Annotated in this window: 160 protein-coding genes; 87 read left to right on the top strand and 73 right to left on the bottom strand. The window is 45.2% G+C overall.

The window, feature by feature from the left end; genetic code table 11:
- Positions 1-627 precede the first annotated feature (627 nt).
- The 25 genes from rpmH to OZ660_RS19740 all read left to right on the top strand — a co-directional run bounded on the left by rpmH (position 628) and on the right by OZ660_RS19740 (position 23,025).
- A complete protein-coding gene (gene rpmH / locus OZ660_RS19860; RefSeq protein ID WP_014290886.1) occupies positions 628-762 on the top strand; it encodes a 50S ribosomal protein L34 in 135 nt (44 codons plus the stop codon).
- Between the two features lie 15 nt (positions 763-777).
- Positions 778-1,137, top strand: a complete 360-nt coding sequence (gene rnpA, locus OZ660_RS19855) for a ribonuclease P protein component (RefSeq protein WP_202263024.1) — start codon at positions 778-780, stop codon at positions 1,135-1,137.
- On the top strand, positions 1,122-1,370 hold the full coding sequence (yidD, locus tag OZ660_RS19850) for a membrane protein insertion efficiency factor YidD (protein WP_207308071.1): 249 nt from the start codon (positions 1,122-1,124) through the stop codon (positions 1,368-1,370). Before rnpA ends, yidD begins: the two co-directional genes overlap by 16 nt.
- 10 nt (positions 1,371-1,380) lie before the next feature.
- Positions 1,381-3,045, top strand: coding sequence for a membrane protein insertase YidC (gene yidC / locus OZ660_RS19845; protein ID WP_274742133.1), 1,665 nt, complete (start codon positions 1,381-1,383; stop codon positions 3,043-3,045).
- Between the two features lie 72 nt (positions 3,046-3,117).
- Positions 3,118-3,600: a YajQ family cyclic di-GMP-binding protein gene (locus OZ660_RS19840; protein WP_274742132.1), complete on the top strand. Its 483-nt coding sequence runs from the start codon at positions 3,118-3,120 to the stop codon at positions 3,598-3,600.
- A 2-nt stretch (positions 3,601-3,602) separates the two neighbouring features.
- Positions 3,603-4,991: a tRNA uridine-5-carboxymethylaminomethyl(34) synthesis GTPase MnmE gene (gene mnmE, locus OZ660_RS19835; protein ID WP_274742131.1), complete on the top strand. Its 1,389-nt coding sequence runs from the start codon at positions 3,603-3,605 to the stop codon at positions 4,989-4,991.
- A 26-nt stretch (positions 4,992-5,017) separates the two neighbouring features.
- The gene (locus tag OZ660_RS19830) at positions 5,018-5,455 is read left to right on the top strand and encodes a flavodoxin domain-containing protein (protein WP_274742130.1); all 438 of its coding nucleotides are present in this window, start codon (positions 5,018-5,020) and stop codon (positions 5,453-5,455) included.
- On the top strand, positions 5,452-6,120 hold the full coding sequence (locus tag OZ660_RS19825) for a DnaT-like ssDNA-binding domain-containing protein (protein ID WP_202263014.1): 669 nt from the start codon (positions 5,452-5,454) through the stop codon (positions 6,118-6,120). Before OZ660_RS19830 ends, OZ660_RS19825 begins: the two co-directional genes overlap by 4 nt.
- 6 nt (positions 6,121-6,126) lie before the next feature.
- On the top strand, positions 6,127-6,954 hold the full coding sequence (locus OZ660_RS19820) for an ATP-binding protein (RefSeq protein WP_274742129.1): 828 nt from the start codon (positions 6,127-6,129) through the stop codon (positions 6,952-6,954).
- Positions 6,955-7,195: 241 nt separating this feature from the next.
- Positions 7,196-8,767 (top strand): ATP-binding cassette domain-containing protein, encoded by a 1,572-nt coding sequence (locus tag OZ660_RS19815; RefSeq protein WP_274742128.1) that lies wholly within the window; start codon positions 7,196-7,198, stop codon positions 8,765-8,767.
- Positions 8,768-9,409: 642 nt separating this feature from the next.
- Complete coding sequence (gene mnmG / locus OZ660_RS19810) at positions 9,410-11,311, top strand: tRNA uridine-5-carboxymethylaminomethyl(34) synthesis enzyme MnmG (protein ID WP_226433679.1); 1,902 nt, start codon at positions 9,410-9,412, stop codon at positions 11,309-11,311.
- 210 nt (positions 11,312-11,521) lie between these two features.
- The gene (gene rsmG / locus OZ660_RS19805; RefSeq protein ID WP_202263010.1) at positions 11,522-12,166 is read left to right on the top strand and encodes a 16S rRNA (guanine(527)-N(7))-methyltransferase RsmG; all 645 of its coding nucleotides are present in this window, start codon (positions 11,522-11,524) and stop codon (positions 12,164-12,166) included.
- Between the two features lie 11 nt (positions 12,167-12,177).
- Entirely contained in the window at positions 12,178-12,972 is a 795-nt protein-coding gene (locus tag OZ660_RS19800; protein WP_202263009.1) for a ParA family protein, read from the top strand.
- Between the two features lie 45 nt (positions 12,973-13,017).
- Complete coding sequence (locus tag OZ660_RS19795) at positions 13,018-13,896, top strand: ParB/RepB/Spo0J family partition protein (protein WP_159625361.1); 879 nt, start codon at positions 13,018-13,020, stop codon at positions 13,894-13,896.
- Positions 13,897-14,102: 206 nt separating this feature from the next.
- Positions 14,103-14,489, top strand: coding sequence for an ATP synthase subunit I (locus OZ660_RS19790; RefSeq protein ID WP_159625363.1), 387 nt, complete (start codon positions 14,103-14,105; stop codon positions 14,487-14,489).
- A 93-nt stretch (positions 14,490-14,582) separates the two neighbouring features.
- Positions 14,583-15,416, top strand: coding sequence for a F0F1 ATP synthase subunit A (atpB, locus tag OZ660_RS19785; RefSeq protein WP_159625365.1), 834 nt, complete (start codon positions 14,583-14,585; stop codon positions 15,414-15,416).
- 99 nt (positions 15,417-15,515) lie between these two features.
- Positions 15,516-15,746, top strand: a complete 231-nt coding sequence (gene atpE / locus OZ660_RS19780; RefSeq protein WP_075177146.1) for a F0F1 ATP synthase subunit C — start codon at positions 15,516-15,518, stop codon at positions 15,744-15,746.
- A gap of 37 nt (positions 15,747-15,783) precedes the next feature.
- Positions 15,784-16,254, top strand: a complete 471-nt coding sequence (gene atpF / locus OZ660_RS19775) for a F0F1 ATP synthase subunit B (RefSeq protein WP_159625367.1) — start codon at positions 15,784-15,786, stop codon at positions 16,252-16,254.
- Positions 16,255-16,268: 14 nt separating this feature from the next.
- Positions 16,269-16,802: a F0F1 ATP synthase subunit delta gene (gene atpH / locus OZ660_RS19770; protein ID WP_159625369.1), complete on the top strand. Its 534-nt coding sequence runs from the start codon at positions 16,269-16,271 to the stop codon at positions 16,800-16,802.
- A gap of 13 nt (positions 16,803-16,815) precedes the next feature.
- Positions 16,816-18,357: a F0F1 ATP synthase subunit alpha gene (gene atpA / locus OZ660_RS19765; protein ID WP_159625371.1), complete on the top strand. Its 1,542-nt coding sequence runs from the start codon at positions 16,816-16,818 to the stop codon at positions 18,355-18,357.
- Between the two features lie 58 nt (positions 18,358-18,415).
- A complete protein-coding gene (gene atpG / locus OZ660_RS19760; protein WP_159625373.1) occupies positions 18,416-19,276 on the top strand; it encodes a F0F1 ATP synthase subunit gamma in 861 nt (286 codons plus the stop codon).
- Between the two features lie 33 nt (positions 19,277-19,309).
- Positions 19,310-20,695 carry a F0F1 ATP synthase subunit beta gene (atpD, locus tag OZ660_RS19755; RefSeq protein WP_159625374.1) on the top strand — a complete coding sequence of 462 codons (1,386 nt, stop codon included), beginning with the start codon at positions 19,310-19,312 and terminating at the stop codon, positions 20,693-20,695.
- 60 nt (positions 20,696-20,755) lie between these two features.
- Positions 20,756-21,169, top strand: coding sequence for a F0F1 ATP synthase subunit epsilon (locus OZ660_RS19750; protein ID WP_202263008.1), 414 nt, complete (start codon positions 20,756-20,758; stop codon positions 21,167-21,169).
- Between the two features lie 193 nt (positions 21,170-21,362).
- Positions 21,363-22,346, top strand: a complete 984-nt coding sequence (locus OZ660_RS19745) for a hypothetical protein (RefSeq protein ID WP_274742127.1) — start codon at positions 21,363-21,365, stop codon at positions 22,344-22,346.
- Between the two features lie 82 nt (positions 22,347-22,428).
- Complete coding sequence (locus OZ660_RS19740; protein WP_274742126.1) at positions 22,429-23,025, top strand: glutathione S-transferase family protein; 597 nt, start codon at positions 22,429-22,431, stop codon at positions 23,023-23,025.
- A 36-nt stretch (positions 23,026-23,061) separates the two neighbouring features.
- Here the strand turns inward: OZ660_RS19740 and OZ660_RS19735 are convergent, their stop codons facing one another.
- Entirely contained in the window at positions 23,062-23,649 is a 588-nt protein-coding gene (locus tag OZ660_RS19735) for a tRNA-uridine aminocarboxypropyltransferase (RefSeq protein ID WP_274742125.1), read from the bottom strand.
- 23 nt (positions 23,650-23,672) lie between these two features.
- Between OZ660_RS19735 and OZ660_RS19730 the strand changes: the two genes are divergently transcribed.
- The 3 genes from OZ660_RS19730 to OZ660_RS19720 all read left to right on the top strand — a co-directional run bounded on the left by OZ660_RS19730 (position 23,673) and on the right by OZ660_RS19720 (position 26,327).
- Positions 23,673-24,029, top strand: coding sequence for an MGMT family protein (locus tag OZ660_RS19730; RefSeq protein WP_232369640.1), 357 nt, complete (start codon positions 23,673-23,675; stop codon positions 24,027-24,029).
- A gap of 63 nt (positions 24,030-24,092) precedes the next feature.
- Entirely contained in the window at positions 24,093-25,286 is a 1,194-nt protein-coding gene (locus OZ660_RS19725; RefSeq protein ID WP_274742124.1) for an HD-GYP domain-containing protein, read from the top strand.
- 399 nt (positions 25,287-25,685) lie between these two features.
- On the top strand, positions 25,686-26,327 hold the full coding sequence (locus tag OZ660_RS19720) for an OmpA family protein (RefSeq protein WP_159625390.1): 642 nt from the start codon (positions 25,686-25,688) through the stop codon (positions 26,325-26,327).
- A gap of 44 nt (positions 26,328-26,371) precedes the next feature.
- Here OZ660_RS19720 and OZ660_RS19715 read toward each other — a convergent pair whose 3' ends face one another.
- The 4 genes from OZ660_RS19715 to OZ660_RS19700 all read right to left on the bottom strand — a co-directional run bounded on the left by OZ660_RS19715 (position 26,372) and on the right by OZ660_RS19700 (position 30,914).
- Positions 26,372-26,842, bottom strand: coding sequence for a nuclear transport factor 2 family protein (locus OZ660_RS19715; protein ID WP_274742123.1), 471 nt, complete (start codon positions 26,840-26,842; stop codon positions 26,372-26,374).
- Between the two features lie 89 nt (positions 26,843-26,931).
- The gene (locus OZ660_RS19710; protein ID WP_274742122.1) at positions 26,932-27,930 is read right to left on the bottom strand and encodes a LacI family DNA-binding transcriptional regulator; all 999 of its coding nucleotides are present in this window, start codon (positions 27,928-27,930) and stop codon (positions 26,932-26,934) included.
- Between the two features lie 48 nt (positions 27,931-27,978).
- Positions 27,979-29,553, bottom strand: a complete 1,575-nt coding sequence (locus OZ660_RS19705) for an MFS transporter (protein ID WP_274742121.1) — start codon at positions 29,551-29,553, stop codon at positions 27,979-27,981.
- A 20-nt stretch (positions 29,554-29,573) separates the two neighbouring features.
- Positions 29,574-30,914 (bottom strand): GH1 family beta-glucosidase, encoded by a 1,341-nt coding sequence (locus OZ660_RS19700; RefSeq protein ID WP_274742120.1) that lies wholly within the window; start codon positions 30,912-30,914, stop codon positions 29,574-29,576.
- Positions 30,915-31,415: 501 nt separating this feature from the next.
- Here OZ660_RS19700 and OZ660_RS19695 point away from each other — a divergent pair.
- The 5 genes from OZ660_RS19695 (at position 31,416) to OZ660_RS19675 (ending at position 39,350) form a co-directional block, all read left to right on the top strand.
- Complete coding sequence (locus OZ660_RS19695) at positions 31,416-34,340, top strand: TonB-dependent receptor (RefSeq protein WP_274743478.1); 2,925 nt, start codon at positions 31,416-31,418, stop codon at positions 34,338-34,340.
- A gap of 111 nt (positions 34,341-34,451) precedes the next feature.
- Positions 34,452-36,029, top strand: coding sequence for a tryptophan halogenase family protein (locus OZ660_RS19690; protein WP_274742119.1), 1,578 nt, complete (start codon positions 34,452-34,454; stop codon positions 36,027-36,029).
- On the top strand, positions 36,013-37,560 hold the full coding sequence (locus tag OZ660_RS19685; protein WP_274742118.1) for a tryptophan halogenase family protein: 1,548 nt from the start codon (positions 36,013-36,015) through the stop codon (positions 37,558-37,560). The genes OZ660_RS19690 and OZ660_RS19685 overlap by 17 nt, the downstream gene beginning before the upstream one ends.
- A 187-nt stretch (positions 37,561-37,747) precedes the next feature.
- The gene (locus tag OZ660_RS19680; protein WP_274742117.1) at positions 37,748-38,161 is read left to right on the top strand and encodes a phosphate ABC transporter substrate-binding protein; all 414 of its coding nucleotides are present in this window, start codon (positions 37,748-37,750) and stop codon (positions 38,159-38,161) included.
- Between the two features lie 10 nt (positions 38,162-38,171).
- Positions 38,172-39,350, top strand: coding sequence for a topoisomerase IV (locus tag OZ660_RS19675; protein WP_274742116.1), 1,179 nt, complete (start codon positions 38,172-38,174; stop codon positions 39,348-39,350).
- A gap of 42 nt (positions 39,351-39,392) precedes the next feature.
- Here the strand turns inward: OZ660_RS19675 and OZ660_RS19670 are convergent, their stop codons facing one another.
- The gene (locus tag OZ660_RS19670) at positions 39,393-40,256 is read right to left on the bottom strand and encodes a YicC/YloC family endoribonuclease (RefSeq protein WP_159625409.1); all 864 of its coding nucleotides are present in this window, start codon (positions 40,254-40,256) and stop codon (positions 39,393-39,395) included.
- A gap of 265 nt (positions 40,257-40,521) precedes the next feature.
- On the opposite strand from OZ660_RS19670, the gene rph reads away from it, so the two are divergent.
- Genes rph through tusA form a run of 3 tightly spaced genes read left to right on the top strand, consistent with a single transcriptional unit; the run spans position 40,522 to position 42,136 of the window.
- Complete coding sequence (gene rph, locus OZ660_RS19665; protein WP_159625411.1) at positions 40,522-41,235, top strand: ribonuclease PH; 714 nt, start codon at positions 40,522-40,524, stop codon at positions 41,233-41,235.
- A gap of 9 nt (positions 41,236-41,244) precedes the next feature.
- Positions 41,245-41,886, top strand: coding sequence for an orotate phosphoribosyltransferase (pyrE, locus tag OZ660_RS19660; RefSeq protein ID WP_274742115.1), 642 nt, complete (start codon positions 41,245-41,247; stop codon positions 41,884-41,886).
- Positions 41,876-42,136, top strand: coding sequence for a sulfurtransferase TusA (tusA, locus tag OZ660_RS19655; RefSeq protein WP_159625414.1), 261 nt, complete (start codon positions 41,876-41,878; stop codon positions 42,134-42,136). Before pyrE ends, tusA begins: the two co-directional genes overlap by 11 nt.
- 8 nt (positions 42,137-42,144) lie before the next feature.
- Here tusA and OZ660_RS19650 read toward each other — a convergent pair whose 3' ends face one another.
- The 7 genes from OZ660_RS19650 to OZ660_RS19620 form a co-directional block, all read right to left on the bottom strand.
- Positions 42,145-42,954, bottom strand: coding sequence for a DUF1206 domain-containing protein (locus tag OZ660_RS19650; protein WP_274742114.1), 810 nt, complete (start codon positions 42,952-42,954; stop codon positions 42,145-42,147).
- A gap of 100 nt (positions 42,955-43,054) precedes the next feature.
- Entirely contained in the window at positions 43,055-43,234 is a 180-nt protein-coding gene (locus OZ660_RS19645) for a hypothetical protein (RefSeq protein ID WP_159625418.1), read from the bottom strand.
- 38 nt (positions 43,235-43,272) lie between these two features.
- Positions 43,273-43,734: a hypothetical protein gene (locus OZ660_RS19640; RefSeq protein WP_274742113.1), complete on the bottom strand. Its 462-nt coding sequence runs from the start codon at positions 43,732-43,734 to the stop codon at positions 43,273-43,275.
- A 122-nt stretch (positions 43,735-43,856) separates the two neighbouring features.
- Complete coding sequence (locus OZ660_RS19635; RefSeq protein ID WP_274742112.1) at positions 43,857-44,444, bottom strand: YqaA family protein; 588 nt, start codon at positions 44,442-44,444, stop codon at positions 43,857-43,859.
- 16 nt (positions 44,445-44,460) lie between these two features.
- Positions 44,461-45,753 carry a metal-dependent hydrolase family protein gene (locus OZ660_RS19630; protein ID WP_274742111.1) on the bottom strand — a complete coding sequence of 431 codons (1,293 nt, stop codon included), beginning with the start codon at positions 45,751-45,753 and terminating at the stop codon, positions 44,461-44,463.
- 68 nt (positions 45,754-45,821) lie between these two features.
- Positions 45,822-46,406 carry a DUF1285 domain-containing protein gene (locus tag OZ660_RS19625; protein WP_274742110.1) on the bottom strand — a complete coding sequence of 195 codons (585 nt, stop codon included), beginning with the start codon at positions 46,404-46,406 and terminating at the stop codon, positions 45,822-45,824.
- Positions 46,393-47,253 carry a DUF3014 domain-containing protein gene (locus OZ660_RS19620; protein WP_202262980.1) on the bottom strand — a complete coding sequence of 287 codons (861 nt, stop codon included), beginning with the start codon at positions 47,251-47,253 and terminating at the stop codon, positions 46,393-46,395. The genes OZ660_RS19625 and OZ660_RS19620 overlap by 14 nt, the downstream gene beginning before the upstream one ends.
- Before the next feature lie 275 nt (positions 47,254-47,528).
- Here OZ660_RS19620 and OZ660_RS19615 point away from each other — a divergent pair, with 275 nt between their 5' ends.
- The gene (locus tag OZ660_RS19615; RefSeq protein ID WP_202262979.1) at positions 47,529-48,779 is read left to right on the top strand and encodes a sterol desaturase family protein; all 1,251 of its coding nucleotides are present in this window, start codon (positions 47,529-47,531) and stop codon (positions 48,777-48,779) included.
- Positions 48,780-48,911: 132 nt separating this feature from the next.
- Positions 48,912-49,220 (top strand): DUF6482 family protein, encoded by a 309-nt coding sequence (locus OZ660_RS19610; RefSeq protein ID WP_202262978.1) that lies wholly within the window; start codon positions 48,912-48,914, stop codon positions 49,218-49,220.
- 52 nt (positions 49,221-49,272) lie between these two features.
- Here OZ660_RS19610 and OZ660_RS19605 read toward each other — a convergent pair whose 3' ends face one another.
- The 4 genes from OZ660_RS19605 to OZ660_RS19590 form a co-directional block, all read right to left on the bottom strand.
- Positions 49,273-50,610 (bottom strand): ABC1 kinase family protein, encoded by a 1,338-nt coding sequence (locus tag OZ660_RS19605; RefSeq protein ID WP_274742109.1) that lies wholly within the window; start codon positions 50,608-50,610, stop codon positions 49,273-49,275.
- Positions 50,611-50,703: 93 nt separating this feature from the next.
- Positions 50,704-51,102 carry a hypothetical protein gene (locus OZ660_RS19600; protein ID WP_274742108.1) on the bottom strand — a complete coding sequence of 133 codons (399 nt, stop codon included), beginning with the start codon at positions 51,100-51,102 and terminating at the stop codon, positions 50,704-50,706.
- 149 nt (positions 51,103-51,251) lie between these two features.
- Entirely contained in the window at positions 51,252-51,809 is a 558-nt protein-coding gene (locus tag OZ660_RS19595; RefSeq protein ID WP_274742107.1) for a DUF6702 family protein, read from the bottom strand.
- On the bottom strand, positions 51,799-54,273 hold the full coding sequence (locus OZ660_RS19590) for a M1 family metallopeptidase (protein WP_159625439.1): 2,475 nt from the start codon (positions 54,271-54,273) through the stop codon (positions 51,799-51,801). Before OZ660_RS19590 ends, OZ660_RS19595 begins: the two co-directional genes overlap by 11 nt.
- Positions 54,274-54,464: 191 nt before the next feature.
- Between OZ660_RS19590 and proB the strand changes: the two genes are divergently transcribed.
- From proB to OZ660_RS19570, 4 genes are all read left to right on the top strand, one after another.
- A complete protein-coding gene (proB, locus tag OZ660_RS19585; RefSeq protein ID WP_274742106.1) occupies positions 54,465-55,562 on the top strand; it encodes a glutamate 5-kinase in 1,098 nt (365 codons plus the stop codon).
- 86 nt (positions 55,563-55,648) lie between these two features.
- Positions 55,649-56,086 carry an acyl-CoA thioesterase gene (locus tag OZ660_RS19580; RefSeq protein ID WP_159625443.1) on the top strand — a complete coding sequence of 146 codons (438 nt, stop codon included), beginning with the start codon at positions 55,649-55,651 and terminating at the stop codon, positions 56,084-56,086.
- The gene (locus tag OZ660_RS19575; protein WP_274742105.1) at positions 56,083-57,024 is read left to right on the top strand and encodes a D-2-hydroxyacid dehydrogenase; all 942 of its coding nucleotides are present in this window, start codon (positions 56,083-56,085) and stop codon (positions 57,022-57,024) included. Before OZ660_RS19580 ends, OZ660_RS19575 begins: the two co-directional genes overlap by 4 nt.
- 18 nt (positions 57,025-57,042) lie before the next feature.
- Positions 57,043-57,945: a DMT family transporter gene (locus tag OZ660_RS19570; RefSeq protein WP_274742104.1), complete on the top strand. Its 903-nt coding sequence runs from the start codon at positions 57,043-57,045 to the stop codon at positions 57,943-57,945.
- Positions 57,946-57,963: 18 nt separating this feature from the next.
- Here the strand turns inward: OZ660_RS19570 and OZ660_RS19565 are convergent, their stop codons facing one another.
- A complete protein-coding gene (locus OZ660_RS19565) occupies positions 57,964-58,239 on the bottom strand; it encodes a hypothetical protein (protein WP_202262971.1) in 276 nt (91 codons plus the stop codon).
- A 355-nt stretch (positions 58,240-58,594) separates the two neighbouring features.
- On the opposite strand from OZ660_RS19565, the gene OZ660_RS19560 reads away from it, so the two are divergent.
- Both OZ660_RS19560 and OZ660_RS19555 read left to right on the top strand, forming a co-directional pair.
- A complete protein-coding gene (locus tag OZ660_RS19560) occupies positions 58,595-59,101 on the top strand; it encodes an RNA polymerase sigma factor (protein WP_226434061.1) in 507 nt (168 codons plus the stop codon).
- The gene (locus OZ660_RS19555; RefSeq protein ID WP_274742103.1) at positions 59,094-59,684 is read left to right on the top strand and encodes a hypothetical protein; all 591 of its coding nucleotides are present in this window, start codon (positions 59,094-59,096) and stop codon (positions 59,682-59,684) included. The genes OZ660_RS19560 and OZ660_RS19555 overlap by 8 nt, the downstream gene beginning before the upstream one ends.
- Positions 59,685-59,695: 11 nt before the next feature.
- Here the strand turns inward: OZ660_RS19555 and OZ660_RS19550 are convergent, their stop codons facing one another.
- Positions 59,696-63,475 (bottom strand): translocation/assembly module TamB domain-containing protein, encoded by a 3,780-nt coding sequence (locus OZ660_RS19550; RefSeq protein ID WP_274742102.1) that lies wholly within the window; start codon positions 63,473-63,475, stop codon positions 59,696-59,698.
- Positions 63,472-65,226: an autotransporter assembly complex protein TamA gene (locus OZ660_RS19545; protein WP_342455376.1), complete on the bottom strand. Its 1,755-nt coding sequence runs from the start codon at positions 65,224-65,226 to the stop codon at positions 63,472-63,474. The genes OZ660_RS19550 and OZ660_RS19545 overlap by 4 nt, the downstream gene beginning before the upstream one ends.
- A gap of 374 nt (positions 65,227-65,600) precedes the next feature.
- Between OZ660_RS19545 and OZ660_RS19540 the strand changes: the two genes are divergently transcribed.
- Positions 65,601-67,607, top strand: a complete 2,007-nt coding sequence (locus OZ660_RS19540) for an alpha/beta hydrolase family protein (RefSeq protein ID WP_274742100.1) — start codon at positions 65,601-65,603, stop codon at positions 67,605-67,607.
- A 140-nt stretch (positions 67,608-67,747) separates the two neighbouring features.
- A complete protein-coding gene (locus tag OZ660_RS19535) occupies positions 67,748-68,995 on the top strand; it encodes a multidrug effflux MFS transporter (protein WP_274742099.1) in 1,248 nt (415 codons plus the stop codon).
- Between the two features lie 11 nt (positions 68,996-69,006).
- Here OZ660_RS19535 and OZ660_RS19530 read toward each other — a convergent pair whose 3' ends face one another.
- From OZ660_RS19530 to ilvC, 8 genes are all read right to left on the bottom strand, one after another.
- Positions 69,007-69,396 carry a DUF6258 family protein gene (locus OZ660_RS19530; protein WP_274742098.1) on the bottom strand — a complete coding sequence of 130 codons (390 nt, stop codon included), beginning with the start codon at positions 69,394-69,396 and terminating at the stop codon, positions 69,007-69,009.
- A gap of 72 nt (positions 69,397-69,468) precedes the next feature.
- Positions 69,469-70,299, bottom strand: a complete 831-nt coding sequence (locus OZ660_RS19525) for a hypothetical protein (RefSeq protein ID WP_274742097.1) — start codon at positions 70,297-70,299, stop codon at positions 69,469-69,471.
- Positions 70,300-70,587: 288 nt separating this feature from the next.
- Positions 70,588-70,821, bottom strand: a complete 234-nt coding sequence (locus OZ660_RS19520) for a hypothetical protein (RefSeq protein ID WP_274742096.1) — start codon at positions 70,819-70,821, stop codon at positions 70,588-70,590.
- Between the two features lie 158 nt (positions 70,822-70,979).
- Positions 70,980-71,300 carry a hypothetical protein gene (locus tag OZ660_RS19515; protein ID WP_274742095.1) on the bottom strand — a complete coding sequence of 107 codons (321 nt, stop codon included), beginning with the start codon at positions 71,298-71,300 and terminating at the stop codon, positions 70,980-70,982.
- A 9-nt stretch (positions 71,301-71,309) separates the two neighbouring features.
- Entirely contained in the window at positions 71,310-71,972 is a 663-nt protein-coding gene (locus OZ660_RS19890; RefSeq protein ID WP_446698945.1) for an RHS repeat-associated core domain-containing protein, read from the bottom strand.
- A gap of 104 nt (positions 71,973-72,076) precedes the next feature.
- On the bottom strand, positions 72,077-72,589 hold the full coding sequence (locus OZ660_RS19510) for a Fic/DOC family protein (RefSeq protein WP_274742094.1): 513 nt from the start codon (positions 72,587-72,589) through the stop codon (positions 72,077-72,079).
- Between the two features lie 76 nt (positions 72,590-72,665).
- Positions 72,666-72,824 carry a hypothetical protein gene (locus OZ660_RS19505; protein WP_274742093.1) on the bottom strand — a complete coding sequence of 53 codons (159 nt, stop codon included), beginning with the start codon at positions 72,822-72,824 and terminating at the stop codon, positions 72,666-72,668.
- Positions 72,825-73,157: 333 nt separating this feature from the next.
- Positions 73,158-74,636, bottom strand: coding sequence for a ketol-acid reductoisomerase (ilvC, locus tag OZ660_RS19500; RefSeq protein WP_274742092.1), 1,479 nt, complete (start codon positions 74,634-74,636; stop codon positions 73,158-73,160).
- 156 nt (positions 74,637-74,792) lie between these two features.
- Between ilvC and ilvY the strand changes: the two genes are divergently transcribed.
- Positions 74,793-75,659 carry an HTH-type transcriptional activator IlvY gene (gene ilvY / locus OZ660_RS19495; protein WP_274742091.1) on the top strand — a complete coding sequence of 289 codons (867 nt, stop codon included), beginning with the start codon at positions 74,793-74,795 and terminating at the stop codon, positions 75,657-75,659.
- On the opposite strand, the gene OZ660_RS19490 is transcribed toward ilvY, so the two are convergent.
- Positions 75,656-77,170: a YifB family Mg chelatase-like AAA ATPase gene (locus OZ660_RS19490; protein ID WP_274742090.1), complete on the bottom strand. Its 1,515-nt coding sequence runs from the start codon at positions 77,168-77,170 to the stop codon at positions 75,656-75,658. The two genes, ilvY and OZ660_RS19490, sit on opposite strands and share 4 nt — an antisense overlap.
- Positions 77,171-77,281: 111 nt before the next feature.
- Positions 77,282-77,899 (bottom strand): trimeric intracellular cation channel family protein, encoded by a 618-nt coding sequence (locus OZ660_RS19485; RefSeq protein WP_159625474.1) that lies wholly within the window; start codon positions 77,897-77,899, stop codon positions 77,282-77,284.
- A 577-nt stretch (positions 77,900-78,476) separates the two neighbouring features.
- Here OZ660_RS19485 and ilvD point away from each other — a divergent pair.
- The gene (gene ilvD / locus OZ660_RS19480; RefSeq protein WP_274742089.1) at positions 78,477-80,327 is read left to right on the top strand and encodes a dihydroxy-acid dehydratase; all 1,851 of its coding nucleotides are present in this window, start codon (positions 78,477-78,479) and stop codon (positions 80,325-80,327) included.
- Positions 80,327-81,874 (top strand): threonine ammonia-lyase, biosynthetic, encoded by a 1,548-nt coding sequence (gene ilvA / locus OZ660_RS19475; RefSeq protein ID WP_274743477.1) that lies wholly within the window; start codon positions 80,327-80,329, stop codon positions 81,872-81,874. Before ilvD ends, ilvA begins: the two co-directional genes overlap by 1 nt.
- A gap of 184 nt (positions 81,875-82,058) precedes the next feature.
- Here the strand turns inward: ilvA and plsB are convergent, their stop codons facing one another.
- Both plsB and OZ660_RS19465 read right to left on the bottom strand, forming a co-directional pair.
- On the bottom strand, positions 82,059-84,512 hold the full coding sequence (gene plsB / locus OZ660_RS19470) for a glycerol-3-phosphate 1-O-acyltransferase PlsB (RefSeq protein WP_274742088.1): 2,454 nt from the start codon (positions 84,510-84,512) through the stop codon (positions 82,059-82,061).
- Between the two features lie 120 nt (positions 84,513-84,632).
- Positions 84,633-85,106 carry a GNAT family N-acetyltransferase gene (locus OZ660_RS19465; RefSeq protein WP_274742087.1) on the bottom strand — a complete coding sequence of 158 codons (474 nt, stop codon included), beginning with the start codon at positions 85,104-85,106 and terminating at the stop codon, positions 84,633-84,635.
- A gap of 157 nt (positions 85,107-85,263) precedes the next feature.
- Here OZ660_RS19465 and lexA point away from each other — a divergent pair, with 157 nt between their 5' ends.
- From lexA to OZ660_RS19440, 5 genes are all read left to right on the top strand, one after another.
- On the top strand, positions 85,264-85,890 hold the full coding sequence (lexA, locus tag OZ660_RS19460; RefSeq protein WP_159625479.1) for a transcriptional repressor LexA: 627 nt from the start codon (positions 85,264-85,266) through the stop codon (positions 85,888-85,890).
- Between the two features lie 584 nt (positions 85,891-86,474).
- Positions 86,475-87,638, top strand: coding sequence for a cytochrome c oxidase subunit II (coxB, locus tag OZ660_RS19455; protein WP_226431773.1), 1,164 nt, complete (start codon positions 86,475-86,477; stop codon positions 87,636-87,638).
- 9 nt (positions 87,639-87,647) lie between these two features.
- Positions 87,648-89,261: a cytochrome c oxidase subunit I gene (gene ctaD, locus OZ660_RS19450; protein WP_159625483.1), complete on the top strand. Its 1,614-nt coding sequence runs from the start codon at positions 87,648-87,650 to the stop codon at positions 89,259-89,261.
- A gap of 96 nt (positions 89,262-89,357) precedes the next feature.
- Positions 89,358-89,945, top strand: a complete 588-nt coding sequence (locus tag OZ660_RS19445; protein ID WP_274742086.1) for a cytochrome c oxidase assembly protein — start codon at positions 89,358-89,360, stop codon at positions 89,943-89,945.
- Between the two features lie 22 nt (positions 89,946-89,967).
- Positions 89,968-90,846 carry a cytochrome c oxidase subunit 3 gene (locus OZ660_RS19440; protein ID WP_202262950.1) on the top strand — a complete coding sequence of 293 codons (879 nt, stop codon included), beginning with the start codon at positions 89,968-89,970 and terminating at the stop codon, positions 90,844-90,846.
- 18 nt (positions 90,847-90,864) lie between these two features.
- Here the strand turns inward: OZ660_RS19440 and OZ660_RS19435 are convergent, their stop codons facing one another.
- On the bottom strand, positions 90,865-91,071 hold the full coding sequence (locus tag OZ660_RS19435; protein ID WP_159625489.1) for a DUF2909 domain-containing protein: 207 nt from the start codon (positions 91,069-91,071) through the stop codon (positions 90,865-90,867).
- 48 nt (positions 91,072-91,119) lie between these two features.
- Between OZ660_RS19435 and OZ660_RS19430 the strand changes: the two genes are divergently transcribed.
- From OZ660_RS19430 to OZ660_RS19405, 6 genes are read left to right on the top strand one after another with little or no spacing between them, the layout of a single operon-like run.
- Complete coding sequence (locus OZ660_RS19430; protein ID WP_274742085.1) at positions 91,120-91,824, top strand: SURF1 family protein; 705 nt, start codon at positions 91,120-91,122, stop codon at positions 91,822-91,824.
- Positions 91,817-92,374, top strand: coding sequence for a hypothetical protein (locus OZ660_RS19425; protein WP_274742084.1), 558 nt, complete (start codon positions 91,817-91,819; stop codon positions 92,372-92,374). Before OZ660_RS19430 ends, OZ660_RS19425 begins: the two co-directional genes overlap by 8 nt.
- Positions 92,375-92,379: 5 nt before the next feature.
- Positions 92,380-93,516 carry a COX15/CtaA family protein gene (locus OZ660_RS19420; RefSeq protein ID WP_274742083.1) on the top strand — a complete coding sequence of 379 codons (1,137 nt, stop codon included), beginning with the start codon at positions 92,380-92,382 and terminating at the stop codon, positions 93,514-93,516.
- Entirely contained in the window at positions 93,509-94,426 is a 918-nt protein-coding gene (gene cyoE / locus OZ660_RS19415) for a heme o synthase (RefSeq protein ID WP_202262946.1), read from the top strand. Before OZ660_RS19420 ends, cyoE begins: the two co-directional genes overlap by 8 nt.
- Entirely contained in the window at positions 94,423-95,070 is a 648-nt protein-coding gene (locus OZ660_RS19410) for an SCO family protein (RefSeq protein ID WP_274742082.1), read from the top strand. The genes cyoE and OZ660_RS19410 overlap by 4 nt, the downstream gene beginning before the upstream one ends.
- 4 nt (positions 95,071-95,074) lie before the next feature.
- Entirely contained in the window at positions 95,075-95,662 is a 588-nt protein-coding gene (locus OZ660_RS19405) for a GNAT family N-acetyltransferase (protein WP_226431778.1), read from the top strand.
- Between the two features lie 105 nt (positions 95,663-95,767).
- Here OZ660_RS19405 and OZ660_RS19400 read toward each other — a convergent pair whose 3' ends face one another.
- Positions 95,768-96,907: a polysaccharide deacetylase family protein gene (locus OZ660_RS19400; protein WP_274742081.1), complete on the bottom strand. Its 1,140-nt coding sequence runs from the start codon at positions 96,905-96,907 to the stop codon at positions 95,768-95,770.
- Positions 96,908-96,965: 58 nt separating this feature from the next.
- Between OZ660_RS19400 and OZ660_RS19395 the strand changes: the two genes are divergently transcribed.
- Positions 96,966-98,291 carry an MATE family efflux transporter gene (locus tag OZ660_RS19395; protein WP_274742080.1) on the top strand — a complete coding sequence of 442 codons (1,326 nt, stop codon included), beginning with the start codon at positions 96,966-96,968 and terminating at the stop codon, positions 98,289-98,291.
- Positions 98,292-98,309: 18 nt separating this feature from the next.
- Here OZ660_RS19395 and OZ660_RS19390 read toward each other — a convergent pair whose 3' ends face one another.
- The 5 genes from OZ660_RS19390 to nfuA form a co-directional block, all read right to left on the bottom strand.
- Entirely contained in the window at positions 98,310-98,924 is a 615-nt protein-coding gene (locus tag OZ660_RS19390; protein ID WP_274742079.1) for a class I SAM-dependent DNA methyltransferase, read from the bottom strand.
- A 34-nt stretch (positions 98,925-98,958) separates the two neighbouring features.
- On the bottom strand, positions 98,959-99,339 hold the full coding sequence (locus OZ660_RS19385) for a VOC family protein (RefSeq protein WP_226431782.1): 381 nt from the start codon (positions 99,337-99,339) through the stop codon (positions 98,959-98,961).
- Between the two features lie 42 nt (positions 99,340-99,381).
- Positions 99,382-100,080: an aspartate/glutamate racemase family protein gene (locus OZ660_RS19380; protein WP_274742078.1), complete on the bottom strand. Its 699-nt coding sequence runs from the start codon at positions 100,078-100,080 to the stop codon at positions 99,382-99,384.
- Positions 100,081-100,196: 116 nt separating this feature from the next.
- Positions 100,197-100,433, bottom strand: coding sequence for a hypothetical protein (locus tag OZ660_RS19375; RefSeq protein ID WP_274742077.1), 237 nt, complete (start codon positions 100,431-100,433; stop codon positions 100,197-100,199).
- A 32-nt stretch (positions 100,434-100,465) separates the two neighbouring features.
- Positions 100,466-101,044: a Fe-S biogenesis protein NfuA gene (gene nfuA / locus OZ660_RS19370; protein WP_159625512.1), complete on the bottom strand. Its 579-nt coding sequence runs from the start codon at positions 101,042-101,044 to the stop codon at positions 100,466-100,468.
- A 160-nt stretch (positions 101,045-101,204) separates the two neighbouring features.
- Here nfuA and OZ660_RS19365 point away from each other — a divergent pair, with 160 nt between their 5' ends.
- Positions 101,205-103,847 (top strand): M14 family zinc carboxypeptidase, encoded by a 2,643-nt coding sequence (locus tag OZ660_RS19365; RefSeq protein ID WP_274742076.1) that lies wholly within the window; start codon positions 101,205-101,207, stop codon positions 103,845-103,847.
- A gap of 74 nt (positions 103,848-103,921) precedes the next feature.
- On the opposite strand, the gene OZ660_RS19360 is transcribed toward OZ660_RS19365, so the two are convergent.
- Complete coding sequence (locus OZ660_RS19360; RefSeq protein ID WP_274742075.1) at positions 103,922-104,632, bottom strand: ComF family protein; 711 nt, start codon at positions 104,630-104,632, stop codon at positions 103,922-103,924.
- A gap of 99 nt (positions 104,633-104,731) precedes the next feature.
- On the opposite strand from OZ660_RS19360, the gene bioH reads away from it, so the two are divergent.
- From bioH to OZ660_RS19345, 3 genes are all read left to right on the top strand, one after another.
- Complete coding sequence (bioH, locus tag OZ660_RS19355) at positions 104,732-105,541, top strand: pimeloyl-ACP methyl ester esterase BioH (protein WP_274742074.1); 810 nt, start codon at positions 104,732-104,734, stop codon at positions 105,539-105,541.
- Positions 105,542-105,683: 142 nt separating this feature from the next.
- Positions 105,684-105,977, top strand: a complete 294-nt coding sequence (locus OZ660_RS19350; protein WP_202262935.1) for a hypothetical protein — start codon at positions 105,684-105,686, stop codon at positions 105,975-105,977.
- A gap of 11 nt (positions 105,978-105,988) precedes the next feature.
- Positions 105,989-106,987 carry a putative metalloprotease CJM1_0395 family protein gene (locus OZ660_RS19345; RefSeq protein ID WP_274742073.1) on the top strand — a complete coding sequence of 333 codons (999 nt, stop codon included), beginning with the start codon at positions 105,989-105,991 and terminating at the stop codon, positions 106,985-106,987.
- 81 nt (positions 106,988-107,068) lie between these two features.
- Here the strand turns inward: OZ660_RS19345 and OZ660_RS19340 are convergent, their stop codons facing one another.
- The 3 genes from OZ660_RS19340 to fkpA form a co-directional block, all read right to left on the bottom strand.
- Positions 107,069-109,417, bottom strand: a complete 2,349-nt coding sequence (locus tag OZ660_RS19340; RefSeq protein WP_274742072.1) for a Tex family protein — start codon at positions 109,415-109,417, stop codon at positions 107,069-107,071.
- 198 nt (positions 109,418-109,615) lie between these two features.
- Entirely contained in the window at positions 109,616-110,101 is a 486-nt protein-coding gene (gene greB, locus OZ660_RS19335) for a transcription elongation factor GreB (RefSeq protein ID WP_159625524.1), read from the bottom strand.
- Positions 110,102-110,842: 741 nt separating this feature from the next.
- A complete protein-coding gene (gene fkpA, locus OZ660_RS19330) occupies positions 110,843-111,625 on the bottom strand; it encodes an FKBP-type peptidyl-prolyl cis-trans isomerase (protein ID WP_274742071.1) in 783 nt (260 codons plus the stop codon).
- A gap of 198 nt (positions 111,626-111,823) precedes the next feature.
- Here fkpA and OZ660_RS19325 point away from each other — a divergent pair, with 198 nt between their 5' ends.
- The 3 genes from OZ660_RS19325 to OZ660_RS19315 all read left to right on the top strand — a co-directional run bounded on the left by OZ660_RS19325 (position 111,824) and on the right by OZ660_RS19315 (position 113,304).
- On the top strand, positions 111,824-112,756 hold the full coding sequence (locus OZ660_RS19325) for a WD40 repeat domain-containing protein (protein ID WP_202266145.1): 933 nt from the start codon (positions 111,824-111,826) through the stop codon (positions 112,754-112,756).
- 8 nt (positions 112,757-112,764) lie between these two features.
- Complete coding sequence (locus OZ660_RS19320; protein WP_274742070.1) at positions 112,765-113,013, top strand: SlyX family protein; 249 nt, start codon at positions 112,765-112,767, stop codon at positions 113,011-113,013.
- Between the two features lie 132 nt (positions 113,014-113,145).
- Positions 113,146-113,304, top strand: coding sequence for a hypothetical protein (locus OZ660_RS19315; protein WP_201283870.1), 159 nt, complete (start codon positions 113,146-113,148; stop codon positions 113,302-113,304).
- A gap of 100 nt (positions 113,305-113,404) precedes the next feature.
- On the opposite strand, the gene OZ660_RS19310 is transcribed toward OZ660_RS19315, so the two are convergent.
- Entirely contained in the window at positions 113,405-114,505 is a 1,101-nt protein-coding gene (locus OZ660_RS19310) for a DUF748 domain-containing protein (RefSeq protein ID WP_274742069.1), read from the bottom strand.
- Positions 114,506-114,748: 243 nt separating this feature from the next.
- Between OZ660_RS19310 and OZ660_RS19305 the strand changes: the two genes are divergently transcribed.
- Both OZ660_RS19305 and OZ660_RS19300 read left to right on the top strand, forming a co-directional pair.
- Positions 114,749-114,952: a hypothetical protein gene (locus OZ660_RS19305; RefSeq protein WP_159625531.1), complete on the top strand. Its 204-nt coding sequence runs from the start codon at positions 114,749-114,751 to the stop codon at positions 114,950-114,952.
- A 1-nt stretch (position 114,953) separates the two neighbouring features.
- Entirely contained in the window at positions 114,954-115,148 is a 195-nt protein-coding gene (locus tag OZ660_RS19300) for a hypothetical protein (RefSeq protein ID WP_159625533.1), read from the top strand.
- 102 nt (positions 115,149-115,250) lie between these two features.
- Here OZ660_RS19300 and OZ660_RS19295 read toward each other — a convergent pair whose 3' ends face one another.
- Positions 115,251-115,457: a YheV family putative zinc ribbon protein gene (locus OZ660_RS19295; protein ID WP_159625535.1), complete on the bottom strand. Its 207-nt coding sequence runs from the start codon at positions 115,455-115,457 to the stop codon at positions 115,251-115,253.
- Between the two features lie 175 nt (positions 115,458-115,632).
- Between OZ660_RS19295 and OZ660_RS19290 the strand changes: the two genes are divergently transcribed.
- Genes OZ660_RS19290 through OZ660_RS19275 form a run of 4 tightly spaced genes read left to right on the top strand, consistent with a single transcriptional unit; the run spans position 115,633 to position 119,404 of the window.
- Positions 115,633-117,585, top strand: a complete 1,953-nt coding sequence (locus tag OZ660_RS19290; RefSeq protein ID WP_274742068.1) for an ATP-binding cassette domain-containing protein — start codon at positions 115,633-115,635, stop codon at positions 117,583-117,585.
- Entirely contained in the window at positions 117,566-118,072 is a 507-nt protein-coding gene (locus OZ660_RS19285; protein WP_274742067.1) for a TIGR02444 family protein, read from the top strand. Before OZ660_RS19290 ends, OZ660_RS19285 begins: the two co-directional genes overlap by 20 nt.
- Before the next feature lie 19 nt (positions 118,073-118,091).
- Positions 118,092-119,123 (top strand): hydrolase, encoded by a 1,032-nt coding sequence (locus OZ660_RS19280; protein WP_226431791.1) that lies wholly within the window; start codon positions 118,092-118,094, stop codon positions 119,121-119,123.
- A 53-nt stretch (positions 119,124-119,176) separates the two neighbouring features.
- Positions 119,177-119,404, top strand: coding sequence for a YheU family protein (locus OZ660_RS19275; protein WP_226431792.1), 228 nt, complete (start codon positions 119,177-119,179; stop codon positions 119,402-119,404).
- Positions 119,405-119,461: 57 nt separating this feature from the next.
- Here the strand turns inward: OZ660_RS19275 and OZ660_RS19270 are convergent, their stop codons facing one another.
- A complete protein-coding gene (locus OZ660_RS19270; protein ID WP_274742066.1) occupies positions 119,462-120,013 on the bottom strand; it encodes an outer membrane beta-barrel protein in 552 nt (183 codons plus the stop codon).
- Between the two features lie 649 nt (positions 120,014-120,662).
- Here OZ660_RS19270 and OZ660_RS19265 point away from each other — a divergent pair.
- Both OZ660_RS19265 and mdoH read left to right on the top strand, forming a co-directional pair.
- On the top strand, positions 120,663-122,288 hold the full coding sequence (locus OZ660_RS19265; RefSeq protein ID WP_274742065.1) for a glucan biosynthesis protein: 1,626 nt from the start codon (positions 120,663-120,665) through the stop codon (positions 122,286-122,288).
- Entirely contained in the window at positions 122,266-124,281 is a 2,016-nt protein-coding gene (gene mdoH / locus OZ660_RS19260; RefSeq protein WP_274742064.1) for a glucans biosynthesis glucosyltransferase MdoH, read from the top strand. Before OZ660_RS19265 ends, mdoH begins: the two co-directional genes overlap by 23 nt.
- Before the next feature lie 76 nt (positions 124,282-124,357).
- Here the strand turns inward: mdoH and OZ660_RS19255 are convergent, their stop codons facing one another.
- From OZ660_RS19255 to nudE, 3 genes are all read right to left on the bottom strand, one after another.
- Positions 124,358-124,942, bottom strand: coding sequence for a YceI family protein (locus tag OZ660_RS19255; protein ID WP_274742063.1), 585 nt, complete (start codon positions 124,940-124,942; stop codon positions 124,358-124,360).
- Positions 124,943-125,072: 130 nt separating this feature from the next.
- Positions 125,073-125,918, bottom strand: coding sequence for a 3'(2'),5'-bisphosphate nucleotidase CysQ (gene cysQ / locus OZ660_RS19250; RefSeq protein ID WP_202262923.1), 846 nt, complete (start codon positions 125,916-125,918; stop codon positions 125,073-125,075).
- A 3-nt stretch (positions 125,919-125,921) separates the two neighbouring features.
- Positions 125,922-126,485 (bottom strand): ADP compounds hydrolase NudE, encoded by a 564-nt coding sequence (gene nudE, locus OZ660_RS19245; protein ID WP_159625553.1) that lies wholly within the window; start codon positions 126,483-126,485, stop codon positions 125,922-125,924.
- A 129-nt stretch (positions 126,486-126,614) separates the two neighbouring features.
- Between nudE and yrfG the strand changes: the two genes are divergently transcribed.
- The 4 genes from yrfG (at position 126,615) to OZ660_RS19225 (ending at position 130,702) form a co-directional block, all read left to right on the top strand.
- On the top strand, positions 126,615-127,319 hold the full coding sequence (yrfG, locus tag OZ660_RS19240) for a GMP/IMP nucleotidase (RefSeq protein ID WP_202262921.1): 705 nt from the start codon (positions 126,615-126,617) through the stop codon (positions 127,317-127,319).
- A gap of 12 nt (positions 127,320-127,331) precedes the next feature.
- Entirely contained in the window at positions 127,332-127,877 is a 546-nt protein-coding gene (gene yjjX / locus OZ660_RS19235; protein ID WP_159625557.1) for an inosine/xanthosine triphosphatase, read from the top strand.
- A 230-nt stretch (positions 127,878-128,107) separates the two neighbouring features.
- Positions 128,108-129,502, top strand: a complete 1,395-nt coding sequence (locus tag OZ660_RS19230; RefSeq protein ID WP_274742062.1) for an NAD-dependent succinate-semialdehyde dehydrogenase — start codon at positions 128,108-128,110, stop codon at positions 129,500-129,502.
- A gap of 150 nt (positions 129,503-129,652) precedes the next feature.
- Positions 129,653-130,702 (top strand): MBL fold metallo-hydrolase, encoded by a 1,050-nt coding sequence (locus tag OZ660_RS19225; RefSeq protein ID WP_274742061.1) that lies wholly within the window; start codon positions 129,653-129,655, stop codon positions 130,700-130,702.
- 36 nt (positions 130,703-130,738) lie between these two features.
- On the opposite strand, the gene OZ660_RS19220 is transcribed toward OZ660_RS19225, so the two are convergent.
- From OZ660_RS19220 to gspC, 13 genes are all read right to left on the bottom strand, one after another.
- Positions 130,739-132,172: a YdgA family protein gene (locus OZ660_RS19220; RefSeq protein WP_274742060.1), complete on the bottom strand. Its 1,434-nt coding sequence runs from the start codon at positions 132,170-132,172 to the stop codon at positions 130,739-130,741.
- 74 nt (positions 132,173-132,246) lie between these two features.
- Positions 132,247-133,002 carry a type II secretion system protein N gene (locus OZ660_RS19215; RefSeq protein ID WP_226431801.1) on the bottom strand — a complete coding sequence of 252 codons (756 nt, stop codon included), beginning with the start codon at positions 133,000-133,002 and terminating at the stop codon, positions 132,247-132,249.
- Positions 132,999-133,478, bottom strand: a complete 480-nt coding sequence (gene gspM, locus OZ660_RS19210) for a type II secretion system protein GspM (RefSeq protein WP_159625567.1) — start codon at positions 133,476-133,478, stop codon at positions 132,999-133,001. Before gspM ends, OZ660_RS19215 begins: the two co-directional genes overlap by 4 nt.
- The gene (gene gspL / locus OZ660_RS19205) at positions 133,475-134,674 is read right to left on the bottom strand and encodes a type II secretion system protein GspL (RefSeq protein WP_274742059.1); all 1,200 of its coding nucleotides are present in this window, start codon (positions 134,672-134,674) and stop codon (positions 133,475-133,477) included. The genes gspM and gspL overlap by 4 nt, the downstream gene beginning before the upstream one ends.
- Positions 134,674-135,711, bottom strand: a complete 1,038-nt coding sequence (gene gspK / locus OZ660_RS19200; RefSeq protein WP_202262915.1) for a type II secretion system minor pseudopilin GspK — start codon at positions 135,709-135,711, stop codon at positions 134,674-134,676. The genes gspL and gspK overlap by 1 nt, the downstream gene beginning before the upstream one ends.
- Positions 135,708-136,340 (bottom strand): type II secretion system minor pseudopilin GspJ, encoded by a 633-nt coding sequence (gene gspJ, locus OZ660_RS19195; protein ID WP_274742058.1) that lies wholly within the window; start codon positions 136,338-136,340, stop codon positions 135,708-135,710. Before gspJ ends, gspK begins: the two co-directional genes overlap by 4 nt.
- Positions 136,341-136,343: 3 nt before the next feature.
- On the bottom strand, positions 136,344-136,739 hold the full coding sequence (gene gspI / locus OZ660_RS19190; protein WP_159625638.1) for a type II secretion system minor pseudopilin GspI: 396 nt from the start codon (positions 136,737-136,739) through the stop codon (positions 136,344-136,346).
- Positions 136,739-137,365, bottom strand: coding sequence for a type II secretion system minor pseudopilin GspH (gspH, locus tag OZ660_RS19185; protein ID WP_274742057.1), 627 nt, complete (start codon positions 137,363-137,365; stop codon positions 136,739-136,741). The genes gspI and gspH overlap by 1 nt, the downstream gene beginning before the upstream one ends.
- Before the next feature lie 9 nt (positions 137,366-137,374).
- Positions 137,375-137,809, bottom strand: coding sequence for a type II secretion system major pseudopilin GspG (gene gspG / locus OZ660_RS19180; protein WP_202262911.1), 435 nt, complete (start codon positions 137,807-137,809; stop codon positions 137,375-137,377).
- Positions 137,809-139,035 carry a type II secretion system inner membrane protein GspF gene (gene gspF / locus OZ660_RS19175; protein WP_274742056.1) on the bottom strand — a complete coding sequence of 409 codons (1,227 nt, stop codon included), beginning with the start codon at positions 139,033-139,035 and terminating at the stop codon, positions 137,809-137,811. Before gspF ends, gspG begins: the two co-directional genes overlap by 1 nt.
- The gene (gene gspE, locus OZ660_RS19170; RefSeq protein ID WP_274742055.1) at positions 139,036-140,601 is read right to left on the bottom strand and encodes a type II secretion system ATPase GspE; all 1,566 of its coding nucleotides are present in this window, start codon (positions 140,599-140,601) and stop codon (positions 139,036-139,038) included.
- A gap of 1 nt (position 140,602) precedes the next feature.
- A complete protein-coding gene (gene gspD / locus OZ660_RS19165; RefSeq protein WP_202262909.1) occupies positions 140,603-142,648 on the bottom strand; it encodes a type II secretion system secretin GspD in 2,046 nt (681 codons plus the stop codon).
- 91 nt (positions 142,649-142,739) lie between these two features.
- Positions 142,740-143,672: a type II secretion system protein GspC gene (gene gspC, locus OZ660_RS19160; protein ID WP_202262908.1), complete on the bottom strand. Its 933-nt coding sequence runs from the start codon at positions 143,670-143,672 to the stop codon at positions 142,740-142,742.
- 129 nt (positions 143,673-143,801) lie between these two features.
- On the opposite strand from gspC, the gene hslR reads away from it, so the two are divergent.
- From hslR to OZ660_RS19135, 5 genes are all read left to right on the top strand, one after another.
- The gene (gene hslR, locus OZ660_RS19155; RefSeq protein WP_274742054.1) at positions 143,802-144,206 is read left to right on the top strand and encodes a ribosome-associated heat shock protein Hsp15; all 405 of its coding nucleotides are present in this window, start codon (positions 143,802-143,804) and stop codon (positions 144,204-144,206) included.
- A 23-nt stretch (positions 144,207-144,229) separates the two neighbouring features.
- Entirely contained in the window at positions 144,230-145,129 is a 900-nt protein-coding gene (hslO, locus tag OZ660_RS19150; RefSeq protein ID WP_159625588.1) for an Hsp33 family molecular chaperone HslO, read from the top strand.
- A 490-nt stretch (positions 145,130-145,619) separates the two neighbouring features.
- Positions 145,620-147,182, top strand: a complete 1,563-nt coding sequence (locus OZ660_RS19145; RefSeq protein WP_274742053.1) for a phosphoenolpyruvate carboxykinase — start codon at positions 145,620-145,622, stop codon at positions 147,180-147,182.
- 228 nt (positions 147,183-147,410) lie between these two features.
- Positions 147,411-149,855, top strand: coding sequence for a TIM-barrel domain-containing protein (locus OZ660_RS19140; protein ID WP_274742052.1), 2,445 nt, complete (start codon positions 147,411-147,413; stop codon positions 149,853-149,855).
- Between the two features lie 96 nt (positions 149,856-149,951).
- Complete coding sequence (locus tag OZ660_RS19135) at positions 149,952-151,124, top strand: MFS transporter (protein WP_159625594.1); 1,173 nt, start codon at positions 149,952-149,954, stop codon at positions 151,122-151,124.
- A gap of 29 nt (positions 151,125-151,153) precedes the next feature.
- Here the strand turns inward: OZ660_RS19135 and envZ are convergent, their stop codons facing one another.
- The 3 genes from envZ to OZ660_RS19120 form a co-directional block, all read right to left on the bottom strand.
- Positions 151,154-152,479 (bottom strand): two-component system sensor histidine kinase EnvZ, encoded by a 1,326-nt coding sequence (gene envZ, locus OZ660_RS19130; protein WP_159625595.1) that lies wholly within the window; start codon positions 152,477-152,479, stop codon positions 151,154-151,156.
- Between the two features lie 98 nt (positions 152,480-152,577).
- Positions 152,578-153,300: an osmolarity response regulator transcription factor OmpR gene (gene ompR, locus OZ660_RS19125; protein WP_226431811.1), complete on the bottom strand. Its 723-nt coding sequence runs from the start codon at positions 153,298-153,300 to the stop codon at positions 152,578-152,580.
- Positions 153,301-153,461: 161 nt separating this feature from the next.
- Entirely contained in the window at positions 153,462-154,559 is a 1,098-nt protein-coding gene (locus tag OZ660_RS19120) for a DUF2855 family protein (protein WP_274742051.1), read from the bottom strand.
- A gap of 221 nt (positions 154,560-154,780) precedes the next feature.
- Here OZ660_RS19120 and OZ660_RS19115 point away from each other — a divergent pair, with 221 nt between their 5' ends.
- Positions 154,781-155,779: an alpha/beta hydrolase family protein gene (locus tag OZ660_RS19115; protein WP_274742050.1), complete on the top strand. Its 999-nt coding sequence runs from the start codon at positions 154,781-154,783 to the stop codon at positions 155,777-155,779.
- A gap of 67 nt (positions 155,780-155,846) precedes the next feature.
- Here OZ660_RS19115 and OZ660_RS19110 read toward each other — a convergent pair whose 3' ends face one another.
- Together OZ660_RS19110 and OZ660_RS19105 are read right to left on the bottom strand one after the other, a co-directional pair.
- Positions 155,847-156,752, bottom strand: a complete 906-nt coding sequence (locus tag OZ660_RS19110; protein ID WP_202262902.1) for a phosphoribulokinase — start codon at positions 156,750-156,752, stop codon at positions 155,847-155,849.
- A 55-nt stretch (positions 156,753-156,807) separates the two neighbouring features.
- Complete coding sequence (locus OZ660_RS19105; RefSeq protein ID WP_274742049.1) at positions 156,808-157,782, bottom strand: ion transporter; 975 nt, start codon at positions 157,780-157,782, stop codon at positions 156,808-156,810.
- A gap of 88 nt (positions 157,783-157,870) precedes the next feature.
- Here OZ660_RS19105 and OZ660_RS19100 point away from each other — a divergent pair, with 88 nt between their 5' ends.
- The gene (locus tag OZ660_RS19100) at positions 157,871-158,611 is read left to right on the top strand and encodes a CBM9 family sugar-binding protein (protein ID WP_274742048.1); all 741 of its coding nucleotides are present in this window, start codon (positions 157,871-157,873) and stop codon (positions 158,609-158,611) included.
- A 92-nt stretch (positions 158,612-158,703) separates the two neighbouring features.
- Here OZ660_RS19100 and purD read toward each other — a convergent pair whose 3' ends face one another.
- The 6 genes from purD to prmA form a co-directional block, all read right to left on the bottom strand.
- A complete protein-coding gene (purD, locus tag OZ660_RS19095) occupies positions 158,704-159,993 on the bottom strand; it encodes a phosphoribosylamine--glycine ligase (RefSeq protein ID WP_274742047.1) in 1,290 nt (429 codons plus the stop codon).
- Positions 159,994-160,012: 19 nt separating this feature from the next.
- Positions 160,013-160,822 carry a class I SAM-dependent methyltransferase gene (locus tag OZ660_RS19090; protein ID WP_274742046.1) on the bottom strand — a complete coding sequence of 270 codons (810 nt, stop codon included), beginning with the start codon at positions 160,820-160,822 and terminating at the stop codon, positions 160,013-160,015.
- Positions 160,823-161,034: 212 nt separating this feature from the next.
- Positions 161,035-162,633 carry a bifunctional phosphoribosylaminoimidazolecarboxamide formyltransferase/IMP cyclohydrolase gene (purH, locus tag OZ660_RS19085; RefSeq protein WP_274742045.1) on the bottom strand — a complete coding sequence of 533 codons (1,599 nt, stop codon included), beginning with the start codon at positions 162,631-162,633 and terminating at the stop codon, positions 161,035-161,037.
- An 82-nt stretch (positions 162,634-162,715) separates the two neighbouring features.
- Positions 162,716-163,009 carry a DNA-binding transcriptional regulator Fis gene (gene fis / locus OZ660_RS19080; protein ID WP_012520109.1) on the bottom strand — a complete coding sequence of 98 codons (294 nt, stop codon included), beginning with the start codon at positions 163,007-163,009 and terminating at the stop codon, positions 162,716-162,718.
- Positions 163,010-163,039: 30 nt separating this feature from the next.
- Complete coding sequence (gene dusB / locus OZ660_RS19075) at positions 163,040-164,038, bottom strand: tRNA dihydrouridine synthase DusB (protein WP_159625640.1); 999 nt, start codon at positions 164,036-164,038, stop codon at positions 163,040-163,042.
- 286 nt (positions 164,039-164,324) lie between these two features.
- Positions 164,325-165,203 (bottom strand): 50S ribosomal protein L11 methyltransferase, encoded by an 879-nt coding sequence (gene prmA / locus OZ660_RS19070; protein ID WP_274742044.1) that lies wholly within the window; start codon positions 165,201-165,203, stop codon positions 164,325-164,327.
- Positions 165,204-165,307 lie beyond the last annotated feature (104 nt).

Genomic DNA, 165,307 nt, shown 5'->3' with positions numbered 1-165,307 from the left:
GGTACGTTGCTAGCTCCCGTAACTCGCGTGAAAAAGCCAACCCCATAGATGTCACGTTTGCATAAAAGCGTGAAAATAGCAGGCACCAAAACGCGCCATTAAGAAAATAGCGTTGGAAATGTTGGGTAACAGCGAGAAATTAAATTATCGTTTTATTCGCTGTGGATTATCTTACGTTATCAACATAATGTAAATGGCGATCTTGATCGATCTTAAGGATCAAAATGATAAAACAATGAATTTAAATAACTTTTGCTTTAGATCAAAACGCTCTATTATGAGAAAACATCTGTCTAAAATACCCTTAAAAATGCGTTAGATCCCCTTGCATTTTTCACTATTATTGTGTTTTTACACAATCTACTGTGGATAACATCAGTGTCACAATCGCGTTATTCACAGCCTAATTGTATAAAAAACTGCTTTATCGATTAAAAAACAGCGAAAATTGTTCACTTATTCGTCCAAAAAGAGAGAATATGCATTGACAGGAGCCCCCGAGATCTCTAGAATTCAGCGTCCTTTTTCGATGGGCTTTTCTGGTGAAAACACCACATTGTTCTGGCAACAGCATAATGTGTTACCAAAAACGCCTATGTTTAACTAAATATAAGTGAGACTTTGGTCATGAAAAGAACATTTCAACCGAGCAATCTTAAGCGCAAGCGTTCTCACGGTTTTCGTGCTCGTATGGCGACTAAAAATGGTCGTAAAGTACTAGCAGCTCGCCGTGCAAAAGGCCGCGCTCGTCTTTCAGCTTAATTGAAAGACGCCAAAGTGGGCGAGAATAAGTTTTCTAGGGAGTTGCGTCTGCTAACTCCCACCCACTTTACTTATGTGTTTGATAACGCAACTCCAGCTGTATCTCCCTCTTTTACAATTCTAGCTCGAAAAAATTCACTTACGTCACCACGTTTGGGTATTACGCTTGCCAAAAAGCGCATCCGAAAAGCCCATGACAGAAATCGTTTAAAACGTTTAGTAAGAGAAAGCTTTCGACTTAAGCAGCATGACCTTCCCAACGTTGATATTATCGTTATCGGGAAATCCGGTGCTGACAACCTTAGCAACCAAGAAGTTTTCGCAACATTGGAAAAGCTATGGAAAAAATTAAACAAGCGTTGCAACAACTCTTAATTGCAGTCCCTTTGGCCTTGATAAAGTGCTATCAATGGTTTATTTCGCCTGTATTAGGGCAACGTTGTCGTTTCCATCCGTCCTGTTCTTGGTATGCTATTGATGCATTAAAAACGCACGGATTGGTAAAAGGCGGTTGGTTATCGATTAAACGCATATTAAAATGCCACCCTTTGCATGCCGGCGGATATGATCCAGTGCCGGAAAAACAACAAAATAAACACTCAAAATAAAGAGACCTGTATGGAATCGCAACGTAGTTTTCTGATAATTGGCCTCGCGCTAGTTAGCTTTTTGCTTTGGCAACAATGGCAAAAAGATTATGGGCCACAGCTAGTTGAGCCAGCCGCGCAAGAACAAACGCAACAAACAGCACAAGGTGTTCCCTCTTTTGAAGATGTGAACAGTGAAGAAGTGCCAAGTGGCGATGCTGCAGCACCTTCTGCGCAAGTAGCAACCGCTTCACAAAACACTAGCCGCATTATTGAAGTTAAAACAGACACGCTAGATTTGCGTATCGATTTACTAGGCGGTGATGTTGTATCAGCAGACTTACTTAAGTTTCCTGTCAAACAAGGTTCAGATATCCCGTACAGCTTGCTTCGTTCAGGAAACGGCCTTTATGTGGCGCAAAGCGGTTTAACAGGTGCGCAAGGTCCTGATGCAGATAAAGTAGTTGGACGTCCTGTGTACAATACGTCTAGCGAATTTTATGAAATGACGGGCGATACGCTCGTTGTGCCGCTAACGTGGAAAAACAGCGCAGGTCTTTCTGTAACAAAGACCTTTACGTTTACAAAGGATAGCTACGAAATTGACGTAAGCTATACGGTTGAAAACGGCACAGCTTCTAACGCGACGGTACAGCCTTACGCGCAACTTAAGCAAGTCATGGCATTTGAAGATGATAGCAACATGTTTATGCCTACCTATCGCGGCGCTGCGTATTCAACAGAAGACGACAGATATCAGAAACTCACATTCGATGATATCGAAGATGAAAATCTTCGCGTAACGACCAAAGCTGGCTGGGTAGGTATGCTTGAGCACTATTTCGTTTCAGCTTGGGTACCGCCTCAAGATGCAACCAATAGCCTGTATTCACGCAATCAAAACAACCGCTACGCTGTCGTAGGTGTACTTGCACCTTCTGCGACCATCGCAGCCGGTGATACGCAAACCCTTTCTTCAACACTTTATTTAGGTCCTAAAGATCAAGACAGCCTTGCTCAAATCGCTCGTGGCCTTGATTTAACAGTGGACTATGGGTTCTTGTGGTGGATTTCAAAGTATCTGTTTGCACTGCTACAATTTTTGCACAGCTTGGTAAATAACTGGGGCGTTGCGATTATTCTTATCACTATTGTAGTGAAAGGTGCAATGTACTGGCTAACTAAAAAGCAATATGAGTCAATGGCGCGCATGCGTAATTTGGCGCCTAAGATGCAGCAGCTAAAAGACCGTTTTGGCGATGACAGACAAAAAATGTCACAAGCAATGATGGAGCTGTATCGCAAAGAGAAAGTAAACCCAATGGGCGGTTGCCTTCCATTATTACTTCAAATGCCAATATTTTTGGCACTTTACTGGGTATTAATGGAAAGTGTTGAACTACGTCACGCCGATTTTGTATTGTGGATCACTGACCTTTCTGTAAAAGACCCATACTTTGTACTGCCTATCCTTACTGGCGCAAGTATGTACCTATTGCAAAAACTCCAGCCAACCACTATTACTGATCCAATGCAGCAAAAAATCATGCAATGGATGCCAGTTGCAATGAGTGTGTTCTTCCTGTGGTTCCCTGCAGGTCTAGTACTATACTGGCTAGTGAGTAACGTGATTACCTTGGTTCAAGCCAAAATGATTTATGCTTCTATGGAGAAGCGGGGCATCAGCAGTAAGTAGTACGCTGATCACTCAATTACACAGCCCGCCTAAGCGGGCTGTTTTGTCTTACAAGTTAGAGGAATATTCCCTGTGCCATCATTTGATATTGTTTCTGAATTGAATATGGAAGAAGTGCGTAACGCAACAGAAAACGCCAGCCGAGAGCTTTCAACACGCTTTGACTTTCGCGGCATAGACGCCAGCTTTGAATACAAAGATAAAACCGTAGTGATGAAAGCAGAAGCTGAATTCCAGCTTCAACAGATGGAAAGCATGTTTCGTACTGCTATGTCTAAGCGCAACGTTGATACCTCATCGATGGACGTAAAGCCTTACGACGCACACGGTAAAACCTATCGTCAAACCATTACCTTCAAAGAAGGTATTGAGCAACCAATGGCGAAGAAAATTGTAAAGTTGGTTAAAGACGCCAAAATTAAAGTACAAACCGTCATTCAGGGCGAAGAGTTGCGTGTTACAGGCAAAAAGCGTGATGACCTGCAGCAAGTGATTGCGCTTGTAAAAGCGTCTGACCTTGGCCAGCCATTTCAATTTAAGAACTTCCGCGACTAATTATGCAATCACTCACCCTTTCAACCGACACCATCACAGCTCAAGCGACAGCGCCGGGTCGAGGTGGTGTGGGTATTGTTCGCGTATCAGGCCCAAAAGCTAAAGACATAGCTGAAGCTCTTGTACCTTGTAAGCTAACGCCTCGTTTAGCCGCTTACACGCCATTTGTTGATGCTAACCAACAGGTTATAGACCAAGGTATTGCTCTGTTTTTTAAAGGGCCTAATTCCTTCACTGGTGAAGATGTACTTGAACTTCAAGGCCACGGCGGTCAAGTCGTCATGGATATGCTAATAGATGCTGTGCTGGCGACGGGTCACGCTCGTTTAGCCAATCCTGGTGAATTTAGTGAACAGGCGTTTTTAAACGACAAACTAGACCTTGCACAGGCAGAAGCAATTGCTGACTTGATAGACGCAAGTTCTAAGCAAGCCGCTCGTAGTGCCCTTCGCTCATTACAGGGTGAGTTTTCAACACAAATTCAAACATTATCAGACCAAATTGTTCACCTTCGCATGTACGTTGAAGCAGCGATCGATTTTCCAGAAGAAGAAATTGATTTCTTATCAGACGGCAAAGTAGCAGGTGACTTAAGCACCATTATGCAAAGCCTTACTACCGTACGCGAACAAGCTAAACAAGGTACCTTGTTACGCGAAGGTATGCAGGTGGTCATTGCAGGTAGACCCAATGCTGGCAAATCAAGCCTGTTAAATGCATTAGCTGGGCGCGACAGTGCAATTGTCACTGATATAGCGGGCACTACAAGGGATGTACTGAAAGAACATATTCATATTGATGGCATGCCCGTTCACATTATTGATACTGCAGGTCTTCGCGAAAGCCCTGACAAAGTAGAACAAATTGGTATTGAGCGCGCGTGGCAAGCAATAAACGAGGCAGATCACGTGTTGTTTGTGGTTGATTCAACCGCAACGACAGTCATTGATCCCTTTGCTATTTGGCCAGAATTTATGGCTCGCCTCCCACAAGGTATTCCTGTTACTGTGGTACGCAATAAAGCCGACCTGAGTACGTTAGATATCGGTCAAAGTACCGTCAATACACAACAAGGCGATATATCGGTTATTAATCTGTCGGCAAAACAAGGTGATGGTGTTGATACGCTTAAGGCGCATCTGGCTAAAACGATGGGGTTTGACACCACTACTGAAGGGCAATTTATCGCTCGTCGCCGTCATATCGATGCCTTAGATCAGGCCTATAGCTATGTCAGTACAGGCGAACAGCAGTTGCACGATGCGATGGCCGGAGAGTTACTTGCCGAAGAGTTGCGGCTAGCCCATCAAGCACTGTGTGAGATAACCGGAGAATTCACTTCAGACGACCTGCTTGGTAAGATATTTTCGTCGTTTTGTATTGGCAAATAAGAGATATAACAAGAAGTCAGTAAACCATGAGTAAGCATTTTGAAATTATTGTAGGCACCATGTTAGGTGCTTCAGAATACGTAGCAGATGCCATAGCTGAAAAGCTTGATGCAAGCGGTCATACACACACAATTCACACCGAGCCAAATCTCGATGAAATAAAAACGGATGCGACATGGATTGTATGCACGTCGACTCATGGCGCAGGTGAACTCCCAGACAATATTCAAGAATTTGCCGCGCAATTAAAAGGCGCACCTTTACACACAGTAAATGCATTTGTCATTGGCCTGGGTGATACCAGTTACGATACTTTTTGCTTTGGCGCTAAAGAAATAGAGAAGCACATTACTGATAACGGTGGTACTTTACTTGCCGATGCACTTTATATCGATGTGCTTGAACACCCAATTCCTGAAGATGCGGCCGTGGAATGGTTTGAAGGTCAGCTTGATCATTTATGATAACGAATCTTACCCAAGCTGAGCTCGCCGCATTAACCTCGCCACTGTCTAACGAGTGTCGCGTATTATATTTGCTTGGGTTACGAGAAGGCGCCAATAGCGCTACCACGTCTTCATCTCCTATTGATTATAAGCACTTGCTGAATTTACTTAACGGTGATGATAAAGACACCCCCTATCAACGGGGTCGGCAAATAAACTCGTTAATAAAACAACTGGAACAAGTGGGTTTAGTGGCACTTCCTGTTGAGATGGATTTAGAGCACACCATTAATGGCAAAACGCTACTGCTTCCGCTAATTAGCGAGCCGCAGTCTGACTTTGATCAGCTACATACACGTCACAGCGCAATGTCAGCAACTTGGAAACCGAACCAAGCACTGTTTGAAGAGATGGCGTCACTACTGGGTATTATCGATAAAACATTCGATGATAACGAAGTGGGTGAATTTGTCGCTTATTGGTTGGGTCGCCCTAGCTCGGTATTCAGCGAATTTCAATGGACACAAAAATTTGCCAACAATATCAAACGCAAGCGACTTGCATCAGGCTATGCGCCAACAAAAGTAGTAGGTACACAGCAAGTGAAAGTTGCAGCCGGCATAGAAGCGGATGATAATGCTAGAAAGCTTGTGGAAAAATATGCCGCATCAAAGAAGAGTTAAATCATTATGGATCGTATAGCTGACAAAATTGCCAACCTGGCCAAGGCGCTAAACAAGAATGTCGATAACAATGAAGAGTATATCGATTACAGAACGCTGAGAAAGCAATACGAAGCCAAAGCCAATGAAGAGGTTTCGCAGCTACAACAACGCAGCAAAAAAGCGCGTGTAGAAGCTATACATGGCCGTTCTGACCTCAACCCAAAGTGGACCTTTGCGAACTTAGTCGAAGACAGTGATGATGTAATAGAAGCAGTATCAATAGCTCAGTCCTTTATAGCCGCACATGATGATCCTGCGTGGCGACAAAGTGGCTCACATATGATGTTGTTCTATGGCGATTACGGTCGTGGCAAATCTCACATAGCCGGTGCTATTGCGCACCAACTTATTGAGCAATATGAAATTTCAGTGCTCTATCGACAACTCTCTACCCTGCTTGAAATGCGCAACTTTTCATTTGATTTTGCTGCGACAGACAACGCAAGCCAACGCTTTAGAGAGATCAATCAAGAGCTTCTTGATGTGGACTTGCTGATCTTAGATGAAGTGTGTGTCAACGAATCAGCGCTTAAAAAGAATGCGCAAAGTTGGTTTGGCAATCTACTCAGACAGCGTTTGGTCAATAAGAAAAACTGTATTCTTATCACTAACCACAACTTAGCAGAACTCGAGAATGCTCTAGGTCGTTATTGTTTTGAATCTATCAAAGAATACGACACTTACAAAGTACGCTTCCAAGGGCCAAGTCGACGTGAAGGCCTTACGATAGAACAAGAAGATATGCAGTCTTCAAACGCACAACCTCGTTATCAACCCAATCAGGTGCGTTAACTTAGTCTTGACGAAAAGTCACTTTCTGACTATTTTATAGCCACCAATCTTACGGAGTCGTCTCGACATGAACAACTAACACCTGTTTTCCATTTCTTTTTATTTTGGATCTACAGGGTTAGTGGGCGCATTGTCGGACTTCTCACGCTTTATAAAAGTTTTATCTACTCAAGCCTTCTCTACTTGAGAATGTATATAATTGCCTGACACGCGCTTGCCCCTGTGTAACAGGAGGCACATTATGCCGTTACTACACGCACAACAAATTTCTTATCAGTTAGACAATGGCCGACTGTTGTTTGACAGTCTATCGTGCCAACTTTCGCACAAACGTGTGGGCCTAGTAGGCAATAATGGTGTAGGCAAATCACTTTTGGCTGCGATCCTTTGCAAACAAGTATTCCCAACAAGCGGACGTGTGGTTTGTACGCCACATCTGGGGGTTTATCACCAACAAACTTCTCATTTGTTGTCTGATGACAGCGTCACCATAGCGCGATATCTCAACGTACATGAAAAACTAGATGCGTTACAACAAGTGGCATCAGGTGACTGTGCTTCGCACTGGTTTGACGTTATTGGCGATGACTGGAACCTTCGTGAAACGGTTGAGCTTTCATTACGTGAAATAGGTGTGCCCTGTGCACTAGATTTGCCTTGTTCTCACTTAAGTGGCGGACAACTAGCAAAGCTCCAACTTCTAAAACTTCTCAATGAAGACCATGAATTACTGATTTTAGATGAACCTTCTAATCACCTTGATAGCACATCAAAACATTGGCTTAAAACACGCTTAGGCGCTTTTAAGGGTAGTGTTTTGTTGATCACACACGACCGTGAACTGTTAGAAGATGTAGAGCAAATATGGGAGTTATCAGAAAGCGGCCTTCACTGTTTTGGCGGTAATTTTGATCACTACCAAAAGCAAAAAAACGCTGAATTGGCCGCCGTAGAGCGTCAGCTAAACGCTGTAGACAAACAAAAACGACAAATGGCGGCACAAGCGCAAAAGAATCACGAAAAAGCGCAGCAACGGGCAAGCCAGGGTAACAAGTTACGCAAAGACAAAAGCCAACCTAAAGTACTGCTAGATAAAAAGCGAGACAGTGCGCAAGCTAGCGCGTCGACGAGAAATAAGAACCACGGCGCCAGACAAGTGCGTTTACAGGAGAAAGAAACCGCCCTAAAAACTCGCCAAAGCGAGCTAACACCACAGCAGTTTTATATGAAAGACACTCAAGCAAGTGGAAAAACAGTGATCTCTTTAAACCGCGTCGTACTGCCCTTTGGTACACAAAAGCCTTTATCACTGACTTTAAAAGCGAATGAAAAGTGTCATGTGTCAGGCGCTAATGGATGCGGTAAATCAACCCTTTTAAAAACACTAATAGGTAACTATCGCATTGCAGGTGGCACGATGCGCGTGAATACCCCCACCTATTATCTTGACCAGCATTTTTCTGTTGTTGAAGCAAATATGTCCGTGTTGGATAATCTTTTGACCCATTGTAATGAGCTAACGGTAAGCGATGCGAGGACCCTGCTTGCAGGCATTGGTTTACGCGGCGACAGCGTATTACAAAAGGCACAAACCCTTAGCGGTGGTCAAAAGATGAAAGTCGCTATGCTTATTGTAAGTCATCAAACAACCAATCCGTTCTTATTACTTGATGAACCTGACAACCATTTAGACATAGAAGCAAAAACAAGGCTATCTGAAGCACTGTCAAACTACAAAGGAGGACTTTTATTAGTCAGCCACGATACATATTTTGTACAAGATTGTGGTATCACACAAACGCTGATGCTCTGATGAAGGTCTACATTTTCAATAAAAAAGCGAAATATTATTGCCGTAACAGGGAAGTTACGAAACAAATTGCGCACAGTGCAAAACGTGATCTTGCGATCTAATCACAGGTAAATGAAAAGATCTCTTCCACAATAAGATCGACCTGTAAGGCATGTGGTTACGCGATCTTCTGATCGCAATACATATTTAGCAAACATTTTATCCCCAGTTGGATCACATCTTGATCACCCCTGTGGATAGGATCCCACAAACCGCTGTGTATAAGCTCTGATCGAAAAAAGAATAACTTTTCAAACAAATCGGCATGTGGATAAAAAGGCTATTTATGCACAAGTTTGAGAGGGGGTTATGGATCGGGGTTTCCCAAACTTATTGATCGCGTAACTAGATGATCTTAATGCGCTTTGATCGGTTACCCACAGATCTTGATGATCCTAATAAAAGTAAAAATAAACAGATCTAAAAGAGATCTTAAGATCTTATATTTCGATCAGCCTTTTTCAAAAAACACTTTTGAAGAAAATTTAATCATTTTATTTATCCAATAACTCAGATAAAATACGCGCCCTTTTTTCAGCAGTGTCTGTTTAAAGAGTTGGTTGTTTATACGTCTTTTCCTTAGGTTTTTAGTGAGGTTTATCCATGTTTTATGCTGAAGCATTTGATGTCATCGTTGTTGGCGGTGGGCATGCAGGTACAGAAGCTGCACTAGCATCTGCGCGCATGGGTGCAAATACATTACTGCTCACACACAATATTGAAACAATTGGCCAGATGTCATGTAATCCAGCTATTGGTGGGATCGGAAAAGGCCATTTGGTTAAAGAGATTGATGCCTTAGGTGGCGCAATGGCGCTTGCTATCGATCAAGGCGGTATACAGTTTAGAACACTTAATTCTAGTAAAGGGCCTGCTGTGCGCGCAACACGTGCGCAAGCAGACCGTACGCTTTACAAAAATGCTATTCGCAATATTGTTGAAAACCAAGAAAACCTGACGTTATTCCAACAAAGCGTGGATGATCTCATTGTTGAAAACGATCGCGTATGCGGTGTAGTGACTCAAATGGGACTGAAGTTTAAAGCTAAAACCGTTGTACTGACGGTGGGTACTTTCCTTGGCGGCACAATTCACATTGGTCTTGAGAACTATCGAGGTGGTCGCGCAGGCGATCCGCCCTCAATCGCACTTGCTGATAGACTTCGCGCGCTACCATTCCGTGTTGATCGATTAAAAACAGGTACACCGGCGCGCTTAGATGCCCGTTCGCTCGACTTCTCGGTTATGCAGCCTCAACCAGGCGATGATCCAACACCGGTATTTTCTTTCATGGGTAACCGTGAAATGCACCCAACGCAAATACCATGTTACATCACGCATACTAACGAAAAAACACACGACATTATTCGTGGTGGTCTTGATCGCTCACCCATGTTTACTGGTGTAATTGAAGGTATTGGTCCTCGTTACTGCCCTAGCATCGAAGATAAGATCACGCGTTTTGCTGACAAATCATCGCACCAAATTTTCGTTGAGCCTGAGGGCTTAAACAGCATTGAAGTCTATCCTAATGGCATATCAACCAGCTTGCCATTTGACGTTCAAATGAACCTTGTTCGTTCAATCAAAGGTTTTGAGAATGCCCATATCGTACGTCCTGGCTACGCTATCGAGTACGACTTCTTTGATCCAAGAGACCTTAAACAAACTCTTGAAACAAAATTTATTGAAGGGCTTTTCTTTGCCGGTCAAATCAACGGAACAACTGGCTACGAAGAAGCTGGTGCACAAGGGCTTGTCGCTGGTGCTAATGCGGCGCTTCAAGTACAGCAAAAAGATCCACTCATTTTGCGTCGTGACCAAGCGTACATGGGTGTATTGATTGATGATCTTGCTACGATGGGGACAAAAGAGCCGTATCGTATGTTTACCAGTCGAGCTGAGTATCGTTTGCTACTTCGCGAAGATAATGCAGATAGCCGTTTAACTGCGATGGGCCGTGAGATTGGTTTAGTTGACGATGCGCGCTGGGCTAAATTTAACGACAAGATGGAAGCGGTTGAAAGTGAACTTCAGCGTCTTCGCGGTCAGTGGATCCACCCTGATCATGTGGCAACGCCAGAATTAAACCCAATGCTTAAAAACCCGGTAAGTCGCGAACACTCTCTTGAAGAATTGATCCGTCGACCAGAGATGACTTATAGCCAGTTGATGGAAATTGAAAGTATCGGCCCAGGCCTTGACGATCCGATTGCCGCTGAGCAGGTTGAAATTCAAATTAAGTACGCGGGTTATATTGCGCGTCAAATGGAAGAAATTGCTAAAACACAGCGCCACGAAAATACCTTGTTACCGGTAGATATGGACTTCAGTAAGATTTCTGGATTATCAAATGAAGTGGTGGCGAAATTATCTGAAGCCCGTCCGGAAACTATTGGTAAAGCGTCGCGTATATCAGGCATTACGCCAGCAGCCATTTCACTGTTGTTGGTTTACCTCAAAAAACACGGCATGCTTCGCAAGCAAGATAAAATCAGTGCGTAAAACACGCACTTAACTCGCCTAGCGATCACAAGCACTTAGCTTTTCCGAGATCTTCGCGTATCATTGTGACGATCTCGGCAAAGTGTGTTCGCCGGCACAAAGATCTTCCAACGTTAAATTCACGTTTTCCACTTACACCACTTGTAAGTTAAGACAAGTATGAGTTTTTGGAAAAACGCTTTTTTTCAATTAGATAAAACAGAATTATCCATGAGCTTACCACAAGAATTGCATACCATACTGACATCAGGCCTCGCGGCACTCTCACTTGAACTTAGTGATACGCAGCAACAGCAATTGGTTGACTATGTTGTGATGATTGATAAGTGGAATAAAGCGTATAACTTAACGTCAGTGCGCGACCCAAAGCAAATGATGGTTAAGCACATTCTTGATTCATTAGCCATTGTGCCCCATTTATCTGCAAGTGCTGGTGAAAATATTATTGATGTAGGCACAGGACCTGGTCTGCCCGGTATGCCATTGGCTATCGCTTTTCCAAACAAATCGTTCACCCTGCTTGACTCATTAGGGAAGCGCGTTCGCTTTATGACACAATGTGTCCATACACTTAAGCTTACCAATGTAACCCCTGTGCAAAGTCGCGTAGAAGAGCATAATGGTGAAAAACCTTACGATATTGTACTTAGTCGTGCCTTCGCTTCATTAAAAGATATGTTGCACTGGTGCGAACATCTGGTAGATTCAGATGGTCAGTTTTTGGCGCTAAAAGGTCAGTTTCCGCAAGAAGAAATAGACGAAGTAAGTGATCACTTTCAGGTGAGTCGAACGGAAAACCTCACTGTGCCTAATCTAGTCGGCGAAAGACATTTGGTTTGGCTGAAAAAGAAATAACAGGATCTAACGTGGCTAAGGTAATCGCGATCGCGAATCAAAAAGGTGGTGTAGGCAAAACGACCACCGCAGTTAATGTGGCTGCTTCAATGGCAGCGACCAAGCGAAAAGTGTTGCTTATCGATCTTGACCCTCAAGGCAACGCAACGATGGGCAGTGGCGTAGACAAGTACGACGTCGATGCCACCGCGTTTGAATTGTTGATTGAAGAAAAGCCCATCGATGAAGTGATCGTAAAAGCGACAAGCGGTAAATACGATCTTATCGCGGCAAATGGCGATGTGACTGCGGCTGAAATCAAATTGATGGAAATGTTTGCGCGCGAGGTGAGACTTCGCAACGCACTGGCTCCAGTGATGGACTACTACGATTTTATTTTTATCGATTGCCCACCCTCGCTTAATCAATTGACGGTAAATGCACTTGCAGCCGCTGACTCGGTTATGGTGCCAATGCAGTGCGAGTACTATGCGCTTGAAGGTCTTACTGCGTTAATGGATACCATTCAAAAATTAGCGTCGGTCGTAAATCCAGAATTGAAGATTGAAGGCGTATTGCGTACTATGTACGACCCGCGTAATCGCCTCGCAAATGACGTTTCAGAGCAGCTCAAGCGTCATTTTGGTGAGCAAGTTTATCGTACGGTAATTCCACGCAACGTGCGTCTTGCTGAAGCACCAAGCTTTGGAACGCCCGCGATGTACTACGATAAGTCATCAACTGGTGCCAAAGCGTATTTAGCATTGGCGGGCGAAATATTACGCCGTCGGGATAAATCTTCGCCTGCACAGGCAAAAGCAAGTTAAACGAGAATAAGCTGAATATCATCAGCACATGCCATAGAGGACACTATGTCAGCACGTAAAAGAGGCCTTGGCCGCGGTCTAGATGCGCTACTAGCAACCAGCCAATCATCTGCTCAACGAGAACAAGATGCCGCCGAGGTACTTTCAACCAATGGTGAGTTGAATAAACTGCCAATTGAATATTTAGTGCCAGGCAAATATCAGCCTCGTAAAGACATGTCGCCAGATGCGCTAGAAGAACTGGCCTCGTCAATTCGCGCACAAGGTATTATTCAACCTATTGTCGTGCGTAAAGTCGATGAACATCGTTATGAGATTATTGCAGGCGAACGCCGCTGGCGTGCATCGCAACTAGCACAGCTTGATGAAGTACCCTGTCTTATCAAAAATGTGCCGGATGAAGCTGCTGTCGCGATAGCGCTTATCGAGAATATTCAGCGTGAAGACTTAAACGCGATGGAAGAAGCGCAAGCACTTGACCGTTTAATGAACGAATTTGCGCTAACTCATCAAGAAGTGGCTGAAGCGGTAGGTAAATCACGTACCACAGTAACCAATTTGCTGCGTTTAAATAATTTGAATGATGATGTAAAGCTATTGGTCGAGCACGGTGATATTGAAATGGGCCATGCCCGTGCTCTGCTTGCTCTTGAGGGGGAAACGCAGTCAGAAACCGCTCAGGTAGTATCAGGCAAAGGATTAACCGTACGCGACACTGAAAAGTTAGTTAAAAAGCTATTAGAGCCTGCTAAGCCAAAGCCTGAGAAGAAAGTTGATCCAGATGTTCAAAACCTTATGACCCGACTTTCAGAAAATTTAGGGGCGCCTGTGAGCATTGACCATAATGCAAAAGGCAAAGGAAAGCTGACGATTAGCTTCAGTGACTTAGAGCAATTAGATGGAATTATTAATAAAATTCAATAGTTTATTTAAATAATAAAAATAATATACCCTTTGCCTACCCGCAATAGATGCACTGTCTGCTGTCACAAGCGGACACTCTCCTTTCCGGTTATAGCAATAGAAAATTTTCAGAATAACTTTCAAAAAGCGATGTACTGTTGAAAATTGTCGGTAAAACAGTATACTTCTGACGCTTTTTGTAAGACGTGAACAAGCTGCGAGAAAAAGTGACGAACAGGCTAGCAAAACGAGGTTTAGACCTCGCCAAAAAAGGGCTACTTTTTCAGGTTATCACCGCCCTCGTCGTTACTGTAATCGCTTTTGCTGCTGCGGGTAGTCATTCCGCAATGTCAGCGGCGGCGGGTGCCATGATTAGCATCTTGCCTACTATCGTATTTACAGCCTTTGCATTTCGCTATGCAGGCGCGAGTAAAAACGACCTTGTTGCACGAAGTTTTAGCCAAGGCTCAAAAATGAAGCTGGCACTGACAATCATTTTATTTGTAATTGCGTTTAAAGGCTTAAATGCTACGCCGCTTGAAATATTCGCCGCGTTCGTGATTACCACAGCTAGCCATGCGCTAGCCATGTTTCATTACGGTACGAAACAATAAAAACGCGAAAGCGTAGATAACGAAAAATAGAACACCGAATGAACCAAAAGAACCAGTCACCAAATTTTTACACTTTACAACTTGGGTTAAACAATGGCATCTGAATACACTACCTCAGAATACATCAAGCACCACTTGACCAATGCCACTATGTGCTCAACTGACAACGGAATCGCGTTTAACAAAGCGTGTTCTGATGCTGGTTTTTGGGCATGGCATGTCGACACGTTGGCATGGTCTATTGGTCTTGGTTTACTTTTCCTTTTCATCTTTAGAAGCGTAGCGAAAAAAGCGACAACTGGCGTACCTGGAAAAATGCAGGCGTTTGTTGAGCTAATCGTTGAGTTTGTTGATGACAACGTGAAAAGCACTTTCCACGGTAAGAGCGCACTTATCGCGCCATTAGCACTAACTATCTTCGTATGGGTATTGCTAATGAACCTTATGGACCTTGTTCCGGTTGACTTGCTGCCTACCATCGCGGGCCTAATTGGTTCTTCAGCGTTTGGTATGGACCCACACGACGTATACATGAAGGCGGTACCAACCACTGACCTTAACCTTACGTTTGCTCTAGCAGCGGGTGTATTCATCCTAATTATCTACTACTCAATCAAGATGAAAGGTATTGGTGGCTTTACTAAAGAGCTTACTATGCAGCCTTTCGGTCACCCTCTTTTCATTCCGGTGAACTTCATTCTTGAAACGGTTACATTGCTTGCGCGTCCGCTTTCACTAGCGCTGCGTTTGTTCGGTAACCTATACGCGAGTGAGCTAATCTTCATCCTTATTGCGACGATTGGCTACTTCCAGCTTCCACTGCACTTTATGTGGGCTGTATTCCATATTCTGGTACTTCCGCTTCAGGCGTTTATTTTCATGATGCTAACCATCGTGTACTTAAGCCTAGCGGCAGAAGACCACTAAGAATTAACGGGTACCGGGAATATGTTTGTCGGTACCGTTTTTAACCGAGTTTTATTTTAAACATTAACCTTAACTAAACTTTAAATCGGAGATTTAAACATGCTTGCAATCGCAGTTGCTATCCTAATTGGTATGGGTGCTCTTGGTACCGCTATCGGCTTCGGTCTTCTAGGTGGTAAATTCCTAGAGTCTGCTGCTCGTCAACCAGAACTTGCACCACAACTACAAGTTAAAATGTTCATCGTAGCGGGTCTAATCGATGCTATCGCGATGATCGGTGTTGGTATCGCACTATTCCTATTGTTCGCTCCACCTCAGTACCTACTTTAATTCATACTCTAGCGAACTTTTATGAGGAGAGGCGATAGTGAATATTAACGCCACTTTTATTGGTCAATTAATCGCCTTCGCTGTGTTCGTGGTGTTCTGCATGAAATATGTATGGCCGCCGCTAATCGCAGCGATTGAAGAACGTCAGAAGAAGATTGCCGATGGCCTTGAAGCTTCTGAACGTGCAGAGAAAGACCTAGAGCTAGCTCAAGCGAAAGCTACCGAGCAGCTTAAAGATGCGAAAGCGCAAGCAGCTGAAATTATCGAGCAGGCTAAAAAGCGTGCCAACCAATTGGTTGACGAAGAAACGCAAAAAGGCCATGCGGAACGCGAGAAAATCATCGCTTCTGGTTATGCCGAGATTGAAGCTGAACGCAATCGTGCCAAAGAAGATTTGCGCAAGCAAGTGTCTGCTCTTGCAGTCGCTGGTGCACAGCAAATCTTACAACGTGAAATCGATGCAAGCGCACAAAACGACATTGTTGAAAAACTTGTCGCTGAGCTTTAATAGGGAGATGAGCCATGTCTGAATTGACAACCGTTGCTCGTCCTTATGCTAAAGCTGCTTTCGATTTTGCTGTCGAGAAAGACGCCGTTGCAAAATGGCAAGAAATGCTCGCCTTCGCAGGCGCAGTAGCAGCAAACGATGACATGCACCAGTTATTATCTGGTGCTGTTGCCGCTGATACGCTAGCCGACATTTTTAATAATGTGTGTGGTGAGCAACTCGACGAACACGGTCAAAACCTTGTGAAGGTTTTGGCTGAGAATAAACGTTTAGCCGCGTTGCCTGAAATTTCTACTATGTTCGATGCCTTTAAAGCAGAGTACGATAAAGAGGTAGAAGTGGACGTAACCTCAGCATCAACGCTGACAGATGCACAACAAAGTGAGTTGATTGCATCTTTGGAAAAACGTTTGGCACGTAAAGTGAAGCTTAATTGTAACGTGGACCCTGCCCTTATCGCTGGAATGGTTATTAAAGCCGGCGATACAGTCATTGATGGTTCCGTAAAGTCGAAATTGAACCGTCTAGCAGACGCGTTGCAAGCATAACGGGGATAAGAGCATGCAACTTAATTCCACTGAAATTGCTGAACTGATCAAGAAAAGAATTGAACAGTTCAATGTAACCAGTGAAGCACGCAATGAAGGTACTATCGTCGCAGTTACTGACGGTATTATCCGCATTCATGGCCTTGCAGATGTAATGCAAGGTGAAATGATCGAGCTTCCTGGAAGCCGTTACGCAATTGCACTAAACCTTGAGCGAGACTCAGTTGGTGCGGTTGTAATGGGTCCGTACGCAGACCTACAAGAAGGCACAAAAGTACAATCTACTGGTCGTATCCTAGAAGTACCAGTTGGTAACGCCCTACTTGGTCGTGTTGTAAACACGCTAGGTGAGCCTATCGACGGTAAAGGTGCGATCGACGCAGCGGGCTTTGAGCCAGTTGAAAAAATTGCACCTGGTGTAATCGAGCGTCAATCAGTAGACCAACCAATCCAAACTGGTTATAAGTCAGTTGACGCTATGATCCCAGTTGGTCGTGGTCAGCGTGAGCTTATCATCGGTGACCGTCAGTGTGGTAAAACAGCTATGGCTGTTGACGCTATCATCAACCAAAAAGGTACAGGCATTAAGTGTGTGTACGTAGCGGTTGGCCAGAAAGCGTCTACTATCGCTAACGTAGTACGTAAGCTAGAAGAGCACGGTGCACTTGAGCACACTATCGTAGTTGCTGCTTCTGCTTCTGAGTCTGCAGCGCTTCAATATCTAGCGCCTTACTCTGGCTGTACTATGGGTGAATACTTCCGCGACCGCGGTGAAGATGCGCTAATCGTATATGATGATTTGTCTAAGCAAGCTGTTGCTTATCGTCAAATCTCACTACTACTTAAGCGTCCACCAGGCCGTGAAGCTTACCCAGGTGACGTATTCTACCTTCACTCACGTCTACTAGAGCGTGCTGCACGTGTAAACGAGCAATACGTAGAACGTTACACTAACGGTGAAGTTAAAGGTCAAACTGGTTCACTTACTGCGCTTCCAATTATCGAAACGCAAGCAGGTGACGTATCAGCATTCGTACCTACTAACGTAATCTCGATTACTGACGGTCAGATCTTCCTAGAAACTGACTTGTTCAACGCAGGTATCCGTCCAGCGGTTAACGCTGGTATCTCGGTATCTCGTGTTGGTGGTGCTGCACAGACTAAAATCATCAAGAAGTTGGGTGGCGGTATCCGTCTAGCCCTAGCTCAGTATCGTGAACTAGCGGCATTCTCGCAGTTCGCTTCTGACCTTGATGATGCAACTCGTGAACAGCTAGAACACGGTGAGCGCGTTACTGAGCTAATGAAGCAGAAACAGTACGCTCCACTTTCTATCGCTGACATGGGTGTTTCACTGTTCGCAGTAGAGAAAGGGTTCCTTAAGGACATCGAGCTTGGCAAAATCCTAGATTTTGAAGCTGCTCTTCACTCTTACATGAACAGCGAACATGCTGAGCTGATGAAGACTATCAACGAATCAGGTAACTACAACGACGAGATTGCCTCTAAGTTGAACGACGCTTTAACTAACTTTAAAGCGACACAAACTTGGTAATCAATGGTGCTGGTGTTTAACCACCAGCACATTTCGTTGAGTAATCGGAGAGATAGTCATGGCCAGCGGTAAAGAGATTAAAGGTAAGATTGGGAGTATCAAGAATACTCAAAAAATTACCAGTGCGATGGAAATGGTTGCTGCGTCTAAAATGAAAAAGGCGCAGGAACGCATGGCCTCTGGCCGCCCATACGCACAAAACATGCTAAAAGTGATTGGTCACATTGCTAACGGTAACCTTGAGTACCGCCATCCTTATTTGGAAGAGCGTGAAGTCAAGCGTGTTGGTTATATTGTGATTTCTACTGACCGAGGCTTATGTGGTGGTTTAAACACCAACGAATTTAAGCTTGTAACTCAGGACGTGAAGAAATGGCGCGACCAGGGTGTAGAAGTAGATTTTGCTGCATTAGGTTCTAAGGCGTGCAGTTTCTTCAACCGTTTTGGTGGCACATTGTTGGCCGCTGAATCTGGTTTGGGTGACAAGCCGTCAGTAAGCGATGTAGTAGGTGTTGTGCGCGTTATGCTTAAAGCGTACGACGAAGGAAAATTAGACCGAGTATTCTTGGTATTCAATGACTTCGTTAACACCATGACACAGAAACCTGTGATCAATCAGTTATTGCCTTTGCCAAAGTCACAAGACGAAGAATATCAACATCGTTGGGACTACATCTACGAGCCAGATCCAAAAGAGATTTTGGAAGCACTAATGGTTCGTTACATTGAGTCTCAGGTGTATCAGGGTGTTGTAGAAAACGCAGCGTCAGAACAAGCTGCGCGAATGGTTGCCATGAAGGCAGCAACCGACAATGCCGGTAACCTTATTGATGAGTTACAACTGGTATATAACAAAGCGCGTCAAGCCGCAATCACACAAGAAATTAGTGAGATTGTTGGCGGTGCCGCAGCGGTGTAGGCAAAGGTTTAAAAGAGATAACGAGGACAAATTATGAGTCAAGGTAAGGTCGTCCAAATCATTGGCGCCGTTGTGGACATTGAGTTTCCACAAGATGCGGTACCAAGAGTTTATGACGCACTACGAGTTACCGAAGGTGACTTGTCAGGTCTAACCCTGGAAGTGCAACAGCAATTAGGTGGCGGTGTTGTTCGTGGCATCGCACTAGGTACTACTGACGGACTTAAACGTGGTCTTACAGTAGAAAATACCGGTAACCCAATCATGGTTCCAGTTGGTACGAAGACACTAGGTCGTATCATGGACGTATTGGGTAACCCAATCGACGAAGCTGGCCCAATTGGTGAAGAAGAGCGTATGTCTATTCACCGTGAAGCGCCTAGCTACGAAGATCAGTCTAGCTCGGTAGAACTACTAGAAACTGGTATCAAAGTAATCGACTTGGTTTGTCCATTCGCTAAGGGTGGTAAAGTTGGTCTATTCGGTGGTGCGGGTGTAGGTAAAACCGTAAACATGATGGAACTTATCCGTAACATCGCGATCGAGCACAGCGGTTTCTCAGTATTCGCCGGTGTTGGTGAGCGTACTCGTGAGGGTAACGACTTCTATCATGAAATGAATGAATCAAACGTACTTGATAAAGTATCGCTTGTATACGGTCAGATGAACGAGCCACCAGGTAACCGTCTACGTGTTGCACTAACTGGTCTAACAATGGCTGAGAAGTTCCGTGACGAAGGCCGTGACGTACTATTCTTCGTAGATAACATCTATCGTTATACCCTAGCAGGTACTGAGGTATCAGCACTACTAGGTCGTATGCCATCTGCGGTAGGTTACCAGCCTACTCTTGCAGAAGAGATGGGTGTACTTCAGGAACGTATCACGTCAACGAAGACTGGTTCAATCACTTCAATCCAAGCGGTATACGTACCAGCGGATGACTTGACTGACCCATCTCCAGCGACAACCTTTGCTCACTTGGATGCAACGGTAGTACTTTCTCGTGATATCGCGTCTCTAGGTATCTACCCTGCGGTAGACCCACTAGATTCAACGTCTCGTCAGCTAGACCCGCTAGTAATCGGTCAAGAGCACTATGACGTAGCACGTGGCGTACAAACTGTTCTTCAGCGTTATAAAGAGCTGAAAGACATCATCGCGATCCTAGGTATGGACGAACTATCTGAAGAAGACAAGCAAGTGGTATCACGTGCTCGTAAGATTCAGCGTTTCCTATCTCAGCCGTTCTTCGTAGCAGAAGTATTCACCGGTGCACCTGGTAAATACGTATCGCTTAAAGACACAATCAGTGGTTTTAAAGGCATTCTAGACGGTGAGTATGATCACCTTCCAGAGCAAGCCTTCTACATGGTTGGTTCTATCGACGAAGCGCTAGAGAAAGCCAAGAAAGCATAATGGTGAGGCTAGCGATAGCTAGCCCCATACAGTGCTAACGTACCTAATCAGGAGGTTCACATGGCAATGACAGTACATTTGGACGTAGTAAGCGCAGAGAAACAAATTTTCTCTGGTCTTGTTGAAACGATTCAAGTGACAGGTAGCGAAGGTGAGCTGGGTATTCACCCAGGGCACGCGCCACTTATCTCTGCTATTAAACCTGGTATGGTGCGTTTGGTTAAACAGCACGGTGAAGAAGAAGTAATCTATGTTGCTGGTGGTGTACTTGAAGTACAACCTGGCAACGTCACCGTTCTAGCTGACACTGCGGTTCGAGCTGAAGATCTTGACGAGCAGGCGGCACAAGAAGCCAAACGACGTGCAGAAGAGCACATCGCCAACCCAGGCGCTGACTTTAATTATGCTGAAGCCGCTCATGAGCTGGCAGAGGCAATTGCACAACTTCGCCTTATTCAGAAGTTACGCAAATAAGCGAGCAGCTATTATTATAAAAACCCGCCTTTTGGCGGGTTTTTTGTTGGTCGTTTGAAAAGTAGGCATTCATAGTTTGTTACGCTTATTTCTATTGCTATATGGCATGCTAATGACTTATGGTTAGTGGGTTTTTAGCACAGATTTGGCTGTAGGGTTCAGATACAAGCAGCAAACTACGTAAAGATTAATAATGAAGTTTAGTTCTTATTCAAATACAGATAGAGGGTCATCCGCTGGACTCTTTCCCCTGCTTACTTCGTTAGTACTCTTGATGATTCATTTTTTGACCGGCGCACTTGACTGGCCCGCCGCTGGTGATATCAGAGCGCAACGCGACTTCAACTCAGCTATCGGGATGTCTGCACTTACCGGTTACTTTTGGTTTGCATTACGACTGATGCAGCAAAACGTTGCAAGTACGCTAGTATCGCTGTTGGTGAGAGCAAATAGGCTGAGTCACTTTACGTCACATCGCGACAAACTCACCTCTCATTTTAAACACCAAATTTTCAACGCAATGATTTTATCCATTATGATCACAGTGGTGTACTGTGTGTTTGAAGGGTTAATCTCTGTAAAGCAAGAGTTGCACGTACTCATGCTAACCGCAACAGCTGTGCCCTTTTGGTTTATCGCGTTGTTGTTTTTATTCCAAATGTCGTCCAACATCAATTATCTGAAAAACAAAGTTATGCCTTCTATTGAGGCGAATAGCGATAGGCTTAATTCACTGTCAGCCATCCTCAGTTTAGGGACTACAAATAGCATTTTTGCCGTTGGTGCCCTCGCTATTTTTCCCATTTTCTGGCTCAAAAAAGATATTCCTATCATTGATGTGTTAGTTGTATCGTCGTTTACCGCTACAGTCCTAATATTCCTTTTTTTACCCGTTATTAAACTTCGACGTTCTTTAGAAAGTGAACAAAATAAACTGCTTAATGAACTAGAAAATGACATTGCAGAAGGTATAAGACAGTGTGCACTTGATAACGGAAGTGGTTTTGGAAAAAATATCGAGCAAATGGAAAGTGAGAAAGAGACACTATCGAGTTATCGATTCAGAGCATTTTCTCCTCGAGACAAAGCCAGAATAGCGGCGTGTATTACGTTGATCCCCGTTTCCTGGCTGGTGTTATTGTTGACTGAGTGGTTAATTCATCTCACCTACTATTAAACTCGTACCCTTTATACTGCTTTAAATTTGACCAAACCTTCTCTACTATAAAATTCAAAATTTAATTAATGAGACTTTTTACGTGAGAATTTATGGAGATAAGCGGTCAGGCAACTGCTACAAACTCGAATTATTGCTATCCCTGTTAGGTAAAAGCTGTGAATGGGTTGACGTAGATATTCTCAAAGGTGAAACACGCACTTCCGCGTTCTTAGAAAAGTCACCCAACGGAAAGATCCCTATTCTTGAGCTTGATGACGGCCGTGTGTTATCAGAGTCCAATGCAATCATGCATTATTTAGCCTCCAATACGCCGCTGTTGCCTTCTACGCCCTATACCTATGCCCAAGTACTACAATGGCAGTTCTTTGAGCAGTACAGCCATGAGCCTTATATCGCGGTAGCACGGTACATTAATTTATATCTTGGCCTGCCCGATGATAAACGCGCCGAGTTTGAGTCAAAGCAAGCAGGCGGCTATCGAGCGTTGGAAGTCATGGAAAAGCAACTTAAACAAACGCCTTTCCTCATTGGTGATACGTTAAGTCTTGCTGACATTTCGCTATTTGCTTATACCCATGTAGCGCATGAAGGGGGCTTCGACTTATCAGCATACCCTGCTATTCGAAATTGGATTGGCTTGGTAAAAGAGCAACAAGGCTTTGTTGCAATGCAATAGCGTTACTCTATAGGCCTGTATGTGACGCCAATAGCACTATTTCTGGGGTTCCCTTAAATGTGCTTTAGGTGCTTGCCATTTACTCTGCATTGCTTGCTGGAGTGCATGGAGCGCAGAAAGGTCTTTTTGTTCCAACACCGACAAGCTATAGGCCGTTGCTTCAAGTGTAGAAAGCGCATGAGCTAACGATGTGTGCCTAATAACATAGTCTGAGTACGGAGCATTGGAAAAGTGAACTGCACGTAATGCTTGTAACCAAGGATTCTGCTTTACTATGCCAAATGCTTGTTTCCAACTACCATCAATCAATACGATGGTACTTATTTCTTTTCTATCACCTTTTGATAGTGCCTCAATAGATTGACTGGTTCCACTGGGATAAACCAACAGCGTAGAAGCGGCATCGCATGATGTGGCTAATGCATGCATGGCTTGACTATCGTTAGCATGAATAATGCGAGTGGATGGTATACTCAAGGCTACCAACTTTGCGGTGTTTTTGGCATGCGTCGCTTCTTTTGGGTGCTGAATAATAATCACCTGTAAAGCGGTTTGAATAATGCGAATATGCTCACAAAGGCAAGTTTTTTTGGGATAGTGACAATGGGGGCAGAATTCGCGCATGTCCTATTCTTAATGTCGTTCACATGAAGGTAATGATACCTATGGTCAATCCAGACGTATACCAACGCGTTGAAAAAACATTACGGGTTGTTCCACGTGGTGTAGTGGTAAGTTACGGACAGCTTGCTGACTTAAGTGGCTTACCCGGCAGGGCAAGGCTTATAGGAAAGTGCTTACAAGAATTAAAAGGTGAGCACAATTGGCATCGCGTAGTACGTGCTGACGGTAAAATAGCATTTCCTTCTGGTTCAGATAAAGCCCACGAGCAGCGAGAGCGATTGTTAATCGAAGGCGTCATTGTTAAAAACAATCGTATAAGCATGCAGAAATTCGGATGGCGACCTGATTTACACACTATACTTACAGAACTAACGTATTAACGCGACGAAAAGTGCCGCTTGGCGTACCTTTCTTATTGATATAACAACTAAGTAAACCGCAGTATGTTACAGAAAATCACAATAGATCAGCTAAAGCCAGGTATGTATGTTCATCAAATTGTAGAACAGAAAGGCAAGCTATCGATAACGAATCAGGGGCGGGTAACGTCTGACGCGATTATCAGTACATTAAAAAAGCGCGGTGTAAAAACCTTAGTTATCGATACTGATAAAGCATTTAATGCAAATAGCAATGCAGATAGCAGTATTGGTGCTGTTGCGTCACCTAGCGCGGTAAAACAGGGCGCAAGCAAACCTGTGAGTTTTGATAGCGAGTTGGCACGTGCTGTTAAATTGCATGAACAGGGCAAGGCCATTCAACATGCGCTTCAAACGAATCTTCAAAAAGAAATGCCCTTTGATGGAAGCATTCCAAAGGCGTTCTCTAGCAAACTGGTTGAATCGGTTGAACGCAATCCTGATGCGCTGTTGTGTTTAACGAAAATACGCGAAAAAGACGATTATTTGCTAGAGCACTCATTAAACGTAGCTATTTTATTGGCTAACTTTGCCAAACACTTAGGGATGACAGATAACGAGGTCAATGAACTATCCTATGCGGGATTTCTTCATGATCTTGGCAAAATAATGATTCCTGACGAGATATTGCATAAACCCGGTCGACTAACCGATGAAGAAATGGACATCATGAAAGGGCACGTTCAGCATGGCGTCGACCATTTACTTGAGACCGATATCCAACCACACCTTATTCAAGCTGTTGCTGAGCATCATGAGCGGCTAGATGGTCTTGGCTACCCTCAAGGAAAGAAAGGCGATGAAATAAGCATGGCTGGAAGAATGCTGGCTATTGCTGATATGTACGATGCGTTGACCGCGGATAGAGTTTACAAATCAGGAATGTCTAGCCAAAAAGCTTTTTCTATTTTGATGAGTGAAGCCCCTACTCGTCTTGATATGTATCTCGTACAGCAATTTATTAAGTGTTTAGGTATCTATCCAGTAGGCAGTTTAGTACTGCTTTCAAACGAGCGACTCGCCATGGTCATGCATCAAAACGATTCGCCACTTACCCCTGAGGTAAAGGTATTTTACTCAGTTAAGCAAGGCCACTACTTAACGCCAAAAGATATTGACCTAAGTACCGATAAATCTTTGACTATTGTTAAGGCAATAACCGCGTCAGATTACAATATCGACATCAATGCGTTCTTTGAACGTTCTGTGTCTGTGTAAAGCGCTCAATTGTGCTTTGATGTCGGTAAAAAGATACACGTTGTCTCGTTGACTTTGTAGGTTTTACACTCACAACGCTTTTATTGCTGAGTAGCAATGACGGAGTTGTACGTATTTTTGTTAACCCTGTATTCAGGTTTCTCACAGTAGAGTAAATACAAACAACAGCTATGTCGCCGAGTCCCCAGTTAAAGGCGTACGTGTATCTTCTTTTACAAGGAGATATCTCGACTATTCAATCAGGCAAATGTAGTCGTTGTAATCTCTGGAATGTATTTTGCTGTACTAACCAATAACCGTAATGAAAATTACAAAAAGTTTTGAATTGTGTTTGAAATTAAATACCACATATCTTTAACTTCAACGCATGTGGCTCGTTTTACGAGATAAGAGGACGTTATGAAAAAGACACTAGCTGTAGGATTAATCGCTGCTTCACTAACAGTAGCGGGTTGCGCAAATAACCCGAACAACACACAAAAAGGTGCTGCAATTGGTGCTGTGCTTGGCGCAATACTGGGTAAAGCGACTGGTGACCATGATAAAAGCCGTTATGCATGGGGAGCTGCCGTAGGTGCCATTGCTGGTGGTGCGATCGGTAACTACATGGACAAACAGGAAGAAGAGCTTCGCAATGAGTTGTCTGATACAGGTGTTCAAGTAGTACGTGAAGGCGATAATCTTCGCCTTATCATGCCAGGTGATATTACCTTCGCTACTGACAGTTCTAATATCAGCCCTAATTTTAATCCTGTACTTCAGGATGTGGCTAAAGTAGTCAATAACTATGAGAAGACTGTGCTGTTAATTAAAGGGCATACGGATGACACTGGTGCTGAGCAATATAACCAATCGCTGTCTGAACGTCGTGCAGGGGCTGTGAAAAACCTACTGATCAACTATTCGGTAAATCCAACGCGGATCACCACGGTCGGCATGGGTGAATACTCACCTAAAGTGCCTAACAATAGTGCTGCAAACCGTTCAATGAACCGTCGTGTTGAAATGGAAATTCAACCGCTCACTCAATCAAATACGTAAAAGCATCAATATCAAAAATGTAATGCCACCTGCGGGTGGCATTATTACTTATTCGCTTGTTTAATTAGGTCAGCGACATCATCTGCGATGCTGTTAGGTACAGGTATTGTGAGGTGATACTGACTTATCTTCCACGTATCGCCAACCTTGATAAGCACGCCAGTGCCACGGGTCTCTCCTAAACTTTCATTGTCGAGAAGTTCGTCAAACCACGCCACATTGTTATCTGGTGAAAAGTAAATGTGTCTATCTCTTGGGTGATAAGTCCACCCCGTGCCTTTGTCAAAGTGGGGCTTTGCGTACGCTTTAAACTCATCAACGCTCCATACTTCAGAGGAGTCTGTACCAATAAACACAGCATTGTCACTGTACAAATCAAAATATCCATCGAAATTTGCGGTAGCCGCCATGTGGTGAAGGTTGTCTATTACTGAACCTACTTTGCGAGCATCATCATTGGCAAAGACACTGGCCGTCCAGAGTATGCAGGTAAGATATAAGATAATAGTGCGCATCGTTTTCCTATTAAGAGCTTGTTTGTTACTGGCTAACGTCTACATAGTCGGTCAAACGGTCTACAATAATGTTTCACATGAAACAGTTTTTACTCGTACTTAGTAGTGGATTCTCTTAGCACGAGTGATGGTGAAAATAGCCGATTGATTTCATGCTTTTGGCCATACACTTTGTTTAGTATGAATTTGGCAGAAGTCTCAGCCATTTCAGCAACTGGGTTACTCACTGTGGTCAAACGAGGAAATACGTGATGTGCAAATACCACATCGTCAAACCCTACAATGGACAAGTCGTGAGGTAGACTCATACCAAGATCTCTGGCGCAGCTAATAGCCCCTGACGCCATCCAGTCATTTGCGCACACCAGTGCCGAAAAAGTCATATCACGAGCCAACAGCTCTAACAATCCGATTTTTCCACCGTCTTCCTGGTAATCGCCGTTATAGATAAGCTGAGAGTTTACTGCAATACCCGCTTCGTTAAGCGCCCGTTTATGACCTTCAAGACGCTGCATCGCATCCGCTTTATCTGTCGGGCCTGAAATGTAGGCAATATGCTTATGACCAAGTTCCAGTAAATGGCGGGTGGCCAAATAGCCCCCTTTCTCATTGTCTAAAACAGTGCACGCTTCTTCAATACCCTCAACTTGCCTGTTAACCAACGCAATGGGGAGCTTTTTACTGTTAAGCTCAAGAAGGTATTCATCGGATAGCGCTTCAGCGTGCATGATAAGTGCATCACAGTTTCGGCTTATTAGAAATTCCACAGCATCTTGTTCGGTAGCCAGACAATTTTTTCCTACCGTAATAATGACGTGCTTGTCCGCTGCACGACAAGTTGATTCCACCGCTTGCATCAAGTCGCCAAAAAAGGGCGCATTTAACTCAGGTACAAGTACGCCAATACTGTCTGTCCTATTATTCGCTAATGAGCGGGCAACTGAATTAGGACGATAATTGAGTTCTGCAACCGCCTTATCAACCTTTGCCTTTAAAGCAGGGTTTACCGTCGACTTACCGTTTAATACTCGCGAGACCGTGGATAGTGATACTCCTGCCCTTTCTGCAACTTGATAAATGGTAGCCACGCCGATAAAACCTCAATGTTTTAATTATTTTGATAATGCTTAACTGCATTATGCCGCTATTGGCGTTTGTTCGCTACGTCGAGTGCGTAACGCAACGGTAACTTCCTGCTGTTTCTTGTCATCTAACGGGTAAAACCCTATAAGAAGCGCACCTGCAAAGCCAAAACATGCAGGTATCCAGCTCATTAGTGCTTGCATGCCTGGTAGCGTCTGTTCGATTGTTGAGGCATCTAAGCCATTGTAGCCATAGCTTCCTAAAACCAGCAAAACAAGTGCCCCGGCAAAACCGCCGCCAGTCTTTTGTACAAACGACCCTGCCGAATAAACAAGACCTGTCGCCCTTCTACCTGTACGGTATTCGCTGTAATCTGCTGAATCTCCAAGCATTGAAAAGAAAAGTGTGGGTAAAATCGCAGCAAAGAACTCTGCACTACAGCCCAAAGTAAATATGCCAATAACGCTTCCTTGAGGAACAAAATAGATAGCACAGGTAAGCAAACTACTCACAACGAGTGAGAGAATAAATAAGCGTTTTCGACCGAAAAGGCTGGCAAGCTTTGGTGTAGCCAGCGCACCTAAAATAGACACGACTAGTAAGCCGATAAAGAAGTATCCCGTTAAGAGCTCGCTGTTCATGTAGTACTTAAAATAGTAGGCAATAACACCATACTTAATACCGTTAAACATCATAGTCAGAAACCCCATACCTAAAAGGATGAGCCAGGGTTTATTTGATAACAAATCAATAATGTCTTGTTGTGTTCGGCTACGTCTTGTTGACTTGTTATTGAGTAGTTGCCTAACGACTAATACGCTAACCAGCATGGCTAATATGAAAATACCACCAGTAATTAAATTTCTAAAATAGAAGAATGCGGTAATGGCACCAAGAGGTATGAGTATCAGCGGGAGTTGTTTTGTTAAGTCTTTGAGCTCTCGCGCTAACGTGTTGGTGTGCCTATTTGAGTCGGCAGTGAGAGAAGATTGCGAAGATTGCAATGTTACGCGCTCTTTGGTGGTTACGACGGTAACCGTCATTAGAAGCATAAGCAATAGAGCAAATAGCCACATTGTGTATTGATACCCTAGTGCGTTTTGTCCTTGCCCTAGCCACTCTACCAACATGGGTAAGCAACCCATTACAAGTAATCCACCTAGAAAAGCACCAGCAAACCGATAGCCAGACAAACTCGTGCGCTCACTATCATCGCTTGTCATAACGCCCATTAATGCAGAGTAAGGCACATTGTTTACGGTATAGGCCAAGGTAAGCCCGATATACGTCAGATAGGCGTAGATGAGCTTTCCTTCATAGGAAAAGTCTGGCGTTGTAAAACAGAGCACCATGAAAAGCCCTAAAAATGGGGTTGAACCTAAGATCCACGGCCTGAATTTTCCCATTTTCGTATTGGTTCTATCAGCTATCATGCCCATGATGATATCAGTCACACCATCAGACAGTCTTACCACAAGAAATAACATCGCAGCCGCCGCTGCAGTAATACCAAAAGTATCTGTGTAAAATACAGCTAGGTAGGCGAGCGCACCTCGCCAAACTAAGTTAGCAGCGGCATCGCCTGCGCCATAGCCTAATTTTTCTTTTAGAGTCAGTTTGTATTCCATGTGATGTCTCCACTGCCCATTTATTTGTTTCGGCTTGCAATAAGCTTTTTGTAGGCCAGCGCACTTTGCTTCAAGGTACGCTTTTGCGTGTTAAAGTCGACATGTACTAGGCCGAATCGCTTTTCATAACCTTCTGCCCATTCGAAGTTATCTAAAAGGCTCCATGCAAAGTAACCACTTACTCCAACACCTTCTTTCATGGCTTTGTCGACCATGTTTAGATGATGGTGGTAATAGGAAATTCGGTCGGTGTCATTCACAACACCTTGTTCTATCACATCCTTCATTGCAGCACCATTTTCGGTGATAAAAACAGGCGGCAACACATATCGCTTGTGAAGCGATGTCAACAAATCATGAAGTGCTTGAGGATATATTTCCCAACCAATGTCAGTTAAAGGCCCCCGGTGACTATGCTCAAAAAATAATGTGTCTTTGTCTTTTGGGGCGGAATAATGCAAACGCGTGTAGAAATTAATACCAATAAAGTCGATGGGCTGACAAATAAGCGCCATGTCGCCTTCTTCAATAGGTGGCCTATCTTGTATAGGGAGTGAGTGAAGAACATCAGGGTAAGCACCCTCCATAACTGGCTGCATATACCATTGATTAATGTATTCATCGGCGACACGGGTCGCGTGCTTATCCGCATCGCTGTCGGTATTTGGATAACAAGGTGTAAAATTTAGTACAATACCGGCTTGGCAATTAGGTACATTGCGGCGCAGTACTTTCATTCCTAAACCGTGTGCAAGCAATATGTGGTGTGCTGCTGTGCGTCCATTTGCGCGGCCTACTCTTCCCGGCGCATGTACACCTATTTCATAGCCTAGATATGCACTACAAAATGGTTCATTAAAAGTGGCGTATGAATAAACCCTTGTTCCCAGTATAGTGGTAATCTTATCGACATAGTTTTCAAACGCATACGCTGTTTGTCTGAACAACCACCCGCCCTTATCTTCCAAGTATTGAGGAAGATCCCAATGATATAGTGTGACAAAGGGTTTAATTCCCTTCGCGTTTAACGCATCAATAAGTGTCGAGTAGAACTTCACACCCTTTTCAATTAATTCGCCTTCCTCGTCAATGACTCTGGGCCACGAGATTGACAACCGGTACGCGTCCACGCCCAAGTCGACTAGTATGTCGAGGTCTTCTTCCCAGCGATTTATATGATCGCAGGCAATGGCACCATTTGAATTATCAGCTATTGCTCCGGGGCGCTCACAAAATGTGTCCCAGATACATTCCAAACGATTTTCAATATCGCCCTCTATTTGGAAACTCGAGGTTGCTGATCCGAATATAAAATCTTTACTTAAAAGCGGACTGTTAGCGGGAAGCGTGATGCTGTTCATTTGTTAAACCCTAGTTTCTGTTCTTCTTTTTCCATCTAAGCCAATGAAGGAGAACTGCTCTTCAACGGTAACCTGCCGAATTTATAGCACATGAAACACTTAATGAGAAAGCGCTTTCTCAAATGTTTTTAATTTATTTGTTAATTAATCAATAATATTTGTAGATTTCTTCTACTTTTGTTTTATGAGTCTTACCAACTTAATTTATTGATATAATTGATTTAATTTTGAGTTTGCCCGTTTTAATGCTGACTGCTGTGAACTAAATGTAAAAAATGTGTTGATCTATCGATGGTGTTGGATTACCTTTGAGAAAGCGCTTTCTTTTATCTGGGCATCGTTGTTTCTCTTTGAGAAAGCCCTTTCTCGGAGCGCTAGGGATCAGCAACAAACAAAAGCACACTGAAAGAGAGATTGACTGTGAAACTAATAACACCGCATAAAACCAAAGTCGCAGCGAGTTTGTCCCTTATCCTTGGGACAGGACTAACCGCGCCGCTTATGGCACAAGAAACGTCGGACAACGATAATATTGAAGTTATACAAGTATCGGGAATTCGAGGCAGTGTCCAAGAGTCAATGGGAATTAAGCGTGACTCTGCAGGGGTCGTAGATGCCATATCTGCTGAAGATATTGGTAAATTCCCAGACACCAACTTAGCGGAATCGCTCCAACGTATTACAGGTATTTCAATTAACCGTAATAATGGTGAAGGTAGCCAAGTAACAGCACGTGGCTTTGGTCCAGACTTCAATATGGTCACATTAAATGGCAGGACAATGCCAGGTTCTGCGTTGCCTGGCGGTGGTGGCACACCCAATTCTCGTGCGTTTGAGTTTTCAGATCTTGCGTCAGAGAGCATCAGAGCGGTAGAAGTGTATAAAACTGGCCGAGCAAGCATTGCAACCGGTGGTATTGGTGCGACGGTTAATATTAAAACGGCGCGTCCTTTTAGCGCAGCTGAATCAGGTTTAACAGCTAGTGTAGGTGCCAAAGCACTGCATGATACTACTAATCGTGTAGGCGATGATGTAACGCCTGAAATGTCAGGCTTTATTAACTATTTAAATGACGATCGAACCTTTGGTTTCACTTTCACCGGTTCTTTCCAACAGCGTGATAGTGCTGCACAAGGTGCTTTCGTAAACCAATGGCGCGTTAATGAATTCGATGGCACTGTGCCACAATCACCAGACCCTGCTAATCCAGCAAGTGGCGACCCAGTGGTTCTAAACAACGCTCCGGCATTAGGGCAGCTTTTTGCTATTCCCTCAGACCTTCGTTATTACATGGCTGACAGAGAGCGTGAAAGAACCAACGCACAACTTACTTTCCAGTACGCTCCATCAGAAAAAGTGACTGCTACCCTAGATTATACGTACTCACGCCAAGACTTGTATGAGGCGCGAGCTGAACAGTCTATTTGGATGGATGATCGTTACTTTGCAGAGCTGACTTTTGATGATGAGACAGTAAAAACACCTGTGATGATCTCGCAGGAGCGCCGCGATCTACTTCCGCGCGACTTAGGCTTAGCCCTTCAAGAACTAAATCAAGTGAATGAGAATAAGTCTATCGGTTTGAACGTCGAATACTTTGTTAATGATGATTTAACACTCGTCTTTGATGTGCACAATTCAACGGCAGAGGGTCGTCCTGATGCACCTTACGGTACTTGGACTAATTTGGGGCTAGGTGCCAATGTTGTAAGAGGTCAAGGAGTAGACTTTACGGGTGAATTCCCCATTATGTTCGTTGATTTTGATGATGTAGCACGCGACAACCTAAATGGTAACGGCGTTCTCGATCAAGATGATGTAGGCACCTCTATTCTTGATATGAATTTCTCATCTCAAGACACCGAAATAACGCAAGCGCGAATTGACGGTAGCTATGCAATGGATACGGGCAGCATCAATTTCGGTATTGAATCTCGCTCTATGGAAAGTACGTCATTACAATCGCTTACGCGTCATACTATGGGTAACTGGGGTATTGAAAATCCAGGCGAGTTGCCTGCTGGTTCTTTAACGCCACTTGACCTTGCTAGTGAATTTAGCGATTTCAATACTGACGGTATGTTTTCTCAGGGCTTTACAGGTAGTGTTGCTCAAATTGGCGCATTCGCCGCGCAAGAGTATGGCTTTGACTTTTTAGCCAACAACCCATTTGCAACAAACCGGACCATTGAAGAAGATATTACTGCGGTGTACTTCGAACTCGATTTATCCGGTGAGCTCAATGGCATGGAGTATAACTTACTCACTGGCGTTCGATATGAGAATACCGACGTGACCTCTATTGCCAACATTAGCTTACCAAGCGGCATTGCGTGGGAAGGTAATAATGACTTTAACGTGCGTTTTGGTAGTGATATGGAAGATGTGGCTGTAGAAGCCAGTTACGATCACGTGTTGCCAGCACTCGACTTTGATATTGAAGTGGTGGAAAACGTTATTGCCCGCTTCTCGTATAGCAAAACTATTGCGCGACCGACCTACAATAACTTAAGCGCTGCTGCATCAGTATCGCCACAAAGTGGACCTACGTTACTAAGCGATAGTATTACTGCAACGGCTAGTTCGGGTAACCCGTCACTGATACCACTTGAATCTGATAACGTAGACTTATCACTAGAATACTATTTCGACGAAACGAGCTATGTGTCAGTAGGCTTCTACGATAAGCGGGTTAAAAACTTTATCGGTAACGAACAAGTAGAAGAGAGCGTATTTGGTCTTCGCGATGTCACTGCTGGCCCTAGAGCACAACAAGCTCGCGCTGAGCTAGAGGCGCGTGGGATCCCAGTGAATGATACGTCGCTATTTAACATGGTTGCGGCTATTGAGAACGGCATCGATTACAACTCGCTTACCGATGAACAATTCGAACAACAGTTTGATGTGTTACCGAATAGTGATGATCCACTGATTACCTTTATCAATTCAAAGCCTGTTAATAACAAAGCGGCGAATATCTACGGTTTCGAACTTGCGGCACAGCACTTCTTTGGTGACAGCGGATTCGGTGTACTTGCAAACTACACCACGGTAACGGGGGATATCGGCTTTGATAACGATGCAAACCCATCAATCACTCAGTTTGCTCTTGTTGGGCTAAGCGATACAGCTAACTTAATCTTCATGTACGAAAAAGACGCGCTGCAAGCACGTGTTGCGTATAACTGGCGAGATAAATTCTTGGATACTACCTCTCAGTATATTAACGAGCCGGGTTACACCGAGTCTTATTCACAAATAGACTTTAGTGTGTCTTATGACGTGAATGAAGACCTTACTGTATCGCTTGAAGGTATCAATGTAACTGAAGAGAACATTCGCAGGCATGGAAGAACAAGCGCAATGCTATGGCAAATCGACGAGCTAGGTGCTCGATATGCCCTTGGAGTACGCTACAAGTTTTAAACTGTGGGGTGTGTTACCCGCTAGCATGTATTGGGTTGCGTGTTAGCGGGGCTTTTTACCCTAGGTAAACTTTGATAGTGTAATTTTAGTTTTATTTACGATGTAATTGTTATGGCGCAAGATGATGTAACCCAAGAGGTGAAAAACGTCGTCATCGTTGGTGGTGGAACGGCTGGATGGTTAGCTGCAGGCGTTTTAGCGTCAAAGCTTCATTCTTCAATTAACGTAACGTTAATTGAATCACCTAATATACCAACAATAGGTGTAGGTGAAGGCTCATGGCCATCATTGCGAGACACCCTTATCGATATTGGTATCAGCGAAAGTGATTTTTTAACGACGTGCTCTGCATCGTTCAAACAAGGTTCGTCCTTTGTAAACTGGCGAAACGCTACTGACAAACCGCATATTTACTACCACCCTTTTACCGTTCCAAATGGTTACAACGAACTTGATATTCACGCTTGCTGGCAAACCTTTGCAAAAGATGATGAATATCAAGATGCTTTTTCTTTGCAAGCTGCGCTATGCCACGCCGGACGAGCGCCCAAGCAGTTAAGTACCCCCGAATATGCCCATGTGCTGAATTATGGCTATCATTTTGATGCTTCAGCATTGGCGTTGTTGCTTAAAAAGCACTGTATTGAAAAGCTGAATGTGCACTATCAGCAAGCGCATATCGCACAGGTAAATACTTGCGATAATGGGTTTATTCAATTTGTTACGACAGGTGATGGGAATAGCATTAAGGGCGATCTGTTTATTGACTGTTCTGGCCAGCAAGGAGTGCTTATTGATAAGCACTACAAAGTACCGTGGCAAAGCGTAGAGCACACGCTTATCAACAACAGAGCGGTGGCAGTACAAGTACCTTATGCAGAAAACGATAACGCTATTAGCAGCACCACAATCGCAACAGCGCAATCTAATGGGTGGACATGGGATGTTGGCCTTCAGCACAGGCGCGGCATAGGGCTGGTGTATGCAGATACCTTGACTAGCGAAGAGGCTGCTATAGATACCTTGCTCAATCAGGTAAGTCTGCGCTACCCAGAGAATATTCAAAAAAGCGATGTTAGAACGCTGCGTTTTTCACCCGGATATCGACAGCAATTTTGGGTTAAAAACTGTTTAAGTTTGGGCATGTCGTCCGGATTCGTTGAGCCACTTGAGGCATCTGCCATCGCTATGGTCGAGCTAGGTTTGCGCATGTTATGCGATGCGTTTCCACAAAACCGTAGACATATGGAACTTGTCGCAAAGCGTTACAATTCGCGTTTTACGTACCGCTGGCAGCGCGTTATTGATTTTTTAAAACTGCACTATGTCCTTAGCGATCGCACAGAGCCCTATTGGTTGGCACAGCGCGAGCCGTCTAGTATTCCTGGTTCGCTAGAAGAGTTATTAGAGATTTGGCGTTATCAAAGCCCTTCTCGCTTAGATTTAATTGAAAATGAAGAAATTTTCCCCTCTGCAAGCTATCAATATGTTTTGTATGGCATGGGATTTAATACGGCAATGCCGGCTACTGCAATGACAGCAGAAACTGCACGTAAAGCACAAGCATTACGAAATAAGCTCAAGCAAACTCAACAGGCTTATTTAGCAGGTCTACCCACTAACCGAGCGCTCCTAACCCAGCTTAGTGCGCAGTATTCAAAGGAACACGCACATGCCGCCATTAGATAGTGAAAGTACCACACAAGGGCAAGCGCATTTTGATTCTGTGCCAGACACCTCAGCTATCCAGTCACCTGTAAAACAAGTAGTAATTGCAGGTGGTGGCACCGCGGGATGGATGGCGGCCACTGCCCTGTCGCGGTTATTAGGAAAATCGATATCAGTAACATTGGTTGAATCAAAAGATATTGGCATTGTAGGTGTGGGAGAGGCAACTATTCCCCCTATCCGCACCTTTCACAAGCTTCTCGGTATTGATGAAAAGGCTTTTATGCGTGCGACGCAAGCCACCTTTAAACTGGGTATTGAATTTCAAAACTGGCGCGAAAAATCTCATAGCTATATTCACTCATTCGGCATTACCGGCAGAGAGTGCTGGGCTGGTGAATTTCATCATTTTTGGTTGCGGGCGAAAGACTATGGTTTTGCTGGTGAGTTCGGAGACTACTGCCCTGAATTGTTAGCAGCCAAACAAGGCAAGTTTGCTTCTTCCGATACTGCCCCGCTTAATTTTGCGTATCACTTCGATGCGGTGGCCTATGGACGATTCTTGAAACAACTTGCCATTGATGCGGGCGTGACGCATATCGAAGGTGATATCAATCGAGTACAGCAATGCCCAAAGTCAGGTAATATCACGTCACTGAATCTTGCTGACAATAGTGAAATAAAAGGTGACTTCTTTATTGATTGTACAGGCTTTAAGGGGTTACTTATCGAAGAAACCTTGCACACAGGCTATGACGACTGGCGTCACTTCTTACTCTGCGATAGTGCAGTAGCCATGCAAACGTCGCTTACCCAGCCCCCATTGCCTTATACCAAAAGCATCGCTCATGAAGCGGGTTGGCAGTGGCAGATACCGTTACAAGAGAGAATGGGAAATGGTCTTGTGTATTGCAGTCGCTTTATGAGTGATGAAAAAGCGATAGCAACACTAAAAGCGCAGGTGTCGGGTGACCCTATTAACAGCCCTCGTGTTATTCGATTTACCCCTGGCAAGCGGCGCAAAGGTTGGAATAAAAACTGTGTGGCTTTGGGGTTAGCAAGTGGCTTTATCGAGCCGTTAGAATCTACAAGTATTCACCTAATTATGACGGGGCTTGTGAGATTGATGCGGCTATTCCCATTTGACGGTGTTACGCAAAGTGCAATTGATGAGTACAACGCTAAATTTACCAGCGAAATGGACGCCATCCTCGATTTTATTGTCATGCATTATAAGGTAACGAATCGACACGATAGTCCGTTTTGGCAACAATGTCAGCGAATGGATATTCCCCAGTCGCTTACGCATAAATTACGTTTGTTTGAACAAACTGGCCGCGTGTTTCTTGACGATGGTGACATATTCCGCGTTGATTCTTGGACTCAAGTATTAATGGGGCAAGGCATGCTACCCAAGCAATATCATCGTGTTGCAGATGAAATGAGTGAGGCGGCATTAAAGCAATTTATGACAGGGTTAAAGCAGCAGGTCATGCAGAAGGTCGCGTCTTTACCTTCCCATGCGCAGTTTCTTGAGCATTATTTAAAATAAGGCTACGTCGTCAACGTTACTTGGCTTCTTGTTAACGAAAAAAATACTAAAAAATCAGCGTATAAACTGGACGAATTTAAAAACTACGACAACACTCAAAAAGCGAGACAGGGATAGTCATTGTTTGTTCTTACAAGAATCAAAGATCACAAGGACAATACACACTATCTTTTTGAGAGAGCACATAATGCCTAAAAAATCACTTGCTTGGTTGTTGGTTGCAAGCGCCATGAGTTTATCTGCTACGGCTGAAATTGCCGTCATTGTTCATCCTTCCAACTCTTCCGCTATAGATCAAGGCGTGGTAGAGCGCCTGTATTTAGGAAAGAACAGTCAATTCCCCGACGGTAGTGAAGCGTTGCCAATCAATATTGACGCGGGTAGTTCCGTTGATAATTTTAATAGCAGCGTGCTGGGGCGAAGCACGGCGCAAGTAAAAAGTTATTGGTCGAAACAAATTTTTACTGGCAAAGGAACGCCTCCAAAAGAAGTTGGCAATGATGCTAGCGTTCTAGATTTAGTCGCGAATAACAAAAACGCAATTGGATACGTTGATGCTGCGCAAGTTTCAGACGGCGTAAAAGTAGTGTTTACAAAATAGGAGCGACACCATGAAATCTAATTTATTGCGCTTAGCAGTGCTGCTAACTGCTTCATCATTATCTTTATCGTCAATCGCCGCAGACAAAGTAAGAATTAATGGGTTTGGAAACGTGGTTGTTGGTGTCACTTCATCGGATGATTCCTTTTTGGGTTATGACGATGATCCTGATTTCAGCAACGAAAGTTTGTTTGCTTTGCAGGTATCGTCAGATATTTCTGACAAATTGTCTGCTACTGCTCAGGTACTAGGGCGAGGTAGCGAAGATTATGACGTTGATTTTGAATGGGCTTATCTAAGCTATAAAATTACACCATCGCTAACCTTAGTGGCGGGGCGCTCTCGACTACCGCTGTTTACTTATTCTTCGTCGCTGGACGTTGGATATACCTATCACTGGATTACTGCACCCGGTGTTGTGTATGACGTGCCATTCAACAACCTTGACGGCGTGAAGCTGTCGAAGACGGGTTATACAGGTGGCTGGGACTACATGTTCGATGTCGCTTTTGGGCAATTTAAAGGCACAACCCTTGGGGCGGACAATGTTGGCGACAATACCGTTTTGGTGTCAGCACAAGTGAGTAGCGAGACGCTAACACTACGTAGTGTTTTTGGCCGAACAACTAACACAATAGACCTTACCAAATCTGCGAATGAAACAGCGCAGGCACTGGGTAACGGTTTTGATAGTTTAGAGGCACTAGGGTTTGTTGATTTGGCAGACTCGCTGCGGATTGAAGAGGATACCGGTGAATTTATCGGTTTCAGCCTAATGTACGATAATTTCGATTATTTTATTGGTGCTGAATACACAGAAATATCTGTAGATAATACCTTTGCCAACGATGACGAAGCGTATTATGTCACCGTGGGCGCGCGCTTTGGTAAATGGACGCCCGCACTCACTTATGAAAACTTCGAATCCTCTGGCGACGTTAAGTATAGTGACAGTATTGCCGCTATCGCAGCTTCCGGTTTACCTGCCGATGTGGCCGGTGCGTTGACGGCAGTTGCCATTGGTAGCCAACAATCTCAGCTATCTGAGTACTCTGTTGTCACGGCGTCATTGCGCTATGACATTACTGCGGGAATGGCAATTAAGGCTGACGTATCAAGACGTTCAGATGACGTGGATAGCAGCTTAGACGCGACACTGGCAAGAGTGGCGGTTAATTTCGTGTTTTAAAAAAATCAAAAGGCTCCGCTTCACAAAGCGGAGCTTAGTGCTTTACTCAATATTCTGAATTTGCTCGCGCATTTGCTCAATAAGAACCTTAAGTTCAACCGCTGATTGGGTGATCTCAGTACTAATTGATTTCGAACCCAGCGTGTTCGATTCGCGATTAAATTCTTGCATCATAAAGTCTAAACGACGCCCTACTGCTCCGCCTTTTTTAAGAATGTTACGCGTTTCTGCAACGTGTGCATTAAGGCGATCTAACTCTTCGGCTACATCCACTTTTTGAGCAAGCATAATCATTTCTTGCTCGAAACGACCGGCGTCTAGCTCCACTTTCGCTTCTTCAAAACGGGCTTGCACTTTTTCGCGCTGCCATACCATAATTTCTGGCATTTTAGCGGTTACTTTTTCGACTTCGACCTCAATAGCATCAAGACGCTGTGTAATCATACCTTTTAGCGCTTCACCTTCAGTCGCACGGGCACTGATAAAGTCGGTTAGGGCTTGGTCGAATGCCGCCATAACATCACCGTGAATGGTATCCATATCGGTTTCTTCAGCGGCAATAACACCAGGCCAGCGCAGCACGTCTAGTGGGTTAACGCCAGTAGATTGTCCATGAGATTGCACCCAGTCTGCCGCATGAAGCACTTGCTTGGCCAATTCTTCGTTTAGACTCAACTTCGTTACAGCCGCATCGTTTGCAGTAAAACGCAAAGCGCACTCTACTTTTCCGCGCGCCAGCTTTTTGCGAAATCGCTCTCTAAGTACCGGCTCTAAAGAACGAAATTGTTCAGGTAAGCGAAAATAGGTTTCTAAAAAGCGTTGGTTCACTGAACGAATTTCCCACACCGCGGAACCCCAGTCTTTCTTGGTCTCTACGCGTGCGAAGGCAGTCATGCTGTAAATCATAAAATTCCTTAAAATTAAATATGAAAACCTGCAAAAACAACGCGAATGGAACGTGTTGTATACAATATCTTCACGGACAGGTTTTCTTGTACTCTTTATATTAGCGCACAAAACCCTATTTCTATACAAAGTTCGTTTTTAACGGTTAGGGGTATTGCGTTATACTTAGCGACATTATTGCGCTGTGCATTATTAAACTTGCTAGTAGCAGATAAATAATGCATTCATCGCCCCCCTTTTTAGCATTTACGTTGTGGAGAACACTATGCGTCCAAGCGGCAGAACCGCCAGTCAAATTCGCCCTGTTACAATTACCCGTCAATACACATGCCACGCTGAAGGCTCTGTGCTGGTGGAGTTTGGTAACACTAAGGTGTTGTGTAATGCGACGGTAGAAGAAGGTGTACCGCGCTTTATGAAAGGCCAAGGTAAAGGTTGGATCACGGCGGAATACAGCATGCTACCTCGCGCAACGCACACGCGCAGTGGTCGTGAAGCTGCACGTGGTAAGCAAGGTGGCCGTACGCTTGAAATTCAACGTCTTATCGCACGTTCTCTTCGCGCTGCTGTTGATTTGCAATTGTTGGGCGAAAACACTATCACGCTAGACTGTGATGTTATTCAAGCTGATGGCGGTACGCGTACTGCTTCAATTACCGGCGCATGTGTTGCGTTAGTTGATGCACTTACTTTTATGCGCAGCAAGGGCATTATCAAAACCAACCCGCTTAAGCATATGATTGCAGCGCTTTCAGTGGGTATTTACGAAGGTATGCCTATTGCTGATTTGGAATACACCGAAGACTCAGCAGCTGAAACAGACATGAATATTGTGATGACAGAAACTGGCAAGCTTATCGAAGTACAAGGTACGGCAGAGGGCGAACCATTCTCGTTTGAAGAATTGGACGAAATGTTGAAAATTGGTAAGCACGGTCTGCGTGAGTTGTTCGATATTCAAAAAGCAGCATTGGCGTAAGAGGTTATTATGAAAGCGTTTCAGCGAGATTTTATTGAGTTTGCTATTGCCCGTGGCGTACTGAAGTTTGGTGAGTTTACGCTGAAGTCTGGTCGCGTTAGCCCGTATTTCTTCAATGCTGGTTTGTTTAATCGCGGCGGAGATTTGGCTAAGTTGGGGCGTTTTTATGCTGATGCACTTATGGATGCAGGCGTAGAGTTTGACGTGCTTTTTGGGCCAGCTTACAAAGGCATTCCTATTGCAACGACCACGGCTGTTGCTCTTGCTGACTCACACGACCTCGATGTGCCGTACTGTTTCAACCGCAAAGAAGCCAAAACCCATGGTGAAGGCGGCAATTTAGTTGGTAGCCCACTTGAAGGGCGCGTAATGTTGGTCGATGATGTGATAACGGCGGGCACCGCTATTCGTGAGTCGATGGCGCTTATTGAGCAGCAGCAAGCGAGCCTATCCGGTGTGCTTATTGCTCTTGATAGACAAGAACGCGGAAACGGCGAGTTATCTGCTATTCAGGAAGTTGAGCGAGACTTTAACACGCAAGTCATCTCTATTGTGTCACTTGCAGATGTGGTCGCTTACCTTACTGAACAAGGTGATCACGACACTCAAATTAGTGCTATCAATAAGTACCGTGAAAGCTATGGCATCTGATTTCGCAAAAGCATTCAGTGATGCGAATACGCATCTTGATGCAATAGGGCTGCGTTGTCCTGAACCTGTGATGATGGTCCGCCTAAATATTCGTAAATTGGCCGATGGCGAGACACTTTCTGTGACCGCTGATGATCCATCTACGGCAAGAGATATTCCAAGTTTTTGTCGGTTTATGGACCACACGCTAGTGGCATCGCAAACTGATGAGATGCCCTATCAATATGTCATTAAAAAGGGGCGCGCGTAGCGCCTCTTCTATTCTAAGTCGCGGTATTTGGCCTCTAGGCCACAATAAAGTCCAAACATTACAAACCCTGCTCCTACGCCAGCAATTAGATACGGTCCAAATGGCTGTTCCATGAGAGTTGATAGCACTTTTTGTAATCCTCCTGCCTCAGATGGGTTGCTCACTAACGCCGCTAAAATAAAAAATCCACCTACTACTAAATAAACAACGCCCCGCGCGACATAACCCATGCGTCCGCTAAATGAAATACTTTTCTGTATCCCACTGCTTAGTGAGCTCATAGTAAATTTTTCTAAAAAGTCTTTCGTGTAGGCGTGCTTGAATTGAATGCCAGAGAAAACAATTATGCCTACTCCAATGGCAGCGACCAAAAGCAGGCCCCACTCAAATTGCATCAAATAACTACTGATTTCTTGGCTGCTGTCTTTTGAGTCACCTGACTGGCTTTGACGCCACGAAAACAGTGTTTTGGCGCCGACAAATGCGGCAGCCATGTAAAATAATCCGGAGATAAAAAAGAAGCATTTAGTGATAGTGGCTTTAAGTTTACTATCGTCGTTGGACGTTGACTCAGTGAAGGTTTGTAGCCACCGCCATAAGGCGTAACACGCTAAACCTATAACTAGCCCGCCAAGCAAGAACTGCCCGAAAGGTTGTTCTTTTAGGGTTTCAAAAACTTGCGATTGAGTCGCCTTTTCACGATTAAGTGAATTAATTACCGATGACAGAATGAATGTACCAAGCATAACGTACATGATTGTTTTAGCGCTGTAGCCCGCTCTCGCTATGCGATGATACCATTTAGAATCATTTGTCATTGGTCTTCCTTAGGTGGTGAGACTAGCCAAAATAGGGCGTCGTTTCCAAATGACCTTCAAGTTTCGATCCAATCACGTCTGTTTTTTTAGGCATTCCGCATTATTTGCTCGTACTAACGGCTTGCAGTAAAAGCCGCTGTAACGCTTGTTTGCTTTGAGAGCAGGTACAATGTATGTCGCTCATATGTAAGTTCTCACCGCTGAGCATCTTCTTCAGCACAGAAGCTCTAACATTTAACGCAATAAAGTTGTCTTCGTGATCATGCTGTTGTGAAGGCATAATGTTCTCCTTGCTACATGTCTTTTACTTAAAGAATTTTAGTGACAAGCTACGTTTGGCATTGGCAGTGTATTTGGCGGTAAGCCCTTGCAGTCTACACAATGCTGAACCGCGCTTATCAGACGGCAAACAGAAGGATTGGCTGCATGCAGTGGCATCACCGCAATAAGGAGTTGCTGACACTCTTGTAACACCTCGTGAGCTTCATGTTTTTTGTATGCGCGTTGAAGTAAAGATGACAAATACATACCCAGAGCGCCAAATGAAATGATGTCGTTATAGGCGGTGGTAATATTACTTTTCGACACCGGTTGCAGCGCGGTTAACACGACCTTTGCTGTTTCAAATGCTTGATAACACTTGTCACGGGCAAACGCGCTTTTACCTTGTTGATGGGCTTCTTGTGCCTGAATTTGTAAGCTTAGTCGATGCGCGCGAGCGTTAGCTGGGTGTAGTTGTAACCACTTTCGGTAAACAGGGCATAATCGCTGGGAATTCATATTTGCACCTCCTTTTTTTCTTACATTAGTGCAAATGAGAATTATTATCAAATGTAAAGTTGAAAAAATCTATCCCGTTAATCGACAGTGAAATTATCGCAGACTGTGTACGCCCGAAAGTGCTAACGAATTAAATTGGATAGCCACCACAACAGCAATACCACCAACGTAATTGCGATAACGGCTTTCATTCTGTAGCGCTTAATGAGTTGCTCTGCTTTATCACCGGTGTAGTACACCACAGCTGCTAGGCCGAAATAACGCAACGAACGTGCTATCACAGTTGCGAGCAAAAAGAGCCCGAGAGAATATTGGGTGGCACCTGCGGCGAGCATGGCAACTTGAAAAGGAATGGGCGCGATGCCCAACGTCATCACAAACCAAAAGCCTTGGTTTTCCATTTTGGTTTTAACGCTATCAAACTGGGATTGGCTAAAAAAGGTGTCTATTGCCCATTGCCCGACAAGATCAAATAGGTAATAACCCAATGCATAACCAAATATTGCCCCTAAAACACAGCCGATAGTAGCCATTAATGCGATTTGCCAGAGTGATTCTCGTCTAGCCTGCATTAATGGCACCATAACCGCTTCTAGTGGAATGGGTACGATAGTGGACTCGAGAAATGACGCAAAGGTAATGCCTTTTAACATGTGCTTTGAGTCAACCAGTTGCTTGGTTTTCTTTTTTACGTTCTTACCGAGTGCCATGTAACCCTTTCATTTTCTATTGTTTGTAAACAACCCCATCTTTCATTACAAAAGACACTGATTCCATCACCGAGATGTCTTCTAGAGGGTTGCCCGATACTGCCACGATGTCGGCCAATTTACCTTCAGATAACGTGCCCAGTATGTCGCTAATACCAAGGAGTTCTGCACTATTTACAGTCGCGCTAAGTAATGCATTGGCAGGTGACATACCCGCTTCCACCATAAGCGCAAACTCTTTGGCATTGTCACCGTGGGCTGAAACGCCACTGTCTGTACCAAAAGCAATTTTCACGCCTGCCTTATGAGCACGTTCAAAGGTTTTTTGAATTAATGGGCCTATGGCAGCCGCTTTAGGTCTAACCAATTCTGGGAAAAAGCCATCTATTTTCGCTTTTTCAGCGACGAACTTACCTGCCAATATGGTTGGCACGTAGTATGTGCCTTTCTTTTTCATTAGTGCGCGAATTTCATCGTCCATGTAGGTGCCGTGTTCAATGGAATCAACGCCTGCTTCAATAGCGCGTTTCATCCCTTCTTTACCGTGGGCGTGGACCGCTACCGTCATGCCATAATCTTTCGCGGTTTGCACAATTGCGTCGAGTTCATCGGTCATAAACTGCGGGTTTTGGCCGCTTTTTGCCACGCTCAATACACCACCTGTAGCGGTAATTTTGATAACATCTGCACCGTCTTGATAGCGCGTTCGCACCGCTTCTCGAGCTTCCACCTCTCCATTAACTACTCCTTGTGTTGGCCCGACATCAGGGCGCAGTAAATGCGCAAAACCATTACTTGGATCGGCGTGCCCACCCGTTGTAGCAATCGATTTTCCACCGGTATAAATGCGTGGGCCGGTTGCAATGCCTTTTGAAATGGCATTGCGAAGTGCAATTGTTTCGTTATAGCTATCACCTAAATTGCGTACTGTGGTAAAGCCAGCCTCAAGTGTAACTTGTGCATAGTTTGCACCGCGCAGTGCATAATCTGCTTCGTTAAGAGAAAAGCGTTCTAAATAGGTTTGCGGGCCGCCGTGTTGTGATGATAAATGAACATGCATGTCCATTAACCCCGGCATAACAGTATGACCTTTTAGGTCAATAACCTCATCACCTTCACCGGCCTCTACAAAGCCCTTTTGGATGGCCTTAATCTTGTTGCCATCTACAACGATAGTCACCTTTTCTAGCAGGGTTGAGGATGTGCCGGTAAAAGCTTTACCTGCGTGAATTAAAGTGTCAGCTACAGAGCTAGTGCAAAGCGATGAAAGACTCAGGGCGAGTCCTAGCGATAATAGGGTCTTTTTCATTGATGTGTTCTTTTGGTTGTTTTGTAAACTATAACGAAAGTGTTGCTAATTAATACACTTAATTGCGGTTATGCGTTTACTTCACCAATAACGAACGTGCTATTGCCACTTGTGATAGAAAATTGCGTGCCAGTTGCCGTGGTAGTTTCCTCTGCCTGTTCTAACAATTGATAATAGACATTTTGATGAAGCCTGGCCCAGAGGTTGCGTCGCACACAGAGGTAAGGAATAGGTGTGGCATCGGCATCTTGAATTGCTTTAGGTGGGACGCGAAGCGTTAATTGAGCAGGGTCGTCTAGGCGTATTTCATCGCCGGTTTGTGTGGTGAATAAGTAATAGGCCTTTGTGTCTTCTTTGGCGGTGATTTTCTGCCATTGAGTGACCAAAAAAGGCGTATCTTCAACCGTAATCCCCACTTTTTCTACTGGGGTAACCAAAAAGTAATTGTCGCCTTCTCTTTTGAGTACCGACGCAAATAATTGAACAAGGCTTGCCCTACCTATTGGGCTTCCTTCATAAAACCAGCGGCCATCTAATGCAATGGTTAGATTAATGTCACCACAAAAATCAGGATCCCATTTTTCGACAGGCGGCAAAGAGCGCGTCTTAGAAGACGTGCCCTTTAATTGCTGTTGAAATCTAGTTAGATCCACGCTCTTCAACCAAAACTTTAAGCTCGCGCAATTTTGCTTTAATACGACGCATATTATCTGGGCCTGTTCGCAATAATTGCTTTTGTGGCTCATTAAGATTTTCTAAACGTTCATCAGCATATTTATAAGCAACTGAGTCGGTGTACACTTCAACCGGCACAGGCACTTCTGGCGTATCAAGTAATTGGTCAATGGCGTCTAACAGTACTTCATTAAAGTCCTGGTCAGGATTACCAATTTCCGCGTATTTGGCTTGGATATCGCCTTTATAAATAGCATAAACGTTTAATAAGGCTTCGTTGTCAAACGATTCCAGCATATCCACATAGGGGGTATAGCGTTTGTAACTAGCGGCATCAATCCACTGTTTACCCGCTTGCGAATAAACGCGGAAACTTTGTTCAGGAGGCGTGAGTAATTGATGGTTTGGTGCCATTTCATTGTTGGCCAAATTAGTCGCTGAAACGACAAAGCGTTGCAACAAACCTTCATTCACTAACATTCGATTGACGGTGTCTTCATCGGCCGAAGAACTGTTAATAAGTGACGACTTGATCGCAGGGTCACTCGAATCTAGTGGTTCAGGCTTTTCGTCAACAACCTCTGGAAGGGGTTCAACTTCGTCTTTCTCTTCAAGTTCAACAGTAGGCGCAACAGGTTGTGTTTCGAATACTTCTGGCTCTATGGTAGGCGTTTCTTCAGGCTGAACGACTTCCGGCTCAGGGGCTTCTACCACCTCAGGCTCTTTGTCGCTTGGCCAAAACACTACAGCCAAAATAACGATGAGAAGAACACCAACAATAATAAAATGTGGGCCTAATGATTTCTTTTCTGACGACTCGCTCATATTGACTCCGCTACGAAAACTATCCTTTTCTAATACTATCAGAGATAACACCTAATATTAGAAGTTCAAGCAAGAGAAATGTTCCCTTGTTGTGTAAATTCCTCTTTTCATGAAGATTTAAACGTCAAAAAGCCACTTTTCGATTGCTTTTATGTCGTAATTTGCGAATTAACCATGTTCACTGTAAAAGAAAGTAGCCGTTTAAAATGTAAATAGAGCAGCTATTTATAAAACAATTGTTTAACATTTGTGCTTGTATAGTTTAATGTATTGGTATGACCGTAATATTATTCGCTATCCCACTGTTTTTTCTGTTAATTGGCATTGAGCTTTATGTCGATTACAAAAGAAAAACGGGGCACTATCGCACGAACGACGCCATAACCAGTTTAAGCGCTGGGGTTTTGTCTCGCGTCGTTGCCATCGGCCACCAACTCATTCCGTTTACCATCTATGTTTTAGTATACGACGCCATTGCGTTGTTCTCCTTGCCAGATGCATGGTGGGTATGGGTAATTGCTTTTGTCGCTTACGACTTTTTTTACTATTGGAACCATCGAATGGGCCACGAGATGAGTATCTTGTGGGCAGCACATGTTGTGCATCACTCAAGCGAAGACTACAACCTTACTACAGCATTAAGACAAACCAGCGGTGCCTTGTTTAGTTGGGTGTTCTATCTGCCATTGGCTTTAGTAGGATTTGAGCCCGAGATGATTATTACGGTTGGGGCACTTAATTTGGTGTATCAATTCTGGGTACACACGCAGCATATCAAAACCTTAGGCTGGATGGAGTACGTCTTTGTTACGCCGTCTAACCATCGCGTACATCACGCGCAAAACCGCGTCTATATTGATAAGAATTACGGCGGGGTATTTATTCTTTGGGATCGCCTTTTTGGTACTTTTATTCCCGAGCTTGACGAGGAGCCACCGGTGTATGGAATACGCGGTGCACTTAAAAGCTTTAACCCTATATGGGCCAACTTACAAATTTACAGTCAATTAGCGAGGGACAGCTATTACACTCGGTCATGGAAAGATAAATTCCGCGTATGGTTTGGTCGCACAGGGTGGCGACCTGAAGATGTATCTATGCGCTTCGTGCAGGAAAAAAAGCCGTTGAGTGAATTTAAAAAATACCATCCAAAACTACACAAAGCAGTAACGCGCTACAGTCTTGTTCAGCACCTGATTATGCTAGGTGTAACGCTATATTTATTGCTAAATATTAATGCATTGCCTACTAGTCACCAACTCATAGCCGTTGCAACTGTTATTGTTATGAGTATTCAAAATGGGTTCATCCTGTCTCAGTCAAAAATGTCATTGGCAATGGAAGGACCCCGTCTACTCGTATTTCCACTGATGTGGGTCGCTGGCGGCATGGGTGTTGCGGCAATTGTTTATACTCTGTGTTCGTTCGCAAGTTTATTCATGTTAGCTAATGCCGTGCGTCACACTCAGCATCGCCCACCGCTTGAAGAAGCGGTACTGCCCACTGAACCTGATAACCTCGCCTAACGTAATTACCTACTACGCTAGGTAAGCGCAAAGCATTATTTCGTAGCGGTATGTCCCCAAAGTTTAACATACCGCACGTCATGTATTATCAACCACAGTGCATGCCCTAGCGTTAAGCTTAATGAGGTATGTATGCATAAGTTCTATTTTAAAGATATTGAAGATACGCCGACGGCAATCGATTATTTGGAAGTGCAATCTTACGAGATGAACGTTTATCTTGTTTATCTTTCTATTGGCGATAAAAGCGGTATGGTGTACGACACAAAAGATAAACCAATGCGTTTTTTTAGCGCCGGCCATATTCGAGAAGCATTTGCACATTGCAGCGTTGCAAAAGCGGTCATGAAACACGACACCCCTTACGATGAAATGATAGGTAATCCACCCAAAAGTGCTGAACAAATGGCGCTGCCATTTAGTATGGAACTTCCCTATTAGTGAACCCCGCCCTAATAGCACCTTTTTCGCCCTATGGTATCGAAGGTGTTAGCTAGGCGTTATTTGCCTCAAGCCAAGGCGCAGCCGCTTTTCGCATATCAACTCTTGCGCTCAAACGTTTGGCGAGTAGGAATAGCCCGCCTAGTTTGCGGTGGATAAATAGTGCATCTGCAGGTGGCGTATGCCAAAAGTTTTGCTCCATAGTAAGCGCCATCCCTTTGTCATGTAACCGAGTAATCAGGTCGCTGTTACCAAAATCATAAGGCTCGTCGCTTCTAATTGCTTCACAGGCTTCCATGCCTATGTTGATAACTGCGGTAACTTGCGCTTCGCTATGACTGTCATCAATTAAGCCGATGGCCATTGCTGCTCGTCGCATTTCTTCAACGTTATTGTCTGCAGCGCTGTTTAACAATGCTTGATAGTGTACTGCAATGGCGTCGGGTACTTCTCGAGTCGCACCAAAATCAAGTAATACAATTTGCTGCGTTTCACTTTTGTATTTGTAATTGGCTAAATTAGGGTCACTTTGCAACAGCTTGAAATTAAAAACCTCGTTGAAGAAAAGTGCCATGAGCGCTGTCATTAATTTGTCTCTGACTGCTTGGGGTTCGCTTTGAAGAATATCCAGATCTACTGCCTCGATATAGTCCATGGCAAGCACAGTATCAGACGTTAGTGGAGGATAAGTAGCAGGAATAACAAAATGCGTGTTGTCTTCTAAATAACTGCGATAGCGCATGAGCATGGTTGCTTCACGCTGGTAATCGGCTTCTTGGTGTAACTGTAGCTTAGCCTCGCTAAGCAGTGGCGAGATGTTCAGTGATTTTGGCACCAAACCCGTTAACTTAATCAGTGACGCTACATTATCAACATCACTGTCGATACTCTTTTTTACGCCGGGATATTGCACTTTCACGGCTAGCATTTTGCCATCCATCGTAATGGCTTTGTGAACCTGACCTATCGACGCTGCAGCAACAGGCGCGAAGGAAAAATACAATAACGATGCTTGCCAGTTCTCGCCCCACGAGGCTGCTAATGTTTCGATGAGTTGAGTTTTGGGCATAGGATCGGCATCTTCGCGAAGGCGCCCCAAAATCACCGCAAGTTCTGGAGGGAGAAAGTCGCCTGCATCCATTGAAATAAGCTGGCCTAGCTTCATCGCTGCACCACGCATAGTCGCGAGCTGATCGGCAATATTACCAATGTTTTTAGGGGTTAATAGCAGTGACGACAGTACCGGCTTCTCTCCTTTGAGCAGTTGACCGGCACCTTGTGTTACTACGCTTGTTGCTATTTTTCCGGCCAGTGTGCCCAATCGGGTGACGCGAGAGAGCCGAGAGGATGGAATAGCCTTGGTAGGCCGAGAAGTAGGTTTATCTGTCATACGCTAACTCATAAAACAATGTACCCTGTTACTACGCGAGCAAGGGCGTTCGTGATTACTCTAACTTACGACAGTAGTATAACGACTTGTGTCTTACATCAACTGGGAAATGAACTGGATAACAAAACCCACAACGCTACCATAGGCAAAGCCGGCCCACCCGCTTGCATTGCGATATCGCCACAGCGAAGCACCAAAGAAGCCGCACCACAACATGGCAGGATAGGTAGCAATGAGGCCACTGCCCATACCGGTATTAGGCAAAAACAGCATGATGATAAACGTAAGCGCCATTGCACCGCTCAATAGCACCCACATGATGTTTTTCTTGTTTGCAAAAGCGTTATTGCTGGCGTTAGCGGGCTCAGCTTGAACAATTGGCGTCTTTGGCGTATCGCTACTTTTAGCGTTAGTTGACCTACGCTTTCTTTCACTGCGAGATTGAACGCGTTTTGTCGTCGTGTTTATTGAAGAAGCTACGCTGTTGCTCATACTAAGCCCTTACGTGTTTATTTACCCACACTAACGTTAGTGAAGTTAACCCAAAAACACTATACGACTTCAGTCTCACATACTTAATGTAATAAAAAAGCCCGCGACTTAGTGCGGGCTTTCAATCTATTAACGACGTGCTAATAAGTTTAGTGTTGATGGCCTTTAAAGCTGACCTCAAGCAAATTTACGCTGTCTGCAAACGTTAAGGTTTTTATATCGCCTTTACCTTCAACGTTTATCGTGTTGACTTGTTTTGGCCATAAGTCGCGCAGCGCGTCATGGCGAATCTTTAAGCCTTCAAGCGCTGGTGGCTCAGCTGTTTCTTGGTATACCCAGAAATGCTTGCCTTCTACTTCAAATCCAACTTTAGCCAGTGCCAGAGGTTCACCTTCACTATCTAAAATAGCGAAATGCTTGGCCACATAGTCGGCAAATGCTTGCTGAGTATCTATGTCATCCATAATATCAGCATGCTTGTCGAACAAGGCTTTTACCGCGTGTTCAGCATCATGAAGATTAAAGCGGTGCATGACTTCAATGTTTTCAGTGCGTTGATTAAACAACACTGTGGTAATGGCGGCCTTAATTTGATGCGCTTGTAGCTGTGCACTAAACAAGCTAGCACAAATCACTGTTAAGACAATAAGACTGGCAAGCAGGGCTGAAGTGCCCTGCTTTAGAACCAAAGACAACTTATTCGTCATCTTTGTCCTCTTCTTTATCTTCGTCTTTATCTAGCTCGGTCTTTGAATCGTGCATCAAGTCGCGGTACTCGTAAGTGTTGCGCGGCTTATTCTTGTACGCTTCAATACGCGATGGGATGATACGACGTGGGTAATGGTTATTTTCCACATCAACGTCTGCTGTTTCCCAGTGCGGGTCAACCGTTACGCTAACTAATTCTTTGTCTTTGTCCGTCACGATAAGCTTGCTTACCGCTTTAGGAGTACGACGCCAAATCTCAGCTGGAATGCGCATCTCTTCTTTGCTGCCATCTTCAAATGTCAGTTCAAGAATAATAGGCATAACCAAACCACCTTTATTGCTAAAATCTAGCACGTAGTAGTTTTTGTCTTCCTTCACCGCGCGCTCAAAGGCTTTACGTTCCCATGGCTCAAGACCTTTTAGGAATTTCTTGTACTTATTGCGCTCTTTGTTGGTTACTGTGTATCGGTCGTTTTCGTCGTAGTAATCGCGGATATCTTCAAAGCGGTCAACCCACAGTTCTTTACCTTCTTCTTTGTTGCGAATATCGGTAAGTGACTTTGGTTTTTCCATTTCAGCATCACGCTCACGGGCGAAGTCGATATCTGGATCTTCAGTGTCTAAACGCAGCTTATAAACGCTGTCTAGGCTAATGTCTACGTGGTCAGTGGTATAGAACCATCCACGCCAGAACCAGTCTAGATCAACACCTGAAGCTTCTTCCATTGTGCGGAAGAAATCTGAAGGTGTAGGACGCTTAAACATCCAACGTTGTGCGTATTCTTTAAACGCGAAGTCAAACAACTCACGACCAAGAATAGTTTCACGTAGAATATTTAGTGCAACGGCTGGCTTGGTATAAGCATTTGGACCTAGGCGCAATACCGAGTCAGATTGCGTCATAATAGGTACTTGCGTTTGAGACTTCATGTAACCAGTAATGTCACGCGGTTCAACGCCCCATGGAATAGTTGGATCCCATTCGCGACCTGCTACACCGTCTAGGAAGCTGTTAAGGCCTTCATCCATCCATGTCCACTGACGCTCATCAGAGTTAACCGTCATTGGGAAATAAATGTGACCTACTTCGTGAATAACAACACCAATAAGGAAGCGCTTCTCAGCCAAAGAGTATGTGCGAGAACCGTCATCGCGAAGCTCAGTACGTGGGCCGTTGAAGGTAATCATTGGATATTCCATACCACCAACTGGACCATTTACTGACTGTGCTACCGGGTATGGGTAGTCAAAGCTAAAGCGGCTGTATACATCCATGGTGTGGATGATGGATTCGGTAGAATATTTCTGCCAAAGCTCACCGCCCTCTTTCGGGTAGAATGACATTGCCATAACAAGTGGCTGTGTGTCACCGCCCTGCTGATAGCCGCGCGCATCCCAAGCGAATTTACGAGACGATGCCCAAGCAAAATCACGAACGTTGTCAGCTTTGAACGTCCACGTCTTAAGCTTAGAGGTACCTTCCTTCTCGTTTTCAATCGCTTCTTCAGGGGTTACGATGAATACGATACGGTCTGCTTTTTCTGCCTTCTTTAGACGGTCGCGTTGTGTTTTGGTTAGTACGTCTTTCGGGTTTTGTAGTACACCCGTTGACGATACGATGTGGTCTGCCGGTACAGTAATATCAACTTCGTAGTTACCGAATTCTAGCGTGAACTCACCACGGCCAATAAACTCTTTGTTAGTCCATGCTTCGTAGTCGGTGTATGCCGCTAAACGCGGGAACCACTGTGCAAGTAAGAAGATATCGTTACCGCCTTCGCGCTCATCATCTGGGAAGTGCTCGTAACCTGCACGTGCAGATACCGCGTCTTCTTCAACAATGTTAAAAGCAAAATCGATATCAAACGTTACTTTCTTACCTGGTGCTAGCGGCTTAGCAAGGTCAACGCGCATCAAGGTGCCAACAATAGTGTGACGTAAGTCGTTACCTGACTTATCTTCAACGCGAGAAATAGTGTAACCAAGCTCATTATCATCAACGAACTGCTGACGACGCAGTGCACCCATGCTCAATTTAGCTGGTTTGTCGCCACTTGCTGCTTGGGTACCTGGACCGCGGTTGCCAATGCCGCCAAATGTAGTGGTTAGCGCCGACATAGAGTCGTCGCGGAATTTGTTTTGGTCTAACTGAATCCACAAATACTTAAGGGTATCTGGTGAATTGTTGTGATACGTAATGGTTTCTTTCGCTTCAATACGGCGCTTGTCTTCAAGTAGCTTTACGTCAATGTCGTAATCTACTTGTTGCTGCCAGTACTGATGTCCCGGCTCACCCGCTGCGTTACGGTATACGTTTGGTGTTGGGAGAACTTCGTCCAGCTGACGGAATTTATCTTCAAAGTCGCCTTTAGTTTGTTTAATGGCGGCGTTTGCACTTGGAAGAGAAATCAGCATAGACAACACTGGCGCAAGCCAGATTAAGTGTCGTTTTGCGGTGCTCATGCAGGTTCCTTGCAACTTGTAAGTTAGAATTGTTATAAAATAACACGGCTAGTATATCGGGCTAGGCAAATGAATCCAGTTTTTGACCGTAAACTAACCATCTTTTAACGCAAAAAATCTGTAACAGAACGTTTTGCATCACACGCCAACTGTCGTATTCTTGAGCTCTTGTTTTCTTTTTACTTCCCGTTATGAATCGTTTCTCTTGGCAGCGTGCTGTCATCAAAGTTGGTAGTGCCCTTATTGCACCAGAGGGCAATGAGTGTAGTGGTCGTTATTTACTTGCGCTGGCACGTTTTATTACTGCAAGTCGCGAAGCAGGCAAAGAAGTTATCCTAGTTTCATCAGGTAGCGTGGCCGCAGGGCGCAGCAAAGTGAAAGTTCGCCACAATGCGTCAATTGCAGAAAAACAAGCCATGGCAGCAATAGGTCAGACCTTGATGATGGCCAACTGGCAGCGTTTTTTTGATTTTCCGTGCGCACAGGTATTGCTAACGGCTGACGACCTGCGCGACCGCACGCGCTACGTGAATATCAAAAATACCTTACGTGAAATACTTAACCACAATGCTCTTCCCATTGTGAACGAAAACGACACCGTTGCCGTGAATGAGCTGAAAGTGGGTGATAATGACAACTTAGGGGCATACACCGCGTTAGTGGCCCAAGCTGATACTTTAATTATTTGCTCTGACATTGATGGGTTGTACACCGCCGATCCGCGTAAAGACCCCAATGCAACGCTCATTCCACAAGTCGATACTATAGACGCAAGTATTTATGGTTTAGCAGGGGGCGCAGGTACGTCTGTAGGCACAGGAGGCATGCGTACCAAGATAGAAGCGGCCGAAAAATGCACCAACAGTGGTATTCAAACGCTCATTGTTAACGGTAGAAAAGGTGACACTTTCGATACGTTAATTGAAGGCAAGGTACCTGGGACGTTGTTTAGCGCGAGTAGTACTCCAGCGAATGCAAGGCGCTTGTGGTTAACGCATACCCTAAAAACGGCGGGAAAAATAGAAATTGATGCTGGTGCAAAAGCCGCGTTAGTGCAAAAAGGCGCTTCGCTTTTGCCGTCAGGGATCACTAATGTAGCGGGACGCTTCGAACAAGGTGATGCCGTAGAAGTGGTGTGCGACGGTCATATTGTGGCGAAAGGTCTGTGCTTGTATAACGCAAAAGACTTAATGGCTATAAAAGGGAAAAAGTCGAAAGACATCGCCAATGTGTTAGGTTATGAGACAGCTGACGAGGCAATTCATCGCGATGACATGGTGCTTTACTAAACGCACCCTAAAGCACGATGCCCAATTTCAATGCCTAACTAAAATGCCCATGTTCTATGGTTAGGTTAAATGCACCAAGGAGCCGTATGACTGATATCACGCCAACACTTGCTGACTATCCTTATCAGGTGACTATTGCCACCCGTTGGCAAGACAACGACGCTTACGGGCACATCAACAACGTGGTGTATTACGGTTTTTTTGATACCGCGGTAAATCGCTTTTTAATTGAAGAAGGCGGTTTAGACATTCATAACGGTAAATCAGTGGCCTATGTTGTTAGCAGCCAATGTCAGTATATTGCGCCAGCCGCTTACCCTGAAACCATTTATGTTGGTTTGCGCGTGGCTAAAATTGGTCGAAGTTCAGTAACCTATGGTCTATCGGTCTATGCCGGTGAAAGTAAGCGACGTGTTGCTCACGGTCAGTTTGTGCATGTTTTTGTTGATAAAAAGTCAGACAAAGCAATTCCAATTCCCGTAAAAATTAAGGCGGCACTCGAGTCGATATGTGAAGTGCTATGAGCAAGCCAAATGTGGTTTTTCTTGATGCTGAAACGCTGGACTTAGATACGCTTGATACGCATGCCCTTGAATCACTGGATGCAAACGTTACCTTACATGACCGCACGCAATCAGAAGAGGTTATCTCTCGTATAGCGGATGCCCATGCCCTTTTAGTGAATAAAGTGGTATTGAATGAAGCGACCCTGAGTCACGCAAAGGCGCTTCGCTATATTGGTGTTACTGCTACAGGTATGAACAACATCGACCATGAATACTGCCGCGAGAAAGGGATAGAGGTGAGGAATGTTGAAGGGTATGGCACTGACAGTGTGGCTCAGCACGCTGTAACGCTACTGCTCAATTTGGCAACTCAATTTGTTAATTATCAGCGCGATGTGACAGATGGTGAATGGGCACGCTCTGCGCATTTTTGTCTTAATCATCGCCCTGTTGTTGAACTGGCTGGCAAGCATGCGGTTATTGTTGGTCACGGAGCGCTTGGTCAGCGCGTGGAAAGCCTGCTCTGTGCATTGGGAATGCGCGTGAGTATTGCTGGGCGTCCTGGTAAAAACGGTGATCCTAGACCTTCGCTTGAAAGCTTACTGCCAAATGCCGATGTAGTTTCACTTCACTGTCCACTTACTAAGGACAATGAAAAGCTCATTAATAAACGCACGTTATCGTTAATGAAATCGAGCTGCTTTTTAATTAATACCGCCCGCGGCGGGTTAATAGACGAAGCCGCCTTGCTTGACGCGCTGATACATAATCGCATTGGCGGCGCGGGTCTTGATGTACTGTCGGTTGAGCCGCCTCCATCTGATCACATTTTGCTTAATGCACAGTTACCCAATTTATTAATAACGCCACACAATGCATGGATAGGCCAAAGTGCAAGACAAACGCTTTTTGATGGTGCCATACAACAGCTTGCGCATTTTTTACAACGCAATTAGCACGGACAAAATTGGTAAATGAATAACGCTACTCTTTTTTCGTTGTGTTGCTTGATATGGGGGTCTACGTGGATTGCGATAACCTATCAAATTGGGCATACCTCTGAAACCTTTGCGATTGCACTTCGCTACTTATTGGCTTCCGCCTGCTTAGGAGCGTATTGTCTACTAAAGCGTCTGCCGTTGGCGCTTCCCGTTCATGTGCACATTAAAATGGCCGCGGTGGGCGTATTCTTATATAGCCTTAATTACACCTTACTGTATCTTGCCCAAGCCCATATTATTAGCGCACTACTGGCACTGATGAGTTCGTGTATCATCTACATAAACGTGGTGTTACGCCGCTGGTGGTTAAAAGAGCCTATTCGAAAAGAAGTCGTTGTGGGGGCCACGTTCGGGCTTGGCGGCATCATTTGTTTATTTGTGCCCGAGTTTTCAAAAGTGTCGATGGATGCCGCGCTTGCAACGGGTCTTGGCATCGCTTTTGTAAGCTTCTTGTGTGCGTCAATTGGAAACGTTATTTCCGAGCGTATTCTTACTGCGGGCACACCGGTTATTCAGATGAACTTTTATGCGATGTCCTACGCTATGATATTGCTTTTTATTACGTCATTGTTGCTGCCAGGTACGTTAGTTATTCCAAGTAGTACAAGCTTTTATCTATCATTGGTTTATCTGGCACTGTTTGGTTCGGTATTCGCGTTCGGCGCGTATATGAAACTGCTCAAGCAAATGGGGGCTGATAAAGCTGCCTATGTGGTGTTGGTGTATCCCATGGTGGCGCTATTGATATCAACCTTCTTTGAAGGGTATCAGTGGACCATGCTATCTGTGGTTGGCGTGGTGATTGTATTGATGGGCAACGCGATAGCCATGGGGAAAATTCCACGCTTCATGCGTCGCCCATCAATACCAAACTAGGCGGGGTGTAAACTATCACTACTTAAGCGCATTAATTTTTTTGTTTAGCTCATAGGCAGGTTCGGTCACGATGGCTTCCAGCGTTTCAATGCGCTCCATGAGTTTTTCAATTTGCGCGTCTTTCTCTTTTAATCGCTGCGCTTGCTGCGAGGCGTTGGTTGCTATGAATGGGTTGCTGCACTGACCATTCATCCAGTCGTTTAACCGCCATTGAAATTTAGCATCAAGATAACACGCTAAGAGCGCAATAGATGTGATACCGCTTAGTAATAATACAAGGCTTAACGTAGACATTAGGCTCTCCCTCGTTGTGTTGACTATGTCTTTATATGTTTTGGCAACGCCTAAACGTAGAGTTTGGGGCTGTTGCACCGCTTTCGTTATCACTAGTCATTGCCATTTAAAAAAAATTACAACGATTTTCAAAAAAGTGTGTAATAAAATTCGTTACACGCTGACTGTAGAGAATAACCGCGTTCTTAGAAGGCTTAAGAATAAGGGAAGCGCTGCGATGAAGGTTACGTTCGCTGAAAAGCATGCGACATACCATGAAGAACATTAGGCTGAATGTGGCCTTAAAACTAGGTTCATGAATTCTGAGTTTTACAATGCGCAAAACAAATAAAAATAAAGGATAGGATCCACCAGATTGGGGCAAGGTTTCGAAGCGGTTTTTTCACAGTATGGCGCATTGCTGAGTAGGGTAGCGAACAGTTACGAGGCAAATCCTGCAATGCAACAAGAGTTATTACAGGAGATTGCTATTGCAGTATGGCAGGGGTTGGCGCGCTTCAATGGTGATAGCAGTGTAAAAACCTATATTCTCAAAATAGCCCATAACCGCGCAGTGACTCACGTGGCAAGCCAGGTTAAACGTGTAGATACTCACCACTACGACAGCGATGAGCTGGGGTCAGATGGTTATTGTAGTGCACAGCACTCCCCAGAGGTGGTGTCTAGTCAGCAGCAATCATTAGAGCAGTTACTTACTGCGGTTCGAGCGCTGCCCTTGCAGTCTCGACAGGTATTGACCTTGTCGCTTGAAGGGTTGAGCTACGATGAAATTGCCGAGGTTTGTGGTTTAACTAAAAATCATGTGGGCGTTATTTTAAAGCGTGCAAAACAAAGTGTGATAAAGGAGGCGCCCCATGCATAATGATGGTGATGAAATGAACGATGATCTATCCGCTTTGTGGCAAACTCAGCCAGTAAGCTCAATAGATTTAACGGCGGTTAAAGCTAATTTGCGCAGCGAGCGAAAAAAACAGCGCGTGTTTATGGTGGTCGACTCACTTGCTCTCGTTCCTGCATTGGTCATGTTGTATACCTATTGGGATAAGCTCACGTTCATTGTGCAGATGATAAATCTCTTTATTCTTATTTTTGCCATTCCATTGCTGGGTTACCAATTGTGGTTAAGGCGTGTTGCGGCATTTTCAAAAGATAGTCAAACGCTTGATCATTTGACGCAGTTAACCAAACAGATAAAGAACAACGTGAAAATAGCGTTTATTACCAAGCATTCTGCCTGGTCTGCAATTGTGTTTGGGGCGGTTTTCTTTGCTGAACGGTATTTTTCACAAGAGGTGCCTCCTGAAAAACTCGTCAGAATGTCTCTAATAATTGCAGGTATTAGCGTAATTATGATTGTGTGGGGTGTGTGGGCACATAAGCGCCAACAGCGCTTTGAACGACAACTAAACACCCTACAGGAAATGGCTAACCATCGCCCTCAATAAGGCGATGGTGCTTATTCGTTTTTCTCGTTATCTTTGCTGGTGTCGCTTTGTTCATTCGCGCTTTCATCATCCTCTTCGTTAGGCGGTGTTCTATTATCGCCAAGGAAAAATTCATAGTATAAGTCCAATGCGAATTCGGATTGGTCTTCCAACGTGGTTTGAATGGCCTCTAAATACAAGCTGGGCAACAGTTGATATTTGAGCGCCAAATCTGGAGGAAGTTGACGACGACGCAGCGTACTGTTGGCGTCGTTGTTACTTAGGCCTACATCTACGTTGTATTCAACGGACAGCCTGTCATTAATTTGCCCTGTCACCGACAATCTATCTTCGTTGGTGCTTAAGCTGAAGTCATCAATGCCCAGCGCATTACCTACTTGCCCGGTAAGGGTTTTAGTATTCGACAAACCAAACCCGAGTAATAGGGCCGCGTAATTCGGGTCTGCACTGGGTGAGTTGGGGCCTGAACCTGTCAGCAAATAGGACAAAACACTCTGCTGGTCCATAGCGGGTTCTGAATACAGGTTAATACTGGGTGAGTCTGCAGCGCCATCAATGCGAATACCTGCAATAACATCATCGTCGGTTTTAGCTGGGTCGCGAATAGCTTCTACTAGCAACATGGGTTGGTCGATGGGGCCGTTGAACTGCACTTCACCGGTTTGAATAATGAGCTTTTGTCCATACGCATTATAACGACCATTGAGTATTTGTAGGTCGCCGTAGCCCACCAATGCCGGCTGCGTATTCACACGAATGCCTCCGTGCAGGCTGGCAGTAAGGCCAAATGCTTCTAATTTCACTTCTTCAGTCTTGGCTTTGTCGATATTGACCAAAACGGATGCATGTACAATGTCTAAAGGCTCTTCACGTTGTGGCTCGCCTCTCAAGTGCACGTCCTTTGATGGCGAAACAGCGCTTTCAGGTAACGACTCTATTTCAATGCGAGCCCATGGAATATTGATATCACCAGTTACATCCACTTTCTCTTTGGTGGCGATTACTGTGATATTGGGAGAAAGTCGCAAGCGGACATTAGGTTGGCGTACCTCAAAGGCATTGCCTTTTAGGGTTAAATCAGCACTTGGCGTGGCAGACCAATCCAAGGTGCCTTTCAGTGAGCCCTTACCACCGCCTAATACAAACTTTCCATCAAGCTCAGCCGTTTGACCGTTAAGCACTACTTGCTGCTCCCAATCAGAAAGGGAAACAGGCGTATCTTGAATATCAATAGCGCCATTACTTATGCTTAGCTCACCGGAAAGCGACGGATCATCCACGTAGCCACCCAAGGTTATCTTGCCGTTTAATATCCCAGTTAGGGTGCGTATTGCGGGCGACAATGGCTTGAAGGGCGATACGTCCAATCCTTCCATTAACAGTTCACCCTCTAACGGTTTTCTGTCATCCAGTGGCCGTGTATTTAACGAAAGTGTGGCATCACCAATATCTTCGCTGGAAATTAACGAGGTAGAAGTAAGCTGCCCTTGCTTAATACTTCCGGTAGTTTCTACCGAGTTAATGGTTAAAGTCAGTGGTCTTTCTTGGCCCAACTGCCATGGTGCAGCGCTAAGTGAAGCAGTAAAGGTCGCATCAATTGGATCGTTAGGTGAATAGCTACCTTTGGTGTTTACGTTAAGCGTTGCACTAGATGGCGCCGACACGACATGAGGTGCAATTTCGCTTGCCCACAAACCCACGGGAAGTGCTGACGCGTTAATATCCCAACTTGCGCGGTCCTCTTGATAGTTTACGTTTGATATACAAAGCTCCCCCTCTTTGCGAGAAGACCAGCAGTGCGCGCTAATATTAGCGGTGACAGGTGCAGTACCAATATCAACATTAAAAGGTTGGGATAAGGTCCATTGCATGTTGGCCACTTTTAATTGTGTATCGCTTATGCTGCCTTTCCAATGGTTGTTCTGCCATGCCCCTGCTAACATCAGTTTTACCTGATGCTCTGGAACATTAAGAGCGATGTCTGCTTTATGATCCGTGTACGCACCCTCTATTGCAATGCGCCCATTTATAGGGCCTTGCTCTGCCATTGCGGCTGAAACGGTTGATGACACGCGAATATCGTTAATGTTTATTGCACCATCTGCACTAGGGTTTTGCCAAGGTCCTACGGCTTTTATATTACCTTTGATAGCGCCAGAGACTTCCGGATAAAGGGTCTCAATTTGTGCAACATCCACATCAACATCGGCGTTTAGGTGGCGCTTGTTAAGCACTTGAGCGACGGCTTTAATCGTATTTTTATCTTGCTGAACACTAACGTTAGTGACAAATAAGTCACTGGGGCCTGAGTAAACCGCATTTCCTTTCACGTGGAGCTGCTTTCCTTGCAGTTCACCTGCAATGTTCATATCTCGAAGACTTACATGCAGGCCGCCTTGTGCTGAGTACTGCAATATACTGTCAACTTCACCCTTTAAGCGCGTTGGCGCATATTGGCTGAAGCGGGCGGCCGACACTTCGTTGAGTACCGTCTTGCCTTCCCACGCAATGACCTTGTCTAAATACAATGTGCCCGAGTTCACCAAACTGCCTTCTAGGGCTTGAATATTGGCTTGGTTAACATAAATGTTGTGTTTTTTAAGCACCACATCAAGTGCAACGGGTACGTCGCCAATATCAGGAAGCACAGCAGCGCCGTTGCCTTTTAAAATATAATCTCCCATGGTGCCAGTAAGTGATAACTCACCGGCTTTAAGCGTTGCGTCTTCCATGGTGGGAATAGGTTGCTGTGCCCAGGTCGCAGTGAACTCCAGTGGCAATGCGTCGTTAAGCACGTTGGCGGTTACGTTAACGTTAGCCTGAACTGCGCCAGTGGCGGCAACAGACAGCGACAAATCATTGAGTGCGCCTTTGGCATCTAATGCCACTACTTGGTCGCTATCGCCTAATTTGGTTTTTACCTTAAGGGCCGATTCCAGCGCAAAGTTGTTAGCGAGAGTCGCTTGAATACTTCCTTTTAGCTCAGCGTCAGGGTGTACAACAATAAGCGAATCAACCGCAACATCATTGCCTTTGAAACTAGCATCGCTAAGCGAGACCATTCTTATTTGTTGTTGGCTATTGCCTTTCACATAAGACACATCTTCAAGAAGTACGGTACCCAAAGTGATTGGCATAGGTGCGCTTATCGCAGGTAATGAAGGTGCGCTGTAACTTAACGAGTAAGAGACCGGTATTGTAGAGTCTGAAGGGGCGGCGGATTCTGGCTTACTTGGCGCTGATGTGGTTTCGCTCTCCTCGGGGAGCGATATTGCTATGCGCTGAGCAGCGAGACTCTCAAGTACAATAGCATCATTACCTTCAAACCCTTCAAGGGCGAGTTCCCCTAACGCGATATCTGCATTTAATAGCGATAGGTTAATATTGCTTAAGGTTAGCGTAGTAACCTCGATAGGCAATGGCAGTACTATTTCGCCTGACTGTGCTGAAGTATCAGCGTCGGTCGGGGCTTCAGACACTTGTGTAATGCGTGCATCGCTTACAGCTATATCGTTAGCACATACACGAGGTTCAAATAAGCAGCGCCATGTTACATCCACATAGGCATAACCAATGTCTACCTTCCACTGCGGATTGTGCCACGTGAGGTTAGTAATGGTTAGGTCGTCGGCGAAGCCGCCCTCAATGCGTTCAATCGCTAGATTAGGTACAAAGGTGTTAGCTATTACCTTTACTGTTGGGCCACCCAACGGGCTTATCAAAAGCGCATAAATAGCCACCACCAGCAATACTGGCGATGAAATAATAAAAGAGACCGTACGTTTTTTCATAGTTCAGGTCCCAGCATTAGGTGGAATTGCCACGTTTTTTCGTCAGGCGCAATACCGCGAGCAATATAAAAACGCACAGGCCCGATGGGTGAAAGCCAATGAATACCTGGCCCCACGCTGTAGGTAAGCTTGGTATCAATGTCGTTTGTTGCCGTACCTACATCAACAAAAGCAGCAACTCGCCAGTTTGGTGAAAACAAATAGGCATATTCGATACTTGAGGTAGCTAGAAATTTACCCCCAATAGAGTCGCGAATAAGATCGCCTGTGCCTGGGTCAATCACTTCCGCTTTGGGTGAAATCTCACGAAAATCGAAACCTCTTACGCTTTGGTCCCCGCCCGCATAAAAGCGTAACGATGTAGGAACTTCATCAAAGCTGTTGGTTTTAATCGCGCCCAATTCGCCACGCACGGTAACGCGGTGAACATCATCAACGGTGTAGATAAGCATGGCTTCAACCACGGCTTTGGCAAAGTCGATGTCTGAGCCCCATCCTTCCTTGCCGGCTTGCGCGAGCATTTGTAAGTACATGCCATTGTTGATATTCAGCTCGGCATCTTTTTCGCGGTAGGTTAACGAGTATCCGGGCAAAATAAGTGACGTGGTATTAGAACTTAGTTCGCCTTGGTCATAGGTTTCCCGCAAATATGTGACTGAGCCATCATGCTGCCAAGGTGACCTATTCTTTTGCCAATAGCGGTGCCCTGCAAGCGAGAGTGTCTCACTTTCAAACGAGGTATTACTGTATTCGATGAACTGATAACCCGCCTCGATACTGGCGTAATCTTGCGTAATGTTCTTCATCGGTATCCGATAGTCAGCAGTAACCGATTGTTCGGGCGCCGAAATAAAAATATCTGATGAAATAGAGTGACCGCGACTATTCACCCAAGGACGCTCCCAACCCAAACGTACCCGCGGCCCGGTATCGGTTGCCGCACCAATAGATGCATTAAATGAGTCGGTTGGCCGATGTAGCAGTGATACTTCAATAGGGACAAGTAGCCCGTCAGCTTCGCTTACCACAGGGCGTGCAATAACGCGGGTGAAATACCCCGCTTGGTTTAAACTACGGTTAAAATCTGTCAGCACGGCTGATGAGTAAGCGTCGCCAGTACTAAAGGGTTTTAGACGTTCAATAATGGCGCGCGCTTTATCTTCACCGATAAACTTTAGCTCGCCAAACTTATACTGCGGCCCACTTTGCGCGATTAACAAAACGTTAGCCTGTTTTTCTTCTCGTACTAAATCTAGTCGAGTGGCTTGCCAGAAATAGTCGAAGTAACCGTTAGACAAGGCATAGTTGAACATGGATGACTTAAATGACTCGTAGACGGTTTGGTCAAGTACATCACCCTCTTTGAGTTTAAGTGAGTTAAAGCGTGCTCTAAAGGCCTTGTCTTCACGCCCTGCACCAATAATTTCTCGCGTAACTTTGTTAATTGTGAGAGGTGCATTAAGGGCAACGGTTACCGTTACGTTGTCGCCTTCTCCGACCGATACACTGGTGTCGCTGTTGTAATACCCGAAAGGTTGTACTGCTTTAGCCACTGTGGCTGCCACTTCATCTTGCCAATAAGGGTCGGTCAATAGGTTTTTTTCAACGTCTAAATTGCTTAAATGCACGCGAATATTGTTGCGTAATTTGTCTTGCTCAACGCCTTTTATATCGTAGGTAATAGAGGCTTGGGCCCAGCTGCATGTTGCTATGAAAAACAGTGCCAAAAGCGCGCAACATTGCCTAAACATCTTTGCTTTGTGCTCAAATGACGTGGGCTGGTAGGTAAGAAAATGAGGCCGATATTTCACGACGCCACGGCGGTTAACTGGCATGAAAAAGCAAAATCCTTATGGTAACGCAAGATGGCGGTACACACTGTGAAACAGATAAAAATCCATGTTCTGAACAAACACAATAATAACACAACAACGATTTGTATCTGCAAACTTCGACGAGAGATCAAATTTACGCGGTCACGATCACTAATACCTCATTAATGGCAACTATTTTGGACTTTGTCCTTTGCGTTAGTATACTCGCTTAATTATGAGGTTAGAGCGTGCTCTTAGTTCCTTAAGAAAAATAATAAACTGTGTTTACAGCACTATAAACAAGGATTGTTATGCCTAAGTTGAAACTGCCAACCCACTACTGGGTGATTATCTCTCTCTTGGTTTTGCTAACACGTTTTGCTTGGGCAGGTGATACCGCAAAAGCCGATAGTAATGTCTTGCGAACTTTTGAAGCTTTTAGTGCTTTACCGGCCTATGGGACACCCGCCCTATCACCAAGTGGCACAAAGCTCGCCTTTGTACAAAATGTATCTACTCCTGAAGACCTTGCTATTTTATCGACCTATGACTTGGTTGAAGGAAAAAAGCACTACCTACTGCGCTCTGACAATGAAAAAGTAAAAATTCGTTGGTACAAGTGGGTGAATGACGAGCGGCTACTTGTGAGTGCTCGTTATCAAACACGCCGAGGTACAACCAAGGTACATGATACTCGACTGTTGAGCATGCGCTTTGACGGCGGCGGAAAAGGGCCGTTTAACCTTATTCGTTGGGACAGACTAAGACAAAAATCAGGTAACCCGACACATATTCCTCAGTTCCATGATGATGTAATCGACTGGCTTGATGATGACCCTGATCACATCTTACTGCAGCTAGATGCCGAAGCATTGGGCCTACCTACCGTGTACAAAGTTAACGTGAATACGGGTACAACAAGCCGCATCGAAAAAGGAAAGAAAAAAATAAGAGATTGGCTCACTGACAGACAACACAACGTTCGCGTCGGTGTTTCGCTCGACTTCGATTCAGGCGAACGCAATGTCTATTTAAAAGAGGATGATGATTGGCGCACACTGTTTTCATACAACGCGATGCGTGAAAAGGGGGAATACCCACTCGGATTTGCAAAGGACCCCAATATTCTTTATTACCGAGGGTATAAAGGCGATTATCAAGCCATATTCAAGCTTAACCTGACAACAAATGAACATACTGAGGTCTTTTCAGATGAGGGCTATGATGTAAGTGGCAGCCTAATTTACTCATCGGTTACTAACGATGTAGTTGGGGTGTGGCACAATGGCCGTCGTTATTGGGATGACCGTTTCAAAGGACTGCAAAAAGGCATCAATAAGGGACTACCTAATTTCGAAAATACCCTAGTGAGTTTTAGTCGAGATGAGCAAGTGTACCTTGTTTATTCTGAGTCTGATGTTCAACCGGGCTTATTTTTTTTGGGAAATCGCGAAAAAGGGTCGCTTGATTTTGTTTTCCAGCAATACCCACAAATTGATGCGGCTGCACTATCTGATCATGAACTTATTAAGTACAAAGCAAGAGATGGCGTTGAAATTGAAGCGTATTTAACTCTGCCCAAAGGCGAAGGCCCTTTCCCTACAATAATTCATCCTCATGGCGGACCGGGTGCGCGAGATTTCAGCGGATTTGACTATTGGACAGCCTATTTTACCCACAAAGGCTATGCGGTTTTACGCCCGAATTTCAGAGGGTCAAAAGGATATGGGTATAGCTTTTCTCAAAGCCAGATGAAAGGTTGGGGTCTTGCTATGCAAGACGATATTACTGATGCGGCAAATTGGATGGTTGAACAAGGGTATGCTGAGCATGGCAATATGTGTATCGTCGGCGCTAGCTATGGTGGTTATGCCGCTTTAATGGCAACAGTTAAAACACCTGAATTATTTAACTGTGCAGTCAGTTTTGCTGGCGTGAGCTCACTGAAGCATATCGTTATTCACTCGCGAAAGTTTCTAAATAACGAATTTGTTAAAAACCAAATTGGTGATGACTTTGACGACCTAGAAGCGCGTTCTCCGTACTACAATGCTGAGGGTATCAAGACGCCAATATTGCTGGTTCATGGCGATGAAGATCGGATAGTACGTCCACTTCAAAGCCAATATATGGCTGAAGAGCTTGAGGATTACGACAAGACGTTTAAGTATGTTGAACTAGAAAGTGGTGATCACTCACTTTCGATTCAGCGCAATCGCCATCGCTTTTTTGAGGAAATGGATGCGTTTTTAGACATGTATTTACATCAAAAGCCCGCAGCGAATGTGGAAACTCAATCGGTTTCGCAGGGCGAGTAAACCGTTAAAGCCGCTAGATTTCGCGACAGATATAGTGATTGTTGGCGGCTTTTTGACCATGGATAGGTTATACTATCTGCATTGAAAGCGCGTCTTAACGCGCTTTTTTATTCCCTCACATTTTTCTACTTCGAGATTTTATGCCGCAGACATCACAAAGCGTATCTGAGGATACGGCAGTTGTTACAAAGCCCGCGTTGGGTTTGTTCGAATTTGTTGCCTTGATGGCAACAATGACATCTCTTGTGGCGTTGAGTATTGACGCCATGCTGCCTGCGCTTATTCAAATTGGTGATGCGCTTAATGTGTCAAATCCAAGTGAAACTCACCTTATCGTTACGGTGTTTTTTGTAGGTATGGCATTTGGCCAAATGTTCTTTGGACCGTTTAGCGACAGCCGCGGGCGCAGACTGACTATTTTGGTGGGACTGTGCATTTTTGCACTAGGTACTTTTGTATGCATGATGGCGACTAATCTTGAAACAATGCTGGTAGGGCGCATTATTCAGGCGTTTGGCGTGTCTGGGCCGCGCATTGCATCGATGGCCATAATCCGCGACCTTTATGTAGGCGACGCCATGGCTCGCGTCATGTCATTTATTATGATGGTATTTATATTGGTGCCAATGCTTGCGCCTATTATTGGGCAAACGGTAATGGACTTATTCTCATGGTTCCATATTTTTACGCTCTTTTTAGTGGTCGCTACTATGTCGGGCTTGTGGTTTTTCTCGCGTCAAGGCGAAACATTGCCCCGTGCAAAGCGCAAAGCCTTTTCATGGGAGGCGTTTTTCGCATCGTCTAAGTTTATTCTTACTCACCCATCAGTCATGGGTTATACCTTCGCAATGGGCTGTATTTTCGGGGCGTTTCTTGCGTACTTAAGTGCCTCGCAAACCATCTTTACCGTGTATTACGATATGGGTGAGTGGTTCCCCTATATCTTTGCAACCTTAGCGTTTTCAATTGGTTTGGCATCGTACTTTAATGGCACCATGGTGATGCGTTTTGGTATGCGTAAACTATGTCGTTTTGCCCTTAAAGGCGTCAACATATTCGCTGTGGTGTATGTTGCACTGCTTTATGCTTACGACGGACTTCCTCCTATCGCACTGACCGTTGCCGTTATGTTTGTTGGCTTTTTCTTTGTAGGTATTCTGTTTGGTAATTTAAACGCCATGGCCATGCAGCCACTTGGCGAAATGGCAGGTTTAGGCGCAGCCATTATCGGCTCTTTCTCTAGCCTTTTTTCAGTGCCAATTGCACTGTTTGTCGATAGCTTTCTAACAGGCAGCCTAATGCCAATTGGGCTGGGCTTTTTAGTGTTCTTTGCGCTTGCTTATGTGTCTGTGCGTTACGCTGAGCGCGTGCGTGAGTGCGGTGAGTAAGCGGTGGTGACTTAATTTGTAGCAGTCTGCACTGAGACTCGAACACTATCAGCTACAATGGCTACGTAGCTCTCAATATTTTTTCCAGATGATGATATTGAATCAGCAAATAGTTTGAAGCTCAGTACACTACCAGCTTCATCAACGACAATTTCATTTATTTGATCGTTTGGAAAGTTTGTATTATCCATAAACTCTATAGATTTAACGCCAGAAAAAATTAATACACCGTGTTCAATGTCTCTAGAACTATCAAATAACCATTCATCATTTTCTGCGCCACAAAAAGAAATTAGATTAATTTGAATTTTGAAAGTCTTTTCATCAAAGTCCCACGTTAATTTTTCTATGTATCTATCACCTAGATAGAGCGATTTTATTAGTTCGATACTGCTTTGCAACTTTACCCCTCAGTTTATTGTCAGTTTAAGAGACTGCCTATTTTGGGACCCGATTTGAACAGATTAATGTGTCTATACTTCTACACTAAGAACAATGCTCAACGATTCTGCTACTGGCCGAACTTTTCTTAATTCAATTTCGTTTAAAGTCCATTTGAACAGTTTATTCTCCTTGTCTTGTGTAACGATATTCAACACTCCAAAATCGCGAGTTAATCTAAATAGTTCATCACCAAAAACTTTGTTTTCAAAATGCTTGCTAGTGAAATAGTTAACCGGATAGATTTCTCTAAAATATCCTTTGTGCATCATAAACGACTTATCTTTATAATTCTGGCGCCAAGTGTCCAATCTCCTTTTAAAAGGCTTGTTGGAATTGAATGACTCGCCTTTAGGAATTAAGTTAATTCCACTCAGATATTGCTCCGGCCCATATTCAAATGGAAAAGTAAAGATTGCGCCATAACGAAACTGTATGCAATTAAGCACCTCATTTTCCATAGACCTTGAGTGACATTCTACGCTGTCAACAAGGTTATCTTGGATAAACAACATAGCTTCTTTTCTTCCGTCCGAGCTAACTCTAAATAGAAAACCGCACCTACTAATTGCGTAATCTCCGATTTGCTCCTCTTCACTCAAAACTCGGATATCAGTAAATTCAGATTGCGCTGCCTCGGTAAAAGACAATGCAATCTTTCTTCTGTTTCTAGAATAACTTCCATGAAAATTGGTATCGTCGTGACTTCCAGTTCCGTATTTTGGTTTGTAACCATAACGGTTGAAAAAAGCTTCGATCATTCCAAGTAAATTTGAATAACACGCGACTTCCCAATCATAAATGGAAAAGCAAACAGCCATTGGTAACTTACCTTTGTATTCAGGAAATTGACCTTTACTCATTCACATACCTCAATCCTGTACAAACAGTTATAGACTTTTATCTAAATAGACTACTAGGTAGCGCCTAGTAGAGTAAGAGTTAATCTATTATGCCGACTTAGGAGTAGACTTACCCTTGATTCATGCTACTAGAATGTAGACTTATTCCATATTTCTTCCATATTTCATCCTTGAGGGTACTCTGGTCGATTCACTCTCAGTATTTTTGTGAGCATATAAAAAAGAGAAGCCCCACTCGAGCGAGGCTTGGGATTTAGATAACGATGCCATAAGTGTGATGGTCGTTAGTTAATCTTCTTTTTTGACCGCTATAAATGCCAATAGCATCGAAAGTCCTAACGAACCGAACGTAATGATGACATAGCCAAGAGTGATTGAACCTATTGCCATAGATTCGTCTCTATCAGCTAACAAAATTACAATTATTCGAATAGTGACAATTGCGAAGAAAATAGAAAATAGATATTTGAAAGCGACTTTCCAGTATTTATAGAACTTTGCTTTCTGTTCAGAAGTCATCACTTCTTATCCTCCTTGGTCGACCATGTTTCAACTGCCTTTAGTGGCGCTGGCCGCGATTGCGATAGTTGCTGTTACCCAGTGATCAGCACTTTCGCTACTGCGAGCGCGTATTGCTGCTCTGAAATGTTTAGCGATAGTAACGGCTAACAACCAAAATCCTATTGATAGCCAAGTTCTCTAACAATTTTATTTTTTTTCACGTCATAGTGGAGTTCCACTGACTGACCGCCACCTACCTTAATGGAATCAATATCGCTTCTGTGCATGATTTCAAAGACCTTAAGCTCATCGCCATCAGTAACAATATGAACGGTATAATCGTCATCTTCCCAACCCTTATTTTCGTTGAGGTATTTTTTCACAACTGACAATATGTCTGTCGAAATTTGCTCTTGTTTCATCGCTATATTTTCACTAATAGTTGATTCAGAGTCACAGCCGAATAACAGAGTACAAATTGCAAAGAGATACAATCTCATAGCTAAATCCTACGGAAATGGAATTACAATTATTCCCTGATGGGTTACAACAACGCCAGGAACTTCAGCATAACGTTTCGTGAAGTTTATATCTCCTGTACTAGGCCCTATCTTATATCCTTCAGAGGCTTTATTCGGGTGGGTATGAAACCACCCAACTGGTTTCGTTAGTAGAGACCAACTCGGTTTGGAGTTTGACATTGCCGGAAGGGAATCTCTAGTACCAGCGTTAGCTCTTGTAACCGAATACTTACCAGTCCACCTATTTTGAATAATCCACCCTCCTGTTTCCCATTTACGCGAACCAGGTTTACCTCTTTGCACATCTTTCGAATATGGATTCGAATCTTGCCAGGCTCTATCAAGCTCATTATTTACATGTTTATCATTTAAAAAATCAGGTGAAGTTGAAGGTGAGCTACTCTCTGAATGTGCGCTCTGATTGACTGATAGTGAATTAGAGACCTGGTCAGGTTTTAAAATATAAGATTTGCAACCAACAGCCGTTCGGCCTTTAATTCTAGTCCCACAAAGACCTGATGGGTCTACAACATTTATGGGATCGTTTCCAACGTATGCATACATGTTCATGCCATCGTCATACCCAATCGGGTCAGTCTGAAGAAAACGCCCTAGCTTTGGATGATAAATCCGTGCTTTGTAGTAGAGCAATCGGAATCACAAGCCAAGCTGTTATCTTGCAGAAAGGCTTTAATATCTAGCTGGGTTAAATCAATTCGTATTTCATGCCTGTCATCTATACAAGCACCTTTTTCTTATTCGCTATCGGATGAGATTGCCTGAGCAAATATTGCCTCAAGAAGAGACAAGTCTAAATTTACACCTGCTATATTGGCATCTATCCAGTCTTGCTGGGGTATTCGAGGCCATGAAACATCATAACCCAAGGTGAAAAGCATTTCCTCGAAGAAGAAGCGCTGAACTCGGCCATTTCCTTCTCTGAATGGGTGGAGTAAGTTTATCTCACAAAATAAGTCAGCCACTTTTGATATTAAGGCTTCTTCAGTCTCCACATGCGCAAGAGTTGGAATAGCGTTGAATAGTTTATTGGCTTCTGGCTCAATACGAGACCATGTACAGAACCGCGTGCCGCCTTTCGAAATATCGACATCTCTTAACTGACCTGCCCAGTGATAGACATCCTGAAAGAGGTGATAGTGGAGTTGTTTTAGATGGGTCAGCGTAAAATCAGCTAATGTTAACTTGGGGGCTTCGTAAGTTCTGTAACGCTCAGCGGTGAACTCTGCTTCGGCTTCTGCTAATAACACAGCGTCGCGTATATCAAGATGATTGATAAGAACGTCAGAGTCGGGGTAACAGTATCTATCCTGATTTACCCCTTACTTATCGTGCATACTTCCGTTTTAAATCGGTAATGCTTTTGCGCTCATTACTTTTTTTGAGCGCAAGCCCTTCATAGCTCAGGCTTACTTCGAAGTTGTCCATATTCGGGGTAAACCGACCTTTTCGGCGATTGCTAGTCTTTGCAACGGTGTTTTTCATATACCCTCCAGCGTTGATACGATTCTACCTCAACATGCAAGAAATAGCCATTTTGTGCTATCTGAATAACGCTCTGTAAACGCAGAAGCTTCCTATTTCACAGGGGCAGTTTGTAGGAGTCGACCTATCAGGGTTATTGCTAAAATTACTATTGTTAATACTTGTATGACTGTAATGCTTCAACGTATCTAAAGCATCAATTTCAAAGGCTGTATTTTTGCAGTTGAAAGGTGTAAACACATCAGGGGGATGATTTTATATCGCGCATAAAAAAGCCCGACCAAAATGGTCGGGCAAGAGGGCTTAGTTAAGCACCTAACGACAGAAACTGTCTTAACCTATGATGGCTTTCATGTCAGTCATGTAGCCACGTAAGGTTTTACCTACCGATTCCACACCGTGTGAACGAATGGCTTCGTTAATTTCAACAAGGCGTTTGTTCTCTACTTGATTAGAAGTAACAGTCAAACCCTTACCAATCACACTTGTGTCAATCGCAGGCATAAATTTCTCACGCAAAATTGGAATTGCCGCATTGGCAAATAAGTAGTTTCCATATTCCGCAGTGTCAGAAATTACCACGTTCATTTCATACAAACGCTTACGCGCAATAGTGTTTGAAATTAGTGGTGTTTCATGTAGTGATTCATAGTACGCAGACTCTGGAAGAATACCGGCTTCTACCATTACGTCGAACGCAACTTCAACACCACATTTGATCATGGCAACTAATAAGATGCCGTGGTCAAAGAATTCTTGTTCGCTGATTTCACCTTCAAAAGCGGGTGCATTTTCAAACGCGGTTTCACCGGTTTCTGCACGCCATTTAAGTAGGTTCGCATCGCCGTTTGCCCAGTCTTCCATCATTGTGCGAGAGAACTCACCGCTGATGATGTCGTCTTGGTGCTTTTCAAATAGCGGACGAAGTAAATCAGTCAATTGTTCAGAAAGCTCAAATGCTTTCACTTTTGCAGGGTTAGACAGACGGTCCATCATGTTGGTCACGCCGCCAATCTTAAGTGCTTCAGTAATAGCTTCTAAACCATACTGAATAAGTGCACCTGCGTAACCGGGGTCAATGCCGTCATCAACCATTTTCTCAAACGCAAGCACTGCCGCTACTTGTTGCATACCGCACAAGATGGTTTGCTCACCCATAAGGTCAGATTTCACTTCAGCCACAAACGATGACTCAAGTACACCTGCACGGTCGCCACCTGTTGCACTTGCTAGTGCTTTGGCAGTGTCCCAGCCTTTACCTTCTGGGTCGTTCTCTGGGTGCACGGCAATTAGTGTAGGAACACCAAAGCCACGCTTATATTCTTCACGCACTTCTGAGCCTGGGCTTTTGGGTGCACACATAACAACAGTAATGTCGCTACGAATTTGCTGGCCCTCTTCAACAATGTTGAAGCCATGTGAGTAACTCAGCGTTGCCCCTTCTTTCATAAGTGGCATTACTGCCTCAACCACACTTGCGTGCTGCTTATCTGGGGTTAGGTTGTATACTAAATCTGCATCAGGAATAAGCTCCTGATAAGTACCAACAGTGAAACCATTGCTGGTAGCGCGTTTGTAAGAGTCGCGTTGCTCATCAATGGCTGCTTGGCGCAGCGCATAAGAAACATCCAACCCTGAGTCACGCATATTCAAGCCTTGGTTAAGGCCCTGCGCGCCGCAGCCTACAATGACAATTTTCTTGCCTTTTAGAAACTGACAACCGTCAGCAAACTCTTCGCGTGCCATGAAACGGCAGCGGCCTAGCTGATCTAACTGCTGGCGAAGTGACAGGGTGTTGAAATAATTAGCCATAAAAATTTCCGAACAACATTCATTTTTGTCGATATCACACGCCAACCTTGGCGTTGATAGACCTCGTCTATGACGACTTGGTATTGAGACTAAAAGATTTCTTTTATTTTGGAAAATGATATATTTGCAAGATAACATTGCAAAAAGTGAAATATTATGGATTTCAGAAGCCTTCAGCTCTTTAATCACCTTGCTACTAGCTTACATTTTGGTATTACTGCAGAGGCCATGTATGTGTCGCCCTCAACCCTAAGCCGCGTTATTCAGCGCTTAGAAGACGAGCTAGGTTGTACGTTGTTTAAACGGGATAACCGTAAGGTGGCGCTAACCCATAGTGGACACAAGCTGTTGGCATTTTCAAAACAGGCGTTAAAAGACTGGCAACAACTCAAAGTAGATTTGAAAGAAGACAATGACGCGCTGCAAGGCGAGCTCAGCGTATTTTGCTCGGTTACCGCCAGTCAAAGCCATTTGCCGGCTATGCTTCGACAGTTCAGACAGCAACATCCGGGCGTTGATATTCGTCTTATCACGGGTGACCCTGCCCTTGCGATTGAAAAGGTGAAAGGCAAACAGTGCGATCTTTCAATTGCCATTTACACGCCTGATATGCCCACCGACTTGCATTTTACTGCCCTTGATAATGTACCTTTGGTGTTGATTGCGCCGCGGGAATGGCGGCTAACACAGCTAAGTCAACTGGACTGGACCAAGCATCAGGTGATCATGCCTGAAACAGGGCCAACTAGGCGCACGGCGTATCATTGGTTTGCTGAACACGGTATTCGACCAAATGTGTATGCCTACGTGGGCGGTAACGAAGCCATTGTGAGCATGGTCGCGCTTGAATGTGGCGTTGGATTTGTACCTAAAGTGGTGCTGGATCACTCGAGTATGGCCAATGCCGTCACGCAAATTCAGGTTGATGACATCGAGCCGTATGCATTGGGTTTATGCTGCTTGCAGGATAAACAAAACGAGCCTCTTATCAACGCATTTATGGAGCTCAACGTACAGCGCTAATTGGAACTTAGTTGCTTTATTAAGTTGTCTAGCGCTCTATAGCCTAGGGCTTCAGCAATGTGTGCACGACTTACTGCACTTTCGTCTTGTAAATCGGCGATGGTGCGGGCCACCTTCAATGTGCGATGAAACACGCGCATCGATAAATTTAACTGTTTAGCCGCGGCCTGCAAAAACTGTAAGTCGGCAGACGTTAGCTTGCAAATGTCAGCAAGTTCACCTGCGTTTAGCGCCCCATTGGGCTTGCCTTGGCGCATAAGCTGTTTCTGACGAGCGGCGGCAACGAATTGTTTTGTTTGAAACAAGGTGTCATCAGGTTTATTGCTGGGTGCAGGTAAGTCGTAATCAGGCAATCGAGGCACTTCTACTTGAATATCGATTCTATCAAGCAATGGCCCTGATAAGCGGTTTAAGTAATTTAATTGCTGCTGCGGAGTCAGTCTGTTGTCGTCAATATCGCCTGTTGGGCTTGGATTCATGGCTGCCACAAGCTGAAAATTTGCAGGGTAAGTGGCACTGCCTGATGCGCGAGATAAGTGAACATCGCCTGTTTCTAATGGTTCGCGCAGCACATCTAACGCCTTACGACCAAATTCAGGAAACTCATCCAAAAACAAAATACCGTTGTGTGCCAGTGATATCTCACCCGGTACAGGATGTGAACCTCCTCCGGTAAGGGCCACCGCCGAACTTGTATGATGGGGAGATCGCAAATGCCGTTGTAAGAATTGCTCGGCGTTGAGCCGTTCGCCTTTCACCGAATGAATAGCCGCAACTTCAAGGGCCTCTTCTTCTGTCATGTCGGGCAGAAGGGATAGCATTCTGCTGGCTAAAAGGCTTTTTCCTGTACCGGGCGGACCCACCATTAATAAATTATGCGACCCTGTGGCGGCGATCATAAGAGCTCGTTTGGCTTGGGCTTGCCCAATAATGTCGTCCCAACCCGTTGACGGTTGGGGCTTATGGTTCAGGCTAAAGGGTTGCCCTTTTGCTAACGTTTTATTTCCCGCTAAGTGCTCGTAAACTGACAGTAGGTCAAAGGCTGGATAACGCGTGGCGTGCGATACTAATGCCGCTTCAATGTCGTTATCGCCCGGGTAAATAAGGGGTATATCTTCGTTCGCCGCGGCCATTACAACAGGAATTAGCCCATTTACAGGCTTTATCTCGCCGTTAAGCCCAAGCTCGCCAACAAACGCTAGGTTGAGTAATGCAGTGTCAGAGACATAACCTGATGCGGCTAAAATGCCCATAGCAATGGGGAGGTCGAAGCGTCCACCGAATTTGGGGATATCTGCTGGCGCAAGGTTTACAGTAATACGCTTAGCAGGGAAGTCGAAGCCGCTATTAATGAGAGCGCTGCGTACCCGTTCTCTCGCTTCTTTCACGCTGGTTTCAGCCATACCTACCAACTGAAAGGCCGGCAAGCCATTAGCAAGGTGAATTTCTACACGTACTTCTGGCGCAGATACTCCCTGCCCTGCAAACGTTTTTACCACCGCCATGCCCATAACTAAGTTCGTCCTCTCTAGGTCGCGCTGCTCGCTTGATACAATGCAAAACAAGCACTATAGAGAAAATGACTCACTAATTTTACTGTACAACAGGCGAGTTCTTAAGTCTTAATGGTGGTCGTTGTAAAAGACAGGCAGTTGCCAATGCCAGCGCATAGCGCCTAAACGAAACAACACGGTGGTGATCAGTGCTGCAATACCACACCACTGAGTGGCAAAGTCTAGCTGCATACCTACGCCATACACTACACCGCCCGCTATACACGTCATGGCGTAAAGTTCTCCGTTGAGCACTAATGGCACTTCACGACAAATTACATCGCGCAGTAAACCACCGAATACGCCTGTGATAGTACCCATCGCGACCGCCACAGCCATACCTGTATCGTTGGCCAAGGCTTTTTCGATGCCCACTACATTAAATAAGGCAAGCCCAAACGCATCAGCAATAAGTAAGTAATGATAGGGAAAACGCGGACTCACACGTAGCCATACAATAGGAATAAACGCGGCAATTAAGGTGGTGTACAAATAGTCGGTATCGGCTATCCAAAATACGGGTACATCTAACATGACATCGCGTAATGTGCCGCCACCAATGGCAGTTGCGCTAGCAAGTACCACAACACCAAAACCATCCATCCGTTTTTGGTATGCCATTAGGGTGCCCGATATTGCACATACCGCAACACCGGCTAGGTTTAACCAGTGAAACCAATCAAACATGTTTACAACCTTTGTTTGCTGTGTAGAAAAAGTGCCGAAATAGGCCCGTTACTGCCCATCATATTGTTAACTTAACCGTGGCTGTTGTGGGCAAAATACTTGATCACGCGCAGTGTTTCATGCTATTTCTTTGCCCAATGTCATTGCGTAGCAGCCACTATGTGATGAAGTTAGAGGTTAAGCCATAGCCTCATACGAACAACATATCATTTTTACAATGCCAATGGATTTGCGCATTGTTAGTCAAATATATCACTAAAAACAAGGTGCTACCTATTGGTGGCTGATGCTTGTTGTCCTACATTCTAGACGATTGAAGAGGGTTTGTTACATGATTACCGCCTTCGGAAATGGTTAACACGATTTTTTCGTTTTTCTTTATGTTACTGCTGTAGCAACACAGGTACGTAATGTAAACAATATCGAAATGGATGCAGGTCGTCGTGGCCGTATAATAAAACAAGCATAAACATACTATGCTTTGGTGTATGCAACCAAAACGGGTTATGCCCGGTTTACAAGCGATTTTTAAGTTTCACAAAGCGGCCAGTAGGCCCTAATTTAACGGGAAGGATTTATGCCCAAGTTACGTTCTGCAACTACCACGCAAGGTAGAAATATGGCGGGGGCTCGCGCGTTGTGGCGAGCCACTGGAATGAAAGACTCTGATTTCGGAAAGCCTATTATTGCTATTGCGAACTCATTTACGCAGTTTGTACCTGGGCACGTACATCTTAAAGATCTTGGTCAGCTTGTTGCGCGAAGCGTTGAAGCTGCTGGTGGTGTAGCGAAAGAATTCAATACCATTGCGGTGGACGATGGCATTGCAATGGGTCATAGCGGCATGTTGTATAGCCTGCCTTCTCGGGAAATTATCGCTGATGCGGTAGAGTACATGGTCAATGCCCATTGCGCAGACGCTATTGTATGTATCTCTAATTGCGACAAAATTACCCCAGGTATGTTGATGGCGTCTATGCGTTTGAATGTACCTGTTATTTTTGTCTCCGGTGGCCCTATGGAAGCTGGAAAAACTAAGCTTTCCGATCAACTTATCAAGCTCGACCTTGTGGATGCCATGGTTGCTGCGGCAGATGATAAGGTAAGCGATGCAGACAGCGATGAAATTGAGCGCTCTGCCTGTCCTACCTGTGGTAGTTGCTCGGGTATGTTTACTGCCAATTCAATGAACTGTTTAACTGAAGCGCTTGGTTTGTCGCTACCAGGTAATGGCTCGATGCTGGCAACACATGCTGACCGCGAAGGGCTATTTAAGAAAGCGGGTGAGCAAATTGTTGAGTTGTGTAAACGCTACTATGGCGACGACGATGAAAGTGTATTGCCGCGCAATATTGCGAACTTTAAAGCGTTTGAAAATGCAATGAGCCTAGATATTGCCATGGGCGGCTCGACCAACACCATCTTGCACTTACTGGCCGCGGCAATGGAAGGCGAAGTACCTTTCACGATGGATGATATCGATCGACTTTCACGCAAAGTGCCACACCTTTGTAAAGTGGCGCCATCTACACCGAAATACCATATGGAAGATGTACACCGTGCTGGTGGTGTTTTAGGTATCTTGAACGAGTTAAACAAAGCTAACCTATTAAATACAGACGTTAACCACGTGCTAGGTAAACCACTCACTGATGTTATCAGTGAATGGGATATTACCAACCCAGAGAATAAAGATGCGATTACCTTTTATCGAGCAGGTCCTGCCGGCATTCGTACTACAAAGGCGTTCAGCCAAGATTGCCGTTGGGATGAGGCTGACGACGATCGCGAAAACGGTTGTATCCGCACCGTAGAGCATGCGTATAGCCAAGAAGGCGGTCTTGCCGTGTTGTACGGTAACCTTGCTGAAGACGGTTGTATTGTTAAAACGGCGGGTGTTGATGAGTCAATTCTAAAATTCACCGGTACGGCGCGTATTTATGAAAGCCAAGATGATGCAGTGGCGGGAATCTTGGGTAACGAAGTAAAAGCAGGTGATGTGGTGTTTATTCGCTATGAAGGGCCGCGTGGCGGGCCGGGTATGCAGGAAATGCTATACCCTACGTCTTACCTTAAATCAAAAGGCTTGGGTAAGTCGTGTGCACTTGTTACAGATGGCCGCTTCAGTGGTGGTACATCGGGCCTATCTATCGGCCACTGCTCACCAGAAGCCGCCAGTGGTGGTGGTATTGGTTTGGTAGAAGATGGCGACAAAATAGAAATCGATATTCCTAATCGTAGTATCAATATTGTCATTAGCGATGAAGCGTTAGCAGAACGCCGCGCTAAAATGGAGGCCAGCGATAAACCTTGGCGACCTAAAAATCGTGTGCGTGAAGTGTCTACATCACTTAAAACGTTTGCGGCACTCGCAACAAGTGCTGATAAAGGTGCTGTGCGCGATGTAAGCAAACTGGAAAACTTATGATGGCAAGTGAGAACGTAAGCGATCACGATTATCTAAAAAAAATCTTACTGGCCCCCGTGTACGATGTGGCGGTAGCCAGTGAGTTATCATACATGTCGCTGCTATCGGCAGAGCTTGATAACGAGATATTCTTAAAGCGAGAAGATCAGCAGCCAGTAAAGAGCTTTAAACTACGCGGTGCCTATAATCGCATTTGCGCCTTAAGCGATGAACAGCTTAAGGCGGGCGTAATTGGTGCGTCGGCGGGAAACCATGCACAAGGGCTCGCTTATAGCGCGAAAATGAAGGGTATTCAGGCCACTATTGTTATGCCTGAAACCACACCTGATATCAAAGTGGATGCAGTACGTCGCTTCGGTGGAGATAACGTCAATGTTGTCCTTCACGGTACCAGCTTTGACCAAGCAAGCAGTCATGCTAAAACGCTGTGCGACACTCATGGCTATACCTTTGTACCGCCATTTGACGATCCAGACGTTATTGCCGGACAAGGGACAGTCGCCCGCGAGCTACTCGAGCAAAACCCTAACCTTGATATTCTGTTTATCGCGGTTGGTGGCGGTGGTCTTGCCGCAGGTATTGCCGTATATCTAAAGCAGCTAAAGCCAAGCATCAAAATTATTGCGGTTGAGTCTGAAGAGTCGGCTTGCTTTATCAAAGCGCGCGAAAACGGTGAGCCCACCGCGCTTGAAAGTGTGGGTATTTTTGCCGATGGTGTAGCGGTAAAAATTATGGGGCAAGAGACCTTTAGATTGTGTAACCGCTTTATCGACGACACCATTACGGTGACGAACGATGAAATTTGTGGTGCGATCAAAGATATCTTTGATGATACCCGCGTTATTGCCGAGCCTGCTGGCGCATTGTCGGTCGCAGCTATTCGCAAATATGCCAAACAACATGATCTGCACGGTAAGAAACTCGGTGGCATTTTGTGTGGTGCGAACATTAACTTTCACACCCTTCGCTATGTCTCTGAACGCTGTGAGCTAGGCGAGCAAAAAGAAGCTGTGTTTGCAGTAAAAATCCCTGAAACGAAAGGCGCGTTTAAGCAGTTTTGTGAATGTGTGGGTGCAAAGGCAATTACCGAGTTTAATTATCGCTACGCCAGTGAAAGCGAAGCGCATATTTTTGTAGGTGTGAAGCTAAAAGGTGGTCAGCAAGAATACCTTGCACTACAAAGCGATCTTGAAAGTAAAGGGTATGACGTTGTCAATCTTACCGACAATGAACTGGCTAAGTTGCATGTGCGTCATATGGTCGGCGGCCGACCACCTACTATCTTAAACGAACAGGTATTTAGTTTTGAATTTCCTGAGCGTCCAGGTGCACTGCTTAATTTCTTAAATACTTTAGGTGAACAGTGGAATATCACGCTATTTCATTACCGTAATCACGGCGCCGCGGAAGGTTTAGTCTTGGCTGGCTTTGATATTGCGCCAGATAGCCGTGATGACTTTAATCAACATGTCGCAGAGCTTGGCTACAAAGTAGAAGAAGTGACCGACAATCCGGCTTACCGCTTCTTCTTGTCCCAGCCACACTAGTTAGTCTGACTGGCCTTGTTATGTTGGCAAGGCTTTTCGAGGTGCAGCGTTTTGCTTTGCATCGCTTCATGTTAAGCACTGGCTTACTGTGGAGCGATGTGAAGCAGCAATAAAAAAGCCCAAACGCGCAAGGTTTTTCCAAGGCGGTTTGGGCTTTATTGTTAGAGCAAGGTTTATTGCGTGCTTAGTTGTCTGTGCTTAAGGCTACATTTTCGAGGTGCTGCATCATCTCTGGCCAGATGAGTGCCATGACATCTTCTCGCAACGCTTCACATTCCTCTGAATACTTCAAGCTGCCGTCCTTTTCAGAGTCTAACCAGTGGTTATCTTTAAGCGCACTGATAAAACTTGATAGTACGTTTTTGTCGTAGAACTCAGGCGAGCTCAGTCCGTACAGTGTTGATAAGCGCTCTGCCACTTTCTTACTTTCACGCTCAAGGGCGCTGCGGCTGATCACTTTCTCTTTGTCTAAGATGGTGAGTACTACCGCATAGCGCTGCAACGTTTCTTGCATACAACGGCTTAACAGCCATGCTGAATGGAATTGCTTACAATGCGCATCAGGTGGCAGCAAATCTTCACCTTTTTGACGAAGTAATCCGTTGTCTAACAGCGCAGTAATCAGTGCATCGGTATGCGCTAACGCTTCGTCTTGCGATAAATGTAAGAACAACTCTTTTTGTAACAATGGATACAGCGCCGCGATCAGCTGTAAAATAGCATTGCGGCTGGTTCCTTTTTTCGCGAACACCGATGCCATAATCAGTCCGGGTAACGCAAAGAGATGTAAAATGTTATTGCGATAGTAAGTTAAGTAAACCGCAGACTTAGGCTGCGGGCTTATCAGGCGACCATAGTCGTCTTCTTTTACTTCGAATTTGCCTAATTTCAATGTATCGCGCAGCAACTCGTCTGCTGTAGAGTCAGGAATAGTGGCGTCGTCGCTAAATGGCACCGCTTTAAATAATTCAATAAAGTCGCCTAGCGCTTGTTTTAGCTCAGTTTCACTCATGGTTTGTGTCTTTGATGACAACAAACAAAGCGATGTTAACGCCATTCCGTTTAACGCGGCGGCGCGGTTGATACGCGTCATAACATTGTTCGCCAGCTCATTTACGGCGGGTGTTAACCATGCCGGTTTCTTCTCTGGCTCAGCATCACGACAATCACGCCAGTTAGGCACATGATTTTCTAAAAACTGGTTAAGCTGAATAGGCTCGCCAAAATTCACATAGCCATGGCCATAGTTTTTAAGCTTCTTAATGGCAGAGAATACCTGCAAGTTAGACTCTTTTTTCTTCTTAGAGCCCTTTAACTCGTTGAGGTAGCTTTTTACTTCCATCACGTTTTCATAACCAATGTACACAGGCACAATACTTACAGGGCGATTAACGCCTTTTAGCATTGCCTGAATTGTCATGGCCAACATACCCGTTTTCGGCGGAATAAGTCTTCCGGTGCGGCTTCTACCACCCTCTGGGTAATATTTCACTGAGTAGCCTTTGTTGAACAACAACTCAAGGTATTCTCTAAATACGGCTGTATAGAGCTTGTTACCAGCAAAACTGCGACGCAAGAAAAACGCGCCGCCACGCCTAAACATTTTGCCAACAGGCCAAAAGTTGAGGTTTATGCCAGCGGCAATATGAGGCGTAACCATGCCTTCGTGATAAATCACGTAGGTCAGCAATAAGTAGTCCATATGACTGCGGTGGCACGGAACATAAATAATTTCGTGGCCATTGGCGGCGAGTTCACGAATCCTATCGGCATGACCTACGCTAATTCCGTTGTAGATCTTATTCCAAATACGTGTAAGTAGGCGATCGCCAAAACGTATTAAACCTTCCCGATAGTCTGCGGCAATTTCGGTTATGTAAGATTGCGCAGTCTCTTTGGCTTTCTCGTGGGTAACTTTCTTGCTGCGAGACTCTTCGGCAATGGCGCGTCGCACCGCATCAGAGCCCAATACACTATTATTGAGTTCTTGGCGTTCAAGCAATGTTGGGCCGGTCATACTTTGACGCTTTCGCTGGAAGTGAGTACTTGCTACGCGAACCAGTTTATGGGCAATGCTCTGATCGCTACCATGCTGGTTTGACATCGCGCGAGCCGATACAGCTTTTGAATAGTTAATAAAATTGTCGCGACCCAAAAACAGTACGATAAATAATTTACGTAACCAACTAGGTGCTGCTCTATCGGCAATTAAGTCGCTAAGCCCTGGGTTGCCTTTGCCTGGCGCTCTTCCCCAAGTTACAAATACTGGCACCACCTGCAAATCTAGGTTTTCATGATCGCGGTGCAGGTGGAATAATTCAGTGAAGACTTCTTCAATGTCAGTTTCTTTTGCTGAAGAGCGAAAGATAGGCTGAGTTTTACGTAAAAATAATGTGGACGAATACTCTCGCCCTGCAAGTGCCAACGTCTCTGTTGGGCTTGGCAAACCCAGTGCTTCAGTCGACATTCTAAGTGCCAACTGGTCGGTCACTGAGTTAGTGGGAAGTAGATAGACAATTGGCTTGTTCTTATCTATTCCTAATTCGGTTTCAACGTTTACTGGAATACTATGCGCTTTAACCAGTAACTTAACAGGATAATGAAACACCGACAAAAGGGCTTTTCGCATCCACGACATGAAGTATGTAATCCTATGAAATAAAAACGGGGAAAGTGTAACACATTTGGCGATTTATCTCGCGGTATGCCTTTATGTCATCCTTTACATGTATGTATTGTGTTACGTCAGGTTACTGCATCAAATGCCTTTGTAGCGCATGGCTACGTCGCATCTCGCGTACGCGTCACCGTACTGCTGCATAATTGTATTACAATGCACAAAGCCATTTTTTTCATACAAATGAATGGCGGCTTCACACTTCTTATTGGTAAGCAAAAACAATGTTTTGTGTGCGATTGTTGGCGCTTGTTCAATAACATGTTTTAGCAATGCCTCACCAACTTTTAGTCCTCTGGCACTGCTGACAACACCCATTTTGGTTAGTTCGAAAATGCCGTCGCTTTTTTTCATCAAGGCACAGGTACCAACTACGCCTAAGGTCTGGTGCTGTGCAAACCAAATATGTCCACCTTGGTCAATAATACAAGACTGTGGTGATGAGATGACCTCTTCGTCGACAGGTTCAAGGGCGAACATGGTTTCTATCCACTCTCGGTTAATACTATCAAAGTAGGGTGCAAGGTCGGCGGAAAAGGGCAAAAATCTTAGCATTTACTATGCATCCAACTCTGTTTGTCTTCATTCTATTGTATTAAATGTGAGCACAACGGTGTTTTTCAAGTTTTATTTTATCTGCTGTCGCGTAGTGCTTGTTATTTAAATTTAGGTGTATATACTTACAGGAACTGTATGAACAGACAGGTCTTTTATGCGCCCACTCACAGCTCGACAAACCGAAGTTTTAGAACTTATTAAAACGACCATGCAAGAAACGGGAATGCCACCTACGCGTGCAGAGATTGCACGACAGCTTGGTTTCCGTTCTGCTAATGCGGCAGAAGAACATTTGAAGGCCTTAGCGCGTAAAGGTGTTATTGAAATTTTGCCAGGTACTTCTCGTGGCATTAAATTGAATATTCCACTGGAAGATGAAACACCAGAGGAAGAAGGGCTACCGCTTATTGGGCGAGTCGCAGCGGGCGAACCTATTCTAGCGCAAGAGCATGTTGAGTCGCATTACAAGGTCGATCCTGCGCTATTTCAACCTCAGGCAGACTTTCTGCTACGTGTAAACGGTATGAGTATGAAAGACATTGGTATTCTTGATGGCGACTTATTGGCTGTACATCGCACTACTGATGTACACAACGGTCAAGTTGTTGTTGCCCGAGTGGATGAAGACGTCACGGTTAAGCGTTTAGAAAAACGCGGGCGAGAAGTATTACTGCACGCCGAGAACGATGAATTTGCACCTATAAAAGTTGATTTGGCTTCACAACCTTTTGCTATTGAAGGTATAGCGGTGGGTGTTATCCGAAACGCTGACTGGATGTAAGGTTTCGGCAGGTTAACGTAAAAGCGGCCTTGTAGCCGCTTTTTTTGTACCTTAACTTTCACTTTTGTTGGCTGTTCTATGTATAAAGGTTGTTTTTTGAACAGCCTGTCAAAAAAGTTTAATTTTTTTGCAATCACACCAAAACGCCAATTTTTTCGCGCCGCAAGTGCTTTTTAATCCTGTCACTTTTAACAAGACTACGTTTGAAAATCTCCAAATTTGCATTCTTATATATTGATTTTTATAAACTTACATTGATTTCTTTATCGCCGCATGTGTTCCAAATGAGCGTTTAAAAGCTTCACGGCGTATCCACACGCCACACCGCTTTACTGCACTATCAAGGTGCAGTTAGCAAAAATGAAATGATTAAATTTTAACCATCTCGTTAAATTTTTAGCAGAAAAGACTAGACGGCAAGTCATTATTGCGCAATTCTTATACAGAGATTAACAAAATAATAACAATGGCTCTAAATTTGTTTTACAAATTGCAGTTGTGGGTCAATCGTTCGCAAACCACTTGGTAGGGACAGCGCGCACTAACATTTAGCGTTAATGGTTCTACCATTACGGAGGTGCTGAGTGAAACAACTAATGACCGTCATGGCAAAAGGGTTTGCTAGTATACCCCTTTTGCTTTTTTCTCATTTCCTTTTTGCGCAGGAGGCTGCAGAAGAAGTTTCTTCTCTTAACCTCAGGCGCGGCGCAACTGACATTAGCGGGCAGGTGTATGACCTGCACATGTTAATGTTCTTCATTTGCGTCGGTATTGCAGTAGTCGTGTTTGGCGTAATGTTCGCCTCTATGTATCTGCACAGAAAGTCACGAGGCGCTAAGCCCGCGAATTTCCACGAAAACGTAAAAGTAGAAATCGCGTGGACTGTAATTCCGTTCCTTATCCTCATTTTTATGGCGGTTCCCGCTGCCAACACGCTAATTGCAATGGAAGATGTCTCTGAACCGGATATGACGGTATTGGTGACGGGTTCTCAATGGAAGTGGCACTACAAATACATGGATAGTGACGTAGAGTTTTACTCGTTGCTGGCTACGCAGCGCGAGCAAATTGAAAACAAGTTTGAAAAAACGGAAAACTATCTTCTTGAAGTTGACCGTCCGCTTGTCATTCCCACAGGTCAAAAAGTTCGTTTTCTGATCACATCTGACGATGTTATTCATTCTTGGTGGGTTCCCGACTTTGCAGTGAAGAAGGATGCAAATCCCGGCTTTATAAACGAAGCATGGGCAAAGGTTAACGAACCCGGGGTATATCGCGGTCAGTGCGCTGAACTTTGCGGCAAAGATCATGGTTACATGCCCGTTGTGGTTATTGCGAAAGAGCCTGCTGAATATGCTGCTTGGATGAGTGAGCAGGAAGACATTATTCGTAAAGCGAAAGAAGAAGAGCAACGCCTTCTGTCGATGAATATGTCGATGGACGAACTAATGAAAGAAGGTGAGCGAGTCTATAACGCCACATGTGCAGCTTGCCATATGCCAAATGGTGAAGGTCTGCCGGGCGTATTCCCTGCTCTTAAAGGCAGCAAAATGGCGCTAGAAGATCAGGAAGGGCATATAGATATTGTGCTTCATGGTAAATCAGGTACCGCCATGCAAGCGTTCGGCAAAATGTTAAGCCTCAAAGAAATTGCTGCAGTGGTGACTTATGAACGTAACGCGTGGGGTAACAACACGGGTGACATGGTACAGGCGAAAGACGTTAACGCCGTGGCAACGGGTAACTAGGAGCGAGTTATGAGCAAAGCAACTGAAGTCATTTCGCCAGATTCAACTGTGCATCACGACGATCACGATCACCACGACCATATACCGAAAGGTATTACTCGATGGTTGTTTACCACCAACCATAAAGATATCGGTACGCTGTATTTGTGGTTCGCCTTTATCATGTTTTTGGTTGGTGGGGCCATGGCAATGGTGATTCGTGCTGAACTTTTTCAGCCGGGTTTGCAAATTGTCGACCCTAACTTCTTTAACCAGATGACCACTGTACACGGTCTTATTATGGTATTTGGCGCGGTAATGCCAGCCTTTACTGGGCTTGCCAACTGGTTAGTACCTATGATGATAGGCGCGCCAGATATGGCCCTCCCGCGTATGAACAACTGGAGCTTTTGGATTTTACCAGGGGCCTTTCTTATTCTTTTGAGCTCACTGTTTATGGAAGGCGGCGGCCCAGCATTCGGCTGGACATTCTACGCACCACTCTCAACTACATATAGCGGTGATTCAACGGCACTGTTTGTGTTCTCAGTTCACATTATGGGTATCTCATCCATTATGGGGGCAATTAACGTTATTGTGACTATCTTCAATATGCGTGCCCCTGGCATGACATGGATGAAAATGCCGTTGTTTGTTTGGACATGGCTTATTACAGCGTTCCTACTTATTGCGGTAATGCCCGTACTTGCGGGTGCAGTCACCATGGTACTTACTGATAAGTTCTTTGGTACTAGCTTCTTTGATGCAGCAGGTGGCGGTGACCCTGTTATGTTCCAGCACATTTTCTGGTTCTTTGGGCACCCTGAGGTGTACATAATGATATTGCCTGCGTTTGGTATTATCTCGCAAATTGTGCCGACCTTTTCGCGCAAAAAGCTCTTCGGCTATGCATCTATGGTGTACGCCACAGCATCTATCGCACTGTTGTCGTTCGTGGTATGGGCACACCATATGTTTACCACGGGCATGCCGGTGTACATGGAGATGTTTTTCATGTTTGCCACCATGTTGATTTCAGTACCAACTGGGGTGAAGGTGTTCAACTGGGTAGCAACCATGTGGCGCGGCTCTTTGACATTTGAAATGCCCATGATGTTTGCCATCGCGTTCATTGTACTATTTACCATTGGCGGGCTCTCTGGACTGATGCTGGCCATTACACCCGTGGACTTCCAATACCACGACACTTACTTTGTGGTAGCGCACTTCCACTATGTCCTCGTGACTGGGGCTGTATTCTCTATTATGGCTGCCGTTTACTATTGGTTGCCGAAATGGACTGGGAAAATGTACGACACGACTTTAGCCAAGTGGCACTTCTGGTGCTCGCTGGTTTCGGTCAACGTCTTATTCTTCCCTATGCATTTTGTTGGATTGGCAGGTATGCCACGTCGTATTCCAGACTATGCATTGCAATTTGCTGATTTCAATAAATGGATCAGCCTTGGTGGCTTCGCGTTTGGCCTATCTCAGCTCATCTTCTTGGCGCTACTTATTAAGGCGTGTAAGAAGCAAGGCGAGCCAGTGTCATCGCAAGTATGGGACGGTGCGGAAGGTCTGGAATGGGAAATTCCCTCACCAGCGCCATACCACACTTTCGAAACGCCACCTGTAGTGAAGTAATCGCTGTCATAACAGTCAGTGTAATAGTGGACCCACTCCCCCTCATTAGAGGGGGCCACTATCTCACTAGCGCATAGGCAAATTGGGAGGGATGTGATGTCACAACAAAACGCAAATAATAAAATGGTGTTAAAGCTTATTGTCATCGTCATGGGTATGTTTGGCTTTGGATTTGCGTTAGTACCACTTTACGATGTGTTTTGTGATGTCACCGGTATTAACGGCAAAACGGAAAACTCAGCAGCAGTGTATCAAGCGGTTGAAGTGGATACATCTCGTGAAGTGACGGTGGAGTTTATTACTCGCACCAATACGGGAATGCCTTGGGAATTTCGCGCAGAAACTAAGCGCGTAAAAGTACATCCTGGAGAGTTAAATACCGTTTCGTTTTATGTCAGAAACCCAGCGTCAAGCAACATTGTGGCGCAAGCAATACCGTCAGTTTCCCCTGGCACCGCAGCACTTTACCTCAATAAAACGGAATGCTTTTGCTTTAACCAGCAACCGTTAGACGCAGGAAGTGAAGCGTATATGCCCATGCAATTTTATGTCGACCCACAGCTTCCTAAAGAAATTACCTATTTTACATTGCAGTACACACTCTATGACGTCACCGCGAGAGCAAGTGACCTAACGACAAAACCGAATCCCTTTATGGTAGATACATCGCAAAGCGGTGAATAACCACAGGGACAAGGAGAAAAAAATGCAGCAAGAATATCAAAAATACTATGTACCCGCCCAAAGCCCATGGCCGATAGTTGGTGCGGTAGCGCTGTTTCTAATCGCCGTTGGCGCAGGCAATTTTGTGGTAGAAACAACTCGAGGAGAGTCAGGTTTCGGTGGCCACATTCTTTCAGCAGGCATCATTGTTTTACTTGTGATGTTAGTGGGATGGTTCAAAAACCAAATAGATGAGTCGATGTCGGGTCTTTATAGCGACCAACTTGGTCGCTCGTATCGACAAGGCATGAGTTGGTTTATCTTCTCTGAAGTTATGTTTTTCGCCGCCTTTTTTGGTGCGCTTTACTACGCACGCTTTATCGCGGTGCCGTGGTTAGGTGGTGCGTCGAATAATGCGATGACAAACGAGGTCTTGTGGCCGACCTTTGAGGCAATGTGGCCTTTGGTTACTACGCCAGGTGGCATTACCACACAAGAAATGAGCGCCGCTGGGTTACCTACTATCAATACGGTAATTCTGCTTATTTCTTCAATCACGTTGCATTTTGCTCATGTGGGGTTAGAGCAGAACAAGCGTAAACAACTTACGCTAATGCTTGGTATCACGATTTTATTGGGTTGCGGCTTCCTGTTCTTACAGGTGGAAGAATACATTCATGCATACCAAGAGCTAGGTCTCACACTGCAATCAGGTATCTATGGCAACACGTTCTTCATGCTCACAGGGTTCCACGGTATGCACGTGACCTTGGGTACTATTATCTTGATCGTGCTGTTTTTTAGAGTATTGAAAGGCCACTTTACGCCTGAAAATCACTTCGCATTCCAAGCGGGAAGTTGGTATTGGCACTTTGTCGATGTGGTGTGGGTAATGCTTTATATCTTTGTTTACGTACTCTAACTGGACGCAAGCCGAACCCTAGTAAGGCCGTGGGTTCGGCGTAATTAACCCTGTACCTATAGCAATAAGAATAAGCACAACAATAACCGCAGAGGTAAGAACGCGACGTCCAATATATTTGCTCATTGGGCCATTTTTGGGGTCGTTTTTCATCATTACGCGCATTGCCAGAAATAAGTTAACAATCATGTATATCACTAGGGCAACAAGGACAATTTTTATCATTTTTAACACCTCTGTTTTTGTTTTTTCTGTGCGCAGGGCTTGTTAGCTATGTCTCAGCGTTCTCGTACGTTAATGCCTTGGCTCCTTACTGCCCTAAGTGTGGCAATAATGTGTGCGTTAGGCTATTGGCAGTTAGAGCGCATGGTACAAAAGCAACAACGTCTCGCTAGCATAGCGCAAAAGCAAGGCAATGGAAGTATGAGTTTGATGACTGCACTTTCGCAAAACGACCCCCGAGATATCAAGGTAACGTTCGATGGCGTGCCAGATGCGAGTCATCTCATTTATCTTGATAATCAGATACAAAACCAACGGGTGGGCTTCGATGTTGTTGTGCCGGTTAACACCAATGCGGGTTGGGTTTTGGTCAACTACGGCTGGGTCCCAGCTCCAGATTTACTGCGTACTCTGCCTACAATAGAGCTAGATAAGTCACTCACACAATTTGAAGGTGTTGTTTCACTACCCTCTGATAATCCGCTTGTGAAAGAAACCAACAACAATCTCTCTCAATTTCCTGCGCTAATTCAACAATATGACTTCGGCGCACTCAGTGACGGGTTGGGCGTGACGCTATTGCCCATCGTTATTCAACTTACTACGGAAAATCCTGCGTTCGTGCGCGAGTATCAACCCGTGGTCATGTCTCCTGAAAAGCACCTTGGGTATGCAGTGCAGTGGTTCGGTTTGGCCATTGCTGCGGCTGCCATTGGTGGTTTTGCAATAAGTAAGAAAGGACGTAGTTATGAGTAATTCGGCATCAGCGAAAAGTACGGCTTCCAAGAAAACCTTGTTATTAATGATTGCAGTATTTGTTGTACCGGTCATTTTGGCGAAGTTAGCGTTAGAAAACGATTGGTTTACCAAGGCTGCAACGAATAAAGGGCAACTGTTGACGCCTACCATTGATATGAGTGCCGTTTTGCAGAATGAAGTGCCAAAGTGGCGACTGGTTTACGTCATGCCGTCGCAGTGCGATACGGTGTGTGAAAATGCATTATTTAGTATCAACCAAGTGTGGCTTGCTCTTGGTAAGGAATCAGACCGTGCAGAAGCCCTTGTCTTGCTGAAAGAAGACAGTGATAACACCGCTGTGGCTGCCCTTTCTGATTATCCCAATGTGAGCACATTGGCATCGTCAAATAGCTTGTCGTTAGAAACAAACAGTGTGTATATCGTTGATACACAGAATAACGCCATGCTTTTCTATCAAATAAAGAACGATAGGAAAGAAGCGGTCATGGAAAGCCGCGATATGTTGGCAGATATTAGAAAACTACTAAAACTGTCTCGTATAGGATGATCGCAATGAAAAAATTGACCTTATTCAGTCTCTTTCTTGCTGCTGTGGTGATTATTCTTGGTGCGTATACTCGCTTAACGGATGCAGGGCTAGGTTGTCCTGATTGGCCAGGGTGTTATGGCAATTTAACAGTACCACTTAGTGAAGACAAAGTTGTTGCTGCCAACGCGGCATATCCTGAACGACCCGTGGAAGCATTTAAAGCATGGAATGAAATGATACATCGCTATTTTGCGGGCACACTGGGGTTGTGTGTGCTTGCCATTGCCATTATGGCGGTGCGTCAGCGTAAAACGGGTACGCCATTAAAACTACCGCTGATATTACTTGCGCTTATCATCTTCCAGGCTGCATTGGGTATGTGGACAGTAACGCTTAATCTACTGCCAGTGGTTGTAATGGGACACCTTCTTGGTGGATTTAGTGTGCTGTCTTGCCTCTTTATTCTGTATTTGAGGCTTCGGCGTCGCGACACTTCGAATAATGAAGTAACTAAGGAACACAGTGCTAGTGCGCATTCAACATCGCAAAAACTGCGCCTTTTGGCTTTTGTAGGTGTTGCAGTGGTCGTAACACAAATAGCGCTTGGTGGTTGGACATCCGCCAATTACGCCGCCTTAGCATGCACTGAGATGCCCGTATGTGAAAGCGGCTGGCAGCAACGCCTCGATTTTGCTGGCGCTTACAGTGTACCAGACGCCGACAACTATGAGTTTGGCGCTCATGACTATGATGAGCGGGTCACTATGCACATTATGCATCGCGCAGGTGCGCTGGTAACGTTTTTCTACGTTCTAGCACTTGGTATTGCTGTATTGGTTTCACGGGCAACTAGTGTGGTGCAAAAACGCATTAGCCTATTTATGCTAGGAAGTTTAGTCGTACAGGTGGCCTTGGGCATTAGTAACATTGTCTTTATGCTGCCCCTTGCCGTTGCCGTAATGCACAACGCTGTCGGAGCAGTGTTATTACTTTCACTCCTTAATCTGGTGTTCTCGTTTGTTGTAAGTGCACCGAGTAAAGTTAAACGCGCTCACGACGCAACAAGTTCATCTCGCTATACCGCATCAGGCGCGGCAATGCCTGCGGCATCTTTTTCATCACACTCGCTTACTAGAGCACCCGGAGGCTTCCATGGCTAAATCAGTATCTATTGCTTCTCGCACTACACGCCATCATCACACGGTATCGTGGCGCGATTATTATGAAATGACTAAGCCTAACGTGGTGATGTTGCTTTTATTAACGGCATTAGTGGGTATGTGCTTAGCAACGCCAACGTGGGTAAACGCGGTGACACTGATCTGCGGTTTAGCAGGCATTGGTATGCTCTCAGCGTCAGCAGCAGTGATTAACCATGTGGTTGACCACAAAATTGACAGTATGATGGCGCGCACATTTAACCGCCCTGTGGCGAAAGGAAAAGTCACCGTGTCTAACGCCTTGTGGTTTGCTTTTGGTCTAGGTGTGGTGGGTTTTGCGGTATTAGCACTTTTTGTCAACATGCTTACGGCATGGCTGACATTGGCGAGTCTGGTTGGCTATGCGTTTATCTATACTATGTACCTTAAACGTGCTACGCCACAAAATATTGTGATAGGTGGCTTGGCTGGTGCTGCTCCTCCCTTATTGGGATGGACAGCGGTCACTGGCGAAGTGCATGCCCATGCGCTGCTTTTAGTACTGATTATCTTCACATGGACGCCACCTCATTTCTGGGCCCTCGCTATCCACAGAGAAAAAGATTACGCTAAAGCACAAGTGCCCATGCTGCCAGTGACTCATGGCGTGTCTTTTACAAAGACCTCGGTATTACTTTATACGGTATTATTGGGCCTTGTATGTTTAATGCCCTATCTTATTGGCATGAGCGATCTCATTTACCTCATCGGATCAAGTGCGTTAAACCTTGGCTTTCTTGCTTATGCACTGAAGCTTAAATTTGCCGCTGATAGCCAAACGGCAATGAAAACTTTTAGGTTCTCAATTATTCATCTCATGGTATTGTTTGTAGTATTGCTGTTAGATCACTATGTACCTATAAGTTTATGAATCAACGGATTTTAGTTGGAATAGTCGCATTTGTTGCACTGTGTGTGGGCATTGTTGGGGCGCTTTATATCGCCCCACCAAATGCTGATGATAAGCACCAGCCTAAACATTTTCAGGCTTACCCTGAGCCTAGAGCGCTATCACCATTTTCGCTAACCGATCATCAAGGTAATAGCTTTACGAATAGTTCACTACAAGGCCAATGGAGTCTGGTTTTTGTCGGTTATACTTTTTGCCCAGATATTTGCCCAACTACCATGGCTGAACTCAACAGCGTATACCCACAGCTTCAAGCGATAGAAAGTGACGAGCCTATCCGTGTTATATTTGTGTCTGTTGACCCAAAACGTGACTCAATAAATAGACTTTCTGAATATGTGAGCTATTTTAATAAAGAGTTCGTTGCAGTTACTGGTGAGCACAAAGCCCTTTTTCCTTTCGTTCGCAACCTGGGCATGATGTACGCAATTGCTGAAAGTACTGACAACCCGAACTACTTAGTTGACCATAGTGCGTCTGTCGTACTTATCGACCCACAAGCTAGGGTGATAGGAAGATTTAAACCCAGAAGAGAGCCAGGAAAGCTGTCGATAAGTGATTCTCAGCAAATACTGGAAGATATGCCAGTTATAATCTCGAAGTAGTAATATGGATATCAAAATCAGGCTAGGAGTGGCGTCTGATGCCGCTCAAACGACTCCACTTATTCTCAGCGCTGCGGAGTCATTATTAACTTCTATTTTCGGACACAATCAAAATAAAACGGCTGAAGGTTACCTTTTTCATGCATGGCAACTAGGTGGTGGTCAATATGGCTACAACAATCACTGGGTCGCTGAAAAAGACGGTGAAGTACTTGGCGTTATCACTTCGTGGCATAGCAAGTTAGGGGCAGCATTTGACCGCGCTACACTTGATAGCATCACCTCATATTTCACACTTGATGAAGCGATGAACGTACTGATGCGTAATCAGACGGTCGCAGTCAATTTAACGCCGCCTGACAATACTGAACTTATGCTTGGGCACCTTGCAATCGCCCCGGCAGGTCAGCGCAAAGGTATTGGCACTGCTTTAGTGGACGCAATGCACAAAAGAGCAGAAAAGCTGAAAAAGCGAAAGCTTGTACTGGATGTCGAGTTGGCCAATGTGGACGCTATTCGCTTTTACCAACATGTCGGTTTTAGCGAAGAGTCTATTAACAAAGGTTTTATTCGTTTTGCCCGTGATGTTTAGGTAAACGTTTTCTTATATACGTGAGCGCTAATGTAACAGCATCAACGTGGCTTACCTCTTGATGTGAATTAATGCGAAAGACAAGCCGTGTTTTTGCGTTACTCTTTAGTCAGGGTATCGCCCCGCTTTATCAGCAATAAAGAATGGCTGTGAATACCAGTAGTATCGTCCCTGCGCTTTTATTGATGGGGCGGTACAGTTTATGCGAGAGCGACCTATTGGCAGTGTGTCGTTAATGCGAAAAGACACGGTATTGCCTTTACTTCGGGTCTCAATGGCATCACCTTTAAAAAAGCACGTGACCTGTGAGGTGCGCATATCATCACTTTCTATTGTAAGAGTGATAGGGTCGCTAAGCTTACGATCTGTTAAGCGAGGTTCCTGAAGTGATGAGTGCGTAACAGGCATGGCCAGACTGTCTAACTTGGTCTTTAAACTATTGAGATTGGCGTAGGGCCCTGCTGCTGGAAACCGAGGTAGTGCTCGTAAGTCGCTATGCGGCCCTACTGCACCTGAATGTTGTCCAAAACCAACGTAGCCTTCTTCTTTTAACTTTGCTGCTAAGCTGAGGTTGTACTCGCCAAAAGGGTAGGCCAAATACTTTAAGCTGACACCAATTTGGTCATTTATTTTGCGTTCAGCGCTCGCCACGTTTTGCCACACTTTATCCAGCCATACCGATTCGCCCAACGACTGCTCATCATTGAGCATATGCAGGTGATCTAGCGTGTGGTTGGCAAAGGTTACCCCGTCATTCAACATACGCTTAACTTGTTCCCACGTTAGCTGCTTAGGGCCCACGTCGATTTCATCTGGGTTGATAAATATGGTGTAAGGAAAGTCCATTTTAGTCAGTACTGGGTGGGCATTTTCCAAAATATTGGCAAAGCCGTCATCAAACGTGATGGCAACCGCTTTATCTGGTAAGGGCGTATTGGCCTTAAGTGCAGCCACAACATCTTGTAGGGGCACCACGGTGTGATTGGCCTTTAAGTATTCCATATGTGCTTTGAAATCACTTGGAGAAATACTGGTACTTGGTGGCGTTTCATTTGATACATGGTGATACAGCAAAATAGTCGCATTGGGTATAAGTGGCGCTTGGTCGGACGATGACGCGGTCGCGCTTAGTGAGGTAACACCGAATAAAGTGGCGCACACTGTAGTCATCATAGACGCAGGGGATGGGGCCGAATTCAAGGATGCTGAGGACCTTATCCAAGACCGAATTAAATTGATTAGCATGATACACTCCTTCCTTAATGCCATTTTATAACCGTTAATGCAAAACAGAGATCACAGAATGCCTCGCTCTTCCAATGCTCAGCCTGCTTTTTTCAGCGATCATACGCGGCTACTTGCCTTGGCATTGCCAATGATTCTGGCAAATATTACAACCCCGTTACTTGGCTTAGTCGACACCGCTGTACTGGGGCATATGTCAATGCCCGCTATGTTAGCAGGTGCATCAATAGGTGCACTAATATTGACGCAAATATATTGGGTATGCGGCTTTTTGAGAATGTCATCAACAGGCTTAAGTGCTCAGGCCAAAGGCAGTAACGAAGCACACTATGAATCGGCGAAAGTGTTGTGGCAGACCGTTGCGGTTGCACTCGTTCTTGGTATTAGCATACTGGCCTTCCAAAAACCAATTGTTCAGGTTGGTTTGAGTCTTACTAACCCGAATGTAAATGTCGCTACCCACCTCAGTGACTATTTTTACGCACGAGTATGGGGTGCGCCTGCTGCTATGCTGAATTTAGCGCTAGTAGGGTGGCTGGTGGGTCAGCAAAAAACGCGCAGCGTAATGACTATACAAATTGTCGGTAACCTATTGAATGCCTGCCTAGATGTTTTATTTGTATTTGGTCTTGGTTTGTCGGTTGCTGGTGTGGCTTATGCCAGCGTTATCGCTGAATACAGTATGGCGGTAATGTCACTGACAGTTGCCCTTAAATGCGTGGGTGATGTGTCTATTTCAGCTGCGTGGTTTAACCGCGCCGCGCGTAAAGTGTTGCTGAAGCTAAATGGTGACATGCTCATTCGCAATCTAGCGCTTCAGGCCTGTTTAGCATTTTTAACGATTCAAGGCGCGCGCTATGGCGAAGTACCTGCAGCGGTGAATGCCATACTTATGCAATTTTTTGTGCTTATCGCGCTTGGACTTGACGGTATAGCATACGGGGTAGAAGCCTTGGTCGGAGAAGCGAAAGGTGCAAGGAACGCCCACGAAATCAATCGGCGTACATACCAAGGGCTACTGTGGTCGTCACTGTTTGCAGTGCTCTACAGTGTTGTATTTTTGTTTTCGGGTGAGCGTATCGTTGCGTTACTGACGCAGCATGTGGCTGTTATCGACGCTGCACTTCCCTACTTGCCCTTAATGGTTTTATTGCCTTTGCTGGGACATTGGTGCTTTTTATACGACGGTGTATTTGTGGGTCTTACGCGCGCAGAGTCTATGCGTAATACCATGGTGATAAGTGCACTGTTTGTCTTTTTCCCGATTTGGTATATCACGCAACATCAAGGCAATGTCAGTTTGTGGTATGCCTTGCTTGCGTTCTTATTTGCGCGGGGTGTTACATTGGGGTGGACGTTCTATAGAATGGACAAGTTGGCGTAGCCTACTTTTAGACATGCCCTATTGTTTTTGCGCTACAACCACGGTGTGTTGTTCAGGATATTGGTCGTATTCAAGGTGTCTAATGTGGCAACCTAACTCTAGAAGCTGCGAGATATACCCATTTATGCCTAAAGACGCGTAGTAGACTTCTGGCCCCATGGTTGTATTCGTATGGCTACCCGATTCATCCACACCACCACAGCTGAAAAGAAGTACACCTTTTGAGGGTAAGTTTTCAACCAGCTTTTTGAGTACGGGAGCATGCTGCGCTAAAGGAAGGTGCCAAAAACTGTCCCATGCGCTGATGAATGCATAGTGCTTGGGCAGTTCAAACGTACAGATATTACCTTGGTGAAATGTATGGGCAGGCATTGATGTACGCGCGATTTTTAACATTTTCGCTGATATATCAATACCTTCATAACTAAGCCCGGCAGTTTCAATAATTGGGATAAAGCGGTTAGTACAGCCACAACCCACGTCTAACGCAGTACCATTTTCTTTTACTAGGTGCGCAGGCAAAAACGACAGGGCTTTTTCATAGGCAGCAAGCCCATTTTCACGGTTAAAGCCGTCTCTGGTCCACAAATGTGTAATGCTGTCGTAGGCCTGCCCTGTTTGCTCTGGTGTCACGCGCTAGTTCCTTATTGCTATTATTCTCGGGCTACTAACGAATAACGTGAGTAGCACACAGTTTGTTGCCCGCAGGATCACGCAGGTACGCAAGATACAGCTGTCGCTTGTCATTGCCACGTATGCCCGGTGGATCTTCACATGCTATACCACCGTTTTCGCAACCGACTTTATGCCATTCATCAACGATATCTGGTGTGCGTGCCGCCAGCCCAAGTGTTGTACCATTGCCGTGCGTTGCCGCTTCGCCATTAATCGGCTTGGTTAACGCTAAAATTCCTTTGGGTGTGTAGTAAAAAACCCGTCCGTACTCGTCAAAAACGCCTTCGTCGTAACCCAAAACACCTAATATGGCGTCATAAAATCGCTTCGATGCGTCTAGGTCGTTGGCTCCAATCATTACATGGCTAAACATGATAGTGTCCTTTTAGTTGTTTAGGAGGACCTTGGTTTGTCTTTAGTCTTGCGCGAGCGCAAATGCCACTGCGGCTTGTGCATGAATAGCAGTGGTGTCAAAAAGACGAACTGAGGTGTGCTCTTGTTGTACTAATAACGCAATTTCTGTGCATCCCAAAATAACGCTTTGGGCACCTTGTTCACACAGCGCATTAATGATCTCAATATACGCCTTACGCGACTCAACACAAATCACGCCCTTGCATAATTGTTCATAAATAACGCTGTGTATAACACGTCGTTGCGCTTGGTCGGGAATGACGACATCAATATCAAACTTTTCTTTCAATCGACCAGAGTAAAAGGTTTGCTCCATGGTAAATTGTGTGCCGAGTAACCCTACTTTCGAAATGCCTTGTTGCTGCAAGACCGTCCCTGTGGCGTCGGCTATATGCAAAAGTGGAACAGAGACAGCACCTTCAACAGCATCAGCTACTTTGTGCATAGTGTTAGTACAAATGAGGATAGCATCGGCACCAGCATTAGCGAGACAAACAGCTTCTTCACTGAGCATATTGGCCATTTCATCCCATTGGCCTTCATGTTGAAGCCGTTCAATGAGCGCGAAATCTACGCTGCTAAGGAGGAGCTTGGCACTATGCAAACCGCCGAGGCTAGCATTGACGCCACGATTTATTGCTTGGTAGTAACTTACCGTAGATTCCCAGCTCATACCGCCTATTAGACCAAGCTTTTTCATAACCAGCATCTCCCTTTAAAATAGTATCCAAGGTTCTACTGTGCAGCGGAATAAGTGGGTTTACAAGTATGTTGTGGTTTACAAGTATGCAGTATCTAAAGCGAGCGCTTTGAGCATTAAAATTTCGGTGGCGGCTTTTTATTTTTTATAAACGAAAAGCGTTGAATGAAAATACCGATATAGCCAAGCATGGCATATCCGAAGCCTACAAAAAGGATAGTAAGTGACGCGTAATGGAAAAACGCGGAAAAGTGGCCAATAGCGAAAAGCGACACCGCGCCGACAACGAAAATGGATAATCCAACTTTAAAGCGTTGCCAGCATTGGTGTATATCGTTAAAGAGAAATAGCATAAACGCTACCGCTACTGGGCGAGCGAACTCGCCTAGTAGTAAGAGTGCTCGCCAGCTTGGTGTTCTGTTGCGTCACGTACACCGTTTAATTCGCCTGCGAACTGTTCAAGCATTTGCTTTTCAATGCCTTCTTTAAGCGTTACGTCTACCATCGAGCAACCATTACAACCGCCGCCGAATTGAAGAATGGCGTAGCCATCGTCAGTCAGCTCAGTAAGAACTACATTGCCGCCGTGACTCGCCAACTGAGGATTAATTTCAGACTCGATCATGTAGTTGATGCGCTCAGCAAGTGGGGCATCGTCGGCCACCTTGCGCGCTTTGGCATTAGGTGCTTTTAGCGTAAGCTGAGAGCCCATTTGGTCAGTGACATAATCGATTTCTGCTTCGTCGAGGTAAGGTGCACTCTCTTCGTCGACCACTGCATCAAACCCATTGAACGGTAATCGCGTATCAGTAGGTTCAACTGCGTCAGGTGGACAATAGGACACGCCACACTCTGCCGACGACGTGCCTGGGTTTACGACGAATACACGAATATTCGTGCCAGACTCTTGTTTACTCAGCAGTTTTACGAAGTGAGCCTGGGCTTCTTCTGATATAGTAATCATCAGCAAGTCCTACATATTTGAAAATTTGGATCAGTGTATCAAATTTACCTGAGTAAAACAGTCAGGTATTAATTAAATAAATTATTTCAGTAAATCGAATTTGTTGAAAGCATTACTTCTGTAACGGCATTTCAGCTATAACAACAAGACGGGAAACGCGATGCTAGTAAATCTGTTCAAATGCGCCCAAAAGAGCCGCCTTGCGTTGGCAACAACGCTCGCTTTTAGCGCCCTGACCTTAGGTGCCTTCAATAGTAACAATGCGTATGCTACGCCAATTACTGTTACCCCCGATGTGGGAGGGAAACCCGTACAGGCCTACTTACCCGACTCTGTTACGTACAATCCAGCCATTCCTACCCCTGAGTCAGTACTAGGCGCCAACATTGGTGAATGGCATGTGCGTCACGATCAACTTGTAGATTACATGAAGCGTTTAGCTGAAACGTCAGACCGCATTACCATCGAAGAGACTGGCCGAACCCACGAAAATCGTCCTTTGGTGCTACTTACCATTACAGCGCCCAAAAACCGCAATAACCTAGACGCAATGCGCCAAGCGCATATCGAAGCGATGGAAAGTGGCAAATCAGTCAGCGATAATGCGCCGCTTGTCTTTTACATGGGTTACAGCATTCACGGCAATGAGCCGTCAGGTTCTAATGCATCTCTTGCACTTGCCTACTATCTTGCTGCTGCACAGGGCGACGAAATAGACGCCTTGTTGAACAACAATATTGTGCTCTTTGATCCTTCTTTCAACCCCGACGGACTTTCTCGATTTGCACAATGGGCAAATATGCATAAGGGCAAACAGCTAGTTGCGGATTCTCGTCACAGAGAACACGATGAGGGGTGGCCATCAGGCCGTACTAATCATTATTGGTTTGATTTAAACCGAGATTGGTTGCTATTAGCACACCCTGAATCACAAGCGCGTATAAAGCAGTTTCACAAATGGCGTCCGCATGTGCTTACCGACTTTCACGAAATGGGCACAGACAGCACATACTTTTTCCAGCCTGGTGTGCGCTCGCGTAAAAACCCAATGACACCTGATGAGAATGTAACGCTCACTGAAGCCCTTGCGCAGTATCATGCTGCTGCTTTTGATGCACAGGGTAAGTTGTACTTTACCGAAGAAGCCTTCGATGATTTTTACGCCGGTAAAGGTTCAACCTATCCAGACCTACACGGTAGTATTGGTATTTTGTTTGAACAAGCCAGCTCACGCGGACATTTACAATCGTCGATAAACGGCGAGCTATCTTTTAAAGATACAATTGCAAACCAAATAACCACGTCACTAAGTACGTTTAAAGGTGCATTAGCGAATAAAGCAGCAATTTTAGATTATCAGTCAAACTTTGTTGAAAGTACCAAAGCACAAGCGGCTAAAGACGAAACGGTTGGTTACGTAGTTGGCACCAACACTGACTTAGGGCGGCTCAACGCTTTCGTTGCACTACTTGAGCAGCACAATATTCGCTACGACGTAGTGAATAAGGCAAGCAAAGTAGGAGACACTACCTACGGTGCTGGCCACGCCGTGTATATCCCAACAAATCAACCACAATATCGTCTTGTGAAATCGATTTTTTCAACGCAAACCTCATTTGAAAACAATACATTTTATGATGTATCGACGTGGAATTTAGCGCTGGCCTTTAATCTTGATTATTCACCGTTAGATAAAGGCGATGCCAGAGACGTTAAACGTGCAGATGGGGCATTACTGAGTACTAACGCTCTCAACCCTATTCAAAAAAATGCCTACGCGTATGGTTTTTCTTGGCAGCACTACTATGCCCCCGCCATGCTACAAACTTTATTAGAAGCGGGCGTAAAGGTAAGAAGTACAGAGAAGTCTTTTTCAGCAATACAGTATGACAATAGCACCACAACATTGCCTGCTGGCAGTATTGTGATCCCTAAAGGGCTCAATCAGCCTGTCGATTTAGCACAAATTATCGAAACGGCGCAGTCCCAGCTACATGTGCCTGTTCACAGCTTTAAGAGTGGCCTTACACCAATGGGGAATGACTTGGGTAGTAGAAGTATGGCACCCGTTACTCCTCCTCAAGTGCTTATTGTAGGCGGTGAAGGCACCAGCGAATATGAAGTGGGTGAAATATGGCACTACTTTGACACCAAGGTAGGACTAGCAAGTAGCATTGTTGAACAGCAACATGTGGGGCGTGCACTCGCTGACGATTCGATCAGTTACACACACATTATTTTTCCCAGTGGTCGATATACGTTCTCAGATAGCGAGAAAACGCAGCTAGAACAGTGGATAAAAGCGGGCGGTGTTGTTATTGGGCAAAAGTCAGCGATTCGCTTATTCGCTGAAAACAATTGGTTAGATGTAGAACTCATCAGTCGCGATACCATTGATAACGCCTTTGACGAAAGTAACTTAACCTATGGCGATGGCGCTTCTCTCTATGCAAGAAAGCTGGTGGCCGGTGCGGTCTTTGAAGCCAATATCGACGTATCTCACCCTTTATTCTACGGGTATGACGATGACACCCTGCCGCTTTTTAAAACCAGCAATATGATTGTGAAAGGTGATAAGTCTCCGTTTACAACCCCTGCGCGTTATACTGATGAGCCGTTGATGGCTGGGTTTAGTGACAACGCGATGGTTGCGTTAATCGCACAGACCACAGCGGTAACAACCAATAAAATGGGTCGTGGCGTGGTCATTGGCTTTACCGACAATACCCAGTTCAGGGGCTATTGGTACGGTACCAATAAGATGTTGGCAAATGCCATCTATCAATCACACTTTATCCGCTAACTACTTGTAATTTCGCATCTTATGCTTGCCGTTTACCAAGGGTAACGGCAAGCTTTAGGGCGTAAACGCGCATCTTACTCTAGTTTCAATAACACACTTTTGGGCGGCGGTGTAAAGGTTAAGGCCCATACTTGCACATGTATTGCGGGGTAACGGTCTTTTAGTAGCTTAGCCAGTGTATTAACAGTTACACCAGTGGTGATCACATCATCTACAATGGCGACAGTGAACGGCACTTTGTCATTGCATTGTTGTATGGGATACCACTTATCAATAGCACGCTGCGTTAGCCGATAAGTTTGCCGCGCGTTATCAGCACGCTTTGCCTTGGACAAGTGATGCTGAACACTGCTTCCATGGCGCTTAGCCCAGTTGCATTCGAAGGGAATGCTCAGAGCATTGCCTAAATAGTGACATATCACCGCTGCTTGATTGTAGTGCCTATGCGCTAAACGCCATGCACTAATGGGGACAGGCAGTAGCAAATTGGGCACAGCCAAAGTGCAGTGTCGCTTCTTATGGACAAACCAGTTGCTTAGTACTTTGCCTGCAGTCAGAGAATGGGTAAACTTAAACTGGTGAACCAGTGATGACATGGGCCACGTGTGTAATCCTAATACACTCAATACCTTATAGTGACTATGCTTAACGTGGCGGCCAACAGGGCCGTACCTAAGTAAGTCATCTCCGTGTATCTGTGTATCGAAAAAAAACATGTCATCGTCACACCAGTGACATACTGGCGTGGGACTTGCCTGATAACATAGCAAGCATGAAAGGTTCATTGTGTTGATTCCATCAACTTCCTTAACTTGTCGACCGTCGGTCTAATTTCATCATGACGCGTTTTTGCGTAAAACGCGTGTTTGCCAAAGGAGGTGTAAATGGAAAGTTTGCATACAAACGGCGCGCTTGTCACCCGTACAGAGGGTACAGGTATCGATGTAGTATTTCTTCACGGTTGGGGGATGAACAGCGGTGCGTTCACCTCTTTTATTCCTTATCTAAGCGACAATTTTCGCGTTACCACAATCGACCTTCCCGGCTTTGGGGAGAATGCCAGTGTGGTACCCTCACCTTATAATGTTGACTCGTTAGCGCGCGCGATTGTCGAGGTATTACCTGAACAGTGTGTATTAGTCGGGTGGTCACTCGGGGGGTTAGTGGCCCAAAAAGTAGCATTGATGGTACCCGAGAAGCTCACTGGGTTGGTGACTATTGCGTCTACTCCACGCTTTATAGCTGGTCCTGGTTGGCCGGGCATTGCAGCTGACTTGTTGAAAATGTTCGAAACGCAATTGGAGAAGAACTTTCAAAAGACCCTCGAACGTTTCTTAGCTATACAGGCGATGGGCAGTGATACAGCAAAGCACGATATAAAGACAATTCGACAGCAAGTGACGCAATATCCAGACCCTGCAGAAGAAGCTCTGAAAAAAGGGCTCAGGATATTGTCTACAGAAGATTTGCGACAGGATGTCGGGCGTATTGCTATACCAACGTTACGGCTCTACGGTAGGCTTGATAGCTTAGTCCCTACTAGTGGCATTGACCAAATCTGTGAATTGCACCCACAGTCTGACGCTGTCGTACTACCTCACGCGTCTCATGCGCCCTTTATCTCCCATCCGCAGCAAACCGCTGACATTCTGTTTCGTTTTGCAGCCAATATTTATCAGCAGAAGGCGTCTTAGTTCATGCGCTAAACCGTTACTGTACCTGCATAGAGAGTAAAAAAGCCTTGTATGACATGTGTTTAATATTGTCGCTAGCTTCAAGGCTTCCTATTTTCTCAAAATTGGTTAATAATTAGGCATGAGAGGATAGAGGTAGTGTATGACTAGCGTTAGTGGCGCCAATCTAAATTCTGCTTTTTTAGCAGGGCAATACGGTTTGCAAAATGCCAGTGATGGTATTACGCAGGCTGCGTCGAATATTGCCCAACGCACTGTGGAAAGTAATGCCTCTTCTACCGATGCACAAGCAAATGCATCGTCTAATGTTTCAAATGGCAACCTAACAAATGATCTTATTGCGCTTAACGTCAATAGCACCAACGCGCAAGCGTCTGCACGCGTGCTCGACGTAGCAAATGAGACGGTGGGTACCATTATCGACATCTTGGCTTAGGGGATATAACGGTGAATATCGTAACCCCAATTCTCAACGCCATTGCCTACCCTACCGCGAATATCAATACTGAGTCTGCCCGTCGTGATAACGTGCAGCGCGAAACTATTCCACAAACCAGTGATGCCGAACAGGGGGCGTCGCAAAAAGGTTTAGGTTCGGAAGCTGATAAGGCAAAAAGCCCTGGTCAGCCGCCTGCCCCGGTTACATACGAACGTCCGCAAGTTCAAACTGAGCTTCAAGCGGCGTTCCAAAATGTCTTTGGCCAAAATAAAGACAATGCGCAAGATGAAAGTGCAGGCAAGCAAGATGCACAAAACGAGCAGCAGGCTCGTCAGCGGGAACAACAGCAAGAGCAGCAAGACACCCAAGAGATCGAGCAGCTCAAAGCGCGTGACCAAGAAGTACGTACCCACGAGCAAGCCCATGCTGCGACGGGAGGCCAATATGCAGGCTCTCCTCAATATGAGTACACTACAGGCCCTGATAACAAGCGCTATGTCACCGACGGCGAAGTTTCAATTGATATTTCTGAAGCACAAAGCCCAGAGCAAACATTGCGCAAAATGCAACAGGTGCGCGCAGCGGCGTTAGCGCCAGCTCAGCCATCATCTCAAGATTTAAAAGTGGCAGCTGAGGCCGCACAAAAAGCATTTGAAGCAAGAAGCGACATAGCTGAAGAAAATCGCGAAGCGCGAGAGAGCGAAAGTAGTGATGGTGTAAGTGCAAGTGAGCCAACGATACCTTCTATCGATGATATCACTGATACCGCAGGCGTCGAGCGTCCCACACGTAGTCTAGACGATGCTGTCTTAAAAACAGAGCAAGGCAACAGTAGTGAGGATACATCACAAGGCGCTTCAAGCGAAGTAGGCACTCGCTCGCTTAACTTTGGCAATGCGAGTGAACTGAACGGTGACAATGCGATACAGGCGCGCATAGGCCGCATACAGAACGCTTATACACAAGCCTACACTCCTGCGCGCGAAGGGTTATCGCTTCAAGCGTAATCGACTTTTTGCTACTTACGCCTAGCAGCATTGTTTATGCGCTACTTTTTGATGAGGGTAGCGCAAACTCCGAGTTAAATATTACTTTTTCGCTTTAGCAAAGGCATCGGCAAACGCATTGCCCATGGCACTGTTTTGCACTTGGTTGCTTCGACTCTGTCCGCCCCTTTGTTGCCCTGATTGCTTGCCTTGCCCCTTGTTTGGTCCTTTATTCGAGCCCTTACCCGTACGCGGCCCTTTGTCTGCTGAGCCACTGGCTTGGTTTGGCGTATCGTCAAGGCGCATGGTAAATGAAATGCGTTTGCGTGGTACATCTACCTCTAGCACTTTAACTTTGACAATGTCACCCGCTTTTACCACTTCACGGGGGTCAGATATAAACTTGTTAGTTAGCGCCGATATATGCACCAGCCCATCTTGATGCACGCCTACATCGACAAAGGCACCAAAATTGGCCACGTTACTTACAACGCCTTCCAAAATCATGCCTGGCTTAAGGTCATTAATGGTTTCAACACCCTCTTTAAATGCCGCGGTTTTAAATTCTGGGCGAGGATCGCGTCCTGGTTTATCAAGTTCTTTCAAGATGTCTTTTACGGTAGGTAGACCAAACGCTTCACTGGTGAAGGTGTCGGGCGACAAACTTTTCAGTAACTCAGTATTGCCAATGATGTCGTTGACTGCCACAGCAGTGGTGTCCACTATCTTGTCTACAACGGGATAAGCTTCTGGGTGCACCGCAGAAGCGTCTAGCGGGTTTGTCCCGTTAACAATCCGCAAGAAGCCGGCAGCTTGTTCAAACGCTTTTGGACCTAAACGTTCAACGTTTAGTAAGGCTTTTCTGTCAGGGAAAGCCCCATTGGTATCTCTGAAGTTTACAATGTTGTGCGCGAGAGTTTTGTTCAAGCCAGACACATAGCTTAGTAACGCAGGGGATGCCGTATTTAGGTCTACCCCTACAGCGTTTACGCAGTCTTCAATCACGCGGTCTAGCGACCTACCTAACTGACTTTGGCTTACGTCGTGCTGATATTGGCCAACACCAATAGCTTTTGGCTCAATTTTTACTAGTTCTGCAAGTGGATCCTGTAAACGGCGAGCAATAGATACAGCACCACGTAGCGACACATCAAGTTCTGGCAATTCTTTGGAAGCCAATTCTGAAGCCGAATATACCGATGCCCCTGCTTCACTCACCATAATTTTCTGAGCACTCAAATCACTGTTGTTTTTCAACATTTCAGCAACGAGTTTATCCGTTTCGCGAGAGCCTGTACCATTCCCTATACTGATAAGGTCAACCTTGTACTGTTTGCACAATGTCGTAAGCGTACGAATCGATTTGTCCCACTGGTTTTGTGGTGCATGAGGGAAAATTGTGTTGGTCGCTACAACTTTGCCTGTTTGGTCTACCACTGCGACTTTTACACCAGTGCGCAAGCCCGGATCGAGGCCCATGGTAGTCTTCGCGCCAGCGGGCGCGGCCATGAGTAGGTCATTCAAGTTCTTAGCAAAGACCTCAATAGCCTCTTCTTCAGCGCGTTCACGCAAGGTACTAAAGAGTTCAGTCTCCATGTGAAGACCAATTTTGATTTTCCACGTCCACTGCACGACTTGAGTAAGAAAGTCATCTGCACTGCGACCGCGATGCATAATGTCGTAGTGGCTCGCGATAATGTGCTCACAATGTGATGGACCGCTTTCTTCATTTTGCGGATCGGCATCTAACTGAATGTGAAGCATGCCTTCATTGCGCCCTCTAAACATCGCTAGGGCGCGATGTGATGGCACTGTTTTGTACTTTTCGCTGTGCTCGAAGTAGTCTTTGTATTTTACCGCTTCTTTTTCTTTGCCCGGTGCAACGGTGCTTTTGAGGTGGGCATTTTCCACCAAGTAGTGACGAATTTTACCAAGCAGGGCGGCATCTTCAGCAAAGCGTTCCATAAGGATATATCGCGCACCTTCAAGTGCCGCTTTGGTATCAGCAACACCCTTTTCGGCATCGACATACGACTGCGCAGTAGCGTCGATATCGGTATTAGGGTCGTTGAACAAGGTATCGGCAAGGCCTTCAAGGCCAGCTTCGATGGCGATTTGCCCTTTTGTGCGTCGACGTGGCTTATAGGGTAAGTACAAGTCTTCTAACGTGGTCTTGCTCTCTGCGCCGACAATACTCGCTTTTAGCGTATCGCTGAGTTTGCCCTGCTCTTCAATCGACTTAAGAATAACATCGCGACGCTCTTGTAGCTCACGCAAATAAGTGAGGCGCTGTTCTAGGTTACGCAGTTGGGTATCGTCGAGCCCCTGTGTGACTTCTTTACGATAACGTGCAATAAAAGGAACGGTTGCTCCTTCATCAAGAAGTTTAACGGCAGCAGTAACTTGCGAAGGTTGAACGGCAAGTTCTTCGGCAATTTTATTGATAATCATAAGTCGCTCTAAAGTGCAAAAATTCGCGATAGGAAAGTGCGAATCAACGATGTGTTAACTGCCCGTGGCACACAGCGTTACGAGTGAAAAATTGAGCGGTGAGTATAGCACCGCGGTTTAATATAAGTCGTCTGATCATTATTGCTTTGAAAGGCGCGTAGCCAAAGAGATTGTCATATCTACGTTACACAAGGTGGCTTATAGCTTGTCTGTAGGGTCATACCAAATTCGGTTGATCCACCATTCCTTGGTTCCGGTTTCAGTTTTAACTGTAAATTCATCATCTTCTTCTTTTCCAACCAACGCGCGCGCCATGGGCGAATCGATAGAGATATAGTCTTTGCGGCCGAATATTTCATCGTAACCGACAAGACGCAGTTCCATCACTTTGCCGCTCTCGTTTTCAATCTCTACCCATGCGCCGAAAAAGACTTTGCCTTCTTGCTGCGAGTCGTAATCTACAACCTTCAGGTTTTCTAGACATTTACGCAAATAGCGCACACGGCGGTCTATTTCGCGTAGCTTCTTCTTGTTGTATTGGTAGTCGGCATTTTCACTGCGATCTCCTAGGCTAGCTGCCCACGTTACTTTGCGTGTTATCTCTGGCCGTTCCTCTCGCCATAGAAAGTCGAGTTCTTGCTTAAGTTTTAAGTAACCTTTGCGGGTAATAAGAGGTGTTTTCACAATGTCCTAAAAGCAATATTTTTCTATACCTCTTACTTTATGAGGGTATTGCGCAAAAACGCAATCTTTAGTGCGTTTAAAAATGACTTAATACAGAGAGTTTGAATATTTATTGAACATAATCTAAAAGTGTAGTGTCGTAGTATAAATAATAGACAATCCACTAGGGGAAACTAATGCGTAACAACTTACCTTTGATTAACCGAAGGCGATCGGATCAAGATCCCTTGCAAACCAGCGGTACTATCATAGGTTTTATGCTTTTTTTAAGCGGTGCGCTGTTCTTGTTGTACGCCTTACTCGATATTGTTGTTCGTCTTAAAAGCATCGAAACCGTGCTGTATCTTATCGCCGGTTGCACAATGTATAAAATAGGGCACTCGTTGCTTAATTACTTTGCTACCTTAAAAGTCCCAACTGAAAGAAGGCGTGCACCCCAGCGATAACGGGCGTTAAAACTTAAGGTTCTAAGCGTACTGCTTTAAGGTTAAATTGTTACAAGAAAGTGACGCTCGCGAAGTGCAAAATTGCCGTTTTCAACTATGCTTAAAGAGTGATTCGAGGCACCAAGCATATTGAATAACCCACTTTACTATTTGGGTACGCGCGTGGTGAAAATCCACTAGCTCGTAGGGAAAAGGTAGGCAAGGATTACGCTGACTCACTAAACAAAAAAGCCGACGCATTGTGTGTCGGCTTTCTCTTTTATATTCCCGCAAATAGAGGACGTTCGCTCAGTGATTACTCAGCAGCTTCGTCTGCTTCTGGCTTAACCACTTCAAGTAACTCTACATCAAAAACAAGTGTAGAGTTTGGTGTGATTGCACCTGTTGAGCGTTGACCATAGGCCAATTCTGATGGAATGTGGAAGCGGTATTTCGCGCCTTCTTTCATCAGCTGTACGCCTTCAGTCCAGCCTGCAATAACGCGGTTAAGTGGGAACTCAGCAGGCTCACCACGCTTGTAAGAAGAGTCAAACTCAGTACCGTCTAGCAAGGTGCCGCGGTAGTGGACTTTTACCACATCTGTTGCTGCTGGGCTGGCGCCCTCACCTTCGGTCAGTACTTCGTACTGAAGTCCAGAGTCAGTGGTGACAACACCTTCGCGTTTACCGTTTTCTTCTAGGTAAGCTAAGCCTGCTTCAATGTTTTTCTCAGCAGCTTGGGCAGCCATTTCTTGTTGTTTAGCACGCAGTACTTCTTCACCTTGTTGAGCAATTTGTTGAATCTGCTCTGGAGTGAATTTTAGTTTATCTGCAAGGCCATCATTGAACCCTTGCTTTAAGGATTCTTGGTCTAGTTCAAGACCAAGCGTAGCTTGTTGTTCAGCGCGATTGCTAACAAATAAACCCATGCTTGCGCCCATGGCATAAGCCTGCTTTTGTGAATCTGTCATTTCTTCTGCAGAGACAGAAGTTGTTTTTGCACTATCAGCGTTAGAAGCGGCCTCATCTGTGGTGTTTGGCTGGCAAGCGAAAAGGCCTAGCGCAGCGATAGTAGATAAGGCAACGAGCGACTTCTGCATAAAAACGTCTCCATTAATTTTTATCATCATGCGTCTATGTCTATACTGCTGCATCCAAGGCAGTGTGCACGATAGTTTAAAGATGCGTGATCCATGCTATGTTAAACCTAGCGTTTACAAAGCGAAACCCATTTGATTATGTTTAAGGCCCAAATGTTCCTCAGAATAGTGTTACTCGTCGTACTTATTGGCGTATCCATAGGGTGTTCTGTTCCTGATACTACGCCAATACAACAGTGGCGTCATGTAGAAGAAGGCGCATATGCCGCAGATATCTCTACAGATGGCACCATTTCGGTGTTATCTGGCGTTGATAATGGCATTAATGTATGGCGCATTGGTGAAGATGAGCCTTTGTATCACTGGGGACACCAAGGTGAGGGTAACAACTTAGTCATGTCAGTGCATATTAGTGCTGACAAGCGCTATATCGTTACTGCTGACCGCGAAGCGTTTGCTCTGTGGAGTATGGAAACTGGGGAACCGGAAGGGTTTTGGCGCATCGATGAGTCATCAATTCGCGACGTAGCAGTAGCGAATAATGGCGATGGTATACTTGTCGCGCGCTCTAGTGGAAAGGTCATGTACTTTGAGCCTCGCACATCGAGGCGTTTAGAATTTCTTGGCCATCAGGAAAAGGTAAATTCCATTGATATTTCGCCTAATGGTAAATATGCCCTTACTGGTGGCAATGATTATATTGCTTATCTGTGGAGCACAGAAACGGGTCAAATTATTCACACGTTCACTCACCCAACGCGCGTAACAAAGGTGGCACTAGACGATGAAGGTCGGTACGCCTTTACTGCTGATAGTAAAAGTAAGTCACAGATATGGAATGTACAAACTGGCCAAGCGGTGAGTGCACTTAACTTTGCGTCTCGTCAGAAAATATTTACTGATGTTGAATTCTCGAAGGATGGTAAGTATTTACTTACTGGTTCGCCTTCGCGAAAGGTTTATTTGTGGGACATTAAAACAGGTGATCAGCTGCAAGCCATTCAGGTGGCATCTCGAGAAACTATCTCTCCGCCTACCGCAGTTGTGTATGGCGTCGCCTTCATGCCAGATGGTAATATAGTATCAGCAAGTAGCAGCGGCCTAGCCGAAGTATGGCAACGAGAGAAATAGAGACAAGCATGACTGACACACGTATAGCAGCTTTACAAAAACAGCTGGATACCGCCCATAGTTATATTGAAGAACTGCAAACCAAAGTAGCCTTCCAGGAACATACTATTGATGCCCTTAATGATGCATTGTCTTCACAGCAGCAACAGTTGGATGATATTGCGTTTAAGGTGCGCCATGTTATCGACAGGGTGAAATCGATAGAGCCATCAAATATTGCTAAACAATCTGAAGAAACGCCCCCTCCCCATTACTAGAGTGTGTTGATCATTTAATTCGTTATGGGTTATCGCGCTTTGAACTAGCGATTTAGTTCACTAAAAGTGACTGCCCCATTTATAATTGAATTCGATTTATTTTTTACGAAAACACGATAAGGGCACGTTGTAATGAGTGACTTTGATATGGATGCGTTTGACAACCTTGATTTCGACGCCATTGAAGAAACTGTGACACAGAAGCAGGCAGAGAAAGACAAGCAAGAAAGTCAGCAAATTGAAGGCATGCGAGATGGTGCAAATGACTGCGGTGATAGCTGTACGATTTAGTATGCTGCCAGTTGTTGCCTTGCTAGCAACAAAAGTATTTATCTTTCGCAGGAGCTAGAGCGATAAAGCACAGTATAATCACGGGTGTATTGTGTACATCCTAGTCTGTGCTTTCTTGTTGTGACTTATCAACATCAAGTCTTTCCAACTCAATGGTTTTTTCTACATCACCATTGAAGGCCTGTACAAAAGCGTTTTTTAAAATAGCAGTGAAGGCATCCCATGTTTGCGCTTCTGGGTCAGAAATATCACCTTCAATGGGGATCCGCGTTGCAATCTGATCTTTACTTTGGTTTTCGAAAAGCTCAGTCACTAATGCTGAAATGGCTTCAATACTACCTTCAAAAAAACCATCGCCATCTTGCTGGATATCACCTTTCCAGCTAAACACTTCTACGTTGTGCAAGATGGGCTTCACATAACCTTTTACTTTGCCTTCGTTTGACGCGATTTCAGCGGCAAGTGTCATTGTGCCTGCTTCCAAGTCAAAGGGTGCGTAAGTGTCTAATAGATTCTTAAAATTGACCAAGCCCACATTATCTGCGTGTATATCAATATCGAAAGTGGGGGCATGGGTAGCCGGATTAAGTTTGGCGTCTACTGTTAATGTGCCTTGCTCTGCAGTCTGTCCAGTTGCTTTACCGGTGGCCACTCGTGTATCTGACAATTTATCGCTGTTTACAAGGTTATTAAGCTCAAGTTGAATATCATGCAGTGAAATATCAATAGCGGGGGTGGTATCAGGGTTATAAAAAGCAACTTTGCCATTGTTTATCGCTAGTTTATCAATGCGTAATGGAAATAGCTGATCGGCAATAGAGAGCCAATTTTCGTTCTTACCAGACTGACGTTTTTCGCTGGCATTACTGTCAATAAAGTTTATCTCAGGCGAATTAACCACCACGCGACCTACTGCTGCACCGTCTAATAGTTGTGTCCAAGAAAGCGTAAATTCGACATAGTCGGCTTTAAATAACGGGCGGTCTACTTCGCCATTCGCCTTGTATAGCAATACGTGTTCAAGGCTGTACGCGCCTCGCCATAACATAAGGTCAACATCACCCACTCGGCCATCGTAATTGCCTGGCTGGCTCAATGTATTGTTGATATACCACGCTACCGCATAAGGTAAACTGACGCGCACAGCCCCAAGCGTGATTAGCACTGCAAGCAACATGGTAACAACGCGTGTCCTACTCATCACTGTTCGCCTTCTCGTTACGTATAAGTAACTGGGTTTTAAATTGGTTCATCGTTTTAAATCCCAATGTGTTGTCCTAAAGCCTTCAAGAACTGTACCTAAAGCGAGTTTGCTCACCACACGCGCTAAGCAATGAGTGAATTGCGCAAAATTCTAGGCGTAAGATCAGGTTCATTTTTGCCTGTGTTATGCCATGCTTTACAGGTAGCAATCAGGCTACGACTTGTATCTAAGGAAAGAACAATGCAACAACTACAAATGAACGAAATTACGATGGTAAGCGGCGGTTGTGCTGAATACTGCTGGGGCGACTTCGAAATGGGGGCGCTTTTCGCCAACACATTAGGCGGTGCTGTCGCGGGCAGTTTCTCTGGCCCAATGGGCATGCTGGGCGGCGGCGTGGGTGCTGCTGTAGCATACATGTTTGACGTTATGTGGACTGACTAACATGGCTATCGTTTTTTGGGCATTTTTGGTAAGTGTTGTCGCAGGCTTATTACAGCTTTACATACTTGGTGATGTTATTGAACGTATGTCTGACAATGTCAAACTAGCTACCTATTTCGTTTCAGGAGGTGTTACGGGACTGGTGTTTGTGGCCACGAGGTGGCTGCTATTGAAGCGCTCAAAAAGCGAGACCTAATGTTTAAGAAGTGTGAACGATAACATGTTCACACTTCTTTATCGCACTTTTCACATGCCTGCAGTATGTGACTTCTACGCAGCATTTTGAAAAGATTACGTACTAGTGTGGTTTAAAAATACCGATAACGTCTTCGTTTGCACGTGTTACTGCACTGACTTTTTCGTCAGTTTGGGCTTCGTGATAACCACACGCAACACACTCTAACTTTTCCACGTTATTCTCAAAATAGAGCGAAATAGTATCTTGCTCCTGGCATTTAGGGCAGGTTGCTCCTGCAACAAAACGACGTCTTACGCGGTTTGACATACATACACCTTTGTGGAAATTCGCACGTATTATACGTTAAACAGGCGTTACTGATCAGCTATTCCCCCAAGTTTTTGTTATTATGCGAGTGAATAAACGTCATCAGACGAAAGCTGTGTAATGCTTGTACTAACTGGTATTATACGCGCCCTCAGTTGTTCATCGCAGGTAATTCATGATCAAGCTTTCTAACGTTTCATTGCTTCGCGGCCGCAAAATGCTGCTAGAAGACGCGTCTATGCAGGTATTCCCTGGCCATAAAGTAGCGCTTATTGGGAGTAACGGATGCGGTAAATCTACGCTCTTTGCACTTCTGAGAAATGAGTTAAGCGTTGATGCTGGCGACTGCAGTGTTCCAAGCGATTGGCGCATAGTGAGTGTCGCGCAGGAGACTCCTGCATCTGATCGTAGTGCAATAGACTACGTGATTGATGGCGATAAGCACTTACGTGCACTTCAAGCTCAATTGGCTGAAGCAGAAGCCCGTGAAGACGGCGTGCAAATAGGCCAGCTACATGGTCAACTAGAGCAAGCGGGCGCGTACGATGTTGAGTCTCGCGCTGCCACTATTTTGTCTGGACTTGGATTTACCAATCAACAGCTTAGCGCGCCTGTTACCGACTTTTCAGGTGGATGGCGTATGCGCTTAAATTTGGCGCAAGCACTTTTGTGTCCGTCAGACCTATTATTGCTGGATGAGCCAACAAACCACTTAGATTTAGATGCGGTAATTTGGCTTGAGAAATGGTTACAGCGCTATAACGGTACATTGCTATTAATTTCTCACGATAAAGCATTCATTGATAACACCGTTGCTCAAATCGTTAGCGTTGAACATCAAAAACTGATCACGTACACCGGCAACTATTCTGCTTACGAAACTCAACGCGCTGAACGCATTCGCTTGCAAAACTTAGAGTATGAAAAGCAACAGGCAAAGGTCGCTCATCTCAATTCATTTATTACCCGATTTAAGGCTAAGGCGAGTAAGGCTAAGCAGGCTCAAAGTCGTATCAAGCAGTTAGAAAAAATGGAAGTGTTATTGCCAGCGCACATGGCGAGCCCATTTAGTTTTGCCTTTGCTGCCCCTACGGCATTACCGAATCCTTTGGTGCAGATGGAAAATATCCAGCTCGGCTATGAAAATCACATTGTGTTAGAGCATGTGAAGCTCAATTTAGTACCGGGTAGTCGTATTGGTTTATTGGGGCGAAATGGTCAAGGTAAATCAACATTAATTAAACTCCTTGCTGGCGTACATGCGCCCAAACAGGGCATATTTAATACGGCCAAGGGGCTTAAGATAGGCTATTTTGCGCAGCATCAGCTAGAAACACTTGATGCCAACGCTACGCCGTTATTGCACTTACAGCGAATAGATGAAAAAGCGACAGAACAACAACTTCGTGACTATCTTGGTGGTTTTGGCTTTAACGGCGATGAGGCACTAGCGCCAGTTGCTCCTATGTCGGGTGGCGAAAAAGCGCGCTTGGTACTTGCCCTTATTGTTTATCAAAAGCCTAATCTATTGCTTCTCGATGAACCGACCAACCATTTAGATCTTGAAATGCGCCATGCACTAAATATCGCGCTTCAGGGGTTTGAAGGTGCCATGGTACTGGTTTCGCACGATCGTTTCTTATTGTCTTCAGTGTGCGAAGACTTTTACTTAGTGGACAGTGGTGCGGTTGAGCCATTCAGTGGAGACTTAGACGACTACCGCGATTGGATCTTGAAGCAACAGGCTGCAGAAAAAGCAAAGGCAAATAGCGACGCGAAAGAGGAAGCGCTTAAAACAGCAGGTGATCAAAGTAAGCCAGAGCGTAAAATTGACCGTAAAGAAGAAAAGCGCCGCGAAGCCGAATTTAGGCAGAAGATAGCACCTTATAAAAAAGCAGTAGAAAAGCACGAAAAGGCCATGGAAAAACACACTGCTGCACTTAATGACGTTGAAGCGTCGCTGTCTGATACTGCGCTTTACAACGAAGAAAACAAATCAACGTTGATGCAGTTACTTGATAAGCAAACCAAATTAAAGCAGCAGTTAGAAGAAGAAGAAATGGCGTGGCTAGATGCGCAAGAGCAAATTGAATTGGAGCGAGAAGCTTATGACAGCGCCAACGCCTAAACTCGATACAAAAACGTTTTGGCAATACAGTGTAAGTCGTTATACCTCTGCGGATATCGCACCTTTAGCGTTAGTACTTCAAGATAACCATGGCGTAAATGTAAACGTTCTCTTGCTTGTATGCTGGTGTTTGGAAAATAATGCCATCATAAACTTAAGCCAGCTAAAAAACGTTATAGCGTCGACGTCAACGAGCGAAGCGAAATTGGTAGCACATCGCGCTCTTCGCAAAGCCGCCCATCCTGAAAAAGGTGGCGAAAGTGCACATTACGAGGCATTAAAAGCGGAAGAACTGGCCCTAGAAAGGGCGCAGCAGAACGACATGATCACTGCGTTTAATGCCGAAGAAGTGAGTTGTTTACCGCCACAAGTTCAAGCTGGTAATGTATTTAACGCCTCTATCGCTGCATTCATTAATGCTTATGGCTTAAGAGAGAGTAGCGAAGCGCGTCGCCTAATAAGTCTAGTTGTTAACCAATTACCGTAACAAAAACATAAGAAATAGAATGAGTAAATCAGCGCTATCGCATGGAAAAATAATTAAAAGCAGCTTTAAAGTGCCAGGGTGGGCCAAAAATCGTCATGTGCAAACAATATGGCCGCGCTTTATTCAAAAACGTCTTCCCCTTTCTTACGAAATGGAGCGACTCACATTACCTGATGATGATTTTGTTGATGTTGCATGGGGGCCAAAGCCACAAGAGACGTCTGGGATCGTGGTGCTATTTCATGGTTTAGAGGGTAGCATCAAATCTCATTACGCCAACGATATGATGGCACAGTTATCGGTTAATGGCTGGCAGGTAGTGATGATGCATTATCGCGGTTGTAGCGGTGTGCCTAATTTAAAAGCTCGCGCCTACCACAGTGGTGAGACAGAAGATCCCAGCTTCTTTTTACAATGGCTTCATGACAAATTTCCCCGTATCCCTAAAGTCGCAATTGGCTTTTCATTAGGGGGAAACATGTTGCTCAAATTATTGGGAGAAAACCCCGCACAGCGTTGGCTTAAAGCCGCTGTTGCTATTTCGTCGCCGTTAAAGCTCTCTGAGTGTGCTAAGTCGATTAACCAAGGTTTTTCACGGGTATATCAGAAGTATTTACTCACGAGCATGAAAAACACGCTACGCAAAAAAATGGAATACATCGACTATCGCAAATTGATCCAGTTGACCAAAAGCGATGTGGATAGCATGACCAGTTTTACGCAGTTTGATGAGAAGATTACGGCGCCACTACACGGCTTTGCTGATGCCCAAGACTATTACGAAAAGTGTAGTGCGTACCATTTCTTAAGCGCTATTCACTGTCCTACCTTAGTGCTTCACAGTATTGACGATCCGTTTATGAATCATTTAATTGTGCCTAAAGAAGAAGAATTAGCGCGCAATGTGACCGTTGAGTTGAGTGAGAGAGGTGGTCATGTGGGCTTCATGCAAGGCTCTATGCTCAATCCTAAAGTGTGGCTGCATGAGCGCGTTAAACGTTTTGTGAGTGAAGTGTTACCTGTTGACAGTACCTGCAGTTACTCAAAGTAGCGACCTGTCATGAACACCATTGATAGTGTTAACGTAGACCTACCGGAGAATTTATGATTATTCCAATTGACGCGCTAGAAGCCGATACGCTGTATAGCTTGGCTGAATCGTTTGTACTTCGCGAGGGAACGGACTATGGCGAACAAGAAGTGTCTCTTGACGTTAAAGTGCAGCAAGTGCTTAAACGACTAAAGTCGGGCGAGGCGGTGTTGGTTTACTCAGAACTTCATGAAAGCGTTGATATTAAGCGCAAAGAAGATATTCAAGCTAGCGAAGAGTAGATAAAACAAAAACGCCGGGTCGAGCAACCCGGCTAACCTACCTGAGGAGAGGAAGGCTTAAAACGCGTAACGAGCGGTGACTTGCATAATGTCCCAGTCGTCGATGACTTCATAGTTAGCGCCTACGGCCCACTGCGGCGTAATGTAATAGTTTGCGCCCACTTTAAACGTCGCTTCACCGTCATCTACATCGTAGTAACCTACTTCACCTGCAAGCTCGACCTGTTTGGTAATCATTGAGCGAAGACCAGCGTTAATGCTATAGCCTGTTTCGTCATCGAAGTCGCCGTCCACGCGTTCTAGGTTTGCGCCGAAGTATGCATCAGTTGTTGCATTAACGGGAAGGCGATAGCCTGCACCTAGCGTCAGCGTGTCAAAGTCAAAGTTACCTTCTTCAAAGAAGCTGTATTCGCCATTAAGATACCAATTACTGTTAAGCAGGTATTTACCGTTGATGGTAAGGCCGTCTGGTTCAAATGATTCATTACCGTCGAAGTCCATTTTAGTGTAACCACCTTCAACGTAACGCCAGTCAGGCTTATCTGCCATCGCAGAAAGAGGCAGTGTTGCAGCAGTAAGTGCGGCCAATAGTGTGATTGCTTTACGCATGTGATAACTCCTTAATATTCACAGTGGCATTGTTTTGCTTATACATTCAAAACAATGCATACCGTTTGTGCTTGTGCCAACCCGTATGGAAGAAACAAGCGCTAACTTATCGTTATCTGGTGAGTGCAAAGGCTTTGCCAACTTACATATGAAAAGGAACGGTGTGTTTTTAAGTGTCTGATATTAAATGTTAATTTTCGGTAGGAAATGAATGTTGAGGACGCTGTTAAAGCGCATTTCGACCCTATTACCTCGAAGTACAAATAAGAACTGTCGCTAAAAAACAACACTTTTGGGCGTGGTTTCTGTGTTCACTATCTTCACTAAGCATTTGGCTTGCATCTATTATCGAATGTTTATCATGTAACCATTTGTTAAATAATCTTTTTTTTAAATTAATACACTCCCCTAGCGCATTGGAACACCTTTTGCTCAGCCTTTTGTTCAATAACTACGCATGTTATCGAATGTTCGCCTATCCCCACTTCCCATTTGACTGGATTGGGATTCACAGCACTTTATCTACTTCATCAGTGACAAGGCGAGCAAGGCACGACGAATAAGAAAGGAAGAGAGCGCTTTTCTTAACGTTGGCGAATGAGGTGTTTTGCCCACATCGGTAACCGTTGTTTTCATAAGGAGAGGACAAATGGCTAAGCCAGTTTTATTTTCAACAAAAGGTTTTACCTCACAAGCGCTAACACATACGCTTGTGTCGATGGCAAGTGTACTGTCTTTAATGTTTATTGGTGCTTTACAGCAAAGCGCATGGGCGGTTGAGGTCAGTGATGCAAATCAACCGCAAAAGTCTTCGCCAGTACTACAATCAGTCATTGATGCTGCGCGTGCTTCAGCAAAAGAAGACTACGAGCAAGATGACCACGGCCTTGACAGTAAGCTTAAGGAAATTGATTACACCACCTATCGTTCTATTCGTTTCGATAGTGAGGCAAGTTTATGGCGTGGAGAAAACGATTACGAACTGCAGTTTTTTCACCCTGGCTTTCTGTACGAATACCCAGTCACTATTCACACTATAGGTGCTGACAATACACCGACTCGCCTTCCTTTTGATAGTGCTATGTTTAAGTACGATGGTAGTGCGCAAGCGTTGGCTGGTCTTACCGATGAAAAGTCTGGATTTGCAGGTTTTCGTGTTCACTACCCCATTAAAAATAACGAGTACAAGGACGAATTCGCTGTTTTTCTAGGTGCATCATATTTTCGTTTAGTGGGTAAAAACCAAGTTTACGGCATTTCTGCGCGTGGATTGGCTATAGATACCGCACTTGCCAAGGGCGAGGAGTTTCCGCATTTCACTGAGTTCTGGGTGATTGAGCCAAGCGATGGTCAGCCTATTACGATTTACGCTCGGTTAGAGAGCCCGTCGGTAGCAGGTGCGTATAAGTTTGTTATTGAGCCTGGTATAGATACTCGCGTAAAGGTAGAAAGCTGGCTGTTTGCGCGTGAAGATGTAGCAAAGTTGGGTGTTGCACCGTTTACCAGTATGTTTTTGTATGGTGAAAACACGCAAGGACGTATCGACGACTATCGACCAGAGGTTCACGATAGTGATGGCGTATTAATGGTAACGCACGCGGGAGAAGAAATCTGGCGCCCGCTAACTAACCCAGCGCGTTTACAAGTTACTTCATTGAGTGACACTGCGCCCAAAGGCTTCGGCATGCTGCAACGCGACGCAGAGTGGGGTAATTATCTTGATGCAGAAGCCAACTATCATCTTCGCCCTGGCTTGTGGGTAACGCCTGAAGCTGGCTTTGACAAAGGCCGCCTCGAAGTGGTTGAGATCCCAACCAAATCAGAAATTCACGACAATATTGTTGCATTCTGGACTCCAGAAACGCCTTTTAATGCAGGGGAATCTCTGTATTTTTCTTATCAATTGAGCACAGTAGAACAAAATCCATTTGTAAGTGAACTTGCGTCAGTTGTGCGCACTCGCCAAGGCAAAGCGGTACTGCCAGGGGATGAATTTAAGAACGACAAACTGTCGACCACCCGCCAATTCAGCGTTGATTTTACAGCGCCTCAAGATACCTCTTTTGACGACCAAGCGATGAAGCTCGTTGTACAAGGCGCTAACGGATCAATTTCCGAACAAAGACTGTATGCCGTTGCCGATGGGCAAGAATGGCGCGCCACGTTTTTGGTAAAACCCAAAGAAAAGCAAACCGTAGATATGCGCGCCTATATTGAAAAAGACGGTAAGCGTATTAGTGAGGTGTGGAACTATGTCTATCAACCACAACAATAAGCACGTTGCGCGTGTGTTGTCGACGCCTACGCAAGATTCATCAAACGAGGATAACGCGGTGCCTCACAGTAAAAGCTATGTGCCATCTAGGGCATCGCAAATGTTTATCAAAGGAGAAACCATGCGTTTGTTTATAATGGCAATGCTAGTGATCCCAAGCACGGCGCTGGCCGGTTGGAGTTTGTATGAGATATTTTTACCTAATGGCTTAACCAATCTGGAAATTGCTCAGCTGGGCTTAGGGCTTACCTTGTTTGCTTGGTTATGTATGGCATTTTGGACGGGTATTATTGGTTTTGTATTGCAGCTATTTAATATCGACCCCCTCAGCTTGAAAAAGACTTTGCAAACACCTGATGCGCAAACACCGTTGCATCAACGTCACGCTATTGTCATGCCAGTCTATAACGAAGATACGCGTCGAATTATGGTGGGATTTGAGGCTTGTATTCGCGAGTTAATGGACAGCGCGAATGCCAAGCAGTTTGATTTCTATATGCTAAGTGATACGCGTGATATGCAAAAGGCTGACGCAGAACTGCGCGCATTCGCACGCTTACAGAAGCGACTAGGACGATTTTCTCAGCAGGTTTTTTATCGTAGACGAGAGCAAAATCTTCATCGAAAAGTGGGAAATTTGAAGGACTTCTGTGAGCGCTGGGGTGGTCACTATGAATCTATGATCGTGCTCGATGCAGATAGCGTTATGAGCGGCGAGCGCATGCAAGACTTGGCTCGTCGTATCGAACAAAACCCTGACACTGCCCTAGTGCAGACAATTCCTATGCCCGTTCGCCAAAACACCTTTTTTGGTCGCTTTGTGCAATTTGCGGCGCACCTTTACAGCCCGATGTTGGCAACAGGTTTATCGTTTTGGCAAACCGACAGTGCGAACTATTGGGGGCACAACGCTATCATTCGCATCGCGCCTTTTATGCAGCATTGCGGCTTGCCTACGTTGGAAGGGCGAGCGCCTTTTGGTGGAGAAATTCTAAGTCACGACTTTGTGGAAGCGGCGCTTTTACGTCGAGCAGGGTGGCAAGCATACTTGCTTACCGATACCACAGGGAGTTACGAAGAAGTTCCGAGTAATATTGTTGATTATGCCATTCGAGACCGTCGTTGGGTGCAGGGCAACATTCAGCATTTAGGCCTGCTTAACGTAAAAGGCCTTAAAACGGCCAATCGCTTACATTTCTTGTTTGGTGCGTTCGCCTATATCTCGTCGCTTATTCTGTTTTGCATGCTGGCGCTTGGCACAGCTGACGCCCTTATACGTGCCACGTCAGTGCCTGAATTTTTTGTATCAGAGTATCAGTTGTTCCCAAGTTGGCAGGTTGCGCGTCAAGATATGATGATGGTGACTATGTGGGGTACAGCTGCATTATTATTCTTGCCTAAAGCGTTGGGCATTGTGCTTGCACTTATTAAGCGAAGCGACGAGTTTGGCGGTGCCTGGTCATTGCTAAAAGGGGCGGCAGCGGAGCTACTTATGGCAGTGCTAATTGCCCCCCTTATGATGTTTTATCATAGCTACTTCGTGATCAGCGTGTTTGTAGGGCACTCGGTTAAATGGGAAGCACAAGAGCGCGAAGGGCGGAAGGTGCCTTGGAAGGTCGCCATTAAACATACTCAAATTATAAGCTGTTTGGCTGTTGCTTGGGGCGTAACAACCTTCTATTTTACACCGTCATTGTTCATGTTGTTGCTGCCCGTGCTGGTGGGTATGGTGTTAGCGGCACCGGTTATTCGTCTTTCAAGTAGCGATAGATTAGGCGTTACCATGCGTAAATGGGGCGTATTTGTCATCGACCAAGAAATTCATGAGTGCAAAGCACTGAAGCGTTTGCGCGTTGCAATGTCATACTTTGCGATTAGTCAGCACAAACCACAGGTGCCGAGTTTACCGGTAAGTTTGTCGCTTACTATGCCTGAACAAGTATTGAGTGAAAAGCCGCTGCTCATGCGACCTGCTTTGGTAAATAATGTCTAAAGCGATATTAAGTGAATAAAAAACCGCACGTAACGTGCGGTTTTTTGTTTAATTGAAAGTAAACTCTTCACTGACATTACTGGTTGAACATAACCGAAAAAGTCACCGGAACGGTTGTCGTAATACTGTTAAGACCTGCGACTTTTTGCAAGGCAGCAACGCCATCAGCAAGGCCGAATGCTTCTGCCTTCACTAACGTAGGCTCAGAGGTAGAAACGCTAATGGTATCGTCGCTGACTTTACTGGCGGTAATTGAAAAACTTGTAGGGACGGCCTTACCATGAAGCATGAGAATACCATCTACCTTACCTGATACTACATCACCTGTTTCAAGGTTTATCATGGTCTCTGGCAGCGACGCTTCAAACGACGCTTCAGCGTATTTAGCAACATTGAATAGCATTTCTTGCATACGCGTGTTGCGAATATCAATAGCAGTATTAACCGATGAAAGGTCTACCGTTACTATTAGCTTACCATCATCTGATAAGCTGCCTTCGAAACTATTAAATTGATGCACTTCAGTAACCTGCGCATTTTTTGTCGACATAAAATGCAGCGCACTTTTGTCACTGTCAATTGTCCAGTCTGCGGCTGCTGGAAATGCTAGCCCACAAGCGAGCAAGGCTGTCGATAACGTACGAATACGTGTCGCCATCATAGGTTTACTCCTTTTAACATGTTGATTCCATCGCGATTGATGGTGATCATTAAAGCGCAATGTAGCCCAGCAACATTACTGCATTATTATACGCGGGTTTACCCCCAGCTATATACCTGTTTTCTACGGGTTAGTGCTGATGTGGGTTTACAAAATCATCGTATTGTACGATATCTTGCCATGGCACGCGTTTATCGCCCATGACGACGAAATCCGGATTTTCCAGAGAATGACGTTGATTGTAAGTGAGCGGCTCAAAGTTTGCCGCAGATATACTGCCTCCCGCTTCACAAACTATGCACTGAGACGCACCGGTGTCCCATTCTCCGGTAACACCAATACGCATAAATACGTCGGCTTTACCTTCTGCAATAAAACAGGCTTTCAATGAGCAACTCCCCAGTGGCAGTGTTTGATAAACCCGCTTAGCGCACATCCTGCTTAATACTTTTTCTCTAGATTGGCGGCGGCTAATTGCAATCATTACGACACTGTTTTTGGGGTCGTCTAACTTGCGCACGTGAATACGATGTTCGCCATCAGGGGATGATTTAAACGCACCCTTGCCCTTTGCGGCGTAATAGAGTGACTGTCCAGGGGGCCAGAAAATAACACCAATTACAGGCTCATTGTTTTCAATAAGTGCAATGTTCACGGCAAAATCGCCGCTTCTGGCAATAAATTCTTGGGTGCCGTCTATAGGGTCAATAAGCCAATATCGCGACCAATGCTTTCGTTCTTCTAAACTTGCATGCTTGTTTTCTTCTGACAAAATTGGAATGTCAGGTGTTGCTGCCTTTAGGCGTTTATTAATAATGTCGTTAGCAAGATAGTCTGCACTAGTGACAGGCGACTCGTCGTCTTTCTGGTAGGCGTCGAAATCACCTTTGTCATACACTTCTAATACAGCTTCACCCGCTTCTACAGCAATTTTTTTGGCAAGTTCTAAAAGGTCGGCATGGGCGTCATCGGGCATTGTTTATTGTTCCTTAAACCACTTTTGAGCTAAAAACAGGGCAGCAATACAGCGTGCTTCAATAAAGTCCTCTCGTGCAAGTAAAGCATCTGCTTCGGCTAAAGGCCAGTGAATGACTTCAAGTGGTTCAGGTTCATCGCCTTCTAAACGCTTAGGATATAGGTCTCTTGCCAACACAATGGTCATGTTCGCGTTGAAGAAAGTAGGCGCCATACTCACTTTGTGCAGCTCAACTAACTCATTGGCCGCAAAGCCGGCTTCTTCTTGCAGTTCGCGGTTAGCGGCTTCAATGGCCGTCTCACCGGGATCAATTAAGCCCTTGGGGAATCCAAGTTGATAGGAGTGTGTACCCGCTGCATATTCGCGAATAAGCACCATGGTATCTTTATCTAACATTGGCACAATCATAACCGCGCCGCGGTTGCCGCCAGCCATACGTTCGAATTCTCGGGTGGCACCGTTAGAGAACTCAAGGTCAAGGCGTTCTACCCTGAAGAGTTTGCTTTGCGCAACGATTTCACGAGAATGAATTTGTGGTAACGGTTTGTTTGGATCAATTTTAGGCATGTCTCTCGCTACAACTTTGTTATCATACTTTCATACAATCTGTATCTAGGGCCTGTTGTTCTTTACCGTTACAATTTTAACGAGCAAAGATCAGTAGTCTTTAGCTTACTTCATTATGAGGAAAATCGCTTGCCCTTTCTGCCTTGGAATGAAATTGACACAGTGCTGCTCGATATGGATGGCACCCTGTTAGATTTGCACTATGACAACCAGTTCTGGTTACATCATTTACCTAAACGATTGGCCGAATTACGCGGTATTTCTGAAGAGGAAAGCCGTGCTGCCATGACTGCGCGTTACGATGCGGTATTTGGACAAATTCAGTGGTACTGCCTCGATTATTGGGCGCAGGCGCTGCAAATGGATTTAGACAATGAATTTATGCCATTAAAACGCGAATTGTCGCATTTACTTATGCTTCGCGACGATACCGTACCTTTTCTTAAGGCGCTGCATGAATCAGGGAGAGAGGTGATTTTAGTGACTAATGCTCACCCTCATAGTTTGGCGCTTAAGCTAGAGTATACCCAGCTAGATGCTCACATTGATAACCTCATTTCAACGCATGAATTTGGTGTGACAAAAGAGTCTCAACTTTTGTGGCAACGCTTGCAGGCGCGTGTGAAATTTGATGCGTCACGTACTTTATTTGTTGATGATTCATTACCTATTCTTAACGCAGCGAAAACATTTGGTATTAAGCATTTGTTAGCAGTAGATAACCCTGACAGTCAGTTGCCCAATCGCAATATTACCGAGTTTCCTGCCGTGCGTGACTATCGCTTGATGTTAGATGATATCAATGCCCACCCAGTCATTAAAAAGAGCCAGTAATAAGGACGTTCCATGCTTTCTGATACCATATTTGTGGGTTCAAAAAATCCGGTAAAAATTAATGCAGCGCTTAATACCCTATCTGACACGCTTGAGCACGATTTTGATGCGCAAGGCATAAGTGTTCCAAGTGGCGTCGCTGACCAGCCTATGACGGAAGAAGAGACTCGATTAGGTGCTATCAATCGCGTAAAAGCGATGCTTGCACATCATCAAGGTGGCTTGAGTGATGCGTGGTATGTTGCGATTGAAGGAGGCGTTGATGTATTTGAAGATGGCCCTGCAACCTTTGCTTATGTAGCTATTTACCACGAGGGGCATTGGTCAGTGAGTCGTAGCGCAAGCTTGCCCTTACCCGTGAGTGTGTATCAAGCACTGCAGCGCGGTGAAGAGTTGGGAACCGTAATGGATAAGTTGTTCGACACAGTCAATGTCAAGCAGAAGGGCGGCGCCATTGGCCTTTTAACCTTGAATCATGCTACGCGCCAAAGTGTGTATGAGGTTGCCCTTACACTTGCTATGGCCAAATTTCATTTCCCAGATTTGTATACAGACTAAGAGCCCGTATATCTTTGCTATAAATCTATTTAGAGCCACGGCGTTATCGATAGCCGTGTCTCTGAAATCTTTTCCCTAACCAGTAATCTTTTCCTGATCGACGCATTTTTTGTACTAAGAAATCCGCTTAGATATTTAATAAGCTTATGTTTTTAATGTAATTTAATTGTTTGCCGGCTTGGCGTTGTAGTTGCACTTGCCTTAGACCACATGGAATAAGGAGTGTGACAATGAGTGAGACAGTGAATACATACAACCCCGCTACTGGCGAAAAGATCGATCATTATCATCTAATGTCTGTAGACGATGCTGAGCAAGCCGTTACCCGCTCTCAAGAAGCTTACCTAAATTGGCGCCGCACATCGTTTGCAACCCGCGCCGATTTATTTAAAAACCTCGCCAACATCATGGAAGAGCGTATTGATGACCTAGCGAGCTTAATGACCCGAGAAATGGGTAAAGTGACTGCTCAGGGAAAACAAGAAGTGCAGTTGTGCGCTGAAATTTGTCGTTATACCGCCGAACACGGTGCCGAGTTCTTAGAAGATGAACATCGTATTTTTGAAGGCGGTCGCGCAATTATTACCTATCAACCCATTGGTGTTATTTTAGGTATACAACCATGGAACTTCCCCTTGTATCAGGTTATTCGCTACAGTGCATCAAACATAATGGCGGGTAATACGACAGTGCTTAAGCATGCCAAGAACGTATTTGGTATGGCAATGGCCATTCAGCAAATGTATGAAGATGCTGGCTTTCCAAAAAATGTTTATCAATCGCTGTTGATAGATGGCAGTACGGCAAGTGACCTTATTAAGCATAAATACGTACGTGGCGTGACCTTCACGGGAAGCGACGAAGTGGGCAAGGAGGTCGCTAAAGAAGCTGCGAGTATGTCAAAGAAAACGGTCATGGAGCTAGGCAGTAATGATGCGTTTTTGGTACTCGCCGATGCCGATATCGACCATGCGGTGGAAATGTGTATTCAAGGTCGCGTTATCAACAACGGTGAAACCTGTGTAGCGGCAAAGCGGTTTGTCGTTGTAGATAGCGTTTACGATGAGTTTAAAGAAAAGTTTGTTGCACTGTGCAGCAAATTAAAAGTGGGAGATCCCACCAACGAAAATACCGACCTTGGGCCCATGGCGCGAGAAGACCTACGCGACGAATTGCACGAACAAGTGAAGAAATCGCTGGAAGCGGGGGCAACGCTGTCATTGGGTGGCGAAGTCCCTGATACCGACGGTTACTTCTATCCGGTGACTGTACTAGAAAACGTCACTCCCGGTATGCCTGCTTACGACGACGAGTTATTTGGGCCCGTTGCATCACTAATTCGTGCCCGAGATGATAAACAAGCCATGGAAGTCGCCAACGACTCTCGCTATGGTTTGGGTGGCGGTATCTTTAGTACTGATACCGAAAAGGCAATTTCTCTCGCTAAAGACGAGTTTGATACGGGGATGGTGAACATCAATGGGTATTCGCTTGCCCAGCCGAACTTACCTTTTGGTGGTGTGAAAGACAGTGGATACGGACGTGAACACGGTGGTTATGGCATTCGCGAGTTTGTAAATATCAAAACTATCATGGTGGCAGAAAGCCAGTCAGATCAACACTAATGTTCGCTCATAAATGTGCGTAAAAAAGGGGGCTTGCTCCCTTTTTTGCCTATTATTGAATACAAAACATGCGTCTACTGGTCTTGTAAACGTAAACCCATGGCAAAGGGCAAAAGCGCAGCCTACTTAATGGCAATAGGAACCCACATAATGCATGCACATCGAATCACAACACAAAGTCACTCACAAAAGCGCCTGTGCCGCCCGCAGCGAAACAGGGCACTAAATAATTTGCTCGTCACTACACTGTGCAGCGCCGTGTTGAGTTTCTCCAGCGTTGCGTATAGTGAAAATAGTGATGTGCGAACGCCGGAATCTACACCAAATAAAGTGACAAAGGCTCAAGCGTGTCACGGCGTTTCGGTACAAGTACTTGGTTCAGGCGGTCCTGAATTGGATGATGGGCGCACTTCAAGCGCTTACATAGTGTGGGTTGACGATAGTGCGCGTATTTTGGTTGATGCAGGTAGTGGCAGCAGTGTGCAGTTTGGTGCGTCCGGAGCGTTATTTGACGATATCCAAGCAATGGTGTTGTCGCACTTACACACTGACCACGCTGCCGATGTGCCCAGCTTCGTAAAGGGAAGCTTTTTCACCTTTCGAAATAACGACTTACCCATTTTCGGGCCACAAGGCAACGACGTTATGCCAGATACATCGACTTACCTTAAAACGCTTTTGGGCAGTCATGGCGCTTATCGCTACTTGTCTTCTTATACCAAGGAAGGACAAGACGACTACACCATTCGACCTACTTCGGTATCACTATCAGCGTCATTACAATCACCGTTCACCGTTTCACTTAATGATGCTATAAGCCTAGAGGCGCTTTCAGTTCATCACGGTCCCATTCCTGCCCTTGCATGGAAAGTAAAAGCAAATGGCTGTGAGGTTGTATTTTCAGGTGATACTAATGACAAGGCCAATACGCTCGCTGAGTTTTCTAAAGGTGCTGATCTTTTAGTGTTACATAATGCCATTGACGATAACGTAGGCGAGGTTGCTAAAAATTTGCACATGACACCAAAACAGCTGATTGCGATTGCGACCCAATCGAAAGCTAAGCGAATATTGCTATCTCATATTATGAAACGCAGTGAGCCAGGGTTGGCAGCGCTAAATGAAGCTATTACTGTAGTGGCACCAGGAAGGGTATACAGCGCAGTAGAACTGATGAACATTACCCTTGACCAAGAGTAATGTTCACCATCATTAAGGCGTATTAGCGCTCAACGTTTATTGAGGTGCAAATGGCAATGGTATGGGAGTGCCATTAACGTTGGCTTTGCCATCTTTAAGGGTTAATTGTGTCTCGTAACCGTCTTCAGTGACTTTTATTAACCCTTGTTGTGCAAAAGAATTAATCATCATTGGCGCTTGCTGATCGGCAGCCGCCTGTATTTCTTCAGGGCTCATGCCTTGGGCTTGAGGGTTCGCCAATATTTGTCCCATCATATAGCCTGACATCATACTCTCAGCAAACGCTTTATCTGCGGTAATCGTTGCATCGGCAAGTAAGTGACTCACCCAATAGCCCACATCTTCTAATGTGCCAGGTAAGGCAGTAATTCCTACTAATTTTGTATTAGCATGAGCGCTGAACGACCCTTCAGGAACCGTTGCGGTTAGCTTGGTAATATTTATCTCTGGCTCAGTTTTAAGTTGCTTAAGCAGGTTGTCTTGAACAAACGCCATCATTTTTGCTGGCACTTCTTCAGCGGGCATCAGTAAGGTTTCATTACTGAAATCTTGGTATGCGCGGATAAAATCAAGCTGCAAGTTATTTACCGCGACACCAAGAGTCATGTCTGATGCATCTATATCCGGGCCATTTAGCTCGCCCACACCATACTCTACGTACACATTCGCCAAGTTCGTTTGTTTGTTCACATCGGTATCGGCGCTGAATGTAATGTCTTTGATTGCAACATCACTATTCGTTTCAAAGTCTGTAAAGGACATAGTGGCAATTTTCAGCGCCAATTCGGAATCGAACAGCTCGCCTTTCATAGCGGCGATAATATCGCCTGCGTATTGGGCGTTCACAGAAATATTAGCCATTTCCATGTTGAGTGCTGGGCCCTTAACAGTAAACTCATCACTCGACGCGATATAAACTATATTATCGCCTTGCTGTGTGGCCTCGCCTTTATAACCCGAAAAGCTTAATGTTGTACCATCTTCGTCACTGGTTGCGCTAAAGGCCGGGATTTCGTCTCGATAAGTTAGACCGCCAAACAGTCCCGCTACGCCTTCGTTCAAGTAAATAGCTTGTGTTTCATCCCACGACGCATACTCGCGCAGTTCACTGCCATCAACTGAAACGGTATAGTGCACCTTACCAATGCCTACCCCGTCACCAAAGTACACAGGACCATGGTTTGCAGTTAGCGTTACTTTTACGGTGGGGTTGCCGTCGGGTAGTGTGTCGTCAAGGTCGACTTGTTGTGCCGACATTAATGCCGCCAAATCGATGGCAACGTCTATTTCTGCACGAGAGCTAAACCAGCCTTTGTCGTACGAAGCAATGCTGGCTTGGTAAACCACTTGTTCATTAACGGCATCAATCGCTGTGTTTACACGGTCTTGTAAACCGTTGCCGATGAAATAAGGTGAAATGGCAAGAGCAGCGAGTGTTAAGCCACCGCCAATTAAGAGAGGTTTGTTCATTGTACAATCCTTTGTTGAATCAATTTCCGTATGCCCTTGCAAATATGCAAGGGCATAAGAGTATTTTAGTTATTTTAAAGTTTGATAGCGATATAGCCACTAGCATCAGGCGTACCAAATAATCGAGATGCTTGGTGTACCTCGTCAGGTAAACTTTCATCTGGTTTAAATTTACCACTGACATTCACTTTCTTAAATGAAGGTGCAACCACGGCATCCATCGAAAGACCAAGCAGGTTCGGCTCGCTAACGGTTATGCCAATATCATCGCCTTCACAGCGCAGCTTGGCGGAATACGTACCAAAATCAATTGGACCTTGGGTACCGGCAACGGTGGCGTTAAGCCAGTCTCCTGTTCCATTTAAGGCTTGGCACGTGGGACCGAAGGTTAGCTCGTCCAGTTTCACTTTAAAACGACCGCCTGCATTAACGGGCAAAGGCAAGCGCACCTGAGCAATAACACGGTCAACCGGTAAATACAAAGTGAAGTCTTGTGTGCTTATCGACGATTGGCTGAACAACCCGGTTTTAATTGGGCCTTCAAATGCAATGTCGTTTTTGTCGCGAATATTACCGGCTTTTACATCTAATCTAATTTGACCCACAAATAGCGCAAGCGGGCTGAGTTGCCATTTTACGTTGTTTACGGGTAGCCCGTTCACCACAACAGTTTGGGCTTTACCTTCAAACAGTGTGCCGCTGACCTTATCTACTGATATGCCTTTGGGTAAGTCTACGCGGCCAAGTACTTGAGACGCTGGCATATAAGCAATGGCAAAAATGAAAAAGGCAACGATGGCACCTAAAATCCAAAAGACTTTTGACTTCATGCTTTTCCTAACTGTAAACGACGGATCTTGATATGGCCTGCAGCATCAGCTTCTGCAATATCAGCTTGTAGAATTACGACACCCATACTCTCCATGGCTTTTAACCATTCAAGCACATTGTTGAACGCGGCTTGGTCAACCCACACTTGTAATTCATCTCCCTGTGGCTGCATGCGAGATACTTCAATATTGTGTTGGCTGGTGGTGCGATTCACGGCCTGTGGTAGCGAGCCTGAAAACGCACGCTGACCACTCGTACTGCGTCTTAGTTGCTGCGCACGGGCAGCGCTATCTTTAACCCAGACAAGTAACGACTGTTGGTTATCAAGCAGCTTCTTTTGCTGGTCGATGGCACTGTTAAGTGGCGCCCAAACGGCAAAATAAAATAGTGCGATTACCATCACAACCGCTGACACTAATACTAATTTTTGCTCGCGCTCGGTTAGCGCTTTATACCTTTCTAATAATGCGTTCATGAGGTACTCCTAATAGACACTGTACCTACCACGCCATTGTCGCGGTTGTTAATAGCGCCTTGTTCTACCACAAAGCCTGCGTTTTCTGCTGTGCGTTTAAACTGTTCAAGCGCTTCAAAGTTTTTGCCTTGCGCTTGAATGCGAATTTCAGTGCGGCTGGCGTCAAAACGCAACGTCTGCGGCTTAACACCCGTTGATGAAAAGGCTGGTGTTAACTGATCTAACATGACCAACATAGAAGCATTCCCGCCACCTTGTTCCAGCTTAGCCAATTCGCTTTGCAGCTTTAATTTAACGTTTCGATACGTGCCAATATTGGGGAACCCTGCCTTTACCGTTTTATCAATATCGGCGTTCAACGCGTCGTTTTGCGCTGAAAGCTGATAAAGCGTTACCGATTTATCAATTAAGCTAGTGCACAGTACAAGTACAGCGAGTACCGCAGCTACGCGCCACTGCGATAATGCGCCACTGCGCTTACGCTTAATTTTGTACTCGCCTTGGCACAAGTTAAATTGTGATTGCATGGCTTCTTTCGCGAGAACCTGCATGGGCAATTCTAACGGCGCTTGTGCCTCTTGAATATTAGGCAATATCGCTAAGTCGATACCGGCATAGTTAGTGATAGTAACCACTGACTCCTGCTGCGCAGTGAAATGAGCAAGTGTTGGCAATAGCCAGGTTTGCTCGCCTTGTACGCCTTTGAAGGTGTCTTGTCGCACCAGTAATTGTTCACCCAATATCAGCACAGACCAACCTTGTTCGGTAACAGGCACCGCCAACACATCAGGAATAATTGTGTCGCAAAACAGACCTGCCTCACTTAACCATTGCTGCCATTGCTGCATTTTTTCGTGGCTTACAATGGCTACTGCTTGTTCATCGCCTTTTTTAGGGCCAATGGCAAAAAACTGCTGACTAATATCGGTGGCAATTTCGTCTTCAAGCATAAATGGAATGGCTGACAAAATCTTACGACCCGCACGAGGTGGTAAAGTGACCCACTTAAGCAAGATGTCACTGCTAGGCGCCAATGCAATAACCGCACGGTGACCCGCACGCTCTTGTAGCGTTGATAGTGCATCGGCATCAGGTAATTCACCCGACGCGATAATTTCATTCTCAGTTTGTGAATACACCAACCAACTAATTGGATCGGCATGGTTGGCGCCCAATCGCACCAATAATTGTTCCATCAATAGGTTCCCCCGAACTCGCGGCTCACTATGCTAACACCATTGTCGGTGCTCACGTGAAACACGGTGGAAAGCTTAAAAGTTGCTTTGTTGTACTGTGTTTTTGTGTGCAACATAAAATACGCAGTTTTCACGTCGAACCAGTCTAAACGGGTGTTAGACAAATTCAATGCTGTGATCACTGGATCATTTAAAAAGTCGTTTACTTCATCCCAGCCGCCTTCTGGACGGCTGCTAATCAGGCTAGATGCTTGTTGATTATCTAACCCAGTTAACCCCATTAATAGCGGAATATCTTTTTCATCAAGTGTATTGACGTTAATTTTAAGGTCTGTGCTCTCAGGAACTACGCACACTAGCGGCATCAGCGCGCGTAACCAATTGGCAGACACACCGTTTATAATACGCAATTCGCTTTTTGATGCCAGTAATCCATTCGCGGCTAAATAGGGAAACTCGCGAGACTCATATTCACTGTCTTCAGCGCCATAACTGCGCGGAAAATCATCATCGTCTACCCAGTCGGCCAGGCTGTCTCGAATGGTATTGGCGGTATAGGCGTCAAGCTCATCAATATTGAGCGCCAGCAACATGGTATGAAAGGCTTCCATGGCCTCTGTTTGATTAGCATTGCCATTGGCGTTTGAATTGCTGCTACTAGCACCTGCTAAAATAGCGTTAAGATTAAAACATGACTGCAAATCTTCTAAGTTTGCTGTAAGCCCACCATTTTCTAACGGATAACTGAATTCTTGCGCCCACGGCTGATCCAGTGAAATAACATCAGGTGTTTCGGTGATAAGGGTTTGAATAGATTTGCGCGCAAAGGCCTCAGCGCCAAGCGCATACCAGTAGGCTTGGTTATTATCTTTTAGGTTCATGGTGCGCTGTATCTGAAGTTGTAAGCGCGTGCCCATTTCGGTGGCGAGCACTGCCACAAGAGCGACAACCATTAACACGATAATTAGCGCTACCCCCTGTTGTTTAGGTAGTGATGATGGCTGAACTGGGCGCTGTTTTACGAAGCCGTTTTTCATTGGCCACCTGTGGTTAACACAAATTCACGGCGAATTTTTCCAAAATCTACACTGACAAATTCAATGGCTACGGCGCGTGGGAGTTTCTCGCCTTTATAGCTTTCACTCCAGGTTAAATCATCGCTTTCCTTTACCGACGATGTGCTATTTGTGGCCGCCACAAACTCCACTTTAAAGCTTTCTATGCCCTCAAGCAGTACACGTATCTTAGGTTCGTAACCAATGACATTGTCGACGTAGTTACCATAGAGGCGCTCTAGCCTATCTTCGCGTAATCGGTACGCAACATATTGAAGGGTACTGCGAGGTAACATGAGTTGTGGGTTGTGCCAGCCTGTACGCACAAAACCAATACCATCATCGTCGCTATCGCCTATTTCTCCGCCCGCCATCACGATACTTTGCTTTTCACCGTTCACGCGAACGGGACGAGGAACCGCTTGTTGAATATCCCGTTCAATAGTCGTCATGGCACGTTGAAGCAACTGCAGTTTTACAAAGCGTTCTTCTGACAGTTCGTTACTATCTATTACTGTGGTTAAAATGGCGGTAGAGGCAAGTCCGATCATGGCAAAAATAGCCATGGCAATTAGCACCTCGATAAGGGTAAACCCGCGTTGCTTGCCCATAACTTAACTACCGCCTGTTGGCTTAGCAACAAACGTCGTTACTGACGTAACAGAGTCGTTATAGGTTTTGTCTTCACCCACGAAAATGGTTACGGAACGCAGGTCGTCGTCATTTGTTTTAGTAACGGTTTGCTTCCAATACCAAGTGCGATCGGCCATTTCCATATTGCCCTTAACGTTATTTTTGGGTGGCCACGTTGTTTCCAGCTGAAGCTGATTTAACCGATTGCTGGCAACCCAATTGGCAAAGGTAACCGACTCAATTTGTCCTATGCTAGAAAGGTGTTCGCTGGCTGCCTTTAAGATAGCTGTGCCTGCCAGTGCGAAAATAGACAGCGCTACCATGACTTCAATTAACGTAAAGCCCGTTGCGCGCCGACGAGTCGGGGAACACCGCATCACAGTGGACGCTCCAAAGGACCTTCTAAGGAAAGTGGTGGTAGTTCTTGATTCTGTAAGCTGTAATATACCGCCTCTTCGTCAAAGTCTCCCTCGTAATTAAACGACAGTGTGAAAGGCGTAATTTCGCCGCTCGACATAATTAAGACTTGCGGTGGCGGTAACAACTTATCTTCTTCATTGCCAATATCTACTCCCTCTTCAGACACACTGAGATTTTCGTCAAACAAATCTCTGTCAAACAGGCGGTCTTCTACATCCCAGGGTAAATCATCCAAGTTTAGTGTGAATGTAAAGGGCTCTGGCAAGGTGTGAGTGGCATACATTTCTTCATCTTCTAAACGTTGCCACTTATCTTCATCGTCCAAATAGACAAAATAGTACTCGTGCTTATCGTGTTCGAAGCGAATACCCAGTTGTCTTTGGTTTAGCACGGCGTAGTCACTGGCCATGTCAGTAAGTACTTGTAAGCGTTGGGCCTGACTTTTCAATAAATCCGCTTGGCTTGAGCCAAAGGCGTTGTACATTACATACCCCGCAGCCAAACCAATAAGCAGCAGTACAACCATAACCTCAATAAGGGTAAAGCCCGATTGTTTGCTATTTATACTGCTTAGCCTGTGCATTGCTATGCCTTAAAGGTACTCGTCAATATTCCAGTTACCGATATCGTCATCAGTACCTGGTTCGCCATCAGGACCATTAGAGAAAATGTCAATTTCGCCCAGCTCTCCTGGACTAATCAATGCGTAAGGGTTGCCCCATGGATCTTCTGGAAGACGGTCGATGTAGCCACCTTCAGGGTAGTTACGCGGAATTGGCTCGATAGTAGGCGCACTAACCAATGACTCAAGCCCTTGCTCGGTCGTTGGATAACGGTTATTGCGCAACTTGTACATTTGCAGCGCACCTTTGAGCGTTTGAATGTCTACCGCTGCTTTTTGGCGTTTGGCTTCTTCACCGCTGCCAATAACATTAGGCGCGATCATAGCGGCCATTATGCCAATGATTAGAAGTACAACCATTACTTCAATCAAACTAAATCCGGAACTGCGACGTAGAGTTTTCATTAAATATTCACCATGTTGTTCAATGCTAGAATTGGCTGCAATATTGCCATTACGATAAACAGAACAATGCCTGCCATCGATACAATAAGTAAGGGTTCAAATACCTTGAGTGAGACACCAATAAGCGCTTCGAATTCCCTATCCTGATTATCTGCCGCGCGAGTGAGCATTTGCTGAAGCTCGCCCGACTTTTCACCTGATGCAATCATGTGCATCATCATTGGTGGAAACATTTTTGTATTATCTAACGCGGCACGCAGGCTACTGCCTTCTTTTACGTTAACCGCGGCGTCAGACACCTGATTTTTTATGTGCTGATTTTCTAATACATCACCAGAAATGCGCATAGCCTCGAGTAGCGGCACTGCACTGGCACTTAATATACTTAACGTGCGAGCAAAGCGCGCGGTATTCATTCCTCGCGATACTTTGCCGATTAATGGCAGTTTAAGTAACAGTTTGTGATAGCGTAGTTTCATGTGTTTTTGTTGTAATACCCGTTGCATCACTACAATAAGCAACACGATGGCCATAAACAAAAACAGCCCGTAGTTTTGCATCCACTCACTAATGGCGATAAGCAGCTTAGTGATAATGGGGAGCTCCTGCCCGGAGTTAGTAAATTGCCCTACAATTTTAGGCACCACTATGGTCAGTAACATCACAATAATACCTACCGCGAAAAACAGCATCAGTGACGGGTAGATAAGGGCTTGAGAAATTTGACTACGGGTTTGTTGGCGGCGCTCTGTATAGTCGGCCAAGCGATTTAATACGGTGTCGAGGTGTCCTGATTTTTCCCCAGCTGCCACCATGGCACGATACAATTCATCAAACACGCTAGGAAATTCACTCATGGCATCAGCAAGGCCATGACCTTCAACCACTTTGCTTCTCACTGCCATCATCATGTTTTTCTGACGTGGCTTTTCGCTCTGCTCAGCAACGGCCAGCAATGCTTCCTCAACGGGAAGTGCTGATTCAACTAATGTTGCCAATTGACGCGTAAGTAGCGCCAGATCAGACGCAGAGATACGCGGCTTAAAGAAACTGAATGATAAACCTTTGCCATCGTTTTGCGCGCGTTCGGCAACCTGTTCAACCTCTAAGGGAATTAACCCCTTTTCGCGCAGCTGCTGGCGTACTTGACGAGCATTGTCACCTTCTAATACGCCATTGGCGTTTTTTCCCTTGGCATTAAGCGCCTTATAAGCAAACGCTGCCATTTAGTCTTCCCTTGTAACGCGAAGCACTTCTTCAAGAGAGGTAACACCTGAAAGTACTTTGCGACAGCCGTCTTCGCGAATACTTGGGGTACTTTGTCTGATGTAGCGCTCAATAGCTTGTTCACCTACCCCTTCGTGCATCATTTCTCGCACTTTTTCATCGACGAGCAATAGCTCGTGAATGCCCGTACGCCCGCGATAGCCGGTCTGATTACACGCCGCACAACCGTGAGGCGAGTAAATAACGGTTTCACTTGTTGCTGCTTGCCCTAGTATCTCAAGCTCAGAGGCATCTGGCGTGTGTGGCTTTTTACAATCGGGGCACAAGGTTCTTACTAGTCGTTGTGATAGTACTGCAAGTAGACTCGATGAGAGTAAAAATGGCTCAATACCCATATCTTCTAAACGGGTAATTGCACCTGCTGCGGTATTGGTGTGAAGGGTCGATAACACTAAGTGACCCGTTAAACTGGCTTGTACTGCTATTTGTGCGGTTTCGATATCACGAATCTCACCGACCATCACCACATCAGGGTCTTGACGTAAAATGGCGCGCAAGCCACGTGCAAAGGTCATGTCTACGCGCGGGTTAACTTGGGTTTGCCCAATGCCAGGTAAATCAAATTCAATGGGGTCTTCAACTGTCAAAATGTTGCGATCCCGTGAGTTAATTTCGGTAAGGCCTGCGTACAAGGTGGTACTTTTACCAGAACCTGTGGGGCCAGTTACCAAAATAATGCCGTGAGGCTTTCTGATAAGCGTTGAAAAATGACCACGGTTTTGCTGCGTCATCCCCAAATCTTCAAGGTTTAGCCGTGCATTATTCTTATCAAGTAAACGCAACACAACACGTTCACCGTGACTTGATGGCATTGTAGAAACACGTACATCTACTGCTCGCCCAGCAATTCGCAAGGTAATGCGACCATCTTGAGGAACGCGTTTTTCAGCAATATCCAGTTTCGCCATTACTTTGATACGCGATACCAACATAGAAGAGAGCTTGCGATTAGGACGCAAAATCTCGCGCAATACGCCGTCTACTCGGAATCTAACCACAAGTTGGTTTTCAAAGGTTTCAATGTGGATATCCGATGCGCCTTCCTTGATAGCTTCGCCTAACATAGCGTTAATGAGCTTAATAATAGGGGCGTCGTCTTCGCTATCTAATAGGTCTTCGGTGTCGGGTAGGTCTTCAGCGAGGGCAAACAAATCACTTTCATTGCCTAAGTCTTCCATCAACTGCTTAGCCGCTGAGCTATCACGCTGAAACGCATTGGTTAATAAGCTTTCAAATTCATCTTCAGGAATTGTTTTTGGTACAAATGGCTCGCCATAAAAGCGACGTACTTCAGCAAACACATCAAAAGGGGTGTTCTCTGTAAAGTACAGTACGGCTGGCGTCTCATTAGTTTCCAATAGCACTTGATTGCGTTTGGCAAAACTAAACGAAAGCTGCTTGGGGCCCGCTTCCTCTTCAGGAATACCTGCCTCTTCACCCATAGCCTCTAACGCTTCTTCCTGCGCTTCTAAAGCCTGAGTAATTTGTTCGCCTTGCCCAGCCATATTAGTCCTTACCTTCTTTCTGCTTTTCTTTCTCTGTTAAATACTCTTCAAAAGAAGGTGGCAGTGAAAGTGCATCATCCCATTGCGGCATGCTTGGCGTTTCTTCGTAAGGCATCAACGAGATACCTTCTTGTTGGCGCTTAAGCTGCAAGGCTCGCATGTAGTTGTACTTGCGATGACTAATAGCGTTCATTGTCGCAGCGTCACGCACGATAGTAGGCTTTAAGAACACCATCAAGTTGCGCTTACGCTTGCTGGTCGAAGTGGTTTTAAACAAGTGACCCAAAATAGGAATGTCGCCCAGTAAAGGTACTTTTGACATACTTTCTTGTACGTCTTCATCAATAAGGCCACCAAGCACAATTGTGCCGCCATCATCAACGATAACGGTGGTTTTTATTTCACGTTTATTGATAGAAATATCAACCGACGTTGCACCACTTACACTTGATACCTCTTGTTCGATAAGCAGTTGAACCGCATCGCCTTCATTAATTTGCGGTGTCACTTTAAGCTTGATACCTACTTCCTGACGGTCAACGGTTTGGAATGGATTTGAGTTATTAGCACCTGTGGTGGTACCCGTGATAATAGGTACTTCCTGACCCACAATAAAGAAGGCTTCTTCGTTATCCATAGTGGTAAGGTGTGGCGTAGCAAGAATGTTTGAATTGGTATCGTTGCTTACCGCTTGAATCACTGCGCCCCAACCATCTTCAATAATACCGGCAATCATACCGTTTGCGCCGCCAAGTAGGCTGGCTAAATTAGTGAAATCACCTTCAATGGTATTGGTAGATTCAACCACTTCACCGTTGGCGGTTATATTCGTTGTGGTTACTTCTCTATCTTCTGCTTGACGCAATGCAACTGCCAATGAACCTACAGGGATAACACCGTTGTTAAACTGCGTACCACCACCTTCTTCTGATACCCATTGAACACCTAAAGTAGTGCCATCGCCTTCAAAGACTTCAACAATCACCGCTTCAACTTGCACCTGAGCACGGCGAATATCTAATTGTCTTACCACTTCTTCTAGCGAGCGCATCATATCTGGCTCTGCGGTGATAACGATAGCATTCGAGTCTTCGTGGGCATCAATGCTTACTTCGCGGCTTGAACGGCCACGACGCGTGTTACCTGTTGTACCTTGCTCTTCTGCTTGAATACTTGCTGAAACGCCCTGTAAAACCTGTACAAGATCCTCGGCTTTGGCGTAATTAAGAAATAGGACGCGCGTGTTGCCATTGGATTCAAGCTCTTGGTCCATGCGCTGAATAAGGTTTATCAAACGCTGACGGGCTTTTATATCGCCACTGACGATAACCGAGTTTGTTCTGTCGTCGGCAACAACGCGAGGCTCAGATTTTGCGCCAGTATTGGCTTTGCCTTGTGATTTATTGATGCTGTCAATAATACGCACCATTTCTGACGCAGACGCATAGCGTAGTTTGACTATTTCAACTTCTTCATCACCCGCACGGTCAACGCGCTCGATAATTTCAACCAAACGGTTAACCACTGCCGCGCGACCTGTAAGCATCATTACATTGGATGGGTCGTGGCTAACGACATTACCACCACCGGCTTGATCGTTTAACTGACGTAATATGGGAGATAACTCACGTACCGGAACGTTGTAAACGGGTACAACGCGGGTGATCATCTCGTCGCCGTCGCGATTAGCGCCTTCTACTACGGGAATGTTTGAGGTTTTTGCATCTTTTGAGCGCACGACTTTTAGAATGCCACTTGGCATTTCAACCACAGCAAAGTCGTAAACTTGCAACACGTTTAAGAAGAACTGGTAATACTGATCTTCATCAAGCATATCGTAACTGCGTACGCTAATTTTGCCGCGCACATTTGGGTCGACAATAATGGTACGCTCAAGATTCTTACCAACAATGTTGATAAATTCGTTGATATCCGTGTCTTTGAAATTAGGCATGTACTCAGCGGCGGTCACTGAGAAGCACATAAGCGCGGTACACATTGCCGTGCCTAAGCGAGATAATAATTGTTGGCCAGTACGCCTTTTCATTCTAACTTCCTTCATTTCCCAATCGGTCGATGGTGTGCTACGTCTTAGCTACCTTGATGTTGCGATTGTCGCTAATCTATTTCTTAGTTTTTTACGACTCAGGTAAATCTAAATAGAGCGTAGTTAAACTACCATCTCGAATAATCGTTAATTCTATCGTTTGTGCGTTACGTAACTCTGACAACGCTTCTTGCGATTGCTGCATATCTGTGAGGTCGAGCCCGTTAATTTGTGAAATCACATCACCGGCTTGAAGCCCAGCCGATTTGAACAATTCAGGCTCTTTTCCTGGGCTTACTTGATACCCAATAAGCTGGCCTTCTTCAGTCTTCGGTGAAATAGAAATAAAATCGGTAAAGCTAGCAGGGCTTTCGCGCAATGCGGCGGTGGCTTCAAGGGCTTCTTCACTGAGCTCTCTGCTATCTTCGTCGTTATTCTCGTAGTCATCTTCAGCGCGTGGACGCTGGCGTGCAAGTTGTTCGCGGCGTCGATTAGCTTCTTCGTAGTCGATACCGTCAAGCATCAGTGTTTCGTTGCGCGCCCCGTTTCGAATAATTACACGGTCGTTATAGACTTTTTGTAATGTGGCATTAGTGCCTTCAATTTTTTCACCCAACCCGTATACCGCTTGGCTTCCACGATTTTCTATAATTGCAGTACCTGAGTCTTGCTCAGAACTTGCAACAACCCCTGTCAGCGTAAGGTTTAAGCGCGTTTCAGGTGCATCGGTGACCTCAACAACGGCCTCTACTTTCGGGGCAGCCGCAGCGTCACCGAATAAATTAAGCTGTTGTATTTTGCGCAGGTTGACCCCATTTTGCCCTGACGGCGAAGAAACTACTGGTGTACGGGCAACAACAGGTGTCGCAGATAGCTGAGGTTCAGGTATAATTCGCCAAAGCGTTTTGGCAGCAAAAGCAATTAAATACAGGCTTAGCAGAACCACCACTAGGGTATTAAGCTGTTTTTGGTGCTGGTTCACATAAACAACCAGAGAATGTGGGTTGGGTTTGTTGAATGTCATGCTGCCACTGATGGTACTGCTTTTTATAATTAAGTGAATTTTTGGTTAACCGCGCTTTAGCGAAACCCATAATAGCCTAGTAAAGGTGGGGGTCACAACACTAAAGCCACACCATTACGAAATTATTACATGAGCCAAACGGATAGCAACAATACAACACAAAATGTCAGACTGGACAAGTGGCTGTGGGCCGCAAGGTTCTTCAAAACTCGTGCTATCGCCAGAGACATGGTGCAGTCGGGTAAAGTGCATTACAACGGACAGCGCGCCAAGCCAGGCAAGCATGTAGAGCTGGGAGCAATGATAAAAGTTCCCTCTGGCTGGGATAATCGCGAAATTAAAGTGCTAGGCTTAAGTGATAAGCGACTTAGCGCTCCGTTGGCGCAGACACTTTATGAAGAAACACAAGAAAGTGTAACAAAACGTGAAGAAAACCAAGTGGCGCGTAAAATAAATGCGTTTCACAGTCCAAAGCCCGAGCACCGACCTGACAAAAAGCAGCGACGACAAATTATTAAATTTAAGCAGCAATAAGCGGCTGCGCAACAGGATTACTTATGAGCGACTTCGACAAATTACACCGCTTTATGTTTACCCAAGCCAACGTTCGTGGCGAATTAGTGCGCTTAAACGAAAGCTTGAAGCAAATTGTGCACAGCTATGAATACCCTGTGCAAATTCAAACGTTGCTAAGTGAAATGGCGGCGGCGACATCATTGCTTACCGCTACGCTAAAATTTAAAGGTGAAATCTCACTGCAAATTCAAAGCAAGGGGCCGGTAAGTTATGCGGTAATTAATGCTACGCACGATCAGACGTTTCGCGGTGTAGCCCGTTGGGATGAATCACTGGCATCATTACCCGAAACCTTTTCGGAATTACTGACACAAGCTGTGCTTGTTATCACTATTACGCCAGATGAAGGCGAACGCTACCAAGGTGTTGTGGCACTTGATAAGCCGAGTTTAGCTGAGTGTATTGTGGGTTACTTTGAACAGTCAGAACAGCTTGCTACTCGTGTGCATCTAATGACTGATATGGGCAATCCTGAAGATCCGAAAGCATCTGGGGTATTACTGCAAGTACTGCCCACCGACGCCAGCGCGACTGATGTATCGCAAGCCAATGAGTTTGCGCATATTGCTAAGCTAACTGAAACACTGACAAAAGATGAAATGTTCTCTTTGACGGTAGAAGATATTCTTTATCGCTTATACCACCAAGAAGATGTTGAGATGTTTCCTGCTAAAGATGTCTCTTTTAAATGTACATGTTCAAAAGAGCGTAGTTCAGAAGCATTACGCCATGTAGAAAAAGCAGAACTACTCGCTATTGTCGAAGAAGAAGGCGCGGTGAAAATGCATTGTCAGTATTGTCATGCAGAGTATCGTTTCGACAGCATCGACATTGAAGCTATTCACAGTGGTAATTTTGGCGCATCGCCTGCTAACCAATAATACGCTGGTGTATTGCTAGTGCGTTAGTGACTGGCAACGCAAATCAGTAAAAACTGACATCAACATTGTGAGACATTGCAAGCCTATGCTTGCAGTGTTTCCTTTCTCCTCCTCTTTTTAGCGCTTCTCACTTCAAACGTTTTTTACACTTCACATGTGGTCAACTTTTGAACACTAGTAAGCTTTTCTAACCTCCTGTCGTCCTGATTGATCGCTAACTGAATGTACCTTTGAAAAAAATCAATAATGCTTACAACTTTTTTTGTTGTGAAATCTATCGATCAATATCACGTCATTAGTGAAAAAATTTGAATTTATATGCAAGGAAAACCCTTTCCTTGTAATTAAATTACAATATTTATGAAAGTTAAGTCTGCTAAATATTGACTATGTGATTTTAAAATGCGCCTTACCCCTTGTTTACTTTACACTCGTTGAGGTGATACTTTTTTGAAAGTGCTTTTGAAAAATTACATATAGGGTAACAGTCATGACTGCAGCAGCCTCACTTCAAACGGATCTGAAAGTAACTCCTCTCACTGACCTGTCTAATGCAGAGCTTATCGAACGCGCAGTAAAGCGTGGTGAAGGCGTACTAGACAAAAACGGTGCACTTGTTGTTGAAACAGGTAAGCGTACCGGCCGTTCACCAAACGACCGATTCATTGTTAAAGAAGCCACAACAGAAAACGATATTGATTGGGGTAAGGTAAACAAGCCCTTCGATGCAGATAAATTTGACGCCCTGTGGGATCGCGTTGAGGCGTATCTTTCAACTCAAGAACACTTTCTATCACACCTTCAAGTAGGCTCAGACCCAGAGCATGCGCTTTCGCTAGAAGTAAGAACGCAAACTGCATGGCAGCACGTGTTTGCGCGCAACCTATTTATTATTCCTGAAACGTGGAATGTAAAAGGCGACCAACCTTGGCAAATTCTTAACGTACCAGGTTTTACCTGTGAGCCAGAGCGCGACGGTACAAACAGTGACGGTACGGTCATTATTAACTTTGCCAAAAAGCGTGTTCTTATTGCGGGTATGCGCTACGCGGGTGAAATGAAAAAGGCCATGTTCTCGGTACAAAACTTCCTACTACCAGCAAAAGACGTATTGCCAATGCACTGCTCTGCTAACGTGGGTGAAGAAGGTGATGTAACCCTATTTTTTGGTTTGTCTGGTACAGGTAAAACGACCTTGTCAGCTGATCCAAAGCGTTTCTTAATTGGCGATGACGAACACGGTTGGGCACCTGGTAGTGTGTTTAACATTGAAGGTGGCTGTTACGCTAAGTGTATCGACCTGTCGCAGAAAAATGAGCCCGTAATTTGGAATGCGATTAAATTCGGTACTATCTTGGAAAACGTAGTACTTGATGACACGCGCACGCCTGACTACACAGATACCAGCCTTACGCAAAATTCACGTGCCGCATACCCGCTTGAGCACATTGAAAAGCGCGTAGCCGAAAACCGCGGTGGCGAACCTCGCTCTGTCGTATTTCTTACCTGTGATGTAAGTGGTGTACTTCCTCCTGTGTCTGTACTTAGCGAAGAAGCGGCTGCTTATCATTTCCTAAGCGGTTATACCGCTAAAGTAGGTTCTACGGAAATCGGATCAACCAGCGATATCGAGTCTACCTTCTCAACATGTTTTGGTGCACCGTTCTTCCCTCGCCCTGCTGGTGTGTACGCTGAGCTACTGATCAAGCGCGTTAAAGCCTTTGGAGCAAAAGTGTATTTGGTTAATACTGGCTGGACTGGCGGTCCTTACGGCACCGGCAGCCGTTTCGATATCCCTACCACACGCGCTATTATCGACGCGATTGTTTCTGGCAATTTAGCTGACGTAGAAACACAGCATATTGACGCATTGAACCTTGATGTACCTGTGGCTGTTGAAGGGGTTGATAGCAACTTACTCGTACCTCAAAACACGTGGGCTGATAAAGCGAAATACGAAGAATATGCCGCTAACTTAGTTAACGACTTTAAGCAAAATTTTGAAAAATACGACGTTAGCGAAGCTATCGTTAAAGCTGGACCGGGTAACTAGTTAATCGGTTCTGCCCCTTCCCAACGTTCATCACGCTCAACGTGATCGATGTTTTAGCCCGCACCGTGTTGCGGGCTTTTTTTGTGCAAAAATTAACAAATTTAACATTATGAATACGTATGTTTATTTAAGTCGCTGCACCCGCTGGTTATTATTTATTGTTCATAAATAGGTTTTCAGTGTGTGGTCGTGTTTGCCCAGTGCTGAAGCAGACAGGAAGGTTTTAGCATGAAGAAACGGCACGCGCGCGCATCGGGCATTCTTATCACCTCTATCGCACTAGCGCTTGGCTCTGTCAGTGCATTGGCAGAGGTACAACAGGTCAGTTTAAACGGCACAACACTTAAGCTCGATACTGATACTAACGACTTCACTATCTCTGCGTTGGGTAACAATAGCTTTCAGGTTACCTTTTTGACAGATGACACTGGCGCTGCCTACACAAACCTGCCTTCAATGGCATTGCCAGAGTTAACAACGCAAAAAGGCTTTTCTGACGCTGCGCCTAGCAATGTTGTGCTTGAAGAAAATACGACCACAGTAACGTTTAGCTATGGCGATGTTGCCGCGCAAGTCGATAAACGTACCCACGTAATTAGCTATACGGTGAATGGCAAGGTTGTAGCCCAAGAGCGCAACGGCCTTTCGGTGTCTGACAGCGGTGTAAACTTATCGTTTGCGCTAGATGAAAACGAGAAACTTTATGGTGGCGGCCAGCGGGTTTTAGGTATGGATCGTCGTGGTCATAGCATGCCACTATATAACAAAGCACACTATGGCTACACCACATCGTCAAACCAAATGTACTATGGTTTGTCTGCCGTTATGTCGTCAAAACATTACAGCGTACTGTTTGATAACACCGCGTCTGGCGAGCTAGATATTGGCAAAACTAACAGCGATGAGTTGCTGTTTAAGGCGCAAGGCGGCCGCGCTAGCTACATCATGGTATTGGGTGAAAGCCTAGAAGATACGGTAACGTCTACCGTAGCAGTAACGGGAAAGCAGCCGCTTCCACCGCGTTGGCTGTTAGGAAACTTTGCGTCTCGCTTTGGTTATAAGTCTCAGCAGCAGGTCATGGATGTTGTCGACCAGTTCAATCAGCAAGATATTCCTGTAGACGCCGTCGTACTAGATCTTTATTGGTTTGGTAAAGATGTAAAAGGGCATATGGGCAATTTAAGCTGGGACACTGAGGCGTTTCCGGCACCTGAAACCATGATAGCGAGTCTTCGTGAGCAAGACGTTAAAACGGTGCTGATTACTGAGCCGTTTATACTCACTACCTCTAAACAATGGGAAAGTGCTGTTGCGGCCGATGCACTTGCTGCGAAAGAAGATGGCTCGCCTTACACGTTCGATTTTTACTTCGGCAATACAGGGTTGGTTGACGTTTTCAGCGAAAAGGGACAAAACTGGTTTTGGTCGTTCTATGAAAAGCTAGCTGCACAGGGCGTTGCAGGCTGGTGGGGCGATCTTGGCGAGCCAGAAGTTCACCCTGACGATATTCAGCACATGTGGCAATCCACAAAAGTCAGCGGAGCAGAAGTGCACAATGCCTATGGCCACCAGTGGGCAAAAACCGTATACAACAACCTAACGGCGTTGCAACCTAATACACGTCCTTTTGTACTCATGCGTTCAGGGTTTCTAGGTAGTCAACGCTTTGGTATGGTGCCGTGGACAGGCGATGTAAGCCGCAGTTGGGGCGGCCTTAAACCACAGGTTGAACTTGCATTACAAATGAGTGTGTTTGGTCTTGCCTATACGCATTCTGACTTAGGCGGTTTTGCAGGAGGCGACACCTTCGACCCTGAACTCTACACGCGCTGGCTGCAATTCGGTACTTTCTCGCCAGTGTTCAGGCCTCATGCCCAAGATGCCATTGCACCTGAGCCTATTTTTCATGATGACCCCGTAAAATCTATTGCGCGTGACTTTATCAAGCTGCGTTACGCGATGTTGCCCTACAACTATTCGCTCGCATTTGAAAACGCATTGCATGGCACACCGTTGATGCGCCCACTTGCGTTGTCGTTCGACCAAGACAGATGGTTTGAAGAGGCTAGCAGTTACATGTGGGGCGACGCGTTTTTGGTTTCTGTGGTAACAGAGCCTAACCAAAGTGAATGGAAAGTGACTTTGCCAGAAGGGGTTTGGTTTGACTTTTTCTCAGACACTAAATACCACGGTGATAAGGCAGGTAAGGTGGTTAACTATCCACTAACAGACGCCACGTTCCCCGTATGGGTGAAAGCGGGTAGCTTTGTGCCGATGAGTGAAAACATGTCGCGTACAGAAGACTACGACGCCAGCAAGCTTACGCTGCATTATTACCATGATATGTCGGTTGAACGTGCGCAATATCAGCTTTACGAAGATGATGGGAAAAACCCACAAACGGTGGAAAAAGGATTATTCACCACTATCGCTTTGTCGGCTTCTACAACACGTGACGGTGAGCTTACCCTCAACATAGCCAGCGATGGTAGCTATATTGGCATGCCTAAAACCCGCGAGCTATCGTGGGTAATTCACGGCGTGACGGCTAAACCGCAACACGTGCTGGTGAACGGGAAGGCAATATCAAGTGAATGGAATGAAAAAGGGAAAACGCTTTCACTTGCATTTTCGTGCGACTACCAGCAACCTGTAGAGATTAAAATCTTGTAAGCTTATCTTGTGTCATTAGACAGCAGAGGGCGCACGTGAAGCGCCCTTTTTTGTTTTTACCTGATCGTACTAATAAACATCATTTTCGGAGCGTTAATGAGCAGACTTCCCGCCACTATCGTGATATTTGCTGGGTTTTTCCTAATAGGTAAATTATTTATCTTATGGGGTATTTTGCTACCCGATATCGCGACAGACCTTGCTATGTCAGAAGTGGTCAGTGGTGCGTTATTCTCGCTTTTTTCGGTAGGTATGCTGTTTGGGGCTGTACTGGGCGGTAAATATGCCAGTCGTTTTGAATATATGCCCTTGCTTGCCAGCTTATTTGGTATGAATACGTTGCTGCTGGTTTTGGTGTCGCTGTTAACGTCTTGGCAATGGTTTCTTGTGTTGGCTGTGCTTATCGGTGTGGTCAGCTCTACTATTTTCACCATAGGTCATACGCTAATTGCCCGCATGTATGCTGAAAAGCGCTTTACCATGATGGGACTCATGGACTTCATGTTCAGCTTAGGTACGTTTGCGGCGTCGTTCTTTGTGACGTTGTTGTATTTGATGGAGGAAAGCTGGCGCTTGCCTATTCAGGTATTAGCTGGAGTGATGATGGTGTTATCGTGTTACACCTATATTGCCGCGCGTTCCCAGGCAAAGCTGTTAAAAGGTCAGCCAACAACAGCGAAAAAGACACTGACATTTGGTGTAATAATCAAACAACCAGTATTTATTTTCTTAACGCTTCTCACCTTTGGCTATGGTGCTGTCGAATTTGGTAACGCTAACTGGTTTGTAAGCTATGCGCAAAATGGGTTGGGCTTTACTGGCGAACAGTCACGTAACTTATTGGCTTGCTTTACCGCAGGTATGGTTATTAGTCGCCTTGTATTCCCGTTTTTACTGCGTTTTGTGTCGGTACATCGCATGATGCTATTGATGGCAACAGCGTCTCTAGCAGGGGTATTTGCACTTAAGCTTATGCCGAGTATGTACGGCATTGGTGCAGGTAATTTACTGCTTGGGTTGGGGCTTGGAGGGCTATTCCCTTTGGCACTTTCTGCTGCAATGAATATCGACAGTGACAACGGTCCTGTGCTGTCGGGTATCTGTATTATTGGTAACTCGACAGGGGTTCAGGTGGCGTCTTTTTCAACAGGGTTGTGGGCAAATTTTGCGTCGCTCACCACTGCGTTTTGGGTGATCCCTCTGGGGGGCTGTATTTTATGGCTTGCGACTTACGGGTATAGCCGAAAAATTAAGTATCATCGGGCGTAGGGCGCGATAAGGTAGCGGGCAGGTATCGGCTAGTCCTTGAAAGGCGAGTAAGGCAAATAGAACTCTGCTACCAAGCCTTGGTGTGGATGATTGCGCAGCGAAACTTCTCCATCATGGGCCTCAATGATACGTCTTATGATGGCAAGTCCTAGTCCTGAGCCCGATGAGTTTCTGGCTTTGTCACCCTGAGCAAATGGCATAAATACACTGTCGAGCTCTTCTTGCGGAATGCCTGGGCCAAAGTCTCTTACTTTACAATACACACGCTTTTCATGGCGGTTATAAAAGCTGCTAATGGCAATATCGTCAGAGCCATATTTAAAGGCATTTTCAATCAGGTTATCCACCACTCTCTTCATTGCTATACGACGTAAAGGCAGCGGTGGAATAGCATTGAGTTTAAGCTCTATGTGGTGCTTTTCATCCAAATGTCGTGCTTGAACAAGCTCGGCAATAATGGCATTAAGGTCGGTTTCTTGCGTGACTTCTTCAGTGTCATAACGCGCATAATCAATGAATTGGTCGATAATGGCGTTCATATCTTCAATGTCATTCACAATGCCGTCTTTTATCCAGTCTTGGTCTTCCGGCAACATTTCTGAGGCTAATCGAATTCGCGTTAGTGGTGTGCGTAAATCATGCGATATACCCGCAGTCATAATATTGCGGTCGTTTTCTAGCTGTTTGATCCCTTGGTTCATGCGGTTAAATGCACGTGTCACCTGAATCATTTCAGTACTACCTTGCTCGCGAAGGGGCTTGGGATGTTCACCTTTACCTACCGAAATAGCCGCTTTCTGGAGTGCTTGCAAAGGACGCGTCATACGCCTTACAAACAACCAGCCGCCTGCAACACTTAGAATACCGATAACCATTAAGTACATGGTAAGTGGCGATATATTTGCTTCGTTTAAACCTGAAATAGGAATAGAAATCCAGGTTTCTGGATAGCGCGTTAGCGAGATCCATACAATATAAGGCGCGCTATCGTCACTGGCTTGGGTAGTGGTGCTAATGCGAACATCAGCAAGTTGGTTTAACTGTTTGCTGACCTGCGATGACATAAAACCATAGTAAACGGCACTTTCTAAGCCATTTTGGCGTGCGGCACTTTCATCAAGTACTAATACCCGGGTTTTCTCAAAATACTCGTCACGGGTTTCTTGGTTTGTGACCAGCAAGTCATTCGCTAAAACAGACTTTACTTGCGTAGCCAGTAAGCTGTTAATTTGCTGGTAACTTGGCTGAATAAAATAGTAGGTAACAGAGATATAAGACACAATTTGGTTAATAAGCAGCAGCACGCCTATTAGCATGACGGTTTGTCCAAACGCACTTTTCGGTATTAAGCGCATAGCAAACCTTTTATTATTATTTTGCGGTGCGAGGTATTACACCGCATGGCGCTGCACAACAAGGTCATGTTATTTATTCATGGTTAGGCTGCGAGTACTTACACTTGCTCGCCATCAGGCACAAAAACGTAGCCCAATCCCCATACCGTTTGAATATAACGCGGGTTAGCGGGATCGGCTTCTAACATTCTACGAAGACGTGACACCTGCACATCAATGCTTCGCTCTAGTGCACTGTAATCACGCCCACGTGCTAAGTTCATCAGTTTATCTCGAGATAGCGGTTCTCTAGGGTGTGTGACTAGCGATTTTAGTACCGCAAACTCACCGCTGGTGAGCGTTAATGGTTTGTCGCCTGCGGTCATTTCTCGCGTTGCAAGATTAAGCTTATAATCACCAAACTCAATAATTTGTACGTCTTTTGACGGTGCCCCCGGCGCTTCACTGCTTCGGCGACGCAATACTGCTTTAGCGCGCGCTAATAACTCGCGAGGGTTAAACGGTTTCGGTAGGTAGTCGTCAGCGCCCATCTCAAGACCAATGATACGATCAACTTCGTCACCTTTGGCGGTTAGCATGATAATTGGCATGTCATTTTCTTGTTGGCGCAAACGACGGCAAATAGACAAGCCGTCTTCACCAGGCAGCATAAGATCAAGCACCATCAAATGAAAATTCTCGCGCTCTAGCAGTCTGTCCATTTGCTCCGCATTGGCTGCACTGCGTACCTGATAACCTTGTTCAAGCAAATAGCGCTCTAATAAGCTACGCAGACGCATATCATCATCGACGACAAGAATTTTTGAGGTTTCCTGACCCATACTCATACCTTTATTGCTATTTTTCTTTCACTATAACCACAAGGCGCGAAATACAAAAGCACCAAAACGTAAAACCTCTGGTGTGATTGTTACAAATAGTGTCTATAGTGGGAAAACAAGCAGTTATAAGGGAATAACTGCTTGTAAAAGCTACCGAAGGCTTAAAAGGTCACCACGTTAAGCGCCTTTGTATCGGCCTTTCCTGCTAAAGTATCTAAATAGAGCTTCACCATGGCGTCAGTGCCTGCACACGAATGCTCGTAAAAGGTGGTATCAATTTTGTGAGCAAAGCCTTGCCACGCTTTCGCATATTTGGCGAGAAACAACTCGTGTCCCCACTCTCCCTGACGCAATTTTACTCGCGCTGGCGCAAAAAATATCTCTGCATCTAACGCCTTCGGGTTAGGTTTTTCTGAGGCTTGCCAGTCGGTTGCACCAATAAGCGTGACCTTGCTTAGGTTGTCACCTAACACCTCAGTAAGGTTATTAATCAAGGTGCCATTGGCTGCAAAATCCAATAACCAGTAGCGGTCATTGCTATCTAACGTTACTAAGTCGTTATAGCTCACTACGTCATCATAACAACCCGTGGCCTTTACCATGTCAACATTGCCCACAGAAGTCAGCCCTACAACACGGTAGGTTGCGCCACGGTTCGCTTTCTGATCTTTCAACAACTGCGCGGTTCCAAGAGCCGTTTTACTAGAGGCACTGGACAGTAACAACGATTCACCTTGCGATACATCATCAACAAAGTCATCTAACACAAACGAGGTCATGTACAGGGGACGAAAATTCAGTTGCCATGCTTCTCTTTGCGGATTGTAGCCGGGGTCATTGGCACAGCGAAGATATTGATCATACACAGGGCTGATACTTTTGCGTTGTTCGAGAATGTCTGAAAAGCCATGAGACGCTACTTTGCCAGCCTTAATTACCCAGTGGCTTGCCATAGGCAGGTAACCAAATACTTTCTCACCTACGTGAACGTCAGGGTGGTTCGAGGCTTTAACTGTTGCAAACCCCCACACAGGAACAATACCGAAGCCAGTTTCTTGAGTGGGAAAAAAGCCCCAATAGCCCATTTTGAAACCAAGTGCGGCATAGGTGATGTTATTGGCAGAAAAGCCAAAGCTATCAGTTTCTAGCAACACTTCGTCAGGCTGAAGCGCATTTATATCAAGAGGTACACTAACTACTTTGGTATCGTCAAGCGACTGTTGATTTACCCAAATTTGTTGACTGGTGATAGTGGTCATAAAGCTGCCATTTGTCAGGTTCGTTTTCCTTAGACTGACTCAGCTTTCAAACAATTGCGACTTTCAGTTGTAAATATATTGTTATAGAAACGGTGTATGGAAGAAAATCAGCTCACCACATAAAAAGCACTCACAAACACTCAATATGACTTTTGGCACATGTTCGTCTTACACGCGCTGGTTATCCTCACAGTCACAGGTTTTATTAGTGAGTAACGACAATGATGAAAACATTTCTAATCCTTTTCTGTCTATTTTTATCGGCCTCAGCTATCGCTAAGGCAAAGGTATCCTACACAGAAATAGATTTCATAAACCCAACTACACAACAGCCGCTTAAAATTTCTCTCTGGTATCCCGCAGGTGAGGAATGTGGCAATGCCACTGTTTGTTTAGCTGATAATACAATACAGAGTCAGGCGATATTATTGTCCCATGGAGCAATGGGGTCAGCGCGAGAATTAAATTGGATTGGGTATGCTACTGCGTCACAAGGGTTTGTCACAGTCGGAATAAATCATTTTGGAGAATCTTGGGCCTATGGAACAGACACAATCGACCCTCACGTTGCTTCAAAGATATGGCAACGGGCCAGTGAAGTATCAGTTGCAGTAGACCTGCTTGAAAGCAATAGAACCAACGACCAAGTAAATCTCGATTTATTTAACCTTAAGATTAACTGGCAAAATATTACAGCAATAGGTTTTTCTTCAGGGGGTTCAACTGTCATCACTCTAGCAGGTGGCAGATACGCGCCTAAGCAAGGAGTAAAATATTGCTCTTCATCACGTTCTGACGGGGATTTAGGGTGTCAATACGTGAAAAATTCTTCGCATCAAACAATATCAATAGAAGGTGCAAAAGACGATTACCGAGACACTCGGATCAACAAAGTTATCGCGTTGGATCCTGCTGCAGGCCCCATGACAACAGAAACAAGCTTATCAAGCATTGCTATACCGGTGCTAATAATTGGTGCCAAGCAAAACGACTTCTTACCTTTCACGAACCATGCACAATATTATGCTTCTACAATTCCCAATGCAGCCTTATATACACTAGAAAATGGTGCAGGACATTTCGTATTTATTGATAAATGTCAGCACAACTTCAAAGCAATGGGTATTGAATTGTGCAGAGATAAGCAAGGCGTTGACCGCGAAAAAATTCACCAACAACTCTACCCTACGCTGTTCCAGTTTATTTATACCGGGCGCTAATTTTCGCTATCACATCCTCGGGAAGCATGCTGTTAGTATTTGTGGCAGTTAGCGCGACAAGTGTGCTTTATTGGTCTGCGCTGAGCCAATCCATTTGATGACCAGCGCGACGCTTTTTATTAAGAATATCTTCAAGCAATGGGGTTAATATCAGCTCCATTGCCAAACCCATTTTTCCGCCCGGCACGACCAGCGTATTAATGCGTGACATAAAGGCGCCATCAATCATTTTAAGCAGGTAAGGGTAGTCGACGTTTTTCATTTCGCGTCTAAAACGCACCACGACAAAACTTTCATCCTGTGTAGGTATTTCGCGCGCACTGAATGGGTTTGATGTATCAACGGTAGGTACACGCTGAAAATTAACGTGGGTACGCGAGAATTGCGGGGTTATGTAGTGAAAATAGTCATCCAAACCACGCACAATGCTACTCATAACAGCTTCACGTGAGTGTCCGCGGTCAGTGGTGTCACGCACAATTTTTTGGATCCACTCTAGATTTACAATGGGCACCATGCCTACCAGAAGATCAACATGCTTAGCGACATCATTTTCTTCGGTTTTTACGCCGCCGTGTAGACCTTCATAAAACAGTAAGTCGGTGTTTTGCGGTAGGTCTTGCCATGGGGTAAATGTGCCCGGCATTTGGTTAAACGGTACAGCCTCATCAAATGTGTGTAAGTACTGTCTAAATTGACCAGAGCCTGAGCTGCCATATTCACGAAATAGCGTTTCTAATAGCTCAAAATCATTGGCTTTAGGACCAAAGTAACTAATATGCCTACCTTGTTCTTGCGCTTTGCGAATTTCAACTTCCATTTCTGGACGCGTAAAGCGATGAAAACTGTCACCACCGACAATAGCGGCATTCACACTTAAATTTCTAAAAATGTGTCTAATGGCATTGGTCGTGGTAGTGGTACCCGCACCAGAAGAACCTGTTATAGCAATAATAGGGTGTTTGACAGACATAGGAGTTCTTTTGAGAAATGACAGTTACTAGTTATAAGCTGATGTGCGTGAAGAATCAAGGGGCATGGTGGTTACTATGTGGTTCATCTGACCCAGTATTTTCTGCGACTTTATGATGATGCTGCAACAATCGCATGATGAGATGCGCTTCTTCTTCGTCGAGATCAAGTAACTCTCTAACTCGCTCAATATGGTGCATATCATGCGCACTTAGCATGCCATCATCCAAAGCGGTGCGAACAGTATCCTTAAAGCGATCGCGTTTTAACTGCATTTGCGATGTGTAGCTTGAAGACAATATGCCAGCGGGAAGCGCATAAAAACAAATGCCCATGATGGTGATAAAGCCGCCAAAAATTTTACCTAATGCAGTAACGGGCACAGCGTCACCATAACCTACAGTCGTTAGCGTTACTAACGCCCACCACAGCGAGGCGGGTATGCTACTAAAGACCTCTGGCTGGGCATGATGTTCAATATAATAAATACAGGTTGCGGCAATCACGGTGAATAGCAGCAGCACGCTGATTGCGGCTAACAAACTATGGGATTCATTTCGAATAACAGTGACCAGCGTTTGCATAGAGCGCGAATAGCGTCCAATTTTGAGTATCCGCAACACCCTAAAGACACGTAGTATGCGCAAGTCAAAAGCAATAAATACACTGAGATAAAACGGCAGTATGGCCATGAGATCGATGATGGCCATTGGGCTTTTCATATACTGCCAACGCCTTTTCCACACACTTTTATGTACAAGCTCTGTATTGCCATGCACGGGCGCGGCAGCGCTACTGTAAACCCGTAAAGCGTATTCAATGGTAAACAGTATAACGGATACAATTTCGATAAGGTGTAGCTCATAGGACCATACGTTTGCCACTTGAGGAACCGTTTCCAGCATCATGGCTGCTACATTAATAAGTACAAGTAGTATGAGTACCCAGTCGAAGACTTTGCTCATCGCCTTGTGTTCACGGGCATCGCTGGAGGCGGTAAGAATGTTGTAGCAAGTGGTCTGAAGTGACATAAAAAATTTGGCGTATGGATACGTGTTTATTACTCTACCAATAATTAGGTAGCAAGCCAAAACAGATACTTGGCAAAAGGATAACGTAATGACATTGAAAAAAATGCTCGCGGTTGTGGCTCTAGGATGTGCCATCGGCGCGCAGGCCAACGAGGCGGGCTATACACAACAAGCACCTACTATTGATGGGGTGGCGCATGAGAGTGCATGGCAGACGGCACCATGGTACAACATGACCTCAGTAATGATAGGTGAAACACCTTCCTCAAATGACTTTTCGGGGCGTTATAAACTATTGTGGAATAAGAACGCCCTGTATCTGTTGGCGGAAATTCAAGATGACCATTTATCTGATACCTATGCAGACCCGCTAGAGCGCTACTGGGATGATGACTGTTTAGAAATTTTCATTGATGCTGACCGCTCTGGTGGCGATCATCTCAATACTTATAATGCTTTTGCCTACCATGTCGCGCTTGATAATCAGGTGGTGGATATTGGGCCGGCAAAAGGTGAAGAATCTAAGCCACGTTTATTTAATGATCACGTAGAAAGTGTATGGAAACGCAGTGCTGAAAAGCCACACCATATCATCTGGGAAACCGCCATTCGTGTGTTCGGTGATGATTTTCAGTACGGTGAAGTCAACACGCCAGTAGCATTGAAAGCGGGTATGAAGATGGGCTTTATGTTGGCTTATTGTGATGCAGATGGTGGCGACCGAGAGCACTTCGTGGGTTCGCATGAGATTACGCCTGTCAACGGCGATAAGAACCTTGGTTACAAAGATGCCTCGGTATTTGGAGAGCTAACACTTCTAGCCAAGTAAAAACTAGCCAGGTAATAAAAACGCGGCATAAAAGCCGCGTTTTTTGTGTAAGCAAAGTGCGTTTATAAAACGTTACGTTACGCTACTTTGTTTCAGGCATCAGCTTCACGTGCAATGGCACGATAAGCAATGTCATTGCGGTAATACACGTCTTTAAACTGAATGGTTTTCAGTAATTCGTAGGCTTTTTGTTGGGCCTCGGTGACGTTGTTGCCCAATGCGGTTGCACATAACACACGGCCGCCAGCGGTGACTACTTTGCCGTCTTGAAGTGCAGTACCTGCATGGAATACTTTACCGTCTAGCTTCGCAGCGGCGTCAAAGCCAGTAATTTCGTCGCCTTTATCATAGCTGCCCGGATAGCCTCCAGCGGCAAGCACAACGCCAACGGCTGCACGGTCGTCAAATGCAATAGTTTTGCCCGCTAGTTCACCTTTACACGCCGCTTGGCAAAGTGGGACCAAATCAGACTGAAGACGCAACATGATAGGTTGTGTTTCAGGGTCGCCAAAACGACAGTTATACTCAATAACTTTTGGCGTGCCATCTGCCATAATCATCAAGCCTGCGTATAAGAAACCTACGTAATCGTTACCTTCAGAGGCCATGCCGTTAACCGTTGGCATGATAACTTCATCCATAATACGGTTGTGAATCTCTGGCGTGACTACCGGAGCCGGAGAGTATGCGCCCATACCGCCCGTATTGGGGCCCTTATCGCCGTCTGCTGCACGTTTGTGATCTTGGCTGGTGGCAAAAGGCAGTACGTTTTTACCGTCTACCATTACGATGAAAGAGGCTTCTTCACCGTCTAAGAATTCTTCAATAACAACGCGGCTACCTGCTTCGCCAAACGCATTACCTGCTAGCATGTCGCGAATAGCGTCTTCGGCTTCTTGAAGTGTCATTGCAACAATAACACCTTTACCCGCCGCTAGACCGTCTGCCTTGACTACGATAGGCGCGCCTTTTTCTCGCACGTAGGCAATGGCTGGGTCAATTTCAGTAAAGTTTTGATACTCTGCCGTTGGAATGTTGTGGCGAGCCAAGAAGTCTTTAGTGAACGCTTTTGAACCTTCAAGCTGTGCTGCCGCTTGTGTAGGCCCAAAAATCATTAGTCCTTCATTCGTGAACGCGTCAACAACACCTGCAACCAGCGGTGCTTCTGGACCAACAATAGTCAGTTCAACGTCATTACCTTTTGCAAAAGACACAAGGCCAGCAATGTCATTAACATCAATCGCCACATTCTCTAGCTTTGGCTCTGTTGCAGTACCAGCATTACCCGGTGCAACAAAGACAGTTGAAACATCAGAAGACTGCGCTGCTTTATACGCTAGCGCATGCTCGCGGCCACCACCGCCAATTACAAGTACGTTCATTAACTGTTCCGTTATATGTTTATGGTTTTACAAATTTAAGTGTCATTCTATTGCTCTCGCCAATGGCAAGATACTTTTCACGATCTTGGTCGTCTAGTGCTAAACGCGGTGGCAATGTCCACACACCTTTAGGGTGATTGGCATTATCCATCGGGTTTGCATTTACGTCGCTGCTTTCTGCTAGCTTAAAGCCTGCTTTTTCTGCTGCTGCAATCACGTAAGAGCGCTTCATATAGCCGCTCTTTTTCATCGCTTCGTCATCGGCGCTTTCCGGTAGTTCATGCTCAACTACACCTAACACACCGCCTGGCTTTAGCGCTTTAAAGAAAGCACCAAATGCATTGTCGATGCCTTCATCGCCATGACGCATATACCAGTTATGCACGTTGCGGAAAGTAAGCACCATATCAGCGCTGCCGGCTTCGGTAATGTCCAGTGCTTTAATTGGATCGAACGCGGTTAGTTCTGCACCTTCATACTTCATACCGGGTTTCATTTGCGACTCAAACTTCATTACCGCATTTTTGAAATAGTCGCCAGTTGATTCATCAACGAAGAAGTGAGCCGCCACATATTTGCCGTTATCCTTCACTACCTGAGTAATGATATCAGCATACCAGCCACCACCGGGTGAAATCTCTACCACAGTCATGTCAGGCTGTAAGCCGAAGAAACGCAGTGTTTGCTGCGGGTTGCGGTACTCGTCACGCGCTTTTGCTTTGGCAGTACGTACATCGCTCATCGCTGCGTCTGAAATGGCGTCTGCTGAGGCATAACCAGCAGACATACCAAGCGTTGCGGCTAACACTAATTGGGCTAACTTCTTCATTATTATTTCCTTTTCTGTCGAGGGTATTGTCAATTGTGATAACAGTATTACTACAATGTACTGTAAGACAGATCAAGCCTACCAGTTAACCATGACAGTCATCCGACATCCCAACAGAATAATTCGTAGCTTTGTCGCTTAAGGTAGCCCGAGGTAGAGGGCGTATTTATCCCTCTACCTCGAGTGTTTTCATCATTGAGTGACGAAAGGTTTTAGTGACGGAAGTGACGCATTCCCGTGAACACCATAGCAATACCGTGTTCGTCAGCTGCATCAATCACTTCTTGGTCACGCATAGAACCGCCAGGCTGAATGACCGCTTTGATACCCGCCTCTGCTGCAGCGTCAATACCGTCACGGAATGGGAAGAAAGCATCAGACGCCATGACAGAGCCTGCGACTTCTAGGTTCTCATCAGCCGCTTTGATGCCTGCAATTTTGGCAGAATATACACGGCTCATTTGGCCAGCACCAACACCTACCGTCATGCCGTCTTTGCAGTAAACAATCGCGTTAGACTTAACGTATTTTGCTACCTTCCAGCAGAACATAAGGTCGCGCAGTTCATCTTCGCTTGGCTTACGCTTAGTCACCACTTCTAGGTCTTCCATTTCAACCATACCGAAGTCGCGCTCTTGTATTAGCAAGCCACCGTTTACGCGCTTAAAGTCATAGCCTTCAGTTAGCTGACCAGCCCAATCGCCACACGCTAGAAGACGTACGTTTTTCTTTGCACTTACTACGTCTTTCGCTGCATCGCTTACCGTTGGTGCAATAATGACTTCAACGAATTGACGGTCAACAATCGCTTGTGCTGTTTTCGCATCAAGCTCGCGGTTAAACGCGATAATGCCGCCAAATGCAGAGGTTGGGTCAGTTTTAAACGCGCGGTCGTAGGCACTTAGAATGTCTTCGCCAATAGCCACACCACAAGGGTTCGCGTGCTTCACAATAACGCATGCAGGCTGGTCGAACTCTTTTACACATTCAAGGGCGGCATCGGTATCGGCGATATTGTTGAATGACAACTCTTTACCTTGTAGCTGGGTAGCGGTAGCCACAGACGCTTCTTGGATGTTGTTTTCAACATAGAACGCGGCTTCTTGGTGGCTGTTCTCGCCATAGCGAAGGTCTTGCTTCTTAGTTAGCTGCATGTTGTACGTACGTGGGAACTCACTGTGCTGGTGGTCGCAATCTGCTTCACAACCTGTGCTGTCTAAACGCGCACCAAAGTAGTTCGCAATCATGCCATCGTATTCAGCCGTATGTTCGAATGCCTTAATGGCTAGGTCAAAACGCGTGTTATACGTAAGCGACCCGTCGTTATCGTTCATTTCAGCTAGTACGCGAGAATAGTCAGAGGCGTTAACCACAATAGTAACGTCTTTATGGTTCTTCGCGGCTGCGCGTACCATCGTAGGACCGCCGATATCAATGTTTTCAATGGCGTCTTCAAGTGTGCAGTCTTCGTTGGCAACGGTTGCAGCAAATGGATAGAGGTTAACCACAACCAAATCAATTGGCGCAATGCCGTTTTCTTCCATTACCGCTTCGTCCACACCGCGACGAGCAAGAATACCGCCGTGAATTTTTGGATGAAGGGTTTTAACACGACCCGCCATAATTTCAGGGTGACCTGTGTGATCAGACACCTCTTTTACCGGAAGGCCTGCATCAGCTAGCAGTTTTGCAGTACCGCCCGTCGACAGAAGTTCAACTCCAGCGTTATGCAGCGCTTGAGCGAATTCGAGGATACCAGTTTTGTCAGAGACACTAAGGAGAGCACGTTTTATAGGTTTTGGAGTTTGCATAAATTATAAGTTTCTAAAGTTGTAGTGTTGAAACAAAAAGAGCACCGATTGGTGCTCTTTGGTGGGCAAAGCCCTTGGAATCTTAGTTCATGCCGTATTGCTTAAGCTTCTTGCGAAGTGTGCCACGGTTGATGCCCATCATGATGGCAGCGCGGGTTTGGTTGCCGCGTGTGTAAGTCATGACTTCTTCTAGCAGCGGTGCTTCAACTTCGGCCAGTACCATTTCGTACAGGTTGTCGATGTTGGCGTTGTCCAATTGCTTAAGGTACTTGTTAACCGCTTGCTTTACAGAGTCACGCAGTGGCTTTTGAGCTTGCGTTTGTGAAGGCGTAGTTACTGTAGTAGTAAAAGGTGAAGTCACGTTTTGATCGAACATAATACTGTGTTGCTCTTAAGTTAGTCATCACTATGCTGCGGGAGAAATCTGTCGGGTTTCTCGTGTCTGCAGCGCTTGAAAATATGCATTAAGTGCTTCGAGTTGCTCACTTGCATCATCGATAGCGTTAAACGTTTTACGAAACTGACGATCCGTATCATGCTCCGAGAGATACCAGCCCACGTGCTTACGGGCTATTCTCACACCAGAGATGTCACCGTAGAAGTCCTGCACATTCGTTACATGCTCGTGCAAAATTTCATACTGTTGTGACAACGGCGGTGGCGCTAGGTTCTCGCCCGTTTCAAGATAATGTTGAATTTGATTAAAAATCCAAGGTTTACCTTGCGCGCCGCGGCCTATCATCACACCATCTGCCCCGGTGTAATTAAGCACCTCTTGTGCTTTTTCTGGAGAAGTAATGTCACCATTAGCAATAACCGGAATTGAAATTGCTGCCTTAATTTGGCGAATGGTGTCGTATTCCGCTTCCCCTTTGTACATACAAGCTCGCGTTCTACCATGAACAGCTAGCGACTGTATGCCGTTTTGCTCTGCAATGCGGGCAATATCAACCCCATTGCGGTTTTCTGGGTTCCAGCCGGTACGAATTTTCAGTGTTACAGGTACATCAACCGCGTTTACTACCGCTTTAATGATTGCTTCCACTGTATCTGGGTATTGAAGCAGTGCAGAACCTGCTAGCTTCTTATTCACCTTTTTAGCAGGACAACCCATGTTGATATCGATGATTTGTGCACCATTCTCAACATTAAATTGCGCTGCTTGCGCCATAAGCTCAGGATCGGCCCCAGCTATCTGTACAGAGCGAATACCTTCTTCGCCTTCGTGATTCATACGCGCTTGTGATTTAGCGGTGTTCCACACCTTTGGATTGCTCGAAAGCATTTCCGATACCACAAGTCCTGCACCTAAGCGCTTACACAATTGACGAAATGGACGATCGGTCACACCTGCCATAGGTGCCAACATTAAATTGTTATCTAACTCGTAAGGTCCAATACGTATTGCTTGTCGCATAGATTGTCGTATAGCTCGCCAACTAAAACTGCACAGAAAATATACACCCGGCTAAAACGGGGCGCTAAGTGTACGCGTTTTCACAAGGCTTGAAAAGGCTAAAAATCGCACAAAATTTTACTTAGTACTCTTGACAGTGAAAAAAAACTGTCACATTAAAGGGCTAACGCACATTTGTTGGCTAAATTTTCTTCTAAAGTCTTACAGCCCTTTGTTTAAAAGGGCTGTAATGTGAAAAAAATTAACAAATTTCGAAGCGCTATTGGCTTTTATTTTAAATTTTTGAACCCGATACTCGTGCCCATTCACCATCAATTGCGCTTGGCTCAAGGCGAATATCTCGTGAGTATGCTTTCTCAATGTTGTCGACTTGCTCAGCTAAGATACCAGACAACACTAAAAGGCCGTCTGATTTGCAGTAGCCGGTAATGATATCTTGGAGCTCTAAAAGCGGTCCTGACAGTATGTTTGCCATGACAACATCGGCTTCAAGTGTAGGTTGGTTTTCAGGTAGGTACACATCTAAACGGTCTTCTACACCGTTTCGTCTGGCGTTTTCTTCGGTGGCTTGCAGTGCTTGTGGGTCTATATCAATCCCAATAACCCGTTTTGCACCCAACTTAAGGGCTGCCAGTGCCAAAATGCCCGAACCGCAGCCAAAATCCACAACGGTTTTACCTGTCATATCGATACCATCTAACCAGCGAAGGCACAATGCGGTGGTTGGATGTGTGCCAGTACCAAAGGCAAGCCCCGGGTCTAACATGACGTTTACCGCAGTAGGGTCTGGTACATCGCGCCAGCTCGGACAAATCCAAAGACGCTCGCCAAACTGCATGGGATGAAAGTTGTCCATCCATTCACGTTCCCAGTCTTTATCTTCCAGTGGCTCTAATTTGTACTTAAAATCTTTACCGAGAACTTTGGCCTTACCCAAGCGTGCCAAAATGCCTTTCATATCAGCATCAGCTTCAAACAGGCCAACTACTTGCGTGTCGGGCCATAACATGACTTCACCAGGCTTGGGCTCGTACATTGGAGTATCTTTTGCGTCAACGTAGGTCACGGCCTGTGAGCCGTTAGCCGTTAACATATCGCCAATTGCTTCTGCAGTTTCAGACGTAGTATTAATTCGTAGTTGTAGCCAAGCCATAGTGTTTATTTGCTAAAGTGTTTGATGCATATTGTACATCCCACGGCGAACAAACAAAACGACAGCGAAGGTATTTACTGTTTTTAATGATAGGTTCTTAATGA

This window comes from Alteromonas sp. 009811495 (genome assembly GCF_028865455.1).
In the GTDB taxonomy this organism is placed as follows: Bacteria; Pseudomonadota; Gammaproteobacteria; order Enterobacterales; family Alteromonadaceae; genus Alteromonas.
The sequence above is the reverse complement of the archived record's forward strand: the minus strand, read 5'-3'. Positions and strand labels throughout refer to the sequence as shown.

Coding starts and splice junctions, on each gene's coding strand:
- rpmH (WP_014290886.1), top strand. CDS start 628: ATGAAAAGAACATTTCAACCGAGCAATCTTAAGCGCAAGCGTTCTCAC.
- yidC (WP_274742133.1), top strand. CDS start 1,381: ATGGAATCGCAACGTAGTTTTCTGATAATTGGCCTCGCGCTAGTTAGC.
- mnmE (WP_274742131.1), top strand. CDS start 3,603: ATGCAATCACTCACCCTTTCAACCGACACCATCACAGCTCAAGCGACA.
- OZ660_RS19830 (WP_274742130.1), top strand. CDS start 5,018: ATGAGTAAGCATTTTGAAATTATTGTAGGCACCATGTTAGGTGCTTCA.
- OZ660_RS19825 (WP_202263014.1), top strand. CDS start 5,452: ATGATAACGAATCTTACCCAAGCTGAGCTCGCCGCATTAACCTCGCCA.
- OZ660_RS19820 (WP_274742129.1), top strand. CDS start 6,127: ATGGATCGTATAGCTGACAAAATTGCCAACCTGGCCAAGGCGCTAAAC.
- OZ660_RS19815 (WP_274742128.1), top strand. CDS start 7,196: ATGCCGTTACTACACGCACAACAAATTTCTTATCAGTTAGACAATGGC.
- mnmG (WP_226433679.1), top strand. CDS start 9,410: ATGTTTTATGCTGAAGCATTTGATGTCATCGTTGTTGGCGGTGGGCAT.
- rsmG (WP_202263010.1), top strand. CDS start 11,522: ATGAGCTTACCACAAGAATTGCATACCATACTGACATCAGGCCTCGCG.
- OZ660_RS19795 (WP_159625361.1), top strand. CDS start 13,018: ATGTCAGCACGTAAAAGAGGCCTTGGCCGCGGTCTAGATGCGCTACTA.
- atpB (WP_159625365.1), top strand. CDS start 14,583: ATGGCATCTGAATACACTACCTCAGAATACATCAAGCACCACTTGACC.
- atpE (WP_075177146.1), top strand. CDS start 15,516: ATGCTTGCAATCGCAGTTGCTATCCTAATTGGTATGGGTGCTCTTGGT.
- atpH (WP_159625369.1), top strand. CDS start 16,269: ATGTCTGAATTGACAACCGTTGCTCGTCCTTATGCTAAAGCTGCTTTC.
- atpA (WP_159625371.1), top strand. CDS start 16,816: ATGCAACTTAATTCCACTGAAATTGCTGAACTGATCAAGAAAAGAATT.
- atpG (WP_159625373.1), top strand. CDS start 18,416: ATGGCCAGCGGTAAAGAGATTAAAGGTAAGATTGGGAGTATCAAGAAT.
- atpD (WP_159625374.1), top strand. CDS start 19,310: ATGAGTCAAGGTAAGGTCGTCCAAATCATTGGCGCCGTTGTGGACATT.
- OZ660_RS19750 (WP_202263008.1), top strand. CDS start 20,756: ATGGCAATGACAGTACATTTGGACGTAGTAAGCGCAGAGAAACAAATT.
- OZ660_RS19745 (WP_274742127.1), top strand. CDS start 21,363: ATGAAGTTTAGTTCTTATTCAAATACAGATAGAGGGTCATCCGCTGGA.
- OZ660_RS19735 (WP_274742125.1), bottom strand. CDS start 23,649: ATGCGCGAATTCTGCCCCCATTGTCACTATCCCAAAAAAACTTGCCTT.
- OZ660_RS19730 (WP_232369640.1), top strand. CDS start 23,673: ATGAAGGTAATGATACCTATGGTCAATCCAGACGTATACCAACGCGTT.
- OZ660_RS19725 (WP_274742124.1), top strand. CDS start 24,093: ATGTTACAGAAAATCACAATAGATCAGCTAAAGCCAGGTATGTATGTT.
- OZ660_RS19720 (WP_159625390.1), top strand. CDS start 25,686: ATGAAAAAGACACTAGCTGTAGGATTAATCGCTGCTTCACTAACAGTA.
- OZ660_RS19715 (WP_274742123.1), bottom strand. CDS start 26,842: ATGCGCACTATTATCTTATATCTTACCTGCATACTCTGGACGGCCAGT.
- OZ660_RS19705 (WP_274742121.1), bottom strand. CDS start 29,553: ATGGAATACAAACTGACTCTAAAAGAAAAATTAGGCTATGGCGCAGGC.
- OZ660_RS19700 (WP_274742120.1), bottom strand. CDS start 30,914: ATGAACAGCATCACGCTTCCCGCTAACAGTCCGCTTTTAAGTAAAGAT.
- OZ660_RS19695 (WP_274743478.1), top strand. CDS start 31,416: ATGGCACAAGAAACGTCGGACAACGATAATATTGAAGTTATACAAGTA.
- OZ660_RS19690 (WP_274742119.1), top strand. CDS start 34,452: ATGGCGCAAGATGATGTAACCCAAGAGGTGAAAAACGTCGTCATCGTT.
- OZ660_RS19685 (WP_274742118.1), top strand. CDS start 36,013: ATGCCGCCATTAGATAGTGAAAGTACCACACAAGGGCAAGCGCATTTT.
- OZ660_RS19680 (WP_274742117.1), top strand. CDS start 37,748: ATGCCTAAAAAATCACTTGCTTGGTTGTTGGTTGCAAGCGCCATGAGT.
- OZ660_RS19675 (WP_274742116.1), top strand. CDS start 38,172: ATGAAATCTAATTTATTGCGCTTAGCAGTGCTGCTAACTGCTTCATCA.
- OZ660_RS19670 (WP_159625409.1), bottom strand. CDS start 40,256: ATGATTTACAGCATGACTGCCTTCGCACGCGTAGAGACCAAGAAAGAC.
- rph (WP_159625411.1), top strand. CDS start 40,522: ATGCGTCCAAGCGGCAGAACCGCCAGTCAAATTCGCCCTGTTACAATT.
- pyrE (WP_274742115.1), top strand. CDS start 41,245: ATGAAAGCGTTTCAGCGAGATTTTATTGAGTTTGCTATTGCCCGTGGC.
- tusA (WP_159625414.1), top strand. CDS start 41,876: ATGGCATCTGATTTCGCAAAAGCATTCAGTGATGCGAATACGCATCTT.
- OZ660_RS19650 (WP_274742114.1), bottom strand. CDS start 42,954: ATGACAAATGATTCTAAATGGTATCATCGCATAGCGAGAGCGGGCTAC.
- OZ660_RS19645 (WP_159625418.1), bottom strand. CDS start 43,234: ATGCCTTCACAACAGCATGATCACGAAGACAACTTTATTGCGTTAAAT.
- OZ660_RS19640 (WP_274742113.1), bottom strand. CDS start 43,734: ATGAATTCCCAGCGATTATGCCCTGTTTACCGAAAGTGGTTACAACTA.
- OZ660_RS19635 (WP_274742112.1), bottom strand. CDS start 44,444: ATGGCACTCGGTAAGAACGTAAAAAAGAAAACCAAGCAACTGGTTGAC.
- OZ660_RS19630 (WP_274742111.1), bottom strand. CDS start 45,753: ATGAAAAAGACCCTATTATCGCTAGGACTCGCCCTGAGTCTTTCATCG.
- OZ660_RS19620 (WP_202262980.1), bottom strand. CDS start 47,253: ATGAGCGAGTCGTCAGAAAAGAAATCATTAGGCCCACATTTTATTATT.
- OZ660_RS19615 (WP_202262979.1), top strand. CDS start 47,529: ATGACCGTAATATTATTCGCTATCCCACTGTTTTTTCTGTTAATTGGC.
- OZ660_RS19610 (WP_202262978.1), top strand. CDS start 48,912: ATGCATAAGTTCTATTTTAAAGATATTGAAGATACGCCGACGGCAATC.
- OZ660_RS19605 (WP_274742109.1), bottom strand. CDS start 50,610: ATGACAGATAAACCTACTTCTCGGCCTACCAAGGCTATTCCATCCTCT.
- OZ660_RS19600 (WP_274742108.1), bottom strand. CDS start 51,102: ATGAGCAACAGCGTAGCTTCTTCAATAAACACGACGACAAAACGCGTT.
- OZ660_RS19595 (WP_274742107.1), bottom strand. CDS start 51,809: ATGACGAATAAGTTGTCTTTGGTTCTAAAGCAGGGCACTTCAGCCCTG.
- OZ660_RS19590 (WP_159625439.1), bottom strand. CDS start 54,273: ATGAGCACCGCAAAACGACACTTAATCTGGCTTGCGCCAGTGTTGTCT.
- proB (WP_274742106.1), top strand. CDS start 54,465: ATGAATCGTTTCTCTTGGCAGCGTGCTGTCATCAAAGTTGGTAGTGCC.
- OZ660_RS19580 (WP_159625443.1), top strand. CDS start 55,649: ATGACTGATATCACGCCAACACTTGCTGACTATCCTTATCAGGTGACT.
- OZ660_RS19575 (WP_274742105.1), top strand. CDS start 56,083: ATGAGCAAGCCAAATGTGGTTTTTCTTGATGCTGAAACGCTGGACTTA.
- OZ660_RS19570 (WP_274742104.1), top strand. CDS start 57,043: ATGAATAACGCTACTCTTTTTTCGTTGTGTTGCTTGATATGGGGGTCT.
- OZ660_RS19565 (WP_202262971.1), bottom strand. CDS start 58,239: ATGTCTACGTTAAGCCTTGTATTATTACTAAGCGGTATCACATCTATT.
- OZ660_RS19555 (WP_274742103.1), top strand. CDS start 59,094: ATGCATAATGATGGTGATGAAATGAACGATGATCTATCCGCTTTGTGG.
- OZ660_RS19550 (WP_274742102.1), bottom strand. CDS start 63,475: ATGAAAAAACGTACGGTCTCTTTTATTATTTCATCGCCAGTATTGCTG.
- OZ660_RS19545 (WP_342455376.1), bottom strand. CDS start 65,226: ATGTTTAGGCAATGTTGCGCGCTTTTGGCACTGTTTTTCATAGCAACA.
- OZ660_RS19540 (WP_274742100.1), top strand. CDS start 65,601: ATGCCTAAGTTGAAACTGCCAACCCACTACTGGGTGATTATCTCTCTC.
- OZ660_RS19535 (WP_274742099.1), top strand. CDS start 67,748: ATGCCGCAGACATCACAAAGCGTATCTGAGGATACGGCAGTTGTTACA.
- OZ660_RS19525 (WP_274742097.1), bottom strand. CDS start 70,299: ATGAGTAAAGGTCAATTTCCTGAATACAAAGGTAAGTTACCAATGGCT.
- OZ660_RS19515 (WP_274742095.1), bottom strand. CDS start 71,300: ATGAGATTGTATCTCTTTGCAATTTGTACTCTGTTATTCGGCTGTGAC.
- OZ660_RS19505 (WP_274742093.1), bottom strand. CDS start 72,824: ATGAAAAACACCGTTGCAAAGACTAGCAATCGCCGAAAAGGTCGGTTT.
- ilvC (WP_274742092.1), bottom strand. CDS start 74,636: ATGGCTAATTATTTCAACACCCTGTCACTTCGCCAGCAGTTAGATCAG.
- ilvY (WP_274742091.1), top strand. CDS start 74,793: ATGGATTTCAGAAGCCTTCAGCTCTTTAATCACCTTGCTACTAGCTTA.
- OZ660_RS19490 (WP_274742090.1), bottom strand. CDS start 77,170: ATGGGCATGGCGGTGGTAAAAACGTTTGCAGGGCAGGGAGTATCTGCG.
- OZ660_RS19485 (WP_159625474.1), bottom strand. CDS start 77,899: ATGTTTGATTGGTTTCACTGGTTAAACCTAGCCGGTGTTGCGGTATGT.
- ilvD (WP_274742089.1), top strand. CDS start 78,477: ATGCCCAAGTTACGTTCTGCAACTACCACGCAAGGTAGAAATATGGCG.
- ilvA (WP_274743477.1), top strand. CDS start 80,327: ATGGCAAGTGAGAACGTAAGCGATCACGATTATCTAAAAAAAATCTTA.
- plsB (WP_274742088.1), bottom strand. CDS start 84,512: ATGTCGTGGATGCGAAAAGCCCTTTTGTCGGTGTTTCATTATCCTGTT.
- OZ660_RS19465 (WP_274742087.1), bottom strand. CDS start 85,106: ATGCTAAGATTTTTGCCCTTTTCCGCCGACCTTGCACCCTACTTTGAT.
- lexA (WP_159625479.1), top strand. CDS start 85,264: ATGCGCCCACTCACAGCTCGACAAACCGAAGTTTTAGAACTTATTAAA.
- ctaD (WP_159625483.1), top strand. CDS start 87,648: ATGAGCAAAGCAACTGAAGTCATTTCGCCAGATTCAACTGTGCATCAC.
- OZ660_RS19445 (WP_274742086.1), top strand. CDS start 89,358: ATGTCACAACAAAACGCAAATAATAAAATGGTGTTAAAGCTTATTGTC.
- OZ660_RS19440 (WP_202262950.1), top strand. CDS start 89,968: ATGCAGCAAGAATATCAAAAATACTATGTACCCGCCCAAAGCCCATGG.
- OZ660_RS19435 (WP_159625489.1), bottom strand. CDS start 91,071: ATGATAAAAATTGTCCTTGTTGCCCTAGTGATATACATGATTGTTAAC.
- OZ660_RS19430 (WP_274742085.1), top strand. CDS start 91,120: ATGTCTCAGCGTTCTCGTACGTTAATGCCTTGGCTCCTTACTGCCCTA.
- OZ660_RS19425 (WP_274742084.1), top strand. CDS start 91,817: ATGAGTAATTCGGCATCAGCGAAAAGTACGGCTTCCAAGAAAACCTTG.
- OZ660_RS19420 (WP_274742083.1), top strand. CDS start 92,380: ATGAAAAAATTGACCTTATTCAGTCTCTTTCTTGCTGCTGTGGTGATT.
- cyoE (WP_202262946.1), top strand. CDS start 93,509: ATGGCTAAATCAGTATCTATTGCTTCTCGCACTACACGCCATCATCAC.
- OZ660_RS19410 (WP_274742082.1), top strand. CDS start 94,423: ATGAATCAACGGATTTTAGTTGGAATAGTCGCATTTGTTGCACTGTGT.
- OZ660_RS19405 (WP_226431778.1), top strand. CDS start 95,075: ATGGATATCAAAATCAGGCTAGGAGTGGCGTCTGATGCCGCTCAAACG.
- OZ660_RS19400 (WP_274742081.1), bottom strand. CDS start 96,907: ATGCTAATCAATTTAATTCGGTCTTGGATAAGGTCCTCAGCATCCTTG.
- OZ660_RS19395 (WP_274742080.1), top strand. CDS start 96,966: ATGCCTCGCTCTTCCAATGCTCAGCCTGCTTTTTTCAGCGATCATACG.
- OZ660_RS19385 (WP_226431782.1), bottom strand. CDS start 99,339: ATGTTTAGCCATGTAATGATTGGAGCCAACGACCTAGACGCATCGAAG.
- OZ660_RS19380 (WP_274742078.1), bottom strand. CDS start 100,080: ATGAAAAAGCTTGGTCTAATAGGCGGTATGAGCTGGGAATCTACGGTA.
- OZ660_RS19375 (WP_274742077.1), bottom strand. CDS start 100,433: ATGCTATTTCTCTTTAACGATATACACCAATGCTGGCAACGCTTTAAA.
- nfuA (WP_159625512.1), bottom strand. CDS start 101,044: ATGATTACTATATCAGAAGAAGCCCAGGCTCACTTCGTAAAACTGCTG.
- OZ660_RS19365 (WP_274742076.1), top strand. CDS start 101,205: ATGCTAGTAAATCTGTTCAAATGCGCCCAAAAGAGCCGCCTTGCGTTG.
- OZ660_RS19360 (WP_274742075.1), bottom strand. CDS start 104,632: ATGAACCTTTCATGCTTGCTATGTTATCAGGCAAGTCCCACGCCAGTA.
- bioH (WP_274742074.1), top strand. CDS start 104,732: ATGGAAAGTTTGCATACAAACGGCGCGCTTGTCACCCGTACAGAGGGT.
- OZ660_RS19350 (WP_202262935.1), top strand. CDS start 105,684: ATGACTAGCGTTAGTGGCGCCAATCTAAATTCTGCTTTTTTAGCAGGG.
- OZ660_RS19340 (WP_274742072.1), bottom strand. CDS start 109,417: ATGATTATCAATAAAATTGCCGAAGAACTTGCCGTTCAACCTTCGCAA.
- fkpA (WP_274742071.1), bottom strand. CDS start 111,625: ATGCAGAAGTCGCTCGTTGCCTTATCTACTATCGCTGCGCTAGGCCTT.
- OZ660_RS19320 (WP_274742070.1), top strand. CDS start 112,765: ATGACTGACACACGTATAGCAGCTTTACAAAAACAGCTGGATACCGCC.
- OZ660_RS19315 (WP_201283870.1), top strand. CDS start 113,146: ATGAGTGACTTTGATATGGATGCGTTTGACAACCTTGATTTCGACGCC.
- OZ660_RS19310 (WP_274742069.1), bottom strand. CDS start 114,505: ATGAGTAGGACACGCGTTGTTACCATGTTGCTTGCAGTGCTAATCACG.
- OZ660_RS19305 (WP_159625531.1), top strand. CDS start 114,749: ATGCAACAACTACAAATGAACGAAATTACGATGGTAAGCGGCGGTTGT.
- OZ660_RS19300 (WP_159625533.1), top strand. CDS start 114,954: ATGGCTATCGTTTTTTGGGCATTTTTGGTAAGTGTTGTCGCAGGCTTA.
- OZ660_RS19295 (WP_159625535.1), bottom strand. CDS start 115,457: ATGTCAAACCGCGTAAGACGTCGTTTTGTTGCAGGAGCAACCTGCCCT.
- OZ660_RS19290 (WP_274742068.1), top strand. CDS start 115,633: ATGATCAAGCTTTCTAACGTTTCATTGCTTCGCGGCCGCAAAATGCTG.
- OZ660_RS19285 (WP_274742067.1), top strand. CDS start 117,566: ATGACAGCGCCAACGCCTAAACTCGATACAAAAACGTTTTGGCAATAC.
- OZ660_RS19280 (WP_226431791.1), top strand. CDS start 118,092: ATGAGTAAATCAGCGCTATCGCATGGAAAAATAATTAAAAGCAGCTTT.
- OZ660_RS19275 (WP_226431792.1), top strand. CDS start 119,177: ATGATTATTCCAATTGACGCGCTAGAAGCCGATACGCTGTATAGCTTG.
- OZ660_RS19270 (WP_274742066.1), bottom strand. CDS start 120,013: ATGCGTAAAGCAATCACACTATTGGCCGCACTTACTGCTGCAACACTG.
- OZ660_RS19265 (WP_274742065.1), top strand. CDS start 120,663: ATGGCTAAGCCAGTTTTATTTTCAACAAAAGGTTTTACCTCACAAGCG.
- mdoH (WP_274742064.1), top strand. CDS start 122,266: ATGTCTATCAACCACAACAATAAGCACGTTGCGCGTGTGTTGTCGACG.
- OZ660_RS19255 (WP_274742063.1), bottom strand. CDS start 124,942: ATGATGGCGACACGTATTCGTACGTTATCGACAGCCTTGCTCGCTTGT.
- cysQ (WP_202262923.1), bottom strand. CDS start 125,918: ATGCCCGATGACGCCCATGCCGACCTTTTAGAACTTGCCAAAAAAATT.
- nudE (WP_159625553.1), bottom strand. CDS start 126,485: ATGCCTAAAATTGATCCAAACAAACCGTTACCACAAATTCATTCTCGT.
- yjjX (WP_159625557.1), top strand. CDS start 127,332: ATGCTTTCTGATACCATATTTGTGGGTTCAAAAAATCCGGTAAAAATT.
- OZ660_RS19230 (WP_274742062.1), top strand. CDS start 128,108: ATGAGTGAGACAGTGAATACATACAACCCCGCTACTGGCGAAAAGATC.
- OZ660_RS19225 (WP_274742061.1), top strand. CDS start 129,653: ATGCATGCACATCGAATCACAACACAAAGTCACTCACAAAAGCGCCTG.
- OZ660_RS19220 (WP_274742060.1), bottom strand. CDS start 132,172: ATGAACAAACCTCTCTTAATTGGCGGTGGCTTAACACTCGCTGCTCTT.
- OZ660_RS19215 (WP_226431801.1), bottom strand. CDS start 133,002: ATGAAGTCAAAAGTCTTTTGGATTTTAGGTGCCATCGTTGCCTTTTTC.
- gspM (WP_159625567.1), bottom strand. CDS start 133,478: ATGAACGCATTATTAGAAAGGTATAAAGCGCTAACCGAGCGCGAGCAA.
- gspL (WP_274742059.1), bottom strand. CDS start 134,674: ATGGAACAATTATTGGTGCGATTGGGCGCCAACCATGCCGATCCAATT.
- gspK (WP_202262915.1), bottom strand. CDS start 135,711: ATGAAAAACGGCTTCGTAAAACAGCGCCCAGTTCAGCCATCATCACTA.
- gspJ (WP_274742058.1), bottom strand. CDS start 136,340: ATGGGCAAGCAACGCGGGTTTACCCTTATCGAGGTGCTAATTGCCATG.
- gspI (WP_159625638.1), bottom strand. CDS start 136,739: ATGCGGTGTTCCCCGACTCGTCGGCGCGCAACGGGCTTTACGTTAATT.
- gspH (WP_274742057.1), bottom strand. CDS start 137,365: ATGCACAGGCTAAGCAGTATAAATAGCAAACAATCGGGCTTTACCCTT.
- gspG (WP_202262911.1), bottom strand. CDS start 137,809: ATGAAAACTCTACGTCGCAGTTCCGGATTTAGTTTGATTGAAGTAATG.
- gspF (WP_274742056.1), bottom strand. CDS start 139,035: ATGGCAGCGTTTGCTTATAAGGCGCTTAATGCCAAGGGAAAAAACGCC.
- gspE (WP_274742055.1), bottom strand. CDS start 140,601: ATGGCTGGGCAAGGCGAACAAATTACTCAGGCTTTAGAAGCGCAGGAA.
- gspD (WP_202262909.1), bottom strand. CDS start 142,648: ATGAAAAGGCGTACTGGCCAACAATTATTATCTCGCTTAGGCACGGCA.
- gspC (WP_202262908.1), bottom strand. CDS start 143,672: ATGACATTCAACAAACCCAACCCACATTCTCTGGTTGTTTATGTGAAC.
- hslR (WP_274742054.1), top strand. CDS start 143,802: ATGAGCCAAACGGATAGCAACAATACAACACAAAATGTCAGACTGGAC.
- hslO (WP_159625588.1), top strand. CDS start 144,230: ATGAGCGACTTCGACAAATTACACCGCTTTATGTTTACCCAAGCCAAC.
- OZ660_RS19145 (WP_274742053.1), top strand. CDS start 145,620: ATGACTGCAGCAGCCTCACTTCAAACGGATCTGAAAGTAACTCCTCTC.
- OZ660_RS19140 (WP_274742052.1), top strand. CDS start 147,411: ATGAAGAAACGGCACGCGCGCGCATCGGGCATTCTTATCACCTCTATC.
- OZ660_RS19135 (WP_159625594.1), top strand. CDS start 149,952: ATGAGCAGACTTCCCGCCACTATCGTGATATTTGCTGGGTTTTTCCTA.
- envZ (WP_159625595.1), bottom strand. CDS start 152,479: ATGCGCTTAATACCGAAAAGTGCGTTTGGACAAACCGTCATGCTAATA.
- ompR (WP_226431811.1), bottom strand. CDS start 153,300: ATGGGTCAGGAAACCTCAAAAATTCTTGTCGTCGATGATGATATGCGT.
- OZ660_RS19120 (WP_274742051.1), bottom strand. CDS start 154,559: ATGACCACTATCACCAGTCAACAAATTTGGGTAAATCAACAGTCGCTT.
- OZ660_RS19115 (WP_274742050.1), top strand. CDS start 154,781: ATGATGAAAACATTTCTAATCCTTTTCTGTCTATTTTTATCGGCCTCA.
- OZ660_RS19110 (WP_202262902.1), bottom strand. CDS start 156,752: ATGTCTGTCAAACACCCTATTATTGCTATAACAGGTTCTTCTGGTGCG.
- OZ660_RS19105 (WP_274742049.1), bottom strand. CDS start 157,782: ATGTCACTTCAGACCACTTGCTACAACATTCTTACCGCCTCCAGCGAT.
- OZ660_RS19100 (WP_274742048.1), top strand. CDS start 157,871: ATGACATTGAAAAAAATGCTCGCGGTTGTGGCTCTAGGATGTGCCATC.
- purD (WP_274742047.1), bottom strand. CDS start 159,993: ATGAACGTACTTGTAATTGGCGGTGGTGGCCGCGAGCATGCGCTAGCG.
- OZ660_RS19090 (WP_274742046.1), bottom strand. CDS start 160,822: ATGAAGAAGTTAGCCCAATTAGTGTTAGCCGCAACGCTTGGTATGTCT.
- purH (WP_274742045.1), bottom strand. CDS start 162,633: ATGCAAACTCCAAAACCTATAAAACGTGCTCTCCTTAGTGTCTCTGAC.
- fis (WP_012520109.1), bottom strand. CDS start 163,009: ATGTTCGATCAAAACGTGACTTCACCTTTTACTACTACAGTAACTACG.
- prmA (WP_274742044.1), bottom strand. CDS start 165,203: ATGGCTTGGCTACAACTACGAATTAATACTACGTCTGAAACTGCAGAA.